Annotated in this window: 186 protein-coding genes and 4 pseudogenes; 109 read left to right on the top strand and 81 right to left on the bottom strand. The window is 55.8% G+C overall.

The annotated features are described in order from the left end of the window. Both NKF26_RS18530 and NKF26_RS18525 read left to right on the top strand, forming a co-directional pair. Positions 1 to 249, top strand: a 249-nt coding sequence (locus tag NKF26_RS18530) for a hypothetical protein (protein WP_253234724.1), incomplete at its 5' end; no start/stop codon positions are given. A 751-nt stretch (positions 250 to 1,000) separates the two neighbouring features. Then, positions 1,001 to 1,267, top strand: coding sequence for a hypothetical protein (locus tag NKF26_RS18525; RefSeq protein WP_253234723.1), 267 nt, complete (start codon positions 1,001 to 1,003; stop codon positions 1,265 to 1,267). A gap of 70 nt (positions 1,268 to 1,337) precedes the next feature. On the opposite strand, the gene NKF26_RS18520 is transcribed toward NKF26_RS18525, so the two are convergent. Beyond that, the gene (locus NKF26_RS18520; RefSeq protein ID WP_253234722.1) at positions 1,338 to 2,534 is read right to left on the bottom strand and encodes a low temperature requirement protein A; all 1,197 of its coding nucleotides are present in this window, start codon (positions 2,532 to 2,534) and stop codon (positions 1,338 to 1,340) included. Between the two features lie 488 nt (positions 2,535 to 3,022). Here NKF26_RS18520 and NKF26_RS18515 point away from each other — a divergent pair, with 488 nt between their 5' ends. Further along, complete coding sequence (locus NKF26_RS18515; RefSeq protein ID WP_253226806.1) at positions 3,023 to 4,582, top strand: N,N-dimethylformamidase beta subunit family domain-containing protein; 1,560 nt, start codon at positions 3,023 to 3,025, stop codon at positions 4,580 to 4,582. Between the two features lie 225 nt (positions 4,583 to 4,807). On the opposite strand, the gene NKF26_RS18510 is transcribed toward NKF26_RS18515, so the two are convergent. The 3 genes from NKF26_RS18510 to NKF26_RS18500 form a co-directional block, all read right to left on the bottom strand. Continuing rightward, positions 4,808 to 5,596, bottom strand: coding sequence for a hypothetical protein (locus tag NKF26_RS18510; protein WP_253234721.1), 789 nt, complete (start codon positions 5,594 to 5,596; stop codon positions 4,808 to 4,810). A 639-nt stretch (positions 5,597 to 6,235) separates the two neighbouring features. Beyond that, on the bottom strand, positions 6,236 to 6,487 hold the full coding sequence (locus NKF26_RS18505) for a bacterio-opsin activator domain-containing protein (protein ID WP_253226808.1): 252 nt from the start codon (positions 6,485 to 6,487) through the stop codon (positions 6,236 to 6,238). Beyond that, on the bottom strand, positions 6,475 to 6,819 hold the full coding sequence (locus NKF26_RS18500; protein ID WP_253226809.1) for a hypothetical protein: 345 nt from the start codon (positions 6,817 to 6,819) through the stop codon (positions 6,475 to 6,477). Before NKF26_RS18500 ends, NKF26_RS18505 begins: the two co-directional genes overlap by 13 nt. 762 nt (positions 6,820 to 7,581) lie before the next feature. Here NKF26_RS18500 and NKF26_RS18495 point away from each other — a divergent pair. Both NKF26_RS18495 and NKF26_RS18490 read left to right on the top strand, forming a co-directional pair. After that, positions 7,582 to 8,265 carry a hypothetical protein gene (locus NKF26_RS18495; protein WP_253226810.1) on the top strand — a complete coding sequence of 228 codons (684 nt, stop codon included), beginning with the start codon at positions 7,582 to 7,584 and terminating at the stop codon, positions 8,263 to 8,265. Between the two features lie 377 nt (positions 8,266 to 8,642). Next, positions 8,643 to 8,834, top strand: coding sequence for a hypothetical protein (locus NKF26_RS18490; RefSeq protein WP_253226811.1), 192 nt, complete (start codon positions 8,643 to 8,645; stop codon positions 8,832 to 8,834). A gap of 15 nt (positions 8,835 to 8,849) precedes the next feature. Here NKF26_RS18490 and NKF26_RS18485 read toward each other — a convergent pair whose 3' ends face one another. The 3 genes from NKF26_RS18485 to NKF26_RS18475 form a co-directional block, all read right to left on the bottom strand. Then, positions 8,850 to 9,203, bottom strand: coding sequence for a HalOD1 output domain-containing protein (locus tag NKF26_RS18485; RefSeq protein WP_253226812.1), 354 nt, complete (start codon positions 9,201 to 9,203; stop codon positions 8,850 to 8,852). 249 nt (positions 9,204 to 9,452) lie between these two features. After that, a complete protein-coding gene (locus tag NKF26_RS18480) occupies positions 9,453 to 9,821 on the bottom strand; it encodes a HalOD1 output domain-containing protein (protein ID WP_253226813.1) in 369 nt (122 codons plus the stop codon). A 75-nt stretch (positions 9,822 to 9,896) separates the two neighbouring features. Then, entirely contained in the window at positions 9,897 to 10,373 is a 477-nt protein-coding gene (locus NKF26_RS18475) for a hypothetical protein (RefSeq protein ID WP_253226814.1), read from the bottom strand. A gap of 372 nt (positions 10,374 to 10,745) precedes the next feature. On the opposite strand from NKF26_RS18475, the gene NKF26_RS18470 reads away from it, so the two are divergent. Beyond that, entirely contained in the window at positions 10,746 to 11,678 is a 933-nt protein-coding gene (locus NKF26_RS18470; RefSeq protein ID WP_253226815.1) for a hypothetical protein, read from the top strand. Between the two features lie 26 nt (positions 11,679 to 11,704). After that, positions 11,705 to 12,013 (top strand): hypothetical protein, encoded by a 309-nt coding sequence (locus tag NKF26_RS18465; protein ID WP_253226816.1) that lies wholly within the window; start codon positions 11,705 to 11,707, stop codon positions 12,011 to 12,013. 200 nt (positions 12,014 to 12,213) lie between these two features. Here NKF26_RS18465 and NKF26_RS18460 read toward each other — a convergent pair whose 3' ends face one another. From NKF26_RS18460 to NKF26_RS24295, 6 genes are all read right to left on the bottom strand, one after another. Then, entirely contained in the window at positions 12,214 to 12,477 is a 264-nt protein-coding gene (locus tag NKF26_RS18460; protein ID WP_253226817.1) for a hypothetical protein, read from the bottom strand. 142 nt (positions 12,478 to 12,619) lie between these two features. Next, a complete protein-coding gene (locus NKF26_RS18455) occupies positions 12,620 to 13,045 on the bottom strand; it encodes an EamA family transporter (protein ID WP_253226818.1) in 426 nt (141 codons plus the stop codon). A gap of 821 nt (positions 13,046 to 13,866) precedes the next feature. Beyond that, positions 13,867 to 15,159: a TIGR00341 family protein gene (locus NKF26_RS18450; protein ID WP_253226819.1), complete on the bottom strand. Its 1,293-nt coding sequence runs from the start codon at positions 15,157 to 15,159 to the stop codon at positions 13,867 to 13,869. A 72-nt stretch (positions 15,160 to 15,231) separates the two neighbouring features. Continuing rightward, the gene (locus NKF26_RS18445; RefSeq protein WP_253226820.1) at positions 15,232 to 15,495 is read right to left on the bottom strand and encodes a hypothetical protein; all 264 of its coding nucleotides are present in this window, start codon (positions 15,493 to 15,495) and stop codon (positions 15,232 to 15,234) included. Between the two features lie 127 nt (positions 15,496 to 15,622). Next, positions 15,623 to 17,053: a multicopper oxidase family protein gene (locus tag NKF26_RS18440; protein ID WP_253234720.1), complete on the bottom strand. Its 1,431-nt coding sequence runs from the start codon at positions 17,051 to 17,053 to the stop codon at positions 15,623 to 15,625. 167 nt (positions 17,054 to 17,220) lie between these two features. Continuing rightward, positions 17,221 to 17,457 (bottom strand): DUF302 domain-containing protein, encoded by a 237-nt coding sequence (locus NKF26_RS24295; protein WP_342766328.1) that lies wholly within the window; start codon positions 17,455 to 17,457, stop codon positions 17,221 to 17,223. 348 nt (positions 17,458 to 17,805) lie between these two features. Here NKF26_RS24295 and NKF26_RS18430 point away from each other — a divergent pair, with 348 nt between their 5' ends. Then, positions 17,806 to 18,165 (top strand): SHOCT domain-containing protein, encoded by a 360-nt coding sequence (locus NKF26_RS18430; RefSeq protein WP_253234719.1) that lies wholly within the window; start codon positions 17,806 to 17,808, stop codon positions 18,163 to 18,165. A gap of 438 nt (positions 18,166 to 18,603) precedes the next feature. Further along, entirely contained in the window at positions 18,604 to 19,854 is a 1,251-nt protein-coding gene (locus NKF26_RS18425; protein ID WP_253234718.1) for a transposase, read from the top strand. A gap of 306 nt (positions 19,855 to 20,160) precedes the next feature. Here the strand turns inward: NKF26_RS18425 and NKF26_RS18420 are convergent, their stop codons facing one another. Continuing rightward, a complete protein-coding gene (locus NKF26_RS18420) occupies positions 20,161 to 21,483 on the bottom strand; it encodes a permease (RefSeq protein WP_256487740.1) in 1,323 nt (440 codons plus the stop codon). A gap of 282 nt (positions 21,484 to 21,765) precedes the next feature. Here NKF26_RS18420 and NKF26_RS18415 point away from each other — a divergent pair, with 282 nt between their 5' ends. Continuing rightward, a complete protein-coding gene (locus NKF26_RS18415; protein WP_253226825.1) occupies positions 21,766 to 22,125 on the top strand; it encodes a helix-turn-helix domain-containing protein in 360 nt (119 codons plus the stop codon). 363 nt (positions 22,126 to 22,488) lie between these two features. Here the strand turns inward: NKF26_RS18415 and NKF26_RS18410 are convergent, their stop codons facing one another. Beyond that, a complete protein-coding gene (locus NKF26_RS18410; RefSeq protein ID WP_253226826.1) occupies positions 22,489 to 22,848 on the bottom strand; it encodes an SHOCT domain-containing protein in 360 nt (119 codons plus the stop codon). 146 nt (positions 22,849 to 22,994) lie between these two features. On the opposite strand from NKF26_RS18410, the gene NKF26_RS18405 reads away from it, so the two are divergent. Continuing rightward, complete coding sequence (locus NKF26_RS18405) at positions 22,995 to 24,254, top strand: permease (RefSeq protein WP_253226827.1); 1,260 nt, start codon at positions 22,995 to 22,997, stop codon at positions 24,252 to 24,254. A 94-nt stretch (positions 24,255 to 24,348) separates the two neighbouring features. Here NKF26_RS18405 and NKF26_RS18400 read toward each other — a convergent pair whose 3' ends face one another. Both NKF26_RS18400 and NKF26_RS18395 read right to left on the bottom strand, forming a co-directional pair. Beyond that, on the bottom strand, positions 24,349 to 24,621 hold the full coding sequence (locus tag NKF26_RS18400; RefSeq protein WP_253226828.1) for a hypothetical protein: 273 nt from the start codon (positions 24,619 to 24,621) through the stop codon (positions 24,349 to 24,351). A 283-nt stretch (positions 24,622 to 24,904) separates the two neighbouring features. After that, positions 24,905 to 25,249: a four-helix bundle copper-binding protein gene (locus NKF26_RS18395; RefSeq protein WP_253227072.1), complete on the bottom strand. Its 345-nt coding sequence runs from the start codon at positions 25,247 to 25,249 to the stop codon at positions 24,905 to 24,907. Positions 25,250 to 25,429: 180 nt separating this feature from the next. Here NKF26_RS18395 and NKF26_RS18390 point away from each other — a divergent pair, with 180 nt between their 5' ends. Both NKF26_RS18390 and NKF26_RS18385 read left to right on the top strand, forming a co-directional pair. Further along, positions 25,430 to 26,020 (top strand): AsnC family transcriptional regulator, encoded by a 591-nt coding sequence (locus tag NKF26_RS18390; protein WP_253226829.1) that lies wholly within the window; start codon positions 25,430 to 25,432, stop codon positions 26,018 to 26,020. A gap of 185 nt (positions 26,021 to 26,205) precedes the next feature. After that, positions 26,206 to 26,898: a hypothetical protein gene (locus NKF26_RS18385; RefSeq protein WP_253234716.1), complete on the top strand. Its 693-nt coding sequence runs from the start codon at positions 26,206 to 26,208 to the stop codon at positions 26,896 to 26,898. 89 nt (positions 26,899 to 26,987) lie between these two features. On the opposite strand, the gene NKF26_RS18380 is transcribed toward NKF26_RS18385, so the two are convergent. The 6 genes and pseudogenes from NKF26_RS18380 to NKF26_RS18360 all read right to left on the bottom strand — a co-directional run bounded on the left by NKF26_RS18380 (position 26,988) and on the right by NKF26_RS18360 (position 30,493). Continuing rightward, positions 26,988 to 27,617, bottom strand: coding sequence for a hypothetical protein (locus tag NKF26_RS18380; protein ID WP_253234715.1), 630 nt, complete (start codon positions 27,615 to 27,617; stop codon positions 26,988 to 26,990). 708 nt (positions 27,618 to 28,325) lie between these two features. Next, positions 28,326 to 28,739, bottom strand: a pseudogene (locus NKF26_RS24465) (DUF86 domain-containing protein). Further along, a complete protein-coding gene (locus tag NKF26_RS18375; RefSeq protein ID WP_253234714.1) occupies positions 28,740 to 29,174 on the bottom strand; it encodes a nucleotidyltransferase family protein in 435 nt (144 codons plus the stop codon). A 195-nt stretch (positions 29,175 to 29,369) separates the two neighbouring features. Further along, positions 29,370 to 29,924 carry a dihydrofolate reductase family protein gene (locus NKF26_RS18370; RefSeq protein ID WP_253234713.1) on the bottom strand — a complete coding sequence of 185 codons (555 nt, stop codon included), beginning with the start codon at positions 29,922 to 29,924 and terminating at the stop codon, positions 29,370 to 29,372. Between the two features lie 93 nt (positions 29,925 to 30,017). Then, positions 30,018 to 30,248 (bottom strand): hypothetical protein, encoded by a 231-nt coding sequence (locus tag NKF26_RS18365; protein WP_253226834.1) that lies wholly within the window; start codon positions 30,246 to 30,248, stop codon positions 30,018 to 30,020. After that, a complete protein-coding gene (locus NKF26_RS18360) occupies positions 30,245 to 30,493 on the bottom strand; it encodes a hypothetical protein (protein ID WP_253234712.1) in 249 nt (82 codons plus the stop codon). The genes NKF26_RS18365 and NKF26_RS18360 overlap by 4 nt, the downstream gene beginning before the upstream one ends. 331 nt (positions 30,494 to 30,824) lie before the next feature. Between NKF26_RS18360 and NKF26_RS18355 the strand changes: the two genes are divergently transcribed. Then, positions 30,825 to 31,052, top strand: coding sequence for a hypothetical protein (locus NKF26_RS18355; RefSeq protein ID WP_253234711.1), 228 nt, complete (start codon positions 30,825 to 30,827; stop codon positions 31,050 to 31,052). A 58-nt stretch (positions 31,053 to 31,110) separates the two neighbouring features. Here the strand turns inward: NKF26_RS18355 and NKF26_RS18350 are convergent, their stop codons facing one another. The 4 genes from NKF26_RS18350 to NKF26_RS18335 form a co-directional block, all read right to left on the bottom strand. Next, complete coding sequence (locus tag NKF26_RS18350) at positions 31,111 to 31,284, bottom strand: rubrerythrin-like domain-containing protein (RefSeq protein WP_253234710.1); 174 nt, start codon at positions 31,282 to 31,284, stop codon at positions 31,111 to 31,113. A 123-nt stretch (positions 31,285 to 31,407) separates the two neighbouring features. Then, positions 31,408 to 31,695 (bottom strand): hypothetical protein, encoded by a 288-nt coding sequence (locus tag NKF26_RS18345; protein ID WP_253226838.1) that lies wholly within the window; start codon positions 31,693 to 31,695, stop codon positions 31,408 to 31,410. Positions 31,696 to 31,874: 179 nt separating this feature from the next. Continuing rightward, positions 31,875 to 32,036, bottom strand: a complete 162-nt coding sequence (locus NKF26_RS18340; RefSeq protein ID WP_253234709.1) for a hypothetical protein — start codon at positions 32,034 to 32,036, stop codon at positions 31,875 to 31,877. Between the two features lie 140 nt (positions 32,037 to 32,176). Further along, positions 32,177 to 33,052, bottom strand: coding sequence for an alpha/beta fold hydrolase (locus tag NKF26_RS18335; RefSeq protein WP_253227073.1), 876 nt, complete (start codon positions 33,050 to 33,052; stop codon positions 32,177 to 32,179). 73 nt (positions 33,053 to 33,125) lie between these two features. On the opposite strand from NKF26_RS18335, the pseudogene NKF26_RS18330 reads away from it, so the two are divergent. Both NKF26_RS18330 and NKF26_RS18325 read left to right on the top strand, forming a co-directional pair. Further along, positions 33,126 to 34,343: pseudogene (locus NKF26_RS18330) on the top strand (3'-5' exonuclease); the annotation flags it as partial. Positions 34,344 to 34,572: 229 nt separating this feature from the next. Further along, positions 34,573 to 34,722: a hypothetical protein gene (locus tag NKF26_RS18325; RefSeq protein ID WP_253226841.1), complete on the top strand. Its 150-nt coding sequence runs from the start codon at positions 34,573 to 34,575 to the stop codon at positions 34,720 to 34,722. A gap of 294 nt (positions 34,723 to 35,016) precedes the next feature. Here the strand turns inward: NKF26_RS18325 and NKF26_RS18320 are convergent, their stop codons facing one another. After that, the gene (locus NKF26_RS18320; RefSeq protein ID WP_253226842.1) at positions 35,017 to 36,408 is read right to left on the bottom strand and encodes a cytosine permease; all 1,392 of its coding nucleotides are present in this window, start codon (positions 36,406 to 36,408) and stop codon (positions 35,017 to 35,019) included. A 165-nt stretch (positions 36,409 to 36,573) separates the two neighbouring features. Between NKF26_RS18320 and NKF26_RS18315 the strand changes: the two genes are divergently transcribed. Both NKF26_RS18315 and NKF26_RS18310 read left to right on the top strand, forming a co-directional pair. Continuing rightward, positions 36,574 to 37,809, top strand: a complete 1,236-nt coding sequence (locus NKF26_RS18315) for a Zn-dependent hydrolase (RefSeq protein WP_253234707.1) — start codon at positions 36,574 to 36,576, stop codon at positions 37,807 to 37,809. 2 nt (positions 37,810 to 37,811) lie between these two features. Beyond that, positions 37,812 to 38,849, top strand: a complete 1,038-nt coding sequence (locus NKF26_RS18310; protein WP_066147465.1) for an LLM class flavin-dependent oxidoreductase — start codon at positions 37,812 to 37,814, stop codon at positions 38,847 to 38,849. 23 nt (positions 38,850 to 38,872) lie between these two features. Here NKF26_RS18310 and NKF26_RS18305 read toward each other — a convergent pair whose 3' ends face one another. Both NKF26_RS18305 and NKF26_RS18300 read right to left on the bottom strand, forming a co-directional pair. Continuing rightward, a complete protein-coding gene (locus NKF26_RS18305; protein ID WP_253234706.1) occupies positions 38,873 to 40,255 on the bottom strand; it encodes a dihydroorotase family protein in 1,383 nt (460 codons plus the stop codon). 172 nt (positions 40,256 to 40,427) lie between these two features. Further along, positions 40,428 to 41,780 (bottom strand): aspartate aminotransferase family protein, encoded by a 1,353-nt coding sequence (locus NKF26_RS18300; RefSeq protein ID WP_253226845.1) that lies wholly within the window; start codon positions 41,778 to 41,780, stop codon positions 40,428 to 40,430. A gap of 172 nt (positions 41,781 to 41,952) precedes the next feature. On the opposite strand from NKF26_RS18300, the gene NKF26_RS18295 reads away from it, so the two are divergent. Then, positions 41,953 to 43,425 carry a CoA-acylating methylmalonate-semialdehyde dehydrogenase gene (locus NKF26_RS18295; protein WP_253234704.1) on the top strand — a complete coding sequence of 491 codons (1,473 nt, stop codon included), beginning with the start codon at positions 41,953 to 41,955 and terminating at the stop codon, positions 43,423 to 43,425. A gap of 66 nt (positions 43,426 to 43,491) precedes the next feature. Here the strand turns inward: NKF26_RS18295 and NKF26_RS18290 are convergent, their stop codons facing one another. The 5 genes from NKF26_RS18290 to NKF26_RS18270 form a co-directional block, all read right to left on the bottom strand. Beyond that, complete coding sequence (locus NKF26_RS18290) at positions 43,492 to 44,805, bottom strand: aspartate aminotransferase family protein (protein WP_253226847.1); 1,314 nt, start codon at positions 44,803 to 44,805, stop codon at positions 43,492 to 43,494. 185 nt (positions 44,806 to 44,990) lie between these two features. Continuing rightward, positions 44,991 to 46,076 carry a C45 family peptidase gene (locus tag NKF26_RS18285; RefSeq protein WP_253226848.1) on the bottom strand — a complete coding sequence of 362 codons (1,086 nt, stop codon included), beginning with the start codon at positions 46,074 to 46,076 and terminating at the stop codon, positions 44,991 to 44,993. A gap of 18 nt (positions 46,077 to 46,094) precedes the next feature. After that, positions 46,095 to 47,567, bottom strand: coding sequence for a sodium:solute symporter family protein (locus NKF26_RS18280; protein ID WP_253226849.1), 1,473 nt, complete (start codon positions 47,565 to 47,567; stop codon positions 46,095 to 46,097). Between the two features lie 334 nt (positions 47,568 to 47,901). Continuing rightward, entirely contained in the window at positions 47,902 to 49,071 is a 1,170-nt protein-coding gene (locus NKF26_RS18275; protein ID WP_253234703.1) for a M20 family metallopeptidase, read from the bottom strand. Between the two features lie 153 nt (positions 49,072 to 49,224). Continuing rightward, positions 49,225 to 50,703 (bottom strand): aldehyde dehydrogenase, encoded by a 1,479-nt coding sequence (locus NKF26_RS18270; protein ID WP_253226851.1) that lies wholly within the window; start codon positions 50,701 to 50,703, stop codon positions 49,225 to 49,227. 162 nt (positions 50,704 to 50,865) lie between these two features. Between NKF26_RS18270 and NKF26_RS18265 the strand changes: the two genes are divergently transcribed. The 11 genes from NKF26_RS18265 (at position 50,866) to NKF26_RS18220 (ending at position 61,459) form a co-directional block, all read left to right on the top strand. Further along, a complete protein-coding gene (locus tag NKF26_RS18265; protein WP_253226852.1) occupies positions 50,866 to 51,609 on the top strand; it encodes an SDR family oxidoreductase in 744 nt (247 codons plus the stop codon). Beyond that, complete coding sequence (locus NKF26_RS18260; protein WP_253226853.1) at positions 51,609 to 52,865, top strand: ArgE/DapE family deacylase; 1,257 nt, start codon at positions 51,609 to 51,611, stop codon at positions 52,863 to 52,865. The genes NKF26_RS18265 and NKF26_RS18260 overlap by 1 nt, the downstream gene beginning before the upstream one ends. Before the next feature lie 275 nt (positions 52,866 to 53,140). Next, on the top strand, positions 53,141 to 53,632 hold the full coding sequence (locus NKF26_RS18255) for an Lrp/AsnC family transcriptional regulator (protein WP_253226854.1): 492 nt from the start codon (positions 53,141 to 53,143) through the stop codon (positions 53,630 to 53,632). A 164-nt stretch (positions 53,633 to 53,796) separates the two neighbouring features. Continuing rightward, positions 53,797 to 54,672 carry a universal stress protein gene (locus NKF26_RS18250; RefSeq protein ID WP_253234702.1) on the top strand — a complete coding sequence of 292 codons (876 nt, stop codon included), beginning with the start codon at positions 53,797 to 53,799 and terminating at the stop codon, positions 54,670 to 54,672. 1,269 nt (positions 54,673 to 55,941) lie between these two features. After that, entirely contained in the window at positions 55,942 to 56,613 is a 672-nt protein-coding gene (locus tag NKF26_RS18245) for a glycerophosphodiester phosphodiesterase (RefSeq protein ID WP_256487739.1), read from the top strand. Between the two features lie 272 nt (positions 56,614 to 56,885). After that, positions 56,886 to 57,701, top strand: coding sequence for a winged helix-turn-helix domain-containing protein (locus tag NKF26_RS18240; RefSeq protein ID WP_253226857.1), 816 nt, complete (start codon positions 56,886 to 56,888; stop codon positions 57,699 to 57,701). 157 nt (positions 57,702 to 57,858) lie between these two features. Next, positions 57,859 to 58,947 (top strand): NAD(P)/FAD-dependent oxidoreductase, encoded by a 1,089-nt coding sequence (locus NKF26_RS18235; protein ID WP_253226858.1) that lies wholly within the window; start codon positions 57,859 to 57,861, stop codon positions 58,945 to 58,947. A gap of 27 nt (positions 58,948 to 58,974) precedes the next feature. Then, the gene (locus NKF26_RS18230) at positions 58,975 to 59,295 is read left to right on the top strand and encodes a hypothetical protein (protein WP_253234701.1); all 321 of its coding nucleotides are present in this window, start codon (positions 58,975 to 58,977) and stop codon (positions 59,293 to 59,295) included. Positions 59,296 to 59,337: 42 nt separating this feature from the next. Continuing rightward, positions 59,338 to 59,421, top strand: coding sequence for a hypothetical protein (locus tag NKF26_RS24460; protein WP_342766329.1), 84 nt, complete (start codon positions 59,338 to 59,340; stop codon positions 59,419 to 59,421). A gap of 506 nt (positions 59,422 to 59,927) precedes the next feature. Further along, positions 59,928 to 60,095, top strand: coding sequence for a DUF1931 domain-containing protein (locus NKF26_RS18225; RefSeq protein ID WP_227773336.1), 168 nt, complete (start codon positions 59,928 to 59,930; stop codon positions 60,093 to 60,095). Positions 60,096 to 61,177: 1,082 nt separating this feature from the next. Next, positions 61,178 to 61,459: a hypothetical protein gene (locus NKF26_RS18220; RefSeq protein WP_253226860.1), complete on the top strand. Its 282-nt coding sequence runs from the start codon at positions 61,178 to 61,180 to the stop codon at positions 61,457 to 61,459. Between the two features lie 389 nt (positions 61,460 to 61,848). On the opposite strand, the gene NKF26_RS18215 is transcribed toward NKF26_RS18220, so the two are convergent. Further along, positions 61,849 to 61,995, bottom strand: coding sequence for a hypothetical protein (locus tag NKF26_RS18215; RefSeq protein ID WP_253226861.1), 147 nt, complete (start codon positions 61,993 to 61,995; stop codon positions 61,849 to 61,851). Positions 61,996 to 62,231: 236 nt separating this feature from the next. Between NKF26_RS18215 and NKF26_RS18210 the strand changes: the two genes are divergently transcribed. Both NKF26_RS18210 and NKF26_RS18205 read left to right on the top strand, forming a co-directional pair. Then, positions 62,232 to 62,462: a CopG family transcriptional regulator gene (locus NKF26_RS18210; RefSeq protein ID WP_253226862.1), complete on the top strand. Its 231-nt coding sequence runs from the start codon at positions 62,232 to 62,234 to the stop codon at positions 62,460 to 62,462. Positions 62,463 to 62,861: 399 nt separating this feature from the next. After that, positions 62,862 to 63,038, top strand: a pseudogene (locus NKF26_RS18205) (transcription factor TFIIB); the annotation flags it as partial. A gap of 72 nt (positions 63,039 to 63,110) precedes the next feature. On the opposite strand, the gene NKF26_RS18200 reads toward NKF26_RS18205, so the two are convergent. From NKF26_RS18200 to NKF26_RS18190, 3 genes are all read right to left on the bottom strand, one after another. Next, on the bottom strand, positions 63,111 to 64,955 hold the full coding sequence (locus tag NKF26_RS18200) for an SLC13 family permease (RefSeq protein WP_253226863.1): 1,845 nt from the start codon (positions 64,953 to 64,955) through the stop codon (positions 63,111 to 63,113). Positions 64,956 to 65,208: 253 nt separating this feature from the next. Next, positions 65,209 to 65,403 (bottom strand): cold-shock protein, encoded by a 195-nt coding sequence (locus NKF26_RS18195; protein ID WP_253226864.1) that lies wholly within the window; start codon positions 65,401 to 65,403, stop codon positions 65,209 to 65,211. A 723-nt stretch (positions 65,404 to 66,126) separates the two neighbouring features. Next, positions 66,127 to 66,696, bottom strand: a complete 570-nt coding sequence (locus tag NKF26_RS18190) for a flavodoxin domain-containing protein (RefSeq protein ID WP_253226865.1) — start codon at positions 66,694 to 66,696, stop codon at positions 66,127 to 66,129. A 499-nt stretch (positions 66,697 to 67,195) separates the two neighbouring features. Here NKF26_RS18190 and NKF26_RS18185 point away from each other — a divergent pair, with 499 nt between their 5' ends. Both NKF26_RS18185 and NKF26_RS18180 read left to right on the top strand, forming a co-directional pair. Further along, positions 67,196 to 67,582 carry a hypothetical protein gene (locus NKF26_RS18185; protein ID WP_253226866.1) on the top strand — a complete coding sequence of 129 codons (387 nt, stop codon included), beginning with the start codon at positions 67,196 to 67,198 and terminating at the stop codon, positions 67,580 to 67,582. Positions 67,583 to 67,861: 279 nt separating this feature from the next. Next, positions 67,862 to 69,286, top strand: a complete 1,425-nt coding sequence (locus NKF26_RS18180) for an AarF/ABC1/UbiB kinase family protein (RefSeq protein ID WP_253226867.1) — start codon at positions 67,862 to 67,864, stop codon at positions 69,284 to 69,286. Between the two features lie 85 nt (positions 69,287 to 69,371). On the opposite strand, the gene NKF26_RS18175 is transcribed toward NKF26_RS18180, so the two are convergent. Then, positions 69,372 to 69,782 (bottom strand): transcriptional regulator, encoded by a 411-nt coding sequence (locus NKF26_RS18175; protein WP_253226868.1) that lies wholly within the window; start codon positions 69,780 to 69,782, stop codon positions 69,372 to 69,374. Between the two features lie 119 nt (positions 69,783 to 69,901). Between NKF26_RS18175 and NKF26_RS18170 the strand changes: the two genes are divergently transcribed. Then, positions 69,902 to 70,480 carry a hypothetical protein gene (locus NKF26_RS18170; RefSeq protein ID WP_253226869.1) on the top strand — a complete coding sequence of 193 codons (579 nt, stop codon included), beginning with the start codon at positions 69,902 to 69,904 and terminating at the stop codon, positions 70,478 to 70,480. Positions 70,481 to 70,947: 467 nt separating this feature from the next. Beyond that, entirely contained in the window at positions 70,948 to 73,773 is a 2,826-nt protein-coding gene (locus tag NKF26_RS18165) for an aconitate hydratase (RefSeq protein WP_253226870.1), read from the top strand. Between the two features lie 125 nt (positions 73,774 to 73,898). On the opposite strand, the gene NKF26_RS18160 is transcribed toward NKF26_RS18165, so the two are convergent. Continuing rightward, complete coding sequence (locus NKF26_RS18160) at positions 73,899 to 74,159, bottom strand: bacteriophage holin (RefSeq protein WP_253226871.1); 261 nt, start codon at positions 74,157 to 74,159, stop codon at positions 73,899 to 73,901. Positions 74,160 to 74,490: 331 nt separating this feature from the next. On the opposite strand from NKF26_RS18160, the gene NKF26_RS18155 reads away from it, so the two are divergent. Further along, a complete protein-coding gene (locus NKF26_RS18155; protein ID WP_253226872.1) occupies positions 74,491 to 76,227 on the top strand; it encodes a choice-of-anchor I family protein in 1,737 nt (578 codons plus the stop codon). A gap of 195 nt (positions 76,228 to 76,422) precedes the next feature. Here the strand turns inward: NKF26_RS18155 and NKF26_RS18150 are convergent, their stop codons facing one another. After that, a complete protein-coding gene (locus NKF26_RS18150; RefSeq protein ID WP_253226873.1) occupies positions 76,423 to 77,319 on the bottom strand; it encodes an NAD(P)-dependent oxidoreductase in 897 nt (298 codons plus the stop codon). Positions 77,320 to 77,539: 220 nt separating this feature from the next. Between NKF26_RS18150 and NKF26_RS18145 the strand changes: the two genes are divergently transcribed. The 3 genes from NKF26_RS18145 (at position 77,540) to NKF26_RS18135 (ending at position 83,450) form a co-directional block, all read left to right on the top strand. Beyond that, positions 77,540 to 79,762 carry a universal stress protein gene (locus tag NKF26_RS18145; RefSeq protein ID WP_253234700.1) on the top strand — a complete coding sequence of 741 codons (2,223 nt, stop codon included), beginning with the start codon at positions 77,540 to 77,542 and terminating at the stop codon, positions 79,760 to 79,762. Between the two features lie 292 nt (positions 79,763 to 80,054). Beyond that, the gene (locus tag NKF26_RS18140; RefSeq protein WP_253234699.1) at positions 80,055 to 82,310 is read left to right on the top strand and encodes an NADP-dependent malic enzyme; all 2,256 of its coding nucleotides are present in this window, start codon (positions 80,055 to 80,057) and stop codon (positions 82,308 to 82,310) included. A 126-nt stretch (positions 82,311 to 82,436) separates the two neighbouring features. Beyond that, complete coding sequence (locus NKF26_RS18135) at positions 82,437 to 83,450, top strand: MoxR family ATPase (RefSeq protein WP_253226876.1); 1,014 nt, start codon at positions 82,437 to 82,439, stop codon at positions 83,448 to 83,450. An 80-nt stretch (positions 83,451 to 83,530) separates the two neighbouring features. Here NKF26_RS18135 and NKF26_RS18130 read toward each other — a convergent pair whose 3' ends face one another. Genes NKF26_RS18130 through NKF26_RS18120 form a run of 3 tightly spaced genes read right to left on the bottom strand, consistent with a single transcriptional unit; the run spans position 83,531 to position 86,369 of the window. Continuing rightward, complete coding sequence (locus NKF26_RS18130; protein WP_253234698.1) at positions 83,531 to 84,421, bottom strand: hypothetical protein; 891 nt, start codon at positions 84,419 to 84,421, stop codon at positions 83,531 to 83,533. Beyond that, a complete protein-coding gene (locus tag NKF26_RS18125; RefSeq protein WP_253226878.1) occupies positions 84,418 to 84,894 on the bottom strand; it encodes a hypothetical protein in 477 nt (158 codons plus the stop codon). The genes NKF26_RS18130 and NKF26_RS18125 overlap by 4 nt, the downstream gene beginning before the upstream one ends. Positions 84,895 to 84,896: 2 nt before the next feature. Next, on the bottom strand, positions 84,897 to 86,369 hold the full coding sequence (locus tag NKF26_RS18120) for a DUF58 domain-containing protein (protein WP_253226879.1): 1,473 nt from the start codon (positions 86,367 to 86,369) through the stop codon (positions 84,897 to 84,899). A gap of 130 nt (positions 86,370 to 86,499) precedes the next feature. On the opposite strand from NKF26_RS18120, the gene NKF26_RS18115 reads away from it, so the two are divergent. The 11 genes from NKF26_RS18115 to NKF26_RS18065 all read left to right on the top strand — a co-directional run bounded on the left by NKF26_RS18115 (position 86,500) and on the right by NKF26_RS18065 (position 103,148). After that, on the top strand, positions 86,500 to 88,635 hold the full coding sequence (locus NKF26_RS18115; protein WP_253226880.1) for a carboxypeptidase-like regulatory domain-containing protein: 2,136 nt from the start codon (positions 86,500 to 86,502) through the stop codon (positions 88,633 to 88,635). 127 nt (positions 88,636 to 88,762) lie between these two features. Next, positions 88,763 to 89,863, top strand: coding sequence for a DUF1616 domain-containing protein (locus tag NKF26_RS18110; protein ID WP_253226881.1), 1,101 nt, complete (start codon positions 88,763 to 88,765; stop codon positions 89,861 to 89,863). A 273-nt stretch (positions 89,864 to 90,136) separates the two neighbouring features. Continuing rightward, entirely contained in the window at positions 90,137 to 93,073 is a 2,937-nt protein-coding gene (locus tag NKF26_RS18105; RefSeq protein WP_253234697.1) for an FtsX-like permease family protein, read from the top strand. Next, positions 93,066 to 94,697 carry a sodium/phosphate symporter gene (locus NKF26_RS18100; RefSeq protein WP_253234696.1) on the top strand — a complete coding sequence of 544 codons (1,632 nt, stop codon included), beginning with the start codon at positions 93,066 to 93,068 and terminating at the stop codon, positions 94,695 to 94,697. The genes NKF26_RS18105 and NKF26_RS18100 overlap by 8 nt, the downstream gene beginning before the upstream one ends. A 200-nt stretch (positions 94,698 to 94,897) precedes the next feature. Beyond that, positions 94,898 to 95,935 (top strand): DUF2304 family protein, encoded by a 1,038-nt coding sequence (locus NKF26_RS18095; RefSeq protein ID WP_253226884.1) that lies wholly within the window; start codon positions 94,898 to 94,900, stop codon positions 95,933 to 95,935. 13 nt (positions 95,936 to 95,948) lie between these two features. Beyond that, complete coding sequence (locus NKF26_RS18090; RefSeq protein WP_253234695.1) at positions 95,949 to 97,109, top strand: glycosyltransferase family 4 protein; 1,161 nt, start codon at positions 95,949 to 95,951, stop codon at positions 97,107 to 97,109. 56 nt (positions 97,110 to 97,165) lie between these two features. Next, positions 97,166 to 98,485, top strand: a complete 1,320-nt coding sequence (locus NKF26_RS18085; RefSeq protein ID WP_253234694.1) for a sulfatase — start codon at positions 97,166 to 97,168, stop codon at positions 98,483 to 98,485. Between the two features lie 4 nt (positions 98,486 to 98,489). Then, positions 98,490 to 99,620, top strand: a complete 1,131-nt coding sequence (locus tag NKF26_RS18080; protein WP_253226887.1) for a glycosyltransferase family 4 protein — start codon at positions 98,490 to 98,492, stop codon at positions 99,618 to 99,620. A 165-nt stretch (positions 99,621 to 99,785) separates the two neighbouring features. Next, entirely contained in the window at positions 99,786 to 100,874 is a 1,089-nt protein-coding gene (locus NKF26_RS18075) for a glycosyltransferase family 4 protein (RefSeq protein ID WP_253226888.1), read from the top strand. 107 nt (positions 100,875 to 100,981) lie between these two features. Next, entirely contained in the window at positions 100,982 to 102,091 is a 1,110-nt protein-coding gene (locus tag NKF26_RS18070; protein ID WP_253226889.1) for a glycosyltransferase family 4 protein, read from the top strand. Between the two features lie 7 nt (positions 102,092 to 102,098). Next, on the top strand, positions 102,099 to 103,148 hold the full coding sequence (locus NKF26_RS18065) for a glycosyltransferase family 4 protein (RefSeq protein ID WP_253226890.1): 1,050 nt from the start codon (positions 102,099 to 102,101) through the stop codon (positions 103,146 to 103,148). A 61-nt stretch (positions 103,149 to 103,209) separates the two neighbouring features. Here NKF26_RS18065 and NKF26_RS18060 read toward each other — a convergent pair whose 3' ends face one another. The 3 genes from NKF26_RS18060 to NKF26_RS18050 all read right to left on the bottom strand — a co-directional run bounded on the left by NKF26_RS18060 (position 103,210) and on the right by NKF26_RS18050 (position 106,065). Next, the gene (locus NKF26_RS18060; protein ID WP_253226891.1) at positions 103,210 to 103,989 is read right to left on the bottom strand and encodes a hypothetical protein; all 780 of its coding nucleotides are present in this window, start codon (positions 103,987 to 103,989) and stop codon (positions 103,210 to 103,212) included. A 178-nt stretch (positions 103,990 to 104,167) separates the two neighbouring features. Beyond that, positions 104,168 to 104,722: an FkbM family methyltransferase gene (locus NKF26_RS18055; RefSeq protein WP_253226892.1), complete on the bottom strand. Its 555-nt coding sequence runs from the start codon at positions 104,720 to 104,722 to the stop codon at positions 104,168 to 104,170. Between the two features lie 239 nt (positions 104,723 to 104,961). Then, positions 104,962 to 106,065 (bottom strand): glycosyltransferase, encoded by a 1,104-nt coding sequence (locus NKF26_RS18050; RefSeq protein ID WP_253234693.1) that lies wholly within the window; start codon positions 106,063 to 106,065, stop codon positions 104,962 to 104,964. A 219-nt stretch (positions 106,066 to 106,284) separates the two neighbouring features. Between NKF26_RS18050 and NKF26_RS18045 the strand changes: the two genes are divergently transcribed. After that, positions 106,285 to 107,544 (top strand): sulfatase-like hydrolase/transferase, encoded by a 1,260-nt coding sequence (locus tag NKF26_RS18045; RefSeq protein WP_253226894.1) that lies wholly within the window; start codon positions 106,285 to 106,287, stop codon positions 107,542 to 107,544. Between the two features lie 129 nt (positions 107,545 to 107,673). Here the strand turns inward: NKF26_RS18045 and NKF26_RS18040 are convergent, their stop codons facing one another. Both NKF26_RS18040 and NKF26_RS18035 read right to left on the bottom strand, forming a co-directional pair. Further along, on the bottom strand, positions 107,674 to 108,753 hold the full coding sequence (locus NKF26_RS18040; RefSeq protein WP_253234692.1) for an alkaline phosphatase family protein: 1,080 nt from the start codon (positions 108,751 to 108,753) through the stop codon (positions 107,674 to 107,676). A 148-nt stretch (positions 108,754 to 108,901) separates the two neighbouring features. Further along, positions 108,902 to 110,407, bottom strand: a complete 1,506-nt coding sequence (locus NKF26_RS18035; protein ID WP_253226896.1) for a flippase — start codon at positions 110,405 to 110,407, stop codon at positions 108,902 to 108,904. Positions 110,408 to 110,802: 395 nt separating this feature from the next. Between NKF26_RS18035 and NKF26_RS18030 the strand changes: the two genes are divergently transcribed. The 3 genes from NKF26_RS18030 (at position 110,803) to NKF26_RS18020 (ending at position 114,317) form a co-directional block, all read left to right on the top strand. Then, entirely contained in the window at positions 110,803 to 112,401 is a 1,599-nt protein-coding gene (locus NKF26_RS18030; protein WP_253226897.1) for a hypothetical protein, read from the top strand. Positions 112,402 to 112,501: 100 nt separating this feature from the next. Then, positions 112,502 to 113,488 (top strand): GDP-mannose 4,6-dehydratase, encoded by a 987-nt coding sequence (locus NKF26_RS18025; protein WP_253226898.1) that lies wholly within the window; start codon positions 112,502 to 112,504, stop codon positions 113,486 to 113,488. Positions 113,489 to 113,564: 76 nt separating this feature from the next. Next, complete coding sequence (locus NKF26_RS18020) at positions 113,565 to 114,317, top strand: FkbM family methyltransferase (protein WP_253234691.1); 753 nt, start codon at positions 113,565 to 113,567, stop codon at positions 114,315 to 114,317. Positions 114,318 to 114,383: 66 nt separating this feature from the next. Here NKF26_RS18020 and NKF26_RS18015 read toward each other — a convergent pair whose 3' ends face one another. From NKF26_RS18015 to NKF26_RS17995, 5 genes are all read right to left on the bottom strand, one after another. Next, on the bottom strand, positions 114,384 to 114,950 hold the full coding sequence (locus tag NKF26_RS18015; RefSeq protein WP_253226900.1) for a metal-dependent hydrolase: 567 nt from the start codon (positions 114,948 to 114,950) through the stop codon (positions 114,384 to 114,386). Positions 114,951 to 115,079: 129 nt separating this feature from the next. Beyond that, entirely contained in the window at positions 115,080 to 116,069 is a 990-nt protein-coding gene (locus NKF26_RS18010; RefSeq protein WP_253226901.1) for an NAD(P)-dependent oxidoreductase, read from the bottom strand. A 34-nt stretch (positions 116,070 to 116,103) separates the two neighbouring features. Further along, entirely contained in the window at positions 116,104 to 117,066 is a 963-nt protein-coding gene (locus NKF26_RS18005; RefSeq protein WP_253226902.1) for an NAD(P)-dependent oxidoreductase, read from the bottom strand. Between the two features lie 7 nt (positions 117,067 to 117,073). Beyond that, the gene (locus NKF26_RS18000) at positions 117,074 to 118,285 is read right to left on the bottom strand and encodes an NAD-dependent epimerase/dehydratase family protein (RefSeq protein ID WP_253226903.1); all 1,212 of its coding nucleotides are present in this window, start codon (positions 118,283 to 118,285) and stop codon (positions 117,074 to 117,076) included. Between the two features lie 954 nt (positions 118,286 to 119,239). Next, a complete protein-coding gene (locus NKF26_RS17995) occupies positions 119,240 to 119,509 on the bottom strand; it encodes a hypothetical protein (RefSeq protein ID WP_253226905.1) in 270 nt (89 codons plus the stop codon). Between the two features lie 309 nt (positions 119,510 to 119,818). On the opposite strand from NKF26_RS17995, the gene NKF26_RS17990 reads away from it, so the two are divergent. From NKF26_RS17990 to NKF26_RS17960, 7 genes are all read left to right on the top strand, one after another. Continuing rightward, on the top strand, positions 119,819 to 120,082 hold the full coding sequence (locus NKF26_RS17990; RefSeq protein WP_253226906.1) for a HalOD1 output domain-containing protein: 264 nt from the start codon (positions 119,819 to 119,821) through the stop codon (positions 120,080 to 120,082). A gap of 1,455 nt (positions 120,083 to 121,537) precedes the next feature. After that, positions 121,538 to 122,671 (top strand): acyltransferase, encoded by a 1,134-nt coding sequence (locus NKF26_RS17985; protein WP_253226907.1) that lies wholly within the window; start codon positions 121,538 to 121,540, stop codon positions 122,669 to 122,671. A gap of 252 nt (positions 122,672 to 122,923) precedes the next feature. After that, positions 122,924 to 123,253, top strand: coding sequence for a HalOD1 output domain-containing protein (locus NKF26_RS17980; protein WP_253226908.1), 330 nt, complete (start codon positions 122,924 to 122,926; stop codon positions 123,251 to 123,253). Between the two features lie 316 nt (positions 123,254 to 123,569). After that, the gene (locus NKF26_RS17975) at positions 123,570 to 124,766 is read left to right on the top strand and encodes an outer membrane lipoprotein-sorting protein (protein WP_253226909.1); all 1,197 of its coding nucleotides are present in this window, start codon (positions 123,570 to 123,572) and stop codon (positions 124,764 to 124,766) included. 296 nt (positions 124,767 to 125,062) lie between these two features. Next, a complete protein-coding gene (locus tag NKF26_RS17970; protein WP_253226910.1) occupies positions 125,063 to 125,431 on the top strand; it encodes a helix-turn-helix domain-containing protein in 369 nt (122 codons plus the stop codon). A gap of 1 nt (position 125,432) precedes the next feature. Continuing rightward, positions 125,433 to 125,744 (top strand): hypothetical protein, encoded by a 312-nt coding sequence (locus tag NKF26_RS17965; RefSeq protein WP_253226911.1) that lies wholly within the window; start codon positions 125,433 to 125,435, stop codon positions 125,742 to 125,744. An 89-nt stretch (positions 125,745 to 125,833) separates the two neighbouring features. Further along, on the top strand, positions 125,834 to 126,712 hold the full coding sequence (locus NKF26_RS17960; RefSeq protein WP_253226912.1) for a hypothetical protein: 879 nt from the start codon (positions 125,834 to 125,836) through the stop codon (positions 126,710 to 126,712). 47 nt (positions 126,713 to 126,759) lie between these two features. Here NKF26_RS17960 and NKF26_RS17955 read toward each other — a convergent pair whose 3' ends face one another. Beyond that, entirely contained in the window at positions 126,760 to 127,050 is a 291-nt protein-coding gene (locus NKF26_RS17955; protein ID WP_253226913.1) for a hypothetical protein, read from the bottom strand. Between the two features lie 158 nt (positions 127,051 to 127,208). On the opposite strand from NKF26_RS17955, the gene NKF26_RS17950 reads away from it, so the two are divergent. Next, a complete protein-coding gene (locus tag NKF26_RS17950) occupies positions 127,209 to 127,391 on the top strand; it encodes a hypothetical protein (protein ID WP_253226914.1) in 183 nt (60 codons plus the stop codon). Beyond that, positions 127,388 to 128,059: an RraA family protein gene (locus NKF26_RS17945; protein WP_253226915.1), complete on the top strand. Its 672-nt coding sequence runs from the start codon at positions 127,388 to 127,390 to the stop codon at positions 128,057 to 128,059. Before NKF26_RS17950 ends, NKF26_RS17945 begins: the two co-directional genes overlap by 4 nt. Positions 128,060 to 128,097: 38 nt before the next feature. Here the strand turns inward: NKF26_RS17945 and NKF26_RS17940 are convergent, their stop codons facing one another. Further along, complete coding sequence (locus tag NKF26_RS17940; protein WP_253226916.1) at positions 128,098 to 129,948, bottom strand: IucA/IucC family siderophore biosynthesis protein; 1,851 nt, start codon at positions 129,946 to 129,948, stop codon at positions 128,098 to 128,100. A 213-nt stretch (positions 129,949 to 130,161) separates the two neighbouring features. Between NKF26_RS17940 and glnA2 the strand changes: the two genes are divergently transcribed. Continuing rightward, entirely contained in the window at positions 130,162 to 131,499 is a 1,338-nt protein-coding gene (glnA2, locus tag NKF26_RS17935; RefSeq protein ID WP_253226917.1) for a gamma-glutamylputrescine synthetase, read from the top strand. 6 nt (positions 131,500 to 131,505) lie between these two features. Then, the gene (locus NKF26_RS17930) at positions 131,506 to 132,738 is read left to right on the top strand and encodes an MFS transporter (protein WP_253234690.1); all 1,233 of its coding nucleotides are present in this window, start codon (positions 131,506 to 131,508) and stop codon (positions 132,736 to 132,738) included. Between the two features lie 858 nt (positions 132,739 to 133,596). Here NKF26_RS17930 and NKF26_RS17925 read toward each other — a convergent pair. Next, on the bottom strand, positions 133,597 to 133,824 hold the full coding sequence (locus NKF26_RS17925; protein ID WP_253226919.1) for a hypothetical protein: 228 nt from the start codon (positions 133,822 to 133,824) through the stop codon (positions 133,597 to 133,599). A 330-nt stretch (positions 133,825 to 134,154) separates the two neighbouring features. On the opposite strand from NKF26_RS17925, the gene NKF26_RS17920 reads away from it, so the two are divergent. From NKF26_RS17920 to NKF26_RS17910, 3 genes are all read left to right on the top strand, one after another. Next, entirely contained in the window at positions 134,155 to 135,549 is a 1,395-nt protein-coding gene (locus tag NKF26_RS17920; protein ID WP_253226920.1) for an orc1/cdc6 family replication initiation protein, read from the top strand. Between the two features lie 1,177 nt (positions 135,550 to 136,726). Continuing rightward, positions 136,727 to 137,761 carry an alpha/beta hydrolase family protein gene (locus NKF26_RS17915; protein ID WP_253226921.1) on the top strand — a complete coding sequence of 345 codons (1,035 nt, stop codon included), beginning with the start codon at positions 136,727 to 136,729 and terminating at the stop codon, positions 137,759 to 137,761. Positions 137,762 to 138,093: 332 nt separating this feature from the next. Further along, on the top strand, positions 138,094 to 139,140 hold the full coding sequence (locus NKF26_RS17910) for a pectinesterase family protein (RefSeq protein ID WP_253226922.1): 1,047 nt from the start codon (positions 138,094 to 138,096) through the stop codon (positions 139,138 to 139,140). 303 nt (positions 139,141 to 139,443) lie between these two features. On the opposite strand, the gene NKF26_RS17905 is transcribed toward NKF26_RS17910, so the two are convergent. Both NKF26_RS17905 and NKF26_RS17900 read right to left on the bottom strand, forming a co-directional pair. After that, positions 139,444 to 140,712: a hypothetical protein gene (locus NKF26_RS17905; protein ID WP_253226923.1), complete on the bottom strand. Its 1,269-nt coding sequence runs from the start codon at positions 140,710 to 140,712 to the stop codon at positions 139,444 to 139,446. A 193-nt stretch (positions 140,713 to 140,905) separates the two neighbouring features. Beyond that, positions 140,906 to 141,265 carry a hypothetical protein gene (locus tag NKF26_RS17900; protein ID WP_253226924.1) on the bottom strand — a complete coding sequence of 120 codons (360 nt, stop codon included), beginning with the start codon at positions 141,263 to 141,265 and terminating at the stop codon, positions 140,906 to 140,908. 699 nt (positions 141,266 to 141,964) lie between these two features. On the opposite strand from NKF26_RS17900, the gene NKF26_RS17895 reads away from it, so the two are divergent. From NKF26_RS17895 to NKF26_RS17855, 9 genes are all read left to right on the top strand, one after another. Next, complete coding sequence (locus NKF26_RS17895; protein ID WP_369682166.1) at positions 141,965 to 144,070, top strand: pectate lyase; 2,106 nt, start codon at positions 141,965 to 141,967, stop codon at positions 144,068 to 144,070. Between the two features lie 106 nt (positions 144,071 to 144,176). Then, entirely contained in the window at positions 144,177 to 145,733 is a 1,557-nt protein-coding gene (locus NKF26_RS17890; protein WP_253234688.1) for a glycoside hydrolase family 28 protein, read from the top strand. A gap of 183 nt (positions 145,734 to 145,916) precedes the next feature. Then, positions 145,917 to 146,966 (top strand): Gfo/Idh/MocA family protein, encoded by a 1,050-nt coding sequence (locus NKF26_RS17885; protein ID WP_256487735.1) that lies wholly within the window; start codon positions 145,917 to 145,919, stop codon positions 146,964 to 146,966. A 96-nt stretch (positions 146,967 to 147,062) separates the two neighbouring features. Then, the gene (locus NKF26_RS17880) at positions 147,063 to 148,922 is read left to right on the top strand and encodes an ABC transporter substrate-binding protein (RefSeq protein WP_253226928.1); all 1,860 of its coding nucleotides are present in this window, start codon (positions 147,063 to 147,065) and stop codon (positions 148,920 to 148,922) included. A gap of 124 nt (positions 148,923 to 149,046) precedes the next feature. After that, on the top strand, positions 149,047 to 149,244 hold the full coding sequence (locus NKF26_RS17875) for a hypothetical protein (RefSeq protein WP_253226929.1): 198 nt from the start codon (positions 149,047 to 149,049) through the stop codon (positions 149,242 to 149,244). A gap of 121 nt (positions 149,245 to 149,365) precedes the next feature. Beyond that, the gene (locus NKF26_RS17870) at positions 149,366 to 150,370 is read left to right on the top strand and encodes an ABC transporter permease (protein WP_253226930.1); all 1,005 of its coding nucleotides are present in this window, start codon (positions 149,366 to 149,368) and stop codon (positions 150,368 to 150,370) included. Positions 150,371 to 150,442: 72 nt separating this feature from the next. Then, positions 150,443 to 151,531: an ABC transporter permease gene (locus NKF26_RS17865; RefSeq protein WP_253226931.1), complete on the top strand. Its 1,089-nt coding sequence runs from the start codon at positions 150,443 to 150,445 to the stop codon at positions 151,529 to 151,531. Positions 151,532 to 151,534: 3 nt separating this feature from the next. Continuing rightward, complete coding sequence (locus NKF26_RS17860) at positions 151,535 to 153,715, top strand: ABC transporter ATP-binding protein (protein WP_253226932.1); 2,181 nt, start codon at positions 151,535 to 151,537, stop codon at positions 153,713 to 153,715. A 140-nt stretch (positions 153,716 to 153,855) separates the two neighbouring features. Beyond that, positions 153,856 to 154,989, top strand: a complete 1,134-nt coding sequence (locus tag NKF26_RS17855) for an enolase C-terminal domain-like protein (RefSeq protein WP_253226933.1) — start codon at positions 153,856 to 153,858, stop codon at positions 154,987 to 154,989. 32 nt (positions 154,990 to 155,021) lie between these two features. Here the strand turns inward: NKF26_RS17855 and NKF26_RS17850 are convergent, their stop codons facing one another. After that, a complete protein-coding gene (locus NKF26_RS17850; RefSeq protein ID WP_253226934.1) occupies positions 155,022 to 155,846 on the bottom strand; it encodes an SDR family NAD(P)-dependent oxidoreductase in 825 nt (274 codons plus the stop codon). Between the two features lie 121 nt (positions 155,847 to 155,967). Here NKF26_RS17850 and NKF26_RS17845 point away from each other — a divergent pair, with 121 nt between their 5' ends. After that, on the top strand, positions 155,968 to 157,014 hold the full coding sequence (locus NKF26_RS17845) for a lactonase family protein (RefSeq protein ID WP_253226935.1): 1,047 nt from the start codon (positions 155,968 to 155,970) through the stop codon (positions 157,012 to 157,014). A 41-nt stretch (positions 157,015 to 157,055) separates the two neighbouring features. After that, positions 157,056 to 157,487, top strand: a complete 432-nt coding sequence (locus tag NKF26_RS17840) for a PPC domain-containing DNA-binding protein (protein ID WP_253226936.1) — start codon at positions 157,056 to 157,058, stop codon at positions 157,485 to 157,487. Positions 157,488 to 157,635: 148 nt separating this feature from the next. On the opposite strand, the gene NKF26_RS17835 is transcribed toward NKF26_RS17840, so the two are convergent. Beyond that, positions 157,636 to 157,872, bottom strand: a complete 237-nt coding sequence (locus NKF26_RS17835; protein ID WP_253226937.1) for a hypothetical protein — start codon at positions 157,870 to 157,872, stop codon at positions 157,636 to 157,638. 137 nt (positions 157,873 to 158,009) lie between these two features. Between NKF26_RS17835 and NKF26_RS17830 the strand changes: the two genes are divergently transcribed. Further along, positions 158,010 to 159,461, top strand: a complete 1,452-nt coding sequence (locus NKF26_RS17830; RefSeq protein WP_253226938.1) for an aldehyde dehydrogenase family protein — start codon at positions 158,010 to 158,012, stop codon at positions 159,459 to 159,461. 34 nt (positions 159,462 to 159,495) lie between these two features. On the opposite strand, the gene NKF26_RS17825 is transcribed toward NKF26_RS17830, so the two are convergent. From NKF26_RS17825 to NKF26_RS17810, 4 genes are all read right to left on the bottom strand, one after another. Then, positions 159,496 to 160,335 (bottom strand): NAD(P)-dependent oxidoreductase, encoded by an 840-nt coding sequence (locus tag NKF26_RS17825; protein ID WP_253226939.1) that lies wholly within the window; start codon positions 160,333 to 160,335, stop codon positions 159,496 to 159,498. Positions 160,336 to 160,466: 131 nt separating this feature from the next. Beyond that, entirely contained in the window at positions 160,467 to 160,931 is a 465-nt protein-coding gene (locus NKF26_RS17820) for a universal stress protein (protein WP_253226940.1), read from the bottom strand. 58 nt (positions 160,932 to 160,989) lie between these two features. Continuing rightward, a complete protein-coding gene (locus tag NKF26_RS17815; protein WP_253234687.1) occupies positions 160,990 to 162,123 on the bottom strand; it encodes a mandelate racemase/muconate lactonizing enzyme family protein in 1,134 nt (377 codons plus the stop codon). A gap of 93 nt (positions 162,124 to 162,216) precedes the next feature. Further along, positions 162,217 to 163,461 carry a mandelate racemase/muconate lactonizing enzyme family protein gene (locus NKF26_RS17810; protein ID WP_253226942.1) on the bottom strand — a complete coding sequence of 415 codons (1,245 nt, stop codon included), beginning with the start codon at positions 163,459 to 163,461 and terminating at the stop codon, positions 162,217 to 162,219. A 193-nt stretch (positions 163,462 to 163,654) separates the two neighbouring features. Between NKF26_RS17810 and NKF26_RS17805 the strand changes: the two genes are divergently transcribed. Then, positions 163,655 to 164,596, top strand: coding sequence for a dihydrodipicolinate synthase family protein (locus NKF26_RS17805; protein ID WP_253226943.1), 942 nt, complete (start codon positions 163,655 to 163,657; stop codon positions 164,594 to 164,596). Positions 164,597 to 164,786: 190 nt separating this feature from the next. On the opposite strand, the gene NKF26_RS17800 is transcribed toward NKF26_RS17805, so the two are convergent. Next, positions 164,787 to 165,560 (bottom strand): IclR family transcriptional regulator, encoded by a 774-nt coding sequence (locus NKF26_RS17800; RefSeq protein ID WP_253226944.1) that lies wholly within the window; start codon positions 165,558 to 165,560, stop codon positions 164,787 to 164,789. A 558-nt stretch (positions 165,561 to 166,118) separates the two neighbouring features. Here NKF26_RS17800 and NKF26_RS17795 point away from each other — a divergent pair. The 5 genes from NKF26_RS17795 (at position 166,119) to NKF26_RS17775 (ending at position 172,370) form a co-directional block, all read left to right on the top strand. Further along, complete coding sequence (locus tag NKF26_RS17795; RefSeq protein ID WP_253234686.1) at positions 166,119 to 166,844, top strand: ThuA domain-containing protein; 726 nt, start codon at positions 166,119 to 166,121, stop codon at positions 166,842 to 166,844. Positions 166,845 to 166,923: 79 nt separating this feature from the next. Further along, the gene (locus NKF26_RS17790; protein ID WP_253234685.1) at positions 166,924 to 168,825 is read left to right on the top strand and encodes a hypothetical protein; all 1,902 of its coding nucleotides are present in this window, start codon (positions 166,924 to 166,926) and stop codon (positions 168,823 to 168,825) included. A 64-nt stretch (positions 168,826 to 168,889) separates the two neighbouring features. Next, a complete protein-coding gene (locus NKF26_RS17785; RefSeq protein WP_253226947.1) occupies positions 168,890 to 169,930 on the top strand; it encodes a Gfo/Idh/MocA family oxidoreductase in 1,041 nt (346 codons plus the stop codon). Between the two features lie 152 nt (positions 169,931 to 170,082). Further along, positions 170,083 to 171,111 carry an SGNH/GDSL hydrolase family protein gene (locus tag NKF26_RS17780; RefSeq protein WP_253226948.1) on the top strand — a complete coding sequence of 343 codons (1,029 nt, stop codon included), beginning with the start codon at positions 170,083 to 170,085 and terminating at the stop codon, positions 171,109 to 171,111. Positions 171,112 to 171,305: 194 nt separating this feature from the next. Next, positions 171,306 to 172,370 carry a mannonate dehydratase gene (locus NKF26_RS17775; protein WP_253226949.1) on the top strand — a complete coding sequence of 355 codons (1,065 nt, stop codon included), beginning with the start codon at positions 171,306 to 171,308 and terminating at the stop codon, positions 172,368 to 172,370. Positions 172,371 to 172,511: 141 nt separating this feature from the next. Here NKF26_RS17775 and NKF26_RS17770 read toward each other — a convergent pair whose 3' ends face one another. Then, positions 172,512 to 173,354 (bottom strand): fumarylacetoacetate hydrolase family protein, encoded by an 843-nt coding sequence (locus NKF26_RS17770; protein ID WP_253234684.1) that lies wholly within the window; start codon positions 173,352 to 173,354, stop codon positions 172,512 to 172,514. Positions 173,355 to 173,483: 129 nt separating this feature from the next. Between NKF26_RS17770 and NKF26_RS17765 the strand changes: the two genes are divergently transcribed. Next, positions 173,484 to 174,860 (top strand): DUF362 domain-containing protein, encoded by a 1,377-nt coding sequence (locus NKF26_RS17765; protein WP_253226951.1) that lies wholly within the window; start codon positions 173,484 to 173,486, stop codon positions 174,858 to 174,860. An 81-nt stretch (positions 174,861 to 174,941) separates the two neighbouring features. On the opposite strand, the gene NKF26_RS17760 is transcribed toward NKF26_RS17765, so the two are convergent. Then, a complete protein-coding gene (locus NKF26_RS17760; RefSeq protein WP_253226952.1) occupies positions 174,942 to 176,090 on the bottom strand; it encodes a Gfo/Idh/MocA family protein in 1,149 nt (382 codons plus the stop codon). A gap of 189 nt (positions 176,091 to 176,279) precedes the next feature. Between NKF26_RS17760 and NKF26_RS17755 the strand changes: the two genes are divergently transcribed. Both NKF26_RS17755 and NKF26_RS17750 read left to right on the top strand, forming a co-directional pair. Beyond that, positions 176,280 to 177,386 carry a Gfo/Idh/MocA family protein gene (locus NKF26_RS17755; RefSeq protein WP_253226953.1) on the top strand — a complete coding sequence of 369 codons (1,107 nt, stop codon included), beginning with the start codon at positions 176,280 to 176,282 and terminating at the stop codon, positions 177,384 to 177,386. Between the two features lie 52 nt (positions 177,387 to 177,438). Continuing rightward, complete coding sequence (locus NKF26_RS17750) at positions 177,439 to 178,782, top strand: glycerate kinase (protein ID WP_253234683.1); 1,344 nt, start codon at positions 177,439 to 177,441, stop codon at positions 178,780 to 178,782. A 577-nt stretch (positions 178,783 to 179,359) separates the two neighbouring features. Here NKF26_RS17750 and NKF26_RS17745 read toward each other — a convergent pair. Continuing rightward, positions 179,360 to 179,614 (bottom strand): hypothetical protein, encoded by a 255-nt coding sequence (locus tag NKF26_RS17745; protein ID WP_253234682.1) that lies wholly within the window; start codon positions 179,612 to 179,614, stop codon positions 179,360 to 179,362. Between the two features lie 158 nt (positions 179,615 to 179,772). Then, positions 179,773 to 179,898, bottom strand: coding sequence for an ABC transporter substrate-binding protein (locus NKF26_RS17740; RefSeq protein ID WP_253234727.1), 126 nt, complete (start codon positions 179,896 to 179,898; stop codon positions 179,773 to 179,775). A gap of 618 nt (positions 179,899 to 180,516) precedes the next feature. Here NKF26_RS17740 and NKF26_RS17735 point away from each other — a divergent pair. The 4 genes from NKF26_RS17735 to NKF26_RS17720 all read left to right on the top strand — a co-directional run bounded on the left by NKF26_RS17735 (position 180,517) and on the right by NKF26_RS17720 (position 183,575). Then, the gene (locus NKF26_RS17735) at positions 180,517 to 181,629 is read left to right on the top strand and encodes an ABC transporter substrate-binding protein (RefSeq protein ID WP_369682165.1); all 1,113 of its coding nucleotides are present in this window, start codon (positions 180,517 to 180,519) and stop codon (positions 181,627 to 181,629) included. Continuing rightward, positions 181,626 to 182,483 carry an ABC transporter permease gene (locus NKF26_RS17730; RefSeq protein WP_253226957.1) on the top strand — a complete coding sequence of 286 codons (858 nt, stop codon included), beginning with the start codon at positions 181,626 to 181,628 and terminating at the stop codon, positions 182,481 to 182,483. The genes NKF26_RS17735 and NKF26_RS17730 overlap by 4 nt, the downstream gene beginning before the upstream one ends. A gap of 26 nt (positions 182,484 to 182,509) precedes the next feature. Then, positions 182,510 to 183,268 carry an ABC transporter ATP-binding protein gene (locus tag NKF26_RS17725; protein ID WP_253226958.1) on the top strand — a complete coding sequence of 253 codons (759 nt, stop codon included), beginning with the start codon at positions 182,510 to 182,512 and terminating at the stop codon, positions 183,266 to 183,268. Positions 183,269 to 183,386: 118 nt separating this feature from the next. Beyond that, the gene (locus NKF26_RS17720) at positions 183,387 to 183,575 is read left to right on the top strand and encodes a hypothetical protein (RefSeq protein WP_253227079.1); all 189 of its coding nucleotides are present in this window, start codon (positions 183,387 to 183,389) and stop codon (positions 183,573 to 183,575) included. Positions 183,576 to 183,976: 401 nt separating this feature from the next. Here NKF26_RS17720 and NKF26_RS17715 read toward each other — a convergent pair whose 3' ends face one another. Continuing rightward, positions 183,977 to 184,399, bottom strand: coding sequence for a CopG family ribbon-helix-helix protein (locus tag NKF26_RS17715; RefSeq protein ID WP_253234680.1), 423 nt, complete (start codon positions 184,397 to 184,399; stop codon positions 183,977 to 183,979). Between the two features lie 424 nt (positions 184,400 to 184,823). Between NKF26_RS17715 and NKF26_RS17710 the strand changes: the two genes are divergently transcribed. After that, entirely contained in the window at positions 184,824 to 185,477 is a 654-nt protein-coding gene (locus NKF26_RS17710) for a reverse transcriptase-like protein (RefSeq protein WP_253226960.1), read from the top strand. Between the two features lie 45 nt (positions 185,478 to 185,522). Here NKF26_RS17710 and NKF26_RS17705 read toward each other — a convergent pair whose 3' ends face one another. Further along, a complete protein-coding gene (locus tag NKF26_RS17705; protein WP_253234679.1) occupies positions 185,523 to 186,206 on the bottom strand; it encodes a methyltransferase domain-containing protein in 684 nt (227 codons plus the stop codon). Positions 186,207 to 186,653: 447 nt separating this feature from the next. Between NKF26_RS17705 and psmA the strand changes: the two genes are divergently transcribed. The 4 genes from psmA to NKF26_RS17685 all read left to right on the top strand — a co-directional run bounded on the left by psmA (position 186,654) and on the right by NKF26_RS17685 (position 191,352). Beyond that, positions 186,654 to 187,388 carry an archaeal proteasome endopeptidase complex subunit alpha gene (gene psmA, locus NKF26_RS17700; RefSeq protein WP_253226962.1) on the top strand — a complete coding sequence of 245 codons (735 nt, stop codon included), beginning with the start codon at positions 186,654 to 186,656 and terminating at the stop codon, positions 187,386 to 187,388. Between the two features lie 211 nt (positions 187,389 to 187,599). Then, positions 187,600 to 188,097 carry a flavin reductase family protein gene (locus NKF26_RS17695; RefSeq protein WP_253226963.1) on the top strand — a complete coding sequence of 166 codons (498 nt, stop codon included), beginning with the start codon at positions 187,600 to 187,602 and terminating at the stop codon, positions 188,095 to 188,097. Between the two features lie 423 nt (positions 188,098 to 188,520). After that, on the top strand, positions 188,521 to 189,156 hold the full coding sequence (locus NKF26_RS17690; protein WP_253226964.1) for a hypothetical protein: 636 nt from the start codon (positions 188,521 to 188,523) through the stop codon (positions 189,154 to 189,156). 780 nt (positions 189,157 to 189,936) lie between these two features. Continuing rightward, positions 189,937 to 191,352, top strand: coding sequence for a glycosyltransferase family 39 protein (locus NKF26_RS17685; protein WP_253226965.1), 1,416 nt, complete (start codon positions 189,937 to 189,939; stop codon positions 191,350 to 191,352). Between the two features lie 80 nt (positions 191,353 to 191,432). Here the strand turns inward: NKF26_RS17685 and NKF26_RS24455 are convergent. After that, a pseudogene (locus tag NKF26_RS24455) lies at positions 191,433 to 191,516 on the bottom strand (radical SAM protein); the annotation flags it as partial. A 174-nt stretch (positions 191,517 to 191,690) separates the two neighbouring features. Here NKF26_RS24455 and NKF26_RS17680 point away from each other — a divergent pair. Both NKF26_RS17680 and NKF26_RS17675 read left to right on the top strand, forming a co-directional pair. Then, positions 191,691 to 192,011: a hypothetical protein gene (locus NKF26_RS17680; protein ID WP_253226966.1), complete on the top strand. Its 321-nt coding sequence runs from the start codon at positions 191,691 to 191,693 to the stop codon at positions 192,009 to 192,011. A 548-nt stretch (positions 192,012 to 192,559) separates the two neighbouring features. Then, on the top strand, positions 192,560 to 193,681 hold the full coding sequence (locus NKF26_RS17675) for a GNAT family N-acetyltransferase (RefSeq protein ID WP_253226967.1): 1,122 nt from the start codon (positions 192,560 to 192,562) through the stop codon (positions 193,679 to 193,681). A gap of 111 nt (positions 193,682 to 193,792) precedes the next feature. On the opposite strand, the gene NKF26_RS17670 is transcribed toward NKF26_RS17675, so the two are convergent. Further along, on the bottom strand, positions 193,793 to 195,328 hold the full coding sequence (locus NKF26_RS17670; protein WP_253226968.1) for a flippase: 1,536 nt from the start codon (positions 195,326 to 195,328) through the stop codon (positions 193,793 to 193,795). 357 nt (positions 195,329 to 195,685) lie between these two features. Between NKF26_RS17670 and NKF26_RS17665 the strand changes: the two genes are divergently transcribed. The 3 genes from NKF26_RS17665 to NKF26_RS17655 all read left to right on the top strand — a co-directional run bounded on the left by NKF26_RS17665 (position 195,686) and on the right by NKF26_RS17655 (position 199,991). Then, positions 195,686 to 196,963 carry a polysaccharide deacetylase family protein gene (locus tag NKF26_RS17665; RefSeq protein ID WP_253226969.1) on the top strand — a complete coding sequence of 426 codons (1,278 nt, stop codon included), beginning with the start codon at positions 195,686 to 195,688 and terminating at the stop codon, positions 196,961 to 196,963. A 919-nt stretch (positions 196,964 to 197,882) separates the two neighbouring features. After that, on the top strand, positions 197,883 to 198,899 hold the full coding sequence (locus NKF26_RS17660) for a DUF2334 domain-containing protein (RefSeq protein WP_253226970.1): 1,017 nt from the start codon (positions 197,883 to 197,885) through the stop codon (positions 198,897 to 198,899). A 327-nt stretch (positions 198,900 to 199,226) separates the two neighbouring features. Then, a complete protein-coding gene (locus tag NKF26_RS17655) occupies positions 199,227 to 199,991 on the top strand; it encodes an IclR family transcriptional regulator (RefSeq protein WP_253226971.1) in 765 nt (254 codons plus the stop codon). Positions 199,992 to 200,168: 177 nt separating this feature from the next. Here the strand turns inward: NKF26_RS17655 and aceB are convergent, their stop codons facing one another. From aceB to NKF26_RS17640, 3 genes are all read right to left on the bottom strand, one after another. Continuing rightward, positions 200,169 to 201,473: a malate synthase AceB gene (aceB, locus tag NKF26_RS17650; protein ID WP_253226972.1), complete on the bottom strand. Its 1,305-nt coding sequence runs from the start codon at positions 201,471 to 201,473 to the stop codon at positions 200,169 to 200,171. A 124-nt stretch (positions 201,474 to 201,597) separates the two neighbouring features. Continuing rightward, positions 201,598 to 204,549, bottom strand: coding sequence for an FAD-binding and (Fe-S)-binding domain-containing protein (locus NKF26_RS17645; RefSeq protein ID WP_253234678.1), 2,952 nt, complete (start codon positions 204,547 to 204,549; stop codon positions 201,598 to 201,600). A 166-nt stretch (positions 204,550 to 204,715) separates the two neighbouring features. Then, entirely contained in the window at positions 204,716 to 206,479 is a 1,764-nt protein-coding gene (locus NKF26_RS17640; RefSeq protein WP_253234677.1) for an L-lactate permease, read from the bottom strand. A 944-nt stretch (positions 206,480 to 207,423) separates the two neighbouring features. Here NKF26_RS17640 and NKF26_RS17635 point away from each other — a divergent pair. Next, a complete protein-coding gene (locus tag NKF26_RS17635) occupies positions 207,424 to 209,190 on the top strand; it encodes a sodium:solute symporter (RefSeq protein WP_253234676.1) in 1,767 nt (588 codons plus the stop codon). 103 nt (positions 209,191 to 209,293) lie between these two features. On the opposite strand, the gene NKF26_RS17630 is transcribed toward NKF26_RS17635, so the two are convergent. Further along, complete coding sequence (locus NKF26_RS17630) at positions 209,294 to 210,109, bottom strand: IclR family transcriptional regulator (RefSeq protein WP_253226976.1); 816 nt, start codon at positions 210,107 to 210,109, stop codon at positions 209,294 to 209,296. A 344-nt stretch (positions 210,110 to 210,453) separates the two neighbouring features. Further along, complete coding sequence (locus NKF26_RS17625; RefSeq protein WP_253234675.1) at positions 210,454 to 211,704, bottom strand: Zn-dependent hydrolase; 1,251 nt, start codon at positions 211,702 to 211,704, stop codon at positions 210,454 to 210,456. Positions 211,705 to 211,890: 186 nt separating this feature from the next. Here NKF26_RS17625 and NKF26_RS17620 point away from each other — a divergent pair, with 186 nt between their 5' ends. The 4 genes from NKF26_RS17620 (at position 211,891) to NKF26_RS17605 (ending at position 218,934) form a co-directional block, all read left to right on the top strand. Next, positions 211,891 to 213,414: a sodium:solute symporter gene (locus NKF26_RS17620; RefSeq protein ID WP_253226978.1), complete on the top strand. Its 1,524-nt coding sequence runs from the start codon at positions 211,891 to 211,893 to the stop codon at positions 213,412 to 213,414. Between the two features lie 37 nt (positions 213,415 to 213,451). Next, positions 213,452 to 214,744, top strand: a complete 1,293-nt coding sequence (locus NKF26_RS17615; protein ID WP_253226979.1) for an amidohydrolase — start codon at positions 213,452 to 213,454, stop codon at positions 214,742 to 214,744. A gap of 1,402 nt (positions 214,745 to 216,146) precedes the next feature. Further along, positions 216,147 to 217,052 carry a dihydrodipicolinate synthase family protein gene (locus NKF26_RS17610; protein WP_253226980.1) on the top strand — a complete coding sequence of 302 codons (906 nt, stop codon included), beginning with the start codon at positions 216,147 to 216,149 and terminating at the stop codon, positions 217,050 to 217,052. A 631-nt stretch (positions 217,053 to 217,683) separates the two neighbouring features. Beyond that, positions 217,684 to 218,934: an AI-2E family transporter gene (locus tag NKF26_RS17605; RefSeq protein WP_253226981.1), complete on the top strand. Its 1,251-nt coding sequence runs from the start codon at positions 217,684 to 217,686 to the stop codon at positions 218,932 to 218,934. 562 nt (positions 218,935 to 219,496) lie between these two features. On the opposite strand, the gene NKF26_RS17600 is transcribed toward NKF26_RS17605, so the two are convergent. Further along, positions 219,497 to 220,942: a hypothetical protein gene (locus NKF26_RS17600; protein WP_253234674.1), complete on the bottom strand. Its 1,446-nt coding sequence runs from the start codon at positions 220,940 to 220,942 to the stop codon at positions 219,497 to 219,499. Positions 220,943 to 221,926: the final 984 nt, after the last annotated feature.

Raw genomic sequence — 221,926 nt, 5'->3', positions numbered from 1 at the left:
GCAGTTCCGGTGGAGACTCCGGTGGTGACTCAGGAGGCAGTTCCGGTGGAGGCTCCGGTGGAGACTCAGGAGGCAGTTCCGGCGGAGACTCTGGCGGCGATTCCGGTGGAGACTCCGGTGGTAATTCCGGTGGTAATTCCGGTGGAAACCCCGATGATAACTCCGGGGACGACCAGAACGACGACCGCTGTTGATCCTCTTGACATCCTCTCCGCCCTGAAGGGCGGAACTCCTCACGTTGGGGGTTAGTGGACGGGATGGCAGTCGATTGATCCCTGTGAAAGCTATCAGCAGCGTTCGAGGGAAAATAACAGCAACAGAGTGTAGGAGTAGCTTGAGGAATCGACTCAGGGAAACGCACTAGGGCGGAGATTTCGTCCTTGATACCTCGCTACACTGCTGTCATTTGTCGCTCTCTCCGATAGTCAATTGTTGGTGAAGCCAAACATTGGCATGATGGCCAACCATCACTCCCTGACTGGCCAACGTGAGTTACTCGGTTCGCGTTGAGGAGAGTGACAGGCAGTAACCATCTGGCGGCATTCTCACGACGAATGGTGGCATTGGTATGCTAGTAATGTTTTAGTAATGATTTGACAATCCATGTATCTCCGAGAAATTGGTGGGCTAGTGGCTGGAACAGCTACTTAGTAGTATCTTCACACCAAGGTAGTTGGTGGAGGAGCGGTTAGCTTAATCTGAGATGACTACTGACATCGCTCAATGCCCTGAATGTGGATGGACTGGAAATGCAACGAATTGTGTGATTGATGGGGACGAACGGCAATGTCCTGTCTGCCAACATTCGATTCGACGTAGTTGAACGTCTCGTCGTTCTTATAGCACCCGGCGTCGTCTCTGTTCGTTCTGACGAGACGGCACAGAAATGCGTACAGGCCGAACAATTTTCCCTCGACATCGATGCCACCGAAATGTCGATGTCACTAACGAGTGCCACGAGAATCCCGCAGGCCACCAATACGTCGTCACGCTGGACGACGTGACTGAAGAACTCATGGCTTGCACCTGCCCGCACCACGTCCACCGGGACGCCTTCTGCAAGCACATGGCCGCCGTCGAGAACGCACCCGACGGCGGGACGTTTGACGCATTCCCATCGGACGACGACCATATCAGTGGCCCGCACACTGGCTACGACACGTACGGCAACGTCGATCACAACTACTGGAAATGTGAAAAAATGTGGCGCGGAAGCCACCCGGCGCACTCTCCGACTGCTGCTAACCCGTCTCTCTTTTCCATTTAGTCACGCCAAACAACGCTGTCCCGGTGGATGTTTCTGTAATGGCTTTAATTAAAACGTGAAACCGGTGCTCTCAAATCGATTGTTCAATCCCTCGTGTACTCCCAATACGTGGAATTTCAATCGCAACCAGAACGATGAATGTTCCGGCAAGTAGTAGCATTGTGAGTAATACTCCGAGGTGGCTACTTACGGTTGCAAGAACCAGGATGATACTCGCACCAACGAATCTGGTTACAATCGTAGAACGTGGAAGGGCATGGAGACCTGCCCATTGAATGATTGTGACCGTGACGAGGAATCCGGCCGTGCTACCGAAAAGAATGAGTTGGCTCGCACCCACAAATTCGTGACCTTCTGCACCCGCGACGATGGTGGTCTCAATGCCAATTCCGAATGCTGTGATACAAGCGAATACTGGAAGATGTCCGTAGACATAGAGACTTCCCCGAATGGCTCCGATCCAATCGCTCCGAATAAACCGATTGACGATATTGCTGTCGGAGTACGCAAAATAGAGCCACCAAAAACACACGGCAATCAAAAATCCCGCAACAGCGATTATTGCAGCGGTGGCCTGCCAATTCGTATCAGTCGTCCCTGATGCTACACCAAGGATAGACTCACCTAAGACTACGATCGTGAACAAGCCGAATCGCTCGTCCATGTGAGAACGCTGGATAGGGACATCTTCAAGTAGCATATAGACAACTGGCGTCCAGGAAATTTCGATGATGAGTCCAACTGCCCAAAGCCCATACTGTAGTGGAGGAGAAACCGCGAGAGAGACGATCCAAAAGGAGAGTCCTATTGCATTCCCAATTGATGATTTCGTTGCTAGCTCGCGTGCTTCGGGTACTGTCCGGCTAGCAATTAGATAGAGTCCTATATTCACTAACCGGAGGAAGACATAGACGAGAATGAACGCAACTGCGCCTCCATAAAGGGCCGCTGGGAACGTGAACGACCAGATGATCACGCCAAGCATAACAACGATTGAGGCGATCGGAAACACCACGTCATCTTGGTCGAATACATCACCATAGTAACTGTGTGTACTCCATACCCACCAAACGGGAACAAATAGGCCCACGAATTCAGTAATCCCATCAATCGTCAAGGAGTCTGCGAGGAGATGCCCGAGTTCGGCAATAGCGACAACAAATACAAGATCGAAGAATAGTTCTAACCACGTTGCATGCCGGTCTGCAATCGGTGTTCGGTCATGAAGTGCGGGGGGCGTAACCAGTTGGAGCCAGTTTTTACTCATTCTGTATCTCTAACTCGCCACCCCCAATGTACTTCTCGTGCTTTCTAACACTACGAGTTCGGCGACGCAGATCACGGTTCGGCGTTCACCCGCTAGACGGAAGATCTCGATACCTCGCAGCACGGCGAACGGTTCACCGCACCAAGGTTCACCGTGCCAAAGTGGTGGCTCGTCTGCGAGGACTGCGGCGGGCGGATTGCCCGGTATCGACGCTCGAAGACCGTCCGCAATACTGAGCAGTACTGCTGTAACAATTGTGGCAGGTCAATTCACGTCGAGGTGGCGACAGTCAGTAACATCGCGAGAATCGATAACTCGAATTCACTACTCAATATTTTAAGCGTGTGCAAGATATAGGCTGTTCAACAATCTTCTAACACCAACCGTTCAGCTAAATCGACCAGACAGGGTGCTCTCATGAACCATACACAAACTACAGATGTCAAAAATATCGAAAAAACCATATATCATGTTCAGTATCCCTGTTCATGGTTCGAGGAATAGAATGGATGCAGGGGTTGACGCGACGAAATTACCTGAAAAACAGCGTGAAAGGGACTGCACTCCTTGGTATCGGCGGTGTAGTATCCGGTAAATCGTCGTCACCGAATCCCATCGAGACTGAAAACAGGAAACGAGGAAACGCCGGTTGGAAACCAGTCGTCGCATCGGACGCCCGGCCATCGGCGGTCGATCACCGCATCGAAGGCTATTCCTCGGAGTCGAGTGTCACGCCGGGCGAAACGATGACGTTTCACGTAAGCACGAAACCGCACGAGCGCTATCGTGTGGACGTTTTCAGATTGGGGTGGTACGATGGGAAGGGGGGTCGTCTGATGACTTCGCTTCCCGAGCGGGCGGGGCAGAGTCAACAGATTCCGACACCGTTGTCGAAGACGGGGCGGGTCGAGTGTGACTGGGAGGCAACCGATACACTCGATGTGCCGAACGACTGGGTGAGCGGTACCTACTTGGCGAAATTCGTCCTCACGTCCGGAAAAAAGAGCGGCACGTTTACCGTTTGTCCGTTTTTCGTTCGAGAACATCCAGATCAGAAATCCCGGTCGAAAATCCTGGTTCAAATGCCTATTGCAACCGCACAGGCGTACAACGGGTGGGGTGGGAAGAGCCTGTACGACTTCACCAGCGTGGGTGGTGCGGCCGACGAAATATCGTTCGACAGGCCGCTGGCCGGGTCGACGAGTTTGCATTTGAACTACGCGATTCATCTGTTACGATTCCTCGAACGAGAGGGATACGACGTTTCCTACGTTTCGGACGTGGATGTCCACCGCAACCCGAATGTGCTTCGAGAACACCAACTCGTTGTCAGCGCCGGGCACGATGAGTACTGGAGCATGAAGCAACGGAATGGCTTCGAAGCGGCACGAGATGCCGGAACGAACGTCGCGTTCCTCGCCGCCAACACGGCACTTTGGCAAGTCAGGTATAAACACGACGGGCGGACGATGGTCGGGTACAAGGAAAACGTCAAGGACGATCCACAATATGGAACCCAGTCGCAGACTGGTACGTTCCGCACCCTTCCATCTCCCCGTCCGGAAAGCGAACTGCTTGGTGTCATGGGGACGGGGGCTGGCTTATACAACGCTCCCGACTACTCGGTCGTTTCGACGGCACTCGACCATCCGTGGATGCGTAAAACCGGGTTCAAACCCAATGACAGCGTCGTCGGAGTCATTGGTCACGAATGGGACTTCGTCCACCGGGAGAGCGACGTGACGGGCGAGTTGACCCGTTTCTTCCACTATGACGCGGGCACAAGTGGGTTACAGATCGAATCGGACACCGATGCGGATGCCGTTTCCTATCGAGCACCGTCCAATGCTGTCGTCTTCAGTACGGGAACGCTTGGATGGACGTGGCGTCTCGACCCGGACCCACGATGGGATTCCATTAACTGGCCACTGAACAAAATCCAGGAATACAAGCCACAGGTCCTCAAACCCGATGCAAGACTGCAGCGATTTACGCGAAACATGCTCAACGATTTGCAGAAATCGAATCCATCGGTTGCGGGCAACTGACATCATAATTTTGGATCAGCCAAAATGCTAGGATCAGTGTGGTCTGTTGGTCGTCTGTGTGCCCGAAGCGCCCCTGACGACCCTCATCTACTCCATGAATGTTTATCATTTCGAGCATTACTCCTTTCTCTTTGCAATAGTCATAGGTTCGAGAGAGCGTCACGGTCCGGAACGATAATCTAACCACCTTATCCTTCATCCTTCTCTGAGATGCTTGTAATCCTATCAATCGTTTCGAGCGTTGCCGTCCGACCACCTGTCCTCAGCCTTGACCGGAGCAACGGCACGAGCCAGTTGCTCATCAGTATAGTCACGATTCTCCAACTTCATACTCCGAAGACGCCATCGGCGACTGAGTTCCGGTTCCTCTTCAGGGCCGACCCGAGCTCCATGCGTTCTGAAGTAGGCACCGCCGCGGCCACGCTTCTTTCCTTCGTACGTATGCTGGTCGAACGCGACATCGTACTTCCCATCTATTTCGAGATCATCCGCTGGGTGATCGAAGCGGGGTTCTCGTCCCTCTTCATACGCGGTAGCTCGTTCGACCGATAGCTCACTAAAGTAATCGTCCGCATGTGCGGACTCGCGCGAAGAGGTCGCCCTGGCCGCCGCTAGCGCAGCGTGCACCGCACACAGCCGCCCCTGCCAGGAATCTTCTGACCAACGCTCACGGGCCAATTCCTCGTAACGGTCTATCGTGAGTGCCACTTCGTGACCAGCCCGTAGGTCCTCGACGATGTACAAGTTAATGCGATCCCAAAAATTCCATGCGTAGCCGGACCGCACAAGCTCCCAGGCAGCCCACGCCGCGATCTCCTCGTCAGACCGTCTGACCGCCTTTTGAAGCAAGCTGGAAACGGTATATCGGTTTACCCCGGACTTGGTCTCGTTCTCGCCGCACTCATCGCCGAAATCGTTCGTTGTCGCTCCCTCCCCGTTAGTCTTGTCTGTCGCTTCGTCGTCGGTTCGCAATTCCCCATCCGATCCGAACGTGGCCTGTTTCTTCTCGTCCATACAGAGGTCTCAAGTCTAGCGGATAAAATAGGTGGGCAAATCAAGCGCCAACGACCGGATGAGATTCACGGAATGATACAGAACGTCACCTGAGATCATGGTCTCGAATAATGGCGCATAGATTGAACAGGGAGTCCGGGGTAGTTCTACTTCCGCTTAAAAAAGCGGAAGTGATTGGGTCATCACCACTTCCAGTGAGCTCACACGGTATATGCCTCAGAACAACTGAAAACAGCCACATAGCAATTAATAAACTATATTTTGCTACATCAAAACTACTTCTGGTGAAGTGGGGGGTAGAACTGTGATGCATGGTTTCGAGTGAATTGGTGAACAGAAACTGCTCCAGGTCGGCTGGTGGACATTGTGACCAAACGGAATTGCTGCCGGTGCGGATATCCCTTCGAGCCTACAAGTGAATGCCAATCTTATGGCGGCGGCGTATCGTATGAGGGTTGCTCAAGAACTGACTCGCTGGCAATACGTCGAAACACTCTCACCAGGACGCCATTACCATCCTCGTCGATAGCGACGTACCAGTTATCTACAGTTGGTCAAGTAACATATATTCGCTGGACGGGTAGTAAATCCGTATGACCGGGAATGATTCGCCGCGGGATGAGGACACTTGCTCTCCCATCACGACCGAGGAAGGGTTTCAAGAAACCCTTCGGGCGCTTGTCGCGTCTTCAGCGGCCGCTCGCGTGACTGGCGAGCGCACAGTTCGAAGTCCAAGTCCCGCTGACGGAGTCGGTCAAGGAATTCACGAACCGCTGCCGTATGGGAGACATCGAGGACGGCAGTCGCGACACCGGCATCGGCATCGATGGTGATCGAATGCACGACGCCGCCCTCGTCAGTGACCCGCGCTGCGAGCGTCAGGTCGGACAACCCCGCCCTGAACAGTGACTCATCAGGCCCTTCGCTGATCCAGAGGAGGATTTGAACAGCGTATAGAGAATCCCTACACTATAGGGATACAGCCGATTGACGCCGATAAAGAACGAGCCGATTCCACCCAGGAATCCGAGTCCGGAAAGTGCCATAATCAATTCGCCGTGATCGAGAAAGAGATAGAAATGCACGGCTGCGGTAAAGAGAACTAAGAGTGCGACACCAAGACGCATCGACGAGATGGTGAAATCCTGTCGACGCGTATTGGTGTATTGATAGAGTGGTGCCGTTGTGACTGTTCCAAGCAAGAACAATCCACCAATCATCATGAGCCACTCAGTCGGTGATTCGTCCTCGTGACTATTCTCCTTTCTTCACTATGACTGTGTCCCGAATCTTCGTGGCCTTGTTCTTCATGATGACCGCTTTCCTCGTGATGCGTTGTCGTCAACGTCTTGGTATGGTCACTACTGGTTGCCATCGAAACGCCAGGGGAAAAACCAGTAGTACTATACTCAGCATGAGCAGTGCTCGTCCGATTTGTCTCCAGTTCTGGTTCACAGGTAGCGATTACCGATCCGGGGGCATAGTTCGCCACGAGCGTTTTCATCCAGTGAAAGCACGCCTTGATGATATCCTCACCCACCTAGTAAGCGAGGAGATTGCCACTCGATGGAATGTGGAGTGTTGTCAGAATGTAGGCCTATTTTTTGAACCGCTCAAACCCTCTGATGTTCTAGTTTCTATCGCCCCGTCGTCGCGATCAATAATAAGTCCGCACACTGGGCAGGAAGCGGACTCTGATGACCTTTGAATTGAAAATTTAATGACCAGATAACTAGTCCCATTCGATTCTTATCGACAGACGGCTCCGACTATCTTCGGATATTCGACTGATCTGCTAATTTCGAGATATGTGATTAGACTATCGTAGATAGCCCAAAATTAGCAAAAGTAATTTTATAGGACAAATATAGAAACAGTTTAGTTTAGTTTAATCAAACCTGAGATATGGCTATATTGGTGGTCTAACGGCATAATTCGACGCTTAACATTCAAATCTGAACGGCCAATACATTCATATCACCATCGTGCTTGAACTCATCGCAATCATGAGCGCACCTCCCAACACGGCCGACTCCGTTGGTGATACCACCACGACCTCTCAAGACACTGCGGCGTCCCAACCATTGTCGAAGGATACGATTTTTCATATTTTACAGGTAGAGCGCCGTCGCTTGATCTTACAGTACCTCCAAGAGCGGACAGACACCGTTTCGTTACGCGATCTTGCCGAGCAGGTAGCAGCCTGGGAGAACGAGCTGTCGGTCGTGGAGCTAACTTCGAAAGAACGCCAACGCGCCTATATTTCACTGTATCAAACTCACCTTCCGACACTCGATACGGAGGGTATCATCGAGTACGACAAAGATCGCGGAACAATCAAACGAACGTCTCGTGCTGATCAATTTGATTCGTACCTGTTCGACACCGTTCCACAGGACCCATCCGAATCTTCGACGGGTAGTGCGGTGAATCGTCGATGGGAACGGTATTATCTCGGTGGGACGCTTTTCAGCACGAGTCTATTGGGTGCTAAATTGCTTCAGCTTCCACTCGTGTCACAGGTGGCGTCTCGATTCATCATCCCAATCATTTTGTTCGTCTTCTCCATCCTCACGGCAGGCCACTACTATACTCGATCTGTACTCCCAGAGTCCATTTCGATTGAGAAAGTTACCCAGTTATTCTCTCTCCGGGGACGAAGTAACTAGTCGAATAGAGTGTTGCACTGTCGTAACACACCCCGAGCGACCAGTGTAACACAGAATGAGTCCTTCTTTCGCCTCCAATCGCGAGGAGTGGCGTAATCGAGTACAATCCCTCACTGCAGCTCGTTTCGTACACGGAACACCCACACGTCTCGAAGCACGGTTACAGGCAGGACAGAGCCTCGGTGAGGATGGCAATGAATCGGATGTGAACGAATCCAACTCGTAGCACTCTAGCTTTTTGTTGTAGGCGGTAGATACCCCCCGAGACACCATCTAAAACCAGTAATAGACGTGGTTTCTCGAAAGGGTTGTCCGTATACGCTTCTACCGTTGTCTCCACCGGTACGCTCATACTCACTCCCCATGTTCGCTAGCACATGACAGAGTTTGTCGTCGAGATTGACGATCATCCGAAACTCGAGCTTGACAATCTTGACGTCGGCGTTGAAGAAGACGTCATTGCCTTCGATGTAACAGGCACGATTCGAGACCTCGACGACGATCTCCTCGATGCACTCACTGACAAAACCCTTCGACCAACCGAGGTCCACTTCACAACAGACGATTAGTGTACCGTACGACTTCTATTCGTCATTGCCTGGCGAGTGTTCGCCGTCAGAACTTGATTCGGAGTGGTGAACCGTAATCTGCCCGCTGCTATCGACCTTGACGTGGTAGGCATCGTAATTAAATAGGACATGCCCATTCGTCTCACGCGGGTCACCTGCAGCGCGTGAGCCGAAGAGCGCATCAAGTGCCTCGGGATCGACGAACTCCGAGAGGGGTGCGAGTTCCGTCGGATCAGCATCGTTCAGTGTCGCAACCGCTGTGATTAGCTCTTCACTGACGCTGTCCATTGTTGGATCAAATTCTGTCTGGTAGGCCGCATCGTCTGCGTGATCGTCCTCGTCATCAGACGGGGGTGTATGATTTGTCATGGTGGGGTACGAGAAGGACTAACTCTAGAATGCACCCCACATACGGCATGTGAAACAGCCAGACTGTTTCTGAAAGATTCGTTCCCGCGCCCTGGAAACGGATACACAGTGTGTCCTTGCTTCTCAGCCGGAACCCTACGCGACGGTCACATAAAGTTCTGGCTGGGAACCGAGCACTACCTGAAGGACACACTTCGTACCACTTGTGACTCCGTTCCTCACGGACGCAAGCGATACAGCAGAATGGAGTCAATCCCCGTACGCAGTAGGCTCAGACACCGTAATCCACCCATCACTAGCAACCTCGACGTGATATTGATTATAGCGGAAAGAAACACTCCCCTCGCTATCACGGGTATGCCCGGCGACCTTTGGGCCGAAAAAGCCGTCTTCGATCGCGGCGATATCCACGCACTCGTATAATGGCGGATCCTTGAGATCCACTGGAGCAACGTCTGCGGCATCAGCAATCGCGAAGATGATTTCGGTGGTGAGATCGCGGTGGCTCTCTCGTTCATAATGAGCTTGTGCCACAAACGTCATGCCGGGATCATCGGGTTCGTTTCCATCCGGTGCAAGTTTGGTGCCATCATCAGTGTGGTCATTACTTGAGGTCATCTGTCGTCCTCCGTCTGAAAGTGTCCTATCGTACAGTCATGCCCGAGGCAGTAATACCTTTTTCGAGGCTATCGGTTACTGTGTATCCTCTTGGTCGAAGTCGTGACGAGCATGCGTTTCTTGCCGATTGTCGAGACTGCCACCAGCACCCTCCAACACGGTCAACACCTGGACCGCATGCGGACCTGGAGTGATCGTTTCGGTATCGTCATCAAACTCGATCACGTCCAAGTCGACGAGTTTCGGGACATGTGAGTGATAGAGCGACGTATACATCTCCTGGTGCGTGAGCGCCGCGATGTTCGCCTCGGACGTATCGGTCTCCCATGCAGCGAGCTTCGTCGCGAGGTCATCAAGCGACCATTTGGTCTCTTTGGCGAGAGTGTAGACGAGGTAGCGTCGTCGTGGATGCCCAATCGCCTCGAAGACGGGTTGTAACTCGAGGACGACCTCTGAGACATCGATGTCGAGATCGCGCTCGGCGGCGCTCTCCTCGCCGGACTGACTGGAATGTGTCTCCCACTCGTCGGGAGGTGGCTCGTTCCCCGCCATAGTCAATGCTGAGGCGTCAAACGAAAAAAAATTCCGGTAGACACTGTTTTCTCGACCATATTGGACAGATACGCACCTCGTCGCCGTGTCGTATTGCCCACGGGAACTGGTATGTTCTCAGTGCGACTATTCGAAGCTTCTCGATCTCCTTCTAGGACTCATCACTACTCGACCCGGACAAGGCGCAATTCTTAAGACTAGAATTAAGGTTAAGCTTCGTGGTGGTAGTGGGTTGTCGGTTATCCAGAGTTGCAGTGAAGATGCCCAACCATGGGGTAGTAGCCGAGGAAAACGGTTCGGTGTCACCCCTCAACATGAGCAGTAGATTGATCTTAAGATTAGATTTAAGGTTATACAATATAGTGTCGGTGTATGGGAACGGACCAATTCACACAAGCACTCAACGACACTGAAAGTGTGCAAAAGCGCTATGCAAAACAACTAGGGATCAAACCAGACCGAATTCCCTTCACCGCGGAGACGCTACCAAATCCTGAGGTTGCCGTCCGTGTGAACGATGACCTACTCAACGAAGTTGCCTCACACATTCTGAATCGAGCGGGCCACGTCTCGATCATCGACCGGCGCGGTGCAGGGAAGACTCACTTTCGCGATCTCGTCTATGACGCACTCGCAAACGGCCCCCGAAGCGAAGAGTTCCACATCGCACGGATTCGTGAAGTCGAGTCCATTACAACACGACGATTCTACACACGACTACTAGACGAACTATCCCAGTATGAGGACTTGGAGATACCAGATGACTACCCACATCCGACCGATGAGGTCCGACAGATCGTCGAAGACGTAGCAGCTCAGCTCGAAGAACAGGATATCACCTGTATCATCCAAGTCGATCAACTTGAGGACGCAGCACGCAACACACGCACATACGAACAACTACTCGCCGCGTTGCAGAGTGTCGGTGACCTCGGTGATGAAGAACCAGTATTCTTGTTGTTCCTGTTCGGTACACCGATAGCAAGTGAGCGAATCGACGAGCTTCGCGAGACACTTACCTCTCGTCTCGTCGCGAAGGATCGATCACTGGAACGGTTTGGCTTTGCCGAGACTGATGAACTGATCGGACGATGGCTCGCATTCGCACGCGAAGAGGAGTACAGTGATGGCTACTCATCTGATCCCTACAGCGCAAGCGCAATTGACGAGGTTGTCGATCGAAGTGACGGGACTCCCCGCTCGATTCGGCAACAGTGTTACCATGCATTCCGTGCTGGTGCACGGCAGTTCGATGACATCGAAGTTGTAGAGATTGACGATTCGACACTCGAGCAGTACACTTAAGCTTAAAGCTAAGGTTAAGATTAACAATGAGCAATCCACTGAACGATGCGATGGATGCAGCAGAATCGGATGGGGAGACAAACGAAGCGACATCGAAAAACGAATTCGATGCGGACGAATATCTGAACAAACTTGGGGAGGGTCCGAAAGAACAAACCGTTGGCTTCTCAGTCGACGAGCCGATGCATCGATTCTACAAAGAACTCCAGAGCGACGACAACATCGAATTCAATGTGGCCGAGTCATTCCGTGAACATTTGAAGAAGCTAGCTCGTCGCCATCCGGAAACGTTCGAACGCGCAATGCGGAAGTGGGAAATCGATAGAGAATATTGATCTTAAGATTAATACTAATCTTATTTCTTGTAGTTCATGGATCGTGGGCGAGGTTTGATTTGTGGGATGTGACGTGAGAGGAGTAGTCAAAGGAGATGGATCATCGTAGAGAGAGCACTGATTAGCTAGCCGGTTTAATCTTAATGTTAACTTTAAGATAGAGAGATAGGTGTGAAGGGGAATTGTTCAAAGATGAATCATCATGGAGATTCGTATCTCTCACGTGCTTCACGCTGAAGCGCGAATGTATTGACGGTCTTGATTCGATCACCGTATCCATGCTTTGTTAGTGCTACCTCAATTCCACGACGAGCAGCTTTATCGGCGATATAGACAGTAACTGACTCAACTTTATTTTGGTCAAGTAGCTGTGCTGCGACACCGTCGATTGCCGAGTCAGCTTTTTCGACCGTATCGGCGTCTCGTTCAGTTGCAGTGGCAATGTAGTGCTGAACGATATCCATTGTGAACGAACAATACGCATTGGACAGAATGAATGCCCTACAACACTGTATTTACTCGTTCAAAAGCCGCGTAGATGTCGACATGACGGCGAGTTTGTTCCTATCCGGCAGTACTGTTTTCCGACCACCGTGTAGAGGCGATCTATCGAGCAACCAAGACAACGCCAATAACTGCGAACACGATGCCAGCAAATTTGGTTATCGTAACTTCGTCTCCGAGGACGACCATTCCGATGATGGCTGCGACGACGAAGTACATGGCACCGAGAGTTGAGACGACCGTCGTTGACCCTTGAGCGAACCCGACGTACATCGAAATAAGGCCGATTCCGGTGAACAATCCGGCCACGCCAGCAAGCAACCCTCCCCTCACAGTAACGGCAATCGATGCGTCTGAAACGACGATAAACCCGAGTGCAAGGAGTCCCGCTGTGAGATACGAGATGGCGGCTGCAGTCCTGGGATCGATGGATTCCGACGCAGCGTTGCCCAAGACAATCCAGATTCCCCACGTCACCATCGTAATCAAGCCGAACAAAACGGCCGAATCCATCTCAGCGAATTCCATTGGTGAGAGTCTCGTGTCGCCTCCCTAAGTAATCTCACCATCTTAATAACAGATTATTAAGTCCATATGGACCAGTCGCCCGATAAAATCGAGTATCTGTTCCGGTCGGAGGTCGGGGTCGGCTGCTTAAACCACTCGTGAGCGACACATTCACCCGCCGTGAATTATAGGATGAGATTAGTGCTTCATAGGCGACTCTTGGTCGATTCTCTAGGATTTCGAGAACCGTCAGTGGATACAGAAACGGGACGCCATCTACGAGCGACCGCCCTCGGCTCGTGGGTCGCTGACGGTTTGAGTACACTCCAACAAGCTCTCAGCGTGAGCGACGATTTTCGGGCGTTTGAGTCGTGGGTTCCGACGGGTATAGATTGATTCGACGTGAGTTGGTTCGCATCCACCCCGGTGAAGAGCAGCTTTCTACCGCAAAAACACCGCAATAACAAGTTTACTTCCAAGTAACCGATCTTTCTTTTCTCACCTCCGTCCAACGGAGGTTTCGAACCGCCCACCGTGGTGTGGTTTCTTCGGCTGTCTTCGTGGCGGTTGAGACCCGATCGGGGTGATGAACCAGTTCACCCACCTGCCGTGTGTCGCTCACCAGGTGAACGAGTTCACCCCCTTCCTGGTTTCCCGGGAAGGTTGCTCGTCGCACCGAATCGGGCACAGACTCGTCGAGGGAGTCGAACCCTCGTACTGACCGTCACAGGTTGGATCGGATCGTCAGTCGCTGTTCCACACGTCGAGATCGATGGAGAGGCACGTCTTGTGGCGGTTCTCGTAGTTGTTTTCAAATGATAACACCTACCGGAGGCTGTTACTCACACTTGTTGGCGTTCGATAAATTCAACTTCAACGGTTACTTTGTGATCTGTTCTTTCTGATATGCGTTTCTTGAGGTGATTCCCCACGGTAGGAAAGTTTTGATCGGGTGGCCGACTAACAACCACTGTCACTTTCTGTGGCTGTTCAGATAACATTCCGTTATTGAATTCCGTTTGAACATCCATAAGCGCTAAACTCTGGTATTGTTGTTGATCAAGTGTCTCACCAACAGCCTGATTAACTGATTGTTCAAACGTCACATGTGTCGCTACAGCTCCACCTGCGGTAGCAAATAGAACTGCCAGAGCGATTGCAACTACGGCCGATGGGCCAATCCGACTGAGCGAAAGGTTCGGCCGTATAGCACCAGGTTCCCATCCGTCTGGTCGATATCCAAGATACCAGAGTACAAGCACGCCGGTGACGTGAATCGATGCCGCGTTCACGATAAGTAGGATGAGTGATCCAAGTGCAATCGCTGGAATATTCCACGCAATACCGATTCCGACTGCGGCGGCAGCAGGAATGAGTGCTGCAGCGATCATCACACCAACGAGTGCCGCCGAAATCCCAGTTGCAAGACCTGCTGCACCTGCAGCACCAGCACAAACACCGATGATAAGCGACAACAATCCCGGTGAGATACGTTGTGCGATTTGATTGATCGCTCCCGGATGGAGTGATGGAGAAAGAAAATGCCCGTTTTTGAGGGCGAGGCTAAAGACGATTGCACCAATAATCGCAATGCTGAGCCCATATATCTGCGTTGTAAATCCATCGATGATCATCTTCCGGTTACTAAGTACCGTTCCGACACTCGCAGTTAGCGCAGAGCCCACAAGCGGCGCGATGACCATCGATCCTACGACGAGTGCTGGAGAATCCAAGAGAAGTCCAGCGGTTGCAACCACAGCACTCAGAAAGGTCAAGAGGACATATGTGAATGCATTCGGCAGTAGTTCGAGCGCTTGTGATCGGAGTTCTTCACTTGCAATACTATCATCTTCTTCCTCTCCAACAATAAATCTCTCTTCCATCTCGCCCATATTTGATGAGAGAGCAGATTTCACATCGGCGACGACCGTGTAGCGATGGTCGTTGTGACCGGCACCCTGGAATTTATCGAGTACGACTTCGAGGGCTTGCTCAGGAACTGGGAACTCCACGATGACCATCTCTCCACGGTCACTCACTTCGTTTGAGACAATGTAATCGATATCTTCGTCATCGAGGACCTGAAGAACGGCTTCCTTGTCCTCGTCCTTGATGAGTGTTCGGACGAGTCGCATGTATCTGGAACTTTATTAGGTGCGTTTATAAATGGTAGTGTATAGTGTACAAATTCTACAATTATATAATCACTATTCTATATCTATATGAATCAAGAGGATTTTAGCCGAAAGCTCACTCTCTGATGGATGCGCTTTCGAATGGTGGACCGACTCCCAAGGGAGAGGAACCTGTGCTCGATAGATGCTCTCCACCTCGATGATGAGAGCAGTAGGATCACTGGTGAAGCCAACTGTTAGCCCGTCCACGTGGACGCCCGGCAAATCAGCGACGACAGTGATTTGCTCATCGATTCGGTAAGCCTGCACGTTGAATTCGTCCGTCGCTGTTTTCATCGTAGTTGATCTCGATCAGTTTGTTCTCGGATGAGAGACTCCACGATGGCAGTCGCCGCTGAGCATCTATGACTTCCCAAAACGCACGCAACGGTGACTGTCATCGTGAATTCATTCCAAGAAACTATTATTTGATATATTCTACGACACGGGCCATCCCGGATTCTAGGTGATAGAGGTTGTGACAGTGGAATAGCCAGTTTCCGGGGTTGTCCGCGAAAAAGTCGAACGTCACCGACCCCATGTGACCCGGCACGATAACCGTGTCCTTCATTACGTCCCCGACCCGGAAGAAATGCCCGTGGAGGTGCATCGGATGAAGCACTGGACTTCGATTCGTCATCTTCACGCGGACGTGTTCTCCTTCCCGGATCTGTAACGGATCAGCGTCGGGATATGCTTGCCCATCGATGAGCCAGCCATACGAACCGCCCATCTCAGGCGATAGCGTCAGGTCGAACGTCCGATCGGGACTTCCACGGAGTTGCTTCGGGAGCTGCTTTGCTCGCAGATCGCTATACTGGAGTGTCCGCCCCCAAGAATTGAGACCAGCTGGTGACCCTGACATATTCTCATACCGGAGGACTGCGTGAGCGGGCTGTTCGTCGCCATCGACTGCTTCCCCTCGTATTTCCCATGCACCGGGATTCGTCGCTTCGACGATGGCATCGTAGCGTTCACCGGCACCGAAAACGAACGAATCGACCGAGACGGTGTCAACGGGTCGCCCGTCAGTGTGCGATATCCATAGTTTGTGACCGGCAATACCGACACGGAACGCAGTCGCACTGCTGGAATTAATAAAGCGTAGACGGACCCGTTCTCCCTCCTTGACGTCGAATGTGGCGGGATCTTCCGGGAGACGACCGTTCACGAGCAAGCCAGCATACGGTGGCCGTTGGTCACCCATCATCCCCCCCATTCCACCACCACCCATACCACCCATTCCGCCACCACCGCTCGACGATCCCTCGAGTGGTTCAGGTGCATGGGTCAGATAGTCGTCGAACACGACGATGTATTCGCGGTCATACTCGACATGCGGCGATTTCTCTTCGATTACGAGCGGTGCAGACAGCCCACGGTCGAGTTGGAGGCCAACGTGACTGTGGAAAAAGTACGTTCCCGCCGGTTCCGCCCGGAACTTGTACGTAAATGTCTTGTCCGTCTGGATTGGCTGTTGGGTCACGTTCGGCACACCGTCCATACTGTTGGGGACGGGGAGGCCATGCCAGTGGACCGTCGTTTCTGTGGGGAGACGGTTCTGCAAGTCGACGCGAACGATGTCGCCTTCGGTGGCGCGGAGTTCGTTGCCAGGGAACGTCCCGTTGTACAGCCAGTTCTGGACCGATGAAGAGCCTGGCGACACCGTTCCAGGAGAGGCAGTTAGTGTGGTTTGTACGTCCAGGTCGCCCGACACCGTCGGCCGTGGGGCGACTGTCTTTTCGTCGTCGAGCGAGGGGGAGGAACTGGAGGTACAGCCAGTGAGAGCACCAATTCCTGCGACACCGAGTCCACGGAGGAGGGCGCGTCGCGAGAGACGTGAATCGTCCGTCATTGATCAGCGTACGAATTGAAGCACAATAAAGAGCAGTATTGGGGATATAACGAAAGATTCAGGAGAAGACCTAAATGTGAACGAGGGGACATCCAGGCGATCACCGCAGAGAACGGGACCAACCGAGTCAGGTCGAACGAAGTGCCAATCACCAGCAGGATAACTCGTCAGTACTCGGCAGCGACCTCATCTAACACGCGGTCAAATCGATCGCGAACGTTTTCGGCGATATTGTCGAGATCTGGGTTCTCGACGACGCTCAGCAGGGTATTTGGGTCAACGGCGCTAACGACCACATGGCCGTCGTCGTTGTAGATGACGACGTTACAGGGCAGCAATACGCCAAGATCGCGTTCGGCCTCCAGTCCTTGTTCGGCTAGTGGTGGGTTACAAGCGCCGAGGATGCGGTACTCCGGGTAACCCTCGAGACCGAGTTTTTTCGAGTTTCGCTTGTAGGTTGATGTCGCTCAGCACGACGAACTCCTCGGCTTCTAGCGCGTTGACGGTCGAGTCGACAACATCTTGAAACGGACCATCGAGTCGACGAGTCATCGTGTAGCTCATAACCATCTCACGGTTCGTCCGCCAATAATATAGTGTACAAGTCACAATCGTGATGGCTGCGAATATGTATGCGAAACGCTGTGATAAAATTGCGACGTGCGACGAAGTTACGTTCTCAGGGCACAAGAATCAGCAACTCGATATAATTCATCAGTCGTTGTAGTACTAGATGTAAGGGTGAACTAAACATGACTCTCGCACGCCGACTCGAAACAAGAACTGCGACGCTGGCCACTCTCGCGACGACGCTCCTCGCAACGACGACGGGAACGGTCGTCGCTCACACCAACGGGGCTATCGGCGGCGCCCACTCGTGGGGCGGTCATATGTGGGGTGACGGCTGGATGGCTGGTCCCGAGTGGATGGGTCTCTGGGGACTCCTTTGGATGGGCGTCTTCATTGCGATACCTCTTGCACTCGTGTACCTCGCTACGCGACGCGAGACCGAGCGCAAAACAGACTCCGCAGCGGCGGTACTTCGAGAGCGATACGCCCGCGGCGAGATCGACGACGATGAGTTCGAACGGCTACGAGCGAAACTCTCGTAGCTCAACCTGTTATTTCGACCGCGGGGCTTGTTCCAGCGGACAGTGATGCGTTACCCCTCGTGACCAGTAGGTCGTGGTCGATTCCAAAAGGAGCAGTACCCGAAAAAGAAGACGCCCCCACACGCCTGCGCTTCCATTCATCTCGTTCTATCGCCGTTTGGCGTGATTTTCGCGTCGTTGCCATTCCCGGGAGAAACGACAGTAGTACACTAACCTGCTATCGGTTCCACAGATGGCTGAGCTAGACGCTACCGACATCCAGATTCCCCAACTGTTGCTCGAAGACACCCGCCACTTCTATCGATCTTCGAGGAGAGAATCCCTCCCTTCAGGGCGGGAGTGAATCCGACAATCCCCGCACACACAACAGTTCAATGACGAGAAAGATATTCTACACGAGTCCGAATCATTAAGTAAATTTATCTACATATTCTATATATGGCGATTCAGGTCACTCGCACCTACGTTGGTTCAATCCAGAACCAGCGACAGGTCTTCGATAGCCTCGACTCGCTCGGAGATTCCGCCTCAAAAATTTGGAACGTTGCACGATGGACAGCCGACCGAATCTGGGACGCAACCGGCGAAATCCCCGATGAAGCCTCGCTGAAATCGTATATGAAGAACCAGTCGTGCTGGAAAGATCTGAACGCACAATCCAGTCAGAAAGTCATTGAAGAACTTTCTGACGCTTTCCAGTCATGGTTCGACTTGCGGCACAAGTACGACGAGGCGAATCCGCCCGGCTACCGCAAACAGGGCGACAAACGACCACATAGTACGGTCACGTTCAAAGAAGACGGGTTCAAACACGACCCCGAGAACAACCGTGTCCGACTCTCGAAGGGGTCGAACCTCAAAGAGTACTGGTCGGACTTCCTGCTCTGCGAATACCAGACCCGCCCCGACGTTGACCTCTCAGAAGTCAACTCAGTACAGAACGTTCGCGCCGTCTGGAACGGTGACGAGTGGGAGCTGCACTTCGTCTGCAAAGTCGAACTCGAAACCAACGACTCAGTAGGCGACGAAGTGGCTGGCATCGACCTCGGAATCAAGAACATTGCTACGGTCGCGTTCCCCGACGAATACGTGCTGTACCCCGGAAATTTGCTCAAGCAAGACAAGCACTACTTCAAGCGTGCTGAGTACGACACCGAGGGCGATAACGGCCCGTCAGAGAAGTCGATGTGGGCACGTGGAAAACTCTCTGATCGCGAGACGCATTTCTACCACACACTGACGGATACCATCATCACCGAATGTGTCGAACGCGGTGTTGGCACGCTCGCGGTGAGTTGGCCCGAAGACGTGCGAGAGTCCGACTGGGGCAAGACAGGCAACAAGAAACTCCATACATGGGCGTTCGACCGCGTCTACCAGTACCTCGAATACAAAGGAAAGATACGTGGCGTAGAGGTGTTGAAGGAGAACGAGTGGGACACCTCAAAAACGTGTTCTGTGTGTGGAGATGACACGAAGTCGAACCGGAAGCACCGTGGGTTGTACGTCTATCAGTCGTGTGGATTAGTCGGGAATGCGGATTGCAATGGAGCAGAGAATATGCGACAGAAGATAACTCCGAGTCCTCACGGTGAGGATAGGAGTAACGGCTGTGTGGCACAGCCATCGACATACTTGTTCAACCGCGAAAGCGGGACGTTCCAAACGAGAGAACAGGTCGTGTCGTAGACCGGTAAATATCCCACCTGCGGGACGGGAAGCCCCGTCGTTCACGACGGGGAGGATGTCACCGTGAAATCTCCTGTTACTACATGTAGCCGAGGTTGGTCAATCGATTCTCTACGGTCTCCCCATCTTTCTCTGAGCACAATTTTTCAACGCACGCATTGTAAACTACCTGAATAAAACCGGTTCGACTTCGACACCATCGAATCGGATTCAAGTGCAATTCTAACCGGTGTAGTGGTTTCGACCCATCCAATCACAAAGATTCTTTGGCGGTCGGCAATGTGCTGAAGATGAGCTAGTAGAGGCTTAGTCCGCTGGTTGGGTGTGTTCTCCGTGGTCCTCCGTGGATTCGGACCGGTGGAGCCAGTAGAGGAACAGGAAGAATCCAGTCGCCAGTACGTTCAGCACCATTTTGTAGTTCATCTCGATTTTGACCTCGGCGATTTTGGCGGTCGAGGGGTCCGGAATAAGCCCGGCACCGAGGAACAGGAAGTGGATAACAAATCCAGTGAAGACTGCTGCGACGAAAATCATCCCCGAGAGGATGGCCGCAAACTTCGTTCCATAGTACTCTCGATACGCGTCCATGATTGGTGGGACGATGAGGTCTGCGTAGATGTAACTCAGGACGCTCCCGAATGGGAGACCATTCGTCCAGAGGACGGTGCCGAACGGAACGTTCCCGACCGAACAGACGAACGTGACGACGCCAATGACGGCGCCAACCACCGCAGTCCAGAAGATGTACACCGGCACGCCGAATATCGGACCGGAAAAGACCGACGTCCAGACTTGCTTGGGGATGAATCCGGCGATGAGACCGGCGAAGATGAATCCGATGGCGATTTCGTCCCAGAGCATCCCCCACTCTTTCCACTGTTTGTCGGCAAGCGCCTTCCATCCGGAGAGCGACGTTGCCTGCTCGCGGATGGTCGTATTGGCTTCTTCGGGGTCGAAACTCTCCTTACACGACTGCGAGCAGAAATAGTAGGTCTGTCCATCGTGTTCGGTCGAATAGTCGGTCTCCTCTGGGTTGACGTCCATTCCACAGACAGGATCTTGTACAGTTGGACTTCCCTCATCGAGGACGTTCTGTCGGGCTTGTTCAAGAACCTCGTCTGGGACGAGATAGATGAATCCGAAGGCCATCAGTCCGATGAGCATGAACCCGCCGATGATGTCTGCGGCGAGGAACTGCCACCCGAGGAGGATCCAAATGACTGCGCCGATCTCGATGACGAGGTTCGTCGACGCGAACATGAACGCGCCAATGGTGGCCGCCGCAGAACCACCCTTCTTGAACAGGTTCTTCGCCGTAGCGATGGCGCTATAGGAACACGACGAGGAGATGAACCCAAAGAGCGACCCGTAGCCAATTTCACGTAGGCCATTGCCCTCGAGTAGGTCTGCGACTTCTTCGTCCGATGTCCACGCCTCAACGCCTCCTGCAATGGCAAATCCGATCACGAGCGCCCACCAAGTGATCCATGCCATGGCGATGGTAGTTGTCGCCGCATGTTTCGTACTCTCCACGAAGAACGTTCCCAACGGCTTCGAAGTTGTGAATACTCCGATACCGATGGTCACGAGAGCGATAGCGACAAGGATCGCATATTCTTTTTTCTCCATACAAAAGACTACGGGAGTCCCACCTAATCGTGTTCTGTCTAATACATCGGTGGCAAAGACGGTTGAATGAACTTATCCACTAACTATGTGGTGGCTCCCACTTGGTTTTCCAAAGCATGGGTGGATTCGAACCACGTTTCCACGGGGACCAATGCTGATTATTCGGCAAAATAATCCACTCAGAAGCCTAATTACGGCAATTTCACAAACATCGATTCGAAGGAAAAATGCTAAGCAAAGAAAACCCATACTGCTTTATTCGAGTCACAACCATCCCTATTTGTGTGTGAGGACAGTTCCTCTCGTAAAATCCTATCCCTCATAGGTGACGACAACGTCCAAACCATACTATCTGCTACGAGTGAACAACCAATGTCCGCGAACGAATTGAGCGATACTTGTGGTATTTCACTACCAACTGTTTACCGACGACTCGAGAAATTAGTCGAATACGACTTGCTTTCCGAACAGAATAAAATCGCACCCGACGGGAATCACTATAAGATATATGAAGCGAGAGTTGAACAGATTGCTGTCCGGCTAAATAATGGTGAGTTTGATGTCGACATCGGAGAACAGGCGACCGATGCCCCTGCCCGTTTCAATCGGTTGTGGGATGACATTCGGAGGGACGATTCCTAATGCACGCCGGTCTTATCGTCGCGAAAATCATCGTAATATTACTTGGTATTCTCATAGCGGCCCAAAGTTATCGCGCATACAAGCGATACGACAACCAACCGATGTTCTTTCTCGCAATCGGGTTCGTGGTGATTAGCATTGGGTCCGTAATCGAAGGAATATTATTTGATATCGCCAACGTGTCTATCTTCTATTCAGGCATGATTCAGTCGATAATCGTCATCGTCGGAATGGGTTTCATTCTGTACTCGCTCTACTATCAGCCCACATAGAAGCCCCTTCTCAACGAGAAACAGCTTGCATTCTTTGGAGTCTCTTGACAGGAGGTACGGGAAAATTCTCAAGAATAGGATACAGATTGACTCATCTTCGATCGTCGCTTTCCCGTCGTAGGCGGTTACGACGGGTATCGAACTCTTCTTCGGAGAGATCACCCCGAGCGTATGCTAATCGGAGTTCTTCGAGTGCCGGGTCAGTTCTCAAGTTATCTCTCGTAAAGGCGCGATAGAGAAGGTAACCTCCTCCGATCAGGATAATCAGTGGAATGAGCATCATGACCCATCCCCATATCGGAGTGACTCGTCCCCCATACCCCGGGCCCATCATCCATCCACCCATCATTGGGAATGCGAACAACATCATCACCACTGGAATGAGAAGAATGATCGCGAGGACAATGAGGACAATTCGAATCACCGAACCGCTCTGATCTGCTGTGGTCATAGGTTCAGATTGGCTCCATAACCACTTACAAATTCTCTCGATCGTGAGCAGACCGATCGGACTTATATTTAAAAATGGGAAACTAGAACTGTTTTCGTAGTAATCAGTATAACTACGTCAACCGTAGTGACAGTAGGGGGAAGAGAATGGCTATCGGAGAAGCTGGTGTGATCAGCAGCCAGATTTGTGGTATCGTGCTAGCGACCGGGTCACTTCGTGAGGTCGGCCAGTTTATCATCGAATGGGCATGGGATATTTGGTGGGCACTCGTTCTCGGATTCACCATTTCTGGCGCGATTCAAGCCTACGTCTCGCAGGAACGGATGGTCGAACTCCTCGGTGGCCGTGGTCCACGTGAGATTGGTTTAGGTGCCTTTTTCGGATTTCTCTCGTCCAGTTGTTCGTTCGCTGCGATCGCAACCACGAGAACGATTTTCAAAAAGGGAGCCTCGCCCGAAGCATCACTCGCTGCATTTCAGTTCGCATCCACGAACTTGGTTATCGAAATCGGCCTCGTGATGTGGATTCTTCTCGGCTGGCAGTTCGTTATCGCCGACTTCCTGGGCGGTGTCTTTCTCATCCTTCTCTTTGCTGTGATAACGAAGTATCTCGTTCCGGACTCTTGGTTCGAAAGTGCTCGTAACCATCCCGACGAAACGGGTGGTGGGATGCAGATGGATACGATTCTCTCCTTGTTGTTGCGAGTTCCGAAACGACTTCTCTCGACTCGCTCGTCTACGGACACTTCTAAACCTGAATCTTCCCGTGGAGAACACGAGCACACTCAGGATCACGACCACACAGACCATGGCGAGATGCAACCGGAACCTAGCTGGAAGTATGCGTTTCGTCGGGCGATTCACGAATGGAAGATGGTCTGGAGCGATATCATCGTCGGATTCATCATTGCCGGTTTCATCGCCGCGTATGTTCCACAATCGGCATGGACGCAATTGTTTTCGCTCGCTCCACAAGGAACCTTTGCGTGGGTGGCACTGGGTAGTCTTATCGGTGTGCTCGTAGGGATTGTGACGTTCATTTGTTCGGTCGCTAACGTTCCATTCGCACTCGTCCTCTGGAGTGCAGGAATTCCATTCGGCGGCGTTCTCGCGTTCATTTTCGCGGATCTGATTGTCCCGCAAATCGTCAATATCTACCGGAAATACTACGGCCTCCGGATGGCCGTCACCCTCTTTGTTTCCATCTTCTTTGTCGCCTTCGTCAGCGGAATACTCATCCACTACCTGTTCGTCGGACTCAATCTCGTTCCACAAGCTACCACGGGCGGTGCTGTGCCGGGGACATACACGCTCGTCTTGAACGTGCTGTTTACTCCGCTTTTCCTTGCACAGGTGTACGTCACGTATATCGAACCCCGCCGTGGTTCTCGTCCGACGACTGCGTAATTCGAAAATAGTCCTGTGGTGTCGCTATAAAATCGGCTGCTTTTTCCTCTCTCCATGGCCCGATTTTCAAAGCGCGTATAACGAACGTCTCCGATCAAATCGTATCGTCGGGATCGTGTTTCTCAGTCATTCGCTCGACTTCGGCTTCATATCGTTCTTGGAGGTCCGGATCATCGATGGCTTCGAGGTCGGTGGGTGAGACGTCCTTCGCAGCAGTGATCGAATCCATGTCGATTGCTTGAGCAGCGAGTTCTCGCCGGAAGATTCGGTCGCCATCGCGAGTTGCGTACTTGAGGATAATGAGGTCACGATTGTTGTACCCACGTTCGACGAGCCAGACACGGATATCCTCAGTCTCACTTGGCATAGTAATAACGATGGGAACCACGATGTTAGGCTGTTTGGTCTTCAGCACTCAGATTCTGCGTCAGGAAAGACTCGCGTACACAACCATCTGATGAATAACTCTCCAGAGATAGTGGGATCGCCTGATTACGATCATACCTTCGAGAGCGGATGAATCATGGACAATGTTGGACTCGGCATCACCAAAACTATCGTTGGAATGCTTGGTCTGCTCGTTCCGTCTACTTGTCTAACGCACGCTCAAAAATTGATTCGGAACTTCGAAACGCCATCTCACTTCCGACTTAGGCGGACGCCATCTCACGGCAGCTCTCCGCGCACTCTTCGAGGACATCGGCACAGACCTGGCAATGGTCGTGGTCGTGTCGAGAGCACTCCTCAGCGCATTCTTCGGCTGCACCAGCAGTGGCCTCGGCAAGTTGCGGGCTATAGTTGGAGTTACGCGCCATGAACCGGGCGTGATCGGCAGCGAGATCAGCCACATCTCGACACAAACGAATACACCGCGACATGTCCATGTCTTCGTCCAGACACTCGTCAGCACACCATTCGCAGGTCTGCACCGCCTCGAAGCAGTCGTTCATGCACTTTTTTCCCGTATCGCTCAATTCGAGTTCTGAGAGTGCCATTGCATCCATTATTTCAACGCCTGTCCTTTCCCCAGTTGTTGCTAACGGGGTAATAGAATAGAACGCTGAAAGAGGGGAGAAGGAAAGAAACGATATAAATGGTACTTAGCGTATCCAGTGTCAATCGCCACTATCCTTTTACGGTCCCTAATGGACATCCGAGGGGAGCGTCAGAGAACCATGGTCGAACTTGATCAAACAGATACGGAGATTCTGCAGTTGTTAATGGACGATGCACGCCGCTCGTATACCGATATCGGTGACCAAGTCGGCTTATCTGCCCCGAGCGTTTCGAACCGCATTACCCAGCTTAAAGATCTGGGGGTCATCGACGGCTTTACGGTGAACATCGACCGGTCAATGCTCGCGACGGGAGATGACATTCTGATCGAAATCGAAGCTAAGCCAGGTGCCGAAGAGAGGATCGTCGAATCGTTATCGGTTGTCGATGCAGTTGAGTGCATTCTGCAGACAATCGATCTACAAATCAGTGTTCACGCCTATATGAACGATCAAGAGATTAAGCACCTCTTCGACGAGACACTGGACGACCAGGACATCCAATCGTACGAGATTCGAAAGATCGAAAATTCAGTCTGGAAGCCCCAGATTCATCGGTCTGATCTCGCGATCGAATGTATCGAATGTGGAAAGCCAATTCAAGGGGACGGCATCACGGTGGAAACCGATGAACAGCAATACTATCTGTGCTGTACGTCCTGTGAATCACTCTTCCGTGAGCGCTATGGTGAGTTGAAGAGCGGCGTTTGAGGACACTATTCGGCATCGCTCCTGTGATTCCCATCGACCCATCGATAGATTGTTATTTACTGGATAAGCCGAAGAGGAAGCCTGCATTGTAACCACTCTACAATTCATATACAATAGAACCCTTTCCCCCTCAAATTAGTTTGATTTATTGTCATCTCTGGCGATGCCACTCTGGGGGAAATTCCATGTCCGACAAATCACGAGTTACGAATCAGACACGCAGACAGTTTCTCGGTGTCGTGGGTGGTGCCGCGATTGGATTGTCATCGACTGTGACCGCTCAAGAAACATCTTCAGGCGAGAACCATCACGACATGTGCTGTTTCCGTCTCGGTGGCCGAGTTTCTGGATGGCAAGGACGTGGTCCTCAATCTATTGCTGGACAGAAGAATCCGACGCTCCGAGTCGAACCGGGTCGGACGTACGGACTGGTATGGCAGAATTTGGATGGACAACCACACACGTTCGCGCTGCGCGATTCGAACGGAAAGAATCTCCCGGTGATATTACCGACTGTCCGCACGATGCAGAATGGTGGGTCGATGATGGGTGGTCAGCATGGGACAACGATGGGTGGGCATGATGACCACATGACAGGAGGTCAGCACGGAAAGAGGATGGATGGAGACGATGGACACATGATGGGTGGGGAAAACGGCTCGATGATGGGAGAAGGCCAGAGTAGAAGTACACCTCCGAAAAACGCTATCAAAGTCACACCCCAACTTGCAAAGAAAGGAGGGGTTCAGATGCTGGCGTTTGTCGCTACGCGCGATATCGATCAATATCTGTGTACAGTGCACCCGACGACGATGGTGGGAAAAGTAACAGTGAAGAAAGATCATAGCGGTGGCGGTAATCACGGCCACGGGGAATGAAGTGAATACGGTGGGAGTTCGTAAATCGAGTTCGCATCACTTCCGGGGTGGCTGAACGACATTGAGCAAAACCAAATGTATCGTCCTGATCAGTGTCGAGAGTGTTGTCGCTGATGCAGAAGCAGGTAACCAAGGGCAGCGATGAGAAGTACTTGGACGACCTTATCGATGAGACCGAAACTCCCGACGTGGGGCATTCCATCGTTGACCCAGAGGAGGATTTGAACAGCCGTATAGAGAATTCCCACACTATACAGATACAGCCGATTGACGCCGATGAAGAATAAGCCAATTCCACCAAGAAATCCGAGTCCAGCGAGTGCCATAATCAGTTCGCCGTGATCGAGAAAGAGATAGAAATGCACGGCTGCGGTAAAGAGCGCTAAGAGTGCGACGCCAAGATGCATCGACGAGACCGTGAAATTCTGTCGACGCGTATTGGTGTACTGATAGAGTGGTGCCGTTGCGACGGTTCCAAGCAAGAACAATCCACCAATCATCATGAGCCACTCAGTCGGTGATTCGTCGTCGTGGCTATGACCGTGTCCCGAATCTTCGTGGCCCTGTTCTTCATGATGACCACTTTCCTCATGATGCGTTGTCGTCGATGTCTTGGTATGGTCACCATTGGCTGCCATCGAAACGCCGGATGAAGCAACCAGTACTACTACACTCAGCATGAACAGTGCTTGTCCAATACGTCTCCAGTTCTGGTTCACAGGTGGCGATTACCAGTCTGGGGGCATAGTTCACTACGAGCGTTTTCATCCAGTGAAAACACCTCTTGATGATATCCTCACCTATCTTAGAGGATGGGGGAATGTCACTCGATGAAGTATTGTCCTTGAGATGCTCTCTCGACGCGTTTCTCACGGAAGTTGACGAGTCCAGTATTCTGTTCCGAGCGCCGGACCGCCTTGGAGGGCTGACGTCCTGCATTCACTGTTTCCGGTAGTTCGTGATGTTGGTAATCCACTGAATCGAAGCGACGAAATGTGCCCGAACTGCATTTACATCGAAAGTAGCAGTTTCAGCTTCTGCATACGCTTCAAAGACAGTCTATACGTACCGCGACGCTACTACTAGTTTAGTCGTCCGAGTCCCTGTGAACAATACCGCCTACGGCGATACTCTGATCAACTAGCTGTGGTCTTGCTGGCTGTGATTGGTTTTCCAAACTGTCTGGAACCGTGTTAGAAAATACCTTTCAACTATGCGCAAACGTGATCTCGATATGATAGCCACCTACTCCCATTGCATCGTCCACACACAGCGTTCGAGATTCCTTGTAGTTCACGCCGGGAACACGTTCGGCCATCTCTTCCATCACCCGATAGCCGTCGTTTGTGTACGCACACCCGTAATGCGTCGCTATCTCTCGATAGGCCAGTCGAGCAACTTTCGGTTGGTTATGTGCTACTATGTTGCTAGAACCACTGTGCTAACTCCTGTTGAAACCGCTCAAACCATAGGAGATCGTCTTGAAGGACGTCAAATACGACCTCCTGATCAACGTCTCCATAGCGATGAGCGAGAATATTCCGAAACCCAACGGCTTCTTCCATCTTCACCTGTGTCTCACTCGTGATGATCCCTGCCTCACCAAGCGCCAGTATCTCTTGTTTTGCCGTCTCACTTGATGAGAGATCCTCTGTGGCACGGATGTGCTAGGCAAGATCGACACACGCTTGGATGAGATTCATCAGCGTTCGCTCGACTGCCCGCTGTCTGATCATGTCGTTCAAATATCGGTCTCGTGACTGTCCACGCATCTGCCGCAAATCGTCGGTGTATTGGTTGATATATTGGAGCTTATCGACGAAAATCTCCTCATCAACCATCTATACGTCACCGCTCGCAAGACGGTTGATGAATTCCTGACGTTCCCGCTTTCGCTCATCGGCGGTTGCATCGTACTCTTGTTCGATTTGCGTTCGATAATCGTCTACGGCTGTTTCATCGCCGACGAGGAGTATTCCATCACGAACGGCTGAATGAACGACGTTCAATGGGAGCTGTTCGATGTCGCTTACGTCCACAAAGCCCGCGGCATATGCTTGGAGGTCAGCATCGATACGATTCCGTCGTTGAAACCGCTCACGGGCGTCAAACTGGTCTGGAAAGTGGAGCACAATATCGACATCGGATGTCGGTGTGGCCGTCCCACGTGCATGGGATCCAAATAGGAGAGCGAACGTGACTTCAGTCTGCGAAAGATATGACTGGAACCGAGTGACATCAATGCCGTCGATGTCTGTGTCGCTCGTCCGCTTCATGGGTTAGTGTTTGCGAGCGATAACTAATATACTTACGTTGGCTCGATCTCCGTCGAGTGCAAACGATACGGAACATGGGAAGGTGGCTTTCTCCCAAGCAGAAGACGCGAACACTGTTATCAGAGCCAAATTGCGCTCTCCTGACGGTGACTTCTCGGTCGATCTATTCCGCTGCTTGGTTAGGGGGCGATTTGGTCATCGGAGGCTGTAGTCGACGAGGACGGAACCGTCGTCGAAACGACGTGTCGTGTTGAGAGCGAGGTCGACCCGCGTTGCGTCGGGGAGGGCTCGGGTTCCCCCACCGACGATCGTCGGGACCAAGCGCAGTACATACCGGTCCACTTGTCCTGTTCGGATTGCCTCCGCAGCGAGACTGGGGCCACCGATGGACAGGTCGCAGTCGGCTTGGTCTTTCATGGCCTGTACCACTTCGGGGTCGAACGTTTGCTCCAGACGGGTCCGCGGTTCCGGCACGGTGTCCAGGGTGGTTGAGTAGACGACCTTGTCGGTATCCCGCCACGCCTCGGCGAACTCGCGTTGTACCTCGGGTAGGTCGTCGAGGTCAAAGGTGTCCCACACCCGCATCGTCTCATACATACGACGGCCGATGAGGGAGGTGCCGACCGATCGTTGGTGGTCGTTGAAGAAGGCATGCGCGTCCTCGGATGGTTCTGACCAGTCGAAGTTGCCGTTCTCGTCGGCGATGTACCCATCCAGTGATGCGTTGATGAAGTAGATGAGGTTGGCCATGGTATCCTCTTGATCGTCGCACCTATTCAATGTGACATCCTCCTCGCCGTAAACGGCGAGGCTTCCCGTCCCGCAGGTGGGATATTTGCCGGTCTACGACATGACTTGTTCTCTCGTGCGAAACATCCCGCTCTCGACTGGTTGTGCAACCTTGATTCGTTCCCACTCAAGGTCTGAGAACTCCGATGGAACTCCTCCTTCTTCGAGTTCTGTAAACACTGTTTCTGGAATTAGTAGCTCGTCGATTGCCGTCAGTAAATCGAGTGCATCGATTTCTGCGAGGTGAATAAGTGGGCCAGTATCCGCGACCGCAACGATCGTCACGCGTCGAGACCACAGTCGACATCCTCTTCAACGACTGCTGCTTCGTGATCGGCTCGCTGGACGTTTTCGAGTCCAACTAATTCGATCGCCTCCTCACGAGATAGCTCACCGTCGATGTATTTCCCGAGGACGACGTTCTCCCAGAGGTCTGCGATTCCGAGTTCAAGGGCTTGCTCGAAAACCTCCGACTCAGGAACTCCTCGTGGATTTGAGCCGATCAATGACGGTGCAACTGCCGTACTCACGAGTAGCCGTAGTGGGTCGCAACTTCTCGATAGCCTAACCGTGCGATCATCACGTCGTTCGCCTTGGCAATGCGCTCTCGGCTCGACGTTGTTGGTGCCGCGAATCCTCCCGTGTCTTCAGTTTCACTTCCGCGCTGGTTGGCTGATGTCTTTATCCGTTGCGTACCAAGCGTCAAGTGCAGTCAACGTACCCCAACAGGCGACGTGGGTTCTCGTGCTCATCCCAACCCATGTTGTCTGCTTTTTCCCCTTGTCACAATGAGCTAGATAGTGCTACGAGTGGACTCTGTCCGAGAGTTTACCTATCGTGTCCTCTAATTTGGGAGTACGAATGGGTCCAAATGGGAAATCGCCACTCACCTCACTTGCTCAAGAAGCGCTTGATGCGCTCGCGAGCACTATCCCACCTGGTGGTGAACTTACTTACGAGCAAGCCTATGCTGTTCTGGCTGAGAAAGAAGATCTCGAGCGGCCTGCTGCCGAAGATATCATCGAACGACTCTACATTAAGGGCCATCTCTATGAAGTTGAGGAAAAGCTCCGGCTCACGGATTACTAGTCAATGCTACTGCACGTGTCAGCAGGAAATCTTTGGAATTCGAGAGTGAGAGCTACGCTCAATGCAGAAGTTCGATGCGTTCGAGTTTTCCCCCACACTCGGGACAGACGATATGCGATGTCGCTGCAGAGGCTGTTTCCCCACACACAACGCATTCATAGAGTGCTGCTGCTGCTTCTTCTTCTTCTTTCTTCGAGCGGTACCGCTTGATGAACGTGTCGACGATGGACATTCTCCTTCCCCACAATCGAGACTTCGAGAACCTATCTATAATAATTATTGGCTATATTACTGCTCAGCGGGAAAAACCGATCCCAATCAGGGCAAGATGGATTACCGACCCAAGACTGCTCTGTTACTCACTACTCTTCATGGCGGTGAGTCTTGTTCTGATGTCGTCGATCTGTCCATCAAAGTTCTCAATGAATGATTCCGTCTCATCAGTTGTGATTGCACCCTGTTGCGTGGGTTCGATCAGGTCCTCTTCTTCGAGTATTCGAAGCGTATAGCGTATCTCGTGATGGTCATAGCCCGATTCATTCGCCATTTTCACTATCCCGATCGGTTCGTTGCTAACAACCATCTGAAGAACCTCCAGATGCCGGTCAAGCATATCAACTTCTTCTGCGACACCATCAATCATCGTATCTGCTCGCATGGAGCACGGCAAGATAACTGTTCTTACCTGTCTGTGTTTCACTCACAAATCCTGTCATAGGGGTTCGGATCGATATTTTCCCGCTATCGTCGGGGGGCGACCGCTTCATAGATGAGGATGGTATTGTTACTGCGAACGGTGACCAGATAGTCCTCAACCGTGAATCACACCTCAACGTCACTCTTTTTCGACGCACTTGCTTCGATGATGTCTTCGAGCGCATCTGGGTTCTCGTACTCGTACAGCGAGAGTGTAGTTTGGCCGTCTATCGTCTCCTCCGACGGGCCTAGTTGTTGACGCTCGTCAAGGACGTTGACCGGGCACAAACAGTTGGAATATTCCAAACAACGCGATATGCCGCAATCGACGTGTCGGTCCATGGTGACGGGGGATTTTCGACGGCACGTGCTACACTTCGTGATCATCCTGCCGTTGTGTAGATTGCTGTCGTTGATGAACTCGTGAACTATCCGGCACGACCCCGAGCAACGTACCCAGCTCGGATTTCATGAATGAGAAGTCGATTCTTGGCCGTAAGATATGATTCCCGAATATGTGGCGACGGTGGTTGAGTAAGTCGATTTTCGGTCCATGGGACGATGACGTCTGCCAATCGATCGTGGGCTGTTCGATATCCAATTGGTGCCGGTTGGTCGCCACGCTGGCCAGTGTAGGAGCCGAACTCTGAATGATTCATCCCCTGAATTTCGACCACCGTTACATTTGCCGGGAGATTTCTGCGGCGAGCAGCGTACTTCTTCCGGTTGAGCACCGTGTCAGCGCTCCCGGTGACGCTCAACGTGGGTACGTTCGGCGTGACGTCAGCCTCACAGTAAGAGGCGAAGAGGACGAGTCCCTCGACCCGACTGCGATGCTTGCTTGCGTAGCGACACGCCATCACCCCGCCGAGCGAGTGGCCACCAACGAACCAGCGGTCGATATTCGGGTGGCCTGCGACAACGTTATTGGCTGCGCCGGGGTCGAACACTGCGAAACCTAATGGCATTCGTGGAACGTATACCGCGATGTCGGCTTGCGAAACGAGCGGTGCGAGCGAAGCGAGATACGCGTCTGGAGAGACATGGGCACCAGGATAAAATACGAATCCAGCTTTCGGTTCGACATCGGTTGGTTCGAGTGCATACGTGCCGTCATGGTCGCTGAGAGACACGTTCTCATTGGCACGTACAGTCGCGAGTGACGCGTCACTTCCGGAAAGTGGATTTGTCACGTACCACCCGAGTCCGACCCCAGCGACGATGAGTAGAACGAGACTCCACACTGCGACCCGTTCAGCGTTCGACCGAGCGAGTTTGACGACTGCCGACCACGAGACATCCATGGGCCGTATACCGTGACTCAGCTGAAAAGTCCGCCGTTGAGGCAACCGTTCGTAGCGCAACGGATGCAGAGCACGAGTTATTCTGGACCACGAAGCGTACCCCTCGAACATGCAGGCGTTCAGAGCGGAGCTGGAGGCCCTGGAGACGATCGGTGGGGTTCTCGAGTGTGTCTTTTCCCAATATGGGTACGATGGCTCATATGCCGACGTCCTTTTGACGACGATCCAGTCCGTGCACAATTCGACTATCCAAACTCGTGGGGACCTGATTCGGTTCATCGAGACTGGTATCGATGAGGGCAGCAGACACGATGTGTATGCGAGTGCTGGCGTGAATTCGGTGACTGTCCAGACGATTCATGCGGCAAAAGGACTCGAACATCCCATTGTCATCCTCGCGAATATGAACTCCCGTCGGTTCCCACCTGCTGGTGGGAATAGCAATGCGGTCACGTTCGACGATCCGATCGGATTACGCCAACGAAAGCAATATGCCGACGACTACGGCTATCCACACATCCACGACAACTGGCGGACTGACGTTCTCCGCAAATGTTTGCCGCGTGACTACGATGAAGAACGTCGGTTGCTCTATGTCGCAATGACTCGTGCGAAGAGCCATTTAGTCTTTTCAGCCGGTGAGAACCCGAACGCGTTTCTAGAAGAGCTGCCGGTGGATACAGAAGAGTATCATCCGGACGTCCAGGAATTCCACGATGGTGAGACGACGCAATCCCACTTCGAGATTTCAATCCCGGTGTCTGCGGGACCGGTTCGCCATTCTCCGCACTCGCTGATGAATGACGACGTGTTCGAGGAAGTGGAAGAAGGGAGGGGACCAGAGTTCGGAACACGGACACACGAATTCGCAGAGCAGTATGTATTGGGGAACACTGTGGAACCAGCGAACGACGATGAGCGTCACATCAAGCGCTTCATCGACTCGTTAGATGGTGAACTGCGTGTTGAAGAGGACGCGTATCTGCCACTGACTGTCGATGGTGATCGAGTCTCTATCGCTGGAATCATCGACCTCGTCCACGTTTGTCCCGAGATAGTGGAGATCATCGACTTCAAAACGGATCTGAGTCGGGTTGCTGAATCCGAATATCGGAAGCAACTCAGTGTCTACTATCACGTGCTCGCAGAGTGCTTCCCAGAGCGAGACGTGGGTGCGAGTATTTTCTACACAACCGATGGTCGACAAGTCGATATCAACCCGCTCTCGGAGAACGAGCTCCGGGAGATTGTAAGACAACGAACTATCCAGACAGCACCTTCTCTCGATTGAATCCCTTCGATTTACTCGAAAACATCCACGAGATCGTAGAACCACTCAACTAATTTCTCATATCCGATCTATCGAATCTAAACGGTAATGGATACAAACGGCCTGCTGAATAGAGTGGGCGTATCTCTCAACGTAATCACTACACCACCGGTGGATTCAATAGAATCAAAGTCTTCAAAGCACACAATGGATCCAGAACTCGAGTACATTCCGGTCGGGGAAAAATAACATGCCGTGGGGAGTTAACACGGAGTTCACCGAGGAAGAGGGACCGGAAGTAGAGATCGATGAGGATCAAGAGAAGGTTGATCGTACAGAAGAAGGATCCGAAACCACTCAAGACTTCGATATTGACGAAGCGATTTCGAATTTAGACTGAACAAGATAATCATCCATTGTTTACTCGGGTGGATGGTGTAGAACAAACTCGAGTTCTAGTCTTGGAAGACTCCGATGACCCATCGATGTATAGCCTGTTCTAAGACCCCTATGAGGTCTAAGACATCTAAGAGACCGATGCAAACCGAATGATAGCAGCATCACTACCAGCTAGGAGTCCCAACAAACTATCGAATCAGTAACTCCACTTCACTGACTCCGCCTCAGAAATTTGTATCTTAGTGTCCTGCTATGAGTACTTCTCTACAACGATCTTAGAAGCAGCTCTCCGCGGTCAATCGTTGCTGCTCTTTGTGGAACTCCGGTTAGTGTCCGCGACGAGATCGGTGAGGAGTTGATCGAATTCAAATCGCTTTAGAGCACAGTAACAGACAAATCCGATCGGCAGTCCCACCATCCACGAGATATCGAGGAAGGGGATACTCACGGCTGCCCCCAACAAGAGGCTGACGAGTGCGGACATCGAGAACCCGCGAATGAACCAAAACTTCGAGCTTTTATCTACTGTGTAGAGTGACGTGATATCGGTATCGCGTTTCCTGATGATCCAGTAGTCTGCGATCAGAATTCCAAGAGCCGGACCGAGGAAGACGGAATATGCGTTGATGAACGTGTAGAATATATTGCTCGAAAAGAGATACCAAGGGAAGGAAACGATCGACAGCGCACTCGTGAGAATTACTCCTTGGCGCCACGAAATACCGAGCGAATCCTGGAAAACGTGAGTTGGTGGGAGGATGTTGAGGGTGAGATTCGTCGAAATCTGTGCGCCCAATACGAACAGCAACATCGCACTACCGACGAGCGGATTGGGTGCGACGATCATTATCGCCTCGATCGGGTTCGCATTTCCGGTCGAGACACCAAAGACCAGCCCCACCAATAGCATGAACATCATCGGTGGTGCGATACCGAAGGCATGGCCCAATACCTGGTTACGAGCACCTCCCTTTTCCTTGAGATGGCGGCTGAGGTCCGAGGCGTTGAGTGCACCCGTAATAATGAATCCGACGGCCGCCGAAATCGTTGCGTAGAACTGACTACCCCACGATCCGGAGTAGTTGATAACGTCACTGGGAATATGCTGCGTCGTGAGAACGAGATACACCGTATATGCCAGCAACAGTCCTAGAATCCCGGCGGCGATCGAATCGAACCACTTGATGGATGTGATCCCATTGAGTGCGAGGCCAACGTTCAGAAGAACGAACAGAACGAAGTACACCCAGACGTTTCCAAACCCCCACAACGTCGTCGTGATCGTTTGAATCGCAAGAGCCCCGATCCAGTTTCCGATACCAAGCCATCCGATGGCAGGAATAATTCTCAGATAGTTCGGAATGATTGACCCCCGAGTGCCAAAAGCAGACCGTGTCTGAACGGCAAACGGGATTCCTTCTTCGTAACCAGGGAATCCGTTCAGAATGAAAAATATCGTTGCAATGATCGTTCCGATCGCGATCGCGATACCCGCTTGAACGAGATTCAAATTCCCGTGAGGATAGACGGCGAAAAACGCGACAGCAAATGCTTGGACGATAATTAGCGATGACCACCAGACCGGAATGTAGTGGGAGAGACCCATTGTCCGCTCGTCTCGTGGAATCGGACTCAATCCCTCGAGTTCCGTCGTATCGTTCGCGTTGTCTTTTGAATTTTCACTCATGGATTAACCACCTGATCTTGGGATACCATACACCATGTCAATGCATACACTTATTTAAAACTTCGGGGCAGAATAGGACGTTGTAAAGAATACAGAACCAATATTAGTATAATAGGCTCATTTACCGGGAAAAGACTTAATAGTGTTTGCGCCGCCATCGTTGATATGCCCATCGAGATAGACCGGAAACGGTTTGTTGATACAATGAAAAAACAAGCCGAAATCGGTGCGACTGAAAACGGCGGACTGCATCGTTTGGCACTTTCCGACGACGACCGAGAAATTCGTGACTGGTTTTACGAGCAGATGGACGACGAGGGTCTCGACATTCGCATCGACGAGTTCGGAAACATGTTTGGCCGACGGGAGGGACGGAACCCTGAAAAGGGGACGATTCTACTCGGGTCACACCTCGATTCACAGCCATACGGAGGGATATACGATGGTGCACTTGGCGTCATTGCTGCCCTCGAGTTCGTTCGTACTCTCAATGACGAGGAAATAGAGACCGAACATCCAGTCGAGATCGTCAACTGGACGAACGAGGAAGGGTCACGGTATCAGCCTGCGATGCAAGGAAGTGGCGTATGGGCCAGTAACCACGACCTCGAGGAAGAATACGACAAAACAGACGAAGATGGGAACCGATTCGAGGACGAATTGGAGCGAATCGGATACAAAGGGGATGTACCGGTAACTCCGACGGAAGACTACGACGGCTACTTCGAACTCCACATCGAGCAGGGACCGTATCTAGAGGAGAACGACATGGACGTTGGAATCGTTACGGGCATCGTCGGTTTCACCTGGGGTGCAATCACCTATTATGGTGAAGCCGATCACACAGGACCCACGCCCATGCATTACCGCAGTGATGCACTCATCGGGGCGGCGGACGTGATCACACAAATTCGGCGAATAGCGAACTCGCTTGGGGAGCGAACCGTCGGTTCGACCGGTTTTATGGATGTTCAACCGAATTCGATCAACATTATCCCTGGTGAAGTCACGTTCACGTGGGGCTTTCGTGACCCAAGCGATGAGGTCGTCGAAGACGCCTTCGACCGCGTTCTTGCCGAGGCGGAGATGGCAGCGGAACGAGAAGGGCTCGACTGGGAATGGGAAGAACGCATGCGTGCCCCATCCGTTGACTTCGCCGAGAGAAACATCACAGCGGTCGAACGGGCCACGGAAAACCTCGGATACGACGCGATGCGGATCTTCAGTGGAGCAGGTCACGACGCCACACACGTTGCCGATGTCATGGATACGTCGATGGTATTTGCCGTCAGTGAAAATGGAAAAAGCCACTCCGAGGAAGAGTACACGAGCTGGGACGACTGCTACATGGCGGCAAACACGTTCGCGAACGCTGCACTCGAACTCGCAATGGAGGACTGACCATGGCAGACCCACAATTCGATCGCGTTGGAATCTGGAATTGGGAGCGCGAAGATATCGCCGACGAAGTACGGTATGCCCAGTATGCAGAATCAAAAGGATTGGACTCAGTTTGGCAGGGTGAGTCGCGCCTCGTTCGAGATGCGATGACCGTCATGGGCGCATATACGCAGGTCACCGACGAGATAGACATCGCCCCCGGTGTGACGAATTGTTATACACGGAACGTGGCGTTGATGGCCCAGACGTTCTCCACGCTCGACGAACTCTCCGGGGGGCGGATGAAGCTCGGCATCGGTGCCTGGTGGGATCCCCTCGCATCAAAGGTCGGCATCGACCGCAAGAACCCACTTCGGAGAATGTGGGAATACTGTACTGTGGTTCGGAAATTGTTCGACCTCGAGAACGTGACTTACGAGGGTCAGACTCTCAACGTCGAGGACATCGAACTCGATCTCGTCCGTTCGGACGCTTCACCACGGGATGTCCCAATATACATCGGTGCCACGGGCCCGACGATGCACAAACTCACCGGTGAACTGGTGGGTAACGGAATTGCAGGCGGTGTGTTCATGAACTATCTCATCCCACCCGAACACAACGAACTCGGCATGCAGAAGCTCACGGAGGGAGTCGAGAAACAAGGTGGCTCGATCGAGGACGTCGATCGACCACAGCTGATTGCAGTCTCGATGGATGAGGACCGCCAACGAGCGATCGACCAAGCCCGTGGGCTGGTAACCCAATACATCGGACAGCAGCCACACATTAGGAAGGGATCGGGTATCGCCCCCGAGCTCGGTGACCAAGTTGAGGCGGAATTAGGAAGCTGGCCCGCAACGGCCGAGGATATCGAACGTGCAAGCGTCCTCGTGGATGACGATATTGTGACGAACGTGGTCGCTGCAGGGACCCCAGAGGACGTCGTCAGTCGTGTACAGGATTATTGTGACGCAGGATGTACGGAGCCCGTTCTCTACTCGTTAGGTGATAACGTAGAGGAAGTTATCGACGTCTTCGCAGAGTTCAAATCGGAATAGCGATCACTGCGAGTTTCGGTTGCTCACTGTGTATTCCAGTCAGGGACTTCACGTTCGATAAACTGCCCATATCCTGGGTCTCCAACGACTTCCCCGTCTTCTGCGACGACGTCTCCTCGGACGAGGGTTTTCTTCACGCGACCGGTGACCGTTCGTCCTTCGTAAATCGAGAATTCGGCTTTACTGACGTTGTCGTCGGCAGTGATGGTATACGTTTCATCCGGATCCATGAGAACGATATCCGCGTCCTTCCCCGTCTCCAACGTTCCCTTTTCCGAGAGCCCAAACGTGTCGGCAGGGTTCGTGGCCATCACTCGTACCACGAACGACGGTGAGAACCCTCTGCGATTCACTGCTTCATCGTAGAACACCGGTAAACTGACTTGAAGGGCGTTCGCTCCAAACGCACTATCCCACCAGTTTTCGACCTGTTTTTGATCGAGTCGATATCCACAATGGTCGGTCGAGACGACACTCAAACAGCCGTTGTGAAGATGTTCGAACATCGCCTCTATGTCATCCGGCTTTCGAATCGGCGGTGCAATCATGGGGAGATTGCCCATCTCCTCGAAGATCGAATCGTCGAGCGTACAGTAATGGGTGCACGTTTCGGCACGAATCATGCTGCCGTCGTCTTGGAAGTACTCCAGAATGTCGGCCGCTTTCCGACACGTCGTGTGTATTCCGTAGTACTTCATCCCTGCTTCGACCGCCATTCGCGCCGCATCCTCAGCCGCCATGGCTTCCGCATAATCCGGACGTGATTTCGGATACCATTCCGGATCCCCTTTTCCTTCCGCTTTGAATTGTTCGGTCAGCGAGTCACAGATCGATGGGTCTTCCGTGTGAAACACACCGACGGCATCTTCCGCCGCGATATGCTGTATGGCTCTGTTCATGAATCCGTTCGAAAGGCCGTGCTCGTATGCGGTGAACATCTTGAACGACGTCACACCAGCATCGATTACGTCGGGGATTTCATCGAAAACAGCGGGGTCCTCTCGTGTGATTGCACCGTGCAGACTGTAATCGACCAATGCATCTTCCCCTTTCTCCTGTTTTCGCTTGACGCCTTCCAGTAGCGTCCCATCTTCGTCCCAAATTCCCATCTCACCGTCCCATGCTTGCCATGCAAAGTCGATGTAAGAAGTCGTCCCACCGACAGCAGCGGCACCCGTTGCGGATTCGTAGCTATCGATGGAGAACATATCATCGATGTGGACGTGTGGGTCTATCACGCCGGGCATCACGAGTAAGCCGGACGCATCGATCGTTTCGGATGCGTCCGGTAACGTTTCATCGGTTCCGATACCAACGATTTTCCCATCGTCGATTGCGATACTAGCGTCGGTTTCTCCTGTAGCAGTTACCACCGTTCCACCGCTAATTATGGTCTCAACTACCATGGTAGGAAATAACTCTCATTGGTGAAAAGTATTGTGCTCAAAAGAACAATATTATACTAAATTCCCCCATATCATAGTCTAAATGCGGTAAAAATTGGACAAATACCAATTGAGGGCACAGAGATCCACAAATCAAATACTCTGATCGTGGTGTCGATCAACGCGGATGAGATCAGTCCATGATTCCATCCTCCATCGCCTCGTCCGATACCTCGAGGGAAACATCGAGTGCAGCGACCGCATCGTCGATCTCGGCATCCGTGATCGTGAGCGGCGGTGCGATAATGAGGGTGTTGATCATGTTCGCGACGTAGACGCCGTTTTCGTAGGCTTTGGCCGCCACCTCATCTACGACTGTACTCCCCTTGCTGACTTTGTCGTCCCGAGTCCCGAACGGGACTCGCTTGTTCGGGCTCTTCGTCAATTCGATTCCACGGAAGAGTCCAACACCCCGTGTGTCACCCACGCTGGGGTGACCGTTTGCGAGGTCATCGAGACGAGATTCCAGATATTCTCCAGTTTCCCGTGCCTGGTCGATGAGGTTTTCCGATTGATACGTTTCGACAGCCGCGAGCCCTGCAGCGACCGCCGCTGGGTGACCGGAGTAGGTGTGCCCGTGGCAAAACATATCGTCTTCGAAGTGGTCGGCGATTTCACTGTTAACGATGGTGGCACCGAGTGGTTGATACGCTCCGGTCAATCCTTTTGCCATCGTCATAATGTCGGGTTCGACGTCGAACACGTCACAGCCAAACCACTCACCGGTTCGTCCAAATCCGGACATCACCTCATCACAAATCAAGAGAGCGCCGTGTTGGTGTGCGATCTCCTTGAGTCGGGGGAGGTACTCATCGGGTGGCACGAGGATCCCATTCGAACCGACGATCGGTTCGACGAGTACCGCTGCGACAGTATCGCCTTCCAACTTCAGCATTTCCTCTATGTACTCGAGACTCTGCATCGGATCCAATGTCGACCCGTAGGCGTACGGGTCGGGGGCTTTGATCGTCCCCGGTATGCCGGGCTCTGCTGCAAGCCGACGAGGATCCCCCGTTACGCTAATGGACCCGTAAGTTGCTCCGTGATAGGAACGGTATCGAGAGATGATCTTTTGCTTTCCAGTATAAAATCTCGCAATTTTGATCGCAGCCTCGACCGCTTCCGTCCCGCTCGTCGAGAAGAACGTCTTCGAAAGGTCACCGGGTGTAACCTCCGCTAATTTCTTTCCGAGATTTGCACGCGCTTCCGTGGTGAAACCCGGAGCGACGTATGCCGTTTCATCGATTTGTTTGGAGACGGCCTCCGTAACGCGCTCGGCGGAATGACCGAGATTCGAGCACATGAGCTGTCCCGAAAAGTCGATGTATTCGTTCCCGTTCGCATCGGTGAAGGTGACGCCGTCGGTGTCTATTACTTGTGTTGGGCTCACTTCACTTTGAAACGACCACGTACCGAAGACGTACTCTTTGTCAGTCCGTTCTATCTCGTTGAGAGTGGTATCGGACTCACTTTCTTGACCAGACATCGTTCTATCCTCTCTACTCTGCACGAGTTGATTAATCTTTGGTGATTATGCGGTGTTGTAGGACATTGTCCGTTAGTAAATCTTCATTCAGAACAATATCCTCATATTTATCTTCGAGTTGGATTTGGTGAGAAAGTGTTATGAGGTGGGGAGACAAATGCGCACATGACTCATGACGATGGAAACTCCGATCGACGTCGATTCCGTACAGAATTACATCGATGGGGAATGGCGAGCCCCGAGCGGTTCCGACGGCCAAGATATCGTAAATCCTGCGACGGAAGAGACGATAGCACACACGAACTTCAGTGCTACTTCCGACGTCGACGAGGCAGTGCAGGCTGGCTATGAAGCGTTCTTAGAGTGGCGAGAGGTTCCGGTTGAAGAACGTATCCAACCACTGTTTCGATTGAAACAACTACTCGAGGATCATCAAGACGAAATCGCGGAATTGCTGGTCAGAGAACACGGAAAAACGTTTCAAGAAGCGAAAGGAGAGCTCCGCAGAGGCATCGAAAACGTCGAAGTCGCCTGTGGTATTCCATCGCTCATGCAAGCGGGCCACCTCCCGAACGCTGCCCCGGAGATCGATGAAACCGCCGTCCGGAAACCACTCGGCGTGTTCACCGCAATCACGCCGTACAACTTCCCGGGAATGATTCCTCTTTGGTTCCTTCCCTACGCGGTTGCCACTGGTAACGCATTTATCCTCAAGCCGAGCGAACGCGACCCGCTTACCGCACAATATTTGTTCGAGCTCGTGGAAAACGCTGGATTCCCTGACGGGATTTTACAACTCGTGAATGGGAGCAAGGAGACGGTCAATACATTGTTGGAACACGACGATATCGCGGGGCTATCCTTCGTCGGAAGTACGCCAGTGGCCAAGTACGTGTACAAAACGGCTGCAGCCAACGGGAAACGGGTTCAAGCGCAAGGTGGAGCGAAAAACCACATCGTTGTCGCCGAATCCGCCGATCTCGATTTCGCTGCCGAGCAGACGATCGGATCCGCCTTCGCGAACACCGGACAACGGTGTCTCGCTAACCCCGTTGCCGTCGTCGTCGACGAGGTTTACGACGAATTTGCCGATCGGGTGGTCGAACGCGCCGAGAACATGACCGTTGCCGATGGGTTGGCTGACGACTCCGAAATGGGGCCGCTCATCACGTCAGATCAGCAAGACCGGGTCGAAGAGTACATTGGAGAGGGTATCGAGGACGGTGCAGATCTCCTCTTAGACGGCCGCGAACTCGAAACACCCGATACTGGGAATTTCCTGCGACCGACGATCTTCGGCGATGTCGATCCGGAGATGAGTATCGCCTGTGAGGAGATTTTCGGACCGGTCCTCGCGCTCATCCGCGCTGACGATTTCGAGGACGCCCTCGGAATCGTGAATCGAAGTCGGTTCGGTAACGCCGCTAGTCTCTTTACCGACCGGGGAAGCGATGCCCGAAAATTCCGCCATACGGTCGACGCTGGTAACCTCGGTGTGAATACAGGGACGGCCGCTCCGATGGCATTCTTCCACTTCGGCGGTTGGAAGGATTCCTTCTTTGGCGACCTCCACGCCCAAGGTGAAGACATGATTCATTTCTACACCGATAAAGCGGTCTACATCGAGCGATGGCCTGACGCCTGACATCGCTTTCTCTGCCGTTTTCAACCAACCCCGTTCTCCACCAACTCCAACGAGGGTGAGTGGCTCTCAATCGAAGACTACTGTGATAGAGTCATCGAGTACATCCATCGCCCGGTCGGTCTCGGACTGCGTTGCGATCAGCGGTGGAGAGATGATGATCTGGAACCCAGGGCGACCACCTCCCAGCAGGATACCTCGGTCGTGACATTCGTGGAGGACCGCCGAGACGGGGTTTTGCCCGTCGTCGACACGTGGATCGTGGAAGGAAGTCTCGGTCTCCGGGTCGGCGAACTCGACAGCCCACAGCCCTCCTCGTCCACGAACATCACGGACGACATCGTGTTTCGATTCCAACTGTCGAATTCGAGATTCAAGCCCCTCTTCCAGATCAGTAACACCATCGATTATGCCGTCTGCATACTCATCGATTGCGGCACAGCCAGCGGCACACGCCATCGGATGTCCCCCAAACGTCTGTCCAATGTCGAAACCGTTCGTCCGAACGAACGACGCAATCTCCGGCGTTACCGAGACGCCCGCGAGAGGTGCATATGCGCTCGTAACGCCTTTTGCAAACGTCAGCATATCCGGTTCGATGTCTTCGGTCTGAACGCCAAACCAGTCACCACAGCGACCGAATCCTGTGATGACTTCGTCGGCGATGAGGAGGATGTCGTACTCATCACAGAGGTCACGAACGTGGTCAAAATAACCCGGGGGCGCGGTGAAAGCACCGCTCGTTCCGGCGATCGGTTCGGTGAGGATGGCGGCAACCGAGTCAGGCCCTTCGTTTCGAATCACGAATTCGAGGTGCTCTCCGGCACGCTGTGCCAGTTCTCGAGGATCACTGGTGTCGAAGGCCTTTGGAATGGGTGGGAGAAACTTTGCTGTGCCTGAAGTAGCAGCGTGCCGTTCTATCGTTGCCCGTGTTTCGGGATCACCTGTTAGCGCTCCTGCACCGTACGTTCCACCGTGATAGGACCGCCAACGGGTGAGTACCGTTGGTGCGTCCTGATACTCACGCGCGAACTGTACCGCGATTTCGTTGGCTTCGCTTCCGGAAACCGAGAAAAACGTGTGGGACAGTGATTCGGGTGTGACGCGTGCGAGCTTTTCTGCGAGTCGGTCGCGGGTCGGTGACCGTTTTGCCGAGGAAACGTACGGTATCTTTCCTGCCTGTTCTTCCATTGCTTCGATCACTGCCGCGTTACTGTGGCCGAGGTTGGTGCAGTACAACTGCGAGCAGAAGTCGAGGTATTCGTTTCCATCCTCGTCCCATACTGTCGCATCTTCTCCGTCAGTGATACTGATGGGCCTAGAATCCGGATCGTACCAATGGTGAATCGAAACCGGCTCCGTTCCTGAATCCTGCTGGGACATAGTGAACGATTTTTCTCCAAAATAATAAACGCTCGTTTGAACAATGTTCGAAATTTCGGGGTAAGGGGGAAGTCAAGAGCAAGTGATTCCATAGCGGAGTGCGGTCAGTCAGTGAGCGGTTCGATCTCGTTCCGACGAGTTTCGTCCCTCCAGCGGTCTAGAAAATCACTCCCTACCGCTTTCCACTATTCTCCAAGGCGATAGGTCCGATAATCTTCGTCACACGGAGGTCCGTATGTGGCATGCAGAGTGCGGTCGTCGAGATCGAGAATTACGCTCGTGTCTGTCCGACTGCGCTCTTCCACGGGAGCAGTCTGATCTTCGTGTCGACAGATACTCGCGGGACGACCGAAGTGGTCACAAAGAGCGGATTTCATTATTTCAGTGTCTATCGCTCCACGTTGGTGTTCGAACAGTCGACGAAGTCGATTTGCTCGATAGAGCGAGTCAGGGAGCTGTCGTTCCATTCGGCTCTCGAAACCGGACGTCAGGAAGTGATTGGCGTGTGTGACGATTCCCTCCCGTGGATAGACATAGTCGGTCCGGTTGGGCGACGTTTCGATGTCTATCACCTCTCCATCACCATGACCGACGACGTAATTGGCTGAACAGGCATGCGGTGTGGCGATAATCGATTCGAGTGCGCTATCGAAGCGTGTCGCATCGAGTATTTCCCGACAGCGAAGGTGGAAGGGTTTCCGAAACGGGTGTTCACCATCGTCCGGAGAAACGAGGCCATTAATCACGAGGCCGATACCGTGTTCGTTGACGCCCATCTTTCCGCCGACGATACCTGCCTCCGTGATCGCGATGTGGTCGCTTCCATCGCTCTGATGAATCTCGGTTACCAAGAGCGTATCTGCGATGGGTACCGCCCAGTCCCAATTCTGTCCAACATACGTTTTCCCGTCGGCTGTCGCCGTCGGAAGGAGACCGAAACTGGTGCACCCGTCCGTTCCGGCCGTTTGATCGGAATAAGACGCATAGAGTATCTCGTATCGGACGTTGAGAAGCATTACCTCCTCGATTGGAACACCACTTCCGTCTGCGATACCACGCAATTCCGAGGCGTAGTCGGGGTTCCACTCCTCCACGAGGGGGACGTACTCGGTCGCTTGGCGTCGAACGACTTCCTCTTTGGCACCGTATTGTGCAAACCGTGTCAGGTACGTTTCGACGTTCATACGAATCTCTTCCGCGAAGCGTTCCCCGTGTGTGAGGCCGCGTTCGTACGGTGATCCGGTCAGAACGAGATGTGGTAATGATGTCATCGATCTTTTCGTATGGCGTTAATCATCCGAAGCGGCGTATTCCTGTCGTGGACCACTTCCCTGATCCGGAAGGGCATAATAGCCGACCAACAACACCAACGCGGCCGACCCGACACCGATGAACGTCGCGGGGATGCCGATGCCTCCACCGAAGAAGTTCGCGGCAAGGCCCAAGACCGTCCCAACGACGATGGAGGCGAGTACAGCCCATCCGTTGACATCCGAGAGGTAGAGTGCTGTATAAACTGGGATGAGGAAAGCGCTCGTCAACAGGATCGCACGAAGGTTGTAAAGACCGATAATCGTGTCCGGTGGGTTGACGGCCGCCGCGGTCGCAGTTATTCCGAAGACCACGGTTGCAATCCGTGAAACCCGAAGCTGTGATTCGTCCGATGCGTTCGGCCGGAAGTAGCTGTAGATATCACGCGCCGTAGTGATGCCCGTCGAATGAAGTCGTGTATCCGTCGTCGAAAGGATCGCACTCATGACGGCGAGAATGATGACGACACCGATCGAAGTCGGCACGTAATCGGTTATCAACGTCGGGAACGCGTTATCCACAGTGTTGATCGACAATCCAGCGTGTCCCAGTGCGACGGTCGTTGCACCGCCCAGGACTACGAGAGCAGTGTAGAACACCGAAAGAATGACGCCGGAAGCTGCGAGATGGATTTTCGCTGTCCGGACGTCCTTCGTCGCGGCGATACGCACGATCATGTTCTGTTCCGTGAATATCGTGCCGAAAAACGCGATGACGGATGCGATGACTCCGATTATCGTGTAGGCACCGTCTCCGAGGGGTGCAACGTTTGCTGAACTCATCGCGGCAAACTCGGTATTGATGGCAGTGAATCCACCCAAGTCGAGCACCATGTAACCGAGTGCGAACAGAACGGCCGCGACCATGATCGTTCCTTGAAGGAGGTCCGTCCACGCCACGCTAACGAGACCTCCGAGGACGGTGTACGTGATGAACACGACGCCGATGACCCACACCATGTACTCGTACGGAACACCGGTAATCGTCGTAACGAGGAGGCTGGCCCCGACGAGTTGCATGATAAGGTACAGCCAACCGTTCGCGAGCAACACCGCTCCTGCAATCGGTCGAGCCGCTTGTCGTCCGGTCAGATCCGCGATGATGTCGGGCAACGTCAGGTGGTTCAACTGTCGAACGCGACCGACGACGAAGTAGAGACCGCTCACCCCGAGCATCAGTCCCAAAATGGTACCGGTCATGAGGGAATAGCCGCCGCCATAGACGGCTCCGATAAATCCGATCACGCTGACTGCGCTCACGAAGTTGGCAACGAGCGACCAGGTTGCCAAGGTCGGTCCCATGCTCTGACCCATCACCCAGAAGTCCATGACATCTGTCGTTTTCCGATATCCCCAGATACCGATGGCAAGAACGATAAGCAAATACACCACGAACGCGCCGAGATAATACGGGTTGACGTCAGCCATCGTTGCGGCCCCCGTCCGTTGCACGTGGTTCCGTCGCCGTTTTTCGAATGTTCTCGTCAATCGGTTTCCCTAACAGAATGTGGACTATCGTGTAGTGAATTGCGCCAAGACTCCCGGCTAAAATCGTCGCGACGAACACCAGGAACATCGCTGTTGGCATGCCATACAGTGTCATGTTTGACCCTACCACATAGAATACAATTTTCGGATGTAAATCTATCGGTTGTCATTGTACAATATTGTAGGAAATTATTTGATCATCGTATTTTATCCTCCAATCGGAGCCAATTCAAGTATAATATCCCTCCTCCGACGCCGACCACTCGTGATAATCGCTACACGCTACGCTGGACCGTTATTACGATACCTCTGTGAGCATCTCTTCGGTTGCGCCGAGAAGAGCATCCAACCCATCCATAGCAGCGGAAAGGTCGACGTGCTCGTCGTACGTGTGAGCCTGTGCCAAGTCGCCGGGACCCCAAGTGATTGCTTCTGTATCGGCATCGTTGATAAAGTTACGAACGTCGGTTGATGCACTCACCCCCCACGGTTCCGGGGATACGTCCGCGACCCGTGCGGAGTGCTTTCGGAAAATACCCGCAAGTACGCTGTCTTCGTCTATGGCAGCTGATTCGTACGTTCGCGTCCGGTTCCACGAGATGGTAACACTGTGTTCCTCTTGGACGCTTTCCACTAGCTCATCGATCTCCGAATCGATTTGTTCGATGGATTCATCCGGGAGAAAACGCCGATCGGTGGTGATCTTTGCCTCTTCAGGGACGACGTTCTCTTTCGTACCTGCTTCGAACATCGTCACCGTCGAATAGGCTTGCCCGACCAGGGGATCGGTACGTTCCCTGACTGTGGAATCATACTCATCGAGTGCGTCCAGCATTGGTTTTGCATACTGAATCGCGTTCGTGCCCTGATCGGGTCGACTCGCGTGTGATGGGTCGCCCGTAACGGAGATCTCGTACCACGCCAGACCCTTCTCACTCGTCGCAGTGTGCAACCGAGTCGGCTCGAGTACGACACCATAATCCCCGTCATAGCCGTTTTCGAGGAGGGTCTTCGTCCCGGGTTCGGCCGTCTCCTCACCGATTGCTGCATGAAAAACGAGCGATCCTGGAAGCCTACCGGATTCGATATCATCCGCAAAGTGAGCTACCGTCAACATCCCTATCGCAACACCGGTCTTCATATCGACGCTCCCACGACCGTAGAGACGCCCATCGACTGCTTCGCCGGCATACGGATCGTGCGTCCACTGGTCTCGGTCCCCTGCCGGGACGACGTCGATGTGCCCGTTCAACACGAGCGTTGGTTTGCCGCTCCCAACTTTGACGCCAACTTGAGGTCGGTCAGGATATGGATCATCGATGATCTCCGCTTCGATATCTCGTTCTCCGAACCAAGTGGCGATAAACTCCGCACACGCTTTCTCGTTACCAGGTGGATTCTCCGTTTCGATACGGACTAAATCTCCAATCAGAGTCGTCAACTCCTCCCTTTGTTCCGTGTTGCCCATGCACAAATACTCTCTGCATTGTTCAAAAGATTTGCGATTAGATGTATCTCATTCGCATATATCTTCCTATCCAGTATTATGTCCTAAAATATCGATTAGAACAATACAATATGCGTGAGCTTGTAAGCAACCTTTCCGGGATACCGATATGGATTATGCTCCAGGAAGCGTCCCGCTGCCATCCTCACTGATGTCGATCGCGACGTTCTTGGTTTGTAGATACGAATCCAGTGCTTCCAAGCCCTTTTCGCGACCAATACCGCTGTATTTGTAGCCACCGAACGGGGTTTGTGTCGTATCTCCGAACCACTTATTCACATAGACATTGCCTGCCTCGAGATAGCGTGAAAGACGATGTGCCCGAGTGATATCGTTCGTGAATATTCCTGCCGTCAACCCGTACTTCGTATCGTTGGCGATCGATAGTGCCTCTTCTTCGTCGTGAAAAGAGATCACCGAGAGTACCGGACCAAATATTTCCTCTTGCGCGATTCGCATCTCGTTTTTGACATCGATGAAGATCGTCGGTTCGACAAAGTATCCCGGTTGATCGGGGACCGTTCCTCCAATCAATGGTGTTGCACCCTCCTCTTTTCCAACTTCGATATACTCCAGAACCCGGTCTTTGTGTTCGGCGGACGCAAGCGGACCGATGTCAGGGTCAGTTTTTCCGGGGCCGATTTCGTACTCGTCGACGATCGAAGCGATTCGCTCGACCAATCGATCGTGGATATCTTCGTGAACGAGGAGACGATCGGCGGCCGAACACACCTGTCCGGCATTCGTAAAAATGGCAGTAGCGATGCTTTCAGCGGTCCGATCGAGCGACGCATCGGGGAACACTATCGCCGGATTTTTCCCACCGAGTTCGAGTGTCACCGGTGTAACAGTATCTGCTGCATGCTTCATAATCGATTGACCTGTCGTGACGCTTCCTGTGAAGGTGATCGTATCGACATCGGAGTGGGACACGAGGGGTTGCCCAGTCGATTCACCGGTTCCAGTTACGACGTTGACGACACCATCCGGAAGGCCGGCTTCAGAACAGAGTTTGGCGAGCCGGAGGGTGGACAGGGCTGTCTGTGGAGCCGGTTTGATGACGACTGTGTTTCCGGCAACCAATGCCGGGGCGACACCCCGAGCAAACAAATTCCCAGGGAAGTTCCATGGTGTAACCTGTGCACTTACTCCGTATGGTTCACGGAGTGTGAAATCGACTTGATCCGGTCCAACTGGTACGCTTTGTCCCTCGAGCTTATCAGCAACCCCGGAATAGTATTCGAAATATCGCCACGCACCGCGCATATCGCTTCGAGCCTGTGAGATCGGTTTCCCTTGATCTTTGCATTCGATGGCCGCTAATTCGTCGATTGAATCGTGTATCTGTCTCCCAATTCGATGGACAATGCGACCACGTTTCTCCGGAGCGACATCTCGCCACGACTCGAAGGCAGTCCGAGCTGCTGTGACGGCACGGTCGACATCGCGGGAGTCAGCTACCGCAATTTCTGCGAACGAATCACCCGTCGCGGGGTCGTCGGTCGAGATAAACTCGTCCGTGGACGGGGGCATTTGTTCCCCATCGATGAAGAGGGGATATCGTTCTTTGAACGAAATGTCTGATTGAACCATGCACAATCTCTATTCGCCATAACGATAGTACTTTGGCAATAATACGAGAATAATACAAATAGAAGAATAATATTCACATATTGTCGTCCTATTCGGATTATAGACGGAATTACGGGTTGGCCAAACCGAAGTTTGATAGCAAATGCCACGAGATAACTTCGCATGAGCTTTTCAGAAAAGACCGTTATTGTAACGGGTTCGGGGTCGGGGATGGGTCAAGCCATCGCAGAGCGATTCGCGTCCAAAGGGGCGGCAGTCGTCTGTGCGGATATCGATGACGATGCTGCTACTCAAACTGTCGAGAGAATCGAACACGATGACGGCATCGCACTTGCACTGGAGGTTGACGTTTCGTCCGAAGAGGACGTGAAAACGATGGTCGAACGAACGGTGGCGGAGTTCGGTTCGCTAGATGTGTTGCACAACAATGCAGGCATTCCGCAACAGGCGACCCCGGTCGAGGACGTTTCCGAGACCCAATGGGACCAGATCATCTCTGTCAATCTAAAAAGCGCCTTTCTCGGAGTGAAACACGCCGTCCCGTATCTCCGCGACGATGGGGGCGTCGTCCTCAACACAGCATCTACGGCAGCGATCCGACCGCGAACTGGACTTTCGGCATACGTTGCATCGAAAGGGGGAATGGTCGCTATGACGAAACAACTCGCTTATGAACTCGCGCCATCCATCCGGGTAAATGCCATTTGCCCAGTGGCGACTGATACGCCGATGCTCCCGAAGTTCGCTGGGGACGACCTCAGCGTCACCAGTATGCAAGAGACGATTCCACTCGGGCGTCTCGCCGAACCGATCGATATCGCCGCGGCGGCTACCTTCCTCGCGAGCGATGACGCCAAGATGATAACGGGAACCGCCCTCGAAGTCGATGGCGGGAGGGATATCTAATGGTGACGAAGCAGGCCATATACAACGAAGTCGACGATCGACGCGATGAAATCGTCTCCCTCCTCTCTTCGTTTCTCGAAATTCAAACGGAAAACCCACCGGGCAAAAATTATCGAGAAGGTGCGTCCTTTCTCGATACGGTGCTATCGAAACGGGGATACGATGTCGAATTGATCGACGTTCCCGAAAACGTCGTAGAACGGCACTATCCGGAACGATCCCACTTGGATCGGGTCAACGTGCTAGGTCAGAAATCGTTCGGGGATGGGCCGAACATCCACTACACCGGTCATTACGATGTCGTTCCCGCAGGGGAAGATTGGACCAAAAACCCGTTCGACCCAACGATAGAGGGAGATCGAATTTATGGACGCGGTGCCAGCGATATGAAATCCGGTATTGTCGCCAGTCTGTTTGCGATCGACGTACTGGAAGCCGTCGATGCTGGATTGGAAGGGTCGGTTACACAGAGCATGACGGTCGACGAAGAAACGGGTGGGTTTACTGGCCTCGGATATCTCGCACACGAAGGATACCTCGATGGCACCGATTATTGTGTATACACCGAATGCTTCGACTCATCTCGGGTCTGTCTCGGCCACCGTGGGGTTCTGAAGTTCAAAGTCGTGACGCATGGACGAAAAGCTCACGGGTGTATGGCCCACGACGGAATCAACGCCGTTTCGACGATGAACGATTTCTTAACACGTATCGAGGAGTATCGGACAAAGCTTCACCAGCGCTCGACTGACCTTCCGGTCACACCAAGCGAATCTCAACGAGCGGATATTTCGGTGACGATGATGGACGCGGGGTACTCCGAGAACGTCGTCCCGGACCGCTGTACAGCGACATTCTATCGGGTACTCGTTCCGACCGAATCGGTCGCAGATGTGCGAAACGAGATTCGGGAACTGATCGGTGAAACGGAGGACAGTATGGACGCCTCCCTCGACTATGATGAAATCATGTTCGCGGAACCGACAAACGTCTCCCAAGATTGCAAAGTGAGCCAAACGTTCGCACGGAACGTCGATTCGTTTCACGGAAATACCGAATTCGTCATTTCCCCCGGTTCCGACGACCAACGCTTTGTCGTCAACGATGCAGGCATCGATCAGTGCATCGTGTATGGCCCTGGACGTTTGGAACAGGCCCACGTCGAGGATGAGTACGCATCGATCGAAGACATTCTTACTGCGATCAAAGTGATGGCAGTTTCGACTGCACAGCTCATTGGCGACACGGATGAATAGCTCACCCAATTGCTACCTACCGAAATCGGTCCAATGAGTCGTTCGAAAACGACCGTAGCGTATCGAATGGATGGAGTATGACCAAGAATTAGTTTAGTCCTCAAACCCCGACTGTAGAGCGACAAACGGAAACTAACTTGCGGAATCGTATGACATTTTTAAGTATAAAATTGTCGTTCGGTACGTTTGAACAACATTCTATGGATGCTATACAAATTAGAAGTATTTACCAAATAGCGTGCTATTCATATACGTTGGAGGGAGAATGTAGGATAATGACCAAGGGATATTCGACGAGTGATGATTTCGATGAAGTCGACGTGAAACTGCTTACGTTCATCGAAAGAGATTTTGATGTAAGCTTAGATAAACTGTCGGAAGAATTAGATCTTTCGAAATCAGCGGTCCATTATCGGCTCAACAAGATGAAAGAGAGCGGCGTGATTAGAGGTATTACTGCCGATTTGAACCCAGAACCGTTCGAGCTCGATATGGTGGCGATCACCGAGGTATCCGTCACCCACGAGAAAGGTTACTCGACCGATATCGGAAACAAGCTCGCAGATATCAATGGCGTCGAACAAGTATACTATACGATGGGCGATGTCGACTTCATGGTTCTCGTCCGTGTGCAGGATCGAAATCGGATGAACGAGGTCATCGATGAGATGGTCGCTATCGAAGGTGTTAACGAGACATCCTCCCGATTCGTCATGGATGAAGTAAAGAACAACCCGAAATTCATGGACAATTTCTCTCAAGAGTGATTAAAATCGGAGAGGGAGAGAACGCATCAGAAGGGAAAAGAGACAATTAAGTAGAGTATCGAGATAGAGTCACAGATTACCCCGTTGTATCTCTTCCATCCGAATCGAGGAAGTCCAGAGTATGCTACCCAAGAATCTAGTATACGGCCCACCAATAATCATTCATGTACGACCGAATTCTCGTTCCAACCGACGGGAGTGAAAACGCGGAAGCAGCCGCACGGTACGGATGCTGGCTCGCGGACGCATTCGATGCGACTGTCCACATATTAAGTGTCGTTAATATCAGCACATACACCGATCAACTCTCCGACATTGATGAAGTCAATCGGGAACGTCGAACAGCATTAGAAGAACGAGCCAAAGAGGCAGCGACCGGAGTTGAAGAAATCCTCGATCGGACATCAGAAATTCCATATAAGTCGGACATCGAGCACGGCACTCCATACGAAGTGATCCTCAACTACGTTTCGGAGAACGATATCGAACTCACCGTGATGGGGTCACATGGGCGAGGCGGACTCGACAGGCTACTGCTGGGAAGTGTTACTGAACGTGTTATACGAATGAGCGACGTTCCAGTGATGGCAGTGCCGCCTACCCGGACAGATCAAGAGGCGGTCGAATGTGATTCGATACTCATCCCAACCGATGGGAGTGTTGCTGCTGAAGCTGCTGTCACACGGGGAATAGCCATCGCTGACCAGTTAGAGGCAACTGTTCACGTCCTTTATATAATTGGGAGTGGAAGAGGGTTGCCAACTGTGTCAGACCCAGCACGCACTGAAGCCGAGAGAGTCGTCAGGTCAGTCGCGGACAAAGCGGAGCAGCGTGGAATAGAGGTACAAACGCACGTCCAAGCAGGTTCCCCGTATGGCAATATCCGGAATTTCATAACCAACCGTGGAATCGATCTGGTTACTATGGGAACGCATGGTCGATCCGGAGTCAAGCGCTATCTCCTTGGTAGTGTAACAGAGAAGATATTACGCACAAGCGATGCACCAGTTATTGCAGTACGATTGACGAAGTCGGAATAATTACGAAATTTTGGTATATTGACCCCTAATGAGAAGTTCTTTAGTCCTTCTTCACAGCGTTCGATGACTGGTACTCGTGGGAGACTGTTTGGGTCGGATCAGTTCATCAACGGACTTATCGGGAGGCTATTCATCATGATTTTCAACCTTCTTCGGGCGTCATTGATTTTTATTTGATAAAAACCATTCGAGCGGGCGATGGACGGTGCGCTTGGGTAGCGTGAATCAGATATCGAGCAATTCCTCTCGAGTCATGATTATATTCGTGAATTCGAATTTGTCAGTGATCCTCGTGATAGTGATTCTCTTGAGTAGTCAAATCGCTTTAGGAGGTACCAGCAATTAAATTTCTATAAGAACTGGAGATTGTAGAACGTGAGAAACGGATCCACAAAATTGTACTCGTTTACTCGGACTGCCGTGTGGAAAACAGTGCTCTTGGACCTTTTTTGTTCACTTGCACGCTCCTGTTTCTCGCAATCGTTTTTGTGTCGTTCGCAGGTAGCTATCTGGTGGTCTACCATACCGACGGCAATCGAATTGTTCCGTCGCTCCGAATTTGAGAACACATTTCGCCGAATCAGACTATCTATAGTTGGTACTCAAGCACCTACTATTGGCTGATTCAACGACACCGAATCAGTGTAGATTCAGTTCCTTCTGCACTGAAGTAGGGAGGAATTGGAGTGGAGCGAGGAGGTGGATCGGGGTGATGGCGCCAGATCCGGGTGATGTCAAAGCGTCCTCGCTACATGTTATCATTAGTCATGATATGATAAATGCTTTGTGGCACTCTGAAAAATGAAAATGAGAAACATCTTTCAAGAATACTCATTCACCAAGAGTACCGTCTGAATCCTGGAGCCTCCTAATAGATTCAATGTTGAGATGATGGACAGTGAGTAGAGCAGATATCCGCAAGCACAGCAATGTCCTTCCGGAATTGTTCAGAGAATAGCTTACGTCGTTTCTACGTAGCAGAGACGGTCATAGGGAATATATCCAACAAGATCTTTCTCCTCGTTACGAAGTTGTAAACCGTTGTCTCCTTCTCTTATCTCGTGACATTCTATCTCCTTGTCATCAGTCGTTGTGGCTACTAACTTTCCCATGGAGTAAGAGTGGCTTCGGAACTAATGAAGGTTTCCAGCATGCAGTACTTACTCACACGAGGTTGACGTTCAGTCGCAATCGCAGTGTGAAGTCGAACGAAAGCCGGTACCTTTCCAAACAGCTTTACTGGAATGATGAATAGCGACGGGCACACTAATGCGTGTGATCGCTCATCGTGGATTCGATGCGCAGTACTCCGCCAATACGGTGGCAGCTGTCGAGCAGGCGATTCCTGAGGCGGACATGATCGAACTCGACATTCGCCGGTGTGCATCAGGCGAACTCGTAGTCGCACATAACTCGCTCGTCGATATCAATATCGATGGCGTCACTGAGGTAGATGATCTCACTGCTTCGGAACTCGCTTCTCTTGATGCTCACGACGGTGAAGGCATCCAGACGCTATCGTCGGTCCTATCTGTTATTCCGTCCCAGATAGACGTCAATCTCGAGCTCAAGGACCCTGCAATCGTCGAACAGGCGCTCTCGATGGCACGCGAGACGTCACATGACGTCATCGTGTCCTCGTTCGACGCGGACGCGATTCGGCAAGTCAACCTTGACGGTGCCGAGGGTGTCGAACTGGGGTACGTGCTCGGGCTTTCCCCAGGAGACAACCTCGCAGTTGCGAAAGAGCTCAACTGTGACTACGTCCACCCGAACGCGTGGCACTGTCTGGTCACCAGTATTGTCGCCGATGCACATGATATGGGTATGATGGTCAATGCATGGACTGTCGATTCGCGTTTGGGAGCCTGGATACTCGCACGACGGGGCGTTGACGGGGTCATCGCGAGTTCGCCACACGTTACAGAGTGGCTTGAGTGAGTTTTCACTCACCTGAAAGCTGTCTCAGTGGTTCAGCATATACGTTCGTCCTCGTGTACTTCCATACGCTCCCTGGAAGTCATAGACGAATCCGTAGAGGTTTCGCTCGTTGGACACTGCGTCGCTGTCGACGAGAAATTGAATCTGCTGATGGACATTGTATTCGACGAGTTGATTGATGACCTCAAGACCTGATGTCTCAGTGTCGACACGGTCGGATTCAAGACCATTTCACGTAAAAGGGCTAAGCAGTCCGAGCGCCTATACTATGTATGGCCACTGGTATCGACACCATCGAGTTCCTGGCCCGGTCGCCCCACCGTGTCGGAGTCCTCGAAGCATTGATGGATGAATCGACCGACCGTCGGGACCTGTGCGAGATCACTGGGGCCTCCTCTCCGACGGTCGGTCGGGTGCTCGCCGACTTCGAGAACCGCCAGTGGCTCGACCGAGATGGCCCGACGTACGCGCTTACTCCCCTTGGGGAATATGTCGGCGACCGGTTCTTGGCCCTCCGAGACGCGATGGAGATCGAACAAAAGCTCCGTGATGTCTGGCCGTGGCTTCCACACGAGATGCCGGGGTTCAGCGTCGATCTATTCGCCGATGCGGTGGTCTCGTTCCCCGGCCCGGGATACCCGTACGAGCCCGTCGAGCGACTCGGGCAGCTCATTGCATCGACTTCGACAATGCGCGGGTTCGACAGCATCGTCTACAAGTCGAGCAACCTCGAGACAGCCTGCCGGGCGATCCTCGATGGAATGCGATTTGAGTACGTGTTCACACCAGAAGCTCTGGAGGGAACGTTTACTTGGGACCCCAACCGGATGTCGGAGGTTGTCGCCTGCGATAACGCGACTGTCCTCGTCCACGATCATCTCCCTGACGGCGACCGATGCGGCCTCGGCATCGTGGACGACCGGGCAGGCATTTGCTGTCACGACGTCGAGACCGGGGCACTGGTGGCGGTTATCGACACCGACGCATCAGAGGCCCGCGAGTGGGCCATCTCGGTCTATGAGCAGGTTCGCAAGGAGGCGACACCGGTCGACCCAGAGGCCTTCGAGTCGTCCCTATCTCTCGAATAATGCCGGTGACTACCGCCGCTGTCAGCCGGGAGTGCTCGTCAGTCATCGTTCGCTGACACGGTCGCGTGTCGTCCCACCCTGGGATTTCACCCCCTGAAATCCTGCACACGACATCATGACGACCGTTCGTCGCCAACATTCACCGAGGGACCAGGACATGACCGAACGTTACGAGACCGTCGTTATCGGTGGCGGTCAGGCCGGACTCGCAACCGGGTACTACCTGCAGTCACGCGATCAGGACTTCGTCATTCTCGACGCGGGCGACCGCGTTGGGGATCCGTGGCGAAAACGCTGGGACTCACTCCGGGTGTTCACGCCAGCCCGTTTCACCAGCTTGCCGGGGAAGGCCTTCCCGGGATCGCCATACGCATTTCCTGGCAAGGACGCAGTGGCCGACTACCTCGAGAGCTACGCCGAACACTTCGACCTGCCCGTCGAACTCGGCGTTCGCGTCGATGGCCTCAAGCGCAATGGCTCGAGCTACCTACTCACTGCAGGCGACCGGGAGTATATAGCCGACAACGTTGTGGTGGCAATGGCGAGCTACCAGATCCCGACAATCCCTGACTTCGCGGACGAGCTAGCCGACGATGTCGTCCAGCTTCACTCGAGCGACTATCACAATCCTGACCAACTGCAGGACGGCAGTGTGCTCGTCGTCGGCGCGGGGAACTCCGGTGCCGAGATCAGCCTTGACGTCGCCGACGATCACGAGACGTGGCTATCAGGTCGGGATGTCAGCTACGTTCCGTTCCACATTAACTCGAGATTCGGCCGACATATTGGAGTTCCGTTCGTGATGCGCGTACTCTACCATCGAGTGCTTACCACTGACACGCCCATCGGCCGCCGTATGCGACCAAAGCTACTCTCCCAGGGCGGCCCGTTGGTTCGAATCAAGCCACAGGACTTTGCCGCTGCGAGCGTCGAGCGGGTGCCCCGGATGACCGATGTCCGCGACGGCCGCCCTGTGGTCGGTGATGACCGGATTCTCGACGTCACAAACGTCATCTGGTGTACGGGGTTTCAGCCCGATTTCTCGTGGATCGATCTCCCCATCTTCGACGGTCAGGCGAATCCCAAGGAACCCATCCACGAACGCGGTGTCGTATCTGATGCTCCTGGGCTCTACTTCGTCGGTCTATTCTTCCTCTACGCGATGACGTCGTCGCTATTCACTGGTGTCGGCCGGGACGCAGAGTATGTCGTAGACCATCTTACGTCGCGGGCACACCCCTACTAGTACTGATCGACTATCGGCTTAGACAGCATGCAAACGGTCGAACCAACCACCACTTCAGCTGTTTTTGTCCATGTTTCACCAAACGACGTTATCGGATATCACCGACCAGCAGACGCTGATGGAGAGCGCGGATGCTGGACCGACGATACACTTGAGACACCGACGGTCCTCCTCAGCCGAGCACAACAGCACGCAGCCGACGTCGTCGCCGAGCATTTCCCCGACCTGCCGGTCGAAACGATCGAGTGGGAGAGTTCACATCGAGCGCAGCGAACGGCGGGCGTCACGAAATACGACCCGACAACAGAGGCAATCACGATCACACTAACCGAGACGGCCTCCGAATAACGCGGGTGGGAGCAATTCAGCGAAACCGTCCGGCACGAACTCATCCACGCCTGGCAGTATCACGAGTTCGGTGAGGCAGACCACGGGCGAACGTTCACCCGCAGGACGGACGCCCTCGATATTTAGCAACACTGCGAACGCTTCACGTTCGTCCATACCCAAAGTGCGGAAACAACAAGAGACTGTTCTGCCCTAAGAGACGTTACTGGGGATATTCATGGAGGGCACCTCGTTTACGATTCATCACCTCGATCAGAATCCCATCTCGTCACGGTCAACGGAGTTCGACAAAATAGCAGGAATCGCTCTTCTGCGAGTTTACTTTCCCCGTCGTCTTTCGCTTGGCGTATCTTTTCGGATCTTTTGTGGCGCTCACGATTTTCTCGGCTTTCGATTTTTTACGGTGGGTGCGAAATGGACCGATTTTCATCCATATTCTAATTGTTTTCACACTCGGTATCGGTTACTCTCTGTACATTATGAAGAGAACCGACGTGTATGCGTGCATCATTCAAGTCGTGATTTGTTGCTGTACGGTTGTGATGTGATGTGTGTTTCTCTGGCACATAGTCGTCTATTCTGAACTATTCCGCCACTGTTCTTTTGTAGTATTATAACGTCTGGAGGCTTGTATGGCTGATTTGATTGTCAAAGCAGCAGTGAAAGAACAGCTTGAAGGACAAAATGTGGCGAGTGACTTCTACGATGCACTCGATGAGGAAGTTGCAACGGTCCTCGACAACGCTGCTCGACGAGCCGAAGAAAACGATCGCAAAACCGTCCAAGCGCGCGATTTGTAGCGATCCATCGCTTCAACGTAGCATCAACCTGTTTTTGTTTGTCGCTACACAGAACGCACTCCTCTAACGACTGGCCGAGATTCCATCCGAATTCAGATCACCCGACGCTTCAGTCTCCTTCTTGCAAATCTCTCCCTCTTCAGCTAAGCCCATTCAATACCTCGTACGCCGTCCGACGTAGCCACCCACGTTTCGCTGCAATCTCGCTCGTCATAGAGGACTTAAGCCACTCTATGACCCGAGTACAGCCGCTAGCTTACACTCTTGAATGAACACACTTCCTTCTCTTAATCAGCTATCGCACAGTTTTCGGGTCATTCATTCGCCCTGATTCAGTGTTGGTGACGGAGTTAGTATACTACTATAATGGCCCTCCCAAATCCCGAGAATTATACCGTAAACCAGCTTTCGAGTTTCATCATGGCGAACGCCCCAATTACTTATCCATCTTGAAGTCTGCTAGATGATATAATGTCACCCGGAGATTTTCAGCAATCACAGTCGGAGATCATCGATGATCAATCGGCGATTGATTGTAATGCGTGTCAGTCCGCCCTTGATCCTGAAGGCCAGCAAGCCGTGTCATTTCTCCTTTTGGATCATCTTCGAATTCCTGTGCTCAGTTGTGATGACCATCTCGAGCAGTTTACTTCGATCTGTGGACTCACCTCTAACGACACAGCGACGCTTCTCCATCACCAGCCCGCTGGTGGGATCTCATGCCCCGGCTGTCGTTTCGCGTCGTATTCTGCAGCCCAATCCATAGTTCCAGTCCAAGGTGGGGCAATTGTACCCATTGCATGTCCAGGACACCAGTCAAAGATTATTCAGCGCTTCCAGACTGGGCTACAGACCTACCAACAGCTAACGTCTGATCTCGGGACGACTACTGGTTCCTTGCTGTGAATTCTAGCGTATCTCTGAAGAAAATAAGACCTCGGTAGGAATGTCCAATATTCCTCGGAAGAGAGACCGGGTGCACGGTGGGCAATTGATCACACCCATCCCATAGACACAACGAGGATCACTCCATCATCGTAGAAACCAGAACTTACACGATAACTCCCAACACCAGTGTCTCTATGACACAAACCGTCAACGAACTCCGCAACGAAATTCGACAGGCTGTCGGGAGATACGAACGCATTGAATCGACAGCCTTCACCAAAGAAGCCCTTGCTGCAATCTGTACGGCTGTAAACTACGATATAGACACACATAACTTGCCTTCCAAACCGCAGATGCGGGCCGGTATCCTTTGGAAAATCGGCGAAGTCGACGATGATAATCCAGAACAAACTCCAAACGCGTTCCGGAAGACAGAGCTCGAAGTGATTGCAGCTGCACTACAAGATGAGGAGTGACCACTAACTATGGCGGAAGAAATCGGTCGTCAAGGCAACCACTACAGTCGAACGGGATTTCTTCCCACGCTGTTGTGACTGCTTTGTATCCCGTCCAGCCTTCGGTGTCAACCATCTCGAGTACACGTGCATTGGATCCAACGATATTTGCCTTGATTTCGTAAATCATACCTCAGGAATGATCAATTGAGCCCAGCGATCTCACGCAGATTTTCATCAATATCGACACAGATTTCCCCGATCTGGTTGCCATATGGTGCACCAAGTTCCGCGAGGACAGTCCAACCCTCCTGCCACTGCACGTGCTAGGATATCTACCGTCCAGTGGTATCCAACGACAACACGGGCGACAGACACGAGACCGGCAACGATAGCAAAGCCAAAGCCGGTCACGAAGAACCGTCGACGAAGGAATCGTCTTCGTTATCCTCGGACGGGAAGGTGCCGAGTGTTCCGTCGTCAGTTGCGGTTTCGACGGCGGTCATGTGCTTGCAGTAGGCGTTCCGGTGAACGTGATACGGATACGTGCAGGCCATTAGCTCTTGGTGACGTCAATGAGTCCGGAGGCATCGACATCGAAGGAAAACTGTTCGGCCTATGGGCGGTGCTGTGCCATCTCGGCCAGCGTCGCAGGTTGCAGATGAGTTTGTACTCATGGATTCCATGGTCGTTCCTAAGAAGGCGTAAAAAACGGCAAGAACCGAGGAATAACACTACTACTCATCGAAAAACTAGCCCGAGAGTTAATCTGTCTCTAGAATAGATTGTATCCATGGCCACGTTCGAGGTAGCCTTGCCTGACCGTATCGAGAGTGATATTGATCGGCTTGTCGAACAAGGTGATTTTCTAAATCAAGAACAAGCGATCGAAGAGTTGCTCACAATGGGGTTATCGGCCCAAGACACTGGCGATGAATTCGAAGAGGAGTTGGATGGAGATCTGTTTACAGATGCTGTCGATGAGCAACAGGATCCAGCCGACCAATACGACGATCCGCTCTAACCCTCCTCTCGAACAGAGGAGCCAACATTCCCTTCGATTTCGAGTTCAATGAGGCAATCGAGTTTTTCTCTTCACCTGTTTCAACTGCCTGGTGTGCGAAATACTCGGATGCGACGTCCTCTGTGTGTTGGTGCGTACGGTTGAGCAAATCCCGTTCAGTCGTCGGTGTGTCGTCGTTACGTTCGGTCGTCTCCGCGCACTCGGTCAGCGTGCGCTGGGCACCATCGGACAGCGTTGTTTGGCGTGACATGAATGAAAAAAGGAGACGGGATTAGCAGCAGTCGGTGAGTGCACCTTTCCGGGTGGCTTCCGCGCCACAGTTCTCACATGACGTCATTGAGGCGCTTACCTGGGAGCAAGAAGAGCAGCGCCCCGTGCAGGTGTTCGGTCTCGATAGCAAAGGGCCTGCTTTCAGGGAAGTCGCCCACTGGGTATGCGGCGGCAGCGATTTACGCCGCCTCACTGCTGTGTGATGAGAAAGAAACACAGGATGCGGTCGCGTCAGTTGCACACGTGACCGAAGTGACGATTCGCAACCGATATCCGGAACAGATCGATGCGATAGACATCGAATAAGATATCCACTGCAGTTAGAAGCAATCGCTCACCCCCCTGTTCATACAACAGATGCGAACACGGAAGTGGTGTTCAGGCTGGCGCACCAACTCCCCAAAAGAACGCAATTCCGAGAATTGTCACAACAGAGAGTAGAAGCTGAAGCGGCGCACCAACTCTCGCATAGTCTGTGAATTTGTACCCACCCGGTCCATAGACGAACAGGTTCGTTTGATATCCAACAGGCGTAATGAACGCCGTTGAAGCAGCAAAAGTAACTGCAAGAATAAACGCGAACGGATTGCCACCGATATCTCGGGCCGCTTCGACAGCAACAGGAATCATCAAGACCACACTCGCATTGTTGCTGATGATACTTGTAATGAGCCCCGTTGCGATGTAGAACACCCACAGAACTCCGATGAGTGGGAGGAAATCCGCGGTTGCAGCGACAAGTGAACCGAGGAGGTTTGCTGCACCCGTTTGCTCTAAGGCAACTCCAAGTGGAATAACACCCGCAAGCAGGAAAATAACACTCCAGTCCACGCCCTCGTATATCTCTCCGGGCTTGATCACATCAGTGACAACCATCAGTACGACACCAGCGAGCGCTGTCTGGACGATACTAAAGTTGACACCTGCGAGCATCTCGACACCAGTTACATTCGCGAGAGTATCCCATGGCATTCCGACAAGACCGACAACAGCGATAATAATCCCGAGTGCCCACGGTATCTTTTCCGTTCGATAATCGGGCGATTCAGATTCATGAGCGACGATAAATTCTGGATTACGACTCAATCGGTCGATGCTATCACTCGGTGCTTGGACAAGGAGCGTGTCACCGACCCGCAGTGGGAGATCATTGAGCCGACTCCGTATCGTTTTCCCGCCGGACCGGAATGCAAGGACGCTCGCATCGTACCGCTCACGAAAGGCCGAGGTTGCAATCGTCTCACCGAGTAGTGAGGAACCTGACTGAATGACGATTTCGACGAGTGTCTGTGTTTCTTCCTCTGACGGTTCGAGTGCCGAATCGGAGTATTGTGTCCCAACAAGGTCGAGTCCTTCTTGCTCACGAAGTACGTTGAGCGTTCCACGGTCAGTACGAACAGTGAGAATATCCCCTACACGAATCCGTTTGCTGGCGATACCTTCGAAATACTGTTCGTTGTCACGGGAAAGTTGGACGATGTCCGTATCGAACTGTGATTCATCGATCGCAGTTTGAACGGTTTTCCCGATGAGAGGGGACTCGTCCCGGACGACGACTTCGAACACATAGCCCTGTAAATCGTATTCCTCAAGGTAGTCTTCACGTGCAGGGACGCGTTCCGGAATGAGTTTGTGGCCGATAGTCAGCAAATAGACACTGCCCGTTAGAAGCACGATGACTCCCAGTCCAGTAAAGGTAAACATTGAGAATGGCCGCCCAATCAACCGTTCAGAAACGCTGGATGCGAGTAAGTTCGTTGAGGTCCCAATGAGAGTGAGCATCCCACCGAACATCGAGGCATACGAGAGAGGAATGAGGAGTTTCGAAGGTGAGGTATTCCCCTCGTGGGCGAGATCGGAGATGACCGGAACGAGGATCGCAACCACTGGAGTGTTGTTAATGAATCCAGACACAGGACCAGTAACGCTGATAGTCGCAACAAGTTGTTTCAGTTGGTCATTGCCAGCAAAGGCGGCCATCTTTTTTCCAATAATCTGAACGAGTCCCGTCTGACTAATCCCTGTCGAGAGGATAAGCATCGCGAGCACGGCGACAGTTGCAGTGTTTGAAAATCCCGAAATCCCTTCAGCAACAGAAACTTGGGTCCACGGATTCAGGAACATCAGGAGCACCATTACGAGAATCGCGGTGACATCTATCGGCAATAATTCAGTCACGAAAAGAAAGAGTGCTAACGCGATAATCCCGAATACGACAAGCATACCAGTTGTAACTGGTGGAATTCCCCCAGCTTGTGCTAGAGATATATGTATTACCATACAGAATATAGATTGTCTGCTATCTTAATACCACTACATATCTTAACGAGAGAGTAATTAGAATTGACAAAGATATGGTGTCAAGAATGGGATTCATCATGTATGGGGCAGTGCGAAAGCTACTGCTCCGGATAAACCTTCACCTGAAAATGGAACAAAGTACACAGTGTCGCCTGATGGCGACTATGTGCGTAAATTATGCGCGAACGATGTTCGTCGCGCGGGGGCCCTTGGGGGCTTGTTCAATTTCGAAGTCGATCTCGGTCCCTTCAGTCAGATCCTCACCGCCAACGTCCTCCATGTGGAAGAATACGTCGTCGTCAGAGTCGTCCGTCGTGATAAAACCGTAGCCGCCAGTGTTGTTGAAGAAATCAACCTTTCCGTTTGCCATTGCAACTAAACACAGATCCAACACACGGTTAAGACTTCCGCATTCATTTTTTAAATCCGAGAAATATTTAGACATATGTCCATGAATGTCAGGAGTGGGTATTTACTCGACCATTTGGATAGTTCTGCCCAGAAGAAGCACCGGATTCACCAGAACGAACCATGGCTTCGGTAGAAGCCATACTTCTAGTTTTATGGGAATTCTTGTCTCCGGTGGGTCCAAAAGCCACAGATGCCGTCCAACTGTCCCTCCAATTGGTGTCGCGATGGTCGGTAATGGAGTCAACGATACATCGGCACTCACGACGACGACGGTTGGAGTTACGATGGGTGCAGCGGGGACGGACACCGCTCTTGAGACGGGGGACATTACCCTGTTAAACGACGATCACACAAAGCTGCCGTATCTTGTGGGATTGTCTCGAACGAGCAATTCGCCTCGCTGTGTACCACAGGTGACGCGAACGAGGGCATTGATGCGTTCCTCAATAAGCGTGAACCCGAGTATCCTGGTGAGTGACGGGCAACACGAGGGGTCAACTCCCGCGGCGGGTCCTTTCCCGATTCGGTGCGACGAGCAACCTTCCCGAGAGACCCGGAAAGGGATGACTCGTTCACCTACCGAGCTTCATACGGCAGAGCTGCCCTGGAGTCAACTCCCGAGGCGCTCGTCTTGTATCTCTGTCGAGTTGAAATATGAATGAAACTACCACACCCACACCTCTCAGCTTGTGTCGCTCGACTCGTCGAACCGCTCCTCGACGAACGCAGCGAAATCGTCGGCGAACGCCTCGACCGACTCCCAATCGGTGAATTCGACGTCGCCTGACGTGTCCACCTCAGGGTGCTCTTTCCTGGTGATGCGTTTCATCAGCGCTCGCATGAGGAAGCCGTACTCCGAGAATCGTAGCGCACCGCCAAAGAGGCCGATTCGGTCGGGGCGCCAGTCCGTGGCTTCGACGAATTCGTCGACGTATCCAGCCGCCTCGGCTGCTCCCTCCTCGGTCTCCTCTCCGGACGCACCGGAGACCTGGAAGAAACCAGTTGGCTTCGTCACCAACACATCGCGGTTGGCCTTACCGAACTTACGAACTGCCTTTTGTTGTTTTCCCATATGGATCGATGCCCCGACCAGAACGGCGTCGAAGTCGTCGATGTCGAGATCGGGGCTGATCTCCTTCACATTGACCGTCATCGTCTCGTGACCGTTCGCGGTGAGCCTGTCGCCGATGCGATCAGCCACCTTCGCGGTTTGTCCTTCACCGGTACCGTAACAGACGAGGATGGAAGCCATGGTTGTTCAGTTCCACAGAGGATCGCAGTATGGATAATCACGAGGGGTCCTACAGCCGTAGAACGATCGAACGCGAGCAGGTGGATATTCTCCGGTAATTCTCTAACGAGGTTTTTCTCATTTCGGTAGACGACGGCGACGTCAGCGACCACGTAGGCACCCCCGTCAGTACATCGATCTCGAGAGGGACACCGATCTATTACGAAACCCCACACAACCGTAGTCGTGAATGTCCCGAAGTGACACATCTATACGGTCGGGGTGAAGCGGCAACCAGTATGTCACTTAATTGAATTGGTCCATGAACAGGACGAGTTAGACCGTGGAAAATCGAGTTCACGGGTGGTGGCCTGGTAGCTTCCAAGGCAGAGGAGAATTAGTGAATACTCATCGTATCGGGACGTGAATTATAACAAATTCAGTCAGGTGGTATGTTTTCCAGTAAAATATCACCAAATTCTCACCACAGCGTTATCCCTCTCGTTCACCTAGAGACGATATGGCGGACAACAAAAAGAGCCGAAACAAGCAAGCCCGTAACGAAGAGAACCGCCAGCGAGCGTGGGAAGTTGAGCAGGCACGCGAACGTATGGACGAAACCGAACCACGTGACGAACAGAACGAAGCAAATGAATCTCGACACGAGGGAACGGAAAATCCGGACTCTTCCCGAAAGTGTCACCGTCGTGGATGCGACGAACCAGCGAAATTTGTCGTTCTCGAACGTTACCAAGAAGAAACGGGTCACGGGGGTGTTGAGGCAGAGGCTAGTCTTTGTCAACGACATACTGCTGAAGAAAGTCCCACGAATCTCGATGGCGTCTATGCGGACTACGTGTTTCGTGTTGATCCGTTACCAGAGACGATTGATACGGACATAGCGTGATTTCTTTCTTCAGAGCATAGATATCCCTACGGCGATACGGGAAGCCACGCCGTTTATGGAAGGGGAATACCACTGGACATCTTTATCCGAATAGGTGTTGTGAGTATATATAGGTCCGAGATGACATGGTTTTCTGTCCGGTTGCTACGTATCGTTGGTCAATTTTTTCCGTTTGTGGTGACGTTTCTCCGCGACCGACGACGATTTCTGTTCTTTGGTAGTTCACGGACTGTTTCCCGTGAACAACATCGGGAACGAGCACGTCAACTGCGGGATGTCATGCTCGCACTCGGTCCGACGTTCATCAAAACCGGGCAGGTTCTTTCCACACGTCCAGATCTCGTGCCGGAGGTGTATGCCGAGGAGTTCGCCACCCTACAAGATGCGGTTCCACCGAGTCCATATAGTGAAATGATCTCGTCGCTCGCCAAAGATGTGGGGTCCCACTCGTACGACGATTTTGATCCCGATCCGATCGCAGGAGGGTCGCTTGCGCAGGTGTATGAAGCCGTTTACGACGGAACCCGTGTCGCTGTTAAGGTTCGGCGACCCGATATCAAAGATCGCATCGATACCGATCTCCGCGTCATCCGGCGGTTGCTTCCCGTTATCGTCTTCTTTGCTCCGAATCGCTATCGATTCTCGCTCCGAAATATGGCCGATGACTTTGAGCGTATTATCCAGGAGGAACTCGACTTCGAGCGTGAAGCACGGATGATGGACGAGATTCGAAACAACTTCAGTGACGATTCTACGGTCCGCATTCCCCGAGTGTACACCGACGTCTCGTCCGAACGCGTGCTCACGATGGAGTACATTGTTGGGATCAAGATCACTGACGTCGACCAATTGGAAGCGGCCGGCTTCGATCCGAAGCCGATCGCACACAAAGTGGCGAATGCGTACTTTACGATGGGACTCGTGCACGGCGTTTTTCATGGAGACCCTCACCCAGGAAATCTCTCTGTCGACGACGAGGGTCGGATCGTGTTCTACGATTTCGGCATGTCTGGCCGGTTTACACCCGCAATGCAGGAGAACGTCATTCAGCTCTATCTTTCCGTCGTTAACCGCGATGTCGAAACGATCACGGATATCCTGATCAAGATAGATGTCCTGGACCCAAACGTCGATCGGGTCAAAATGGCTGCGATGCTGAGTCTCATGATGGACGAATTCGAAGGGAAGGAGGACGTCAATTGGCGTGATATCTTGACCGATGCCCTCGCCGAACTCCAACAATTCCCCTTTCGCCTCCCACCAAACATCATGCTCGTCATCCGCATCGGAACGGTCAGTGAAGGGGTTCTCCGAGAGCTCGATCCGGAGTTCGATTTTATTCACGCCGCTCGAGAGTTTCTCCGACGGCACGGATTTATGGAACGAGGGGCACGCATGATGTTCGATGAAATGCGAACCGATGTCGAGGCATCAGCGAAGGCACTCGTTCGCGTTCCACCGAAACTAGAGCGTGCCCTCGACGCTATCATTCGAGACGAAGCCCAAACCCAACGATCCACCGTCGATCAAGTGCAGTTGCAAACGATCGCCAAACCGCTCGGATACGTTCTTTTAGCTGGTTTTACGATACTTGGTGCATCGATCCTTTCGATGGTTGATCTCCGGTACGGTATTGGTGGACTCCTCGTGGCAGGGCTCTTCGTCGTCCTCTTCTATCGATCGATTCGCACGGAACCAAAGTAGGATTCCAGTCGGACTGTTCTACGGGAATAGTTGTGTCCACCATGGACATTTAGTGAGCGGACGGCCTCCTCGATCTCTACGTTGATCACTGTTCGGGGCGAGGCGCAGTCTGATACCGTTCGATCGCGTCGGATTTCTCTACGCGAGCATAGACCGTCTGCAACGTTTCTTCGGCACGCAGTAACCCGTGTTCGTCGAGAAACGCTCGTCCCTCGTCACTGATTCCGTAGAACTTGTACGGGAGATCGTTCTGCCGTTGCTCGTCGGGGAGGAAAACCGCTTCGACGATTCCCACATCGACGAGTTGCTGGAGATGTTGACGGATCGTCGTCTGACTTTTGCTCGGATTTACGTAGTCAAGTTCTTTCAGCGTTGGAAGCTGTGATGGATGCCCGAGGATGTCCTGGATGAGTGAGAACCGCGTTTCTTGGGTGACAACGTTCAATCGTTTTCGAACATTGTCGAGGTTGGATGACGTGTGGCCAGACGTACTCATACTAGTTTCTTCGAGTAGTACGTGCAAAAGCGTTTCGCCGAAATACGAATCGGTCTATTACGATGTGGCCGCTGATGAAGTCGATGCATTGATACTCGATAATTGAGAGCACGAAGACGATGAACACGGAGGAACCGACTATCGATGAAGTAGCAGAGAGCGCCGAGGAGCATCTGCACGACACTTCGCTCACGCCCCAGGAATACGAAGACCTCAAACACAGTATTGCAGAGCTCTCACCGATTTTCACGAACGAGTCTTCCTACTTCGTTCTCGGTAGTTACGGTCGACCGGAGATATACCGACTTCAATTGGTCAAGGATCGCCTCAACCGACGAACCGACACGTATGCATTTCTGATGGTAGATATCCGTAGTGAATGGGTCAACACCTATGTCAAATTCCGACTTCTGGCGGACTATACCGATTATATCGTCGGTGTAACTGAACACGACCGTGGAGGTTTCCTTGTCGAACAGGGATACTTCACTGCTCTGGAGTCCTATTTCACGAAGACGCGAGTTTTCAAGCGTGAATATTCCACTCTGGACCCGGACACAGTCGATACGAACGTCGATCTCGGGAAGCCATATAGTGGGATGCAGACTGCAATCTTTGACATGCTAAACGATACAGGCCGCCTGTGTATCTGGCAGACCGAGGACGAGCTTTTAGAATGTGCTGAAGCACTTCCCTAGTGGTCCGTTGATTTTCCTCCCTGGGGACGAAATAGGGTGTTTATACGATCGTCCCAAGATTGGATCTCCGGAGAAGAATCCCTCGACGTGCTGTTCGATATTCTTCGCTCCAGACGACGACGGGAAATACTTCGACATCTGCTGCTCACTGAGGAGACCACCTCGCTCAGTGAACTCGCAACCGTCGTGGCGAAGCGTGAAACACGAAGGAAGGTGATAACCGATGGGACACTCCAGCGGTACTTGGTCAACCTTTCACAAGTTCATATTCCAAAACTCGTCGACAAAGGCTATGTTTTGTATGATTCCGATACGCAGTCGGTTTCGAGTTGTGAGGCCACACAGCGAGCGAAGCCGTTTCTCGTCTTTGCGGAACAGTAGCTACTCGATTACGAAACCGGCCGTCTTCTCACAGGGTAGGATTTGGGGGGTTATTGATAACGACAGCCATCCAAATTTAGGGTACAATGAGTAGAGAAGCCCCGTTCGATGCGGTCCGCGAATTCGAGGTCGACGGAACCTCGTACAAGATGGCGGACCTCACGGTCCTCGAAGACGAAGGGTTGTGCGACCTCGACAACCTTCCGGTAAGTATCCGAATCCTCCTGGAGTCCGTCCTTCGGAACGTGGATGGTGAGACCATCACCGAGGAGGACGTTCGCAACGCCGCCTCGTGGCAACCCGAGGTTCCGGACGTCGAACTCCCGTTCACGCCCTCTCGCGTCGTTCTACAGGACCTCACCGGCGTTCCCGCGGTCGTCGATTTGGCGGCGCTTCGCTCCGCGGCGGACCGCGCGGGCGAGCAACCGTCCATCGTCGAACCCGAAGTCCCCATCGATTTGGTCATCGACCACAGCGTCCAAGTCGATTACTTCGGATCCGAGGACGCCTACGAGCGGAACGTCGAAATGGAGTACGAGCGGAACGCGGAGCGGTACAAGGCGCTCAAATGGGCTCAACAGGCGTTCGAGGACTTCAACGTCGTCCCGCCGGGAACCGGTATCGTCCATCAAGTGAATCTGGAGTATCTGGGCCGAGTCGTCCACGACCGCGACGTCGACGGGGAAAACTGGTTGTTCCCGGACACGCTGGTCGGGACGGACAGCCACACGCCCATGATCGGTGGCATCGGCGTCGTCGGATGGGGCGTCGGCGGCATCGAAGCGGAGGCGGCGATGCTCGGTCAGCCCATCACGATGAAACTCCCCGAAGTGGTGGGCGTCCGCCTGACCGGCGAACTCCCCGAGGGCGCGACCGCGACCGACCTCGTTCTGCACGTCACGGAGAAACTGCGCGGCGTCGGCGTCGTGGACCGCTTCGTCGAGTTCTTCGGTCCCGGCGTGTCGAACCTCACCGTCCCGGACCGGGCGACGCTCTCGAACATGGCCCCCGAACAGGGATCGACTATCAGCGTGTTCCCGGTGGACGAGGCGACGCTCGACTACCTCGAACTCACGGGACGCGAACCCGAGCATATCGAACTCGTCCGGGAGTACCTCGACGCGCAAGGGCTGTTCGGCGAGCAGGAACCCGAATATACGGAAACGGTCGAGTTGGACCTCTCGACCGTCGAACCCAGCCTCGCCGGGCCGAAGCGCCCCCAAGACCGCGTTCCCATGGGCGACATGCGGACCCACTTCCGAAACCTGCTCTACGACGAGTTCGGAGACGAACTCGGTGACGTGGACGAGGAAGCCATCACCCGCTGGCTCGGCGAGGGTGGCGCGGGAGGAAATGCGGAAGGAACCGGCGCGTCCACGGACGGAGGAACGGTGACGAAGCCGGGAACGGCGGAAGCGCCAGAGGAACCAGACCTCGGCGAACTCACGAAGCGCGTGTCCGTCGAGATGGACGACGGATCGGAGGTCGAAATCGGCCACGGCTCCGTGGTCGTCAGCGCCATCACGAGTTGTACGAACACCTCGAACCCCTCGGTGATGCTCGCCGCGGGACTGCTCGCCAAGAACGCCGTCGACCGCGGCCTCGACGTCCCCGACTACGTGAAGACAAGCCTCGCGCCGGGAAGCCGCGTCGTCACGGAGTACCTCGACGCCTCCGGCCTCCTCCCGTACCTCGAAGATTTGGGGTACAACGTGGTCGGATACGGCTGTACGACCTGTATCGGCAACGCCGGACCGCTTCCGGACCCCATCGAGACCGCCATCGACGAACACGGCCTCTGGACGACGAGCGTCCTCTCCGGCAACCGGAACTTCGAGGCGCGCATCCACCCGAAGATTCGCGCGAATTACCTCGCCAGCCCACCGCTGGTCGTTGCCTACGGCCTCGCGGGACGGATGGACATCGACCTCGAACGCGAACCGGTCGGGACGGACGACGACGGCGAACCGGTCTACCTCGCCGACCTCTGGCCGTCGTCCGACGAAATCCACGCGGCCGTTCACGACAGCGTGGACACGTCGATGTTCGAGGACAAGTACGCCTCCGTGTACGAGGGCGACGAGCGCTGGAAGGGCCTCGAAGCGCCGACCGGGGACGTGTACGAGTGGGACGAAGAGTCCACGTACATCCGCGAACCGCCGTTCTTCAAGGACTTCCCGCTGGAGGAACCCGGCGTCGCGGACATCGAGGAAGCGCGCTGTCTCATGCTGCTCGGCGACACCGTAACCACGGACCACATCAGTCCCGCCGGTCCCTTCGGACCGGACCTCCCCGCAGGGCAGTGGCTCCTCAACCACGGCGTCGAACCGTACGAATTCAACACCTACGGGTCACGGCGCGGGAACCACGAGGTGATGATGCGCGGCACGTTCGCCAACGTGCGCATCGAGAACGAGATGTTGGACGACGTGGAGGGCGGCTACACCATCCATCAACCGACCGGCGAGGAGACGACCGTCTTCGAGGCGTCCGAGCGGTATCGGGAGGACGGAACCCCGCTCGTCGTCGCCGCCGGGACGGAGTTCGGAACCGGGTCCAGCCGTGACTGGGCGGCGAAAGGAACCGATCTGCTGGGCGTGGCGGCGACCATCGCGGAGAGCTACGAGCGCATCTACCGCGACAACCTCGTCGGCATGGGCGTCCTGCCGCTCCAGTTCCAGAGCGGGGATTCGTGGGAATCGCTCGACCTCGACGGATCCGAGACGTTCTCCATTCACGGTCTCGACGATGGACTCGACGTCAAGGACGAACTCACGGTCGTCGCCGAGCGCGAGGACGGTTCGACGGTCGAATTCCCGGTGACCGCGCAAGTGGGGACACCTGCAGCAGTTCGATACGTCGAAAACGGCGGTATTCTCCATCTCGTCCTTCGACGGTTACTCACGGAGTAACCGCGCAAACCGTTCCGACGCTGGGATTTCGGATCCGCAATCGAGGAACGGAACGTCGTCGAAAACGGCATGGCGTGAACACCGATGTCGTCGCGCGTTCCTGAACGCATCAGAGTACGGTATCGTCAGTCTTGGAGGAGACGATTGTACAACTTGGCAAAGGCATAGCCACCAACGAGTGCATCGAAAAACGCCCAGATGGCACCGATAGCGAGTCCGGTGATTGTCTCGTTATAGCCACGATATACGTCGGAGAGCAGCCGTTCCCATCGTTTTCCCCACCCAACCCGAGCGGTAACACCGAGGGCCGCAACTGCGCTAGCCCAGAGCAGTCCACACGCTAATCCGAACGCCCGCGGATCGAATCGCGACGATTCTGAAGACATAGAGTGGCATACAACGAGAAGCGATATAAAATTGGGAGACAATTGATCCGATTCAACGAGAACTCGACACGTAGAGGTACCCGAATCGGTACTCGTGGCTTTCGTTGGTGATTTCTACGAATCCGGACTGAGGCGCAGACATCCTGAATCTCGATGAGCAGGAACGAGACAGCGCTTCGACGGAGAAAGAGCGATGTATGACCGCGGTGCCGTGGTCGTTGGTATCGGTTCGTGCTCGTCAAGTAAGGGCTGGATGTGGAAAAATAACGTAGATGAATATGTAACCATGAGTTAATGATTATGTGTGTGCCAGTCGTTGTCATTCCTTGAGATGACGAAACGACATACAATAGGGCGGCGAAGGTTTCTCGGTGTTACTGGGTCGCTCTTTCTCGCATCTGGCCTATCGACGGTGGGAGCGGCCACGTCTGGTGGTCACGACCAAGAAACGACGAACGTTTTGAGACAGACCGGACGGTATGAGACCGGCGTGTATAACGACGATGCTGCAGAAATCCCGACGTACGATGCTCGCACAGAGCGCGCGTTTGTTGTGGATGCAAACGAAAGCGGTGTCGACGTCCTCGACCTCTCTGACCCGTCGGCCCCGTCGCTGGTCGACTCGATCAGGATCACAGATATATGGAAAGACCCCGGCCCTACAAACAGCGCCGACGCTCACGATGGTATCCTCGCGGTTGCTGTCGCTGCCGAACCAGAGACCCGACCTGGTCGAATCGTTTTTTACGACACTCGGAGCCTCGATCTTCTGAATTCGGTAACTGTTGGTCGTCTTCCCGATATGGTGACGTTTACCCCCGATGGCGATTCAGTGCTTGCGGCCTGCGAGGGAGAGCCCAACGATTCGTATAGCCGCGACCCACGCGGTTCGATTACCGTTATCGATGTTTCCCGAGGTGTTCAAAATGCGGACGTTGCGACCGCCGGATTCCAAAAGTTCGATTCGCAGAGGACGGCGCTTCGCAAGAAAGGCGTCCGAATCTACGGACCGAACGCGACAGTTGCACAGGATCTCGAACCGGAGTTCATCGCGATTTCCGACGATTCGAAGATGGCGTACGTCACCCTCCAAGAAAACAATGCGATCGCCATTGTCGATATCGCTGCGGTGAGTGTCCGCAATATCGTTCCGCTCGGGTGCAAAGATTTCTCGCTCTCAAAGAACGGGCTCGACGCGATAAACGATGGAAAGATCGATATCGAAACGCAACCGCTCTTCGGGATCTATCAACCGGACTCGATAGGAGCATACTCCGTTGACGGGGAGACGTATCTGGTAACCGCCAACGAGGGAGACCCACGTAGCTACGATGGGTTCTCCGAATCCGGTGTTCTCATCGAGGAGGGCGGTTCCTTCGGACTCGACTCGGACGACGACGGACGTATCGACGTACCGATCGATGAATCCCAGTTCGATAGAAACACGCTCTCGTCGTTGGAGGGGCTGGAAGTGTCGACTGACCTCGGTGATTGCGACAACGACGGGCGACTCGAAGAACTATATATTTACGGTGGTCGCTCGTTTGCGATCTGGAAACCAACTGACGGCGGACTCGAACTCGTTTTCGAGAGTGGCAATCTGATCGAGAGTACTATTGCCGATCTCATTTCCGAGGGAAAATTCCCTGAAGCAGCGTTCAACACTGGCTCGAATTCCATCGACCTCGATGAGGAGAGTCCAGCATCCGGCCCCGAACCGGAAGGTATCGCAGTTGGTACCGTCGATGGGGTCGACTACACGTTCGTCGGCTTAGAAGAAATCGGCGGTGTAATGGTATTCGACGTTTCGAACCCTCAAGCGCCAACGTTCGTCGAGTACGTGAACAACCGAATCTTTGATTTGGCGGAACTGGGAATCAACGGTCCACATGCGAATCTCGATGATGCACTGGAACGTGGCGATATAGAGGCTGGTGCGGCCGGTGACCTCGCACCCGAAGGATTGTCGTTCGTCCCGGCCGACGATAGTCCCACGGACGCATCACTTCTCATCGTCGCGAACGAACTAAGCGGAACGACGACCATCTACGAGGCTACGACGATGTGACGTCAATTATCGGGATATCCGACGAACATTGCAGGACATGGTCCCTTTCGCTACTCTCGCTATGAATCCACCGTCCCATCGGAACCGTCGCCCGATCCGTCCCCGTAGTACTTCGTGAGCAGCGAAGTGACGGATTCGATCCTCGAAGGTCGTGAACCTCGTCGGGGACGACAGCTAGCCCCAATATATACACTGTTATGCCAATCGTCGCCAACTCCACTCGGGAGTCCAGTCGAACAGGTTTCGTGCCTTCGCAGTGTCGACCAACGCCGCGTGCTCGTGCTCATCGAAATAGCTTCGAACCTCGGCATCGGGAAAGATTTCCGGAATGATTTCACGGGTAGGTGTTTCGGCACTGGTGTCCGGCGCCGATACCCAGACGCGCTCGTGACCATCGAAGGTCGCCTCGACGGCCCTTCCAACGAGATCGACAGCGTCCGACATGTGAACGTAGGTGAACAACGTGTTGCGTTGGGTGTGGAAGTGACCCGATTCCCGCATCCCAGCCAGCGTTCGATCGGCCTCGACGAACGTCTCGTATGCCAGATCGTTATCGACGACCCACGGGAATCGGAGAGAGGTGATCGTTCGGGGTCGATTTTCACGGCGACGTGCAAACCCATCGGCGGCGATTTCGAGCGTCTGTTTGCCCATCCCGTAGGGATTCGACGGTGTGAGACGGTGGTCCTCGTCGAGAGGTAGATAATCGACGGTAATGCCATCAGGTTCGAATCCACCACCTATCGCGCTGAAACTCGACGCTAGAACGACCGTGTCGACTCCAAGGGCTCCTGCAGCCTCCAAGACGTGGTAACTCGACATGACGTTACTCTCGTAGGTTCGATATCCTGGCGTTACGTCCGGCGTTGGAAGCATCCCGAGATGGACGATTGCGTCGGCATTACTCCTTGCAAGCGAGCCATAGACCTCACCGGCGTCGATTAAATCGGTCGTGAGATACACATCCGAATGCGTCTCGTCTCGCTTCCCCCGTGAGAGGTTGACGGTCCGATAGCCTTCCTCGTTCAAATGTGCCAACACGCCCTGTCCAACACGACCGTTGCCGCCAGTGACGGCTACCGTCTCGATCATACTTCCTCTCGTTCCACCGCACTCAAATAATTCAGTATCCGTATTGGCCGCGATTTCGACGGACCTCGCTGTATCTCACACGGATGATCCGGTCTGTGGAGGTATCCGACGTTATTCTCGACGACGCGCCGACTCGGGTCATTATTTATGGTACTCCGCACACGACACTGTCGAACGGATGAAACGGAAACGCATCTCGGTAAAAAAGAAGTAATCGACAATGGCAAAAAATCTCGAACGCGACCTCGGCCTGTACGCGACGATCACCATCAGTATCGGAGCGATGATCGGAAGTGGCATTTTTGTCCTTCCGGGACTCGCAGCGGCGAAAACGGGGCCAAGTGTTATCTTGGCCTATCTGCTTGCGGGAATCATCGTTCTTCCCGCTGCACTCTCGAAAGCGGAGATGGCGACCGCAATCCCGGAAGCGGGTGGCACCTATCTCTTCATCGACCGCGCGATGGGACCGTTACCCGGTACCATCGCTGGAATCGGTGCCTGGTTTTCGCTCGTCTTCAAGAGCGCGTTCGCTCTCGTCGGTCTGGGCGCGTACCTGCTGTTGCTCATCGACATACCAACGGGTGTACTCACTTTCGTCGGGATCGGACTCGGCGTTCTTCTTATCGCCGTCAACATCGTCGGTGTCAAGCAAACCGGTCGGCTACAGGCCGGAATCGTTAGTTTCGTCCTCCTCGTTCTCGTCGGGTTCGTGGCCGAGGGGATAACGTACGTCGATCACGCACAATACCATCCGTTTCTGACGCACGGTGATACCGGACTTCTCGCTGCGACTGGCTTCGTCTTCGTCTCCTATGCCGGTGTCACGAAGATCGCCAGCGTCGCCGAAGAAGTCGAAAACCCAGGACGAAACATTCCGATTGCGATCCTCGTTTCGGTCCTCGTGATGATGTTGGTGTACACGCTGACCGTTTTCGTTATCGTCGGCGTCGTACCAGCACCCGAGCTACAGACGGGTCACAGTTTGACGCCGATGGCTCTGGCGGCAGAATCGTTTGCAGGGCCGGTCGGTGGCCTCGTGCTTGCCATCGTCGCGGTCTTGGCATTGACGAGTATGGCGAATGCCGGAATACTGTCATCGTCGCGCTATCCGCTCGCGATGAGCCGAGACTCGCTCGCTCCCCCACAGTTCAGCGAAGTGAGCGAACGGTTTAAAACGCCAATTTACTCGATCGGATTCACCGGATTGATCCTGCTCGTCCTGATCGCATTCGTCCCGGTCGTCGATCTCGCGAAGTTGGCGAGTGCGTTCCAGATCCTCGTTTTCGTCTTCATCAATGGAGCACTCATCGCGTTTCGCGAAAGTGACCTCGAGTGGTATTCCCCCGAGTTTACGGCCCCCGGCTATCCGCTAGTGCAAGGAATCGGTGCCCTCGGCGGACTTCTCTTACTGACACAGATGGGAGTCGTCGCACTCGGAGGCGCACTGGGAATCATCCTGTTTGGCCTCGCGTGGTATCGATTCTACGGTCTCGAACGGACGGAACGGGAAGGAGCAGCCCTCGATGCGATCCGACGATCCGAGAGCTCTCAAACGTTGATCGAGACGGAACGTGCAGTTGCCGATGGTGACGGTCACGTCCTCGTTGCGATGGACGTGGACACGTCCGTCGAGCGGGAACAGACGTTACTCCGCCTCGCGGCGTGCGTGGCACAGCAACAAGGCGGAACGGTTCACGCGATTCGCTTCGAGGAAGTTCCGGACCAACTCCCCCTCTCGTCGGCGACCGAGTTGACCATGGAGGACCGCCAATTCGAGGCCCAGACGCGCGCGTTAGCGGACGAGTTACCGGTTCGGATCGAGGCGAGTGAGGTCGTCAGTCACGACATAAAGAAGGCAGTAATCAACTATGCCGACGACCTCGGTGTCGAACTCATTCTCGGTGAGTGGCGACCGGAACACTGGCACGCCGAGTTACTTGGAAGCGACGTCGACTGGTTCATGAAACATGCGCCGTGTTCAACGACGTTCGTTCAGGACCGTGGACTCGAACAAGTGGACGAAATCGCGGTTCTGACTCAGCGACGACCGTACGAGCCAACGAAGGTGGCTATCGCCAATGCAATTGCCAGTGTGTTCGGGGCGACCATTCGGTTCGTCACCGCCGTTGACTCGGATGTCTCGGACGAGCAACTCGGTGTGACACGTGCGTTTTTGACCGATCTCGAGGAACTCTGTTCGGTCGAGACGGAGAGCGAAATCATCAGGGTGGCAGATACGGTGGATGGATTGGTTGCCGAAGCGTCAACTGCTGACTTGGCGATTTTAGGGACGGTCGCACACTCCCGCCTCCACGAGATGCTTCTCGGTGATCCGGCGACCGAGATCAGTAGCCAGCTCGATTGTAGCGTTCTCTTGGTCCATCCGCCCAAATCGAGAGGGACGACGCTCGTTCAGGCAGTTGTCGAACGAGTTGCGTACTGAATTCGGTTCGTTTGGTACCCTTGTCGGGACGTCGAAAAGTACGATCTACAACAGTCGACGGACGCCATTTGTGTTCAGCAATGAACACAACCAACGAACACCATCTCGTTCACTATAGTGCTCCGCCAGCACGGTTACCGACATCGTTCGAGTCCTGCGTTCGGCGATAGTATCAGGAGTCGTAAGGGTTTCGAGCACGCCCGGAAGATGCCCGTTTTACAAAACTGCATGATCGTTGCACTCAGACGGTTGACGCGGTGGTTTTTTCGTTCCGAAAACAGAGCGTTCACGTATGGATGTCGACGAGGACGCGCTCGAATATCACGAGCAGGAACCGGCCGGAAAACTCGAGATAGCAACGACGAAGCCGACGAACACACAACGAGACCTCTCTCTCGCGTACTCACCGGGAGTGGCCGCACCGTGTCGTCGAATCGCCGAAAACGAGAACGAGGCGTACCAGTACACGGCGAAAGGAAACCTCGTCGGCGTCGTCTCCAACGGCTCAGCCGTTCTCGGCCTCGGGGACATCGGTGCGCAGGCATCGAAGCCCGTCATGGAGGGGAAAGGCGTCCTCTTCAAGCGCTTCGCTGATATCGACGTCTTCGACGTGGAACTCGACGAATCGGACATCGATGCGTTCGTTCGATGTGTCGCGGCGATGGAACCGACGTTCGGCGGCATCAACCTCGAAGACATCGCGGCCCCCGAATGTTTCGAGATCGAAACCCGCCTCAGGGAGAAAATGGATATCCCGGTCTTCCACGACGACCAGCACGGCACCGCCATCATCTCCGGTGCCGCGCTCCTGAACGCCGTCGAGATTACGGGAAAAACGCTCGATGATCTCCGTATCGTCTTCTCCGGTGCCGGTGCGGCCGCCGTCTCGTGCGCGAAATTCTACGTCTCGCTCGGCGTCCCACACGAGAACATCGTGATGAGCGATATCGACGGAATCCTCTCCGAGGAGCGCGCACAAGCGGGTGACCTGAATCCGCATGCGGAACCGTTCGCCCGCGGCGTCGAAGGTGGCGAACTCGCGAGCGCGATGGAGGACGCGGACGTCTTCGTTGGACTCTCCGTCGGTGGAGTCGTGAGTCAGGACATGGTGCGGTCGATGGCCGACGATCCGATCGTCTTCGCGATGGCGAACCCCGACCCCGAAATCGGATACGTGGAGGCCAAGAATGCACGAGAGGATACCGTCATCATGGCGACGGGGCGTTCGGACTACCCGAACATGGTGAACAACGTCCTCGGCTTTCCGTTCCTCTTCCGCGGTGCCCTCGACACCCGTGCGACGGAAATCAACGAGGAGATGAAGGTCGCGGCCGCGGAGGCACTCGCCGACCTCGCGAAGAAGGACGTCCCGGATCAGGTCCGGGACGCGTACGGCGACCAGCCGCTTCAGTTCGGTCCCGAGTACATCATCCCGAAGCCGCTCGATCCCCGCGTTCTCTTCGAAATTGCGCCCGCAGTCGCCGAGGCCGCGATGGACTCCGGCGTCGCCCGTACCGAAGTCGACCTCGAAGAGTACAGAGAGAGTCTCGAAGCCCGCCTCGGAAAGAGCCGCGAGATGATGCGCATCGTCCTGAACAAAGCCCAAACCGAGCCGAAGCGCGTTGCACTCGGCGACGGGGAGGACGAGAAGATGATTCGCGCCGCCGCCCAGATGGAGGAACAGGGAATCGCGGACCCCGTCCTCATCGGCGACGAACGACAGGTCGAAGCGACGACGATCGACCTCGGTCTCGACTTCGATCCGGAGGTCGTCGACCCCGAGGACGGTGGTCACGACGGGTACGCCGACAGGCTCTACGATCTCCGGAAACGAAAAGGCGTCACGCGCCGAGAAGCCACCGAACTCGTCCAACACGACCCCGATTACTTCGGCAGCGTCATGGTCGAGCAGGGTGATGCGGACGTCTTCCTCACGGGCCTCGCCCACCACTATCCGAGCGCGCTCCGTCCACCGCTCGAAGTCGTCGGCACCGCCCCCGATACCGACTACGTGGCCGGTGTCTACATGCTCACGTTCAAGAACAGGGTGATCTTCTGCGCGGATGCGACCGTGAACCTCGATCCGAGCGCCGACGAACTCGCCGAGATTACCCGTCACGTCGCGGCGCTCGCCCGCCGGTTCGACGTGGAACCCCGCGCAGCCCTCCTCTCATACTCGGATTTCGGAAGTGTCCAGACAGCGGGGTCCGCAAAGCCCCGTGAGGCGGTGTCGATACTCCACGACGATCCGACCGTCGAGTTTCAGGTCGACGGCGAAATGCAGGCCGATACGGCAGTCGTCGACGGAATACTGGACGACACGTACGGATTCTCGGAACTCGACGGACCTGCGAACTGTCTCGTGTTCCCGAACCTCGAAGCGGGGAACATCGTCTACAAGCTCCTCCAGCGTCTCGGCGGTGCCGACGCCGTCGGACCGATTCTCGTCGGCATGGACGACCCCGTGCACATCCTCCAGCGCGGCGATGACGTCAAAGACATCGTCAACCTCGCCAGCGTCGCTATCGTCGAAGCACAGGAAAAATAGCGAGAGAGACGGGTCTTCTCGGGATGATCATCCGGAAGGCCGGTGGCGAGCGATTCGTCGCGTGAGTTGTTTTTGTCTCTAAGAAACCGTTGTTTTATCCGTAATGCGCGCCAATTTTTGTCCACGATGGACCCCGAGGACCTATACTCTACTCTGGTTGACGAAATGAACGCCGTTCTCATCGGCAGTGACGACGTCGTGGAGGGGATCACCACCTCGCTCCTCACGCGGGGGCATATCCTCTTGGAGGGCGTTCCGGGTGTCGCGAAGACGACGATAGCGAACTCGTTCGCACGAGCGACCGGTCTCGGCTTTAGACGCATTCAGATGACGCCCGACCTCCTTCCGGCCGACATTACCGGAACCCACGTCTATCGGGAGGGAACGGGTGAGTTCGAACTACAGCGGGGTCCGATCTTCACCAATCTACTGGTCGCGGACGAAATCAACCGCGCCACGCCGAAAACGCAAAGCGCACTCCTCGAAGGGATGCAGGAACGGACGGTAACGATCGAAGGGGACACCCTTTCGTTGCCGTCGCCGTTCATGGTCATCGCCACGCAGAACCCGATCGAGATGGAAGGGACGTACGAACTGCCGGAAGCCCAACGCGACCGATTCCAATGCAAACTTACGGTCGGCATCCCGTCGACCGAGGACGAGTTGAAACTCATCGACCGATTCGACGCGACGCCACAACTCGATCCGACCGATATCTCTCAGGTCATCGATCTCGACGATATCCTCACAGCACAGGAACAAGTAGAGTCGGTGTACGTGGCCGACCCGGTCAAACGATACATCCAATCGATAGTCGATTCGACTCGAACCCATTCTGATCTCGAACACGGTGGGTCGCCCCGTGCGACGCTCGCGTTGCTACGGACCTCGAAAGCCCGTGCAGCGATCCACGGGCGGGAATACGTGATTCCGGACGATGTCAAGGAAGTCGTGGTGGCCGTGATGCGACACCGTCTCGTCTTGAGTACGGAGGCGGAGTTGAGCGATAGGTCACCCGTCGAAATCATCGACGAGTTGCTGGACAGTATCGAACCACCGAACGGCGTGACCGCACCCGATACCGCCGAGGTGTCCGCTTCGAGCGACGGTGGACGCCCGGACCCGTCGAACGACGACTGAACTCGAATCCCCTATCCTTCACGCTGTGGCGCTCTTCTGAACGTTCGACCCGTCATCGTTTCTTCGGATCGCGAGACCGATCATTCGCGATCGAGCAGCGAACAGGTGATGAGATAATCGACCCGATCGTCCTCACTCGTCGTGCAATCGAGCAGGACGGGGCGGTCCATCTCCCGCGCTAGCCCAACCGCGATGAACGACGCGACGGGATGGTCGAAGCGATCGACGGGACCGTATCGACTGCCGTCGATGCCGACGGTGACTTGGCCGTCCTCGGCTTCTACGTCCGTCGTCGCGCCCTCGACCATTTCGAACCCCTCGACGAGCGTGTCGGCGAGTTGATCGGCGAGGTCGGGGAGTCGATCCGCGGTGTCGTCGATCATCGATTCGAACTCGACGAACAACTCGGATCCCGTCGATGGCATGGACATCCCTCGTTCACGCTCGTCGTCCGTTACGACGAACGGTGATGAGAGATCGTCCGGAGTGGGGAGAGCGTACTCGTGGTGATGCGGAACGAACAGCCGAACTCCCGCGTCCGGACCCGCCGTCTCACCCGTCGGAAGGTAGATTTCCGTCCCCGTAAGACCGAGCGTCTCGACGAGTTCGGCACCGGTCGCAGCGTGTGCGGCGTACGTTCGCTCCCCGACCGAGGCCGAGACGAACTGCTCCGGCGTGAGGAAGTACGTGAGGACGGCCGCAAACAACCCGGTTCCGGCCAGCGCCACGAAGACGGTTCGTGACGCCGGAAACAGCAGGGCACCGAGTCCGGAGAGCGCCCCGACTCCGACCATCCCGAGCGCGGTTCGTCGATAATTCGCTCGGCGAGCACGGCGATATTCGGCGCGTAGGTGGCGGTTTTCCTCCGCGAGTAGTTCGAGTCGGACGGCGGAGTCGTCGGCCGTCTCGTGCTCCGAATCCGTTCGTCGGTCGTCCGTCTTTACCGTCGATGGTGCGGGGTTCTCACTCATGGGATATCCTCTACGAGTCCGAGTTTGACGCATTCGTACCGATGCATCCCGTACGCGGCGAGGGCGAACGTAATCACGACGACTCCGATCGCCAACCAGTAGTCGCCGGTCCAGCGATAGCTGGCTAGCGTTGCAGCCCCGAGTCCGACTGCCAGACCGCTCGTAGCGAGGGCTCGCCAACGCGGATGGTCGAGGGTCGCGGCCGATCCGGCGAGAACGACGAGGAGACCGAGTTCTAGCGGGACGAGATATCGGACACCGACCGTATCGGCGAACAGGGCGACAACGACGAGTTGGCCGAATGCGACGGTGTACAGCGTCGGGACCGCGTACCACACCAGGAGAAATACGATACCGAAGATGAGACCGGACAGTCCCATCGCAACGGTACCGACGGTCGCCACGAGAAACGCTCCGACACCGCCGATCCACGTGAGCGGTTCTCTTCGGATCGTCAGCTCTTTCATTTGCATCGTTAGTGTCTCCTCGCTGTCCGTCGATTCGTTTGTCGCGTGGTCGCCAGAATCGCGTCGATTCGATCCGACGGTCCGACTTCGAACGCGGAGACCCCGCCGATTCGATCGAGACCGCGACGGAAATCCTCGAAATCGACGTATCGATCGTACGCCGTGTCGACGGTGTGGAGCGTCCCACGTTCGAACAACACCGTGGGAACGAGGAATACCAGAACGTGTTCCGATCGCTGACGAGCCGCCTTGACGGCTTTCCTGATCTCCGTCCGATTCGTGTCGTCGGTGAAGAAGACGGTGATAGACGACCCCCGGATCGAGCGGAGATAAGTTCGGGCCGTGGTGTACAGCGGATCGTCTTCGACGTGTTGGACATACCGCTGCGAGTCGGACAGAAACGGCAGAAGGTTCCTGCCGAACGCCGACCCGTCGGTTTCGAGGCGGCTCGCCAGGTCATTCGATCCTCGCGTCCCACGTTCCTGTCGGCCGGATCGTGCGTCCGATTTCGCCGCATCGTTCGGATCGGTATCGGCCGTCGGTTGGAGATCGTGTATCTGCGTCTCGATTTGGGCGTAGTGTCGCGAACTCGCTTCCGGTTGGTACACGTTAGTGATGCCCGAATCGCCGACGGTGTACAGTGCGACCGACTCCGTATTCGATCGGGCGTGGTCGGCGTACGCGAGGGCGACGTGTCGAACGTAGTCGAGTTTCGTTCCTCCCGGGACGCCCATCGTCATCGGGGATCGATGATCCACGACGAGAATCGTCGATACGTCGGTCTCGGCATCGAATTCGCGCACATAGAGGCCGTTACTCCGAGCCGTCGCTTTCCAATCGATTCTCCGTGCCGTATCACCCGGTACGTACTGCCGAATATCGGCCGGGTCGAGACCGCTCCCCCGACTACGCGTCTCGCGTTCCCCGAACGCGGTCGGCATTCGGTCACCACCGGCTCCGACGTGGAGGTTCCGCGGGCGTCGTGGGACGACCGTAACGGTCGCGGTCGGTCCCATCGGAACCTCCGAGCGAAACAGACCCGCTTGATCAGCGAGCGTGATCATCGGTGGAGCACATTCGAAACGTCCCGCAACCGGCCAATCGAGCGTGAAAGTCGTCGTTCCGTCCCGTTCACCGGGGCCGAGTTCGAGTCGCTGGCGCTCCGGTTCGAGGGTGGTTGCCGAAATCGGTGGTCGAGCTTCGACCGTTACTACGAGCGATGACGTGGTGGGAAGCGTCGCCCGTATAACTATCGAGGTATCCTCGTCGGTGATCACGCGGTCGTGGGACGCCGATTGTGTGAGCGTGAGCGAGTCGGTCGTCCGAAGAACGTCACGTGTGAACCGATACTGCTGGACGAGCAGGAACGCACCGATACCGGCGGTACCCAGAAGGAAGAGCGGTTCGTGGAGGAGCCACGCTCCGCCCGCGAGCAGACAACCGAGAACCACTCCGACTTCGTATCGCCGCGTCACCTCCATACACGTCACAACTTGACCCTCCCAATTGAATGTATTTATTCGGAAAGGTGATAGGAAATGTTTCCTAATGAAGTAGATAAATCATTATACGGGACGAAGTATTTTCACGGATGACGGAGACGATATAGTTGTGTCCCGGTTCGTAGTGTTCGTCAGCCTCCTCGTCCTCCTCTCAGTGATAGCGTTGCCCACGCAAGGCGTCGCACCCTCGACGACCGATGCGGCGAGTATCACGTCCCATCCGGAGCAAAGGGGTACCCCGACGCGCACGGGGAACAACTCCACCGTTCACCAGGAAAATCCCGACGACGTGAAGTCTGATCAGGATTCGTCCGCACTCGAAAAATGGCTGGTCGGTCAGCTTTCGTCGCAACTCGGCAGGAGCGTCGTCCACCTCAAACAGGGGGAGTACCAAAGAGCACGATCCGTGTTAGGTGATCAGTACGATGACACGTTGGACAAGTACGTCGACGTGGCGGGGGAGACGGACGGACACCGAGACGACAAGACCGCAAAAACACTGAACAGCACGCAGAAAAGTCAAGATAAATATGTTTCGCGCGTCCAGCGGTACCGCAAGCTACACGACCGCTACGAGCAGGCGAAACGGAACGGAAACGACCGGAAAGCACGACATCTCGCTCGACGCCTCGACCGGATTCAGAAGAACATCAGCCAGTCGAGCGATGATCTCACTTCGAACTACGGTCGGCTTTCCAACGATTCGAATATCGATACGACGGACGAAATTCGAACGGTTCGCAACGTCACGCGGAACATCAGCAAGGAACAAGCAGCGGTCCGCAAGGAGGAGTTCATCGCGACGAACCTGACGGCGACGGTGGAGTCTCCGTCCGTGTCGTTTCACGACCCACTCAGGATCTCCGGACGGCTAACGGATGCAAACGGAACGGGAATCGGCAATCGATCGATCCGACTCCACATGGGAGACAATCGGACGATACGCGTTCAGACGGACGATAACGGGACGTTCACGGTTGTCGGACGACCGACCGTGCTTCCGCTCGGTACGCAGCCGTTTCGAATCGACTATCAGCCATCCGGCAGTTCGATCTATCTCGGCTCGAATACGACCGTTCGAGCGAACGTCTCACAGGTCCCATCGGCGGTTACGATCTCGAAACACACACGTCGGACACGGTACAACGAGACGGTAACTGTATCGGGAAAGGTCCGTTCGAAGTCCGTCCCCGCCGTTAACGTCCCGGTTGCGATCTTCATCGGTGGGACGCAGATCGGGACGACTAACACGACGACGGGCGGGACGTTCTCGTTCCATCGACGAGTTCCGGCAACGGTGCCTCCCGGGTCGCAAACGGTTCGGGTCACGATACCGCTCCAACACAAGGCCCTCGCAGCTTCGTCGAAACGGAAACCGATCACTATCGAGTCGACGGCGACGAACCTCACGCTCTCGGGGACGCCGATGGGGAATCAGAATGGGACCGGTTCCAAGGGCGAAAAACGAAGGGTCAAACTCACTGGGAAGTTGCGCGCGGCCGATGGAACGCCGATAGAAAACCAACCCGTGGCGATTTTGGTCGGTGGAACGACGGTCAAAACCGTCCAGACGAACGCGAACGGAACATACCGGACGATGCTTCGACTCCCATCGAAAGCCCTCACGAATCACAACGGGACGAAGGTCGTCGCGACGTTCGACGGAAAGGGATCGAACCTCCGATCGGCACGAGCGACGACGGCACTCGTGCTCGCTCCCGGCGGTCACTCGGACGATCACACGGTGATCAGATGGCTCATCGGTATCGTGCTCGTGGGAATCGGGAGTCTGCTGCTGTGGCAATCCGGGATCGTCGACGAGGTTCGGCGTAGAACGGGCGGCGACGGCGATACGGCGACGACGGACGGTATCGGTCCGGCAGCAGAGACCGATTCACCGGCGGAAACGACGTCAACCGCCGACAGTTCGGAGTCCACGGCGATGACAGGTACACTCCTCGACCGGGCGCGGGCGGCGTTCGAGTCCGACGAATACGATCGAGCCGTCGAGTTGGCGTACTCCGCGACCCGATACCGACTCGGCTCGGCGATTTCGACCCCGACGTCCACTCACTGGGAGTTTTACAACGCGTGCCGCGAGGCCGATCTATCGGACGAGACGGTGTCCACGATCGCAGACGTGACCGAACGATACGAGTACGCGGTCTTTACCACGAGGCGAGTGAGCCGCGAGATGGCGACATCCGTCCTCGATTCGGTCACGTCGCTCGTCGGGGAGGACTGAGCGGACGGCCGTCGGACACGTTCGCGATCGGTCCTCGTCGGACCATCCCGGGATCGCGGTCCGCCGTCGGGGTGGTTGTCGTCTGAGCCGGGGAGTTTTTAATGATGAGGGTTGCACAAGGAAATGAATGGCCTCAGAGTTCGATCCGTGGCTTCTCCTTCCCGCCCCAGTTCGCCGTTTGCCCGCAGATCTAGCTGCGATTATCTGTTTCGTTATCGTAACCTGCACCGTCGTTCTCGTTCCGGGGCTCAACGAGACACCGATTCGGGTCGTTCTCGGATTTCCGTTCGTCCTCTTCCCGCCGGGTTACGCGTTCGTCGCCGCATTGTTCCCCGAAGCCGGGACGCCCACCGTCACCGACGAGGACGGAGAGAACGAGGAAGGGGACGCGGATACGGGGCGGTGGCGGTTCAGCGGCGGTATCGATGGCGTCGAGCGGGTGGCGATATCGTTCGGAATGAGCATCGTACTCGTCCCGCTCATCGGGTTGGGGTTGAACTTCACACCGTGGGGGATTCGACTCGTCCCCCTCCTCCTGAGTATCAGCGCCTTCACGCTCGGTGCGACCCTCGTCGCGGTCGTTCGACGACGGGACCTTCCCGAGGAGGAGCGGTTTTCGGTTCCGTACCGAACGTGGGTCGAGGACGCACGGGACGAACTGTTCGACCCGGAGACGCGCGCCGACAAACTGTTGAACGTCGCCCTCGTCCTGTGTATTCTGCTCGCCGCGGCGGGCGCGACCTACGCCATCGGAGTTCCCAAACAGGGAGAGTCGTTCACCGAGGTGTATCTGTTGACGAAGAACGATGACGGCAAACTGGTCGCCGACGACTATCCGACGAATTTCACGCAGGGGGAGCGTAAACCGGTTGTCGTCGGTATCGGTAATCACGAACATCGCCACGAGAGGTACACGGTCGTCGTGTTGTTACAGAACGTGACGATGGGGACCCACGAACGGCGATCCCGAACGAACGCCAACGAGAGCGGAGTGGCGACAGAGACGACGATTCACGATCAGCGAGAGCTACAACGCTTGCACGCGAACGTCGAGCGGAACGGAACGTGGCGAACGACGTATCGGGTCGCGCCACCGATGACCGGAACTCGACTCCGGTTGACGTTCCTGGTGTACAAAGGCAATCCACCGAAAAACCCGACGGCGGATAACGCGTATCGTGAGCTTCACCTCTGGATCAACGTGACCGGCGGAAACGGGTCGGAATAATCGAGCCGGTACCGTCGTTCGGGGTCGCTCGAACGACAGGAGGAAGTCCATTGCTACCCGACCGGGAGAAGTTTTTAGTGATGAACAATCCATAAATAAATGGAAGTCCCTCCGTGCGTCGGAACCACCGTGATCGGATGGAGGGGACAGCAAACGCCCCGGTACCGATACGATCACGGGACGTTCCAGTTCGATGGAGACTCCATGGGATATCGACACATATTGATAACGCGATGGTCACGACGGGATATCTTAGCGATCGTAGTAATCGCGGTGACGATCGGGTTTCTGACCGGGACGACGCTGATCATCACCGCGGCCAGTACGCAGACGACGACGATCGCAAAAGGATACAGCAGCGACGGAACGGCGAAATATTACGATTCCGTATCGGCCGCACGATCGAATGCAGGAGACACGTCGCTCGTAGCCCCGGTTGCAGCGGTAACCCTTCCGAACGGTGACTCGCGATATGTCGTCGGCGTCCCGCCGCAACGAGTACGGTCGTTTCGAGCAGGCACTTCGATATCCATTCCACCCCCACCGGAAACCGGGGTGACGAGTGGAGTGAAATCGTCGGCCGGACGACAGCGGCTTATCGGGTCACGATCGAAACTGGCCGTCGAGGTTACGCCGAGAGGGTCAACACACCAGTTCTTCCCGCCGGACTGGTACGTAACCCACCCTTCGCTCGTAAAACGGCTCGGTTCGACCGGTGCGTTCGTGATCACACCCGCGGGTGGAACATCCGGATCGGGCATCCCGGAACGGGGCGTCACGCTGCGTTCCGCACTGGCGTTTTTCGTCGCCGGAACACGGCAGTTACTGACCGTCTTGGGACTGACCGTCGTCGGGAGTGCGATTCTGGTCGGGACGACCGTTTTTAGCGTGACACGCATGACCGTCAGTGACCGATTGCAGGCGATTCGCGTCGTGCGGTCGACCGGGGGCGATCCGTTCACCGTGGTTCGATCGTTTGCGCTTCGTGCCGGGGGTCTGACGACGGCCGGGGTGGTACTCGGATACGCGATCGGCGTCATCCTCCCGCACGTCGCGGTCGATGTGGCCGTCTTCGCCGGACTGCCGACGTCGCTCTCTGTTTCGGTTACCGAGCGTGTCCTCGGGGTCCTGCTCCCGATGTACGTCGCGACGATCCTCGTCGGGGTCGTTGCTGGTGGAATCGCGGTATGGCCGACCATCGATCGGCCGCCTGGACGGCTAACGGAGACGATGGGACGGGGAGGACCCCGGGCGGGTTCGAAGCGTGGGCTTCGCCGATTCGTTTCCCTCCGGTTGCTCGATTGGCGTGCACTGGCCCCGAGCGTTGCGACGCTGACGGTATTTGCGGTCGTCGTGGTGCTCGTCTCGTCGCTGGCGGGCGTCGTGGGGCCGCTCGTGACGACACAGGGCACGACGGTGACGGAACCGGGAGCGATCCATCCGATAGCGAGCGAAGTTCCGATACAGTACGCCGATGCCCTGCGTGCACAAGGTATCCCCGCGAGTCCGGAAATCCTCCTTTTCACCGTGCGAAACGGACAACCGTTTCTCGCCCGCGGCGCGAACTACTCGGCCTTCGAAGCGGTTTCGAACGCGACACTCGAACGCGGTCGGCGTCCAAACGCGTCGAACGAGGCGGTGATCGGTGCCGACCTGGCGCGGACATCGGGGATCGAAATCGGTGATCGCGTACCGCTCGGGGGCAGTACCCAATCCGGACTGGAGATGGTTCGTGTCGTCGGCGTGTACTCCGCCGCAGGTCCGTACGACGACCAACTACTCGTTTCGTTGTCCGTCGGACAACAACTATCGGGAAGGGAGAAGGGGACCGTCAATATCATCCGAACGGGAGCGAAGCTGAAACACGACGCTACCCGTCCGTCCGTCGACGTCGTCGGCGTCTCCGTACCGAATCGAGTCAGTGAGAACACCAGCGTCCCGGTCACGATACGGGCTCGGAATTTCGGTTCGGAAAAGGCGACCCGCGACGTCTCGGTTGGGTTCGGGAACTCCACGAAGACGGTCCCCATAACGCTCGATCCCGGCCAACAACGGGCGGTGACGACCAAGCTACCGTCACCGGGTCACGGACGGACGACGATCCACGTGGGGCGGTATACGCGGACGGTCGCTGTCACCGCAGAGGATTCCATTCAGATGCAAGGATTACCGAATACGGCACCACCACATAGCAGCCCGCTGGTCACCGTCACGACGATGGACGGCGACCCGGTACCGAACGCGACGATTCGCGTTGCGAACGACACAGTTCGAACCGGACACGATGGAAGCGTGCGTCTACCGCTCGGTTCGGCGGGGAATCACACCGTTCGTGTAACGACGAAGAACCGAACGACCTCGAGAACGGTTCGAACGAGGAAATCAGCGAGGAGGACGCTGACGGCCGACGTTCGGCTTCACCCACGGACGCCGAGTATGCTATCGCGAACCGAGGCCCGCGTGCGACTGTACAATCCGTGGAACACGACGCTCGAACGTCGGATTCGGCTATCCGGGGTTTCAGCGGACGCGGGACACACGGTGTCGGTCGAACCTGGCTCGTCGAGGACGACGGTGTTTACGATCGGACGGCAATCCCCGGGTACCTATTCGGCGGACGTGCTTTCGGAGGGTCATCGCTTGGCGACGACGGCGTATACGGTCAGCGGCGACGAACGACTCGTCGCCGCCTATGCGAGCAGCGGTAAACGGACGGGTGGTACCGGAATTTCACAAGCGTTGAACACGGTGTTCGGAAACCTCCAAGTGCTACTGGGCGTCCTGGTCGTACTCGCGGGGATGATGACCGTCGGAAGCACGACGGCCGTCTTCGCGCAAGCCGTGCACGCTCGCCAACGAGCGGTCGGGATATACAGGGCCACAGGGGCGTCGCCGACCCGCGTATTCCGGTTGATCGTAGCCGACGCCGTCGTGATCGGTGCGGTTGCGATCGGTAGCGCATCGCTTCTCGGAGTCGTCGCAACGGTACTGCTAGCCAGGCTAAACGTCCTCGTCGTGTACGGCGTTCGGATCACGCCGACGGTATCGCCGAGCGTGGTGGTCGGTAGTCTCGTCGGTGGACTCGGAATCGTTCTCGTGAGCGCGGGTATCGTCGTCGGAATGTACCTGGTTCGTCAGCCGACGACGTTGATGAGAAGCGACGGTGTTCGAGGGATGAAAACGACTTCGAGAGGTGATTTCGATGAGTAACCGTCGTTCCTTCGTTCTGGTCAGCGTCGCCGTCCTTCTCGTGGCGTTGGCGGTTCGATTGGTTCCGCTTTACTGGAGTCCCTTGCCGTTCAACCTGGACGGGTTCCATTTCGCCGTGCTCGTCCGGGAGACGCTGGCAACCGGACACGTCCCGTTGTCCCATGGCGGCGTTCAATCGGACGAGTACGCGTTTACGACGCTGTTCGCGATCACGAGTCGGATAACGGGGATTCCCCCGCTCTACATCGCACAATATCTCACGGCGAGTATCGGTGCGATTTCGTGCCTCTTCGTCGTCGTTTTGACGCGACGGGTGGGGAGACGGCTTCGATGGCCACGCTCGGATGTCCGAACGGCGGCGGCGGTGGCCGGGTTGGTGCTGGCCACGGACGGAATCTTTCTCGGTCGGTCAGCAGCGGTGAGCAGCGAGGGGATGGGTCACGTCTTCGTCATCATGGGCGTTTTCGTCTTCGGGTATGCCCTGTGGACCAATCGCCCGGCGTGGTACGTCCTCACCGGATCGATCTTCTTCATCCTCCCGCTCACCCACAATCTCAGTACGATAGTCGGCGTTCTCAGCGCTATCTCGTTGCTGGCTCTGTTCCTCAAACGCTCCGAGAGCGGGCCGAACGTGGCCGCTGGTGCTCTCATCGTCGGATTCGGGGTGTACACCGGACTCTACTACACGACCGCGGGATTACCGGACGCTCGTGTTTCCTCCGCCCTGGGACTCTTCGCGGCGTGGATCATCGTCCTCGTCGTGCTAACGCTCTGGCTCCCTTCCATCGATCCGCGATTACAACGAGGAGTTCCAACGCTGATCCTCTTCGGTGGTGCTGGCCTCGTCGTCGGAAACTACTTCCTCCCGATATTTCCCGGAACCGCTTCGACGAGGGAACTCACCATGGTTTTCGTCCTCTCCATCGCTGCAATCGGGATCGTTGCGGCCCGCGGAACGCCGCTTTCCATCCGGGAGGGGATCGACGGTTACGCCGTGGTAGCGATGCTTCTCGCTTCGCTCTCGCTCATCGGATTCGCGTTGACCGGCGGGCTTACTCCGGAGTACCAGGCGCTCGCGGTGCGAACCCAGACGTTCGTCCATCTCCCGTTCGCGATCCTCGCTGGACTGGGGACGGTCGCAGTGGGCCTCCGTCGTCGAACTGACCGTCTCAAAGTAATGCTCGCGGTCATCGTCATCGTCTGTTCGGTGATCAGCGCACCGCTCGCGTACAGCGGATTACGGGCGACTTCGGCACAGCCGTTGGTGACGAAACCGGAGATGGAGACCGCCACATTCGCGTCCACATACGCCGACCAGTGGACGGGAGACGGTCACATGACGAGATTGGCCTCGCGGTACTATCCGGAACGAACCGGAAACAACGTGACCCAACGAGGCGTCTACGAATGGCTACGCGGAAGTGGGGCGGAGCCGAGTTGCCCAGTCGTTTCCCGGCGGTCGTGGTCATCGGTCGGGGTGCAACTGTTTCCCGGATCTCCAGCGCATATCAGTGCCACCGAATACGACCGATTCAACGACCGACGAAACGTGGTCTACTCCGTGAGCGGCAGGGACCCGGTCGTATACTCCGTTTCGAGGGGGAACACCAACGGCCGTTGTTGACGTCAGGTACGAGAGCACGAACGATTTCGAACATCGTATCGCGTCTCCATCCTTCCCCTGGTTCATCCTCAATTGTAATTGGATGGCGAGGATACCTTTATTATTAGGGCAGTTAATACCATAGTAAACGTGTATGAATCAATGAGTACGGATCAGGGATATGTTCTGATTACGACAGAGCGTTTTATGGGGGGAGATGGATGAATGCTACTCTTTCGGTACTGCTCGTCGTTCTCGCCGTTCTCGTCGTCGGATGGGGATTCGAACGGTACAGGACTCAGTTCGTAAAATCGGAACTTACGATCAGTCTCGTGGTGGCGGCGGGACTGTTCACGATCGCTGTTTCCCCGAATATGTACGACGTCATCGGGAACGTGCTGAACATCGAGAATCGGTTTATTACGATTTCGCTGGTTTCGAACGTCGCGTTCATCGGAATCCTGTTCTACGTCGTGAAGTTGAGTCGGGAAAACAAACGGGAGATCTCAAACCTAGTACGTAACCTTTCCGTCGATCAAGTTTCGGCGGAGGGCGTACAGTCGGATGGCGGTTACAACACGATTTCCATCGTCATCCCCGCATACAACGAAGAGGACACGATCCAACCGGTGCTGCAATCCCTTCCGGAATCGATCCGGGGTTACTCGGTGGAAGCCATCGTCGTTTCCGACGGTTCGGCGGATAGTACCGCCAGACAGGCGGACATAAACGGAACGACCGTCGTCGAACATCCACTCAATCAGGGACAAGGTGGTGCGCTACGGACCGGTTTCAGGGTGGCATCGAAACGGGGTGCGGACATCGTCGTTACGATGGATGGCGACGGTCAACACCCCGCGGACGAACTGGAGCGTCTCGTCACCCCTATCATCGAAGACAGGGCGGACTACGTGATGGGGTCCCGACGACTCGGCACGGACTATTCCGGGAACAACGCCGTTCGTCGAGCGGGTATCCAAGGGTTTACCTGGTTCATCAATCGGCTCACGAAAGCCGAAATCACCGACTGTACGAACGGCTACCGCGCGATTCGAGGCACAGCCGTGGAGGAAAAGCTCACGCTCACCGAGGAGCGATTCAGCGCACCCGAGTTGATAATCGAAGCGCGAAAGAACGGGCTTCGGATCGAAGAGATTCCGATCACCGTCGAGGAGCGAAAAGCAGGACGGACGAAGAAACCGAAGCTTGGGTACGCTATCGGGTTGTTTCGAACTATATTCATAACGTGGATTCGGTAATACGGAGGAAATTATGACTCAAACAATACTGTACCTGAACAATACCGACCCGGAAGATGGTGGCGGTGGCGACCGTCGCTTGTTCGACGAGGCGACTGTGATCGCCGACTCGGGAGCGGACGTTCGAATCATCGCAAGTCGAACCGACCCGACGCTCCCTGCGAAACGGGAGGTGGACGGCGTCTCCATTCGAACGATCAAATGCGTCCCCGACGCTCTGTCCCGATTCACGACCCTCTACTTCTATCTCTCCCGGTCGTTGTTTCCGTTCGTTTCGTTCCCCCTCCTGCTCTGGATCATGTGGACCGACGAAATCGACGTTATCGTCGACAGTTACACGCCGCATCCGACCTTGGTGGCACCGGTCGCGAGGGTTTTTTCGATACCAGTCGTGGCGCTCGTGCACGAGTTTCACGACCGAAGTGCCCTCTCGAAATATCCGCTTCCGATCGGCGTCATTCAACTGTTAGTACAGAACTTACTTCGAAGTGGTTTGTACTCCGCCGTCGTCGTTCCGCGCGAACTTACGAAGCAAGAACTCCACGAATACGGTGTGACAACGCAGATTCACGTCGTCCCGAACGGGATCAACTACGAATCGTACTGTACCAGTCCCGACGACGTGGATGCGAAACAGTACGATCTGCTGGTGGTGTCGCGTCTCGTCCATCGGAAAGGGATCGACTTGCTGCTAGAGGCGATGGAAAACGTCGTCGACGAACGGCCGGAGACGACGCTCGCAATCGCTGGCACGGGACCGCGGCAACAGGCCCTCGAACGACAGGCCGAGAAAAGTGGGATTTCCGAAAACGTGGACTTTCTCGGGTTCGTCTCCGAGCAGCGGAAGATAGGATTACTACACGAAGCGCGGATATTCGTCTTACCGTCGCGCCAAGAGGGGTTCGGAATCGCGGTACTCGAAGCGATGGCGACCGAGACTCCCGTGGTCGTGAACGACTTGCGCATCCTCAGGGCGTTGGTTCCGGACGACGAGTCGTGTTTCGTCGACGCGACTGACGCGGAGGTGTTTGCCGACACGCTAGTGACATTGCTCGACCAACCGGACGCCTCGCTTCAGGAACTCGGGACCAAAAACCAAAACCGAGCAGTCGACTTCACGTTACAACAGGTCGGAAAGACCGCGAAACAGGTATACTCCGTAGTGGACGACTGAGTGAATTGAATGCGAACACAGAATTATATGAAAGGGAATCGTTGGAGAGAGTAAAGATGGCCGGAATACAGAACGTCGTTTTACTGTCGATCGATGCGCTCCGTGCGGATCATCTCTCCTTCCACGGATACGAGCGCGACACGTCTCCCTTCCTCGCCGACCTCGCTTCCGACGCCGTGTCGTTCGATCGAGCGATCTCACCGAGTTCGCACACCCGGGAGGCCGTCCCCGCACTCCTCACGGGACGATATCCCGATACGTTTGCGAACAACGGGTATCGGCTCGTGAGATCCAGCGTCGGCGACCGGCTTTCGGCGGCGGGATACGCCACCGCTGCCTTTCACTCGAATCCGTACGTCTCTCGCGCCTACGACTTCGATTCGGGATTCGACGTCTTCGATGACAACCTGATGCTTGGACAGAACCGACTCGTCGCGCTCTTCGAACGGTTTCTGAACAAGTTCGTTCTCAACAAAGGGGAGTACCACACCAGGGCGGAGGAGATCAACGAGCAATCGCTCGGCTGGATCGACGGACTGGATGACGGGCCGTTCTTCCTCTGGAACCACTACATGGACACCCACGGGCCGTACAATCCGCCCGTGGGTTTCGATCGTTTTTCCGAACGGTCGGTATCGAACTCGGATGCACAACGGCTCTATCAGAAGAGTATCAAGGAACCTGAGAACGTCACAAAGGAAGAGAATCGACTACTGATCGACCTCTACGACGGGGAGATACGGTACCTGGATGCACAGCTCCGACACATGATCGACGGGTTGGACGAGCGGGGGCTTCTCGAAGACACGCTGGTGATACTCACGGCGGATCACGGCGATGGGTTCGACGAACACGGATATTACACCCATCCTCGACGGCTCCACGAGGAATTGCTTCGAGTCCCGTTGCTCGTGCTACATCCGGATCGAGACCCTAAACGCGTGGAGAAACTGGTCAGCACCCTGAGCGTCGTCCCGACGATACTCGCGGCCGCAGGGGGACAGGACGACACGCTCCCCCGGGACGACCTGTTCGCGGAAATCGAAGACGAGTCCGACGGTTCGAGGACGGTCTTCGCCAGTGCCACCGGGGAGGACGGAGACGTTCGTCGATTCGCCGTTCGTGATCGGCGATACAAGGTCGTGATAGAGCGACGATTGGACGATGGAGAGATAGTTTCGGAGACGGGGTTCGATCTGCACGCCGATCCGGGAGAACAGGAGCAGATACGCGAGTTCGACGGGAGACTTACCGAACTACGCGATCAGCTATACACCTTCGGGAACACCCGCCTCGGCAGTGTCGATGCCGAGATGGAAGCCGAAAAACTCGACTCGGAGATAGAGGACCGTCTCGAAGTCTTGGGGTACAAGTGATCGGATGAACGTGCTCATGCTCGCGGAGGACTTCTATCCGAAAACGTCGGGAGGTGCGTTTATCGATTGGCAAGCGGCAGTCGCCCTCGCCGAGCGGGGAAATCGAGTCGTCGTCGTCACGCCCAGAACGGAGGGAACGGCCGAATTGGAGCGGGAAAACGGTGTTGAGATTCACCGGCCGTATCGTGCTAGCTCGGAAGCGGAGAACCCGAACAGTTTCTCGGGCCAGTTGCTCCGCGTGAAGTTCCTGTTCCTCGTCCTTCCGTACCTGTTGCGCTTGACCGGCAACACCGATTTCGAGGTGATCTATTCGACGAACCATCTCTTCCACTCCATTGCGAAGGTGCTGGGCGTCGTTCGGGGAGTTCCGGTGGTGAATTTTATCGCGTATTCCCCGAGCATCACGGGCGACAGAGCCCGGTACGATCCGGTCTACGTCCTCGAACAGCTGAATTTCGAACTGTTCTTGGGGGACCTCGTGCTGTCGAGGACGCCACAAATTCGAGATCGAATCGAGGAGCGATCGACGGTGTCCACGAAGTTGATCGGTGGCGTCGTCAACGAAGATGAGATCAGAACGGCGATCGATTCCGACCGATCCGAAACGGACACCGACGTGATCACCGAGTGGGACGGAACGACCGTCCTCTTCGTTGGCCGATTGGTCGATATCAAAAATCCCGTCCGAACCGTCGAGATGCTGGACGAATTACCCTCGTCGTACCAACTCGTAGTAGTCGGTGACGGTCCCGTTCACGACGCGATTGAAGAGGCCATCGAACGGTTGGGGGTGACAAACCGCGTTCGACTGCTGGGTTCCTGTTCTCACCAGCGGACGTTGCGGTTGATCCACGCCGCTGACGGTGTGATATTGCCGTCCGACGCCGAAGCGTATCCCACCGTCGTCTTCGAAGCGTTATCCGTACGGACGACGGTCGTGGCGACCCCCGTCGGTATTCTTCCGGAGATCACACATTCACGACTGTTCGTCCGTCCGCAGGATCGAATGGCTGAGACCATCGAATCGAACGTGAACGAGTCGGCGAGTGGAATCGATTCGGACACGTTGGACCGGTTCTCGGTCGGACGATTTACCGACGACGTGCAAACTGCGGTTGAATCAGTGAAGAAGTAGCGAGTTCCCGTCCGTGGCGTGGGACTTCGTTCGACTCCGTGTACTTTCGGAGACAACTATCACGGGTGAGAAAATGTTAATATTAGGGGAAGGAATAGGAGTATAACATCCGATGAAATCGAAGGGCTGTATCAAATGACACGCGTCGGGATATACTTGGGAACGATGACGGACGACACGGAGAACGTGGAGCGACTTCTCACATCGTGGGGAGCGTACCTCTCGCCGCGGTTCGACCTGGAGGCCTTTGGAAGCACGGACCTCCCCCCTGCGGCGAAAAAATACTACACTCGTATAGCGATTCCCGAAAACGAACCGCCTCGTTTCTTGCGTGGGAACTCGTTCGCCACCATGTTCTCCAAAGTTGCCACGGTACACCGACAGTGTACGGAGTATATCGAGCAACGCTCGCCCGACGTCGTGATCCAACTCTGGAGCTTCAACAGCCACGCCGCAGGTGTCGCCAGCGCCGGACGACGATGCGGCGTTCCGACGGTCGTTCGATACTCCGGTCCGACGTTCGACGCGTACAAATTCCATCACGGATTCGAGCGGGCAGGGGTCTTCGCGCTGAACAACTGTTTGAACAGGTTCGTATCGCTGAAATTCGCCGACAAAGTCGTCACCCTCGGCCCGAACGGCAGCGATGCGATAAAGAGCCGCGGGGTCGGTGACGAGGACATCGTACTGCTGCCGCCCACGTTGGACAGCGAGGGCCGTTTCCATCCCGTTCCCGACGACGGGTCGATCCGGCAGCGGCTTGGACTCCCCGAAGACCGACGAATCGCGCTGTACGTCGGTCGACTCACGGAACTCAAGGGAATGCCGTTTCTCGAACGCGTCATCGCCTCCCTGGAGGACCGAACCGACGTTCAATTCGTCCTCATCGGGGAGGGACCGTACCGGGAGAAGTTGAACGAGCGGTTCGACGACCGAACGGTGATGACGCCCGGGCACGTTTCGTACGAGGAGATCGATCAGTACTACAAGGCCGCGGACCTCTACGTTCACCCGTCCCCCAAGGAGGGGCTTCCGCTCGTGATCCTCGAATCGATGGAATGCGGAGTGCCGGTCGTCGCTCGCAGGGCGGGGGACATCGGATTTGTAACGGACAATATCGTCGACTCCGTGGAGGAGATGGTCTCCGTCATCCGGAACGAAGCATGGGACGAAGAGTGGCGAAACGATCGGTATTTCGAATCGGAGTTTCAGAGAAACAAGCTGACGGATATGATCGAGGACGTGACGAGATAGGTTGGAATTCGGACGGAGGATCTTATTATCGATAAGGCTAAAAAAGGATTAATACGATATGCCGCTTCAATAAGTGCAGAACCCTTATGGGAAACATATTAAACGTAATGGGGCCGGTCAGTCCGAACAATATCCCGGCAACCGTCGAACGCATCTCGACTTACTTTCCTACGCACGACGTGGATACCGTGATCTTCGGACCGGAGAACGAGGCCGTTGCGTCCCGATTTCGAGAGAGCGGGATAGAGACGATGTTCGTGGGTAACGCGATGGGCGCTGGACAGTTGAGGTTTCTCCTCAAATCGATCGTTTCGCGCCGTTCCTACGACCTGTATCACACCTATGGCGGGATCGTTCATTCGCCCGTCCCCCAGCTATTGAGTGCCGTGACCGAAACGCCGGTCGTCACTCGGTTCAACGGGTACAACAACCCGTCGGAGAAATTTCCGCTGATATCTGCCAAAGTGATAGAGGACGAGTTGCTACGACGCAGCGACGCGCTCGTGTTCAATTCCTATCACCAGATGACCGACATACTTCGAGAGCACGGGCGGGACCCCGGACGGCGACATCACGTCATCTCGCCGGGTATCGACGAGTCGTTGTTTTCCGTCGCGTCCGAAGGGACGGTGAGTTCCCTCCGGGAATCGCTCGAAATCCCCGCCGATGCGTTCGTCCTCGGCACCTGCCAGACGCCACGTCCGGTAAAACAACCCCGTAAAGCGCTCGAAATCGTCTCCGAACTGACCCCCATCGACGGTCGGGAAGTCCACTTGGTGGTCGTCGGGGACAGCGAACACGTTCCGGAGTATAAACGGTATGGCGAAAAGATCGGAGTGGACGAAAACCTCCACTGGGTCGGCAGAAAACCGAGCACGGAGTTATCACGCTGGTACTCGCTCTTCGACGTGACTATCCTCACGTCGTCAGCCGAAAGCTTCGGGATGAGTATCAGCGAGTCGTACCTCTGTGAGACTCCCTGTGTCGCGTTCATGGTCGGCGGGATGGTGGACCAAATTCAGCACGGAGAGACCGGTTGGTTGATCCGTCCCGAGGATACGGAGCGGATGGTAGACCGGATATCGGATCTGCTGACGAACGAACGACGACGGCGGGAGTTCGGTGAAAACGGTCGTGAATACGTGTTAGATCGGTTCACCCTCTCCAAGGTGGCATCACAGTACCGTTCCATGACCGATTCGCTGGTCGCACGGTGAGTACACGATGAAACGAATCTTTTATCCATATACGATCGGATCGGATAGTCCGATTCCCAACCTCTTCGAGAACATCGGCGGGGACGTTGCGGATTCCGACTACGAGATAACCATCCTCTCGAACAGACGAAACGGGATCATGAATCATCCGCGCATAGTGGAACGCTACGCAGGGGAACCCGGATCGGTAAAGCGACGGCTTCGGTATCTGAAATCGTGTCTCGAAAAACACGACCTCATCCACACCGGCGGACTCGCACACTACAAAATCAGCCAGATTTCGCATCTTCGGAATCGCTCGTTACATCACTTACACACCTTTCGCGTCGACGTCAACTCGCAAACGTTCCCGACCGAGCGGAAACGGAAGTTGCTCGAACTAACCGATCACGTGTCGGCGGTCAGTAAGCACACGGCATCCACCGTGAAGGAAGCGTACGACGTCGATGCGGAAGTCATCTACAACGGGGTCGATACCGAGGAATTCCATCCCCATCACCCCGCACCGAGCGATATCGTTTCGGAATCGGACGAGAAGCCGACGTTCATGTTCGTCGGGAACTTCGTGAATCGAAAGCGACCCAACCACGTGATCGACGTCGCTCGCGAGGTGAAAGACGCTCGCTTCCTTCTGTTCGGCGACGGGCCGATGTTCGACTCCGTAAAGCGGTCCGCCGACGAACTGGACAACGTAACGGTAGTCGGGCGGGTGGAGAAGTCGAAACTACCCGCCATCTACGCCAACTGTACCGGCCTCCTGTTTCCGTCAGTCCGGGAAGGGTGTGCGAACGTCGTGTTGGAAGCGATGGCATCCGGCAAACCCGTCGTCGGGTACGACGCGACTTCGATGCCCGAACTCGTGACCCATCGACGAACCGGATGGCTGGCCGACCGCGACGACGTCGACGGTCTGATCGAAGGGGTAAGACACGTAATGGCGGAGGATGCCGACACCATGGCGGAAAGAACGCGACGATACGTCGAGGAGAATCACCGCTTCGACCGTATCGCCGATCAGTATATCGATCTCTACGAGAGAATGATGGAGAGCACATAACAGTCAATGACGAAGGTACGTGATGGCTGGCTCGGCACTCTTGCAACGCTCGAAGGGACCGTTACTGCCGGTACCCGAGGTCACGGAGTCTATCGTCGACCGTTTCGGAAGTGGTGACATCGGTCGTCCCGTCGGCCGAGATTTCACGGCGTCGATCGTACGGGAGTTCGAGCCACGGGACTTCCACCAGGTCCGATAGATAGTATCCCTGTGGATGGCCGTAAACGCCCATGCGCCCCAACGAATTCCCGTGGTCGGACGTCATGACTATTTTCCCGTCGATCATTTCACGGAGCCGCTCAAGGTGGGGAATCGTCAACTCCAGGTTTTCGACGTACGCGTTCCAGACCGCTTCGCGGGACACGTCACCCGCTTCGAGCAGTTCCCAGATGGACGCGAAATCGCGTTCGTCCGTCAACACGCCGCCGCCAGTGATCGTGCCGTGGTCGATCTTCCGGCCACAGTCCCCGATAAACGGGTAATGTGGCTGGAGGAAGTGGCTGATGATGCGTTTGTTCGGATACGATTCGTGCGCTTCGACCGTCGCTTCGACCATCGTTTCCGGCGGTACCGTGCGCAAATCGTCGTCCCATCCGTCCTCCCAGACGTGGCGTACGGCGTGAAAGTTGTTCCCGAGATCGTTCGCCCGCAGTTGTGGAGTCGCACTCACATACACGGAATCCGGAAACGTTCGGGAGCCGAAATTTTCCTGCAGGAATTCGGTCGTATGTGATCCCCGAGAGATCACCTTGGAAAGGCTCCCGTCGAACGGAACGGACCGCTCGAAGATGTCGTATCGACAGGCGTCCAAGAGGACGAGCGTATCCCAGTCCCTGTCCATGATCGAGACTCCGTGACGCCCGCGAAGGTCCCGCTGAAAGCGCCGATAGAGCTCTAGGAGTATCAATCGGGGATCGGAAATTCCAGCCTTGAGCGAAGTTGTTAACGACACAATCCAAAATAGCTACGTGAAAAAATAAAGGATTCCCTTCCCTGAACGGAGGGTGAAAAAGCCGGAGTTACTCGGCTAAGATCAGGTAGTCACCGTTCGAGGGGAGATTCACGTCCGAAATCGGCGACCAGAGCTGATCACCCGTCCGATGGTTCGTCGTCCCTCGTAGTTCGTACCCCAGCGTCCGGAGGAAATCGAAAACGGCATTCGCCGAACTCCCTCGGTTTCGAAGATACGATGGATGAACCTCGACGAAAACGACGGGGTGGGCATCCTCCAACGTCTCCCGCATTCCCGTTAGCGCTTCATACTCGCTCCCCTCGATGTCTATTTTTACGACGTCCGGATCGCTGTGTTCCAGACGGTAATCGTCGATGCTGATCGCATCGTCGCCGGACTCCGCAGAGACGTACGCATTGGTAAGGGAGATTCCCGGAAGGTCCTGTTCGTGTGTTTGTTTGAGAAACGAGAACCACCGTGGATTCGCATCGAATCCGTGGACCAATTCGGGAGATGTGATGAGACTGCTGAACTTCGTAAAGTATCCCCATCGACTTCCGATATCGTAGTAAACAGGGGTGTCGAAAGCGGTCAATCGACGTTTCAGTTCGCTTTCGAACATCGGTTCGTACTCCCCTGTGGATTCGTACTTTTCGACGAACGAGGCCCCTGCTGGAACGGCAAGTCGATAGCTCCCCGCACAGTTCCGTATCTCGATTTTCGATCGATCCGTTCGATACGTCTTTATCTTCCAGTATAAATTTTCGAGAAAATTTCGTTGGGTGCGTCCAGCAGGCATATAGTTACGGTACTACACCATAGTTAATAAAATCCCGCACTACTACGATACGGTGGTTGAACCTAGAATTTCCGATCGGCCGAAACACCGTCGTTACGAACGGCGTATTCGTCATCCCGCATCACGGAACCAACGGTGTCATCTATTTGCTCCCACAGGGAATTCCAACAGTGATCGGTGACGGTTTCGCGGTTGCGCTCCCGGCACCGCTTACGGAGTTGATCGTCTGCGAGCGAGTCGATGACGTTCGCGACGACCGTTGGGTCGTTTTCCTGCACCAACTGTGGGGCATCGAGCAGTTCGCTCGTCGCTGGCGTTCGTGTCGCCACGACGGCGGTTTCGGTGGCCATGTACTCGAAGACCTTGATCGGATACGAATCGAGGAAATGCGGCATTCCTCGCTCGTAGGGGAGTAAACACAGGCCGATGTCGGCCTTGACCATCTCTGCGAGTGCCTCCTCGTGTGGAAGCTTCCCTTTATACTGACAATCCACCGAGAGGGAATCGATCCTCGCCTCCAGGGAGGGTGCGACGTGTTCGACGAACTCCCGCATACTGTTCGCATCTCCTGCCTCCGGTGGCGGGCCGACGAGAACGAGTTCGATATCGCTCTCACAGTTCTCGACGGCGTCGAACAGTACGTCGATGGCTCGATGGTAGTACATATTACCGACGTAGAGAACCCTGAGCGTTTCCGATTCAGTTCTCTCGGTCTTCCTCGTTATACGATCGACTACCTCACAGTCGACACCCCCTTTGATCACCGTTTTTCGAGAGACGTCGATCTCTTCAGATTCGTCGCTCAGGATCACTCTATCGGCATTCCGGTAGCCGTACCACGCGATCCGTTGCATCAATGTGGTATGAAGCATCGAAACGTCCAGATCGATATCCGCACGGTTTCGTTTGTTCTCCCTCCCATCGGGACTGTCCGCGCAGAAGATTATCCACGGTGCGAAATCGAATCGATGGAGGATAGCGACCGGTAAGATTGCATCACCCGACCGATCGGTCGCGACGATATCGGTACCGTCCCGACGCAGAAGCAGGTGGACGAGGACAAAGAACGGGAAGACGACGGTACGAACGTACGCATTTCCTGGCGGCGTCTTGACGACGACTTCCTCGGTTATCTCCGGTTCCTGTATCGGTGTCCGAGATAGCACGGTCGTCGAGTGTTCGGACGCCAAAAATTTGGGAAACTGATACTTGGCGATCGATGAGGAGACGTCCGATGGCCCCACAATCCCACTCGCCACATATGTTATATTCGCCATGCTAGTGGATAGAATTCTCCTGTAGAGTAATAAATGTCGAGTGTCGATCCATCGCATATCAGTACATCTACTAAAAGAATATATCTTTTGAGGATTAAAATATAGAATATGTGCTCTGATACGAATGTCGTTCTCATATGTATCGACTGTTTACGGAGTGATTTCGTCCGCGACGATCACGCAGACACTCCCTTTTTGAACGAAACGCGTGACCGCGGGACGTTCTTCTCGAATATGCACTCGACGGCGACGACGACGACGCCGTGTGTGGCGAGTATCCTCACCGGAAATTATTCCGAAGGGAACGGGGTGAATTCCCACCACAACGTGAAACTCGATCCCGAACTCGACACGCTCGCGGAGAGTTTTGGATCCGAGGGCTACAACACGTACGCCATGGTAACTGGACCAATAGTCGAGGACACCGGCTTGGACCGCGGTTTCGATCGATTTTGGTACCGTGATAGGAACAGAAACCTGGTGAACGAGTGGAAACGAACTGCGATACAGCGTCTTGACCGTCTGTCAGAACCGTACTTTCTATACGTTCACCTGTGGGAACTGCACGGCCCGATCGAGGTTCCCGAACCGTACGATACGACGAAGTACGGACCGCTATCCGCTCCCCACGCGCAAAAATACTCGCGAATGCTTTCGGCGCTCGATCGAAGTCTCGAAGCGTTTTGTTCGGCGTTACCCGAAAATACGGCCGTTGCAATCACGGGAGATCACGGGGAACATCTCACCGGATGGGAGCGGCCCTTTTATAACTATATTCGCTACCTGCGAAACCATCTGCGATACGATCGCCGGATCGACCTGCGTCCCATCGAACGGGCGGTGAACCGTCTCCACGAAAGGGTCGTTCGACCACAGATCCCGGACCACTTCCTCGAAGCGGGGCACGGACACACCGTATTCGATGTCGAAACGAACGTGCCGCTTATACTCTCGTCCCCCGAGAGCGACGGTGAAACCGTGGATACGCTCGTCAGGCAGATAGACATCTTTCCCACCCTCCTGCAGCTAGCGGGAATATCGAACCCGGAAACCTCGGAAGGAAAACCCCTCCTCCCGTCAGCGGACATCGACGATAGGAATGCCTACATCAGAGCGTGTGGCCCACCGTACGTTCTCGGGCACAGTATCATGCGAGCGGTCCGAACTCGCGACTACAAGTACATCGAATATCCGGAACGGGACTGGTCGCCGGACCTTTACAGTTTGGACGATGACCCCGAGGAGCATCGTCCCGCTCACGACGACGAGACAGCGTCTCGGTTGGCCGAGAAAATGCCGGAAGACGAGTTACGAGACCGGGAAGACCTCGATGTCGATGATCTCCTTCGTGACCTCGGGTATCTCTGAACCGAATTCGAAACTCGTGGACGCCGATATACCGTATCACATCGCTACAGTTCGTCGTGTGTACGTTCGAAGATAAACCGGGTGAGAAAACCGCCCACACGCGAGGAGCGGAGGAGTATAGTCGGGAGATCAATCGGTGTATCCGAGTGCGCCGAGTTGTTCCTCTATCTCGTCCCGTTCTTCGCCGGTCAACGGATCGTCTACCGATTTCTCTCCGCCGCCGGACGCATCGGAGATCAAGGCCTCCAGAATACAATCTTTCACTTCGATAGTGCACTCCGGACGGGAAATATCCCCGCAAACCATACTGGTACCGACGAACGCGTGGTCCTTCCCATCGAGGCCGTAACCGTGATCGGACAACAGGAGGATACGATCCGGGTCGCACGTTTCGATGAACCAATTCAGTAGCGAGTCGATATACTCGTACGCGCGCCGAAATTCGGCGTTCCAAGCCATCGAATTGAGTCGTGGGGGTTGTAGCGTCGTCCCGAATAGGTCGTTGATGAACCCCGCAATCCGCTCGCCGATTCCGGTCGTATAGTACGGAAACGGCTTGCAACGATGCCCCATTATGTCCGTGATTTGTGTCCCGTAGAACAGTACATCGACGGGGTTCTCTTCGAGTATCGGACGGAGAACTTCCCGTCGCTTCCGCCTATCCGCTGCTATCCACGCTTCGACCGGCGCGATGGTTCCCACTGCGTTCCGCGAGTCGTCCCCGCTGTTTACCAGGTGTTTGGCCTGGAGCGATTCGTAATCGTCCGGGAGATACTCGACGAGGGAAGGTGGGTCGACGATTCGATCCCTGTCACCTGTCGAGGGATATCCCGAAATCATCCACGACCCATCGTCGGTCTCGATGTGTGCCGGGTACGTATTGGCCATGAACGCGACGCCGACTCGACGACCAGCGTTCACGAGTTCCTCGAACACGGTTTCGTCGTAATAATCGGTGAAGACTGAGTCGCCCTGTACCCAGCCACCTTTCGTGAGACCGTGCTCTCGCTCGGTCTGCCCCGTATAGATAGTCAACCAGGCGGGGCCGGTGTGGGGGACCGATTGAAATCCCCTTCTGCTCGCCATTCCATCGAGTTCGCCCTCACCCGTGTCGGTGAGAGTCGATATCGTTTCCAATCTCCCTTTTTGGATCAGATACCGTGTGACACGAGGATCCAGACCGTCGGCACCGAGAACGAGTAAGTCCATCTGTTAGTATATCGTATCGACGGAGGAAATATTTATGCACTTATTGTTGAGAGATTACAGATCGGAGCGAGAGGAACGTCCCCGAACAACGGATTGAGCGAGGCGAACGCCGGATGGATTCCGACACGACGGAAATCGCCGACGTGTCTCAGAAATCGAGAAGGGAGAAGAACTCGTCGATGGAAATGTAATCGAGTTTTAGTATGACACCGAGATACAGCGAGTAGGTAATGGCACCGTACACGATAGCACCGGTGAGCGTCGTAATGCCCAGGTCACCGAACCGACCGATACCGACGATAAGGGCAAGCGAACAGACCGTCGTGACGACGAAGTCCCCCCTGATCGGAACCAATCCCAACTCTCGATAGAGGACGAACCCGTGTAACAGATCGAGGAGGAAGTAAGAGATCGTCGTCGCTACCGCCCCGCCGATGATCCCATAGCGGGGAATAAGCAGCGTATTCAAGGCCAGATTCAGTAGTAACACCACCAGATTGTTGTACAACAGTATTCTCGGTCGATTGATGGCCGGCATGATCGTTCCGTTCAAACCGAATATCACGTTGGAGAAAATGCCGACGGAGAGCACCACGAGTGTGATCGACATGGTTCCGAACTCCTTCCCGAACACGGCCAGGAGCAGTTTCGGGAAGCCGACGTTCCCGATCATTATCGGGAGACTCAGTATCACCAACCACTTCGTGACTTTTCGATATACATAGCAGATCTCCGAGATTCGGTCCTTTTCGTAGAGCCGCGCCATATTCGGCATGAACAACGACCCCGACGCGTTGAATACGATTCGAACGAACAGAGCGAGGGAGAACGCACCGGAATACAATCCGACGGCGCTTTCGTCTATGAAATAGCCGATCATCAACGTGTCCGCATTGTTCATCAGATACCAGACGCTTTTTGTGAACAATAGCGGTAACGAGAAGGTGACGAGGGGCCGGATCTTTTCGCTGTCGAATCGAATCCGGTGAAAGAGACCCCGAGCAGTATCGAAGTCGTCACGTAGAATGAAACCGACGGAAAGAACGGCCAGGGAACAGACCGACACGTAAACGAGGAGCATCGATCGTGCTAAAGACGCCTGTGAAAGCCCAAGGTAGGCTACAGCCCCAAATAGGACGATCTGAAATAGCTTGAACAAGATATCTTGGAGCACCGTTTTGAACGAGGAGTAGTTCCACGCCAAGGTAGCCGCGAGGGAAATCGAAAAGACCGTCGCAAACGGAAGTGACAGCCCCAAATAAAACACGAAGACGGAACCGCTAATGTTGTCGAAAAATAGCAGCGTGATCGGTTTCGAAAAGTAAGCCAAAGAACAACCAACCAAGAGCGAAAGTCCACAACCGATCACTAAGGACGCTACGTAGTACTCCACCTGATCCGCTTTCGTTTCTGCGATGGAAATGTAGCGTTTTACTCCCGAACTCATCCCCAACACGCAGAAAATCATCGCAAAGTCCATCACCGTGAGACCGAATCGCAGGCTACCGAATATCTTCGGACCGAACAATCGAGTGATGAGAATCGTAGAACCGATACCTAACGGAATGCCGACGAACTTTCCCAGAATAGTGACGAATGCCCCCCTGGAAATATGCGAGAAGACATTCTCCCCCTCAATTTTAACGTCTGCCATATTGATAGTAAATTAATGAACCGAGTTATTGCTGTGTTTACACCCTGTATCACTAAATAGTTTTCATACGATTTGTGCGGAAGACAACGGCGGAGCACGGACATTCTGTCGAACTGGACGACGGTGTTAGAGGACTCTACTTCGATTGATAGGCAGGGAGCAGCAATTTCCTTCGAGTTGATTCGAGCGTAGATCACTACGGAGGAACTTATTAATTTATCGAAGGGCAGAAGTTATTTTGCCATTGCCATCGCATAGCTCATGTGAACAATCGTACGTCAAAAGCGGTTCTTTATCTCTCGGTTATCCTGTCGTTTGGTTCGCTACTATTGGGTATTATTACCAGTTCTACCGCCCTGTATCCTTGGATGGGAATCTGTCTACTCCCTTTGGTGTTGTCGCTACTCGTCCCAACCGCATTCTACTCCAAGGATCGATACCTGATCGTCAGTTTCGCCGTCGTAATCGTTCTTGCCGTACTCTTCAGGGTGTACATTTACCGCTATCCTGCGAGTATGATCGGTCTCGACCCGGACGGCTATGCGTTCTGGGTCCAGGGGGTCATTAAAACAGGGTCTATCAACGCGGTGAGGGACAGTTTCTACTCCCAAGCACCGCTCTTCGAGATACTCCCTGCATCTGTCGGAATCATAGCAGGCGTAGATGCGCCAACGGCGATGGCGGTCTATCCGGCGTTGATCGGCGTGATTTTCCCGCTTACCGCGTTTCTCATCGTGAGAAACCTGGTCTCAGACCCATGGTCAAAGGTTGCTATCGTAGGAGCGACTATCGCGGGGTTTAGCAAGATTTCGACCGTACTATCGTATCAACCGATCGCTCAAACGTTGGGGGTTCTACAGTGGTGTCCCGTTCTCATTTTACTGATGATCTACATCAAAAGCAGGGATTCGAGAGCGCTCGCGATGGTCTTTCTCCTCTTTATTTCGTCCATTTTCACCCACAAACTCCCTCCAACACTGATCGTTGCCCTCTCCTTCGTGTTCGGAGCTCTGCTGCTCGCGGATACCGGAATTCGAAGACTTAGCTGGACGCTCCCGAAATATCGGACCGGTCAAAATGCCGTCTACCCGATGATAATTACGACGCTGATACTGTCGCTGATCTTGTACATACAGTATTTCCACGTCGGCGGGTTAGGACTGCGAATGATAAACAGGCTAATATTCGTCTTCCAGCCTGGATCCGACGCCGCGCTCTATACGCCATCCACGTCCTATCAGCACGCAATACAGGTTCAAAACACGCTCACCAGTCTCCTCCTTCGACGTGGGCATGGGTTCGTTCTCCTGCCACTCGGCGGAATCGCGGGGCTACTTCTATTGCTCGACGACAGGAGAAAGGAAACGATATTCGTCTTTTCCGTGATTGCAGTCACCAACCTCCTCATTATCGGCAGTCTCATCGATCCGTCCATCGGCGGAGTGGACAGAAGTTTGTACATGGCGGAGCCAGTGTTGGCTGCGCTCGCTTCGGTGTGTTTTCTACGAACACTTCCCGCTCTCGTCGGGTCGCGTCAAAAGAGACTACTGTTGAACTCCGTCGGTGTGATCCTAGTTGGCGTTATTATCGTCGCGCAAATCGCATCAGTGACGGTTGCCTTACCGGACAACTCCACGAATTATCGAACGTATTTGACGAGCAGCGAACTGACCGGGAAACGGTTCGCCAACGAGTACGTCAGCGGCGACGTTTCTACTGACTCGTACTACGCCTCGGAGGCCACGAGACGGTCGATATCTCAGCACCGCAAATACGAGTACGATCACTTACGACCGGAGTTCGTGTTCAACTCGAATATGAGTGCGTTAAATGATAGGTATATCCTATTTCGGCCGGGTGTCAAGTTGTATCGCTCACCCAACGGAATATATAGGATAACCTGGGATCCGAGTTCGAAGTTGGCACAGAAATTCAATACGATCCATTCCACCGGATATTCCACGATGTACGAAGCGGAAGAGAAACGAGCCTAAAAAACGAGCCGCCGATCATATCAGTTTCCCACTATTATACCCCATTCTTAAATATAATTTAATACATAAATTTATTAAATTCAGAAGGCGATCAGAAAGTATGAGAGTGCTCGTCACAGGCGGGGCTGGCTTTATCGGAGGTCACCTCGCAGAAACCATCACCGAGAGAGGTCACGATGTTACCGTTCTCGATAACCTCGAACCGTATTACGACCTCGGAATCAAGAAGCGTAACATCGAGATGGGTCGTAAAGCGGCGAGCGATGGGGACGGGGACTACGAGTTCATCGAGGGGAGCGTGAACGATACGGACTTGCTCGAAGAATTGACGACGAACATCGACGTACTCTACCACCAAGCCGCACAAGCGGGCGTCCGGACGAGCGTCGAACAGCCGAAGAAGGTGAACAGATACAACGTCGATGGAATGGTCAACGTGCTCGAAGCGGCCCGGAAAGCCGATGTCGAGCGAGTGGTCAACGCTTCATCGTCGTCCGTCTACGGCAAGCCGGACTATCTCCCGTACGACGAATCCCATCCCAACACGCCGATTTCTCCCTACGGTGTTTCCAAAGTCGCGGCCGAACACTACGTTCGCGTCTATCACGAGATTTACGGACTCCCGACCGTATCGCTCCGGTATTTCACCGTGTACGGCCCACGAATGCGTCCCAACATGGCCATTTCGAACTTCGTCTCCCGATGTCTCCGCGGTAAGTCGCCGATCATTTACGGTGACGGAGCCCAAACGAGGGATTTCACCTACGTTGCCGACGTCGTTCGTGCGAACGAGAAACTGCTTACCGACGACAGTGCCGACGGGGAAGTGATGAACATCGGTTCCACGGACAACATCGACATTCTCACGCTCGCCGAGGTAGTTCGCGACACCATCGACCCGAGCCTCGAAATCGAATTTACGGACCAATACGAGGGTGACGCCGAACACACCCACGCGGACGTTTCGAAAGCGAAGGAACGGATCGGCTACGAACCGACTCGTGACATTCGCGCGGGCGTCGAGGAGTTCATCGACTGGTATCGGACCAATCGGGATTGGTACGAACCGCTCGTCGTGAATTCCTGATCCGGATCCGCTGGGGTTTGAGACGTCGATACGAACTCCCACCCACATTTATATTCTCGTATAATGATGAAATATTATGGCGGATGGCATCTCTAACGTCGTCTCGAAACTCCCACGGCCAGTGATCAATGCACTGCAAAACACACCTGCCGATGACTGCTATCAGTACGTGAGATACAGGACACAGGATATACAACGAATTCCGCTGTCGAAGGACGACGCTACCGAAACGCTGTTCGTTCCGAAGCAATCCCATCTCTATCGAAAACTACGCCAAGGTGGAGGATATGAGCCACAGTTGACGAAGGCCATCACCGCCGAATTCGAAAACGGGGATACGTTTTATGACGTCGGGAGTCAGTACGGATACTTCACGACGTTGGCCAAGCTATGTGGCGTCCCGAGTCGTCGGATTCACGGCTTCGAGGCAAACGACTACCACCACCGCGTCCTACGCAAAACACACGCAACGGACGGGGTTTCCGTCGTGCACACATACGTCGGTGACGGGACGACGGATGGGATGCTTGCCCTGAAGGATTACGAGGGAATCGATCCGGATATCGTCAAAATCGACGTCGAGGGGTTCGAACACGACGTTCTACAGGGGATGGGCGATACACTCTCCAACGTCCGTTGTCTGTTCGTCGAAATCCATCCACAGTTTTTGGCGCGAAGGGGCGCAACTCCGGAAAAGGTGTTCAATCTATTGGACGACGAGGGATTCGATCTACGGGTTACCGAACATCGGGAGAGCAATCGTTGGGACCCGATTTCGGCGGCGGACCTCCCGGATGGTCGAACGTATTTGATCCGCGGTGATCGGTAGGGACGCCCCCGCAGTTCGTCCTTCGTTCCACGTGTGAGCGGGGGTATCGCGTAAACTGATCGTATTTCACAGCCTGTTCCGTACTTCCCGTCGAAGTTCCCCAACACCCGGTATCCCGGTAGCTACCCAAACGACGGTTGCGATGCCGAACAACACGAATTGGGACATCGTATACTGGTCCAACTCCAGCGTCGAAAAACGTTTTCTGATGGATCGATGAGGATGCGGGTATTCGGGCGACGGAAGGAAGGGCCAGAAGAGAAATGTGGTCCGCTTCAACTGACTCCGATCACCACTCAGAAGGCCGAGAACGACCCCCGGTTCGAGGTCGGCCAAGCTATGCGTGAGATACCCGACGCTGAAGGCGAACGCTTCCTCTTCACGACCACGACGTCGCCCGATCCAGCGAACGACCCCGATAACGACCGTCGCGGTACCGAGTGAGTGGGCGAGCGAGCGCCCGGTTGGAAGTATCCCCGCGTTCGACGCCAGTGGTTTGTCGACGAGGTCTGGAAATTGACTGCCAATCGCGACAGCCACCAGTGTGAGAAGCGTCTGTTCTCCCTCGTCACGTCCTTCGATCGAGGCGAGATAACAGAGATAGCTGAATCCGAGATGCCCCCAAGGCCACATTACGTCTAAATTTTCGGGGGAACGTTGTCACTCTTTCCATCAATAGAGAGTCATAAGATCGACGTCCATCATCACGACGACGGGCGGAGCGATTCCGAAACCCGAAAACGCGTCCGAAGACGGATCGTTTCAGATCTTTTTCCGGATCAGTTCACGAATCGACTCCTCGACGGAGTGTTTGACCTCCCAGCCGAGTTCATTGTGTGTCTTCGACGTATCGACGGCGAAATCGGGCGTGAGCGTCTCGCTGGAACGCGGGTTCTCGATGAGCACGACCTCCTTGTGGATGTCCGCTTCCGTCGACGCGATCTGCGCCACGAGTTTACCCACCTCTAGAACGCTCGGGTCTTCTCTACTCGCAATTTCGTACCGGCGAGTGCCGGTCTCACCGGCCGCGAGTTCGTTGAGCATCACCTCCGCGCTCCGAACGTACGCCCGAGCGACGTCCTTTACGTGTACGTAGTTGCGTGACTGGGTACCTGGTTCGTAGACGGTCAGCTGTTGGTCCGAGAACACCCAATTGACGAAGAGGTTGATCACGGTCCCCTTCGATATAGTCCGTCCATCGATCTCGTGTTCCCCGTACAGGTTGGACTTGAGGAAGAGATGGGCGGGGAACGCATCGGACGCCATGTCTTCGATCGTGTGCTCGCCGATGAGTTTCGTTCGTCCGTACCAATTCATCGGGTCGCGTGGAAGATCGGCGGTGATCGGGAACGATTCGGGGTCGCCGAGGACGGCCATGCTGAACGGGAAGATAAGCCCCGTACCGTTCTTCCGGCAGAACCACGCGACGTTTGCCGTCCCCCGGGTGTTGACGTCGTATGCGAGATCCCGGTCAGAATCACAGTCGTCGACGCCGCTGATCGCCGCGAGATGCATGACGATGTCTGCACCCTCAAGCGTCGATTCCAATCGGTTGCGATTCCGAATGTCGACGTGTTGTACGTCAACGTTACCGATCGTGTGGACGGTGCCCAGGTAGAAGTTGTCCAATGCGATGACGTTCCACTCGGGATGCGTCGCTTGAATTCGATTCACAACACGGCTACCGATGAATCCGGCAGCGCCAGTGACGGCAATCGTTGGAACGTCGGTCGTTTGTTCGCTTTGTCTCATTTTTGTCTTTTTACCGTTGTATTCGTCTCTCGAATTACTTCGGGATGGTCGAAACGTGCGTATCCGTGAACTGCCGCATGAGATCTCTGACGCCGTCTCGAACGGTCCATTCGGGTTCGAAGCCGGTACGGGAAACACGATCGAAGTTCACGTGATACGACGGACCGGGATGTTCGTCTTCGAGATAGGTGATATCGAACGCACCGTCGATCTCGTTGGAGATTATTTCGGCGATTTCGGATATTCGATAGTTCTCCTCATTCGCCCCGACGTTGTACACCACTTCCGACCAGTCGTCGGGGTTACAGGCAGCCTGTTTGAACGCCCGTGCGGCGTCGTTGACGTGGATAAACGGCCGCCAGTTCGTTCCATCACCGTACACGGTGAGGGGGCGGTCCGTCACGGCCCGAAAGACGAACCGATTGATGACGAGATTGAATCGAATCCCGGGTGCATACCCGTAATTGGTACTCATCCGGAGTGCCGTCCCTCGAAAATGTCCGTTCTCGACGTGATCGATGAGCAATTGTTCGCCCTTGTGTTTCGTCTCGGCGTACGGATTCAGGGGATTCGATTCGGTTTCCTCGGTGATTTCCGTATTGGTCGCCCGGCCGTAGTTATTACACGAAGAGGCGAACACGACGTTGCCGACGCCGAATTTTTCGGCCGCAGTCAGCACGTTCGTCGTTCCATCGAGGTTGACGGCGTACGTTTCGTCTCTGCGGTCGTGAGTGCTCGCTGCACCGGTGATTCCGGCCAGATGGATGACGGCATCGACGCCTCGCATTGCGTTTTCGACGTCACCGTACTTGCGGACGTCACCCCGACGAAAGACGATGTTAGTACCGTTATCGACGTAGGTTCCGAGGAGGCTTCTCGGCGACCCTGTAGAGAGGTCATCGAGGATGGAAACGGTGGTGACTGACGTATCTGCTTGGAGCATTGGGACGAGAACGCTGCCGATATATCCACAGCCACCTGTGACGAGAACGTGCATAGTGTCCTCAGTCTAGTTCGGCTGCAACTTTCCCTTCTTTCTCCATCCGTTCTTCGAGGACGCCAGGCAGGAACCGATCTTCGTGCGTCGAGATCACCTCTTCGTATTGACTGAGCGTTTCGAAGATGTCTCGGACACCCTCCTCGAACGATTGATCCTGCTCGTCGATGAGACCCAGATACCGTTCGTTTTCCATCTCCATCTTGTGGGTTTCGTCCTCGTCACGCGGGTTTTCGAAGTGTTCGACCGCAACGTCGTAATCGAACTCCTTGGCGACGTCCGCGATGGTGTTCGCGACTTCGACGATGCTGATCGGCCGCGTCATCTGATTGTACACGACATAGTCGTCCTCCCGGTCGGCGGGATTCATCAAGGCGAGTCGTGCGAGGCCCTCGACGGCGTCTTCGAGGCTGATGAACGGTTTTCTCTGTTCGCCTTTTCCGTAAACCGTCACGGGATAACCGGCGACTGCTTGAGCGGCAAAACGATGCGTAACCGTTCCGAAGTAGTAGTCGAAGTCGAATCGTGTTTTGAGATGGGTATCATCGACACGCGTCTCCTCGGTTTCGGTGCCATAGACGATCGACGTTCGGACGTCACTGATCGGGATTCCGAACTGCTTGTGTGCCAGACGCATGTTGGCTGCGTCGTGAGATTTAGTCAGGTGATACCAACTTCCGGCCATCGCAGGGAACGGAACGTCGTCGCGCTCTCCCTGATTTTCCATCGTGGCACCACCTTCGGGGATGGGGAATTCGGGGGAACCGTACACACCGGTCGTGGTCGTTTCGATGAAGTGGGTGTCGGTGAGTTCGTTTTCTTCCAGACCCCACAGTAAATTGCGTGTCGCCTGTAAGTTGTTGTGCTGCGTGTAATTCGCACGTTCGCCATTGATTTGCGAGTAGGGTGCAGAGGGTTGTGCGGCAGTGTGAACGATAGTATCCGGTTGGTGAACGGTCAGGAGTTGGTCGACGAAGGTTTTGTCCGTCAGGTCCCCTTCGACAAACGAGAGATTTTGGAGACCGAGGCGGGACTCTGCAGCACTTATTCGTTCGTCCACGGCTCGAACGGGAACCGCACTGGTACTACCGATTTCGTTGACCCATTCTCGTCGGCCGAAGTTATCGACGAGGACAACGCGGTCGTGAGTTCTGTCGGCGATTCGTAGTGCAGTCGGCCAACCGATGTATCCATCAGCACCAGTTATTAGTATCACCATGGTGTTCGATTAGATATTACCCACATAGTTAAAGTATTTTTTCCTAATTCTATGATCAATAACAAAATAAAACAGACAAATAATAATTGGTAACTGTCATAAGTTCACTACATTACAGCGGTATCTCGGCGCGGGCATTGGTCGATTAGATGATATAACAAACATCGACGGGCGTATTTAAAAGAGTATCGAGGCGGAAAATTCACTCGCTTTGCTTACTATCGTCTTCACGCTGGTCGGATAGATGTTCCCAAATTTCGACACAACCGATCCCATCCCCGATATCTTCGAGATGGTCATCATCACCATCATCTGTTTCTGTTTCGTTCTGGCTTCCCATTTATTGTTAACCATATACTGAATCTATTATAAGTATTCCGGGTAGAATCAAAGTATGTCGCAAGGCTCCGGCGGGAAACCATTATCCGGTGGCCGCGAGACCTGCCTGGTATGGGACTCTTCCAGGACGTACTATGCATCACGGGCATCAGACACGACTACGGCGACGTGCACGGAGGGATGAAGCGCTGTCGGAACTGCGGCAACGTCGAGGAGACCGAGTAGCCTGCAGAACGGCCAAGGCGACCATACACGTGACGCCATCGTGATCGTAGTCAACGTCGTCACCTCCTCGCGGTCGTCTGTCTCGTCGGCGAAAAGGGACGCGTTATTCGGTTGGAACTCATCCCGCTCGTCTACTACGCTGTCTTTACCGGCATCCTGAGTTTACTGTTCGTCTACCTCCTCTTCCCGGGAGTGTTCTGACACGGCCATTATATCATCGCACGTCCATATTTCATATATTCTAATTTGATACTTCGAAAAATATTTCAGTAGCTTTAATTTTATGATGTAGTCGCCGCGTTGGTTCCTTACGGTGGCAAACTGTCGTCCCAGTACGATATCAGACACGTAGCGGCAGTCATACTGGTCGTCTTTGGTGTCGGAACCCTGTTAACGACCATCAACTGGGAGAGAATCATCCCCCCTCGTCGGCTGATCGTTCGTCGAAGGAATCGTAGTCGTCGGATCCATCGTCGGTAGATCGAAGACGACCTCCGCCAGTTGGCGGTAGGCTTCGCGCTCCAGATCGGTATCGTGGCGGTGACTCACTTCTTCGTCCGGTTCGTCGGCGTCGCCATTCTCGAGAGGGTCGAGTTGATCGGTTCGATCCACGATCGTCTTCAGGTAGAACAGTTCGGTTCCGACGCGATAGACAACCACGTCCCCCCAGTCGCCGCTGCCGAAAATGAGACGATCCTCGCATCGATCTCGACATCGAAAACGTCGCAGTATTTTCGACGGGTGTGACGGACCGGGAAATGACAGCATTAAAACGTCTGATCACGTTCTGGTATCCAATTCACGGAGGGGAGAACGTGAGTTTGGAGGAGAGGATGTCACGGATTGGTGATAAGCGTGGGATGCAGTTATTGGGTGGCGGTTCGACTCAGTGGGATCGTTCACAAACCATGTGATGTGTTACTAATTGTCCCCCAAAGCCTATTAGCACACCCTTCATGTCCAGAGGACATGGAAAACTCGTCGTCGTTGCAACCGGAGCCATCGATACGAACGACAATCGCGGACACGGGGTCGATCACCGCTGCCGTGATAACGGCAGTTACTGAAGCGAACGGGAGGAAGCCTGCGACACCCCTCTACGAGGCGATCGACACCGATGCGCTCGAAGATCTGTATCAACATGGCTCACCGGAGGTGAGTTTCGAGTACATCGGCCAGCGCGTTACGATTCATTCCGATCGCACGGTTTCCGTTTCCGATTTGAGTACGTAAATCGGCCCAGTTACTGCAGACACGAGAAGCGGTACGTAGCTGCTGTTTTCCGACAAGCGAATGCAGACACACAGTCGGTACTAAAACACGATAGGATGTTCCCGTACCGGATTTTGTCTACACCCAGTCAATTGAATCAAACTGGCACATTCGACATGACACCGATTCCCTGACCATATGAGAAGAAGTAAATGTGATCAGTTCACCGCTTTCGATGGGTCATCCTCCTCGGCCTCGTCGTGTTCGGGTACATCGTCATCAGTCGTATTCTCGAAATTCTTCCCAAAGGGATGTTCTAAGTGGACTCGTGGTAGAACGTTCCGATGGTCGTGGTCACCGGTTTCGCTGCTATCGTCGTTCACCATCCCGTTGAGCGGGCACCCCTCCCATCATCGTCGGGTCGTGAATCGTGGACTTTCCCTCGAATGCACCCGGGGATAACGAGACGGATTATGGACCACAATACCGTCTTACGACGCCAAGGAAATCGATAGCGAGAGGTACTGTTTCGTGGAATTTCCCTTATACCACGGTCGACTCTCCGACAATAACATTACACAATTAGGACTGTAACACTATATCGGGACCTCCGATATCGAGTTGACGATGATGCAAATGACAGACAGTATTGTATAAATTTCTTCACACACACATATTTAGACAAATAACAGACATCTAATCCCCCAGACCTGAATTTCCAAGAATATGGCCGTAAAACACAAGATATCGGTCAGAGGTGAAAGGAATAAATCGTCACAATCGCGGTTCGAATGAGACATACAAATTATACATTTCGTTTAATGTATAATTTCCGTCTTATGACGTCTGTCCCCCGTTAACCCTGACTTCTATCTGTTGGGAGGTGATGCCGGATGACTAAATTAATATAATAAAGCTACCGCTATGAAGTATAGAAATATCTTATTACTATTAGTTCTTTCGGTCGATGTCCGGGAGCGTGTTGGACACCGAACACGTGTCACGAGCACATGACCCATTTCAGCTACGTGTTACATCCCGATATCGTTCCGACCTCCTCTCGGTAGAGAGGGCGATACCGGCCCTGTTCGATGCCGAACGAGATTTCGTTGCCTCACCAACTCGTCGTACGTACGGGGTTCCATCGAAATCGGACCGGACGGGAACAACTGTATCCCTACCGTCGTCCACGACCGTTTGGAGACGATGGAACATTCGGGAACTGGGCCAGAGGTGCCAACCAGTGTAGACGGGATCAGATCCCGACTGAAGATGGTTTTCGTGAACACCACGTTCGGGAAGACGATACGGACGGGACGTTTCGAGTGGCCGCCCTATCATACCCCGAGTCCCTTCGACTGACTCGATAAGGGAAAAACGGAGCGCGGTACAGACGGGACGATTTCGACTCTCCCGCCATAATCGGAGGCGTTTTAAATAGGGGAGAGTGACCTCTCAATGGACCTTTGAGATACGATGAGTGATCGAATTCACAGCATAGATACGCTGCGAGCAGTCGCTATATTTTTTATCGTCATCGCACACGTTCAGCCGTTTCGAGGCTTTGGAACGTACGGAAATTACGTTTACTTCGTGATGGACACGATCGGTCAGTTCGACGTTCCGTTCTTTTTCGTAACGTCCGGATACTTCTTCGCGGAGACGGTGAGCATCGACAACGTCAAATCTACCGTGAGTAGCTCCGTCCGGAAACTCGGTTCGATCTATCTGTTCGGGAGGCTACTCTCCGTAGCGGCGGTGATCGGTCTCGCGTTGTTCCGAGGCGTTCCCGTAGCGAACGCCCTCATCGCTCGCGGCATCGACGAGATTTCCACGGTCGATCTACTGTACTACGGAAACGCACTTTCCATTCCGCTCTGGTTTCTGACGGCACTGATCTTCTCCCTCGTACTCGTCGGTTGCTTCGTCGAGTTCGGAAAAACCCGCTATCTGCTGCCCGTCGCTGCGCTCGTTCACATCGTCGGTCTCGTCGGAACGAATTACCAAATGATCGTGGACGTACCGTTTCGAACACGGGATGCCCTCTTCTTCGGATTCTTCTACGTCGCTCTCGGATATCAAATCAGTTCGATCGACTGGACGCCGGACGAGAATCGTCGTCACATCTATCTCGGAATCGTCGCCCTCCTCGCCGGAGTCCAACTCATCGAGCAGTACGCTATCGGCTACGTCATTCGTGACAACGTTCTTCGCCAAGAGATATACTCCACGGAGTACACCCTTTCGACGATATTCTTCGTCCTCGCGCTCTTTGCATACGTACTCTCGAACCCACAGTGGGGGAAGAACACGATTCTCCCGAGAGTGGGGCGGCATGCCCTCGGGATATATCTCCTTCACGTTCCACTGCTCCGTCTCTTCCGGACCATGAACAGGGTTTGGGGTCCGATGATCGAGGTCAACCTCACGTCGACGCTTCTATGGCATCTGGCGATACCACTGGTGGTATACGTTCTTTCGCTGGTGATCTATCTCCTCATGGCGAAGATGCACGTCATAGAACTCGGGGGAAGCCATACTCCGTGGCTAAACCGTATCCTCTCACGTGGCCGAATTTCGGTGCGAAATAGGAGTCCGGACGACAATTGACGCCATGTCGGCGAACCAAGGAAACTCATTTCGTTCGGCAGTTCCTTCCGGCCTGTCTTATGCGTAACCAGCACGGGAACCACCGAGTCCGTCAGCGTCGTTCTATACCACATCTTCAGTCCCAGACGCTACCGATATGGCGGGATAGAACCGGATTCGAACAGATACAGGGAACTCGGTAGCAGTGGACACCAAATATAGACGGTATGCTGTTTATACAACTTACTACAAACTATCTTTCCGTACCCCACCATGAGTAATGACACACCGCTGGACCACGAGAATGGGGAGATGGTGACCACAGACACCTACTCTACGGAGTTCGACCCCATTACGGATCGCGCCAGTGAGGAACTGATCAGGGCTGTCGCAACACTCAACGACGTAGACCCTATCGAACTACCGTGCCTCGCGAATTATATCGATCCAGAAGCGCTCGATACACTGTTTAGGCCGCTATTGGACGGCACATCGCGTGGAACCAGCGGTAAGATGGAGTTCTCCTACGACTCGTATCACGTCACGGTTGAGAGCCGTGGGGTAATCAATCTCTCTTCCCACGGGACGGAGACGAACAGCTAAACCCGGTGACACGAGTGTGGTACAGAAGGGCGGAGTAGTTACACGTCGGTTGCGACCCTATCAGCGTCATAGTTCCCATCAATCGGCAAAATTCCGTGAGCGGTGCTTCGGAGCACGGTAGTCGAGACAGGGACGGTTCACTTCGAAGGGGTCGATAGGTCGGGGGACGAAAGATGGGCGTGATAAGAGCGTCACGGTTCGAGGTCATTCGACTATAATCTGTTCTACCAATCATCGAATCGACATTGTGTGTCCGGGGAAAATTGCCGAAAATTATTCGACACGCAATTAAACCTTCACTGAGCGTGTTATTAGTATGGCCCGCCCACGACTTCGATTTAACCGACGCACCCTCGTCGCGCTCTTGATTCTCGGCATCCTGCTTCCCATGGTCCTCTGGGCCGCAGGGGGAACGATAGGGAACGGTAACGGGAACGGGAACCCCTCGGTCGACGCCAACGTGACCGAGCGCTACAACTCCATCGACGCGTTAACCGGAACGCAAACGGTCGCTATACGGACCAACGGGACCGTCACATCCCGGAACTTCGCCACCGTCACGCTCGTCCCGGGAACCAACCGGAAACGGATCCGCTTCCGGAACGCATCGGATCGACGGTACGAACTGGAGGTCTCGAACGGATCGACGCTCTGGCTCCACGATACCGACCAAAACATGGTGACCACGATCAACTTGACTGGACCACCGACCGGTTCGCAAACGGCTATCCGACTCCAACAGCTCGTTGCGGCCGCGGGACTGACCGACGGCGAAGGTCGTCCGCAATCCGTCGGAGTGTCGCCGTTACCCGTCTTGCCGCGACGCACCGGCACTGCCCCCAAAATGGACGCGAACCGTAGTTACACCGTCGAGTTCGTCGAGACCGATACCGTTGGCGGGCAAGACGCGTACGTACTCGACATCACCCCGGAAACCAATTCGAGCGTGGCTCACTACCGACAACGGCTGTGGGTCGACACCGAACGGTTCTACCCCCTGCGCAAGCAAACCGCATGGACCGCTAACGGCACCCGGCGGTCGGTGACGACGACGTACACGAACGTGACGTTCAACCCACAGATACCGGCGGACACGTTCCGGCCCGACTTGGGTACCAACACGACAGTAGAGCGGAAGGACACCCCACAGACGGAGTGGTACCAAAGCAGGGCCGACTTGGAGGCGCGAAGTTCGATTTCGGTGCCGGATCCGACCGTACCGCCCGCGTTCGAACTGGTCTACGCGACACGGACAAGCGGGCGCATCGACGGGGTTGGACTCCGCTACGCCGCCGAGGGGCGCGAACTCACGGTTGCGAAGTTCAACTTCACCCTCGGTATCGACCCCGACGAGCGCGACTTGACGATCGGCGGTCGACCGGCGAGTCTCGATCACGGGCCAACCAACTCGCTCTCGTGGGACTGTAACGGCTACGGTTACACCGTCCGCGGAACCAATGTCGAAACGAAGCGCATGATCGAAGTCGCCCGATCGGTGGGCTGTCACGCCTGAGAGCGCACGAATTTCTGGGTCAGAAACTCGCCCCCCTTTTATAATATCCGACGGCACGTCCATCAAAATGCGATGGGATCAGACGAACTAACAACGTGCACTCTCGCCTGTAGTAAGGTGAGTTGGCCTCTGACAGCACGATGCTCCCCATCGCGGTCACCGTTGACGCAACAGCCCCTCCACAGTAGCTGTACTGCTTCAACAGCCCCGCCATACTCCTGGAACCGGTCGCCGCGACTGTCCGGGGCCAAAACCCATGGGCCTATTAATCCGAGAGACAGTCATTCGACCGAAACGTGAGTGAGGATCCTGCGCTGGGTGAGCTTCTCGACGTCCTCAGCGACGAGTACGCCCGGAAAATCCTCGCAGCGACGAGTATCAAACCAATGTCCGCACAAGAGCTTGCTGACGAATGCGATATGTCCAAACCGACGGTTTACCGTCGAGTGGAACGATTACAAGTCCACGGGCTCCTCGAAGAGCAGACCAAGATTCGGACCAGCAACAACCACTACAGCGTCTATACGGCTACGCTATCTGAGGTCTCCATCGAGTTGGACACGGGGTCCTTCGAGGCGGCCGTGACGCGCACCGACGAATCGTTCCCCGGAGAACGGGAGAGCGACACAGCCGACCGCTTCAAGAAGATGTGGGAGGACCTCTGAGATGACTTCCGTGGCCGCCATCATCGACTGGATCATCGTCGCGCTTGCCCTCGGGTCGACGCTCGTCGGTAGCTACGTGGGATACCAGGCCTATCGCGGGTATCGTCGCCACGACAGCCGAACGATGCAAGCGCTCTCGATGGGCCTGTTTTTCCTCACGGCCGTCGCGTTCGGCATCGCCTTCGTCGGTTCGCTGTTACTCCGGCAAGGCTATCTCGGTCTGCAGTATCAGCAACCGCTAACGCTCATCACACGGGTGTTTCAGTTCCTCGGAGTCCTGTTGATCGCCTACTCGTTGCATTCGCGGGGGTAGTACCGAGCCGATGGTCCGATTCGATTACTTCCATTTCCATTACTTTCATTCCCGGTAGTATTTTCAACGGCCGTGAATAACTGGGAAGTATGGCGACACGTACTGAGTCTCGGATCGACCGACCCAATGGCGAGCGTCCCGACACACTCTACGCGTTCGTCGCCGGTCTCTACGTCGCCATCCTCCTCACGCCGATACCCGTTCTGGGTGTTTCGACCGTTACTGCGGATGGTGGAATCCTGTACGTCAGTTATCTCTGTTCCATTACCGTCTTCGCGGCGATTGCTGGGTGGCTTATTTCCCACACTGACGGACTTGCAGTTCGGCTTGGGCGCCACGACATGATTTGGTTACTTGGGACCGTTCCATTTCTCCCATTCCTCGGCGTCTTCGCAGTGGCGGCAGGAATCGGTGCTACACCACCGGGTATCGCGGTCGTGCTCGCGATAGTTACGATGGCCGGTGGGATATTTACGGGCCTCCCGCTGGTCACGATGAGCCGGAACAGATACTCCACAGCCGCGCTCGCGGATTCCACTGAAATCATCGAGTGGGAAGCACGATGGCCAAAACGGTGGCGATGGTTCTCGGTCGGCGCGATGGGTATCGCGATAATCGGCGGTACCGCTGGTATCATCGCGCAAGTCGTGTTCGGCGTCGATTGGGGCGGTGATCTATATTTGCTACTGGCGGTATGGGCACCGCTTGCGGGTATGACGAATCCGCGGACGTTCCGAATCACCGACGTCGGTCTCGCCGTCGAGCGACCGTTACAGCACCGTGTCCGGCCGTGGACGGCGTACGCTAGCTACACGATTACCGACGAGGCGTTGGTGATACATCCGACTACATGGTGGCGTTCGAAGCTCCGTTGTGATCGATCCGATATCGACGATATCAATGGAGCCATCGCAGCGCTCGACGCCGTGTTGGCCGACCGCGCCGGTTCTGTATCTGAGAACTCATAATCATCTTATTGTCGAAATGACTCGAACGGACCGAACAGTCTCCCTCGTCATTCGCGAGTATCGTCGTTCATCCGTTCGTCGTCGTTCATCCGTCGTATAATATTGAGGTGCATGATGTGAAGATGGGTCCCGATTCCAAACAGGAGCAGACCGAGTCCGACGAAGAGGGCTGGCATAGTGAGCACCCCGATAGCTGGAACGGTCTCGTCGATAGTCGGAATCAACACGGCACCGACCAGGACGGCAAACGTGAGTACGATAACCCCGAGTCCCGCCTGCAAGTATCGGTAACAGGTTTTCGTATTCGGTAGCAGGTCGAAGCGGTACTTCTCGATCATACTGAAACGTTCTTTTGCGACGATATTGAACCCCGTCCTCGACGGACGTTCTCGGGTGCTATCGTGTGGGATCGATCACTCAAGAAACCATTTCATCCAATTTTCTGTCACTTTTGAACCCAATGGATTTATCTTCTTTTAGGCTAGCCTAAAAACTGATGCGCGATAGTAACTCGCGGGATCCACCGGCAAACCACCCTCCCGAAACCAGCGATGTTCGCTGGAAACCCTCGGATGGGGTCTTTCACGGTCCCACAGTCGACCGACTCACCGAACACGCTCCCGGCGCTCGTTTCGACCACCGGGACGAGACGACCACGATACTCGAACACGACCGATGATAATCGAAGATTTCGATCGTCCGACGGATGAACAGGTGAACGCACTCGGCGACGTCGATCCGAACGAACTCGGCCATTACAGGCATTTCGGGCACTCGTCACCCCAGATAGAATTCATGGGGACGGCTGCGTCCGCGAAAATCGTCGGGTCGGCATTGACCGTCCGAATTCCACCGGAAGACGGAACGATGGTGCACAAAGCGACGGAACTGGCACGGCCGGGCGACGTGATCGTTATCGACATGGGTGGACACACGACGAACGCGCCGTGGGGGGATATCACCACACACGCAGCAGTCGCGAGTGGTGTCGAGGGAGTCGTCATCGACGGATCCGTGACCGATACTGCGGAGATCAGGGAGATCGACTTCCCGGTCTTTGCCCGGTCCCGATGCAACAGAACGGTACAGCGGTTGTCCGAGAGTTTAGGTGGCGATGTCAACGTCCCAGTCCAGGTGGGCGGTGCAGTCGTGCGGCCCGGAGACGTAGCGATCGGGAACGAAGACGGTGTGATCTTCGTCCCGCAGGACGAGATCGAACGGACGATCGAACGCAATACGGGTGACGAGGGAAGCGAGGAGGAACTGATCGAACTGCTTTACGACGGCGAATCGCTGGCCGAAATTTCGGGCGCTAACGATCGTATCGCCGATCTCGAAGACGGATAAGTCGAGGTAGCGACACGGAAGTCCCTAATTTGGAGGAACTATTCGCCGATTTCGTGGAGTGGATTCGGAACCGTTCCGTGGCCCTGGACCTTCGGACGGGTACTGTAGTCCTCGTATCCGTGGTCCAAGATGCGGTTTCGATTGAGACAGTGTTTCGCAAATTCGGGTTTGAACAAGTCGAACAGTTCGAATCGATCCTCGAGTTCGGGGTGCTGGCGGTGATATCCTTCGATAGTATCCCCGACCCGCCGCCAAAATTCGGCCTCGTCGAGATACTGATCACGTTCTAGCAGGTCGCTGACGTATCGGAAGACTCCGACGAATAGCGTCCCGAAGATGTGTTGACAGAGCGGTTCCGGCGGGAGTTGATGAAGGATGTGATGTTTGTATCGTTCGTCGTCACGGAGTTCGTCGGGAAGTGCGGTGTTCAATTCGGGCAGTTGCCGATCTGTAATCGCGACTTCGTCCACGAAGTCCTTGATAGCAACACGGACGGGTACCCCATCTTCGTGAACGAGAATCACGTTCGTTCCGTGCGGCATGAACACGGTACCGTACTTGTAAAGGAAGTGGAGCAGCGGTTCGAGCAACGTTTCGAGGAATCGATCGAGCCACGCCTCCAGTTCCATCCCCGACCGTTCGACGAGGCTCGTGATGACCGGCGTCCCGTCGAAATCCTCGTGCAGAAGCGCGGCGAGCGTGAGTGGCTCTTCCCCCTCGTCTATCAACGAGAGGACGCTCTCACGCCAGACGCATCCGAGTAGTTCGTGATACTGATACGGAGCATCGTCGATCTGTGACAGCTTCGGGTGTTCGTAGTTGACGCTCGCTATCTCACCGGGCAGGAGCAGTTCGTGCTCGTCTCGGAGGAACGGGTCGTCGTCCCGTACCGATTTGATGAACGACGTCACTCGCGGTGCGGCCTCCGCCTGTTCGCCGAGGAGTCCCCTGTAGACGTTCGTATTGAGTACACGAATCGGGAGTTTGACGTGGTGCTTTTCGGGATTCGATACGTTCGAAAACGTACGGATCGACTGTTGAGCGAGATATTCGTCGGGACCCTCCCCGAGCGGGACGATTCTGTCGGTCGCTATCTCCTCCGCAAACACCTGGACGATGCTGTCGTTCCACTGCCACTCGTGGACCGGCATGAAAAAGTAGTCGTCCGGGTCGAGTCCGTCAGCGGCGAGTTTCTCCCGAAACGTCCCGTAGCTTCCGTTTAATTCGTCGGAGAGGAGCGTCGTGTGGTCGATACCTTCGATCGCCGAAAAGACGCTTCGTTCCCCGTGGACGGCGATCCACGACAGGTGTTGTGGTTCCTTCGCTTCGGGCGTAAATTCGAGATAATCGTCGTACCCAAATCCGACTCGACCTTTGTTGTACGTGAACCACGGATGGCCCTCCATTTCGCCTTCTATTTCGGCGTAGGGAAGGTCGAGTATCGATTCGTTCTCACGGTTTCGTTTCCAGGTCCGCTGATGGGAGTCCGCGACGAGCGTGTTGTTGAATTCCCGTATGAGGTGTGCCGTCGTCGTCGGATCGATGCCGACGTGCTCTCGCACATCGATGATGAACTGCACGGGGTCGGTAGCAGGGGACCACGAGCCATCATCGGTGCATCGCTGAACGGTCCCCGACCGTACTCGATAGCTGTCGAGTAGTCGGCTCTGCCCATCGAACCGGTACGCTACGCCGTCACTCAGTTCCAATCGATATCGGTTCCACGTATCGCCCGGTTCGCTCCCGTCGGCAGGGACCGTCCCTTCCCGAGTCGGCACGAGAATATCCTCGTACAGAAACTCCTGTAGGATCTTCTGGAGCAACTCGGCGTTGACGTCTTCCCACGTTTCTTCCCGGAGTGCCGACCGGAGGGTATCGAGGTTTTCCATTATCGATCACCAGTAGTTGAGGGGAGACTGGTAGTTCGAACGATCACGGCCGTCTGTGTCGAATCGACTTTCATCGAGAATTTTTAGGTCCACCTAAAACAAAAACCTTTCCTCTCTCAGGGCTTTTATTGTTGTGACATTACAGATAGTATCTTGTTATCTCGAAGGACAAAACTTTTAGGTTGGCCTAAACACGATGAGTGGTAGAGACCGATGACAGGCGATTCGACGATTTCCGAGCGGTGTCGAGAAGAAAATGTCGACCTGATTCGATTGTTGTTCGTCACACAAAGTGGTGCGATTCGTTCGCACGCGGTCGACGTGTCGAAAGTCGAGACGGCCGTCGAAAACGGCGTGACGCTTTCACAGCTCGTCCAGACGTACAACGCCCTCGGGGTACGGGATAAGAGCGGCCGGTTCGATGCTGCGGGGGAAGTACGTCTTCGCCCTGATATCGATACGTTTCGCGTACTTCCATACGCCGACCGAACCGGAGCGATGCTTTGTGATATCGAGACGTTGACGGGAGAGCGGTGGTCGATCGACCCCCGTTCGTCGTTGCTCGAATTCACATCGAAGATGGACACGGCAGGATTCGAAATAGAATCCGCGTTCGAGAGCGAATTTCACTTGTTCGAACGGACGGACGACGGGATACGACGAGTCGATGAGCGCGGTGCGTATTCGACCGAAAGCACGCGGGAAACGCACGGAACGATACTCGACATCATCGATGCACTCAAAGCCCAGGATATCGACGTGGAGAAGTACTACCCCGAATACGCGGCCGGTAAACACGAAATCGTTACGGGTCACAAATCGGGCGTACGAGCGGTCGACGAATTCGTTCTCCTCAGAGAGACGGTCAACAGCGTCGTCCGAGACCACGGATATCGGGCCACGTTTCTGCCGAAGCCGTTCGATCACTCGACGAACGGTTGTCACATAAACCTCTCCCTTTGGAACGGTAAAAACGCCTTCTACGACGAGGAATCTGGCGAGTTAAGCCAAATCGGACGTCAGTTCGTCGCGGGAATCATCGACCACGCTCCAGCGCTCACCGCACTCGCCGCGCCAACCGCGAATTCCTACTGCAGGTTGCAACCGCAGATCGGGGCGGCCGCCTACGTCTGCTGGGGGCGGGGGAATCGTGAAGCACTCGTCCGCGTGCCCGCGCCCGAACCGGGAGATAACGGGACGTCGACCCGTATCGAGTTTCGCGCAGCCGATAACACTGCGAACCCATATCTCGCCTTGCTCGGCCTCCTCGCTTCGGGAATGGACGGTATCGAACGTGAACTCACGCCACCCGCGCCGATATCCGTCGATCCCGGAAACCTCTCCGAGGCGGAATTGGCCGAGAGGGGGATCGAACGGCTTCCACGGACGCTCGGACAAGCCCTCGACGCGTTGGAGGAGGATTCGATGATGAGGGAAGCGCTCGGTGCGGAACTGTTCGAGACGTACGTGGAGGTAAAGCGGAGTCACTGGAAGGCGTTTACGGACAGTGCCGTATCGTGGGAGCGCGACCGTCTACGAACGGTTTACTGACCAGCCATGTACGGCAATCCGCTCAAAGTACGGGTTCCATCCTCCGCAGTTCTGGCGGTCGTGGTCAGCACGTTCTTCCTCGGATTTGGAGGTGGGGTCGTCTTTCCGATATTACCCGATCTCGGCACGATTATCGGGATTACTCCCCTCGTCGTCGGTCTCATCCTCAGCGTCAACCGCATCGTCCGGCTAATCGCGAACGCTCCAGCAGGAGTACTGGTGGATCGGATCGGAACGAGAAAACCGTTCATCGCCGGGGTCGTGCTCGAAACGGCCGCGACGTTCGGCTACGTAATCGCCATGTATGCGCCGACACCGGCCGCGTGGTTTTTCGGCACCCGCGTACTGTGGGGACTCGGGAGCGCGTTCGTGCTGGCAACCGCGTATACGATCGCAGCGAACGTTAGCGAACACGAATCGCGCGGTAGTACGATGGGTCTCGTGCGCGGAGCGACTTCACTCGGATTTCCGGCGGGGATGGCGCTCGGTGGGGTCGTCAGTGAGTTTTACGGAACCGTTATCGCGTTCGAGGCCGCCGCTGGGCTCTCGGTAGCCGCGACGCTCATAGCAATCGTGGCGATTCCGGAGACGCACGCTGACCATCGTTCGGAGCGAGCGAGCATCTTGGACATCAACGTGACGACTTCGACCCTGGTCATCGGAGGCACCAATTTCGGCTTACTGTTCACCTACAGCGGTGTCGTGTTCGCGACGCTCGTTTCCTTTCTAAAGACGACCGATGCCGCAGCGGTCGTCGTCGGCCCACAGGGGACCTACGGTGTGTTGATCGGAACGAGTGTCCTCATCGGCTCCATCTGCTCGATTGCGGGCGGAAAACTGAGCGATACGCTATCTCGCCGTATGCCGGTCATCGTTAGCTGTTTGATCGTGCTCGCGCTCGGCGTGCTCGTCCTGGCGTCCGCGAACACGTTCCTTTCGTTGTTTCTCGCGATGGCGCTACTCGGCGTCGGTCAGGGTGGGGTGGGCGGTCCTTTACTCTCGCTCTTAGGGGACCAGACGAACCGGGAACAGTTGGGACGCGCCACTGGAACCTACAACGTCCTCGGCGACTTGGGAGCGGCCGTTGGACTTCTGGTGTCCCCCTCGGTCGCAGAGTTGATCGGATTCCGATCGCTGTATGCAGTGACGGTTTCAGTCCCGCTGATCGCAGTGGGATTGATACTCGTGTATCTGCTGTCCGAGCGAGAGAGCGTTCAGAAAGGGCATCTTGCGGAGTAAGGTTCGAACGGGAGAACGACGTCTCACCGGTCACCGAACGATCACCTAACGGCCGAGAAGTGGACGGGGACATCCGACGACCCTTAGTCGGATTTCGGAGCGACGATTTCCTTCGATACGAGCCAGTCACGTACCTCGGGAATGACGACGGGACTGCCGACAAGGCGAGTCATGTCTTGCTCGTCGACCACGGTAATCATAAATTGGCGTTCGAGCTCGTCGCGGTACCCATCCAGCACACCGTTCGGCAACACGATTTCTGTCGCATCACGAAACCAACTGGCATCGGACACACTCCGAGCAACGAGAATCACAAAGAAAACGCTGCCGTTTCATACTTCGATACAGGAGCAACTGCGTCCCGAACAGACCATTCACTCCAAAAGTCCGCGTTTCGGAGAGCACGATACATGTCTGTCAGAAATGCGTCGAAACATGTGATGCCGAAATCCCACTATGAGACGTCGAAGACGACGATTTCGGTCGACCCACAGATCGGGCAACGTTGATCGGTAGCCTCCAGTGTCGTTCCACAGTTACGGCATTCATAGACGAGGCCATCCTCGTCAGTTAACCACCGCCGCACTGCAGCGGAAATTGACATGACCTCTGTCCTTAGCCATCCAACATAATAAGAGTTTGGCCGTCTACCCGCCCCGGTATAAATGACGGTGCCACGAAAACGCAAGTAGAGCACTCAGATTTGCAAGGTTTTCAAACAGTACAACGGCAGTCCACCGTCACCATGGGAAAATCCTCCACGTCCTCACCATTTCGGTTCGGATTTTCGAAGTCGATCACTGGTAAGACGAAGCATTGAACGAAGTTACGTCACCATATTTCCGATGAAACAGAAGATCAATGATCGGTAAATCGGAGTTTCCCTTCGACTTCGTAGAGATGACCCTTGTTATACAGTTGTTCGACGATATCTTCGGCAGCAGGTCGCTCAAGATCCGCTTCCTCCGCGAGTACCGCATACGCACGCTCGTAGGGGAATTCTTCTCGAAGTGGGATTGCAGTCGTGAGTGCATCGAGGGCCTCTTGCTCAAGTGGTGTGTGTGGGGTCTTCTCGTTTGAGACCATTCGTACTATCAAAATAGGGGACACGACAGGTAAATCCTCGGACAAGGTTCGTTTGTGACACTATTACAGTCGCAAGGAGAGGAATAGGAGAACGTTTCATCACTTTAACTACACCGGGAACCGGACTGATGAGGTGAACACTCAGGAGTTAGCGGATACGAAACCACACTTTCCCTCGAATGAACGGGGAAATGTCCAGTTCTTAGACTTCGGTTGCGGTTCAGGACGGTTTTTACTAGTCCGCAATTAGAGTTAGTAAACTAGCTTTCTTCGAGTAGATAGACTTCGAGATAGGTAATATTTTTATGCGTCCTCTTATTGGCATTGGACATGGTAGATGATGGCAAGGAGATCCCCGATGACTCGCTCTCGGATATCTCCGAGGAGACGGCGACCGATCCACCGGTAGACGGCGGATCAAATCAGAAAACGATCCGTGAACTGCTCGAAGAGGATTCCGGAAAATCGGTCTTCGTGAACCGGAACCTCGTCGAACCGGATACCATCATCGACGAGGAACGCATCGTTGGCCGTGACGACCAACTCCAAGCGGTCGTTGCCTATCTCAAACCCGCCCTTCGTGATGAACGGCCGCCCAATATGCTCCTCTACGGTCCGTCCGGGACTGGAAAATCCCTGATCGTCAACGCCGTCTGTGGGCAAATCGTCGAACTCTGTGAGTCACAGGATATCAACTTCGGTGTCGTCAGCCTCAATTGCCAGCCGATCACCACCCTCGACCGTGCGGTGTACAAACTCGTCGAAACAGTCGCAAAAGACGTCGGTGTCGAAACCGGCGTTCCAGCAACGGGAGTCTCTACCGAGCAAAAGTACGAGCGACTGTACGACCTGATCAACACGTACTACGACTCGGTTATTTTCATCCTCGACGAAATCGACCTCCTGGTCGGTCGCGAGGACGAGCCCGCGTACTCGAAACTCCTGTATCAACTCTCACGGGCCGGGAAGACCGACACTATCCACGGGACGGTCTCGGTCGCTGCCCTGACGAACGACCCGAAATTCATGGAGAACGTCGACGGGCGCTCGGAAAGTTCGTTCAACCCCGAAGATATCCCTTTCTCCGACTACGACGCGAATCAACTCCGAGAAATCCTCGAACATCGTCGCGACGCATTCCGGGCCGGAGCTCTTAGCGACGATGTCATCCCGTTGGTCGCCGCATTCGCTGCTCAGAGTCACGGCGATGCTCGCAAAGGAATCGACCTCTTCCGGAAAGCAGGCGACCTCGCCGACCGGCAAAACAACGACATCGTTACGGAAACACACGTCCGGAATTCACAAGAAGAGGTCGACAAGGATCGAATGTTGACCCAAATCGAAGGGCTCTCGACACAAAAGAAAATCTCACTCTACGCGACGGCCGCCGTCGCAGTTCATACCGCACACGCCACCATCGCCGTGCCGAGTCCCGTCGGCTACCAGGTCTACAAGTGGATCACCGAACTGCTAGACGCCGACCAGATGACGCGTGAAACCTACATCAAATACGTCAAGGAGCTCAACACCTATGGAATCGTAAATGCCGAACGAAAGAGCCGTGGGCGCGGTCAGGGAATGCACATGGAGTTTTCCTTCTCGGATAACCCGAGACCGATTCTGGATCTGCTCGCGGAGGATTCCCGACTCACTGCGATCGCCGACGAGACGGAACATCTCAAGACCATCGCACAGACGAGGATGAAGAAATTCGAGAGTTCATAAAAATCGGACGCTCGTGGAAATCGGACATCAAGTCGAAAGCATCCTCCGATGACCGCTAGAATTGCTCGTCGCATCCTTACCCTCACCGAAAAGAGATCGGTCGAGAACCCCGTTATCGAAGTGTATCGTCGGAAGTATCGAGGAAGCTGAGGTCACGACCCCGTTATCGAAGTGTATCGTCGGAAGTATCGAGGAAGTTGAGGTCACAACCCCGTCATCGAAGTGTATCGTCGAAAGTAACGAGGAAGTTGAGGTCACAACCCCGTCATCGAAGTGTAAATCAGGACTGAAATCGATAGCAGTCGTCTACTTTTGATCTGAATAGGACCCCCTTGTCGAAGTGTATTTCAGTACTTGTGAATTCACTGTTGCACATTCTGTTCATGCATTTAACGATGATATAGATCGGTTTGGGACACGGTTGCATAGTCACCCCGTCATCGAAGTGTAAAAGCCCATTTTCGGGTCAGTTACGATGAAAGACGCTCGATCGGTCCCGAAAACAACTCGCGTGCCGTTGAACTGTTCACGTAACCTTCCCTGTCGACCGTTACAGTCGGAAAAGTAGTGAACGAGAACCGAGATACGTTTCGGATCGACGTGAAGAGTGAGGAATTAGTGTCGGTTGATGACACCCCCACCCCGTTGTCGAAGTGTAACTCGGTACTGGAGTGGAAGGGGATGTAGTGGACTGGAGTGGACTTTTATTTCCCCTTTGCTCTCCCTCTTTTAATCACATAGAACTGCAGTACGGGTATTATTGAATGCGTATTGACTTATAGATTTCGATAATAGTAAACAATCGTCTACTACGCCGATTTCGGTAGGTTGAGGTGCTAAAACCTTCGATTTGTATCATCTGCCGACTTTCCCGCGCTTCTATGACTTCGTCACTCGCGAGTTTACACTTCGATAACGGGGGGAGGGGGTTCACTAAGAAACGGACAACTGGATAACATTTTCACGAACACGTTTTCACGAGAGCGAACTTCTCACGAGAGCGGACCATCGTACGCCCAACTAGCCGATTCGTTCCGACGACACCGTCGAAACAGATGTACCCTGCCGAGGCGGCTGATGGAGTGAGTATGCCATAGAGTACCCCCGTGGAGTAAGGAGCGTCCGAGGATGGGAGTATGTGTGAGTATTATTATCTCACTCCGTGTAGTCGGGACTCGTGACCAACTCCCGATATCCTGACCGGTGGACACGACGACTGTTCCAGAACCACGATCGCCGACATACATATACGGGACAGACATCGGCAGCGTTGTGTTCGTGGCGCGATGAATTTCGGACCGACCTACGGTCACTGTTCGGTTTTCCCGTTATCGAGAATAACGGCCTCTCCGACCGGAGACCATTCTGCCTTGGCACGACGAAGGAAGGAAACCACGAACGGCAGGATTGGCGAATCCGTACGGAAGTCGGCTTTCAACTACCGTTCTATTTATTACTTCCTGACGAACCGAACCCACCGTACCCGGTTGCGGTCACACTTCACGGGCATGGAGCAGGCGGTCGCGATGTGTGTGTCGGTCGGCCGGAAACTACGGAGCAGCGTACTCAAATCACGGACGAACGGCGTGATATCGCACTCCAGGCCGTCGAACGAGGCTATGCGGTCGTCGTCCCCGCCATGCGTGGGCTAGCCGAACTAGCGAACCACTCAGACGAGACGCTCGGCTACCGACCCTGTCACACGCTCCAACTACATGCACAACTCTTCGGCCGGTCGCTCATGGGTGACAGGGTTTGGGATGTCGCTCGTCTGCTCGATTTCATCGAAGATCGGTCGGATTTCGACGATGAGCGTATCCTCGTCACTGGACACTCTAGCGGTGGAGCAGTTGCACTGTTCACTGCAGCTATCGACGAGCGAATCGACGTGGCCGCGGTATCATCATATTTCTGTACGTTCGAAGAGTCGATAGCCGCGGTCGATCACTGCGAATGTAATTACGTTCCGGGTATTACGAAGTTGGGTGAACAGTACGACATCGCCGGACTCATTGCACCACGTCCGTTCGTCGCCGTCAATGGCGTCGAAGACGATATCTTTCCGATCGAAGGTACGAAAAGCGCCTTCGAACGCTTGAAACCGATATACACAGCAGCCGATGCGCCGGAGCAATGTACGTTATCTATCGGCGATGGCGGTCACCGGTATCATCCGGATGGCGTCTGGCCATTCGTCGATGACCGTCTGTAATCGATGAGCGGATACGTTCCACGGAGACGATTCGTTCCCCCGTCCACGGAGACGATCCGTTCCCTCGTCCACGGAGACGATTCGTTCCCCCGTCCACCGAGCACCGGAACGATACTCGCCCAAAACTTATTATCATATTCCATCTAATATTCGGTATGAGCTACTTCTGTATTTTGCTAATTATGATAGTGGGCACTTTAGCGAGGGGGTGACGTCCCCGAAACCCGATCGGAACTATATTATCACACTCAGAGTAATTATATTTATGGTGCCTCGGAGGATTTTATTACCTGACGATGAGAGATGTTATCACTCGCCGTCAGCTAGTGGCAATGACAGGAACGGGAATCACGGGATCGATCATGGGTTCTTCCGACGTCAGTGGAATCCTGAACTCGACCGACGTAACCGATTCCGAAACAAACAGTGATACGATGACCACAACACCCGACAGAAAACGGAACGAGGCCGATATCGTCGTCGCAAAGGATGGGAGCGGAGAGTATGAGAAAGTCCAGGACGCCATCGACGCGATTCCGACGGGAGTTCGGTCGGAGACGCGCGTCTACATCAAAAACGGACGATACAAGGAGAAGTTGAGACTGCCTCCCGACAAGACGAACGTCACTTTCGTCGGTGAGAGCGCTCAAGACACGGTACTCACGTACGACGACAATGCGGATACGAAAGACGAGTCCGGGGAGCCGATCGGAACGTCGGGTTCATCGAGTTTCTTCGTCAACGGGGACGATTTTACGGCGAGAAATATCACGTTCGCGAACGGCTCGGAACCGGTCGCGCAGGCGGTTGCTATCCGTATCAATGGGGATCGAGCGGTTTTCGAGAACTGCCTCTTCCTCGGAAATCAGGACACACTCTATACCCACGGCCACGACAGTCGGCAGTACTACAAGGAGTGTTACATCGAGGGCGACGTGGACTTCATATTCGGTTGGGCGACGTGTTTGTTCGAGAATTGCCACATTCGTTGTAAATCCGACGGCGGCTACGTGACCGCTGCCTCGACCGAAGCGGAGAAAGATTTCGGCTACGTCTTCAAGGAATGCGATATTACGAGCGACGCGCCCGAAAATTCCTACTACCTGGGCCGACCGTGGCGTCCGTACGCGCAAGTCGTGTTCATGCACACCTTCCTCGGCGATCACATCAGACCCGTCGGCTGGAAGCACTGGAACGACGAGCGGAATCCCGAGAGCGCGTTCTACGCGGAATACGACAATTCGGGCCCCGGTTTCACGCCGGAACGTCGAGCCGATTGGTCACACCAGTTGACCCGAGCGCAGGCACGGCGATACACGGCCGAAAACATCTTCGATGGCTGGAACCCGAGGCGACGGCTCTGTAACGGGCACCACTGACCTCCACAACTTGTACTGACCTCCACAACTTGTACTGACCCGTCGAATTACGACTGGAATTATCCGCCGATCTCCTTATTTTGGGCCGCCTCGTCCGTTCGTCGTCCTATTGTCGTATTCGAGTCGGGAAATCACGTGCGATGGCCAGTGACGAGTAATCGGCCGTGCTCGTCCAAAAAATCGATTCCGTTTGGAGTGTTGATGACCCCACTCGTTACAGCGGTACGACTGTTCATCCGCTCGTCGGGAATCCACACTACCTGTCTCACATCGAAGTCGTTTCACCGCCCGTGGCGGACGAATTCACGGTGGACTCTCGTCCGGGTCCTCGACGGCGAGTGCCCACTGTTCGAGCCAGTCCCGCAGTCCACTGCTCGGGACGTCCAGGGTGTGGGTGTTTTCCGGCAGGCTTGGATAGCCGCCGACATCGTCCAGATCCGCGATCCAATAGTCGTACGGCGAATCGAGGCTGTCATTTCCGGCCCGATTTCGAATTTCGTTCACGATACGCTGATCGTTGCCCACTCGCTCGGCCGGGCGTGCACCGGCGTTCGAAAGGTTGTGAGACTCGACTTCACTCGACGACATGGCCGACAGACCACGCGGCCACAGCGGTTTTTCGTCTACCGTGCTCGGTTCGACGAAGGAGACGTCCGAATCGAGTTGCGGGTCCGCCGTCGTGTTGTCCTCGGAATACACGGTTCCACTCCCCTCCACGATGGATTCACCGGGGGCCATGAGACCGGTGTATCGGTTCCCGACCCACGTCGTCTCGGCGGAACTATCCGTGGTCGAGGCTTCGTCGAAGAAGTACGTGAAGTTGTTGACGACGACCGACCGTGTCTCGCTTTTGAGTCTCGGGATCCGGTTTCGGGCCTTGGACCAGACGTTGCCGAGTAACGCGACGTGGTCCGCCCCATCGCCGACGAGCGTGCAGTAGTTGTGGTCCGATCCATCGCCGTAGGGATCGTACAATCCTTCGTAGATCAGGTTGTTCGTGTAGGTCGTGTTGTCCGTGTCGTATCCGACCGACATGCACTCGTCGACGCCCCACGAGGCGCTCACGTGGTCGACGACGTTGTTGGTCGTCCCGTCTTGTGTGTTCAGCGAGTCGTTGCCCTGGATGTCGCCGTCGGGACCGGGTCCGACGCGCGAGCGAACGTGTTGAACGACACAGTTGTCGGCGTCGATCTGTACCGCGCCTTTGATGAACGTAATGCCGGGTGACGGGGCAGTCTGCCCCGCGACCCAACAGTGGTCGTTCGTGATTTTCAGCGTCTCCCCGCCGAGATCGATGGTCCCGCTCGTCTCGAAGACGACCACGCGTGGCCCACTCGCGGTGAACGCGCTCTCGACGGCGCTTCGGGTCGCCTCCGTGACCGTGATGACCTGTGCGTCGTCATCGAACCAGTCGGTCGAGGCGAACCCGTCGTCGAGGTCGAACGCCGGCCCGTCGCTAGCCCTCGCCCTCACGTCGGTTGTCGTTGCTGTGACAGCGTTCGTTGCAATCGCTGCCGTACCGATACTACCCGCTCCGAGCGCACGGAGGAACGTGCGCCTGTCTGGCGTCATTGTTGTAACACCAGATCTGTATTCACAATATGACTTAATAAAATTTTTCTAGAAAATAATCTAATTTATCTATGCTACACATGTAATTCGAGTTGCCCTAAGAGGTTCGACGCCCCGCACCCGACGCGTCTTTCAGCTGATGACTCACCATCGAGTTCGGGCTACTCCCGTCGAATTGGGCGACCCAAGATCGTTATTCCGCTTCGAGGTTCCCCTTCGTGTCCCAGATTCGCATCATCATGTCGGCGAACACGGACGTTCGAAGCGGATAGCCGTCGTCGTCCGTCTCGTCGAGTGGGACGGAACTGACGTTCGCGACGAACTCCTTGTCGTAACTCAACTCGGACAGCGTTTCCGGGACGTCGAACGTGAACGTCCCATCCTCGTCGGCACCGGACCAATCCGCCGCTCGCTGGCGTTCGTCGTACTCGATACTGTACATCTCTCCGCCGACGAGTTCGCAAATGTCGTCCATCGACCCGACTTCCATCCAACCGTCGCCGGTTTCGATGTGGAGCGTGCGATTTCGAACGTCCGTCTGATATCGCTTCATGGTAGCACCTTCCGAGGCTATTGTCTTAATCGCTACGGGAGTCGAAGGGTCTTCGTTCAATCGATTACCAGTTAGAATGCGACGACGGCCGACTGCGGCCACGACTACGACCGTCTTTACCGTCTCATCGCCAATGCTGAACGAAAACTCGTTCGCGAGAAGGGAACGTTTTCCCGATGAGATCTATCTGCGCCCCGAGTAAACCCTCGGGATCTCACCGACGAGTGGAGAACTCGAACGATACGATTACCGACGTAGGCTCACGCTTAGCGTCTCTTACACGAAAGATTGACCCTCTCATCGGGAAGAATCGATCCGAAGTATCGTCACCGTCGATTTGCCATTACACAACTATCTATGTAACAGCAATAGCGTTCCACGGCTCGTTTGCCTTTAGAGAACGGTAGACATCCGTGTGACAACGAGGATAATTGTTCATTCTCCCGTTTGAATCCCTCATTAACTGAAGAACATAATGACGTGTGGGGACGATACGAAAAGACACGTTCGTTTTCGACCGCATCTCCGTTCCCCTCTGGGGAACGATAATCCGAAAATCGGTCCACTCATGGCGGTTCTATTCGGGTGAAAGGGTTCATCGTAATTCGATGGTCTCGGGTATAGGTTGGTACATAAATGGCATTCAACTGAAAAAATATTTATAAACTATTGTGATTAGAAATATTCGGCGTTCGAATAATGATGCCAAATAGAAGAACGTTTCTCCGCGTTATCGGAGCTGGTAGTATCGGTGCGACGACAACAATGCTAACGAGTGGGGTGGCAGCGGCGGCGACCACCATCACCATCGAAGGAGGTGGTGCAGACATTTGGGACACGGCGGACGCGTTCCATTTCTACTACGACTCGACGAACGGCGATTTCGACGTAACGGTTCACAACACAGAACTGGAATGGACCGACGCCAACGCGAAGACGGGTCTCATGGTCCGTCCGACGCTCGATCCGGACGCGAAAAACGTGATGCTCCGCCGGACACCAAACGGCGACGCGTCGTTGCAGTGGCGTCCGGAATCCGGTGTCGAAACCCTCAGTACGACCTCGGGCGGGGAGGAAAAAAGCGAAGTCGACGGCGGAAGCATTTCGGCCGAGTGGTTGCGACTGACACGGACGGGTGAGACGATTTCGGCCTATGGATCCTCCGACGGCAGTGATTGGACACGTATCGCCCAACTTACCGCGGACGATGTCGATCTTCCCACGCAGGCGTACGTCGGGATTCCGGTGACGAGCCATAGCCCGGGAACGCTCTGTACTGCGCGGCTTCGGGATCTGTCGGGAATTTCTCCGGACGCTCATCGGGACGTGGGTTCCGTGGAGGTCTCGGGGAGCGTCTCGGTCGAGGAGGGCGTCCCCTACGTCTCGACTGAACCGGTAACTGACGTACGAGCGACGTCGGCGACCCTCAATGCTGAGCTAACTGACTTGGGTGGAGCGGAGTCGGCTACCTGTTACTTCGAGTATCGTGAGGTACCGACCGAACGGTGGAAACGGACCGACTCCCGACAGCTTTCTTCGTCCGGGTCGTTCAGTATCGAGTTGTCGCGACTCACGAGTCGCCGCTACTATCAGGTTCGCGCGGTCGTCAACACGAGCGACGGCGATTCGTTCACTTCCCCGCCGTTCACGTTCGGAACACCGAGCTTTTCCCGTGGCGATGGCGGCCAATGGGATGGTCCGAGAAGCAAATCCCACTTCGAACCGGACGACGGGTTCGCTGATCCCGCTCCATGGCTGAACGACGACACACCCATCATCAAGATAACGAAGCCGACGCGTCGACAGTTGGAGACCGCACTCAACGTGGACGGACCGCGCGTGGTCGTCTTCGAGACGAGTGGGACCATCGACCTACACGCCGAGCGACTGACAGTCTCCAACGACCAACTGTATCTCGCGGGACAGACTGCCCCGTCCCCTGGGGTCACGCTCATTCGTGGCGACCTTTGGGTCGTCGCGAACGATTGTGTGATTCAACATCTCCGCGTCCGCCCGGGGGACGCGGGACAGGACGTCGGCTGGGAGCCTGACGGCATCAACACCGGCGACGGCACCGAGAACAACGTGATAGACCACTGTACGACGACGTGGTCGGTGGACGAGAACCTCTCGGTGGGCTACGACACGAACGATACGACCATGTCCAACTGTCTGGTCGCGGAGGCGCTCCGCGACGCCACCCACCACAAGGGCGAACACAACTACGGCTCTTTGATCGGCAACGGGGCCGAGAACGTGGCGATGATGGGTAATCTCTGGGCGGACAACATCGACCGCAACCCACGCCTGAAGGAGGGAACGAGAAGCGTGGTCGTGAACAACCTCGTCTTCCACTTCAAGGACGGCGCATGGCTCGATCCGGATACGAAAGCGAGTATCGAGGGGAACGTCTACCGACACCCCATCAACGACAAGCCGAAAATCTTCGGCGATGGGGAGGCGTACATCCACGACAACGACTTGAAATCCGATGCACCGGGCGAACTCGTCGGGGACGGTATCACGGTGCTCGACGAGCGACCCCTCTGGCCCGACGGCCTCGACCCGTTGTCGTCCGACGACACCGTTCGGCACAACTTCCGGAACGTCGGTGCGCGACCGGGTGACCGAACCGAACACGACGAGCGCATCCTCCGAAAGGTCGCTCGCGGCGAAGGGCAGTACATCGACAGCCAGGAGGAAGTCGGCGGCTATCCCGAGTTACCCGAGAACACGCATCACGTATGGGTTCCGCAGTGTAACACCCGTGCGTGGCTTCGAATGTGGGCATGGTTGGTCGAGTGACGGGTTGCACGCTAGCCGAACGGTAACCTAGCTTTCCACGGTTGACGGAAGACGACGGTCCGAATCGACGCAACGTTTATTCCCCTCGTCCGAATCCGTCCGAGTGATGCAAGACTTGGAATCCTCCCGCTTCGACGTTCGGGAGTACGATGCCGTCGGCGACGGAACCGAACTCGACACCGAACCGATCCAGACAGCGCTCGACGCGTGTGCCGAGACGGGCGGAACGGTACACGTGCCGCCGGGCGAGTATCGAACGGGACCGCTTCGAGTCGGTGACGACACCACGCTCCACATCGATGCCGGGGCGACGCTTCTATTCGTCCGCGATTACGAGGCGTTTCCCACCGTCGAAAGCCGATGGGAAGGGTGGAACCAGTTCGGATTCCACCCCTGCCTGCTCGTCCGGGACGCGCGGAACGTCGAAATCACGGGAAGAGGAACCATCGACGGGCAGGGTGACTATTGGTGGTCGTTCTACGACACCCCGGAATCGGAGTATCCGGACGGCCTACGGACGCGACTCGCCGAATTCGACGAGCGGAACGACAAGAAAGACGACGTCAGCAGTTTCACTCTACGCCCGCCGCTGTTCCAAGTCACCGAATCCGAGAACGTCTCCGTCTCCGGAGTTACCTTTCGGAATTCGCCGTTCTGGAACACCCACATCGTCTACTCGGAAAACGTCACCGTCCACGACGTGAACATCGAGAACCCCGCCGATGCTCCGAACGGCGACGGTATCGATATCGACTCCTCACGGCACGTGAGAATAAGCGACACCTACGTCAACGCTGGTGATGACGCCATCTGCATCAAGTCCGGCAAGGACGAGGAGGGGCGGACGGTCGGCGAACCGGCGTCACAGATCACGATCACCAACTGCACCGTCGAGGCTGGTCACGGCGGCGTCGTCATCGGAAGCGAGATGTCGGGTGACGTGCGCGATGTCACGGTCTCGAACTGCACGTTCACGGGAACCGACCGTGGCATCCGTATCAAGACCCAGCGCGGTCGCGGCGGCGTCGTGGAGGACCTGCGCTTCGACACCATCGTCATGCGCAGCGTCGTCTGCCCGTTCGTCATCAACGGCTACTACTTTACCGACATCGACATCGACCCGATTTCGGTGGACGAATCGACGCCGATGGTCAGAAACGTCCATTTCCATAATGTGACCGCGCGTGACGTCTCCTTTGCCGGGTTCTTCGCAGGGATTCCCGAGCAACCCTTCGAAGGGATTTCGTTCTCGAACGTCCGCATCGACGCTACCCGTCCCCTCGACGCCACCGACATCTCCCCCGCGATGGCCGAGAATTACGAGGCCTCTCACACGTTCTTCTGCAAGTCGCTCGCGGACGTCTCCTTCTCCGACGTGGAAATCCGAACGGCCGGAGTCCCCGCGATGGACTTCGAGGAAACCGACCTCGTTTCGATAGACGGTCTTCGTTTCCGGGGAGATGTACCGTCACCGGCGGTTGCCGTCACGGACGTCGGCCGGACCCGAATCAGCGGTTGTGCCGCTCATCCGTCCGAACGGCCGTTCTTGGAAGTGAACGGACCTGGAACTCGAACCGTCTCGCTTCACGGAAATCACGGCCCGATATCCGATCGTGTCGATATCGACGAAACGGCGACGAACGTGACGGTCGATTCGTCGTAACATCACGGTATCGGCTGATGCCACAACGGTGGTTGCCGCGAGTCGTTCCTCGTAGGGGAACATACTCCGGAACCCACGGCGTGTCGAGGTGTGCGGAATCGGTAGAAACCCATCACGGACGTGGTTTGAGAAACCGGTGGACAACACTCTTATACTCGTTTCGCAAACGTCCACCAGTAGACGATGGTTGAATCAACGAATTCTGGAGATGTACTCCGTGTGGGGCTTGTCGGCCTCGGTAGTCTCGGCATTCGTCTCGGTCGTGAGTTTCACTCGCATCCGGACGCAGAACTCGTCGCACTCGCGGACGTGAACGAGGAGAACCTCGTCGCTGCGGGCCGCGAGCTCGACGTTCCGACGGAGGCACAGTACGCACGCTACCGAACGATGCTAACTCAGGAGTCCCTGGACGCGGTCGGAATCGCGACGCCAAACGGCCTTCACTTCGATCAGGCGACGACCGCCCTCGACCACGACCTGCACGTCCTCTGTGAAAAGCCGCTCGCGACGACGATAGAGGATGCACGCGACCTGTTGGAACGAGTCGAGGAGAGCAACCGAGTGACGATGCTCGGCTATCAACGTCACCTCAACCCGGCCTTCATCGCCGGACGGGAACGATGGGCGCTCGGTGACCTCGAACCCACGTTCATTACGGGTGAAATCACTCACGACTGGCGGGACTACTACGAGGAGATGACCGACTGGCGAATGGATCCCGAACTGAGCGGCGGTGGTCATCTGTTGAACGTCGGAACTCACATCATCGATGCCATCCTCTGGACGACGGGACTGACCCCGACGCACGTAACGGCGACCGTCGAGTTCCACGACGACGAACAACTGTTCGACAAGCAGTCGTCCATCATCGTCGAGTTCGAGGGCGGAGCGGTGGCGAACATCGCGGACACGGGAATCGTCCCCCGAACACGCGAACATATCCATATCTGGGACGACGATGGTGCGGTGTATTTCGAAGGACGTGAATGGGACGAACGGACGTCGTACACTATCGACGCGGAGGGAGTCGAACACGACCCGCGCCACAGCGACGGAAAGAGCAAAGCCGACGCGTTCATCGAATCGATCGTCGACGATACCGAACCCCCTTCGACCGCCCGTGATGCGTTCTGGGCGACCGTCGTCACGTTGGCGGCCTACGAATCCGGCCGTCGAAACGAACGACTCGCGCTCACTGATTTGTATCCGTTTCTCGCCGATATGCCGCGGTAGCGAGGACGGAATATCACTCTTGCTCGCTGGGCCGAAGGATAAAAGGACGTTTTCGTGAGGAATAAATATATATAGGTTGATTCATATGGTATTGCCATGCCAGACTCTAACAACTGGCGAAGAGGCATCAGTACGAGGCGAAACTTCATTAAATCGGGTGCAGTCGGTGGAGCGGCGTTGCTCGCCGGTTGTTCCGGTGGTGGAGACGAACCGACGCCGGGCACCGATGGTGGAAACGGTGGCAACGGTGGCAACACGAACGGAAAGCGATTCCGGGTATTCGATCCACTGACCAGCGGTGCCACGCCGTCGGAACGTCACTTCAACCCGTGGAACCCGACACAGACCGGCTGTTGGCACCCGGGAGCATGTATCTTCGATCGGCTCGCGGTGTACAGCCCGACGCAGAACGAGGCGTACCCGTTGATGGCCGAATCGTGGAAAATGCCGGACGACAAGACCCTCGAAGCCACCTTCAGCGACAAGTGGACGTGGCACAACGGGGATAAGTTCGTCGCCCAGGATTGGGTCATGCAACAGGAGATCGAACTGGCGCTCCAGAAAGCTTCGGACGAAGGTGGTAAACCGCTCGTCAAGTCGGTCAAAGCGGTCGACGACCACCACGTGCGGATCAATCTGAACGACCCGCTCTCCGAAATCTTCGCCGTCCAAAATACGATCGGAATTTACAACGGTAACTTGGCGCGTGGCGTCTTCACCAAACACGACGACCCGAAGTGGAGCAAATGGCACAAGAAGCTCACGACCGGCTCTGAAAGTGAGAAGAAAGCAGCCATCGAAGAGATCACGACGGCGAAATATCCGATGATCACCGACGACCCGATCGGTCACGGACCGTTCAAAATCAAGGACGTCGGCGACGATATCATCGTCATGGAGAAGTACGAGGATCACCCCAACGCCGACAACATCAACTTCGACGAGTTCGCGCTCAAACTGTTTTCGACCAATCAACCCATCCAGCCGTACTCGGCCGGGAAGATCGATGCAACACACAAGGGGTTCCCGGTTCAGGACGACCTCAAAAGCAAGCTTCCGAAGGAAAACAAATTGTTCCGGGAAGGTCGGTCAAGCAATAAACTGTTCTCGTTCAACTGCGGGCACGGCGTCGACTACGACTCGCCGGTCAACAACGTCAACGTTCGCAAAGCGGTTTGCCACGTCTACAGTCGGAAACAGACCGAATCGCTGCTCCAAGGCGTGAACCGGACGTTCGATTGGGCACCGTGCCGCGTCCCGGGAAAGGTGTTGAGCAGGGGCAAAGACGAGACCGCCGAGTGGGTCAAGGACTTCACGAAGTACGGCGAGAACGATACGAAGCGTGCTGCTGAACTCCTTCGCCAAGAGGGATACACGAAGAGCAACGGCAAATGGATGACCCCCGATGGAAAGCGGTTCAAACTCTCCATCATGAACGGATCCGACCGACAGGACATCCAAGTGCTCAAGCAGAACCTGAAAGACTTCGGCATCGACACGAAACAGGAGCAGGTCGACGACGCGACGTTCGACGACCGCCGCAACAAAGGGAAGTATGATATCATGCCCGACGGGTCGTCCTCGAACGGGATCACTGCGATGTGGGCGACCGATCTGGTCATCGATTGGCTCCAATCCATCCTTCACTTCGCCCCCGAGAGCGAGATTCCGATGCCAATCGGCGACCCCAAAGGTTCGAGCGGGACGAAGACCATCAACATCGAACAACACATTCGGAAGTGGCAGTCGACGGGCGACTCGAAATACCATCACGAACTGATGTGGTGGTGGAACCAAACGCTCCCCGAGGCGGAGATGTTGTACCAACCCGACGCCGGTGCGTACAACGGTGCACACTGGGGACTCGACGTCAAACCCGGCATCAAAAACGGTGTCGACGACGCGCTCTATATCGCACCCAAGATGGCCGACGGTACGCTGAAGTACAAAGGATAGCGGTGAGAGTTGGGCACCAACCAACCCGTTCCCATATCAACCCGGGTTCCCAACCCAACGGACGTTTCGGAACTCGTAGCGATGAGAACTGAATGTTTAATACAACGGATTCATACATACAGCTATGGGACTACTTCGAACGGCATCGAGAACGGTGCTCGGCATCGACATCCTCTTTCTCCTGTTGTTGGGGTTCTCGTTTCTCTATCTCGAACCGGGGACCGGACCATACGTGACTGCGACGGTGACGCTCATCCCCATCGTTTTCACGTTCGTCATGAGCGTGGTGGTACTCTACACCGGGTGGGAACCCTTCGAATGAACCGACCGCCGAGGGACCGTGCACGAAGCGACTCATTCATATATTAATATATACATAATTATAGTAACAATATGGGATAAATTGATTATGAAGCTCTCGAAACGGCTTGCATACGTGTAACATGGTAAAGATAGACTGGCGTGTACGAAGAGTAGGACAAGCGCTGTTCACGGCGTGGGCGGTCACTACCCTGTCGTTCGTCCTCGTGCGGCTATTGCCGGGGAACCCGATGGGAGCGATGGTGCGAAAGTTGCAGCGGCAAGGCGTCAACCCGGCTCGCGCTCGGGATATCGTCGAGCTTCGAATGAGCGTCAATCCGAGCGAACCGATACCGATCGCGTACGTCCACTACATGGCGAACATGATACAGGGCAATCTCGGCGTGTCGACGTACTATTCCGACCCCGTTGCCCAGATCATCGCGAACACGCTGCCGTGGACGCTGTTCGTCTTGAGTTGGTCGCTGTTCATCAGCTTCTTCATCGGCGTCATGGTGGGCGCATTGATGGCGTACTGGGAAGGCGGAAAGCTGGACGTCGGACTGACTTCGTGGGCAATCCTCATGGGTTCGGTTCCGTTCTACGTGTTGGCGTTTCTGCTCTTGATGGCGTTCTCGTATCGGCTCGGATGGTTCCCGACTGGTGGCAAGCAACCGACGGGCGTCCCGGTCGGGTTCAACTGGCTGTACATCAAAGGGATAATACGCCACGCCGCGTTGCCGGTTATGTCCATGCTCGTTGCCTCGGGCATCGCTTCGCTGGGAATGCGCGGGAACTCCATTCGCGTTCTCGGGTCCGACTACCTCCGTGTGGCCCGTCTTCGCGGACTCTCCGATATAACCATCTCGACGCAATACGTCGCGCGAAACGCCGTCCTCCCGATGTACACGACGCTGATGATCAGCATCGGGGAGATGTTCGGCGGTTCCGTCGTCCTGGAGAAGGTGTTCCAATACCGGGGCATCGGCTACTACACGCTGTCGGCGTTCTATCAGCGCGACTATCCGCTGATGATGGGCGGGTTCGTTCTCATCACGGTGGCGGTCGTACTCGCACTGCTGTTCGCCGATCTGACGTATTCGTTGATCGATCCGCGCGCGGGAGGGCAGAACAGTGAATCGTACTGAATATGACACACAAACGAACGATGAGAATCTACAAACGAAATTACCGACTGTACCGACAGAGGAGGGTCAACGATGACTGACCCGCTGAGAGAGGCAGTGTCGTCTAGTGACGACCAACGAAACGAGAGCGCCGTTCGCACGGACGGCGGGAACGTTAACTCTCCATTCGAGGTGGTCTCACAGTACGAGGAGACCCGACGCGACCGATATCGAAAGCTGTACGATGCCTACATTCACGCACCGTTCGAGATCATCAAGCGTGACCGCAGGGCACAGATCGGATTCACCATCCTGTTGGTCTACGTGCTGATGGGGACACTCGGAACGGTCTTTATCGAGCCGACGAAGGTGGCGGAGGGACCGGCGCTCGTCAAACCCTTCCAGAACTGGCAGTACCCTCTCGGGACCGACAAGATGGGACGCGACCTGCTCTCGCAAGTGGTCAACGCGACCCAGACGATGCTGAAGATGATTACGTCCGGAGCGCTCTTCACCGTCGTCGTCGGAACCGTCGTCGGCGGCATTGCGGGCTACAAGGGTGGCCGGGCCGACACGATTCTCAGTTCGATTACGGACATCTTCATCAACATCCCCGCGTTCCCGCTCGTGATGGCGCTGGCTCTCTTGCTCGACATCAGCGGTAACCCGTACGTGATCGGCATCCTGCTGTGTATCGCGTCCTGGGGCGGTCTCGCGCGTGCCATCAGGTCACAGGTACTCACGCTCCGAGGGGAAGCGTTCGTCGAGGCGGCGCGAGCGATGGGAATTTCGACGCCAACTATCGTCTTCAAGGAAATCATTCCACATCTGATGCCGTACGTCGTGATCAACCTGACCAACGCGGCGCGGCGGGTCATCTTCGAGGCGGTGGCGTTGTACTATCTCGGTGTCCTCCCGTACGAGGACTTGAACTGGGGGACTACGCTGAAACAGGCTTACGACGCGAAGGCCCACATCAGACCCGAGGCGCTGCACTGGTTCCTCGTGCCGATGGCGGCGATCGTGTTCATCTCCATCGGACTGATCCTTCTAGGGCAGTCGCTCGACAGGGTGTTCAATCCGCGCGTCCGTGCACGTCACGAGAAGACGACCGCTGAGGCGGAAGCGCACGTGGGCGAAGAAGACGAATCGGCTGGTAGCATGACCAACGGAGGACTATAGACGATGACCGTTTCACAATCGAGCTATGAACTCGACACGGCGGAAGAATCGATCCTAGAGGTACGAAACGCGTCCGTCACGTTCGACATGGAACGTGGCGATTCGAACGTCCTGGACTCGGTGGACCTCGACGTACAGCGGAACGAGGTCCTCGGGGTCGTCGGGGAGAGCGGAAGCGGAAAGTCGATGCTCGCCTCGGCGCTCCTCGACGCCGTCGTCGACCCCGGGGTGCTCACGGGCGATATCACGTACCAGCCGAAACAAGGCGAACCAGTCGAGGTCCTCGATCTCGAAGGGCGCGATCTGAAGGAGTTTCGTTGGGAGCAGGTGTCCATGGTGTTCCAGGGGGCGATGAGTTCGTTCAACCCCGTTCGCTCGATTCGAACCCACTTCGTCGAGACGTTGAACGCTCACGATTACGACATCGACGAGGGAATGCAACGTGCACACCAACTCCTCGAAGACCTCTATCTCGACCCCGACCGCGTGCTGGATTCCTATCCGCACGAACTGTCCGGTGGGATGAAACAGCGGGCGCTCATCGCGCTGTCGCTCATTCTCGAACCGGAAGTGTTGGTGATGGACGAACCGACCGCGGCGCTCGACCTGCTCATGCAGCGGTCGATCATTTCGCTGCTCCAGAACCTCAAGGACCAGTACGACCTCACGATCGTCTTCATCACCCACGACCTGCCGCTGATCGCGGACTTGGTCGACCGTATCGCGGTGATGTACGCGTTCGAAATCGTCGAACTGGGGCCGATGAAGGAGGTATTGGAGGAACCGACCCACCCGTACACGCGACTCCTGTTGAAATCGACGCCGAACCTCGAATCGTCCATCGACGAGATGCGACCGGTCGAAGGAAGCGCTCCCGACCCCGTGAACGTTCCTTCCGGATGTTCCTTCCACCCCCGCTGTCCGCTCGCGGACGAGTACTGTGAGAAGGACGACCCGGAGGCATATCGGGTCAACGGCGACCATCACGTCAACTGTCACCACTGGGAAGACGCCGCCGAAACCATCCCGATGACGGAGGATTCGTCGTCGCTCGCCGGATTCGGCGAAAGCTCCGTCAGCGCGAGCGCCGGAACGGTCAGTTCCGACGGCGAACCGGTGGTGTCGATGCGAGACGTCGAAGTCCACTTCGAGAAGGAAAAGGGGTTCTTCGACATCTTCTCCGATGCGGACACCGTCAAGGCGGTCGACGGCATCTCGCTCGACATCTACGAGAACGACGCCATCGTTCTCGTCGGCGAGTCCGGGTGCGGCAAGACGACGCTCGGGAAGACGGCCGTCGGACTGCAGCGACCGACCGGTGGGAGCATCGAATACCGCGGACACGATATCTGGGACGTACGGGATTCGGGCGGGAGCGCCACCATCGCCTGGGAGGACGTCCGACGCTCGCTTCAGATCGTTCACCAAGACCCCGGTAGCTCACTGAACCCACACCGCCGAGTCAAAGCGGCCCTCGAAATGCCCCTCAAGCGGTGGAACGATGATCTAGACGGAAACGACCGGAAACAACGTATTCTGGGGCTGCTGGAACACGTCGGGATGTCCCCCGCCGAGGACTACTTCGAACGCTATCCTCACCAACTGTCCGGCGGCGAACAGCAACGCGTCGCCATCATCCGGTCGATGCTGATGAACCCCGACCTCATTCTCGCCGACGAACCGGTGAGCGCGCTCGACGTCTCGCTGCGCGTCGAGATGATGGACCTGATGATACAGCTTCAGGACATGTTCGACACGTCGTATCTGTTCGTTTCGCACGACCTCTCGAACGCGCGATACATCGCGGAAAAAACGGGCGGCCGTATCGGGGTCGTCTACCTCGGCGAACTCGTCGAGATCGGTCCGCCGGAGCAGATCATCCACAACCCGCAACACCCCTACACGCAAGCCCTTCGATGGGCGACGCCCGAACTCACCCACAACGAGGAGGAGACGGTCATCGAGGAGTCGCCGATCAGGGAGATCGACATCCCGGATCCCACCAACCCGCCGAGCGGCTGTCACTACCACACCCGGTGTCCCGAGGCGCGCGAAGTGTGCCGGACGACGGTCCCGGACTCGTACGATTCGGAGGACGACGAACGCCACCAAACGGCGTGCTTCCGCGTGCAAGACGATCACGAGTACTGGCACAGCGACTCCATCGTCGACGGGGACGACTGACCGCCGATCGATGGCGGATTGACGACGACCCGCTCTTCTCGGCTTTCTTTCCCACCATAGCTGTGCCGCGATCGGTACCGAACGACCTCGAACCAACCGAACGCTTAACCGCGGTTCGTCCGTGTAGTTAGTACCTCGCGATGCAGATCCACGACATCGAAACGATCCGATTCACGTACCGTTCGAGAAAGAGTCACGACGAAAGGGGTCACGCCCATCCCGGTGATCCATCCAAGCGGACTGGGACCATCACGCGCATACTCGTGGACGGCGGCCCGGACGGCTACTGTCCCGGTGGGACCGAGGAGGCGAACGACCTCGCGAGCACGTATCTCGTCGGCGAGGACCCACTCGAACGGGAGCGAATTTGGCGACGGCTCAACCGATCACAACGGCTTCACCGAGGCACGCTCACGGATTCGAACGTCGCTCGAATCGATTGTGCGCTGTGGGACGTCGCCGGAAAGCACTTCGACGTCCCCGTCTATCGGCTACTGGGTGGCCACCGGGAGCGGATTCCGGCCTACGCCAGCACGATGGTCGGTGACGACGACCCGGACGGACTCGGAACGCCGCAGGCGTACGCCGATTTCGCCGTCGAACTGCTCGACCAGGGGTATCGTGCCGTCAAACTCCACACCTGGATGCCGCCGTACGACGCGGACCCGGACCGCGTCATCGAGGCGTGTCGTGCGGTTCGGGAGGCGGTCGGCCCCGACGTCGGTCTCATGCTCGATTCGCACCACTACTACAGTCGAACCGAGGCACAGCGGATCGGACGTGCCCTTTCGGACCTCGATTTCAAATGGTTCGAGGAACCGATGGACGAACACTCGATGTCCTCCTACGAGTGGCTGACGGAGACCGTCGACGTTCCCGTCGTCGGACCGGAGACCGCGGAAGGGCAGATGTACACTCGTGCGGAGTGGATAAAACGCGACGTCGCCGACATCAGCCGTGTCGGCGTCAACGACGTCGGTGGGCTTACGCCCGCGATAAAGGTCGTTCACCTCTGTCAGTCGTTCAACGTCGCCTGCGAAGTCCACGGCGGAAACGCTCCGAACTTACACCTCCTGGGAGCGATGACGACGCCGGGCGAGTACTACGAACGAGGGTTGTTACATCCGAAGTTCGACTACGAGGCGGCGACGCCGTGGTTGACCGATATCGTCGACCCGTTGGACGACGACGGACACGTTCCCGTGCCCGACGATCCCGGACTGGGATACTCCTTCGACTGGGAGTTTCTCGAAGCGAACCGCATCGACGATTGAATCCGCCTCCCGTTCGCGTTACGTCTGGCAGATCAATCGGTGGTCTCTTCGAAACCCGCGTCGCGCCACGCCAATCCCTTTCCGACCGCCCCGACGCCGCCATCGACGGGAAGGTTGGTTGCCGTGATGAACGACGACTCCTCGGACGCAAGAAAGAGGATGGCGTCGGCGATTTCGCGCGGTGTCGCCGCACGTTTGAGGACACCGGGACCGTCGGCGTGCGGCGTCGTCTTCTCCGCGAAGAACCGGCGTGCCTCCGCTTCGTCGTCGGGGAGATGGTACTCCGTGATGACCCACCCCGGAGAGACGGCATTTACCCGGATTCCGTCGGCGGAGTGGTCACAGGCCATGTCTCGAGTCATCGAAACGAGTGCCCCTTTCGTCGCATCGTACTGCGACCACTCGGGCCGAGCGACCGACGCGCCGTTCGACGCGACGTTGACTATCGACCCGCCCGTCTCCATCAACGGAATCACGTGCTTCGCGCAGAACGCGACGCCTTTGAGGTTCACCGCGAGGATGCGGTCCCAACTCGTTTCGTCGGCCGACGTTACCGGTCCCGGAGCGGCGCGGACCGCGGCGTTGTTCACCAGGACGTCGACGTGTCCGAACCGATTCGATACTGTCTCTGCCATCTCCATCACCTGTTCCTCGTCGCCGACGTCGGCCGTTATGCCGACCGCTTCCCGACCAGTTCGGTCCTTCACCTTCGATGCCGTCGCCTCGGCGGCATCCGAATCCCAGTCGACTGCGACAACCGACGCGCCCGCTTCGGCGAGTCGAACGCACGTTGCCGCACCGATTCCGTTTCCGCCGCCCGTGACGACGGCGACAGCCCCTGCTAATCGTTCGCACATGACTGTTCGTTGGCCGTCGCGCGCATAACTACTTCGGTCGTTCGACGCGAAGCTACCGACCCCCCAACACACGGAAGCATCTCGTGGAAACCCACATATCCGTGCGGCGTGACGGGGGAGTATGGTCGATTCACGATCGGTGATGCTCGTGTGTTCATCGCCGGGTGATGGGACGGACAGCGTCGTTAGCTATCGGTTCGATGCCTCAAATGGGTCGGTGACGAAATCGGGAAGTTCACCCGCCGAAAACCCATACTATCTCGCGATCCACCCGACTGGGGAGTACGTGTACACGGTCGACCGGACTGCTGGTGGCCTCGTTTCCGCGTATCGGATCGACGACCCGGATGCGACCCTGACGCGACTCAATAGACGGCCGAGCGGCGGAGCAGGTCCCTGCTACGTGTCCATCGACAGTTACGGAAACTACGTCTACGTCGCGAACTACGGCGGTGGGACCGTCTCCTCCTTCCCGGTCGGTTCCGACGGCCGACTGGGGGTCGGCACGACTCTCGAATTCGGGGCTGAAGGACAGGATACTGCTTCACATCCCCACTCCATCGCGCCGGGGCCGACCGGTGGCGTCGTCTACGTTCCCGACTTAGGGCGTGATCGCATCGCCACCCTCTTTCACCGATCTGATGGGAATCTGGATTCGGCGTCGATTCCCGACGTGACGCTTCCGCCGGGAACCGGTCCGCGACACTTCGAGCGTCACCCGAACGGGCGTCTCCTCTACGTCGTCAACGAGATCGAATCGACGCTGACCGTGTTCGACGTACGGCCGGGGACGGGAGCGCTCCGAAACGTCGAAACGGTGAGCACGCTGCCGTCGTCGTTCGACGGCGAAAACCGGGCCGCTGACCTCCGTGTTCACCCGTCGGGACGGTGGGTGTACGGATCCAATCGCGGCCACGACAGCATCGCGTTCTTCGAAGTCGATCCGACGTCTGGCCGACTCGATGTGCAGAGCCACGTCTCCTCGGGTGGACGGACGCCCCGCACCATCGCGCTCGACCCGACCGGTCGATACCTCTTCGCCGCAAACAAGGACGGTGGCGGGGTGGCGGTGTTCGAACTGCATCCGGAAACGGGGCGACCACAGCCGAGGGATTCCGTAGCGGTGCCGAAACCCATGTGCGTTCGTTTCGTCCCGATTCGAGGGTGAAGACTTATCCCACCGCTACACGCAGTCAGCACTGTAGGTCCATGGAAACGTTCGAATCCGACGGACACGTCATCGTCCGTCTCGACCGCGGTGACTTGGCACTCGAATCGATCATCGACGCCTGTGAAACACACGACGTGGACACGGGCGTCCTCGTCTCGGGTATCGGAACGTTCAGCAACCTGAACATCCACTACGTGAACCGAACCGACCTTCCGGAGGACAAGACCGACCGGAACGTACACCTCTCGCTCGACGGTTCGTGGGAGGTGACGAACGTCGGTGGCCTCATCGCGGATGGTGAACCTCACCTGCACGTCACGGCGTTCAACGGCGACAGAACGGTGGGCGGACACCTCGAATCGGGGTGTGAAGTGAACATTCTCGGCGAATTCACCATCAGAAAAGTAGCCGACCTCTCGTTACATCGGCGACCGGGAGAGAACGCCGTCTCGCAACTGAAGCGCCGATGACCACGGTTTCGAGGTAGTGGGAAGTCTCCCGGTAGCATGCGGGTAGCCGAATCGCGACGAGAAGTAGTTCGAAACGTTCCGGGAACGCGAAATAGTTCGAGACGTCCCGGAATCGCCGCCACGCGTGGGCGGATGGTTCGTCGGTCGCTTACCGACGTTGCCACCAAATGAACGTGTACCCAACTACGCCGACGAGGAAAAGCGCCGCCCCCCAGGTGGCGCACATCGCCGCCCAGATTCCGGTGTTGATGAGGAACCCGATGACGAAGATGATGATTCCCAGCGTCGCGAGGGAGAGCGTGACCGAGTTTCTGATCGTCGAAAACAATTCCATCGAACGGCTAGTTCCGTCGTTGGTCTCGCCAGTTTTCTGAACTGAACTCATTGGTAGCGTGGTACGTAGTAACAGTATAAATCGGTTGGGGTGGGTCTCTTCGCTTTTCATCTCGGTGGATATCCTCCTCATTTCGTTTGTCATCACCAAAACCTTAGTATAGTGTCCGTCCGTTGCTGTCTCTGAGGATGTCGACAGACTACGGTAATTATATCGACGGAGACTGGACAGAATCAGCGTCGGGTGACACGTTTGCGGTACGTAATCCGGCGAACGAAACCAAAATCGTGGCGACGTACCAACAATCGACGGGTGACGACGCAAGAAGCGCGGTCGAGGCAGCAGTTGCGGCGCAGGACGAATGGGCTTCGACGCCCGCACCGGAGCGCGGTCGTATCCTGAAACGGACGGCAGACGCACTCGATACGCGCAAGGACGAACTGACCGAGACGCTCACCACGGAAGAGGGAAAGACCCTCGCGGAGGCCGGTGGCGAAGTACAACGCGCCATCGATATCTTCGATTACTACGCGGAGAAGACCCGTGACCTCGGCGGTACGATGAAAGCGGCGAGCGCCGCGAACAAGCAACTGTACACGAAACGCGAACCGCTCGGAACCGTCTCGCTCATCACGCCGTGGAACTATCCCATCGCCATTCCGGCGTGGAAGCTCGCTCCGGCCCTCGCGGCGGGGAACACGGTCGTTCTCAAACCCGCGTCCGCCGCACCCGGCGTCTCGTTGAAACTCGTCGAATGCCTGGAGGAGGCCGGATTGCCCGCCGGGGTGGTCAACTACGTGACCGGGTCGGGTAGCGACGTCGGAGGCCCCCTTACGGAACACGGTGCGGTCGACGCCGTGTCGTTCACTGGGAGTACGGCCATCGGGACGATGGTCGCCCAGACCGCGACCGAGGACCTGAAACGCGTGCAGTGTGAGATGGGCGGAAAGAACCCGACCGCCGTGATGCCGAGTGCCGACCTCGACGAGGCCGTAGACATCGTCGGTTCGGGCGCGTTCGGGGTCACCGGACAGGCGTGTACCGCCTGTTCCCGCGCCATCGTCCACGAGGACGTGTACGACGAATTCGTCGCGGGCATCGTGGACTACGCCGAATCGATCGAAATCGGGGACGGAGCCACGGACGTCGACATGGGACCACACGTGACCGAGAGCGAACTCGAAGGCACGCTCGAATACGTCGATATCGGCCTCGAAGACGGTGCGACCCTCGAAACCGGCGGCGACCGTCTCACCGGTGACGAATACGACAACGGACACTTCGTCGAACCGACCGTCTTCTCCGACGTCCGCGCCGACATGCGAATCGCCCAGGAGGAGGTGTTCGGACCGGTACTCGCAGTCATCTCGGTGTCGGACTTCGAGGAGGCGGTGGCCGTCGCGAACGGCGTGGAGTTCGGCCTGTCGGCCAGTATCGTCACGGACGACCTCTCGGAGGGACATCAGTTCATCGAGGACGTCGAGGCGGGCGTCGCGAAGGTGAACGAGAAGACGACCGGCTTGGAACTTCACGTGCCGTTCGGCGGCTACAAAGGGTCGTCGACGAACACGTACCGGGAACAGGGTGACGCCGGTCTCGACTTCTTTAGTTCCATCAAGACGGCGTATCTGAACTACTGAGGTTCGAACGAGTACGGTCGGGGAACACGGAATCCTATTCCGGGGGCGCGTCCCACTCCTCGCCGTCGTCCTGTGGGTTGTATCCGATCTTCGCGCGCGCGTGTTCGAGGTCGTACCACCGTCGTCGATTGTCGCTCACGCCGCTGAAGATATCGAATTCGACGGACTCGTCCTGTAGACAACAGTCGATCTGATGGGCGAAATCCCGCCGCGACTGCCACGTCGCTTTCATTCGCGCCACCTGTTCGTCGTACTCGGCGCTGTTTCGTTCCCACTCGCCCTCCTCGACGCCGATTTCCGCGTCACCGTAGGGATGGTCGTACTCCGGCATCCGCACGCTACAGATGCGAAGCGCGTAGAATCGCTTCGGGTACTCGTAGTTCTCGACGTAGTAGCGGCCGAGGTCCTCGCCGAAACTCTTGGATGCTCCGTAGTACGAATCGGGACGGACCGGATCGGTGTCGTCGATGACGAGGTCGTACGTGGGGGCGTACAACTCGGGTTTGTGCGCCTGTTCGTACATCCCCATGACGTGGTTCGTCGATCCGAAGACGAACGATTCGACCTCCGCTTCTCTGGCGGCTTCGAGCGCGTTGTACATGCCGATGATGTTCGGTTCGAGGATCTCCCCCCAGTCGCCGTCGGTGTACGGGTAGGCGGCGAGGTGGACGACGGCGTCCTGTCCCTCGAAGGCGTCTCGAACTTTTTCGTACTCGGCGATGTCGCCGACGACCGTGTCGTACTCGCCGTACGGGTGGTCGCTCGGTCTATCGGACCGGTTGAAGTACGTGAAGTCGTATTCGGGTCGGTCGTGAAGGTTATCGATGATGGCGGTTCCACAGCGTCCGTAGACACCGGTCACTACAACGTCCATGCTGGTACGATTGCGTGTTTGGCTATTAAATCAACTGGAACCGGCGGTCGTTCCAGCGACCGCCGATTGGTCTCAATCTCCGCCGACGATCATTCCAGTGACCACTGACGGACCTCGACCACCGTTGACGATCATTCCATCGCGGTCGTCACGAACCCGTCGAAGTTGAGGATAACCCGTTGTGTGACGTCGCCGAACAGGGCTTTCCCCGTGGGAGACCGTTTCTGTCCGGCGACGAACGCGTGATCACAGCCGTGTTTCTCCGCCACTTCGAGTACCGTACTCCCGAGTTCGTCCTTCTCCGTCACTTCGCCGACGACGTCGTAGCTCACGTCCTCGGATAGCGTCCCCAGCGTTTCCTCGGCAAACCGACGGCCGAAGCGCACGGCGGCCTCCTGTGCCGTGAACTCGCGATAGTTCGTCCGTTCAGTCTCCTCCACCGATTCGAGCGCATCGAGTTGCTCTTCGAACTGCTCCGGCGTTATCCAGGAAAACAGTATCAACTCGGCGTCGGAGTTGGCTGCGAACCGACCGGCCTCTTCGAGCAAGCGTCTGTGCATCTCGGTGTCGTCTAAAACGACGAGTCCTCGTTGCATGCTCACTGATGGAGTGGCATCGTAAATAAAACTATGTAGGGCCGAAAGATGGCCGTCTTCACTCAGTTCGATAGCGCTCGACCGTGTCTCGGTCGACCGAGATACCCAGTCCGGGACCCTGCGGGACGTCGAGGACTCCGCCGGACGGATCGAACGGCGTTTCGAGAATCTCGCTCCGAAGCGGGTTCTCGCTCCTGTCGAACTCCACCATCATCGGTTCCGGGATGTTTCGGGTGTGCGGGTAGGACGAGACGCTCGCGGCGAACTGCACCGCCGCGGCCATTCCGACCCCGCTGTTCCAGATGTGCGGTCGAACGGCGACGTTCTCCGTCGTGGCCATGTCCGCGATCAGTCGCGCCTCAGAAAACCCACCACATCGTCCGAGGTTGGGTTGAACGATGTCGACGGCCCGGTCGTCGATGAGGCGCTTGAACGCGAATCGTCCGTAGTGGGCTTCGCCTGCCGCTATCGGCGTGTCGATCCGGGATTTCACCTCGCGGTATCCGGTCTGGTTCTCCGGCGGTACGGGTTCTTCGATCCACGTGATATCGTACTTCTCGATGGCCCTCGCCGTCTTGACGGCTTGTTGCGGGCGATAGTTCCCGTTCATATCGACCATCAAGCGCGCATCGTCGCCGAGGAGTCGTCGTGCGATGCGGACCCGTTCGACGTCGTCGTCGAACCCACTTCCGATCTTTATCTTCGCGGCGGTGAACCCTTCATCGACGGCTTCCTGAATGGGTCGTTCGAGTGGCCGGTCCGCTTCGGTAAAGTACATCGTCGACGCGTACGGCGTCAGTGTCCGACACTCCGTGCCGCCGAGAAGCCGATGAACGGGTCGTCCGACCGTTTTCCCGATGATGTCCCAGAGGGCAACGTCGATGGCGCTGACGCAACTCTGCACGAACACGCTTCCGCCGAAGTGGTACGGGTCCGTGTACGACCGGTCGGCGAGCGACTCGACGTCGAACGGGTCCATCCCGACGACTTGGTCCCGAAACAGTTCGTCGATCGTTGCCGCCACGATGGGACCCGGAGCGAACGCTTCGCCCCACCCGATCGTTCCTTCGTCCGTTTCGATCCGGAGTAACGTCGTCGCACGCGTTCGTCCGAAGCCGCGAGCATCACCCACTCCCTCCCCTTCGGGAAGGCTCGTAGAGATGGGAATCGTCTCGACGTTCGTAACTTCCATGTGCTACCCTCCGAGTCGGGTAAGTTATAATTTATGTCACGCAGCGGTCGACGGCGGAACTCGTGGGAGGGAACATCCCATACAGACGGAGAATCAGAGGTCCTCGTCGTACCGGAACTCGGTCCACGGACCGTCGATGAACGGATACTCCTCGATGACATCGAGATCGACTTCCACGCCAAGTCCGGGGCCATCGGGGACCGTCAGAACGCCGTCCGTAACCGATGGCGTTCCGGTGATGATGTCGAACGCGAGGTCGAACGGGTACATTCCGGGGTCGACGTCCCCCCCGAGCAACGGGTCGCGCTCGAAGACGGGATATTCGAGCAGGTCTACCTCCGGGGCGGCGGCGACGAGGTGCGCGTTGGCGACGAGACCGAGCCACGTGCCGAAGTTGTGTGGGACGAATTCGACATCGCGGCCGCGACAGAACTCGACAGCCGACACACAGCCCGTGTACCCCTCGTGATGCCGGACGTCCCCCTGGAGGAAATCGACGGCCTCGGTTCGCCCGAGTTCGATGAGCCCGGCCGATGTCTCCTCGCTCTCACCGCCCGCGAGCGGTGCACCCGTGGCCGAGAGCTCGATGTATCCCGCCCTGTCGTCCGGTTCGACGGGTTCCTCTATCCAGTACGCCCCGCGCTCGCTCGCGTACTCGACCAGTTCCGAAACCGCCGCTTCCCCATACGCGTCACGGAGCTTCCACCACGTATGCGTGTCGAGCATGAACTCCATGTCGTCGACCGTTTCGGCGAGGCGGTCGATCGTCTCCCGATCACCGTCGACTCCGATTCCCGGTCGGTACTTGTACCCCATGAACCCGGATGCTTCGAGGGCCCGTGCCTGCTCGGCATATCCGGCCGGGTCCATGTACATACCCGCGCTCGCGTACATCGGTATCTCCGTCGTAGGGTCGCTTCCGAACTCCTCGGCCAGGAGTTCGTAGATCGGTGCGCCCAGTTCTTTCCCACGGAGGTCGTACAGCGCCACGTCGATCGCTGAGATCGCCTCGTATCGAAGCCGATCCGGGAGTCCGGTTTCGTGCAACAGTTCGTGCGCATCGGTGACCGCCTCGATGGATTCGCCGACGAGTGACTCGGACACGGCACCGTTAACGACGTCGGCGAACGTCGCCTGTGAATCTCCTTCGAAGTACTCCCGCATCGCGGAACTGCTCGCACCGGCGGTCGCGACGCCCCGTTCTCCGGTCTCGGTTTCGAGGACGACGAGAACGACATCGCGTTTGCGCAAGCGTCTGACTCCGCCGGAAAAACGACGGTCTTGTGGCGGGTCTATCGGGGACGAGAGTGCGTAGCCGCTAACGTTCGTAAGCCGCATGTACACTACTGCCGACCGCAGGACGATAAACCTCGGGGAATTTCCCGTTCGCACGTATCGGGGGGATGGATGCCGAGTCGAATTATGAATGTCGGGTGAATCCCATTTTCAATCCGGACAGTCTTCCCACTCATATGTCAAATTTGATTTTCATAGACGAAGATTTTATGCTGACGCGCTTAGATTCTCGAGTATGCCACTTTCCAACGATGAGGTGCGTCAGCACCTGCGTGGTGTCGCCGCTGGACTCCTTACACCGTTCGACGACGACCTCGAGGTGGAACACGAAAAGCTCCAAGAGAACGCGAGAAGTCTCTATGACGGCGGGATTCGGACGTTTTTGGCGTCCGCTAATATCAGCGAGTACCACTCCCTCTCACGGGACGAGCGGGTCGAAGTAACACGATCCAGCGTGGACGCGCTCCCTTCGGACGCCTGCATTCTCGCCGGTGTCGGCGGGAGTACGGAGGAAGCGAAGGATACCATCCGTAGTTACGACCGCGTCGGAGTCGACGCGATGATGATAATGCCCCCGGATCACTCGTACATCCACGAACAGGGGCTCATCCGATACTACGAGAAACTCGATGCCGTCGCCGATGCCCCCTTGGTCCCGTACGTCAAGGGGTTCGACCCCTCGGTCGAATACCTGCGGGATCTGACGAACGTCGATGGTGTTGTCGGGATCAAGTACGCCCTTGAGGACGCAGTCAAACTCGGAAGGGGCGTCGAAGCGGGTGCCGACGACGTCGTCTGGGTGGACGGTCTCGCCGAGCCGTTTGCCCTACCGTTCTGGAACGAGGGTATCGAAGGGTTCTCGGCGGGCGTCAGCAACTTCCGCCCGGAAATCGGACTCGCGTTATTCGATGCGCTTACTGCGGGCGACTGGGAGCGCGCGAGACGCATCCGCAACATCTGTGTGCCCTATCAAAACTTCCGCGAAGAGACCGGGAAGAACAACACGATAGCCGGAGCGATCAGCGTTTCAGCGGTGAAGAAGGGACTCGACCTCGCCGGATTACACGGCGGGAAGGTTCGTGAGCCGATCGAACCGCTGTCGCCCGCGGACGAGCGGACGGCGGAGGAGCTGTACGGTCAACTCGAAGACGACATCGAACGCCTCATCGCGGAATGACGGTCCGGTCGCAGTCGGCGAGAGTCATCTCTAGAACGATCACCGACTTCGACACGCGGACCTCCCCGCTGGCGGGATATCGAAGCGATCCCGATAGTGAACACGTTGGTGCGGGCTCCCATGCTTTCGGACCTTTGGTCCCTCGGGAGCCTCGCCGCGGAGTTCAAATCCCCAAAAGAGAGCAGCGCGACTAGGAATATCTCGTATTGAGCTCGATGACGTTTGCCGCGCGGAGGACGTGATCCGCGAGTTCGTTGTGAAGTCGGTCGTCCGTGAACCGACTCGTCGGGCCGGAAATGCTGATGGCGCCCAGTATCGAATCCCCGCTTTGTATGGGCGCGGAAACGCACCGAAGCCCGTGGATGTTCTCCTCGTTGTCGATCCCGTATCCTTGTTCGATGATCGTCTCCAGTTCGTCGCGAAGTTCCTCGGAGCTCGTAATCGTTTTCTCCGTCTGCCGTTCGAAACTGCAGTCCGCGATTATCCGATCCTGTCGCTCGGCAGGCAAGTGTGCGAGGATCGTCTTTCCCAACGAAGTCGCGTACATCGGCTGTTGCGTTCCGACCCTCGACGCCGTCTCGACCGCCTTCGGCCCTCTCGATTTACAGAGGTACGATACCCGACCGTACTCCTCGATTCCGAACTGCGCGATTTCGTTCGTGTTCATCGCCAACTCCTCGACTTCCTTCTCGATCACTTCGTAGTTCCCAACCTGGTCCCGAACGTGACTCGCGATGTCCAGAATTCGGAGACTCAGACGGTATCTGTCGTCTTTGGGAACCACGATTTCCCGGTCGACGAGCGTCTGCAGGTGGCTGTGAATGGTGCTCTTCGAATGTCCCAGTTCGTTCGATAACTCGGTCACACCGACGTTCTGACGCTCCTGGATTACGTCGATGATGTTGAACGCTATCTTCACCGATTGGATCGTTCGTCCGGTGTTTTCCTCGGCCTGTCTTGTCATACCACACAAACGGTACTCCCCTAATATAAATTTGTTCCCCTGTAGGGAACCAGCGGCTCCCGTACCGTTGACGACTTGCGATCCTTCGACCGTAGCGGTCACCGATGAGCGTTGAAACGCCACGCGGCGGAACTGCGACCGCCATCAGTATCTAACCGCTTCGCAGCGAACGCCGGTTGATCGATGGCCCGTTCGCCTCTTGGGAATCCTCGATCCCATCCGAAAACACCGCATCGCACCCGTTCGATCGGCACCATCGGCGATAGCAGTGACAGTTCTTTTTCCGGAATCCGCCTTTCCGGTCGTTTTCGCTGAGGGCTGATCGGTCGTTGCCCGTCCGTAACTGGATACGTATGCTATCGTGCAACACTGCCCATTACATCTCTATCTCTGTAACGCTACTGTTCGGCAGAAGGGAACAATATGAGGGTTCTTCCTTCCTCATCCTCCGTCCGGATGGGCCGGGTCGTCACAATCGTTCCCCTGCTGACGCCTCGGCGTACGACACCGTCGAGTCGAACCGAACACTTATGGTTCGTTTTCGAGAGCACACAACGTATGACCGTTCGAGTAACCGTTTGGAACGAGAACGTCCACGAACGTGAAGAACCGTCAGTCGCGAAACGCTATCCGGAGGGTATCCACGGTGCCATCGCGTCGAGTCTGGAAGCCGACGGCCACTCCGTCGAAACGGCGACATTAGAGGAACCGGAGCACGGTCTCACCGAATCCGTCCTCGCCGAAACGGACGTTCTCGTCTGGTGGTCACACTGCGCGAACGACGAGGTACGCGACGATGTCGCGACCCGCGTCGTCGATGCGGTTCACGATGGGATGGGATTCGTCCCGTTGCACTCGGGGAAGAACTCGAAGCCGTTTACGCGCCTCATGGGAACGACCTGCAACATCAAGTATCGGCACGGCGGCGAAACCGAACGCGTCTGGGTGGCGGACCCCGGTCACCCCATCGCCGACGGCCTCGACGAGCACTTCGAGATTCCATCGACCGAGATGTACGGCGAACCGTACGACGTGCCCGAACCCGACCGAACCGTGTTCATCTCGTGGTTCGAGGGCGGCGAGGTGTTCCGCTCCGGCGTCTGCTATCGCCGTGGCCGAGGTCGAATCTTCGCGTTTCGTCCCGGCCACGAGGAGTATCCGATCTTCCATCAACCCGAGGTCCAACGGGTCATCGCCAACGCCGTCGTCTGGGCATCCCCGAACGAGGGGGCGACGGTCAACTGGGGGAACACCGACCCCATCGAATCGCTTGAGGAGCGATAAGGCGCGGTATCGAACGACCTTTATATACTCGATTTCCCGGACCCAAATATTGATTACGTGGGCGCTTCCCGTAGAAGCTATGGCCTCGTTCGAAGCGACGAAATCGTATACGAAGCCGCCCGCTTGGGCGACGAATCAACGACGACTGTTCGACGTAACCCGCGATGCGGTCGATTCGTTCATCGATCGATATCTCGATGACGAGGGCCGTCCGCTGTGGCCACCGGACGGCCACGTCGGCATCGATGGCTCCGACGACCTCGTCGAGGGATTCTACAACTGGCCGCTCGTGTACGCGATGGGCGGCGACCGTTTGTTCCTCGATGCGGCGACGGAGACGTATCGGGCCGTCATCGACCGCCTCTCCGAGGTGGAAACGCCCTACGGTCACCCGATGTACGTGGACGAGTTCGACCAGGGCCGCGACTGGTTCCACCTCGGCGAGGGGAACCTGTACACCTACAATATGGGCCTCGCGGACCCGACCGACGACGCTGTCGTCGACCGCGCGGAACGGTTCGCCGGGTTGTATCTCGGCGACTCGGAGACCGGGAACTACGACGCCGAAAAGCGACTCGTCCGAAGCCCCCAGACCGGTAGTATGGGTCCCGATCACGCGGACTTTTCGGAGTACGTTTCCCACGGCTACGGAGCGGACTATCGTTGGTGGCGTCACGGACTCCCGTGGCGCGACGTCCGCGAATTCGACGAGGCCGCCGACCTTCACGACCCCGAAAACGAGGAGCGACTGTTCGAAGTGCTCAACGAACGATGTACGAAGGGCGACATCCCGCTGAATCTCAACGTCACGAGTCTGATGACGAACGCGTACCTCCACACGGGCGACGACCGATACCGCGAATGGGTGTTCGACTATCTCGATGCCTGGCGCGACCGGACGGCGGAGAACGGCGGCATCATCCCCGACAACGTGGGACGATCGGGCGAGATCGGCGAGTACACGAACGGAAAGTGGTACGGCGGCTACTACGGATGGTCGTGGGGCGGGTGGCACTACGTCGGTATCGGCCCGACCGTCGCTGCCGAGAACGCCGTCCTCCTCGACGGTACCCGCGAACACCTGGACTTCCCTCGGTCGCAACTCGATCACCTGATGGACCGGGGCATCGAGGTGAGCGCCGACGCCGTCAACGATACCCTCTACATCCCCCACAAGTTCGGTGAACCGGGGAACTATCACTACAACGCCTCGGGCGTCCTCAAGGAGAACGACGGCGAAATTCACTACGAGGACGGTTGGTTCGAGTTCAGACCGCACAAGGACGACCCGTACGCCGTCCACCTCTGGTACATGTCGATGCGGGACGACGACCGACAGCGCGTCCGTGATCTGCGCAACCACCACAAACAGGACTGGCGACGCATCGATCCGCGCGCCAAGACGAAACACGCCGACGGTCACGAATACGCGTGGCTCTCCTACCTCGACGGCGAATTTCCCGACTACCCGAAACGCATCATGGAGGCCAACCACGCACACGTTCTGGATCGCACGAAACTCATGCGAGAGGAGGGGTACAGTCCCGACGATATCGACGAGGATTACCTCCGAAATCGAAACCCAGTTTCGGAGAAGGGGTTGCTTCAGCTCACGATGGGTGCGCCACAACCCATCTACTACGGCGGCCTCGTCATGGCCCAGGTGCGTCACTTCGACCTCGGACGGGGAAGACCGGGACTCCCCGACGGCGTCGCGGCGCTCGTCGACGAAATCACCACGGACGGCATCGGCTTGACGCTCGTCAACGTGGGCGGTCAGGACCGTGAGATGCTCGTCCAGGCCGGTGCGTACGGCGAACACGAGTTCACGACTGTCAGCGCCGACGGACGGGAGCGGACCGCGGAATCGAACCGCATTCGGGTGGCGCTCCCCGGCGGCACGTCCCTCTCCCTCGAAGCAGGGATGAACCGGTTCGTCAACGACCCGACGTACGACCTTCCGGCGGAACTGGGCCGGTAAGGTCGCTCGGAACGGGAGACGGACCGACGAAAGGTTTTTGCGATGGGTACACGGCGGTAGAACCGTGACGTTTCGTATTGGAATCGTCGGCATCGGCTCCGTCGCCGACACGCATGCGCGGGGAATCGAGGAGATAGCTACCGCCGAACTGGTCGCTGGGTCGTGTCGTACCCGCAGCAAAGGGGAGGCGTTCGCCACGAAGTACGGGTGTGCGTGGTACGAGGACTACGAAGCGATGTTCGCGGAGGCGGACCTCGACATCGCTCTCGTTTGCACCCCGAGCGGGAACCACCTCCAACCGGCGACGGCCGCAGCGGAGTGGGGCGTGCACGTCCTCTGTGAGAAACCGCTCGAAATAACGACCGAACGGATAGACGAGATGATTACGGCCTGCGAGCACGCCGATGCTCGTCTCGGCGGTATCTTCCAGAATCGGTACCACCCGGCGGCCCGGACGGTTCACGAGGCCGCCGTCTCGGGTCGTTTCGGCGACCTCGCCGCGGTAAGCGTGTCGGTACCCTGGTGGCGACCGGACGAGTATTACGAGGACGCCTGGCAGGGAACGCAAGCCCTCGACGGCGGCGGTGCGCTGATCAACCAGTCCATCCACGGCGTCGATATGGCACAGTGGCTCGCCGGAGCGGCGCTCGATGTCGATCACGAGGAGAACCCGGTCGCCGAAGTGTTCGCGTACACCGATACGCTGGGCCACGACGGTCCAGAAATCGAGGTCGAGGACACCGCCGTTCTCTCGCTGCGATACCGGGATGGCACGCTCGGACAGGTCCTCGCTACGACGTCGATGTATCCCGGCCTCGAAAAACGAATTCAGATCGGTGGGCGAGACGGGTCGGCGGAAATCGTCGCCGAAGAACACGGCGAGTGGCAGTTCCGCCACGAGCGAGGGAACGCAACCGAGACGCTGGCCTCCTCTCCGCCCGCCGACGACCGTTCGGAGTACGGTCGGAACGTCGAGGCGTTCCTCGACGCAGTGGAGTCAGACGAACCGTACGAACTCGACGGCTACGAGGCACGCAAGGCGGTTGCCATCGTTCGGGCGGCGTACGAGTCCGCCGAAGTCGGACGCCCCATCGTGCCGAACTAGCGAGTCGGTCTTCCCGCCAGTGTCCGTATCCGAAATCGTTCGGTCGTAGGGAACGGCTCTTCATCGTATCCCACCCACAAGCGACGTTTTTTCCGGTCCGTATGGTGAAAACGTGAGGAACGTATTTGATGGGTGCTTGCGAAGGAGTTGTCGTGAAACGCGACTCGCTTCAATTCCACAACGTCGCAGCGACCCGATCGATCGACGGCCACGACGGGGTACTCCTTCAACGCGTCCCCGAAGACGTCCGCCTCGGTTTGAACGAGGGGGCGCAAAACCGGATGTGTCATCCGGCAGGGGCGGAGATACGGTTCGTTCCCGACGGACCGGTGAGCGTGACCCTTTCGACGCGCGTGCGTGAAAGCGTCGTTCGGCCGTTCTGGGGACCGTTCCAAGGAACCGAGGAGTTCGTCGTCGGGGCCGAACCACGGACCATCGAGGTGACGTTCCCCGAGAAACTGGGTCGAATCGAATCCGACCGGGTCGATGAACTCGATTTTCACCCCCGAGTGTGTCGCTTACGCCTCCCGGGCGAACACCGTGGCGGCCACGTCTTCTACCACGGCGTCGAGGGGAACGTTCGACCGCCACGGGCGGACGAACTGCCCTCCCTGCGCTATCTCGCCTACGGAACGTCCATCACGGAAGGTGAGGCACCACTCGGGGAGCACCTGACCTACGCGTCACAGACGGCCACCGGATTGGGCGCGGACTTGATCAACCTCGGTTCCTGCGGTACGGCGTTCTGCGACGAGGCCATCGCCGACTACATCGCCGACCGGGACGACTGGGACGTCGTGACGCTCGCCGTCTCGGTCAACATGGTCGATCGCTTTTCGGTTTCGGAGTTCCACGAACGCGCACGGAATCTCGTGGAAACCGTCGCCGACGCCCATCCGGAGAAACCGGTCGTTCCCATCACCATCTATCCAAACGCCCGCGACGTTTGTGTGGGAACGGACACGGAGGGACGGTGTGAGCGATTCCGCGAGGCGCTTCGCGACGTCGTCCGGGAGACGGAACGCGATAACGTCTTCCTCGTGGAGGGTCCCGACGTTCTCGACTCCCTCGGCGGCCTCACGACCGACCTCGTCCATCCGGGGGACGATGCCATGATCCGCATGGGTGAAAACTTGGCGGCGAGGCTCGAAACCGTTCTTGCCGGGTCGGACTCGGCGTAGTGAGACGGACTCGGCGTAGTGAAACGGACTCGGTGCAGGTGGCGGCGAAATCGCATCGATCCACGTTGTCGATCCGTACTGGTGGATCGGAAACCGGCGTGAATGGCCGCCGAACGGAAGAACGATGTGTACGAACCGAACCGTAACCGTTCGAACGTCGGTTGATTTTTTACGGTGCGATACGGTGAATCGGTATGGATGATACTCGAACGAACGCCGGAGTGGACCGGGCCGCCGACGTTCGAGTCGGCGTTCGAACGCGTACCCTCTCGGAAGAGCGTCTTCGATACGTTCGCCAGTTAGGCGCGACCGACGTGTTCCTCGATCACGCGGATACGGAGGAGGAACCCGACGATTTCAACGACCGCGACGGGTCGGAAACCGTCGCCGTCGGCCGCGATTCGATCCCGTCGGTCGCGGAACTCGAAGCGGCCCGCGAACGGGTGGAATCCGCGGGACTATCGCTCGCGGGGATCCAATCGCTTCCGTACTCGTTGTACGGGGACATCATGTTCGGCCGGGACGGGAGCGACGCAGCGCTCGAACAGATCACGACGCTCGTCCGTAACCTCGGCAAAGCCGACATCCCCATCCTTGGATACCAGTGGAACCCCCGCGGCGTCGTGCCGATGCGAACGTCGCCGGTGAGAACGCGCGGTCAGGCCAGCACCACTGCGTTCGACCTCTCCGAACTCGACGATCCGGACGCACTCGCACCCGAACTCGACCGACCGTACACAGAATCGGAGTTCTGGGACCACTACAACGAGTTTCTGCGGACGGTCCTCCCCGTCGCGGAGGAAGCAGGGGTCACGCTCGCGCTGCATCCGGTCGATCCCCCTGTGTTGGAGTCGCTCGGCGGAATCCCCCGACTGTTCAGAAACGTCGAGAACTTCGAGCGGGCGATGTCGGAAGTCCCGAGCGATAATCACGGCCTAAAGCTCTGTCTCGGCTGTTTTTCGCAGATGGGCGAGGACGTTCTCGACGTCATCCGACGGTTCGGCGAACGCGACCAGATCGTTTTCATCCACTTTCGGGACGTGGTCGGGACCGTTCCGCGGTTCCACGAAACGTTCGTGGACGCGGGAAATTTCGATACGGTCGACGTCGTTCGAACCCTCCACGATATCGGGTACGACGGGGTCGTCATCCCCGATCACGTTCCGAAGATGGCCGGGGACGACGATTGGCGTCATCGATCCCGCGGGTTCACCGTCGGCTACCTTCGCGGCGTCATCGACGTCGTGCGGTCGGAGTAGCTTCGACGGTGGAATCGTGACGGATCACGGTCGGACGAACGACATGCCGGAACTTCGAATATGACCGCGTTTTTTCCCCTTCGTCCGTAGAATTCGAAAAAAAGACGCTGTCGTGGGTATCCGTGATCGGATTCTACGGCGTCACGGTTCTACGACGGGGTTCGTGAGCGTACCGATCCCCTCGATTTCGGCCTCGCAGACCTGCCCCGGTTCGAGCAGATCGACGGGGTCGCGGAAGATACCGACGCCGCCGGGCGTCCCGGTCGAGATCACGTCGCCGGGCCGCAGTGTCATGTTCTCGCTGATGAACGACACCAGTTCCGGGACGTCGAAGATGAACTGGCGCGTGTTCGACGACTGCTTCGTTTCCCCGTCGACCCGTAATTCGACGTCGACGGTGTTCGGGTCGTAGTCGCTTCCGGCGACGAGCGTCGGCCCCATCGGCGAAAACGTATCGTAGCTCTTCCCGCGGAAGAACTGTCCGTCCGAGAACTGCGCGTCGCGTCCGCTCACGTCGTTGAGCACCGTGTATCCCGCGATGTAGTCGATCACCTCGTCCTCGTCGATATCCTTGGCGAAGCGACCGATGACGGCGGCGAGTTCGACCTCGTAATCGACTTCCTCTCCGTCGGGATGGACGATCGGACTGTTCGGGTTCGTCACGGTCGTCGGGGCTTTCGAGAAGAGGATCGGACGTTCTGGAATCTCTTCGTTCTGTTCCTCGGCGTGATCTCGGTAGTTGAGTCCGGCACAGACGATCTTTCCGGGACGCGGGACCGGTGCGAGCAGATTCACGTCACCCTCGTCCCTGTGGGAGAGCGCCCCGTTCCGAACCCCGTCCCGTACTCGATCGAGATACCGTCGATTGGTGAGGTCTTCGAACGATGGCTCTCCCGCCGGAAGATCGGCGACGGAGTAAATCTTCGACCCTTCCTTGATACCCATGGTGGGACCTGAACCGTCGTTGTAGCGAACGAATTGCATCGATCGGCTATCTTCCTTTCTCCTACTTAAATGTTGAGCTGAATACGACCGTTCGGTGCGATTCCCCCCGATTCGAGTCGTTCGGTGACGTGGGTTATACTTATCAAAAGACCGGCCTAGCGTTACAGTATGGATTCGAATCGAACACGCGGTTCACTCGCCGTCCCGGAACAGTCGATCCTCGAAGCGTGCGGCGAGACACCGCTCCCGGAGATGGGAATCATAGAGCAGGTATGGGAGACGAGCCCCATTCCGGAGGAAGACATCGCCGCACGCGCCGCACGCTCCTTCGCCTCGCTTCCGATCGGTGATCTGCCGGACGGAAGTGAGATCGCACTCGGCGTCGGGAGTCGCGGTATCGCGAACCTTTCCGACATCGTCACCGGCGTCGTCGCCGAAGCGAAGGATCGCGGATACGAACCGTTCGTTTTCCCGGCAATGGGGAGCCACGGTGGCGCGACCGGGGCGGGTCAACGCGAGATGTTGGCCGAACTCGGCGTGACCGAGTCCGTAATCGGCTGTGAGATCCGATCGAGCATGGAGGTCATCGAGGTCGGTCGCACCGACGAGCGGGACGTCTCGGTCGTCGCCGACGCCAACGCGGCGAACGCCGATGCTATCGTCCCGATCAATCGGATCAAACCGCACACGGACTTCAGCGGGGACGTCGAAAGCGGCCTGTCGAAGATGCTCGTCATCGGAATGGGGAAACAACGCGGTGCGAAGATCGCTCACGACTGGGCCGTCAACTGGTCGTTGCGGGACATGATTCCCGAAATCACCTCCCAGTTGCTCGCGAAACTCCCCGTCGTCGGAGGCGTCGCGATTCTGGAAGACCAGCACGACGATACGGCCATGATCGAGGGAATTCCACCGGAAGGTTTCCTCGACCGCGAAGCCGAACTCCTCGAAACGGCGTACGACATCATGCCAACGGTTCCGTTTTCGGAGCTCGACGTTCTGATCCTGGATCAGCAGGGAAAGGACATCAGTGGACAGGGGATGGACACGAACGTCATCGGTCGTCGTCCCTTCGCGATCCAGGAACCGGAACCGGAGACGCCCGATATCAAGCGGATATACACGCGATCGGCGACGGAAACGACTCACGGCAATGCCATGGGTGTCGGTTCGGCCGACTTCATACACGAGGACCTCCTCACGGAGATCGACATGCCGACGACGCTCATCAACGCGTTGACCGCGAGCACCACCCGCGGCGTCCGCCTTCCGCCGGCCGTCGAAACCGATCGGGCCGGACTCGTCGCGGCACTCTCGACGATCGGTGTCGTCGATCCGACGACCGTCCGCGTCCTCCGCGCAACCGATACGATGCGTCTCCATCGGCTCTACGCTTCGACGGCGTTGGTCGAGGAAGCGAGGGATCGGGACGACCTCCGAGTCGTCGAAGAACCCGCCCCCATCCGCTTCGAATCGGGAGAGTTCACCGAGCCGTCGCCACACGAAACATCTGCCCACGGCACGTCGGATCGGGACGAAAAATAGCGGGAGACCGCATCGGCGATCGCGGGTGACGTTCGCGACGTCGTTCGGACGTTCGGTGACCGACCGGCCGCGCTGCGTTCGTCAGATAGTCAGTTCATCCACGGAAACCCGACGACCTTCCTTCCAGGACTGATGGCTCGCTTCGGTCAGTTGGACGCCCTTGACACCCGCGCGGAAGTCCCACGGGAACGGTTCGTCCTCGACGACGTGTCGAATGTACATCTCCCACTGCCGTTTGAATGCGTTCTCGAACGTTTGGTTGTTGGGAACGGACGTCCAGTCGTCGTAGAAGTCGTGTTCGGTCGGTGTATCGGGATTCCACTCCGGTTTGGGCGTGTTGCCGTGGTCCTGTGTCTTACAGTCCCGCAACCCCGCCACTGCGCTTCCGTCCGTTCCGTCGACCTGTATTTCGAGTAAATCGTCCCGATTGACCCGCACCGTCCACGAGGAGTTGAGTTGTGCGACGATGTCGTCCTCCAGTTCCATGATGGCGTATGCCGCGTCCTCGGCCGTCGCTTCGTACTCCTCGCCCGAACCGTCCACACGGCGAGGAACGTGAGTCTTCCCGAGACACATGACCGATTCGACCCGGCCGAAGAGGTTTTCGAGTACGTAGCTCCAGTGGGAGAACATATCGTCGATGATCCCGCCACCGTCTTCCGCACGATAGTTCCAGGATGGGCGCTGTGCCTCCTGGATGTGGCCGGTAAACACCCAGTAGCCGAATTCGACGCGCACGGAGAGTATTTCGCCGAAAAAGTCCTGATCGATCAGCCGTTTCAGTTTCATCAACCCGGGGAGCCAGAGTTTGTCCTGTACGATCCCGTGTTTGCTGTCGCTTTGCTCCGCGGCGCGAGTGACTTCGAGTGCGGTGTCCAGGTCCATCGCGAGCGGTTTCTCACAATACACGTCCTTCCCGGCATCGATGGCCTTGAGGATGGATTCCGGTCGCCGCGGCGTGACCTGTGAATCGAAGTAGATCGCATCGTCCCCGTCCAGACACGTTTCCAGGTCCGGATCGGCGACCCATCGGTCGACGTCGTGTTCCTCGCTCAACTCCCGTAACTTGCGTTCGTTTCGTCCGACGAGTAGGGGGTCGGGAACCACTCGCTCCCCGTTCGACAACTCGACACCGCCCTCATCGCGGAGTGCCAGAATCGACCTGATGAGGTGTTGATTGGTTCCCATTCTACCCGTCACGCCGTTCATCACGATACCAATTTCTTCCATAGCTGTCTCACGTCGTCCAAATCTCGACAGTTGAACTATAATAGTTTATCGATTGGAACATCTGATAACTAATCTGTCACTTACGGTCGTAGGATGCGACGTTTGCCGCCCTGAACTGACCTGGACGGACGGGAATACGGTCGTCGTGACCGATACTTTCATAAGCGATTCCTCAGTTGATTTCAGCGTATGACCGAACGTATTGGCTACGTCGGAGTGGATCATCATCATCGGGACCCGTACTTCGCGATCGCGAGCGGGCTCGGCCTCGACATCACAGCCGTCTGCGAACCGGGCCGAGAGATCGATCTCGCCAACCTCGCGGCGATGGACGAACGCCCCGACGAAATCACGACTGAAGGACAGGAAGTCGCGGACCTCGTGGAAGGGGCGACGGTCTATGCCGACCCCGAGCGGCTCATCGCCGAAGCCGACATCGACGTCGTCTGGATCACCTACCGAAACGACAGGGTCCCGTCGATCGTCGAAACTGCGGTGGATCACGGCGTTCACGTGATCAGCGAGAAACCGATCGGTCGGACGGCGGCGGATTTGGAGCCGATCGTCTCGAAGGCGAACGATAGGGGCGTAACCGTCTCGCCGACGACGTTCTATCGAAGAAACCCCGTCATGTTGGACCTCCGTGAGCGGATTCAGGACGGCTTTTTCGGTGACGTGTGGACCGTCGAGGGACGATTCAACGCGAGCCAACTCTCGTACCGGAACACGGATCACTACATCTACGACCGAGCGACGAGCCGAGGCGGTGCGCTCCAGTGGATCGGTCCACACTGGGTCGACATGATGCCGTGGGTCCTCGACGATCCGATAACGAGGGTGAACGCGCGGTTTCACGACGCTGCGGAGGTCGATGTGGAAGCGGGAAGCGTCCTCCAGTTCGAGACGCAGAGCGGGACGCTGGGGACGTACCACACCGGCTACTATCTGAGCGACCGAGGGAAGGACACACACCTCGGCATTTACGGAACCGATGCGCAGGCTCGGACGCCCGTCCATCACGATTCGCTCCAGCACGAACCGACCGTCCCGCTCGAACTCACCGCGGAACACCCCGGTTGGTCCGGTGCCCCGAAGCGAACCATCGAGTACGAGTTTACGTACGACCGATTCCCAGCGTGGGGTGACTACGTTCAGGACTACTTCGAGGCTTTCTTCGAGGGCTACGAGACCGGAGACGTCCCCGCGACGATCGACGACGCAGTACAGTTGCTCCGCGTCCTCGACGCGGCCTACGAATCGGGTGAGACCGGCGAATGGGTTTCGGTGACGGAATGACGTCGCCAGTTCGGACCGAAGGCAAAACGAATCCAGCACTACCCATCCAACAATGAAGAAAACGGAGACGATGTTCTCCGATATCGATTTCGTCGACGATCCCGACCGGAAGGTGGCGCTCGATTGCATCGCCGCCGGTATCCGCGCATCGGAACCATCGGCCGTCATCGACGAACGTATCACGTTGGATGGAACGGTGATGACCGTCAGCGACGACCGATACGATCTATCGGAGTACGGCGACGTACTCCTCGTCGGTGGTGGGAATGCGGCCGCTACCGCGGCGAAGGAACTCGAAACGGTACTTGGCGACCGGATCGACCGCGGCGTCGTCGTCACCGATACGCCGGTGGAGACCGAACGAATCGACGTTCTCCCTTCCGACCATCCCATCCCGAGCGAGCGGGGTGTAGAAAGTACGCGAACGCTTCTTGGGATGACCGAGTCGGCCGGAGCGGACGACCTCGTTCTCGTCGTCGTCACCGGCGGAGGCAGTGCACTCATGCCCGCACCGGCAGCGGGTATCGACCTTTCGGATCTCCAAACGACGACGGATCGGTTGCTGACCTGTGGGGCGGATATCGGCGAGATCAACGCCGTGCGCAAGCATTGCTCGGACGTCAAGGGTGGCCAACTCGCCGACGTTGCATCGCCAGCGACCGTCGTCGGTCTCGTGTTCAGTGACGTCGTCGGGAACCGTCTCGACGTGATCGCCAGCGGTCCATTGACCGCCGACGGATCGACGTTCCGGAACGCGATCGAGGTTATCGACCGGTACGATATCGACGTTCCCGATTCTATCACTACCCGCCTCCGACGAGGCACCGAGGGACGTTACGATGAGACCCCGTCACCTGGCGATCCATCCTTCGAGTCCGTGAGCCAGTACGTGCTCGCGGACGGCAATACTGCGCTTCGGTCGGCCGCCACAGTGGCCCGTGAAGGTGGATACGAACCGCTGATACTGAGCTCGCGGATTCGGGGAGAATCTCGGGAGGTCGCCAAGACACTGACCGGCATCGCGGAAGAGTGCGCCGATACGGGAATTCCAGTGGAACCTCCCGCGGTGTTGCTCTCCGGCGGTGAGACAACGGTCACCCTCTGTGGGGATGGCACCGGTGGTCCGAATCAGGAGTTCGTACTCGGTGCAGCCCTCGAACTCACGGAACCGAGTATCACCGTCGCCAGCGTCGATACCGACGGTATCGATGGTGTCTCCACTGCCGCGGGTGGTATCGCAACTTCGGAAGCGATCACATCGACGGCCGAGGCACGAGCGGCACTCCGGGAGAACGACGCTGGCGGATATCTGGACCGCTTCGACGGTCGTCTCGTCACGGGAGCGACGGGGACGAACGTCAATGATCTCCGAATATTCGTCATCCCCGAAACGTGAGTCGTGAGGGAAGTTTCTCACATGGTCCGTAATACGAAACGTTCGATTGTCGGGCCACCGTTCACTCGTATTTGGAGACGGAGGCTGTCGCAGAAGTCATCCACCAAGAAGTGCGTGGAGATATGATGGGGGTTAAGCCGGGCGAACCGTACCCTGATGATTACGACGCGATTGTTGCCCAAGTGGACGAGGAAACTGAACCTGGCTATACACCTTCCCTCAAAAGCAAAGTGCATTTTGGACCTCTATTCCGGGTGTAATCTCATCTCCTGGACGAGGATGCTTGATGTATCGGCATGAGATTTATAGATGTCTGAACGGCCATTCTCGCGCAATAGAGGCACTGGACCCTCAAATCGATCTGTTCGTAACTCGTAACTCAAACGAAGCAACTCTCGATAATGGGTAGATATCCTCTAAAATAGACACCTCGTTCTCAAGTTTGCCGCTTATCCTGGAATCCACACTCATTTGGCTCCTCAAGGCGTTCACGCCTTCCGGGTCAAAGCTTCCAAATGGGATCATCGGGAAGACGCCTTGTCGGTGCCTCCTCGTATGTGTTCATCCGTTCCAAGGCTCACTTTGAGACAGTGTCGTAGGTATCGAAGTGGAACAGTGCTTTGTTCGAGACGATACCGTCCGTCTTTCCGACGTCGGCGACGTACTGCACCATCGTCTTGGCTTGGCTTGCGATCGCGTGTGGGTTCGAAAGATAGTTCGACGCCTTCGATTTCATCGCTTTGATCGCAAGGTCGTCGCTCACTCCGGAACCGATGACCGAACTCGCGTCTCTCGCCGCCGCGGTCGGGCTATTGCCGATGAAGTTCGTCACATCGATATGCGCGGAAACGGTGCCTCTGCGGTTTCGGTCGCGTCGAGAACTCGTTTCTGGGCGAACATCACTGTGACAGGATGGCCATCGAGGATGTCCCCCGACCACGCGACTTCGCGGAAGCCATCGTTGTTGCTGATAACGGTGGCAAACGGTTCCTAAATCATCGTCGCGTCGATATCTCCTGCCTGCATCGTTTGTGGGGCTTTTGCCGGGGGTATCTTCGACTTCGAGGCTACCGACTCCAACTCGCCGAGGCCTTCTTCGATCCAATACCCGAGCACCACGTCGGGAACGCTCCCATCCGGCGGTGGACCGAATCGTACTTTTCGTACAAGTCAGCGAACGAATCGGTTCCGAGGTCGAAGCGTACGACTGCGACGCCGATTCCTGCGGCATCTCCTCCGACAACAGGATGTCAAACTCGGTCGATCCAGGTGAACCATGGTGAGCCATTCTTAACAACGTCTCCTCCTAGATAATCAGAAATAAATAATCATCGGTCTAGTCTTAATAACGAATATCAGAATAAACGACACCGGTCACGGTACTGTCCGGCAATCTCGGTGCTGCTCGACGACGCAACCTTGACGGACGAAGAGATGGCCGCAGACTGGGAATCATTCGAAGATCGGCCTCGCGGACTAACCATGTCGTCTCGTACGCCATTCCAGACGGTCATGAACAAGAACACATCGCGTGAGGAACGTAATTCGGCCATCGATAGCCTCGACGAACGAAACGAGACGACGCAACTCCACGTAATCATCGTGGGTGCGACAACCTCTAGCACGGGATCGAACCCATACCCTTCAACGAATGATGTAAGAATCTCTATTGTTATCAATTTTGAAATTGGAAGACACAATTCTTATTAATTAGTGCCGTATATTTGCTAACACATGATGGACAATCGAACTCGTCGTGAAGTTCTCGCGGCTACTGGAACGGCAACGATCGGTGCGATAGGACTTGCTGGATGTACCAGTAATTCTCGATCGGGGAACTCAGGGAACGGTAGTTTAACTTCCAACAACGGTTCCGGCACCAGTAGTGGTTCCGAGAAACTCGATCACCTCACGATTGCCAACGCCACACACTTCGGCAATATGCAACACTACGTGATGCAGGAACACGGTGCATACGACGACATCACGAACGATCTCACGATCAAGAATTTCACGAGCGGTCCGAAGATCGTCAAGGCCTTCGTTAGCGGGTCGGTCGACATCGCCTACTTCGGAATCAGTCCGACGTTCGTCATCCACGACAAGGCGAACAAGGGAACCATTCCGGTCGCGAGCACGCGAAACGGCTTGCGAGTCATGTCGATCGATAGCTTCGCCGACCTCTACAAACAGAAGAAAGGGAACGCGTTTTCGGCATTCGAAACAAAGCACGGTCGGAAGCTCCGTGTTGCGAGCGCTCCGGAGGGCAGCGTTCCCGACGTGATCCTCCGCTACTGGATCGAAAAGGACCTCGGACTCGGCGACACCGACTCGGTGATTCAGAAAAAACGCGTCCCGCCGGAAAAGACCGCCCAAGCGATGGAGGCCGGCGAGGTCGACGCCACCATGATCCACGAGCCGTTCGCAACGGTCTTGAACAACACCTCCGGGTTTACGCAGGCGGAGTGGTCGGGTAACATCCTCGACGGTCACCCGGTCAAGGTCGTCTTCGTCAACGACAAGGTATTCTCGAACAAGCCCGCCGTTACGAACCTCGTCAAATCACACGTCGAGGCCACGAAGTTTATCCAAGACAACCCAAAGAAAGCCGCGATGGCCGCCGTCGAACACATGGGCACCGACATCGAGAAATCGCTCGCCATCAAAGCGATGAAATCGCCCGCGATGAACTTCGTCTCCGACCCCAGGGCCGTGAAAAGCCAATCCCTCGCGATGGCGAAATACGTCGACTCGGTCGGAAAGACGAGTTCGGTCATCGAACCCGACGAGGTGTTCGACACGAGCATCTACGATTCGGTGGCGACCCAAACGACGAGCACACAATGAGCATCGGCGTCGACACGAGGACCGAGCAGTCGAACGCCGAATGCGAACAGGTCTCGAACGGTTGGGACCTCCACCGCGTGGGTCGCGGAGTGGCCGGTGTCATCGGGTTCGTTATCGTCTGGTGGATCGGTTCGTTGAGCGTCGGCGCTTCGTATCTGCTCCCGAGTCCACCCGCGGTTCTCGCCGCTTTCGTCGAGCAGCTCACCACCACGACGACGTTCACGATACCGGTCGTCGGCACCGACGTGCAGTTTTCACGAATGATCGTCAAGCTGCTCCAGAGCCTCATGCACTACGTTCCCGGTCTCGTCGTCGGGACGGTGCTTGGGATCACCGTCGGCCTCGCACTCGGGTGGAGCAGTCTGCTCGACGACGTGTTTGCACCCGTCGTGAGACTTCTCCGCCCGGTCCCGCCGCTGGCATGGATCGCGTTTGCGATCGTCTGGTTCGGTATCGGTCACACCGGGGCAGCGTTCATCGTAGCGATCGGAGCGTTCTGGATCAATTTCTATGGTGCCTACGGCGGGGTTGGAAGTGCTCCGACGGCGCTGCGGGAAGTCGCTGCGAGCCTCGGCGTGACCACGAACCTCGGGATGATTCGGGAGGTAGTGTTACCGAGCGCCACACCACAGATCATCACGGGATTTCGGACGAGCGTTGGACGATGTTGGATGATCGTCGTCGCGGCGGAACTGTTCGGCGCGCCGGGCGCGGGTTACGAGATTATCAACTCCTCGAACAACCTCGAAATGGCGACCGCAGTCGCGTATATGCTGGCTATCAGCCTCGTCTACCTCGTCATTGACGGGGCAGTCGGACGGTTCGAACGGAGGGTACTTGCATGGAGAGAGTAAGCGCTCCGGAAGCACGAACGGATTCCATGACGGATACTACCGACACGAAGATCGCGGTGCAAGGCGTGAGCAAACGTTTCGAGTCGGGACGCGGGACGGTGACTGCACTCGACGGCGTGGACTTCGAGGCGACGGATGGAGAGTTCCTCTGTATCGTGGGACCGTCGGGATGTGGAAAGACGACGCTGTTTCGGCTCATCGCGGGATTCGAAGCACCGACCGAGGGCGAGGTGTTCGTCAACGATGAGCGCGTGACGGGTCCGGGCACCGACAGGGGCATCGTGTTTCAGGATTACCGGCTGTTCCCGTGGCGGACCGTCAGCGAGAACGTGAAGTTCGGTCTCGAACAGCAGGACGACGGCGATCGAAGCGCGCGCGAGAACCGCGTGACCGAGATGCTCGACCTCGTGGGTCTCGATGGCACCGGCGATGCGTACCCCAAAGAACTTTCGGGTGGGATGAAACAGCGGGTCGGCCTCGCACGCGCACTCGCGGTGGACCCCGAGATACTTATGATGGACGAACCGTTCGGGAGCGTCGATGCACAGACCCGCGAGACGCTACATACGAGGTTCATCGACATCTGGCAGGCGACCCAAAAGACGGTGCTGTTCACGACCCACGAAGTCGATGAGGCGGTGCATCTCGCCGACCGAGTGCTCGTCATGGACGCCAATCCGGGGCGGGTGCAAGAAATCGTCGAGATCGATCTCGACCGGCCTCGGTCCCGGACGGATGACTCTTTTGCGGAGTACGCAGAGCACGTCCGAACGCTGATCGGATAGCGAGCGGTGTCCAAGCACTCGTAACGAGGCGGGAGCGTAGCGGGATCAGCCGGACCTCATTTTCGACAATCGCAGTGCGTTCGTTGTCACCCCACTCGGTCGCGACGGTGTCGTGATAATGACCGAGATCGAAGCCGAGACCCTCGAAGAGGTCCGGACTGCCGACGTAGTACCGTTCGTCGTCGAGACGAACACAGATGCTCTCATTGACTGCACGAACCGTTTCTACGAACTTAGAGACGGTTTCGGATTTTGCTCGAGAACGAAGGTTTCAACGCAACCGGCATTGTCGGTCAGACAATTATGAGAGTTTGACTGGATACCCGTTTCGAATGCATGCCTAATCGCCATCATTTGACACTCGATCTCCTGTTCGTCGTATCCGAATACTGCAGTTACTGTTCCAATTACATCGCGTCCCTCAAAATCGATTGACTGGGATTCTTCGAGAAGTGATTGACATGCCCCTCTAATGAGTTCACTCCGTCCATCGTACCCGTGGTCTGTAACGAATTGATCCAATTCGTCACGGAGCGAGTCCGACGTGGCAGTGCTGACGATCGGTGTATGTTAAAACCTGACCATAGGATAATAGTTCTTCTGCTACACTGGCTCTCTTTTTATTAATATTTCTTAATGCTGCGGAATTGTTCTGTTTATTAATTTCAATTATGATAATAATATATAAAAATAAATAATAAGAGAATATTAGGTGGTGAGGGGACTAACTCCGTCAACAGGCATGACGGAGTAATCTACATTGAGCGTGTCCTTTGTGGCACGGATTTTTCCAACAAACGCTGAAATATTTTCGAGCGAGCCCTCAAGTACAAACAGTTCCATGCAGTAGTGTGATCCAACGTGGCTGTGGAAGTTCGATGCGACGAGATCTTCGTGTTCGTGCCGGAGACGCATCATCTTCTCTTTCACAGACGTCGTTTCGTAATCGAACATCACCGTAACAATCCCCATCAATTCTCGTTCTTCGAGACGCTTGTCCTCGAATTCGCCAAGGAGATTACGGGATGCCTCTCGAAGTACCTCACTTCGGCCAGTGTATCCGTGATCGTCTGCAAACTCATCGATTCGATTGAGGAGTTCTTCCGGCATCGAGATACTCGCAACAGTCATATAATAACGAAGGGGATAATCTTGTTAAAGATTCTGCTGTTTGGTCGACGACGAACCTGCTGTCGCAGCGACGGAGTTTGCGCCAGATAGCTACGAATTGCGATTACTTCGTGCACTACTCGATACAGGTCGCTATCCATCGACGGCCGACGCTGCTCTGCCGGATATTCGGTGGTTCACAACAGGTGATTTTTCGATCCACTACATCGAAACACACGACAGCAAAAACTGGGACTGTCGGTGGGATTGCCACCTCAACTCGCACAATGAGCGTCTCCACTTTCACGAGCCACCAGTGTCACCTGAAGGGATTATCTCCCTTGACCTCCGAGAGGATGTATATGCAGTGGTGCGACCAGCCAACGAGACCAGCAGGGAGTGAGAATCTGAGGGCACGGGACCGAATCTCGAAGGGGGAAGTGACGTGACAGACGACCGCCTCCCGGCCGAACACCTCTCGTCGCTCGCCACGCTCGTCGACGAAGTACTCGCCCGCGTCGGCTACGATGTGGCGGCCGCCACTGACGCCATCAACGACGCTGTCCCCGGCTATGGCGGTTTATTCGACCCCGCGACCACCCCGGCCGAGTTGCGTCGCGCGCTCGAAAGCCTGCTGGCGTCGGGACTCACCCGGCCACCCGTCCCCGAACCGACGAGCGACACATTCGTTCTCTACGTCGACGGAAGCTCACGCGGCAACCCCGGCCCCGCAGGGGCAGGCGCTGTCATTATGGACGCTTCGGAGGACCAACTCGCCCGTCTCGGTCGACCCGTCGGTTCCCGGACGGGGAACAACACTGCCGAGTACATCGCCCTCCAACTCGGACTCTCCGAACTGTTGGTTCGCTACGAGCCACGCAAGCTGGAAGTGCGCATCGATTCGATGACGGTCATCCGAGACGTCTGGGGTGGCAACGACCCGACGGAACCGGGCGTCAAGACATACAGCGAGGCCGTCGCGACGTCGCTGGCGAGCATCTCGGAACACCAGTATACGCATCTGGCCGACAGCGATCCGAACCCCGCCGACGCGCTGGCGACAGTGGGAGCCGATATCGCGGCCTTGGGACCTGGATGATCGAGAAGTCCCGCTTGAAATCCGGTCCCGACTCCGTTGAAATCCTCAGAAGCGAATAGAAACCACGTACTGACTCTCCTTTCTGCATTCAGCAACAAATCTGCTCGACGGGAAGATTGTTGGCCCGAGTCCGATATGTGACTTTGGTATGTTTTCGGGTGAGAGAGGATCACATTTCGATCCCTTGGGCATCGGTTCCGCAATCTCGACGAGCGTGAATTCAGTATCGAGGAATGACCGGATGATCTCCGACATCGGCCGGTAATACGACGGGAGTTCTGTAGCTCCCCAATCGACGACCACCTCGACACGTTCGGCGTACTGATCGAGGTCCCAGTGTTGCCGCTGGTACGCCGGGTGGATAGTAGCGACGACGAATGCGCCATCCCTGTGGAGTACTCGCCGAAACGAGTCAAGTACCGGTCGCCATTCGGCGATGTGGCTTAGCACAAGGTTCACGACTGCGACGTCGAACACCTCATCATCGAATGGAAGCCCGTCCGGGACGTTGGCGACCTCGAACTGATAGTTCGGGTGATGGTCACGGGCCTGCGCGATTGCCTCCTCGCTGACGTCTACACCGGTCACGGTTGCGCCGTGATCACTGTAGAACTCGACGTGATCGCCGCGACCACAACCCGCAAGGAGGACCTCCGCGCCGTCGAGGTCAGGGAGGTGCTCACGCAGTCCCGGCCACGAGTAGTACGTCTGGAAGTAACTGTTCCCCACGGGCTCACCGACGCCGAGAGGTCCTCGTCAGCGGCGCGAGTGAGTTCGTCGTACCCCTTGGGACGTGCGTGTGTTGGAGTGATCGGAGCCGACCGATTCAGAGTCGTTTTCCGACGTTACACTACGCTTTCCGATTAAAGAGTGAAATTCATTCTTTGTGTCGGTGATGCGGGAGAGATGTCTGAGGATGTCCAGACCGTCGATCGGTTCTTCGTCACGTTATTGTGGTAGTGAATGAGGATGACGCTTGAGTGATGTGACGCAGATCCTCTACTATTGCAGCTGAAATCCCCGATCGTGTCCGTGAAATCGCAGTATATACCACTGAAAAGGCAATTGTGAATGCAAAGTTCAGAGTTACTTTTCTCACACTTTCATCCAACAAAACTCCTTTACAAAGCCCGCTCCAATGGGTAGTAACGAGAGCCGAACGCTCTATCCAACACTATGCAAGGACAAAATCAACAGCAGGCGTATGATCGAGGCACGTCAATTTTCTCCCCGGATGGCCGACTCTACCAGGTTGAATACGCTCGCGAAGCGGTCAAACGGGGCAGTGCCTGTGTCGGAATTCGGACGACTGATGGTGTGGTGCTCGCAGCCGAAATCAACACCCGATCACCGCTGATGGAATCATCGTCGGTCGAAAAGCTCCATAAGGCCGACACGCACATCGGGATTGCATCTGCGGGCCATGCTGCTGACGCTCGCCAATTGGTCGACAAAGCACGTCAGCATGCACAAGTCGAGCAAATGCGGTATGATCAACCAATTAGCGCTGATACACTCACCACTGCAATCTGTGATGACATTCAAGAATATACGCAGAAAGGTGGCACACGGCCATTTGGTGTCGGACTTCTCATCGGTGGGATCGACGAGGGAGAACCGAAACTCTTCGAAGTAACCCCGGCAGGAACAGCGTCCGAATGGAGGGCAACTGCAATTGGTGCAAACAGTAATGACCTGCAAGGCACCCTCGAAGAGGAGTATAAGGCCGATCTATCGCTTGATGATGGTATTCAGGCAGTTCTTCGGGCGCTTGAAAGCGTGAAAGACGATGAGTTCTCGGCAAAGGACGTTAGCGTTGCAACCATCGACGCAGATTCAAACCGGTACGCGATGCTGAATGAGGAAACAGTTGCAGAACACCTTCGTGGCCTTTCACCGTCTGATGAGTGAACATCGGTAGTAGATCGATCTGGAAAAACAACTTCCCCCATGCCTTTTCCCCTGGGTTTACGAGGGTCGTCGGTGTCTCGGGGTTTCTACTGAATTAGATTTCAGCAAGCACTCATATCGCTCGACTTCCTCTCTCTTGATGCTATGACATCGGACAGCAGTACGCGATTCGTCGCCGACCGACCGACGACCAACGTGGAGAGTGCTTGAGATGGTGGACGCCGACGCCTTCCGCCGTGTGATGGGCGAGTTCGCAACGGGCGTGACCGTCGTGACGCTTCCCGGCGACCCGCCGCATGGCATCACCGTGAACGCGTTCGCAAGCCTTTCGCTCGCTCCGCCGCTCGTCCTCGTCTCGCTCGACCACGGCACGGAGGCCCACCGCCTCTTCGCGGAGGAGGGTGCCGACAGTTACGCCGTGAACATCCTCACGCACGAGCAGCGACACCTCGCCGAGCACTTTGCCGGCATGACCGACGGCGATACCGACCCCTTCGAGACCGAGGCCACCAAGACTGCGGAGACGGGCGCGCCCATCTTCTCTGACTCGCTCGCCTACGTCGACTGTACGCTCTATGAGGCCATCGAAATCGGCGACCACACCATCTACGCCGGCCACGCCGAACATACGGACTCGCTTGACGCCGACACCGGTCCCCTCACCTTCTACGAGGGCGACTGGGGAACCATTGAGAAGTTCGACGACTGACCGAGCGACCCATTGACGGCCTCACATTCCTGTTTCTGGCCCTCGCCGGTTCCGTACGCGATGAGGATCGAAGTCATGATGACAGATGTACGTCACGAGGGGCAAAATAAGTTTCCTGACTTTCTCTCTGGGCGAACCCAGTACGTCTCGGACCGATTTTCGAGACACGCTTGCTGAACACGCCCCCTGTATTGCAGCGAGGCTTGGACAATCTGTCCCCAATTGTGAATTTCAACAGAGCCAGCGTGTCGAACACATACTTGAGGAGGCCTGGAATGTCGTGAGCCACGATTCGATCGGAGAACGGAGGGCGCTGATTATAGCGTTGTAATAGCTGGTGGATTCGAGAGACATTCTCATGTTCGCCACAGCCGTTCTACCACCCAAATAGCAAAGATGCTGTACGCGAATAATTCCGATACAATGCCTTCATTACTCGAGCGACTCCTCGGCAGTGATACCCCAGACGAACAGGTCGATCTGGAGTCGCGACAAAACAAGGCGGATGAAGCGCTCCACGAGGCCGTTGAGCGTGGTGGCTACGCCGTTGACGATTGCGGTATAACGGGCGTTGCGGTTGTCAACGAAGGACCCGATGGAGAACCAATCGTCGTGCCAATCGCTCGGTTCTCCCTCGGAGAGGATGTCGAAAATCCTGATCGAGATCTCGTGTGGGATCTCGTCGGCGAAGCCGCACTCGCAATGCAGGCCCCCTTTGACGACGTCTTCGTCCGTCACTATGATATTCAATTCACGTTTGATGGCGACAAGCTCTTCGAGGCAGAGGAGTGTCGGCGTGTTCTCTTAACAGACGAACTCGTCGACCGATATGCAACTGACGCTGGCTTTACGCTCGCGGATCTGCGCGACGCTGTATTTGCTGCGGACGATATTGACGACGAAATCGCACCAGTCGCATGGGGCAAGTGTACAAACTATAGCCAGACGAACAATGCAGCGATCATTGTTGCCGGGACAACTGCAGCGGCGAGTGCAAGCGCGAGTGCAGCAAGCTGTGCTGGCGCTGGAGCGATTGGTGGAGCAGGCGGTACGTGCTGACTGGTTGCTTTCTGACCGGTCCACAGGAGCGACTAGGTACCGAAGCCACAACTTGCGACGTAAACGTTTATGCCACATGTAACAGCATGCGTGTAGAGTTGCGCGCCCATCGCCAGACGAGCAGATTCTCAGGTATGATGCAATGGGCGGTATCCTCGAAGTACAACTCAAAATCCGATACAAGAATTCCCAAATCGTGATCTCCAAACACTAACCGGATTCGGCGGACCAAGCGTCTCGAAGGCGTTCACACTGCTTACCGCACATGGGTTGATCACGCGTCGCGACATCGGGCGGAAATCGCTCTATCGAATGCTTTCGTTGGCTGAAGTCTTTATTAATCACGACGAATTCGAGACGAAGGCCTCGTCCTCCAGGGAGAGAATGATGCCGATCAACAGTATGCAACCGTCGACGATAGCACGGAAGGGGTTCCAAAGCACTGTTCAAGTCGTCCGATCGTGATAATTTCGCTTTAATGCGTAGTATGGATCTGTTTTAAGGTCGGTTCTGTAGTCCAGCGGCCATAATTCCTATACTGTCTACTATCCCTTTCCGATACACTAACCCTTCTGTTCAATGAGCCATATCGGAAACGACGATGACGAATCTACGGGAAGTATAGAATATCTCTTCGAAAAAGGGTACGAACTCTTCGCTACGACTCTCTTCAGAGGCGACCGGAAGGTAGTTCTCGTCCTCATGACTGCTGTCTTCACCAGTCTCACCTATCTACTAACACACAGATACCCTGCATACGGTGCCGGACTCTTTCTCAAGATGTCAGAATCCATCATAAAAATGCACTACACATCTCCCGATCGAGTGATAGGCTACACACGTAACGGTGTGCCGTTTGCGTATCCTCCCTTTGCCTTCTATGTCAACGCCGCCCTCCTCGATCTCGGAGTGAGTCCACTCCGACTCTCCCGTGTGCTTCCGGCCATAGTGACTTCCGCCGCCTTCGTTCCTTACTACTATCTCGCGCGCGAATTCCTTCCGTCGTCGGGGAGGGCGGGTATTGCAGCAATTATCGCTGCCGTTACCCCGATGCTTCTTCAGTGGCATCTCTCGGCCGGAGGTATCGTTCGCGCACCTGCGTTTTTTCTCCTTCTGTCCGGATTGTATGTCGGTGTCCGGTTGTTCCGATATCGAACACGTCTTTCACTCGTCGTTGGAACAGTCCTTTTCGGGTTGCTGTTGCTTACACACCCGACATATTCCATGTTTTTCGCCGCCAGTTACGTTCTCTTTTTTATCAAAGAGCAACGGTCACTCGAAGGTCTCGGACGAGGACTCGTCGTCGCCGCAGGTGGACTACTGATCGCTAGCCCATGGATCGTACACATCGTCTCGACGTACGGTATTGATGTTTTTACAGCGGCAGCAGGAACACACGGTGGACTTGGAGCGGGCATAACGGGGTTTTTCGATCGGCTCGGTGATCCGTTCGTCGCCTCCCCCGTTGTCATCGTTTGGTACGTACTCCTCGTCTTTGGTATCTATCACTTCGTCAAGGAGCGGCGGTACTTCCTTCCTCTCTGGTTCGTCGTTTCAGTTTTCTTGATGGACGAGATACGGTTCGCCTTTATTCCGGGTGTCATGATTATCTCGATCGGAATTACCGACGTGATGCCGGCCATTCGTGCTCGTCTCTTTCAGTCGGATCGGACCGCCTCATCACAAATTGCGGTTACCACTCTTGTCCTTTGCTTACTCGTCGGTCTTGGTGGCCTGTTCGTTGCGGGTCATCCGGTCACAAATCAAGACTCGATGCCGTCCTTTATCGATCACGAGGACATGACCGCGATGTCGTGGGTGCAATCGGAGACATCACCCGATGCGGAGTTCGTCGTCATCGGTGACGGTGCGGAGTGGTTCCCATATTTCACCGACCGAACGATTCTGGTCGGTCTGTGGGGTGTCGAATGGAAGTCACCGGAGGCCTATCAACAACAGAAAAGCGCCTTCAAAAGCATTTCAGACTGCGACACTGCTCGTTGTTTGACCAATACTCTCCGCTCGAATCGGCATCATCCGACGTATCTCTACATCCCAAAAGGGCAGTATACGGTGCGGGGTATCTCTAGTGTCCAATCGAATCGTATGCGGGGTTCACTCGTACGAAGTAATCAATACGAAATCGAGTACGAAAATTCGGGTGTGCTGATCGTTCGAGTTCGCCAGGCGAGATGACTCACATTGCTTGTCCCCACCGTTCACGTGTTACCTTTCTTCGTGAATTCCTCGGGGTCAAGCCCGAGGCTTCCCGTGGTTTAATCGGATACTCCCATCCGACCATCGGCCTGATAGCCTCGCGCGGTCGGGTGGGTCACGGTCGGGGCGACCACGGCCCCCGATGTTTACCATCGTCGTCCGAAACAGCGAAGCTATTTCGTGATCACGAGGGACTTCGTCTCTCGAACGACACTTTCCGAACAACGGGATAGTCGGCACAAACAAACGGTGCCAACGACCGAACGTTCACCCAGTATGCAGTTCATATTTATATGAATTCGTGTGCTGCTACAATTATGGATCAGGTGGCTACGTACAACAACATCGAAAACGAGGATAAAATCGCTGAGGATCGGACGTCCGTCCACGAGTACTACTTCGAATACGATGCAGACGGCGAAGCGACGCTCGAACACTGTCTGATCGACGTCCTCGCGTTCGTTCTTGACGGTTCCCGAAACGAGGCGGAGCGAACGTTCAGGCGCGAAACCAGCGTCGACGTCGATGGTCAGTTCTCGATGCTCGATTCGAAGGCGAAATCGACGTTTACACTCTGGATCGGGGAGTTGCAGTTCGACGTTTACGCCAACGGGAAAATCATCGTACGCGAGGTGTAGTCGATCTTTTTTGATACAAATCGACGGGCACGACGTGATGTACCCGATTCAACCCGTGGTTGGTGTTTCTGCGTTCGTACTGGTGTCAATTCCGACGGAGTCGAAACGAGAAAAAGAGGGACATTCGTCGAATCCGAACGACTCGTGTTCGCCATACGACGAACGACGTTAGTTCGTCTTACTCACCAATGCGAGCTTTGACCGAAACCGAAGACCGAAAGCAAGGGCTCAAGCAGAAACGATAGTCGATTAGAATCTTCCTCGTATCTAATCCTTATTGCGAGAACCTCTTAAAGAGATGTGACTCGTCAGCGACCAACGCCGTCCGCTCGGTATTGCTCGTACCGACCAACGTAGCAGCATCAACGACCGGGAGACTTTCGACCGATTTCCGCCACTGATACGTTTATTCATGCAAGACGGAACCTCCGCTTTGGAGTCATCTAGCGGATCGAAAAATAATCGATTACCTGCTGTGTTCAACGGTCAGGCACTACATAACAAAGCATGTGACACTCGTTATTCTTTAGTACATTTCAGGGAGAACAATGAGCAATACCAGCACTGTTAAACAAACGGAAACATCGACCACGGACGAGTACAGTATCGAATGGTATTCCGACACTGACCGCGAGGCGTTCCTCTCGTTGTACGAAACAACGTTCGGAAAAGCGAGCGTGGAGTGGTTCAAATGGAAGTACGAAGCGAACCCGTACGTCGACAGCGTTCCGATGTACGTCGCGAAAAACGGGGATGACCTCGTCGGTGCGAGTCCGTTCTTCGCGCTCGGCCTCGCGTTCGGTGATCGATCACTCCTCGCGCTCCAACCGGCCGATGCAATGGTCCATCCCGATCACAGAAAGAACGGGCTCTTGACACGGATGACGGAACAGGCGATAGATTGGTACTCCGACCACGAACCTGCGATGTTCTTCAACTTCCCCAACCCCCAATCGAAGGGTGTGTTCCTGCGACTCGGATGGGAAGTCGTCGACGAACTGCCGACCCATTACTGGATACGGAACCCGTCCCGGTTGCTCGATGAAACCCGGAGCGGAATCGTCGGATCCGGTGTCGAGATGGCCGGAAAGCGGCTTATGGACGGATACTTCTTGGCGAAGGAACGTCTCGCTGGCTTCCCGAACGACGAAGTCAGTATCACTCGACACGACGAAATTCCGATTGGCGAATTCACCGACCTCTATCGTTCACACATCCCCGAGAAGTTTCACGTCGCCCGCGATGAGGCGTTCTATCAGTGGCGGTTCGACCACCCACATTGGGAGTACACCACTTACCTTGCTCGACAGGAGGAGGTACCTGTCGCCGGAGTCATCGTGGGAACGAAGACGAGCGGTGGCGTGACGATTACGAAAGTGACTGACGTTCTCCCACTCCCTGGACCGAAACAGCAGTCCGGAGCACTCTCCAGTCTCCTGTTCACGGTCATCAGGGAGCACCATGACTCGGACCTTCTGGCGGTTCGGGACGAGACCATCCCTCGGAAGGTTTTACGGGGATGTGGATTCCACCGGGACGACTCGTTCCCCCTTTCTCGGACGACGAATCAAACCGTGTTGGTGGCTCGTTCCTTGGATCACGGCATGGATGTGGCCCTGTCCGATACTTCCAACTGGCATTTCTCGTTCGTCCAGCAGGATAGCAGCTAACGGTAACTCATTTCGTATCGCAGTCGCTGTTTTGTGGTCGTCGAATCGACCGACCGGAAGTCCTCCTATCGAACTCAGCTTCCGTTGCGGACGGTGAATTCGTCGTTCTCGCTATAGACGAGACGTGATGGTCGAAAAGAATTCTCGGTCCTCGGCCTCGATTCCGAGGAGGATCAGAATTCCAGCGAAAATGCAAAATCCGACCGCACTGCCGCCGAGCAACAGCCCATAGCTGGAGAGTACGTCACGCAGTCCGTACATGACGGCTCCCGCCCCGGCAGCGGCGATAATCGGCTTCGAAAACCCCCACGAATACGGAAACAACTGTTCGGTGTACCAGACTTCCACGACACGAGCGACATTGATGAGACCGAGAACGCTGGCTGTTGCGAGCGCCGCTCCGGCGAGGCCGAACTTCTGGATGAAGAAATAGTTGCAGATGACGTTCAAAATTCCAAGCCCCCACCGATTTAACAGGGTGAGATATTGGTGGTCGGTCATCATCAGGAGATATCCGCTCGGACCGACTGCAGCGTTCGCGAGTTGACCGACCGTGAATAGGATGAGGATGGTACTGCCACTGACGTAGCCGTCCCCGAAGATACGAAGGATCGAATCGGAGTAGATGACGGTACAGAGAAAGAAGAACAGCGCCACAGTAAAGATCCAACGGGTGAGAAGGCGATAGATCGATTCTAACTCTTCTTTCTTCCCATTGGAGTGGAGTCGGGACGCGATCGGTGGAAAGATCTGATTGAACGCACTGAGAGGGAGGACGAGCATTCCAGCGATGATGAGTGAGACCTTGTATACCCCGACGGCGGTACTTTGCTGGATGAAAATACCGACCATGAGAACATCGATTCTGTTGGCAAGAATCGACCCTGCTTGTGTAAGCGTGAGCGGAAGCGAGTAATTGTAAAATTCGACGACGTCGTCGCTCGTACCTCGAACCGTCGGTCGAAACGACGTCCGAGTGAGGAACAGCGAGACGGAGACGAAAAAGACGAGAACCGCGGCAGCAACGCTGCTCGCGATAACACCGATGAGTTCGGAACCGAGCAGCAACGCTATCGCTATCAGCAGAAGGCGAAGTAAGGGGGAAAGGACGTTCAGAACGAACACCTGATACTCCGGACGCTCCATCGCTTTGAACGTCGTCAGGATGCAGTTTCCGAGCGCATTGAACGGAATGACGATTGCCAGGATACGTAGCACGTTCGTGAGCAGTGGGTCGTCCAACGTGTGCCCGGATATGAATGGAGCGCCGAGGAACAACGCACTGCCGATGGCGACACTACCGAGGAGTGACGTAAGGAATGAGAGTCCGAGAATCCGATTCTGCTGCATGTGCTGTCCCTCGTACTGGGAAAGATACTTCAGAATCGCGGTGTCCGTTCCGAGGTTCGTAACGGTGCTTAGGAGAGAGAGAACGAGATAGCCGTACGTATAAACGCCGAACAGCGCTTCGCCCAACCCTCGAGTAAGTACTACGTTGATCCCAAATCGGAGCACGTTGTCGATCCCCTTACCGCAAACGAACAGCGTTGCTCCGCGTGAGATGGACGTCAACGAGGCGTTCAACTCACGGCTATCGGACTGTTCGTTTTCGTTCGTGGTAGATTTGTGTTGGTCACTGACTTCCATTTTTTCTCCTTGAGATATTTAATAGCATCCGACCGACGTCTGTCTACAATATCTTCTCTCGTTAAACCTGCTCTAGACTCAAGAAGTGTATGGACGGTTCAGCGGACAGTAAACCGATGACCGCCACGCAATAAACCGGTAGGCACCGCATACTCGTTTTCCGCCATCGAGTGAACGTCCCCGAGAAGTGAGTAAACCCTCGTTACCGAGTTCAGGCGGAGTATAACAAAATGACTAGGGGAGCATATAAAATTTGAAATGAGGGTGAAATTAATGACTTCGATGGAGAAAATAGCACCGTGTCGGGCCGAAATATTGGCCGAACGAGGGGCGACCGGTGACGGGGGGGGAGCGACCATGAGCGACCGGTCACGACGAGCATTCCTGACGTCAGTCGGTGCAGCGAGTGTGATGACGCTTGCTGGATGCGCCGGAACTCACGGGGAAGGTGAAACGTCGAGCGAGACCACCGAGCAGCACGCATCGACCTCGAATACGACGAAGACGACGAGTGACGCCTCACGAGAAAGCCAACGACTGAATCGCGATACGTTCGAAAACCTCGGCGTTTGGTCCGCCACAGGGGATAGCACTCTCAAGAAAGGGAAGAAAGGATACGAGGGGTCACAATCGGCTCACGTCCTCGGGAGTTCCCGGTCGAACGTCGGGGAAATTTTCCGCGCGGACGGACCCGTCGATTTGACTGGGAAAAATATCTCGTTGATGTACAAGTGTACATCCCACCAGTTCTCGAAAATCGCGGTCAATCTGTACGCGCCCGACCGCGGGCACATCGTCGAATTGAAACGTACGCTGTACGGGCCGAAAGACCGGTGGGTTCGCGTCAATCTCGGTGTTACGAACGTCGAGGATCAGAAAAACGTCGACCTCTCACAGGTATTCGAGATACATATCACGGGTCGTCCCGTCGATACTCAATCGACTCGACCGGTCGATTTCTTCGTCGACGACTTGAAAACGGTCTCACCGCCGAAGCGGGGGAAAGTGATGCTCACGTTCGACGATGGCGCCGAGTCCCACTACACGAAAGCGCACTCGACGATGAAAAAGTACGGATTCAGCGGCGTCGAAGCCATCATACCCCCCGCAATCGACACCGATGGCTACCTCACTCAAAACCAAATGCGGGAGATGGTCGGGGACGGGTGGAACATGATCGCACATCCGAACACGCAGGCGATGCCGATGGACAAGCGACCGGCGAAGGAACAGGAGCGGTTGATGATGGAGGCGAAAAACTGGCTCAAAAAGTACGGCTACGACGGCCACAAGTACATGGCCGTGCCGAAGAACGTGGTCGGGGCGGATACGTTCGATCTCGCGATGAAACACTTCGATGTTAGTTTGAGTTTCGGAGCTTCCCCGAACGCGCTTCCAGCAGTCACCGAGAATACGATCCTCTCCCGGGCGTACGGGACCGGGAAGACGAAGACCACGAAGGAGGTGATCGACCACGCCGCTCACTACAACCAACTATCGATCCTCCTGTTCCACGAAATCGGTGGAGACGGCTTCTCCGAGAAGAAGTTCGAGTCGATCCTCGACTACATCGATCGAAGCCGGGTCGACGTCGTCACCATGACTGACCTCGAAGAGAGGGGGTTATTCATATGAATTCGACCGGTGAGGAGCGAATCGGTCAGGCTGTGTCGCTGTGGGCACCTCGTAGAAGATTCGCTCCACCTAGCAGAAGCCCGATGAAAATGGATAATTCGGACAGACCATGAATCACTGGAACTCCTCCATCACGATGCATCGGATACTGGTCATCGTGGGAATTATTCTGTTCAGTGCAGGGATCGGACGTACCCTCATCGGGTTCTGAGACGAGCCGAAGTGCGACCCGGTTTCCGAATCGTCGTCATTCAAAGCACGTATCGCAGAAAGTCATTTTCACCGTAACGCACAGCGTTACGGGAACCCCGACCGCTTTAATCGGACTATTCAATCAGTTCGATGTCCCGACCCGTTTCCCTCGTCAGGGTGATGCCACACCCCGTACAGATTTCGTATCCGTTCACGTTCGCTATCTCACTTCCGCACTTGGTACATTCCGTCGGAGTCATATTTTCTATGTCACACGGATATTTAATAAGTATACGCCGATTACTGGTTTCCGGATCGACGATTCGGAAGTATCCTTCGAGGAACGAAAAGTCCGACCGCTTCTCCCGTCGTCTGTCCGGTACACAGGCTCGTCTCCGCTATACGGAACGTCGATTCATGTACTGACCGAGGGCCGTCGCCAGCTGGCGGGATGCTATCCCGTACTCTACGATAGTTCGACCCTGTATTCACGTGGACGGTCCCATAGTTAGCCCGATTGAATCGTTTCGTTTTGTAAGTTCTACATAACAATATGGGATTCTGTAATAAAATGTAGCACTCCTATGAATTGCCTCGGTCAGGAAGTCACCTCTCACGACCGCTTCCTCCGAATGTCATCTTTGGTCGCTGGAAGACGCTTCTCTCCACTCCCCGGTGATCAGCAGCGAAACTCACATCCGAAATCCCACGGGGGGCGGGCCTGATCATGGGGTCGGTCGTTCTCTCGTTGGACGCGGAACTCGGATGGGGGTTCCACGACCGTCGTGAACTGCCCGAAGCGCACATTCGCTCCGGCCATCGCGCGTGGAACTACCTGTGTGACACGTTCGACCGATTGAACATCCCTGCGACGTGGGCAATTACTGGTCATCTGTTCCTCGATTCGTGCCAATCGAATCATCGAGACCATCCGGCCGGTCGCCGATGTTGTACGCGGGGGAGTTCTTCACTGAACAGTCAGGAAATTTGGTTCGCGTCGGACCTCATCCGCGCCGTCCGGTCAACGGATGTAGATCACGAAATCGCGAGCCATGGCTTTACACACGTTCATTTTGAGCACGAGCGCATGGACGAGGAGTTTGCTGCTCAAGAAATCTCTGCCAGTATTGAAATTGCAGCCGAGCAAAACATCGAACTGTCGTCGTTCGTATTTCCTGTCAACCGGATCGATCATCGACAGTTGCTCGCCGAATCCGGCTTCACGTGCTATCGGGGAACGACCCCGAGAAACTCCGCCGGGGGAATGATCCGTCGCCGATTGGAGAAACTGACGAGTGGCACCGTCGGAAAACCGACTCCCCCTGTCATCGAGCCACGGGTGGACGAGTATGGCCTCGTAAACATACCCGCATCGCTGTATCTCTTCAGTTTCGAGGGCATTGCACGATCAGTGCTCGCGTCCCTCCATCGAGACCCCGTCGTGGAGCAGGCAATAAGCGGCATCGACAAGGCGACTGAAACCGACGGCGTGTTTCATCTCTGGTTTCACCCACACAACCTGCGGACTAGTCGGGATTTCGAACGACTCGAGACGATCCTTGCGTATTTAAACCGTCGACAGAGAGAGGATGGCCTCCGCATCGAGACGATGGCCGACGTCGCAGAGCGAGTGACTTCCCACACCTCGGGCACCTCGGATAGTGAAACCGCCACGCTGACGAATGAAACGACGGGGCGGAACCAGCACTCTTCAGGAGAGTCGGCTTTCCAGCGACGAGGATGATTCATGCCCTCATCGCCACCTGTGACTGACTTCTCCAAACTCGTATCGATCGACAGGCGACCACTCGTTCGCGTCGATCAGTCTGCCGTCTTTGCGCGGTCCCGCTTTGCAAGGTAGACGAACAATCCGAGGATACCAAAGAATCCGTATCCCAGACTCTTCAGCACTGATCGATTTTTACCAGTAACCTATGGTCCTAACTGTGTCCGTCCACACCGAGGACTAGCGAGATAGCTATTTCCGTCCTAGGATCTCGCTAGATCATCCGGCAAAAAGGATGAATAACTGACACACACCGTTATTGCAACGAAATCGCATGGGTAGTATATGAGTAATCAGCAGGGTCGAACGGTTGAAGCAACCAAGACGTCGCTCAAGATACTCGAGGTCATTGCAGAGTTAGGTGGCGAGGCAGAGACAGCCGAAATCGCGTACGAACTCCCTTTTGCCACGAGTACAGTCTATAAGCACCTTCGCACGCTCGACAACGAAGGGTTTATCGCCAAATACGATGGGAAATATCGAATCGGTTCGAAGTGTCTGGAACTCGGGGGACACGTCCGTCGATACGACGATATTTATCGAACTGCAGAGGCCGACATCCAAGAAATGGCGAACGAAACCGGAGAGCTTGCAAATCTCATGGTCGAGGAAAACGGTCTCGGCGTCTACATCCACACTGCGAAGGGGGAAAAAGCGGTCAATATCGATACGTCCTTAGGAAAACGAATGCCGCTCAACATCACTGCACTCGGAAAAGCAATCCTCTCCACCATGCCAGAAGAGCAAGTCGACAGCATCGTCGAGCAGCAAGGGTTGCCCAGGCAAACCTCGCAGACGATTACTGACCGCGAGGAATTCGACTCGGAACTCGAACGGATTCGAAACTCGGGAGTCGCATACGAACGCAATCAGCGTGTCGATGGAATCTGCTGTGTTGCCGCTCCCATCGTCGTAGAAGGAAAACGCCGCGCGGCGATCAGTGTCACCGGCCCCGAACGACGAATGTCCGAGGAGCGATTACAGAACGAATTGAAGGACGTCGTCCAACGAGTCGCAAATGTTATCGAGATCAACCTGACCTATGAGTGAGTCGATGGCACCGTTGCCGCGTTTTTCCTTGTGGACAGCGGTATCGAAGGGAAGACGCTGACGGCCAAAAAATCGTGAGAACTGACGATCTGAGCACGAGACGACCTCCACAACCGTGTCACCCGGGTGGATAACGCATCGGCGTTTCGGTCGTCAGAGCGTGTGTCCTGCCTGCGATCAGTTACCGACGTCTGTCGCCCGGTTCACGACGTCGCTTCCGTACATTTCCTCCAGTTCCTCGTGTTGGTCCGAACGGTGCTCGTAGACGTCCTGGAACAAGGTGACCGGGGTCTGAGCGGCCTGATAGGTAGCTTCGTCCCACATCCTATCCTTCTCGATGGTCACTTCGACATCCCCGATAGCTAGCGTTGTCGACTGCGTCATGGCAATCGCTCCCTGCCCGGCTTCTTTCGCCGCTTCGAACTCCTCCATCGAATCGACGATATCGTTCATGCTGGGCACGTAAGACGTCATATCCAGCAGTTCCTCGTGGAGTTCCTCCTCGTCGAGTTCGCGTTCGTCGGTACCGACGCGCAGGACGTAGCCGTCGCCGGTCTCTTCGAGCGAAATCTCGTCTCCGTCGTAGATCTGCCGACCGTCCTCCTCCCGGAGTTCGACTTCGTCGTCGCCGGTTTCGAGGAGCCAACTCCCAGTCTTTGGCGGGAGTGGTGCCTTGTTCGCTTCGACCACCTGTCCGGGAGTCAACGACCAGATGCCGATCATCCCCTTCGCGCGGTTGTCCTCCATCCGTTCGTGGTAGCCCTCGATATCGCGGATATCGTCGTATGGTCCGTCGACCGCGATGAGCGCAGCGGCACTGGCACCACGGGACGTGTTGTGTCGAAGTTCGGGCCACGGCGGAAGCGATCCGGTCGGGGTCATCGCGCGCATGTCCTTGGTGTAATCGACTTCGCCATCGACGAGCATGAATAGCCGTTCGAGGTTGTTAGATGGCTTTCCGATCTCTTCACGAAGGTCCCCGAGGGCCAATTCGGCTTCGCCGCTCTCGACGATTACCGACATCGAGAGGCTACCCTTTTCGAGTCCGTGCTCATCTTCGATGATGGTGAAGAACTCGTCGGCTTTCTTCCAATCGTCTATATCACCGACTTCCGGGATGACGAAGCCGTCGATGTGTTCGATGGCGCCGTTTTTCGGATCGGCGATTTCCAGCATGTGCTGAAATCCCTGATATCGGGTCGATGAATCCTCACGGTGCCAGACGATCCGCGGGTGTATCTCTCCCGGGAAGTCAGCACCGTACTCGGAAACGACCTCGATGAGGTTCTCGACACCCTCGTCCCGCATGGACGGAGCCGTTGCATCCTCGTTGTCCGGCACCCAGACGTCCGGGGCCTTCATACCCTGGAGCTGGGCAGCGCTTCGGATCATCTTGGCGGAATCGTCCCCGCCCTCCACAGCAGTCGGGGACGTGAAGAACGTTCGGACGAATTCGCGATCGTAATGTCTTTTCATAGCCATAGCTCATGAAAATGTTACCGTACTCTTTATTAAGTGTGTTGGTGACGGTTGGAGAATCGATATCCCTTTGATTCATCTCTTGGACTCGGAACGACGGTCCGAGCGTTCGGAAGACGGGCGGAATTCAATCGACGAGCGCCTCGGCGACTTTCGTGATCGGATGCGGCGGTTTCGTCGCGTCGGCACGATCGCCCAGTTGGCTACGGCAGGATGCACCGGGCGCGACGACTGAATCGGTGTCGCTCGCTTCGACCTTGTCGAAGAGGATCCGTCCCATCGCCTTCGAGAGGTCGAAATGTTCGGCTTCGTACCCGAAACTGCCTGCCATGCCACAGCACGCACTGTCGAGGGGGTCGACCGCGTACCCCGCTCGTCGGAGCACGCCGACCGCATGGTGGTCCTTGTTCATCGCTTTCTGATTACAGTGGCCGTGATAGGAGAGCGATTCATCGGACTCCTCGAACAGCATCCGGTCGTCGAGTCGGTGCGTGTCGACGTATTCGAGGACGCTGTAGGCGTTCTCGGAGACGGTTTCGACCGCGGAGCCCTGCATAAGCGAGCGATACTCGTCCTGGAACATCACGGCGTCCGACGGTTCGATGAAGAGCACCGACCAGCCGTCTTCGACGTACGGACGTAAGGCGTTCACGTTGCGGCGCGCTCGCTTCTCGGCGAGATCGAGGAACCCCTTCGAATACGCCGGTCGGCCGCTCGCCCCGACGTCGTCGGGAATCTCGACGTGGACGTTCGCCGCTTCGAGAACCGTCACGGCGGCTTTTCCGGTCAAAGGATGACTGTAGTTCGTGTACGTGTCGGGGAAGAGCAACACCTTGTCGTCGGCCTCTCGAAGGGGAACGCCCGACCCGCGTGACTCGAACCACTCCTCGAAACTTTCCGCCTCGAACGTCGGAAGCTCCCGATCAGCGGCGATCCCGAAAATCTTTTCGAGGGCGAGTCGGGAACCGGGAAGTTCGGTGAGCCGGTTCGTTATCGGTGCGAGACGGCTTCCGAGCGCGGAGAGCGTATCGATGTTCGCGAAGAGACGGTCACGAATTCCGGGGTCGTGGTGCTGATGAGCCTGGTGTTTGACCTCGGTCTTGAGCTTCGCCATGTCGACACCGGTCGGGCAGTCGTTCATACATCCCTTACAGCCGATGCAGAGGTCGAGAACTTCCTCCTGGAATCGATCGGAGTACAGTTCCTCTTCGGGAAGTTCGCCGCTGATGGCCGCGCGCAATAGATTGGCACGACCGCGTGTCGCCTGTATCTCCTCCTCGGATGCCCGGTAGGTCGGGCACATCACGTCCCGATCCGGTTGCCTGCAGTTCCCACACCCGTTGCAGAGTTCGACGAGTTGGGAGAACCCGCCCTCCTCGTCGAAGTCGAGTTTGGTCGCGGGTTCGATGGAGCTGTATTCGGCGCCGTAGCGGAGGTTTTCGCGCATATCGGTCGGATCGTCGTCACGGTAGACGACCTTTCCGGGGTTCATCCGCCATTCGGGGTCGAATACGTCCTTGACGTCTTTGAACGCCGCCCAGAGGCTTTCACCGTACATCTTCGGATTGAACTCGGTGCGGGCGAGTCCATCGCCGTGCTCCCCGGAGAACGCCCCGTCGTGTTCGAGGACCAGATCAGTCACGTCGTCCGCAATCGACTGCATCATCTGAATTCCGTCGTCGTCTTTCAGGTTGAGAATCGGGCGAATGTGGAGGGTTCCACTCCCGGCGTGTGCGAAGTAGGCCGCCGACGTTCCGTGATCGATGAGTACGTCCTCGAACGACTGAACGTACTCGGCGAGTTCTTCCGGTGGGACCGTTGCGTCCTCGATGAACGGGTAGGGTTTCGGATCACCGTCGAGACTCATGAGGAGCGGGATGGCGGCCTTCCGAAGTTTCCAGAGTTTCGCCTGCTCGTCGTCCGTGTACGCCTCGATGACGTCGAAGGCTTTTCCGGCGTCGTGGAAATGCGCGTTCGTCTCGGCGACGGCGTCCTCGAAGTCATCGACGAGTTCGGAGTCGAACTCGATCATGAGGGACGCTGCGGTCTTCTCGGGGATCGGGTCGGCGTACTGAGCGAACTCGGGGGAGTCGCGGGCGAGACGGAACACCTCGTCGTCCATGAGTTCGACTGCACTGACGTCGAAGTCGAGCGCTTCGGGGACGGCCTCCATGGCATCGACGAGATCCTCGAAGCAGTAGAGTGCGAGGGCAGTTTCCTCCGGCCTCGTCACGAGACTCAGCGTCGCCTCGACGACCACGCCGAGTGTGCTTTCCGCACCGACGAAGAGCTTCGAGAGGTTGATCACCCGTTCGCCGTCGTCGTTCTCGTAGATGACTTTGTGAAGATTGTAGCCGCTGACGCTCCGCTTCAGCTTGGGATACCGGTCCTCGATCTCGTCAGCGTTCCCTTCGACGAGCGTGCGGACGGTCCGATAGATTTCCGCTTCGCGGGTGTCCTTCGCGACGATCTCGTCCCACTCCTCGCCGTCGAGAACGACCTCTCGGGTGTGCAGGAGCGACCCATCAGCGAGGACGACTTTCAGTTCCTCCGTGTAGGCGTCGGTAATTCCGTATCGGACGGAGTGGGCACCCGTCGAGTTGTTTCCGATGCCGCCGCCGACCGTCGCTCGGTTCGAAGACGCCGGGTCGGGTGCGAACTTGAGTCCGTAGCGAGCGAGGTGTTCGTCGAGAACGTCCTGAACGATACCGGGTTGGATCGTCGCCTCGCGGTCGTCCTCGTCGATATCGACGAGGCTGTCCATATGGCGAGACATATCGAGGACGACGCAACCCGGACCGACCGCTTGCCCCCCGAGTGACGATCCTGCTCCGCGCGCGAGAATGGGAACGTCGTAATCGGCAGCGACCCGGACGGCGTCTTGTACATCGGTAGCGTGACGGGGCGTAACGACGCCCGCGGGACGGGCCTGATAGATGCTTCCGTCAGTCGCGTAGAGGATCTGTGAATACTCGTCGAATCGAACCTGTCCGTCGACGGCATCGCGCAAATCGCTCGCGAGCGATGCGTACTCGGCTTCGTCGACGCGAGAGGGACTTTCGGCGTCCTGCTGCGCCATTGACTCGTCGAGACTTGACCTGGATCGGTCGATAGCCATAACGCCTTCCCATTGGGAATCTCGCCTATTAACAATTAGGATAGTGGTGATTCGTGGCGAATATTATCGAACGGCAAGAACGATTCGGTGTGGGCGAAAGCTTACCTGAGCCTTCGTTGAACTTTCGTCAGAACACCCCCGGGAAGAGGACGTAGACGAACAGGAGGCTCAGTATGCCGGTAAAGACGCCGTAGTAGATGAGCGGGATGAGTTCTAATCGAATGACTCGTCCCTCTTCTCCGACGAGACCGACGACCGCGAGCGCGGCGACGACGTTGTGAATGGCGATGAGGTTGCCAATCGCACCACCGACGGCCTGCGCTGCGAGCAGGAGCGTTCGCGAGACGCCGATATCGCGCGCGACGCCGAACTGGAACGTCCCGAAGAGGATGTCGCTTACCGTGTTCGACCCGGCGAGGAACGCGCCGAACGCCCCGACGAACGCGGCGAAGAACGGGTAGGTGCCACCGGCGACCCCTGCCACGGCCTTCGACAACACGATGAGCATGCTATCCCCGCCAGTCGCGGCACCCGACTGGAGCATGATTTGGACGGTGCCCACGGCGAACAGGAGCGCGACGAGCGGCGGGGCGATGCGCTCGAACGTTTCGGCCCACGAGTTCTTGATGTCGGTCGGAATTCGACCGAGATTACCCAACCGGTGAAGCAGGACGGCGGTGAAGTGGACAAAAACGAACACCGCGCCGGGGAGATACAGGACACTGATGGAATTATCGAGCCCCGTTCCGAGGATGTTGTTCCACTGGAGGACGAGTGTCGACTGGAGGAAGTCGGTTAGCGGTGCCCAGACGCGTGTGAGAACGAGCAGGACGGCGAGCAACCCGTACGGGAGCCACGCCATCCAGATCGACATCCCATCGTCGTCGGCGAGGGCCGTGTTACTCGATGTAACCGTCCCGCCGTCAGCAGCGATCTGACCGCCCTGTCCGACGGACTCGCCGGGTTCGATGCCACCGACCCAGTGCGAGGGCCACGTGTCGCGCGGAGCGAACTCCCAGTCGTCGTCCGGGTGGAAGTAACCGGCTTTCAGTGCACCGATGGTCAAGACCATCGCGACCATCGAACCGAGGAGCGCGGGGAATTCCGGACCGAGGTAGTAGGCGGTGAGCCAGTAGGGAATCACGAACGTTACCCATGAGAACAGCGCGAGCGGGAGGACCGCGAACGCGGGCCGTATCGAACGTTCCTCGCCGAAGAATCGCGTCATCATCATCACGCCCATGATGGGGACGGCGATGCCGACGATGGCGTGATAGGTCGCGGCCCAGACGGCGATCTGATCCACCCAGAGGGAGATACTGCCGAACGGGCCGTTGACGACGACCTGCGTCTTCACCATCGAGACGGATTCGAGCGTATCTTGCATGCCGATGACGAGCGGCGTCCCGACCGCGCCGAAGGTGATGGCCATGAGGTTCCCGGTGAGTGCGATGACGACGGCGGCCAGCGGCGGGAAACCGAGGCCGACGAGAAGCGGGCCAACGACGGCCGCAGGCGTCCCGAAGCCAGCAGCACCTTCCATGAACGAACACATCAGGAAGACGAGTACGACGACCTGAACGCGTCGGTCGTCGCTGATGGATGCGAATCCCCTGTTTATCACGTCGAACGCGCCCGTCTCCTTGAGCGTGTACAACAGGAGAATGGCCCCGAAGACGATCCAGAGGATCGCTAGCGCGGTGATGAAGCCGTTGATGGTCGCACCGGCAAGCCACCGTGGACTCATGTCCCACCCGAAGTAACCAACGGCGAGTGCGACCACCCACGCGACCGGCATCGCACGCGTCGCTGGCCAGAATTGAATGACCATCAGGTAGGTGATGACCATCAACGGTACCAACGCGAGTACGATAGTCGTGATCGGCGGCATGTTATTTTGCTCCCTGTACCGGTTTGTTGCGTAACGACCCGAAGAAAAGTCCCGAGTTAGTGCTTGTGCCTATTGGTATCATTATCCGTGCCAACTAACCACTGCATCCGCTATCCTAAATAATTATTGATGGTCACAAAATATCAAAGCGAAGTCGGCTAACGTGCGGTGTGTCCCTCTCATAATCAAGACGGGATTGCTATTGGCCAAGGAGAGCAACGATAGGAGGCATTTTATGTTGGCGGCTTTATACAATATTACACGTAGCGTGGAATAGTGAATCCGAAACGGGACGACAATTTCTCCCCTCAAACCTGATCAAATGGACAGAATCCATCTATTCGAAGATAGTATCTGATTCAATTCTCGGTAGATCGATTCGATTATTAACTTCCCTGAGAATGCGCGTCGTAGAATAGGAATGGAAATCAAACGAGCGCCGCCAAATCCGGGATTAGCCAAGTCATGTAAACTGCTGTATGGATCAGATATCTCCACTCTACACCCGTAAGACCGGATATACGAAACGGATACCACGATTCGGTATTCGCTATCACGTGACGGTGGTCGTTACACGAATCGTGGAATACGTAGCGACCACTCCGTTGTCGGAAGTAACGTAGATGTTCGACGACCCGTAACGGGAATCTACTCTCTGTGCCCCCACCTCCGGAAGGCCACTTGACTCCTCTCCGTAACGGTATTTCCATTACAAAACTAAATTTGTAAAGAATATTCTGAAGACGCGACGAGTGACCCCGGATAGAGGCATGCATCGATTTTCGAACGTCGTTCATGACGACTTTGTACGTTGTTTCCATTTACCGTGAGAGAATAACACAAGGTTTTTGTCCCACGACAATAATGTAGGATTCGAAATGATACAGTTACTCCGTTCGCCAAGAATCGAACCCGTTACCAAACACGTCGGAGGCGAATAACTGATGGAACCCCGGACAGTCTCCCTCGGCGGATACATCGTCGTACTCACCACCATAGCGTTACTAGCGATGCTCGGCATCGGGTGGTACTCCTACCGGAAGAGCGTCGGCGCAGATCTCGACGATTTTTTCTCCGCTAGCAAGTCGCTCGGGTTCATCGTCATTTCCCTCTCCATCTTCGCGGACTCGTACAGCGGGAACTCCTTCCTCGGATACTCCGCCGCGACCTACCGTTCCGGGGCGTGGTTTCTCGCGTATCCACAGTTCATGATTGCGGGCATCATCGGTGCGCTCATCATCGCGCCCCCGCTCGTGAATCTCGGTCAGAAGTGGAACTACACCTCACCCATCGACTACCTCGAACATCGCTTCGACAAGCGTGTCGCGCTCGTCGCGCTCCTATTCATGATCTGGGGGACGTTTATCCAATTCACCGAGCAGTTTTTCGCAATGGGGTATCTCGGGAAGGTCGCGTCCGGTGGCATTCTCCCGTATCAGGCCGTCATCGTCATTTTCGGCTTGGTTATCCTCGGGTACGTCGGACTCGGTGGATTCCGTGGGACCGCGCTCTCTGCGGCCGTCCAAGGTGCGCTCATGTTATTCTCTCTGTTCCTGATGCTCGTACTCGTCGGCACGCTCGGTGGGTTCTCGGCGCAGATCGATACGATTTGGCGGACCGCACCTTCGAAACTCACGCTACCGTCGACATCGACGATGGGTAGCTGGTACAGCATCGTCATCCTCGTCCTGCTCGGCCTCCCGACGTACCTCCACATCCAGCAGTTCTACCTCGGCATCGACAACGCGAAGGACCTGAAGACGACGTTCCGACTGCAGGCACCGATCTTTTTCTTCGCAGCGCTTACGCTCTGGGGACTCGGCCTTTACGGCGCTGGTATTTTCCCCGGCTTGGGTGATGTACAGGCGGACAAGCTCGTTCCCTATCTTCTCGGCGGGTACGTGAGTACGGGTGGTGGGAAACTCCTCCCGTCGCTCATCTCGCTCGGCGTAATCATGGCAACGCTGTCGACCGCGGGAGCGGCGGTGATGGTGCTCTCGATGGCCGTCGCGAAAGACACGTACAAACGCTACGTGAACCCTAACGCCTCCGACGAGCGCGTTATCTGGGTGAGTCGTGTATTCCTTGCGGTGTTCCTCGCGCTTGCGCTCGCGATTTCGTTCACGCCGGATAACACGATCTGGAGCTGGACGCAACTGAAGTTCGAATTCCTCCTGCAGGCGACCCCCGTGTTCGTGTTCGGGTTGTACTCCGCGCGGATGAAGAGTACGCCCGCCCTCGTCGGGATGTTCGTCGGCTGTGCAACCGCAGTCAGCATCTACGTGGCTAGTATCTCCATCCCGTTCGGCTTGAATGCCGGTCTCGTTGGGCTTGCCGTCAACTCCGTCGTTCTCGTCGGGGGGAGCTACGCAAGCGGGCGCGACGAAGAAACGGAACGCGCGAGCGCAATTCTCGAGTATAACTCGATCGAGTTCCCCAGTGAGCCCCGGGAAGCGGAGTATGTCCTCCCGGCACAGCGGAAGGTGTTTTGGGTTGGGCTTGCGGTCGTACTCGCACTGCTCGTGCCGTGGTATGCACCCGAGAGTTGGAACGCCCAGACCGCGTTCGGTCTCCCTATTTGGGTGTGGGCGACCCTCGGTGCGGTAGTACTCGAAACGCTGTTCGTCGTTTTTGGCACACTCATCTGGCAGAAACAGGAGTCACCAACAAGTACGTCGACGGAACGTGCTGCATCAGTTGATAACGACTGAGTTTGGTTCTCCAACCCGTTGCTTCGCGTATGGCGGAATCGAATCGCAAATTCGGTCTACTCGTGTTCGGCTTGTGGCATTACAGTAATAGTATTGTCATGGTTTACAGTGGCCCGGTGTTCTGGGACCGTTCGACCATGTTCAGGTTCACTTCGATTACGTTTGCCGTGCGCATCACCAATTCCGGAACGTGTTCGTGGTACTGGTCGCCACTGAGCCGCGTTTTCGGGGCCGAAACGCTCAGCGCACCGAGGACCGATCCGTTCCGGTCGTGAATCGGCGCTCCGACGGCGCGAAGTCCCTCCACTTCCTCACCGTCGTTGACCGCGTAGCCCTGTTCCCGAATCTCGTCGAGCGTTTCGTACAGCGTTTCACGGTCGGTAATCGTCGAGTCGGTCATTTTCGATAACCCATACCTGTCGACTATCCATTCGACTCGCTCTTCCGGGAGGAATGCGAGGATAGCCTTCCCGGTCGCCATCGGATGGAGGTAGTTTGCACGTTGCTTTTTCGTGATCTGGTAATCGTTTCCGACCGCTTGTTCACCGCGAATCTTACAGAGGTTGATTCCGAGGCCGTATTGTTCCGTCGTCAGGTGTGCGTACTCCCCCGTTTCGTCCGCCAACTTCTTTATCTCCGGCTTTCCGATCCGAAAGAGCGGGTTCTGATTCCGAACTCGCTCACCTAGGGTCAGGAACTGAAGGCTGAGCCGATAGTCGTTGTCGTCCTTGACGACGTACTGGCGTTCCTTCAACGTGTAGAGGTGCTTGTACACGGCACTCTTCGACAGGTCGAGATGCTCCGCCAGTTCCGTCACACCTGTCCCGCCAAGTTCCTCGAGCGCGTCGATCACGTCGAGAGCTGTCGTTACGGTTTGGAGGCTTTGGGTCGACCCTTCATCGTTGGGCGAATGTGGCATACTCACATGCAATACACCCTGGACCCAAAACCGTTTCTGTATCGTGGAATTTGTGAAATCCGGGATTACGTCGTTTCACATCCCCTATCGTATGAACTGTCCTCGATTCGATCGTATCGATAGTCTCCTCTCGGTTGGAGATGGCTTGTAGTGGTGTTTCTCTCCATTTGAAGGATCGTTTTCCATATGTGGAATTCCCAACACGGGACGAAACGGACGAAGCGAGCCACACGGAGGCTACAATCGACGAAACCTACCCTTCGAGCGTTTCCGAGACGGATAATTCGCAACAACAAGCGAGGGCCAGTCACTGTCGAACAACTGAGAAAAGGGAAGTACTGGAACTATTCGTTCGAAAGTGCGAACAGCGAACCGGCGAGCACCTGGGTACATTCCGCACAGTCCTCCCAATCCGTCCATTCGAGCGGATTGTGGGAAATTCCGCCCTTCGAGGGGGCAAAGAGCAATCCGACGTCGGTGAACGGCTCCAATCGCATCGTATCGTGTGCGGCCCCGGAGTGAAGGTCGACAGTCGAAGTTTCCACTTCCGTCGCGGATTCATGGACTGCCTGACGACATCGGTCGCTCATTCGTCTCGGTTTCCGGTGCCGAGGGAGGGAAAACGACGTTTCGACGTCGCGCTCACGTTCCAATTGTTGGAGGCGTTCGCGAACGAACTCTACCAGTTCCATCATCGACTCGTGCGAGATATCCCGAATGTCGACGGTAAAATCGACTCGTCCGGGGACGACGTTCGGTGCGTTCGGTGAGACGTCGAGCGACCCGACCGTCGCGACGGCCGTCGGAGCGTCACTTTCGGTGCGTTCGAATGCCGCCGTCTCGATGTCGGTGACGACGGTACTCGCCGCGGTCAGGGCGTCAGTTCGTTGGGACATCAGCGTCGTGCCCGCGTGGTTCGCCTCGCCGACGATGCTGACGGCACATCGAGCGATTCCCGTAATCGTCGTTACCACACCGACCGGAACGTCCCTGGATTCGAGCCGTGAATCCTGCTCGATGTGCAGTTCGAGCCACGAGTCCCATCCTTCCGGGCGTATTCGACCTTCTCCGAGAAATCCGATCGAATCGAGTGCGTCCTTGAGGGTCGTTCCCTCTTCGTCGGTAAGCGCGTGTGCCTCCTCGATGGAGAGCGATTCCGACGCGACGGCTGATCCCAGCGCACCGACGCCGAACCGTTGGCCCTCCTCTTCGGTGAAACAGACGACTTCGAGCGGTCGACGAACGGGCAGGTCTGCCTCCTGTATCGCGCGAACCGCTTCGAGACCGGCGTAGACACCGAGTGGTCCGTCGAAGATGCCTCCCTCGGGAACGGAGTCGAGGTGGCTGCCCGTCGCAACGGGTTCCGAATCCGGGTCGGCGGTCTCCGGTACCCAACGTCCGACGATGTTTCCGACGGCATCGATTCGAACGTCCATCCCGGCGTCACGGAGACGGCTCACGAAGTACTCGCGGGCACGTCTATCCGCTTCGGTTCCCGTCAGCACGGTTCGAGCGTGTCCGTCGTCGACATCGACCGAACCGAACCGTCCGTTTTTCATCAAGTCGCGCTGGAGGCGCTCCGCATCAATCTGCATGGTCCGAGCGACAGAGGGAGTGTATTTGTGTCTTTCCCATATCATCCGGAGTGGTCTGTAGCCGGGACAGTAAATTTAGATTGATTGTGTTTCTCGGCCACAATTTCACCTTTCTCAAAAAATCGATAAATTTTCCGAATACATGGAAAGTTATAAATACTGCTGGTGAAGCCTATAGCCATAGCAATGCTACGGTCATACATAGCAGGAATTGTAGTTGCATACATCCTCGTGATGCTTGGCATCGGCGTGTACTTCCACAAGAAGGGGATGAAAGACCTCGAGGACTTCTTCCTCGCCGGTAAAGGCGCACCTTGGTACCTCGTCGCGTTGTCGTTCTTCGCGACAGCTATCGGTGCAGGAGGCACCATCGGACTGTCGGCATCGACGTACGATGGGCAAAGTATCACGGCGTTCTGGAGCTTCGGTATCTCGCTTGCGAGTTTCTTCGTCGTCGCGGTACTCCTCGGGCACAAGCTTCCGAAGACGTCGAACATCACGATTCCAGCGATGCTGGAGGACCGGTACGACGGTAAAACGCGGTTCATCGCGCTTCCGTTCTACATCCTCAGGTTTGTGAGTACGCTCGGTGCACAATGGTTGGCGGCAGGAACCATCATCAGCTTCCTCCTCGGAGATATCATCACCATCGAGCAGGCGGCAATCCTCGGTGCGCTCGTCATCACCGCTTACACGATACTGGGCGGAATGGCTGCCGTCATGTGGACCGACTTCGTCCAAGGGATAATCCTCTTCGTCGGGCTATGGATCCTGGCGATTTTCGGCATCTCCGAACTCGGTGGCGTCTCGGCGATGACGTCCCAAGTCACCCAGCGCGCTCCACAGGCGTTCGACCTCTTCGCGATGAAATGGACGCTCATTGCGGGATACATCGTGACGCTCGTTCCGAGCATGCTCGTTCGGCAAGGTTACCTCCAGCGGGTGATGTCGGCGCGGAGTCCTCGTGATGGTTTCGTCGGGACGACGCTGAACGGCATCATCGGGTTCGTCTACATTCCGGTTCCACTGCTCGTCGGTGCGATGGGTATCATCATGTACCCCTCGATTGCGGACTCGCAGCTCTTGATGCCCACGATGGCAGTCGATATCCTGCCGACGTGGCTCGCCGGAATCCTCCTCGCAGCACTCGCGGCCGCAGTCATGAGCAGCGGTGACAGTTTCTTGCTCTCGGGTGCATCGAACTTCGTCGAGGACATCTACATTCGGTACATGAACCCGGACGCGGATAACGAAAAGCAACAGCAAGCATCGCGGGTCGCCGTACTCGGGCTGATGGTGCTCTCGCTCGCACTCGCGCTCGTCGTCCCCGGAATCATCGACCTCATCGTCTTCGGTGCAGTCGCGCTGACCGGTGGCGTTCTCGTTCCGTGGCTCGCCGCATTTTACTGGCCGCGTGGAACGTCCGACGCCGCATTCTGGAGTATCGCTATCGGCGCTGGTCTCACGGTCGCATGGTGGTGGGCTGGATATTTCTCCGACACCGCCGAGTTCATGGGACTCCACCCTATTTTCGTCGGACTTCCGATATCGATCCTCCTGTTCTTCGGGATTTCGCTCGTTCAGGAACCCGAGTACGACAAAGTGTTGGCGGCAGCGGAAAAACACAACCTCGATAGTCTCAAGCAGAAGACCCAGCAGGCGATGAACGAACAACCGTCGAGTGACGGCGTCATCGCGGATTCTGACTGATGTTCGATAATAAGGAAACACACTCACAGACTCACCAATGATGGACTACGACGATTCAGTGTGGAACGGAACGGCTTCGCTCGTGGAGATTCGGCGGGACTTGCACGCACATCCCGAAGCGGGATGGAAGGAGTTCCGAACCACTGCACTCGTCGCGACGGAACTCCGGCGGTTGGGTTTCGACCTTCATCTCGGAGACGAAGCGATGTCCGTGGATGATCGGCTCGGTGTTCCGGACGAGGATGCGCTCATCTCGGCACGTACCCGTGCTCTTGACGAGGGTGTTCCCGAGGAACTGCTGGAACGGATGGGGGACGTCACCGGACTCGTCGCGGAACGTACCTACGGCGACGGAACCGGACCGGTGGTCGGCGTTCGCGTCGACATGGACGCGCTCGAACTGGTGGAAGCGCGTGATGAATCACACGCGCCGGTACGTGAGGGGTTCGTCAGCAAGCATCCCGATGAGATGCACGCATGCGGGCACGACGGACACACGTCCATCGGAATCGGCCTCGCACGCGCGCTGAACGACTCCGCTTTCGACGGGACGATAAAGTTGTTCTTCCAGCCAGCAGAGGAAGGTGGTCGGGGAGCGATTCCAATGGCGAGAAGCGGTCACGCGGACGACATCGACTATTTCGCCGCGTTACATCTCGGCCTTGGTATCCCCACTGGAACGGTCATCGCGGGATACGACCGCCCCCTGTGTAACTGCAAGTTCCGCGTTCGGTTTGCCGGTCAGTCCGCACACGCTGGCAATGCACCGCAAGCAGGTGCGAACGCGCTGCAAGCGGCAACGACCGCAATACAAAACCTCTACGCCATCCCCCGTCACAGCGATGGGGTGTCACGAGTGAACGTCGGAAGGGTATCGTCCCCCAACGGGCAGAACGTCATTTCGGACCGCGCCGAAATGATGATCGAGGTTCGCGGTGAGACGACGGCAATCAACGACTACATGATGGGGAAATCGGAACGGATCGTGACCCATTCCGCCGAGATGCACGATGTGGGTTACGATATAGAGACGTACGGAAAGACGACGACGTTCGAATCGGACGAGGAGATGATGACCGCCGTTGCCGACTCCGCGACGAAGGTCGATACTGTGACCGACGTCTCGAAACGTGAACAGTTTGGTGCGAGCGAGGATGCGTCATATCTCATTCGACGGGTGCAACGACAAGGTGGAAAGGCCACCTACATCGGAATCGGGAGCAACCATCCGGACGGACATCACACACCGCATTTCGATATCGATGAAACGTCGATCCGAATCGCCGTCGATGTCCTCCTCGAAACGGTTTCCACCGTGGGAACCCGGTGATCTTCGACTTGTCGGTGGTATAACCGCTTTCGCAACCAGCGTTCCTTCGAGACGAATACGGTCATGGATGGTATCGCCGCTCTCGACCGGAACCCTTGGGTCCCAACGGTTTTCAGACGATTTGGTGCGATTGACGAACGGTAGTCCAACGAACGTCTGTGATTTCCATACGAGATGTCCTGAAGCCAGGGAGAGATGTGGACGGGAAGTTCCGTCATTGGAAGGTGATTTTGGACCACCGCATCAGTTGCTCCAAATCCATGTGGATTGCCACCTCTTCGAAAAAATATGGAATATATGTCATATTGATGAATATGTAGAATAAATTTGGTTCGTGGTGGAAGGAAAGTATCATCCAAATGGGATTGTACGAGGGGAGTGCAGTATTATGAACGTTTTACTTGAGAAGTCGTTTGAGAAAATGCTAACGCATTTTTGAAAAATGAACTTCATTCCGATCCTACGGTGGAAGTAGTAATCTCCACAAATATCGTTCTACTATCGCCCCGAAAACTCCGTCCTTATTATTTTGGGAACCGCAAGATCGCACACGATCTCCCGGAAATTGTACTGGAATTTCCCTATTTGTGGGATGCACCTCGTCTCTTATTTGGCACTATAATTGATATCTGTCATCACTTTCGGCCATCAGTAGGTAGAATATCATACATAATTAGATAACAGACACAATTGTGAATTAGTTTCCGGGACGGATGTTCTCGTGTCTGCACCACTATCCATGAGTCAAGAAGGGTCACACTCCTCGACCGTATCCCGCTCCTGTTCCTTCGAACTGAGCGTTCGCGATAGAAACCATTGCGGTACGAGTCGAAAACGCATCTGAATACTTCGTCTGCGAATTTCGAGAACTGTTGACGGATTTGCCAACAACAGTCGATTACAACTCCGATTGCCCCGAACAAACTCGGCGTTTCAGAGCCGATAATTACAGATCCGAGAGAAAGAGCGATCCGCCAATCGTAATACCAATCATTCCAATCAGCATGATAGATAACGCAAAGGCCATTCTCGTCCGTGTGATCACCCCGGTCTGATTTACCACGGACGAAGCCAGTATCCAAATAATCGCGTAGAATAGAAGTACCGTGAAGACACAACCAGCGACGAGGAAAATCGAAAAAATCGAACCGGACTTCGACTGACGATGAGTTCGACTCATTACCGGACATTCTCACGGAGCGATAAACAACATTTCGGTCTGCATATTGAAATTTGAGATATTGAAAGGATATTTGAGAGATTTGGGATACGTGATTATAACCTCAACAGGACGTCGATCAGCGTTTGCGTCGGAACATGCGATGAAATGAGAGAGCGAATTGCCGACATCCGACGGGTTCCCTGGAGAAGAATTAACTCCTCGTATTCGTATCGGTTACATATGTCATCATCATCCAGTCCGGAAGCCTTCGAGGGCGTGTTGTGCCCCCTCGTCACGCCTTACACTGACGGAAATGTGGACGAAACCGTGCTTTCGGGATTGGTCGAACGGCTCGGTAAAGCAGGTATGGACGGCCTCGTCCCGGCCGGAACGACCGGCGAATTCGCGAGTTTATCCGATGAAGAGTACGAAACCGTCCTGCAGACGACGGTCGATGCTGCCGACGACGTACCGGTGCTCGCCGGGACCGCCGATACGACCGTTCCCAACACGCTGGAGCGCATCGAAATGGCGGCGGACGCGGGTGCTGATGCCGCCCTTATCGTCCTCCCGTACTTCCATGGTGCGAACGACCCGGTTGGCAACGAACGATTTCTCTCGGCAGTCGCCGACGACGCGTCGCTTCCGCTATTCCTCTACAACATCCCGTCCTGTACCGGGCAGGAGATTACACCCGCCACCGTCGAAACCGTTGCCCGTCACTCGAACGTCCACGGGCTGAAGGATTCGAGCGGCGATTTCAACTATTTCCTCGAGGTGGCCGATCGTACGCCCGAAGACTTCCGCCTCTTTCAGGGCTTCGACAGCTACGTCGTTCCGGGAATGCTCATGGGCGCTTCGGGGGGAATCAACGCACTATCGAACGCAATCCCCGAAACGTTCGTCGCGGCACGCGATGCGGTCGCCGCGGGGGAGGTCGAGCGGGCGCGGAGAATCGGAGCGGAGCTAATTTCTCCCCTCTTCCAACAGTGTGTGAACCACGGGTTCGCACCGGCGACGAAGGCGGCACTCGAATCGCGAGGGTGGCTCGAAACCGCCGAGGTTCGACCGCCGCTCGTCGAGTTGGATGCAGCGGTAAAAGAGGAGATCACAGCGGGTGTCGAACGCGTGCTCGGTGCCGATTGACACTGGGATTCGGTCGCTTGCTCGGAGAGCATGCTAAGCAGTACGGATGGTTCCATGGATGGGGTAGTTGGTTGGGTATCAGTTGACCCCCGAGTAGTCAGCTTCTGGTTGCCCTTACTTTCGTTTGTCTCCCTCTGATATGCTATTGTCAACTCTACAATCACCTGTCTTGATATCGTATGATAACATATGGCAAGATGACGATGCCCGTTCAAGGTACTGATCAAACAGTATGGGAGGATTCAGACGGTCGAACAATAGAGTCTCGTCTCGCAGATGTGCTTTTTTCTGAGCAAGTGTTGAAAATGTGCTCGTGGTTTTTGATCGGAGGCGTGTTCGAAAGCTTGGCTGCCATTCAATTACTCAGCAAATATCACGTTCCGATTGAGTTGTTATTTTTCTGCTTCCTGGGGCAGGGTCTCTTCGCTATCGGAATCTATTATCTAACGCAAGTATCCGTGCCATCCAAAAAGCTACTCGTCAATCCGGAATAAGAAGCGGAACGGTTCGTTTTTAGCAATCACTAATAAAATTTTTAAATACCCACGGATGCTAATACGTTTTCAAATAGTTCAAAGTGTTTAGATATCGGGCAAAGAGCTTTAGACTGAGTCCTGCCGTGCTATGAGACATGAATTTCACTCCCGAACGGAACCGTGAGCGAGTTGCCTGGTGGTTAATCTTCAGCGCACTAGGAATACTGTTTGCATTTATTCTGTACTCATACGTCGGAACGATCGTTCTTGGGTTGTTTGTCTACTACGCAACACGGCCGATATACCGGCGATTAAGACATCGCGTCCAACCACGCAGTTTGGCTGCGGGACTCTCTCTGGGCACGCTTGCATTTCCTGGGATTCTCCTCCTCGTGTACACTGTATTCGTGAGTATTCAACAGCTTAGAGGGCTCATTGGGGGGAGTTTCGACCAGTATGAATCTGTCCTCGGTCCATATCTGAAACAGATCGCGGGGACACAGAACACACAGGTTGCTATTCACCGCATCCTTTCCGATCCCCAACGCCTCACGCAGTTTCTCGACCCACAAACCGCGAGTGAACTGTTTACTTCGGCTGGGGGGTACGTCGGTGCTGTTGCGACCGGCTTATTGCATGTCTTCATTGCACTCATAATCGCGTTCTATCTGCTCCGTGATGATCAAAAGCTCGCGCACTGGTTTACGTCACAGATCAGCGGCACGGACAGTGCAACCCATGCTTTCTTGGAAGAGGTCGATACCGATCTGGAGACGATTTATTTTGGCAACATTCTGAATGCCTTTGTCGTTGCAATCGTCGCTGCGATCACCTACACGATACTGAATACCATTGCACCGACTGGAGTCGCGATTCCTGCGGCAGTTTTGTTCGGGCTACTAACGGGACTTGCCAGTCTGATTCCGATCGTCGGCATGAAACTCGTCTATGTCCCAGTTGGGCTCTACCTCGCCGCCCGTGCATTGATGTCCAATCCGCAATTTATCTGGTTCCCCTTCGTCTTCCTGTTGATTTCAGCTGTGATCGTAGACGGGTTGACCGAGATATTGTTACGACCGTATATTTCGGGGCGGAATCTCCACGTTGGTCTGGTTTTGTTTGCCTATATTCTTGGCCCGCTGCTATTCGGCTGGTATGGGTTATTTTTCGGACCGCTTCTGTTAGTGCTGTTCGTTCACAGTACACGTATCATTTTGCCGGAGCTCCTGCACGGTCAAGAGTTAACGCCGTTCGCATCCGCAGCAGATCCGATTCCTGACCCGGATGAGAATGTCGCCGACGAGTCGGCGTCATCCGAAACAGCCGATACGAAGTCCGCTGGAGAAGACAGCACCTCTACGTCATCCGAAGAATCTGAGCGGCAAAATGGTGACTCGGACGGTTAGACGTTTTACGTCCGTCTCATCCTTGAGAGGAATTATCCATGCATTGCGGGTTATTCTTCATTTCATCCATGGCAATTCTGATCCGTTCGTGGTTTCTCACTGTCCGCGCTGTTGAGCCTCTTGTTAGGGGCAGTCGTGAGTATCCCCTTCCTCGATATCTCGTGATTGATGGGACTGCCGATCGGATGTATCCGTTTCTGTAGACTAAAGCGGTTTGAATTCGATCAACTCCTATCCGATATCGTTGTAGGCGCTGACAGTAGTTCCACAAAAAGCAGTAACTATTGACTCAGGAGCGATGTTCGTATGGTCATTATAGGGTTGGTACTCGTAGTTCCGATTTGTTAGATCGGGAGAGATGGCTCCTGAGGGATTCGTGATGTCGATTCCTTTTTTGGAATACAAAACAGAACTATGTTCGCTAGAGAGAACGGAATAGATGTGGCGCGTAAGACATCCATTGGTTTGGTCACTCAACCACCGTCAGCACACTATGGAACGATACGGAATGTCGGAACTGCGGGAACGTCGGGGAGACTGAATAACCCAGGGAACAGACGACTTAAACGGACCCCTCAAATACGGCATATCCGATCGTCTCCGGCGCGTGTGCTGTCTCAGTATCTGCACTTTGCTCCTCTTCAACTTTCACTTGGACACCAGTTTCGGAGAGGTTTCGATACCGTAGCCCTGCCGCATCGCGTCCGTTGAATGTTTGCATCCCCGCGAGGAACCGAGGTGTATCATACTGCTGTTGGAACTCGATCTGATACCATTCGTCAGTAACGGCCTCTTCCGTTCGCTGTACCTCGAAATTGAGATCATTCATCTGTCCGACCATTTGTTGGAGTGCAATGTAACCGACTGCTTCGTCGATGTGGTCTTCATTGGCATCTTCCTCCTGAACGACCATCGAAAACGAATCGCTGGATACACCAGTCACACGTGTGACGATGGGGTCATTACTATTGTACGTCTGTGATTGCGCGAGGACGACGGGTATCTCACTGTCGGGGAAGTCGCCAAGAAAGACAGTGGTGAAATCAGAGGTACCAACCGCAGTCCCCGCTTCCAACCGATACGGAGTTTCATCGGCCAACTGTAACTCTTGTTCACCCGATTCCACTGCGAGCGCGTGGAATGTCTCACTGATATGGGCACCATCGAGATACTCCCACTCCTCAAGCTTGTACTCGAACTCGCCATCGGTACCGGTTTGAAGGCGGGTGTGAACGGGTTGTCCACCGTTATAAGAGAGCGGTTTCGCAACCATGGGACGAGTTTGTTCGACACCGGTTTGGGCGGGATGCCACTCTTCAGCGGATGACTGATCGTCGGTGAACGTGTTCGTTACGAATGGTGCACCCGGATTGTAAGGGAGACCATCGACGGTCCATGTCGCCGGGCCACTCGATGCCGTCGATTCGATACCGCCCGTCACGTAGAATGCGTAGGTTTCTCCTGCCGGTATCTCCCCTGTCGCCTGTCGTGACTCCCCCGGCCGTTCCGGCGATTCGTCTTCCCCCCACGTCATGGTCACGGTTGCTCCGTCATTCCCTGCCGGAAGAACGTCCGTTCCGGCGGTGATTTCGTACGTCGACGGCGATTCGCTACCGCTGTTATCGATACGGACGAGGGTGGCTGATTGGAACGGAACGTCGCCGATTGCTGGCGGAGACGGAAGTGGCGGTGTCGTATCCGGCGGCGTCGGATCACCATCGACAGTCATGTGGGTCCGAACGTATTCCGAATCGGTCGGAGCACCGCTGCCACCGATAACGCCCGATACGGTTCCCCACTCGTCCGGAACCTGACCGATCGAAATCGCATATCTCCGGGGATGGTCGTTGGTGACGTGGACGTTCTGAAGTCGGAGATAAGCGAGATTGAGCTCCGTACCGTTCGACAGCGTTTTTTCCCGTGTGAAGATCGCATCGTGGCTCTTGTGGGACGCATAGCTCACACGGACGTCTCGAACGTCGATGCGCTCACATGGTGCTGGAGCCATGATCGCCCCGCCGCAACTGGAAGACAGATCACGATGATAGAAGTCGCTATCCGCGATCGTGAGTGTGCCGTCGTAACTGTTGATTCCGTTTTCGACATCCGTCGGTGCGACTGCCTCCGCATTCACACCCCGTTGCAGCGACCCCCCCCGACCACGCTTGAATCGGATGCTGGTCGTCCTTGATCGAGACGCAGTTACGTACTTCCGAATCTCCCCCGAGTCGCAAGCCGTTCTGCGAATTACGGAAGAAACTGTTGTAGATCTTTAGCGGACCTTCCGGTTTCTTCGCATAAATCGTGTTCTCAGCCCAACTTTCGAACCAACACCGGTTGAAAACGAGCTCACCTTTGCCCGATTCGACGAGGATCGCCCGTCGATTTCCGGATTCGGTAGAGGAACACGCTCCGTCGTGGAAGTAACAATCCTGTAAGAGACCGCGGGTGTTCTCGGCCGATGAGAGACGAAAGTACGTTCGCGCGTCGCTCGAATCGTTCGATCCCACATTGGTATCGGTGCTGGCGCGCACCGCTCCACGGGTGATGATGCGACGAAGTTCCCAGTCCCCTGCTTTGTAATTCATCCGTACGAATGGTGGAACGAGAACGTTCCGCATGTCCAATTCGAACCCGTCCAGGACGAATCCGTTAGAATAGACATCTATCCACCGTCTGTTATCTCCCGATTGTCCTGGAATGAGACGAGCGCCGTTCGGGGCAATCAATTCCAGATTGTCGGTCCCAGCAGGGACGACGAACTCGTCGAGTTTGTAGATCCCCTGAGGAAAGAGGATCGTCGTGTCGCTCCCAACTAAATCACTCAGGACGCTGTCGATGGCTGTTTCCCCAGTACTATCTGCACCTTGTTCCACGATGTTATACGTCGGCATTCAGGACACCACCCATTCGATATCGTCCGTATAAGTTTGATGAGTCGATCGACGATCGGTTCGGATTCCGTTGCTGTCGCCGTTTCGAGTTATCGATC

Source organism: Haladaptatus sp. AB618 (assembly GCF_024136965.1).
Classification (GTDB): Archaea; Halobacteriota; Halobacteria; order Halobacteriales; family Haladaptataceae; genus Haladaptatus.
The sequence above is the reverse complement of the archived record's forward strand: the minus strand, read 5'-3'. Positions and strand labels throughout refer to the sequence as shown.

Coding starts and splice junctions, on each gene's coding strand:
- NKF26_RS18520 (WP_253234722.1), bottom strand. CDS start 2,534: ATGAGTAAAAACTGGCTCCAACTGGTTACGCCCCCCGCACTTCATGAC.
- NKF26_RS18515 (WP_253226806.1), top strand. CDS start 3,023: ATGGTTCGAGGAATAGAATGGATGCAGGGGTTGACGCGACGAAATTAC.
- NKF26_RS18510 (WP_253234721.1), bottom strand. CDS start 5,596: ATGGACGAGAAGAAACAGGCCACGTTCGGATCGGATGGGGAATTGCGA.
- NKF26_RS18500 (WP_253226809.1), bottom strand. CDS start 6,819: ATGATGATTGGTGGATTGTTCTTGCTTGGAACAGTCACAACGGCACCA.
- NKF26_RS18490 (WP_253226811.1), top strand. CDS start 8,643: ATGACAGAGTTTGTCGTCGAGATTGACGATCATCCGAAACTCGAGCTT.
- NKF26_RS18485 (WP_253226812.1), bottom strand. CDS start 9,203: ATGACAAATCATACACCCCCGTCTGATGACGAGGACGATCACGCAGAC.
- NKF26_RS18480 (WP_253226813.1), bottom strand. CDS start 9,821: ATGACCTCAAGTAATGACCACACTGATGATGGCACCAAACTTGCACCG.
- NKF26_RS18475 (WP_253226814.1), bottom strand. CDS start 10,373: ATGGCGGGGAACGAGCCACCTCCCGACGAGTGGGAGACACATTCCAGT.
- NKF26_RS18470 (WP_253226815.1), top strand. CDS start 10,746: ATGGGAACGGACCAATTCACACAAGCACTCAACGACACTGAAAGTGTG.
- NKF26_RS18465 (WP_253226816.1), top strand. CDS start 11,705: ATGAGCAATCCACTGAACGATGCGATGGATGCAGCAGAATCGGATGGG.
- NKF26_RS18460 (WP_253226817.1), bottom strand. CDS start 12,477: ATGGATATCGTTCAGCACTACATTGCCACTGCAACTGAACGAGACGCC.
- NKF26_RS18455 (WP_253226818.1), bottom strand. CDS start 13,045: ATGGAATTCGCTGAGATGGATTCGGCCGTTTTGTTCGGCTTGATTACG.
- NKF26_RS18450 (WP_253226819.1), bottom strand. CDS start 15,159: ATGCGACTCGTCCGAACACTCATCAAGGACGAGGACAAGGAAGCCGTT.
- NKF26_RS18445 (WP_253226820.1), bottom strand. CDS start 15,495: ATGAAAACAGCGACGGACGAATTCAACGTGCAGGCTTACCGAATCGAT.
- NKF26_RS18440 (WP_253234720.1), bottom strand. CDS start 17,053: ATGACGGACGATTCACGTCTCTCGCGACGCGCCCTCCTCCGTGGACTC.
- NKF26_RS18430 (WP_253234719.1), top strand. CDS start 17,806: ATGACTCTCGCACGCCGACTCGAAACAAGAACTGCGACGCTGGCCACT.
- NKF26_RS18425 (WP_253234718.1), top strand. CDS start 18,604: ATGGCGATTCAGGTCACTCGCACCTACGTTGGTTCAATCCAGAACCAG.
- NKF26_RS18420 (WP_256487740.1), bottom strand. CDS start 21,483: ATGGAGAAAAAAGAATATGCGATCCTTGTCGCTATCGCTCTCGTGACC.
- NKF26_RS18410 (WP_253226826.1), bottom strand. CDS start 22,848: ATGACCACAGCAGATCAGAGCGGTTCGGTGATTCGAATTGTCCTCATT.
- NKF26_RS18405 (WP_253226827.1), top strand. CDS start 22,995: ATGGCTATCGGAGAAGCTGGTGTGATCAGCAGCCAGATTTGTGGTATC.
- NKF26_RS18400 (WP_253226828.1), bottom strand. CDS start 24,621: ATGCCAAGTGAGACTGAGGATATCCGTGTCTGGCTCGTCGAACGTGGG.
- NKF26_RS18395 (WP_253227072.1), bottom strand. CDS start 25,249: ATGGCACTCTCAGAACTCGAATTGAGCGATACGGGAAAAAAGTGCATG.
- NKF26_RS18390 (WP_253226829.1), top strand. CDS start 25,430: ATGGTCGAACTTGATCAAACAGATACGGAGATTCTGCAGTTGTTAATG.
- NKF26_RS18385 (WP_253234716.1), top strand. CDS start 26,206: ATGTCCGACAAATCACGAGTTACGAATCAGACACGCAGACAGTTTCTC.
- NKF26_RS18375 (WP_253234714.1), bottom strand. CDS start 29,174: ATGAAGCGGACGAGCGACACAGACATCGACGGCATTGATGTCACTCGG.
- NKF26_RS18370 (WP_253234713.1), bottom strand. CDS start 29,924: ATGGCCAACCTCATCTACTTCATCAACGCATCACTGGATGGGTACATC.
- NKF26_RS18355 (WP_253234711.1), top strand. CDS start 30,825: ATGGGTCCAAATGGGAAATCGCCACTCACCTCACTTGCTCAAGAAGCG.
- NKF26_RS18350 (WP_253234710.1), bottom strand. CDS start 31,284: ATGTCCATCGTCGACACGTTCATCAAGCGGTACCGCTCGAAGAAAGAA.
- NKF26_RS18345 (WP_253226838.1), bottom strand. CDS start 31,695: ATGATTGATGGTGTCGCAGAAGAAGTTGATATGCTTGACCGGCATCTG.
- NKF26_RS18335 (WP_253227073.1), bottom strand. CDS start 33,052: ATGGATGTCTCGTGGTCGGCAGTCGTCAAACTCGCTCGGTCGAACGCT.
- NKF26_RS18325 (WP_253226841.1), top strand. CDS start 34,573: ATGCCGTGGGGAGTTAACACGGAGTTCACCGAGGAAGAGGGACCGGAA.
- NKF26_RS18320 (WP_253226842.1), bottom strand. CDS start 36,408: ATGAGTGAAAATTCAAAAGACAACGCGAACGATACGACGGAACTCGAG.
- NKF26_RS18315 (WP_253234707.1), top strand. CDS start 36,574: ATGCCCATCGAGATAGACCGGAAACGGTTTGTTGATACAATGAAAAAA.
- NKF26_RS18310 (WP_066147465.1), top strand. CDS start 37,812: ATGGCAGACCCACAATTCGATCGCGTTGGAATCTGGAATTGGGAGCGC.
- NKF26_RS18305 (WP_253234706.1), bottom strand. CDS start 40,255: ATGGTAGTTGAGACCATAATTAGCGGTGGAACGGTGGTAACTGCTACA.
- NKF26_RS18300 (WP_253226845.1), bottom strand. CDS start 41,780: ATGTCTGGTCAAGAAAGTGAGTCCGATACCACTCTCAACGAGATAGAA.
- NKF26_RS18295 (WP_253234704.1), top strand. CDS start 41,953: ATGACGATGGAAACTCCGATCGACGTCGATTCCGTACAGAATTACATC.
- NKF26_RS18290 (WP_253226847.1), bottom strand. CDS start 44,805: ATGTCCCAGCAGGATTCAGGAACGGAGCCGGTTTCGATTCACCATTGG.
- NKF26_RS18285 (WP_253226848.1), bottom strand. CDS start 46,076: ATGACATCATTACCACATCTCGTTCTGACCGGATCACCGTACGAACGC.
- NKF26_RS18275 (WP_253234703.1), bottom strand. CDS start 49,071: ATGGGCAACACGGAACAAAGGGAGGAGTTGACGACTCTGATTGGAGAT.
- NKF26_RS18270 (WP_253226851.1), bottom strand. CDS start 50,703: ATGGTTCAATCAGACATTTCGTTCAAAGAACGATATCCCCTCTTCATC.
- NKF26_RS18265 (WP_253226852.1), top strand. CDS start 50,866: ATGAGCTTTTCAGAAAAGACCGTTATTGTAACGGGTTCGGGGTCGGGG.
- NKF26_RS18260 (WP_253226853.1), top strand. CDS start 51,609: ATGGTGACGAAGCAGGCCATATACAACGAAGTCGACGATCGACGCGAT.
- NKF26_RS18255 (WP_253226854.1), top strand. CDS start 53,141: ATGACCAAGGGATATTCGACGAGTGATGATTTCGATGAAGTCGACGTG.
- NKF26_RS18250 (WP_253234702.1), top strand. CDS start 53,797: ATGTACGACCGAATTCTCGTTCCAACCGACGGGAGTGAAAACGCGGAA.
- NKF26_RS18245 (WP_256487739.1), top strand. CDS start 55,942: ATGCGTGTGATCGCTCATCGTGGATTCGATGCGCAGTACTCCGCCAAT.
- NKF26_RS18240 (WP_253226857.1), top strand. CDS start 56,886: ATGGCCACTGGTATCGACACCATCGAGTTCCTGGCCCGGTCGCCCCAC.
- NKF26_RS18235 (WP_253226858.1), top strand. CDS start 57,859: ATGACCGAACGTTACGAGACCGTCGTTATCGGTGGCGGTCAGGCCGGA.
- NKF26_RS18230 (WP_253234701.1), top strand. CDS start 58,975: ATGCAAACGGTCGAACCAACCACCACTTCAGCTGTTTTTGTCCATGTT.
- NKF26_RS18225 (WP_227773336.1), top strand. CDS start 59,928: ATGGCTGATTTGATTGTCAAAGCAGCAGTGAAAGAACAGCTTGAAGGA.
- NKF26_RS18220 (WP_253226860.1), top strand. CDS start 61,178: ATGACACAAACCGTCAACGAACTCCGCAACGAAATTCGACAGGCTGTC.
- NKF26_RS18215 (WP_253226861.1), bottom strand. CDS start 61,995: ATGGCCTGCACGTATCCGTATCACGTTCACCGGAACGCCTACTGCAAG.
- NKF26_RS18210 (WP_253226862.1), top strand. CDS start 62,232: ATGGCCACGTTCGAGGTAGCCTTGCCTGACCGTATCGAGAGTGATATT.
- NKF26_RS18200 (WP_253226863.1), bottom strand. CDS start 64,955: ATGCTTGTCGTATTCGGGATTATCGCGTTAGCACTCTTTCTTTTCGTG.
- NKF26_RS18195 (WP_253226864.1), bottom strand. CDS start 65,403: ATGGCAAACGGAAAGGTTGATTTCTTCAACAACACTGGCGGCTACGGT.
- NKF26_RS18190 (WP_253226865.1), bottom strand. CDS start 66,696: ATGGCTTCCATCCTCGTCTGTTACGGTACCGGTGAAGGACAAACCGCG.
- NKF26_RS18185 (WP_253226866.1), top strand. CDS start 67,196: ATGGCGGACAACAAAAAGAGCCGAAACAAGCAAGCCCGTAACGAAGAG.
- NKF26_RS18180 (WP_253226867.1), top strand. CDS start 67,862: ATGCTCGCACTCGGTCCGACGTTCATCAAAACCGGGCAGGTTCTTTCC.
- NKF26_RS18175 (WP_253226868.1), bottom strand. CDS start 69,782: ATGAGTACGTCTGGCCACACGTCATCCAACCTCGACAATGTTCGAAAA.
- NKF26_RS18170 (WP_253226869.1), top strand. CDS start 69,902: ATGAACACGGAGGAACCGACTATCGATGAAGTAGCAGAGAGCGCCGAG.
- NKF26_RS18165 (WP_253226870.1), top strand. CDS start 70,948: ATGAGTAGAGAAGCCCCGTTCGATGCGGTCCGCGAATTCGAGGTCGAC.
- NKF26_RS18160 (WP_253226871.1), bottom strand. CDS start 74,159: ATGTCTTCAGAATCGTCGCGATTCGATCCGCGGGCGTTCGGATTAGCG.
- NKF26_RS18155 (WP_253226872.1), top strand. CDS start 74,491: ATGACGAAACGACATACAATAGGGCGGCGAAGGTTTCTCGGTGTTACT.
- NKF26_RS18150 (WP_253226873.1), bottom strand. CDS start 77,319: ATGATCGAGACGGTAGCCGTCACTGGCGGCAACGGTCGTGTTGGACAG.
- NKF26_RS18145 (WP_253234700.1), top strand. CDS start 77,540: ATGGCAAAAAATCTCGAACGCGACCTCGGCCTGTACGCGACGATCACC.
- NKF26_RS18140 (WP_253234699.1), top strand. CDS start 80,055: ATGGATGTCGACGAGGACGCGCTCGAATATCACGAGCAGGAACCGGCC.
- NKF26_RS18135 (WP_253226876.1), top strand. CDS start 82,437: ATGGACCCCGAGGACCTATACTCTACTCTGGTTGACGAAATGAACGCC.
- NKF26_RS18130 (WP_253234698.1), bottom strand. CDS start 84,421: ATGAGTGAGAACCCCGCACCATCGACGGTAAAGACGGACGACCGACGA.
- NKF26_RS18125 (WP_253226878.1), bottom strand. CDS start 84,894: ATGCAAATGAAAGAGCTGACGATCCGAAGAGAACCGCTCACGTGGATC.
- NKF26_RS18120 (WP_253226879.1), bottom strand. CDS start 86,369: ATGGAGGTGACGCGGCGATACGAAGTCGGAGTGGTTCTCGGTTGTCTG.
- NKF26_RS18110 (WP_253226881.1), top strand. CDS start 88,763: ATGGCCTCAGAGTTCGATCCGTGGCTTCTCCTTCCCGCCCCAGTTCGC.
- NKF26_RS18100 (WP_253234696.1), top strand. CDS start 93,066: ATGAGTAACCGTCGTTCCTTCGTTCTGGTCAGCGTCGCCGTCCTTCTC.
- NKF26_RS18095 (WP_253226884.1), top strand. CDS start 94,898: ATGAATGCTACTCTTTCGGTACTGCTCGTCGTTCTCGCCGTTCTCGTC.
- NKF26_RS18090 (WP_253234695.1), top strand. CDS start 95,949: ATGACTCAAACAATACTGTACCTGAACAATACCGACCCGGAAGATGGT.
- NKF26_RS18085 (WP_253234694.1), top strand. CDS start 97,166: ATGGCCGGAATACAGAACGTCGTTTTACTGTCGATCGATGCGCTCCGT.
- NKF26_RS18080 (WP_253226887.1), top strand. CDS start 98,490: ATGAACGTGCTCATGCTCGCGGAGGACTTCTATCCGAAAACGTCGGGA.
- NKF26_RS18075 (WP_253226888.1), top strand. CDS start 99,786: ATGACGGACGACACGGAGAACGTGGAGCGACTTCTCACATCGTGGGGA.
- NKF26_RS18070 (WP_253226889.1), top strand. CDS start 100,982: ATGGGGCCGGTCAGTCCGAACAATATCCCGGCAACCGTCGAACGCATC.
- NKF26_RS18065 (WP_253226890.1), top strand. CDS start 102,099: ATGAAACGAATCTTTTATCCATATACGATCGGATCGGATAGTCCGATT.
- NKF26_RS18060 (WP_253226891.1), bottom strand. CDS start 103,989: ATGGACAGGGACTGGGATACGCTCGTCCTCTTGGACGCCTGTCGATAC.
- NKF26_RS18055 (WP_253226892.1), bottom strand. CDS start 104,722: ATGTTCGAAAGCGAACTGAAACGTCGATTGACCGCTTTCGACACCCCT.
- NKF26_RS18045 (WP_253226894.1), top strand. CDS start 106,285: ATGTGCTCTGATACGAATGTCGTTCTCATATGTATCGACTGTTTACGG.
- NKF26_RS18040 (WP_253234692.1), bottom strand. CDS start 108,753: ATGGACTTACTCGTTCTCGGTGCCGACGGTCTGGATCCTCGTGTCACA.
- NKF26_RS18035 (WP_253226896.1), bottom strand. CDS start 110,407: ATGGCAGACGTTAAAATTGAGGGGGAGAATGTCTTCTCGCATATTTCC.
- NKF26_RS18025 (WP_253226898.1), top strand. CDS start 112,502: ATGAGAGTGCTCGTCACAGGCGGGGCTGGCTTTATCGGAGGTCACCTC.
- NKF26_RS18020 (WP_253234691.1), top strand. CDS start 113,565: ATGGCGGATGGCATCTCTAACGTCGTCTCGAAACTCCCACGGCCAGTG.
- NKF26_RS18015 (WP_253226900.1), bottom strand. CDS start 114,950: ATGTGGCCTTGGGGGCATCTCGGATTCAGCTATCTCTGTTATCTCGCC.
- NKF26_RS18010 (WP_253226901.1), bottom strand. CDS start 116,069: ATGAGACAAAGCGAACAAACGACCGACGTTCCAACGATTGCCGTCACT.
- NKF26_RS18005 (WP_253226902.1), bottom strand. CDS start 117,066: ATGCACGTTCTCGTCACAGGTGGCTGTGGATATATCGGCAGCGTTCTC.
- NKF26_RS18000 (WP_253226903.1), bottom strand. CDS start 118,285: ATGGTGATACTAATAACTGGTGCTGATGGATACATCGGTTGGCCGACT.
- NKF26_RS17990 (WP_253226906.1), top strand. CDS start 119,819: ATGGAAAACTCGTCGTCGTTGCAACCGGAGCCATCGATACGAACGACA.
- NKF26_RS17985 (WP_253226907.1), top strand. CDS start 121,538: ATGAGTGATCGAATTCACAGCATAGATACGCTGCGAGCAGTCGCTATA.
- NKF26_RS17980 (WP_253226908.1), top strand. CDS start 122,924: ATGAGTAATGACACACCGCTGGACCACGAGAATGGGGAGATGGTGACC.
- NKF26_RS17975 (WP_253226909.1), top strand. CDS start 123,570: ATGGCCCGCCCACGACTTCGATTTAACCGACGCACCCTCGTCGCGCTC.
- NKF26_RS17965 (WP_253226911.1), top strand. CDS start 125,433: ATGACTTCCGTGGCCGCCATCATCGACTGGATCATCGTCGCGCTTGCC.
- NKF26_RS17960 (WP_253226912.1), top strand. CDS start 125,834: ATGGCGACACGTACTGAGTCTCGGATCGACCGACCCAATGGCGAGCGT.
- NKF26_RS17955 (WP_253226913.1), bottom strand. CDS start 127,050: ATGATCGAGAAGTACCGCTTCGACCTGCTACCGAATACGAAAACCTGT.
- NKF26_RS17950 (WP_253226914.1), top strand. CDS start 127,209: ATGCGCGATAGTAACTCGCGGGATCCACCGGCAAACCACCCTCCCGAA.
- NKF26_RS17945 (WP_253226915.1), top strand. CDS start 127,388: ATGATAATCGAAGATTTCGATCGTCCGACGGATGAACAGGTGAACGCA.
- NKF26_RS17940 (WP_253226916.1), bottom strand. CDS start 129,948: ATGGAAAACCTCGATACCCTCCGGTCGGCACTCCGGGAAGAAACGTGG.
- glnA2 (WP_253226917.1), top strand. CDS start 130,162: ATGACAGGCGATTCGACGATTTCCGAGCGGTGTCGAGAAGAAAATGTC.
- NKF26_RS17930 (WP_253234690.1), top strand. CDS start 131,506: ATGTACGGCAATCCGCTCAAAGTACGGGTTCCATCCTCCGCAGTTCTG.
- NKF26_RS17925 (WP_253226919.1), bottom strand. CDS start 133,824: ATGGTCTCAAACGAGAAGACCCCACACACACCACTTGAGCAAGAGGCC.
- NKF26_RS17920 (WP_253226920.1), top strand. CDS start 134,155: ATGGTAGATGATGGCAAGGAGATCCCCGATGACTCGCTCTCGGATATC.
- NKF26_RS17910 (WP_253226922.1), top strand. CDS start 138,094: ATGACAGGAACGGGAATCACGGGATCGATCATGGGTTCTTCCGACGTC.
- NKF26_RS17905 (WP_253226923.1), bottom strand. CDS start 140,712: ATGACGCCAGACAGGCGCACGTTCCTCCGTGCGCTCGGAGCGGGTAGT.
- NKF26_RS17900 (WP_253226924.1), bottom strand. CDS start 141,265: ATGAAGCGATATCAGACGGACGTTCGAAATCGCACGCTCCACATCGAA.
- NKF26_RS17895 (WP_369682166.1), top strand. CDS start 141,965: ATGATGCCAAATAGAAGAACGTTTCTCCGCGTTATCGGAGCTGGTAGT.
- NKF26_RS17890 (WP_253234688.1), top strand. CDS start 144,177: ATGCAAGACTTGGAATCCTCCCGCTTCGACGTTCGGGAGTACGATGCC.
- NKF26_RS17885 (WP_256487735.1), top strand. CDS start 145,917: ATGGTTGAATCAACGAATTCTGGAGATGTACTCCGTGTGGGGCTTGTC.
- NKF26_RS17880 (WP_253226928.1), top strand. CDS start 147,063: ATGCCAGACTCTAACAACTGGCGAAGAGGCATCAGTACGAGGCGAAAC.
- NKF26_RS17875 (WP_253226929.1), top strand. CDS start 149,047: ATGGGACTACTTCGAACGGCATCGAGAACGGTGCTCGGCATCGACATC.
- NKF26_RS17870 (WP_253226930.1), top strand. CDS start 149,366: ATGGTAAAGATAGACTGGCGTGTACGAAGAGTAGGACAAGCGCTGTTC.
- NKF26_RS17865 (WP_253226931.1), top strand. CDS start 150,443: ATGACTGACCCGCTGAGAGAGGCAGTGTCGTCTAGTGACGACCAACGA.
- NKF26_RS17860 (WP_253226932.1), top strand. CDS start 151,535: ATGACCGTTTCACAATCGAGCTATGAACTCGACACGGCGGAAGAATCG.
- NKF26_RS17855 (WP_253226933.1), top strand. CDS start 153,856: ATGCAGATCCACGACATCGAAACGATCCGATTCACGTACCGTTCGAGA.
- NKF26_RS17850 (WP_253226934.1), bottom strand. CDS start 155,846: ATGTGCGAACGATTAGCAGGGGCTGTCGCCGTCGTCACGGGCGGCGGA.
- NKF26_RS17845 (WP_253226935.1), top strand. CDS start 155,968: ATGGTCGATTCACGATCGGTGATGCTCGTGTGTTCATCGCCGGGTGAT.
- NKF26_RS17840 (WP_253226936.1), top strand. CDS start 157,056: ATGGAAACGTTCGAATCCGACGGACACGTCATCGTCCGTCTCGACCGC.
- NKF26_RS17835 (WP_253226937.1), bottom strand. CDS start 157,872: ATGAGTTCAGTTCAGAAAACTGGCGAGACCAACGACGGAACTAGCCGT.
- NKF26_RS17830 (WP_253226938.1), top strand. CDS start 158,010: ATGTCGACAGACTACGGTAATTATATCGACGGAGACTGGACAGAATCA.
- NKF26_RS17825 (WP_253226939.1), bottom strand. CDS start 160,335: ATGGACGTTGTAGTGACCGGTGTCTACGGACGCTGTGGAACCGCCATC.
- NKF26_RS17820 (WP_253226940.1), bottom strand. CDS start 160,931: ATGCAACGAGGACTCGTCGTTTTAGACGACACCGAGATGCACAGACGC.
- NKF26_RS17815 (WP_253234687.1), bottom strand. CDS start 162,123: ATGGAAGTTACGAACGTCGAGACGATTCCCATCTCTACGAGCCTTCCC.
- NKF26_RS17810 (WP_253226942.1), bottom strand. CDS start 163,461: ATGCGGCTTACGAACGTTAGCGGCTACGCACTCTCGTCCCCGATAGAC.
- NKF26_RS17805 (WP_253226943.1), top strand. CDS start 163,655: ATGCCACTTTCCAACGATGAGGTGCGTCAGCACCTGCGTGGTGTCGCC.
- NKF26_RS17800 (WP_253226944.1), bottom strand. CDS start 165,560: ATGACAAGACAGGCCGAGGAAAACACCGGACGAACGATCCAATCGGTG.
- NKF26_RS17795 (WP_253234686.1), top strand. CDS start 166,119: ATGACCGTTCGAGTAACCGTTTGGAACGAGAACGTCCACGAACGTGAA.
- NKF26_RS17790 (WP_253234685.1), top strand. CDS start 166,924: ATGGCCTCGTTCGAAGCGACGAAATCGTATACGAAGCCGCCCGCTTGG.
- NKF26_RS17775 (WP_253226949.1), top strand. CDS start 171,306: ATGGATGATACTCGAACGAACGCCGGAGTGGACCGGGCCGCCGACGTT.
- NKF26_RS17770 (WP_253234684.1), bottom strand. CDS start 173,354: ATGCAATTCGTTCGCTACAACGACGGTTCAGGTCCCACCATGGGTATC.
- NKF26_RS17765 (WP_253226951.1), top strand. CDS start 173,484: ATGGATTCGAATCGAACACGCGGTTCACTCGCCGTCCCGGAACAGTCG.
- NKF26_RS17760 (WP_253226952.1), bottom strand. CDS start 176,090: ATGGAAGAAATTGGTATCGTGATGAACGGCGTGACGGGTAGAATGGGA.
- NKF26_RS17755 (WP_253226953.1), top strand. CDS start 176,280: ATGACCGAACGTATTGGCTACGTCGGAGTGGATCATCATCATCGGGAC.
- NKF26_RS17750 (WP_253234683.1), top strand. CDS start 177,439: ATGAAGAAAACGGAGACGATGTTCTCCGATATCGATTTCGTCGACGAT.
- NKF26_RS17735 (WP_369682165.1), top strand. CDS start 180,517: ATGATGGACAATCGAACTCGTCGTGAAGTTCTCGCGGCTACTGGAACG.
- NKF26_RS17730 (WP_253226957.1), top strand. CDS start 181,626: ATGAGCATCGGCGTCGACACGAGGACCGAGCAGTCGAACGCCGAATGC.
- NKF26_RS17725 (WP_253226958.1), top strand. CDS start 182,510: ATGACGGATACTACCGACACGAAGATCGCGGTGCAAGGCGTGAGCAAA.
- NKF26_RS17720 (WP_253227079.1), top strand. CDS start 183,387: ATGACCGAGATCGAAGCCGAGACCCTCGAAGAGGTCCGGACTGCCGAC.
- NKF26_RS17715 (WP_253234680.1), bottom strand. CDS start 184,399: ATGACTGTTGCGAGTATCTCGATGCCGGAAGAACTCCTCAATCGAATC.
- psmA (WP_253226962.1), top strand. CDS start 186,654: ATGCAAGGACAAAATCAACAGCAGGCGTATGATCGAGGCACGTCAATT.
- NKF26_RS17695 (WP_253226963.1), top strand. CDS start 187,600: ATGGTGGACGCCGACGCCTTCCGCCGTGTGATGGGCGAGTTCGCAACG.
- NKF26_RS17690 (WP_253226964.1), top strand. CDS start 188,521: ATGCCTTCATTACTCGAGCGACTCCTCGGCAGTGATACCCCAGACGAA.
- NKF26_RS17685 (WP_253226965.1), top strand. CDS start 189,937: ATGTCAGAATCCATCATAAAAATGCACTACACATCTCCCGATCGAGTG.
- NKF26_RS17680 (WP_253226966.1), top strand. CDS start 191,691: ATGGATCAGGTGGCTACGTACAACAACATCGAAAACGAGGATAAAATC.
- NKF26_RS17675 (WP_253226967.1), top strand. CDS start 192,560: ATGAGCAATACCAGCACTGTTAAACAAACGGAAACATCGACCACGGAC.
- NKF26_RS17670 (WP_253226968.1), bottom strand. CDS start 195,328: ATGGAAGTCAGTGACCAACACAAATCTACCACGAACGAAAACGAACAG.
- NKF26_RS17665 (WP_253226969.1), top strand. CDS start 195,686: ATGAGCGACCGGTCACGACGAGCATTCCTGACGTCAGTCGGTGCAGCG.
- NKF26_RS17660 (WP_253226970.1), top strand. CDS start 197,883: ATGGGGTCGGTCGTTCTCTCGTTGGACGCGGAACTCGGATGGGGGTTC.
- NKF26_RS17655 (WP_253226971.1), top strand. CDS start 199,227: ATGAGTAATCAGCAGGGTCGAACGGTTGAAGCAACCAAGACGTCGCTC.
- aceB (WP_253226972.1), bottom strand. CDS start 201,473: ATGGCTATGAAAAGACATTACGATCGCGAATTCGTCCGAACGTTCTTC.
- NKF26_RS17645 (WP_253234678.1), bottom strand. CDS start 204,549: ATGGCGCAGCAGGACGCCGAAAGTCCCTCTCGCGTCGACGAAGCCGAG.
- NKF26_RS17640 (WP_253234677.1), bottom strand. CDS start 206,479: ATGCCGCCGATCACGACTATCGTACTCGCGTTGGTACCGTTGATGGTC.
- NKF26_RS17635 (WP_253234676.1), top strand. CDS start 207,424: ATGGAACCCCGGACAGTCTCCCTCGGCGGATACATCGTCGTACTCACC.
- NKF26_RS17630 (WP_253226976.1), bottom strand. CDS start 210,109: ATGCCACATTCGCCCAACGATGAAGGGTCGACCCAAAGCCTCCAAACC.
- NKF26_RS17625 (WP_253234675.1), bottom strand. CDS start 211,704: ATGCAGATTGATGCGGAGCGCCTCCAGCGCGACTTGATGAAAAACGGA.
- NKF26_RS17620 (WP_253226978.1), top strand. CDS start 211,891: ATGCTACGGTCATACATAGCAGGAATTGTAGTTGCATACATCCTCGTG.
- NKF26_RS17615 (WP_253226979.1), top strand. CDS start 213,452: ATGATGGACTACGACGATTCAGTGTGGAACGGAACGGCTTCGCTCGTG.
- NKF26_RS17610 (WP_253226980.1), top strand. CDS start 216,147: ATGTCATCATCATCCAGTCCGGAAGCCTTCGAGGGCGTGTTGTGCCCC.
- NKF26_RS17605 (WP_253226981.1), top strand. CDS start 217,684: ATGAATTTCACTCCCGAACGGAACCGTGAGCGAGTTGCCTGGTGGTTA.
- NKF26_RS17600 (WP_253234674.1), bottom strand. CDS start 220,942: ATGGCTCCAGCACCATGTGAGCGCATCGACGTTCGAGACGTCCGTGTG.